A 230,686-nucleotide genomic window follows, 5' to 3' on the forward strand; every position below is an offset into this window, starting at 1 on the left:
GGCTGCGCCCGGTCTGTTCGTTGTTGCCCTGCGAGAACTGCTGGGCGACGTTGGTCAGGCGCACGCCCGAGCCGACCGCGTTCTTGGACAGGCCATAGCTGGTGGCCGAGAACAGATCGGCGAACTCCGCGCGCGACTGCTTGAAGCCGGTGGTGTTGACGTTGGCGATGTTGTTCGCCGTGACGTTCAGATCGGCATTGGCTGCGTTGATGCCGGACAACGAGACGTTGAAGCCCATGGGATGCTCCTGTGGATGCGGGTAAGGCGGCTCAGCTGATGCGGAGCACGTAGTCGATCGGGGCCGTGCCCAGACCCTTGAGGTTGAGGTACAGGCCGTCCGTGCCGACCGTGACGCTCTCCACCGGGGCCTGCACGTAGGTGTTGAGCTTGGTCTTGGTGCCGGCGGTATCGGTGTGCGAGGCGGCGATGGTGTAGGTGCCTTCGGCCATGCGGTTGCCGTTGGCGTCCTTGCCGTCCCAATCGAAGGTGACTTCGCCGGAGGCCTTGGCCTCCACGCTGATCTGGTTGACCTTGACGCCGTTCGCATCGGTGATGTCCACCGTCACGAAGCCGGCGCCGGGCGCGGCGACCATGCCGGTCACATCGCCTTCCTTCTCCAGCGCCAGCTTTTCCGACGGCACCAGGACTTCGTGCCCGACCAGCGCCGCGCCGCGCAGGATCTGGTCGCTGGACATCGAATCCTGGAAACCCTTGACCGTGTTGTTGAGATCGGTGATGCCCTGGACCTGCGACAGCTGCGCCATCTGCGCGACCATCTGGGTGTTGTCCATCGGCTTGAGCGGATCCTGGTGACGCAGCTGCTCGGTCATCAGGCGCATGAAATCGGCCTGGTCCAGCGTGCTTTTCTTCTTGCTGGTGTCGCTGTTGGGCGCGTTCAGGCCCAGCGCGCTGTAGATGTCGCTGTTGTTCTGGCCAACGCCGTTGGTGCTGCTCATGGGAGGGGATTCCTGCGGTAAGAGGGTCAGCGACCCATGGTCAGCGTGGCCAGCGCCAGTTCCTTGGCGGTGGTCAGCATTTCCACGCCCGCCTGGTAATTGCGCGAGGTCGAGATCAGGTTGACCATCTGCGCGACCGGGTCCACGTCGGGCTGGTAGATGTAGCCATCGGCATCGGCCAGCGGGTGGCCCGGCTCGTAGCGCTGGATCGGCGCGGCGTTGCTCTGGCTGATTTCCTTGACCTGCACCGTGGTGATGTTCGGATCGGTGCGGCTGGTCACCGACTGGAAGATCGGCTCAAGCGGCTTGTAGACCGCATCGGCCGAACCGGCGACGGTGTCGGCGTTGGAGAGGTTGGAGGCGATGGTGCTCATGCGCACGGACTGCGCCTGCAGCGCGGAGCCGGCGATATCGAAGATGGGCAGATTGCTCATGGCTTATTGCCCCGTGATCGCGGTGAGCATCGAGCGCACCTTGGATTCGACGAAGCTCAGCGAGGCGCGGTATTCCAGCGCGGCGCGGCCGTAGGCAGCACGTTCGGCGTCCGGGTCGACGGTGTTGCCGTCGATGCTCGGCTGCACGCCTTCCTTGGCGATCTGGAACGGGTTCAACCCGCCGCCGATCTCATAGTGCTTTTCGTTGGTGGTCTTCATCAGACCGTTGGCATCCAGCCCCTGGGCATTGCGCAGGGCGGCATCGAAATCCAGGTCCTGGGCCTTGTACCCGGGGGTGTCGGCATTGCTCAGGTTGCTGGCGATCAGCTTCATCCGCTGCTCGCGCAACGGCATGGCCTGGGCATGGACACCCAGATAGTTCGAAATCAGATTGGGCATGACGCACTCCCACGGGACGATGCCTGGGGCAGTGCAAGCGGCGTGCCAGAGGGCAGGGCGCGACGGTGCCCGGCGGCAGGTTCACGCCGGGAAATTCACCGCGCCAGGCAGAGCCACGCCACGCGGGGATTCAGCCAACAGCCCCGGCCTTCAGGCCGCCATCGCCACCTTCCGCAGGCGGTCCAGCAGGAAGTCCGCCAGCTCATGCGGGGAGTACTTGGCCACGAACGCGTTCGCGCCGACGCGTTCCACCATGGCGTTGTTGAACACGCCCGACAGGGAGGTGTGCAGCAACACGTACAGGCCGGCCAGGCCCGGGTGACGCCGGATTTCCGTCGTCAGGGTGTAGCCGTCCATCGCCGGCATCTCGATATCGGAGATCACCATGGCGTAGCGCTCGGCCGGGTTCTCGCCCGAGGCGTGGATCTGCAGCAGGTGGTCCAGCGCCTGCTTGCCATCGGAAAGCAGGGTCGCCCCGACCCCCAGCTGGTCCAGCACGCTGCGGATCTGCTGGCGGGCCACGCGCGAGTCGTCCACCACCAGCACCTGCATCGGCGGGGCGCCGGGGGGCAGGGCCATGGAGGGATCCAGCACCGCTTCACCGCGGATTTCGGCGATGTCGGCCAGCACGCTTTCCACGTCGATCACCTGGATCAGCTCGCCCTGGAAGCGGGTCACGGCCGTCAGGTAGCTCGATTCGGCACCCAGCTCCGGCGGCGGATGGATGTCTTCCACCGCGATATTGACGATGCGTTCCACGCCGCTGACCAGGAAGCCCTGGATGGAGCGGTTGAACTCGGTCACCACCAGGTAGCCCGGCGCCTTGTCGGCATCGGGCTCACGCTCGGGGTGGCCGATCGCCAGGCCCAGGTCCAGCACCGGCACCGAGCGGCCACGCACATCGGCCACACCGGCGAACTGGCTGGGCAGCCCGGGCACCTGGAACAGATCCGGGCGCCGCAGGACTTCCTGCACCTTGAAGACATTCACGCCAAAAAGCTGACGTCCGCCCAGCCGGAACAGCAGCAGGGCCAGACGATTGTGGCCGGCCAGTCGCGTACGCTGGTCGATGCGGTTGAGCAGGTCATGGGACATGGGCTTGGTATCGGCGGCAGTGGCGGCGACTTGAGCGCCGCGCGCGCACCGGTTCGGCATGCGGCTTGCATCGTGCTGCCCATGTTCATTGCCCATGGAGTGCCCATGCGTTCTCTTGTCTTTGCCGCGCTGCTGCTGGCGGCGCCCGCCTGGGCGGCCGGTGGCTGGCAGCCGGTGGACAGCATCCGCCAGGCCGCGCTGGGCACCTTGCCGGCCGGCAGTGAAGGCGACACCACCCTGGATTCGGCATTGCGCCTGCCGGCGTGCGGCCAGCCGCTGGCGGCCCAGCCGACCGGCACCAGCACCGTGGAGGTCAGCTGTCCCGATGCGGGTGGCTGGCGCCTGTTCGTTCCGGTCAAGGTGCGCCGCAACCAGACCGTCCTCATTCTCAATCGTGGCGTGGCCGCTGGAGAAACCCTGGCGGCGGCCGATATCACCACTGGCCAGCGTGATGCGGCCCGGATCGCCGGCGCTGCATTGGCCGATCCGGCCGCCGCCGTCGGCCGCGTGGCGCGCAGGACCCTCAGTGCCGGCAGCCTGCTCTCGGCCAATGATCTGGTCGCGCAGCGCCTGGTGCGCCGGGGCGACAGTGTCGCGCTGGTGTCGCGGCGGGGCGGGGTGGAGGTCCGGGTTGCCGGGCGCGCCATGGCCGATGCCGGCGAGAACGAGCGGGTCTCGGTCGAGAACCTGTCGTCCCGCAAGATCGTGCAGGGTACCGTCGCGGCCAGCGGTGACGTTTTAGTGACGCGCTGAACACGAGTGTGAATACGGGCCACTTTTCCCGTCAAACCTGCAATATTCCCCTAAAGATGGCGCCTGACCGGCCGTTATCCCTTGTGAACCGCATTCCCAGGACAACTCCATGAGCCAGAAAATCGACGGCAACCTGCAGGCCACCGCCCATCTGCGCAGCGTCGCTCCCGGCAACAAGCCGAGCGTCAGCACCGATGCCCCGGCCCGCCCGGTGGAAGCCGCTGACAGCCTGCGCCTGACCGGCGAAGCCACCAGCCTGCAGGCGATGCAGCGCGAGCTGTCCACCGCCCCGGCGATCGACGCGGCGCGTGTGCAGGCCGTGCGTGATTCGCTGCAGAACGGCACTTACAAGATCAATCCGGACGCGATCGCTTCGCGCATGCTCGAGCTGGACCAGCAGCTGCAGGGATGAAGCTGGCGATGAGCGAGCCGCTGCAGCGCCTCAGCGATGCCTTGGACGTCGAACGCCAGGCATTGGTCGAGCATGACGTGCAGGCCCTGATCCGTGCGACCGGTGCCAAGCTGGAGGCCCTGCGGGCACTCGAAGCCGCGCTGCCGCTCGGCCAGGCCGAGCGCGTGCAGGAGCTGGCCGAGCGCAACCGCGCCAACGGCGTGCTGCTCTCGCGGCGGCGCCGCGAGGTCAACTGGGCCCTGCGCCAGCTGGGCCGCAGCGAGGATGCCGCGGCCTACGATGCCAAGGGGCAGTCGCATACGCTCAACACCCGGCGGCCGCTCGCGGTTGCCTGATCCGCCCTGTCCGGCGGCCCCCGGCTGCCGATGTGAACGTCACCGCGTATATTGAGCGCCTGTTTCCAGCCGCCTCGATGTGACCGTGACCGTAACTTCCGCCCTTGTCACCGCCCCGTTGCCTCCGCATCCGGTCCTGCTTGCCTTGTTTGAACGGATCAAGGAGGGCGTGCTGCTGTTCCGTGAGGATGGCAGCGTGGCCCTGGCCAATGCCGCCGTCAGCGAGATCCTCGGCCAGGCCGAACGCGATGCCGGGCTGACCCCGGCGCAATGGCTGCGCCAGCTGCTGCCACCGGACGCGTTGGAACAGGCGCGCCTCAACGGCCACTGGAACGGCAGCCTGCCGGTCGGCGAGCGCATGGTCATCGCCCATGTCTACCATCATGACGATGGCGGCCAGCGCCACTATCTGGCCCTGTTCCGCCGCATTGAAGGCCAGGAAGACTACGAGCGCGAGCTGCAGCAGCGCCATGCCGAGCTGCGCCAGGCCTACCTGCGCCTCAACGGCACCCAGGAAAAGCTGCTGCAGTCGGAGAAGATGGCCTCCATCGGCCAACTCGCCGCCGGCGTGGCGCACGAGATCAACAACCCGATCGGCTATGTGCACTCCAACCTGGGCAGCCTGCAGGAATACCTGCGCAGCCTGTTCACCGTGATCGAAGCCTACGAGCGTGCCCTGCGTGCACCGGATCCCAAGGCGTTGATCCCGGAAATCGACGACATCCGTCAGCGCTTCGACATCGACTTCATCAGCCGCGACCTGCCGCAGCTGATGGCCGAATCGCGCGAGGGCATCGAGCGGGTGACCCGGATCGTGCGCGATCTGAAGGACTTCTCGTATTCCGGACGCGATGAGTCGTGGAAACTGGTGGACCTGCATGCGGGCCTGGAATCCACGATCAACATCATCTGGAACGAGCTCAAGTACAAGGTGACCCTGCACCGCGAATTCGGCCAGCTGCCGCTGGTGGAGTGCCTGCCCTCGGAGTTGAACCAGGTCTACATGAACCTGCTGCTCAATGCCGGCCACGCCATTGCCGACCGCGGCACGATCCATGTTCGCACCGGGGTGGAGGGCGATACCGTCTGGGTGGAATTCGAAGACACCGGCGGCGGTATCTCGCCGGAGCTGCGCCAGCGCATCTTCGATCCGTTCTTCACCACCAAGCCGGTGGGCAGCGGCACCGGGTTGGGCCTGTCGATCTCCTACAGCATCATCAACAAGCACCACGGCCGCATCGACCTGGAGAGCACGCCGGGCGTGGGCTCCAAATTCAGGCTGGTACTGCCGATCAAGCAGCCGCGCTGATCCAGCAATGGCCTTGCCGGCCGCTGGCCGGCATTGCGGGGGCTTTCACAGATCCCTTCGGGTGGGGAAGAGCAGTCGACCGACGGTCGGCTCTACCGAAATCTCTGGCGCTCTCAATCCTCGTCCACCGTCGGCAGCGCCGGCGCGGGTGCGGTGTTCGCACGCCGCTGTTCCTCATGCGTGCGGAACGCCTGGTGGATGTGCTTGCGCAGCTCGTCATCGTTCCACGGCTTGGTCAGGAAGCGATAGATCGCGCCGCGGTTGATTGCGTCGGTCACGGTGTTGAGGTCGGTGTAGCCGGACAGTACCAGGCGGATCGTATCCGGGTAGAGCATCTTGACCCGGCCCAGGAACTCGGTGCCGCTCATGTCGCTCATGCGCTGGTCGGACAGGATCACCTGCACCTCGTTGATGGCCAGCAGATCGAAGGCATCGCGCACGTTGCCCGCGGCCAGGATCCGGTACCCGTCGCGGCGGAACAGACGCACCAGCGAGCGCAGCACGTTCTCTTCGTCGTCCAGCAGCAGCAGCGTGCGGTCCGGGCGCGTCTCGGCGAAGGCCTCCGGGCGCAGGTAACGGCGGCGCAGGGTCATGCCCGCAGCATCGGCGGACATCGGCTCACCGAACAGATAGCCCTGGAATACATCGCAGTCGTTGCGGCGCAGGAAGCCCAGTTGCGCCTGCGACTCCACCCCGTTGGCAATCACCGTCATGCCCAGCTGGTGGCCCATGGCGATGATCGCGCGGGCAATGGCCGCCTCGCGGTTGCCGGCCGGCGCGCTCTTGATGAAGCTGCGGTCGATCTTGAGCTTGTCCACCGGGTAGCGGACCAGCGCGCTGAGGCTGGAATCGCCGGTGCCGAAGTTGTCCAGGCTCAGGCTGATGCCTTCGTTGCGCAGGTTGACCAGGGTTTCGTGCACGAAGTTGACGTTGTTGGTCAGCGCGCTTTCGTTGATCTCCAGCGTCAGCATCTGCGCCGGCACACCGGCGGCCTGCATCAGCGACATCACCTCGGCGAAGAAGTTCGGGCGCAGCAGCTGCAGGGTGGACACGTTCACCGCGATGGTGAAGTCATCAAAGCCCTGGTCGCGCCACAGCTTGGCCTGCTTGAGCGCGCCTTCCAGCACCCAGGTGCCGATCTGCACGATGATGCCCAGCCGTTCGGCCGTGCGCATGAAACGCTCCGGCACCAGCATGCCCAGGGTGGGCGATTGCCAGCGCAGCAGCGCTTCCATGCCGACCACGTGGCCATCGCGGGCGCTGACCAGCGGCTGGTAACGCAGCTTGAGCTCGCCATTGGGGATCGCGTCGACAATCTGGCGCGCGATGATGCTCTCGCTGTGGGCGCTGGAGGGCGTATCCACCGCGTGGATGCGCACCGCATTGCCACCCTCGCGGGCGGCCTGGTACAGCGCATCCTCGGCGTGGTCGAGCAGGCGCGAGACGCCGGTGGCGTGCTCCGGGCACAGGCTCACGCCCAGTTTGCCGGTCATGAACAGCGTGTACGGCAGCACCGACAGCGGCAGTTCCAGCTGCTGGCGGATCTCCTCGGCCAGGTCCTCGGGCAGCGGCATGTCGGCAGTGCGTGGCACCGCCAGCAGGAATTCATCGCTGCCGTGGCGCCACAGCTTGCCGCGGCCGCGCAGGTGGTGCTGCAGGCGCTGGGCGACCAGCACCAGGGCCTGGTCGCCGACCTCGGCGCTCATGTTCTCGTTGACCGAGGCGAAGTGGTCGATATCCACGTGCATGAGCATCAGCGGCGTGCCGCCGGAGGCGGCCTCGGTCACCATCGCCTGCAGTTCGGGGTTGCCGGCGCCCAGGCGGGGCGGGGCGTCCTCGATGCTGACCAGGGGCAGAGAAGGGTTCCACATGAGCTCAGTGTTCCAGGGTGTCGTGAGCCGTCGCGCCGGTGGCGCGGTACGGCAGGTAAAGGTCGATCAGGGTACCGGCGCCGTGCGCCGATTCGATGCGTAATGTGCCACCCACGCTCTGCGCGCGCTCGCGCATCACGATCAGGCCCAGCCCGCGCGGGCCGTCCGGGTCGAACCCTTCGCCATCGTCGCGGACCTGCAGGTGCAGGCCGTGGTCGTCCACATCGCGCAGATGCAGGTTGACCTGGCTGGCGCGGGCATGGCGCAGCACGTTGGTCAGGCTCTCCTGCGCGATGCGGAAGCAGGCCTGCTCGATGTCGCCGGCCGGGCGCCGCGGCAGCGACTGGATGTCCGGCAGCAGTTCGATCGCCGCCGAGCGGAACAGCACGCCCGCCTGCCAGCGCAGCGCCGCTTCCAGGCCCAGCGCGTCCAGTTGCGGCGGGCGCAGCAGGGTAGAGATGTCGCGCAGCTTGCCGACGGTCGCGTCGGCCAACTGGATGATCTGCGCCAGGTCCTCATCGCGGCGGGCGGCATCCTGCTCGTCCTGCGCGGCATAGGCGGACAGTTTCATCGCGGTGATCGCCTGGCCGATGTCGTCGTGCAGGTCGCGCGAGATCGCGCGGCGTTCGTCTTCCTGCAGCGAGAACAGCCGCCCGGCCATCGCCTGCAGCTCACGGTTGCTGGTTTCCAGCGCCTCGCGGATGCGTTCGGGCTCGCTGAGGTCACGCACGATCAACAGCTTGCAGTTGCGCCCGCCGTAGCGCACATCGCCCACCGCCAGGCCGGCCTGGAAGGCTTGGCCGTTGAAGCGGCGCATGCCGATCACTTCGCCTGCGCCAGCGCTCTGCAGGGGCAACTGGGCAAACAGCTGCGCACGCACGCGGGGCAGGTCGTCGGGGGTCACCAGCGCCGCCAGCGGCTCGCCGAGCAGGGTGTTGTGGCCGTAGCCGAACTGGGTCGCGGCGCAGGCGTTGGCGTACAGCACGTGCTCCTCGGACAGGATCACCACGCCGTCCGGAAGCACGCGCACCAGCTCGCGGAACTGCTCCTCGCGCTCACGCAGCAGGCGCCGCGACTGCTCGCGCTCGGTGACATCCTGCAGGGTGCCCAGCACGCGCGGGCGCCCGGCGTCGTCCTGGCCGCTCTCGGCGCGCAGGTGCACCATCAGCGCGCGCCCGTCCATTGCCAGCAGCGGCAGCAGCACATCGATCTGCACGGGCTCGCCGGAGCTCATCTCCTGCAACAGCTGTTCGCTGAGTGCGGCCGTGGCCGGATCGGCCGGCACCAGCAGTTCGTCGAACCGGTGCCAGCGCCGGGCTTCGGGCGCGCGCCGGCCAAGCAGGCGATACACCTGGTTGGCGTAGCGGCCCAGGCCGGTGGCCGGATCGATCTCCCACGCGCCGATACGCGCCATCTCGTGCGCTTCCTCGACCCGGGCGAGCGCCTGGTCGCGGCGCAACAGGGCCTGGTCTTCGCGGGTACGGTCGATCGCGATCAGCAGGCGCGCGCGACGGCCGCCGTAATCGATGAAATTGCTGCGCATTTCCATGCGCCGGGTGCTGCCGTCACTCAGGCGCAGGTCGGCGGTGATCACGCACAGCTGTTCCGGGTTGGCGCGGATGTGATCCAGCTTGGCCTCGAGCATGGCCTCGTGTCCGGGCGGCCACAACGCGGTGATCGGCATCGCGGTGAAGGCCTCGCGGCTGAAGCCGAAGAAGCTCGCCGCGGCCGGGTTGACGTCCAGGATCGCCAGCGACTCCAGGTCGTAGACCAGGATCGGGCCGGGATTGCCTTCGAACATCTGCCGGTGCCGGGTCTCCGAACTCTCCAGCCGTGCGTGGGTATGCAGTACGTGTTGAGCCAGCGGGCGCAGCAGCAGATAGATCAGCGCCGCGCTGGCGACCACGAAGAAGGTGCCCTTGAGCGTCTGCCACTGCGCGGCGGTCTGCAGATCACCAGCCACCACTTTGACTGCGGCATCGCTGCACAGTATCCATACCAGGGCCAGCACCAGATAGGCGACCACCACGCGCCAGCGGTCGCGGCGCAGATCGCGGGCCAGGGGCGTGTCGGCAGCGGGTTCGGAAGGGCCTGGCAGGTGGGTCGGCATGGGGCAGGGCGGGGCCAATCGGTCAAGGCGAGTGCCATCTTACCTGCCCCGGGTGAGGATGCAGGACGCGAGGGAACTCAATAATCCGCAATCTCCGCCGTTAACGATTGCGTTCCCCGGTTGTCGGGTGCGTTATCGGAGTTACAGGGCGTGGACCAAGGGATTATCGCGAGTCTGCTGCAGCACCCATTGGCCTCTGCGCTGGTGATCCTCGACCGTGCCGGTCGTCCGATCGCCGCCAATCCGGCCGCGCGCGAGCACGGCCTGCCGGCAACGGTTGCCGCATACGGCGAGGTACTGGAAGACCTGCGTCTGCTCGCGGCGGATGGCGGCCTGGTGCCCTGCCAGCTTCCCGGCGGGCCCGGTGGTCGTTTCGATGGCTGGATGCGCGCCGTGCACGATCCGGATGGCCACCTGCTGGCGTTCACCCTGAGCGTGCCCGAACCGGTCGCCGCCTACGCGGGTAGCCGCTGGGAAGTGGCGCTGGATCATGCCGGACACGGACTGTGGGACTGGGACCTGCCCAGCGACAGCGTGCGCCGCTCACGGCGCTGGGACGGCCAGCCCGTGGAAGATTCGCACACGAATGCCGAGGGCGTCAGCGCGCTGCTGGAGAACGTCCACCCGGACGATCAGCCGGCGGTGCGCGTAGCGATGGATGCGCATCTGCGCGGCGAGAGCGAGGCCTATACCGCCCAGTTCCGTGCCCGCCACCCCAATGGCGAGTGGCGCTGGGTGCTGGACCGTGGCCGCGTAGTGACCCGCACGGCCGACGGCCAGCCACTGCGCATGGTCGGCACCCATACCGACATCCAGGCCCAGAAGCAGATGGAAGCCCAGCTGCGTGAGCAGCAGGTGCACCTGCGCGAAGCCCAGCGTATTGCCAGCATGGGCAGTTGGTCCTGGGATCCGCAGGCGCGCGAGTTCTGGTGGTCGCCGGAGTTCCGGGCGCTGCTGGAGACCGGCGACGACCCTCTGCATGGCCGACGTCATTGGCTGCGTCAGCTGGAGCCGCAATCCCGCGGCCGACTGCGTGGCGCCTGGCGCCGGATGTGGCGCGACGGGGCGGCCACCACGCTGGAGCTGGAGCTGATCCGTGACAACGGCGGCGCGCTTCATCTGCGGGTGTGGATGCAGCCGCTGATCGGGCCGGATGGCCGCATCCAGCGCCTGCTCGGGCAGGTCCAGAACATCACCGAACAACACCAGACCGATGCGCTGATCCGCTGGCGTACCGAACTGCTCAACCGCGTCTCGGCCCTGGGCCGTATCGGCGGCTGCGAGATCGAGGTGGGCACCCGCCACATGCAGTGGACCGAGGAGTGCTACCGCATCCACGGCCTGCGCAAAGAGCCGATCAGCCTGGACCAGGCGCTGAGCCTGTACACCCAGGACTCGCGCGACGCCTTCGAGGCCGCACTGCTGCGGATCGCCGAGGGCGGGCTGCCCGAGCAGCTGGACCTGTGCTTCTACCGGCAATCCGGCCTGCGCATCTGGGTGCAGGTGCTGATCGAACTGGACCGCCGCGACGGCCTGCCGACCCGCTTCGTGGTGCTGTTCCGTGACATCACCCGCGAGCGCGAAGCCAACGAGCGCATCGAGCTGCTGGCCCATTACGACCTGCTTACCGGTCTGCCGAACCGCATGTTGCTGCGCGAGCAGACCGCCGACGCCATCGAGGTGGCCCGTGATCGCGGCAGCCCGCTGGCGATGTTGTTCATCGATCTGGATGGCTTCAAGACCATCAACGACACCTTCGGTCACGCCACCGGCGATGCGCTGCTCAAGGCGGCCGCTTCGCGGCTGCACCAGAGCCTGCGCAACAACGACCTGTTCGGCCGCTTCAGCGGCGACGAGTTCATCGTGGTGCTGCGCGACCTGGCCGCGCCGGAAGACGCCGGCCACGTCGCGCGCAAGCTGATTGCTTCGCTGGCCGAGCCGCTGCACCGCGGCGAGAGCACGCTGAAGGTCGGCGCCAGCGTCGGCATTGCCATGCTCGACGACAGCCGCCAAGATTTCGAATCGCTGCTGCGCGCCGCCGATGCCGCCATGTACGCGGCCAAGGAAGCCGGGCGCAACACCTACCAGTATTACAGCCAGGACGCCCTGGCCAAGATCCAGCGCAAGCTGGAGATCGAGCACGCACTGCTCGGCGCGATCGAGCGCGAAGAGTTCACGCTCGCGTACCAGCCGCTGCTGCATGCCGAGAACGACCAGCCGCCAGCCATCGAGGCCTTGCTGCGCTGGCATCGGCCCGGCATCGGCTACTGCAGCCCGGCCGAGTTCATTCCAATTGCCGAGAAGTGCGGCGAGATCGTCCGCATCGGCGACTGGGTGCTGGCTGAGGCCTGCCGCCAGGCCGCCGCGTGGGACGCGGCCGGCCTGCAGTTCGACCGCGTGGCGGTGAACGTCTCGGCCGTGCAGCTGCGCGACCGCGGCTTTGCCGAGCGCGTGATCGATATCTGCCACGCCCACGGCTGGCCGCCGCAGCGCCTGGAACTGGAGCTGACCGAGTCCGCCCTGATCCGTGACACCGATGTGCTGCGCCATTGCTTCGATGTACTGGAGCGCCACGGCGTGCCGTTGGCCGTCGACGATTTCGGTACCGGCTTCTCCAACCTGCACTACCTCAACCGTTTCCCGGTCGGCCGCCTGAAGATCGACCGCAGCTTCGTGCAGGGCATGCTGCACGATGCCGGCACCGCTGAGGTCACCCAGGCGATCGTGCACCTGGGCCACGCGCTGGGCATGAAGGTCGTCGCCGAAGGCGTGGAGACCGAGCAGGAGGAGGCGATGCTGCGCCGCCAGGGCTGCGATGAGATCCAGGGCTACCTGTACTCGCGCCCGCTGGCGCCGCGTGACCTGGCACAGTGGTTGAAGCTGGGTGGCGCATCGTTACGTGCTGGTGAGCCGCCGGCCGTGGTGCATGCCGTTTGAGCGACGCCGCGCCGCCTGAGCCGGCACTGCCACGGCGCCTCTGGAACGGACTGGATGAGTGGCTCACTCAATCCAGTAATCGGCGGGAGCTCGCGATTGTCCAGTGGGCGTGGACGGTATCGCTGATCGGATGCGGCATATGGGTTGAAATTGCTCGACGTCTGCCGCCCGTGGCCTTTCTTGTTCTGGATGAATTGATCTACCTCGGCATCTTCTCGTTCATCAGCAACATCGCGATGCTGGTTCTGATGTATCGACGGCGTGGCCGCCATAGCGACCGTTTCAAAGCGACCGCCGCGGTACTCCTCATCGTTTGCTCCTCGCTGGTCTACACCGGCCTGGAGGGCGTCTATGAGCGCCGCAGCTATCTGCTGGCCATCTCTTCGATTCCAGGCGGAGTCAAGACAGCGATCACCTTCCTGGTGCCCTTCAAGTATCTGTTCGCCTTCGGCTTTGCGGCGATCGGCGCCGGGGTGTTTTCCGGAATCATCTCGCGCGAGCGTACTGGCAGGCCCGGAACCTAGCATCCTCCATGCAGCAGAGCGCCGGCAGGTAGACCCCGCCATTACGTCTTTCCAGGCAAACAGGCGCCTGATGGTGATCGGCAGCGATATCGGTGTCGATCCGCCGCGTCGCAATTCGCCTACGCACTACGCACTACGCAAGTCACCGTCATCGAGCGTCACAGAGCGACAGGTGCTCCACGCGTTGGCCGCTTGCGATCCTCAGCGAATCGCCTTCAGCGCGCCGCTGCATCCAGATCATCACCGCTCAGGCCAAGATCCCACGCCAGGCCGGCGAGGGCGGGCTCGACCGGGGAGGGCAGGGTGGCGATGGCAGGCGAGGGACGCTTGGCCAGCTGGGCAAGTTCCTGCAGGGCCAACTGCTCCAGCCGTGCGATCAGGGCGCGGCCCTGCAGCGGGGCAATAGGCGCTGCCGCAGCGGCAGGCGCTGCAACGGGGTCACCGCTCTGCACCGCCGGCTCCAGTTCGGCGGGGACAACGGATGCAACGGACAACACGGACGCGTTCAACATCGGGTAATCATCTGCAGCCAAGGCGGGTCGTGCAAGCGCAACGGCCCCGGGGAAACCGGGGCCGTTGGCTGTGCCGGGTTCGGCACGAGACATCTGGATCAGAACAGTTCGACCGCGCCGGCGGCCATGCTCTGCTGGGCGACGGCCTTGTGCGGCGGGCGCTCCCACTCGGTGCGCATGTCGCGCAGGCGGGTGCCGGTGCGTTGCAGGGCGGTCACGACTTCCTCGTCGAACACGCCGCCACTGCGATGCAGCAGCTCCTGCAGGGCGACCGCTTCGCGGTTGATCGCGGTCAGGCGGTCCAGGTGGGTGTGCACGCCGCCCAGGGCCTGGGTGGCGATGTCTTCGAACTGCAGGGCACGCACGGCTTCGGCGACGCTGCTGTCGATGGCACGGCCGCACTCGGAGATCTCGCGCATGCCATCACCCAGCGAGGCGTTGATCTGGGCCACGTTGTCCAGCATCTGCGCTGCTTCATGGCGCGCTTCGCGGGAGCGGTCCATATCGCGCGAGGCCATGTGCGAGACCGTCTCGCGGACCTTGGCGATGGCGTCCTTGGAGCTGTGGGCCAGCTTGCGGATCTGCTCGTTGAAGGTGGTCGAGCGCTCGGACAGGTTGCGGACCTCGTCGGCGACCACCGCAAAGCCACGACCGGCTTCACCGGCGCGGGCCGCTTCGATGGCCGCGTTCAGGGCCAGCAGGTTGGTCTGGTCGGCGATCGACTTGACGTCCTCCAGCAGCGCGAAGATGCCATCCAGGTGCTGTGCCATCTGGTCGATGTGCTGCACGGTGTTGCTGCTCTGGCCGCTGACCTGCTCCAGCGCCTCCACCAGCTGCTCCATGCGCTGGCTGGCGTGCTGGGCGAAACGGGCCACGTCGACGCCGGCACCGCCTTCTTCACCGGCGCGGTCGACGATGCGGGCCAGCGCCTGGCTCTGCTGGCGCGATTTGCGGTTCATGGCATCGAAGCTGCTGCCCAGGCCACCGACCGCATGGCGGATCAGGTCGCGGGCACGTTCGACTTCGCCACGCGAGCCGTCGATTTCGTTGCCGACGAACGAGCGCAGCTCGGTCAGCAGCTGGTCCTGCTCGCGCAGGATGCGGGCCTGCTCAGGCGAACGCTGGGTCTGGGCGCGGGCGCTCCACCAGGCAAACCCGAGCCAGCTGAGCGTCATCGTGCTCAGGATCGCCCAACGCAGGGCGGCTGGCCACTCGAAGCCGATGGCAAAGGGAAGCAGAAGGGTCAGGACCAGGGGGGCGGCCAGGCGGATGAAGAGGCGTGAGTACATGGACGTTCTCGGGGAGGTGCACGGATGCTGTATCGGCCGTACCCCGGTTTGCTTTAGCCGTCCGCGTAATTTTCATCCCATGGAGAGGCACCTGCCTCGATCCAAACGGGTGCAGCAGGGGACCGCCGATCCGTCGGCGGCCCCGGTACCACGGCTCAGCGCAGCTGGCGCGCGACCGCTTCGAGCATGGTCTTGCGGGAGAACAGGAAGTCCCAGTACTGGCCGCCGGTCTGGCGCCACAGCACCGCCGAGCGGACCGCCGCCAGCAGCAGGGCGCGGATCTCGGCGACCACGCCGGCCTGGCCGAGGTAGTGCGGGTTGCCCTGGACCATCACCCGCGGCTTGAGGTTGCTGATGGTGTCCGCGTACAGGCCACCCAGCGCGGCGAGCACGTCCGGGTGGGCGCTGTCGCCCAGCTCGCTGGCCTTGGCCTGGGCGCGCTCGATCCCGGCGCTGACCTTGGCCACGATCTCGTGCTCGCGCACGAACCGGCGCTCAAGCTGGAGCACCGACAAGGCCAAGCGCGGCAGGTGCTCGTCCTGGCCCTGGCTGCTCAGGTAGTTGTGCAGCAGGCGCAGGCCCGGGGCGACATTGCTGGCGCTGCCGTAGATTTCCTGCGGACTGGCCGCATCGATGCGGAACACGCTGTCCACCGCGGTGCGGACCACGGCGGCTTCGGAGTGGCCGGTTTCGGCGATGCGGCGTACCTGCTGCAGGGCCTGGGCGATGCCGGCCAGAGCAAGAACGCGGTCGTCGACGGAAAAACTCATGCAGCAGATACCTCGAAAGGAGAAGGGGTGGCGCGAAGGCGTTGTTCCAAGGGGGCATCGGTGGCGGCGATGACGGCGCCGCCGAGGCAGACCTCATCGTCATACAACACCAGCGATTGACCGGGGGTGACGGCACGCTGCGGGCGGGCGAAGCGCACCTCCAGGGTGCCATCGTCGCGCACCGTGACGGTGCACGGCTCGTCGGGCTGACGGTAGCGGGTCTGGGCGGTGCACTCGAACCGGCGCGCGGGCGGGGCGCCGGCGATCCAGTGGGCGGCCTCGGAGTGCAGCCGGGTGGACTGCAGCCACGGGCTCTCGCGGTCCTGGTCCACGTACAGCACGTTGCTGGCGACGTCCTTCCCCACCACATACCACGGCGCCGCCGGCCGGCCCCGCACGCCGCCGATGTTCAGGCCCTCGCGCTGGCCGAGCGTGAAATAGAACACGCCGGGATGTTCGGCGATCAGGGCGCCATCCGGATCGCGGATCTCGCCCGTTTTCGCCGGCAGGTAGCGGCCGAGGAACTCGCGGAAGTCACGCTCGCCGATGAAGCAGATCCCGGTGGAATCCTTCTTGGCGTGGGTCGGCAGGCGCGCGTCGCGGGCGATCCGGCGCAGGTCGTTCTTCTGCAGATCGCCGATCGGGAACAGCGTGGCGGCCAACTGCTCCTGGCCCAGCTGGTGCAGGAAGTAGCTCTGGTCCTTGCTGCGGTCGGCGCCGCGCAGCAGCGCCCAGCGGCCGCCGACCTGCGCGATGCGGGCGTAATGCCCGGTCGCGATGCGCTCGGCGCCGAGCTCACGCGCGGCATCGAGGAAATGCTTGAACTTCACTTCGCGGTTGCACAGCACGTCCGGATTGGGCGTGCGGCCGGCGGCGTACTCGGCCAGGAAGTGCTCGAACACCCCTTGCCAGTACTCGCTGGAGAAATCGCGGAAGTGGAACGGGATGCCGAGCAGACCGCAGACCGCCACGGCATCGCGGCGGTCATCCTCGGCGCGGCAGTCGCCGCTGCCGTCATCGGCCCAGTTCTGCATGAACAGACCGGCGACCGGCTCGCCCTGCTGGACCAGCCGCCAGGCCGCGACCGAGGAATCCACGCCGCCGGAGACGCCGACCATGATCCGTGGGGTGCTCATGCGGCCTCCTTGACGATGGAGAGCGGATGGCGCTGGCCAGCCAGGTAATCGGCGACCACCTGCCAGACCAGCGGGCTGCGCAGGCGGCCCGGGTCGGCCTTCAGCTCGGCAGGGGTGAGCCAGACCGCGCGCAGGATTCCATCGTCCAGCGGGCGGCCGGGATCGTGCGAGACCGGCTCGGCGGCATAGGCAAAGCGCAGGAACGGCGTGCCGTCCGGGGCGGTCCACTGGTAGGTGCCGATGAAGGCGCTCAAGCGCACCGTCCAGCCGGTTTCTTCCAGGGTTTCGCGGACCGCGGCGGCGGCCAGGCTTTCGTCCGGCTCCAGATGACCGGCAGGCTGGTTCAGCACCTGGCGCCCGTTGATCGCCTCCTCGACCAGCAACAGACGCCCGTCACGCACCACCACGGTGGCGACGGTGACATGGGGCGTCCAACGCGGTTCCTGCACGGCACTCACCTCAGTATTCGTCCTGCTCGGTCAGCTCGAGCTCCATGGCGTCCGCCGTGCGGATGGCCGCATCGATGGCGTCGCTGAGCGCTTCCGGGGTGGCGTTGGCGTCCACCTTGACCACGAACATCGCCAGGTGGTCCTGCTTCACCCAGGCGCCCATCTTGGCGTCCTGCGAATCTTCGAGCAGGCGGTTGGCGACGGCGGCGGGGAACTGCTTGCCCGGCGAATTGTAGGCCGGCGACCAGATCTCACGGATCTTGTGCTTGCCGAATTCCTCGACGGTGGAGCGCACGAACGCCAGCTGGCTGCGGCCATCATCCATGTCGAAGACCATCTTGTAGTCGCCGTCCTCGTCCACCTCGTAGGTGTACTTCAGCGTGTCCAGCGCGCGCCCGACCGCCTTGTCCGGCTCGGCCGCATGGGCGCCGGTGGCAGTCACGGCCAGCAGCAGTGCGGCAGCAATCCTTTTCATGAAATCCCTGTGAAGATCTGGTTGGAGAGTGCAGATTGTGAAGGGCGGCAGGGGGCAACGTCCAATCCCGGGGCCGGGGGCCTATAATGTGGGGATGCCCCGCGAGACTTCCCACGAAACTCATCACGACCATGGCGTGCTGCTTGAGCCTGCACGCCCCGAGGTCGCGCCACCGCCGATGTACCAGGTGATGCTGTTGAACGACGACTACACCCCGATGGATTTCGTGGTGACGGTCCTGCAGCATTTCTTCTCGATGGATCTGGACCAGGCGACCCAGGTGATGCTCCACGTGCATACCCGCGGTCGCGGCGTGTGCGGGGTGTTCACCCGCGAGGTCGCCGAGTCCAAGGTCGCCCAGGTCAACGAATTCTCGCGCATGAACCAGCATCCGCTGCTGTGCACGATGGAAAAGGCCAGCGGCTGACCGGTCGTGCGGGCCGGCACTGCGCGTGCCTGCAATCCGCACTGTTCCACAGACAACGCTCTCCGGCGCATGGCTCGACACGCCGTGCGTCCAGCCTGCGCCCGCCCGGTCCCGGCGGTTCGGGCGTGCGGCACGGTCGCCAGGTCCTGGCGGTCTATTGCCCGCCCCGGATGTACCGGTGGATCGCCATGACATCCCCATCACGTTGAAGCTGCCATTTCGTGGCCGTAAGTTCGTGCATGATGGAGGTGCGTCGAACAGCCCGGCGGGATCGCCCAAGTGCTAACGCCGTCTGAACGCACTGATCCGCTAGGGTGATGGAAATCGTGAAGGTTGGCCGCATATTGTTCCTAACTGCCGCCGGAGTTAATCATGTTCAGTAAAGACCTCGAACACACCATCGGACAGTGCTACAAGCGCGCCCGTGAGGCCCGGCATGAATTCATGACGGTGGAACACCTGCTGCTGGCACTGCTCGACAACCCGTCCGCCCAGGCCGTTCTCAAGGCCTGCGGTGCGGATGCCGAGCGCCTGCGCCAGGAACTGGAGCAGGCCATCGAGGCATCCGTCTCGCGCCTGGCCGAAGATGATGGGCGCGATACCCAGCCGACGCTGGGCTTCCAGCGCGTGCTGCAGCGCGCGGTGTACCACGTGCAGTCCTCGGGCAAGAAGGAAGTCACCGGCGCCAATGTGCTGGTCGCGATCTTCGGCGAGAAGGACTCGCATGCCGTGTACTACCTCAACCAGCAGGATGTCACCCGGCTGGACATCGTCAACTACCTCTCCCATGGCATCGCCAAGCTGGGCGAGGAGGGCGAAGTGCCGCCGGCTGCCGATGGTGAAGGGCGTACCGAAGGAGCGGAAGGCGAAGGCAAGGGCGATGCCCTGGCCGAGTTCGCCAGCAACCTCAACGATCAGGCCCGCAACGGCAAGATCGATCCGCTGGTTGGCCGGGCCGATGAGATCGAGCGCACCATCCAGGTCCTGTGCCGCCGCCGCAAGAACAACCCGCTTTACGTGGGTGAGGCCGGCGTGGGCAAGACCGCCATCGCCGAAGGCCTGGCCAAGCGCATCGTGGAAGGTTCGGTGCCGGATGTGCTGGCCGACGCCGTGATCTACTCTCTGGACCTGGGCGCCCTGGTGGCCGGGACCAAGTACCGCGGTGATTTCGAGAAGCGCCTGAAGGGCGTGCTGACCGCGATGAAGAAGCTGCCCAACGCGGTGCTGTTCATCGATGAGATCCACACCATCATCGGTGCCGGTTCGGCCTCGGGCGGCACCATGGACGCCTCCAACCTGATCAAGCCGGCCCTTGCCTCCGGCGAGCTGCGCTGCATCGGCTCGACCACGTTCCAGGAATACCGCGGCATCTTCGAGAAGGACCGGGCGCTGGCCCGTCGCTTCCAGAAGATCGACATCGTCGAGCCGACCGTGGGCGAAACCTACGAAATCCTGCAGGGCCTCAAGCCCAAGTACGAAGCACACCACGGCGTGACCTACGCCGATGACGCGCTGCAGGCCGCCGTGGACCTGTCGGTCAAGCACATCAACGACCGCCTGCTGCCGGACAAGGCGATCGATGTGATCGACGAAGCCGGTGCCCGCCAGCGCCTGCTGCCCGATGGCGAGCGCAAGGAACTGATCGACATCGAGGAAATCGAGACCATCGTCGCCAAGATGGCGCGGATCCCGGCCAAGCAGGTCAGCGCCACCGACAAGGACGTGCTCCAGCATCTGGAGCGCAACCTGAAGATGGTGATCTTCGGCCAGGACCCGGCGATCGAGACGCTGTCCTCGGCGATCAAGCTGGCCCGTTCTGGCCTGGCCAATCCGGAAAAGCCGATCGGCAACTTCCTGTTCTCCGGCCCGACCGGCGTGGGCAAGACCGAGGTGACCAAGCAGCTCGCGCTGCAGCTGGGCATCGAACTGGTCCGCTTCGACATGAGCGAGTACATGGAGTCGCATTCGATCAGCCGCCTGATCGGTGCGCCTCCGGGTTATGTCGGCTTCGACCAGGGCGGCCTGCTGACCGAGAAGATCGTCAAGACCCCGCACTGCGTGCTGCTGCTGGACGAGGTGGAAAAAGCCCACCCGGATATATTCAACATCCTGCTGCAGGTCATGGACCGCGGTGTGCTGACCGACACCAACGGCCGTGAGGCGAACTTCAAGAACGTGGTGCTGGTGATGACCACCAATGCCGGTGCGGCCCAGGCCTCGCGGCGTTCGATCGGCTTCACCCGCCAGGACCATGCCACTGACGCGATGGAAGTGATCCGCAAGAGCTTCACGCCGGAGTTCCGCAACCGTCTGGATGCGATCGTGCAGTTCCAGGCGCTGGGCTTCGAGCACATCCTGCGCGTGGTGGACAAGTTCCTGATCGAGCTGGAAATGCTGCTGCAGGAAAAGCACGTCAGCCTGTCGGCGACCCCGACCGCGCGCGACTGGCTGGCCCACCATGGCTTCGACCCGCTGATGGGTGCCCGCCCGATGGCCCGCGTGATCCAGGACAAGATCAAGCGTCCGCTCGCCGACGAACTACTGTTCGGCAAACTGGTCAACGGTGGCAAGGTCAGCATCGATGTCCGCGACGACCAGCTGTTCGTCGAGACCGAGGCCGAGCCGGAGCGTCTGCTGCCGGCGACCGTCTGATCGAGCGGCCGGTATCGGCGGCCTGATCGAAAAGCCCCCGCAAGGGGGCTTTTCTGTGCGCGGACCGGGCGCCTGCTCAGCGGCGGGCGCGGGCTTTGCGGTTGAATTGTTCTGCAGTGAGCGGCTCCACCGCGGCAATGTCGCAGCTCTGCGTGTTGGTGTGCAGTTTGCTAACGCCACCGCCGCAAAGCTGGCCGTCCTGGCCCGGGGTGGCGAAGTCGAGCTTGGGCGACATGGCGGCACTGCTGCAGGAGCGATCAAAGCGCACGAGGTAATGCTGATCACCGTTGCGCAACAGCACATCGCGGTCGGCGCGGTTGCGCACCACCTGGTGGTCCGAGGAAAGGGCGATGCAGTCGGCCGGCGCAGCCGGTTCAGCGGCCTGGGCCGACGCGGCGGCGGCAAGACACGTCGTGAGCAGGAGCAGGGAGGGCAGGTACTTCATGGCGGGGGCCATCGGGTCAGGATCCGGATTGGATCGAGGGCCACAATGGCCGCTTCTGCGCCAGGGCGAATCTGCATCAAGGCATCCTGACCGACGTCAGGGTGTACAGGGTCAGGGTGCCGCTTGGCAGGGTAAGCCTGCTGCCGGCTGAATGGCGCCCACGCGAAAAGGCCAGCACCTGGCTGGCCTTCTGGCGGGAACAACCCCCGGACCGCTTATTTCATGCGGTAGGTGATGCGACCCTTGGTCAGGTCGTACGGGGTCATTTCGACCTTGACGCGGTCGCCCGTCAGGATGCGGATGTAGTTCTTGCGCATGCGGCCGGAGATGTGGGCGATGATTTCATGCCCATTTTCCAGTCGTACGCGGAAAGTGGTGTTCGGCAGCGTCTCGCTGACGGTGCCTTCGAACTCGATGGAGTCGTCTTTCGACATGTAGTCCTGTGCAGTTCTGTAACCGGCCGAGCTGGCCTGAAGAGCGGGCATTTTACGCGCGTCGGGCGTCTGATGCAAAGTTTTGGTTAAGGCGGGCCCGGGTCGGCCAGTTCGGCGGCGGCAAGCGTACCGAACAAATCCGTCCAATCGCCTGCGGCGGCTGGCTGTTGGACCTGTTCACGCACCAGCGCCAGAAAGCGCTCGCGCGGCCAGTGCTCGGCGCCCATGCGCAGCAGGTGGTCATTTTCGACCTGTGCATCGATCAGCGGCCAACCCCAACTGCCCAGCCGATGGGCCAATCCGGCCAGGGCGACCTTGGAGCCGCCGGTCGCCGCGCTGAACATGCTCTCGCCGAAAAACATCCGGCCGATCGCCACGCCGTAGATGCCGCCAACCAGCTGGTCGCCATCGAACACCTCCACCGAGTGCGCGAACCCCAGCCGGTGCAGTTCGGTATACGCGTCGCGCATGTCGCGGGTGATCCAGGTGCCAGCCTGGCCCGGGCGCGGGCTGGCCGCGCAGGCATCGATCACCTGCACGAAACGGGTGTCGGCGCGCAGCGTCCAGGTGCTCTGCCGCAGCGAACGGCGGAAGCGGCTGGACAGGTGCACGCCGTCGGTGCGGAACACCATGCGCGGGTCCGGCGACCACCACAGCAGCGGCTGGCCCTCGGAGAACCAGGGGAAGATGCCGCCCGCATAGGCATTGAGCAGCCGCACCGGCGAGAGGTCGCCACCGAGTGCGAGCAGGCCGTCGGGATCGCGCAGCGCGGTCTCCGCGGGCGGGAAGGGGGCGTCGGGCGCGTCGTCGAGGCGCCAGGGCAGGCGGCGGCTCATGCCGGGTCGGTCTTGAACGGGCTATGCGCAGCAAGCACCTGTGCGTAGCGGGCGATCTCGGCACGTTCCTGTGCGCACCAGGCAACCAGCGCTTCGGCGAAGGCCGGCTCGGCGATCCAGTGGCGGCTGCGCACCGTGTGCGGCAGGAAGCCACGCGCCAGTTTGTGCTCTCCCTGGGCGCCAGGTTCGAAGCGCGTCAGGCCTTCGCGCAGGCAGTACGCGATCCCTTGGTAATAGCAGGTCTCGAAATGCAGGCCGGGCAGGGTGGCGCCACCCCAATAGCGGCCGTACAAGGTATCCGCGCCGCGCAGGCACAGTGCACCGGCGACCGGCTCGCCATCGAGCAGCGCGAGGAAGATCACCAGCGCGCGCGGCATCGTGCGCGCGAGATGCTGCAGGAAGGGCAGCGTCAACGCCGGCGAGTTGCCGTACTCGGCGAAGGTCTGCAGGTAGAAACCGTGCATGGCGCGCAGGTCGGCATCGGTGGCCTCATCCCCGTGCACGATGCGGTACGTGACGCCGCTGCGGGCGAGCTTGGCGCGTTCCTGGCGGATGTTCTTGCGATGCTTGTGGTCCATCGCGCCGAGGAAGTCCTCGAAGGTCTGCCAGCCACCCGGGTTGTGCCATTGGAACTGAATGTCCTCGCGCAGCAGCCAGTCCGGGCTGAAGGCAGGGTCTTCGTCGGCAGCATGGAAGTTGATGTGTGCCGAGGACCAGCCCAGGCGCGCCACTTCGCCTGCCAGCCGTGACAGCAGGGCAGCGCGGTCCTCGGTCGTCCGTGCCAGGACCCGGGGGCCGGTCACCGGGGAGTACGGCACCGCACCCAGCCACTTCGGGAAGTAGTCCATGCCGTACTGGGCGTAGGCATGCGCCCAGGCATGGTCGAACACGAACTCGCCGTGCGAGTTGTCCTTGAGATAGCCCGGGATCGCGGCGACCAGGGTTTCCCCGTCCCATAGGGTGAAGTGGCGGGGCCGCCAGCCCCACTCCGGGCGCAGGCAACCGTGCTCTTCCAGGCCGGCCAGGAAGGCGTGCGACAGAAACGGGTTGCGTCCGTCGTGCAGGGCGTCCCAGGCAGTGGCGGGGACATCGGACAGGCGGTGCAGAAAACGTGGATCGGGCATGGGCAGAGGATAGAGCAGGTGGGGCAGGTGCAGTGTGCGCAGGCGATGCCGGCCAGCAAAAAGGCCGGTGAATCATTCACCGGCCTTCGAGGTGCGTCGCGATGCGGCGGCTGATCAGCTCGCCTGGCCCTTCGCATCCAGGTAGCGCTCGGCATCCAGTGCGGCCATGCAGCCGAAGCCAGCGGAGGTGATCGCCTGGCGGTAATGCTGGTCGGCCACGTCACCGGCGGCGAACACGCCTTCCACCGAGGTCTGGGTGGCGTTGCCGCCCAGGCCCGAGCGGATGTCCAGGTAGCCGTTGTTCATGGTCAGCTGGCCATCGAACAGGCTGGTGTTGGGGTGGTGGCCGATCGCCACGAAGAAGCCATGGGCCTCGATGTCACGGGTGCTGCCGTCCAGGGTGGACTTCACGCGCACACCGGTCACACCGGCGTCGTTGCCCAGCACTTCGTCCACCTGGTGGTGCCAGACGGTCTCGATCTTGCCGGCTTCAACCTTGGCGAACAGCTTGTCCTGCATGATCTTCTCCGCCTTGAGGGTGTCGCGGCGGTGGACCAGGTAGACCTTGCGGGCGATGTTGGACAGGTACAGCGCTTCTTCCACGGCGGTGTTGCCGCCACCGACCACGACCACGTCCTGGTCGCGGTAGAAGAAGCCGTCGCAGGTGGCGCAGGCGGACACGCCACGGCCCTTGAAGGCCTCTTCGCTGGGGATGCCCAGGTACTTGGCGGTCGCGCCGGTGGCGATGATCAGGGCATCGCAGGTGTACTCGGCGCTGTCACCGATCAGCTTGAACGGGCGCTGGGAGACATCGGCGGTGTGGATGTGGTCGAAGATGACCTCGGTTTCGAAGCGCTCGGCATGCGCCTGCATGCGGCTCATCAGGTCCGGGCCCATCAGGCCGTGCGCATCCCCGGGCCAGTTGTCCACCTCGGTGGTGGTCATCAGCTGGCCGCCCTGCTGCAGGCCGGTGATCACGACGGGCTTGAGGTTGGCGCGCGCGGCGTAGACGGCGGCGGTCCAGCCGGCCGGGCCGGAACCAAGGATCAACAGGCGGGAGTGCTTGGAGTTGCTCATGTAAGCTCGCAATAGAAGGTAGGGCGGGGGTGCCGGCGCAGTGATTGCGCGGCATCCGAGCGAAGTCATAGAGTGGCGGCAGGGGCGGGGCGATTCAAGGCGCGCAGTGGAACGCGGCGACCCATCAGGCATCGAGACAGCCACGCCGCCGGGTTTTTGACGGCGATGGCGGGGCCCGGTGTGCGAAGGGACTGAAAAGCGCAGCCCAGTCGTTTATTATCAAGCACTAACAGTGCATTCCCAAGGTGTGGTCTAAGGTGGCGAAACAGGTCCCGGAACGATCCAAGGCGTCCGACAGCAAGGCAGCGCCGCGCAAACCGGCCAGCGTGGACAACCCGCGCCGGCAGCGCCTGTGGCGCGACCTGGGCTTGATCGCGGTCGCCCCGGCGCTGCTGTATCTGGTCGCCAGTCTGTTCACCTATTCGGCCACCGATCCGGGCTGGTCGCACACCGGCAGCGTGGTCGCGCCGGTGCACAACATGGGCGGTCGCGCCGGCGCGTGGATCGCCGACGTGCTGCTGCAGCTGTTCGGCTACATGGCCTTCGTGCTGCCGATCGTGCTGGGCGCACTGGCCTGGATCGCGATGTTCGGTCTCAAGCGCGAGGCCAAGGGCGAGCACGACCTGGACCCGGCGCTGCGCCTGGTCGGCCTGGTCGGCTTCCTGATCGCCGGTACCGGCTTCCTGCACCTGCGCCTGTTCGTGGCCGATGTCGCCCACGCCGGCGGCATCCTCGGCAAGCTGGTCGGCAGTTCGCTCAGCGTCGGGTTCGGCGCCTTGGGCGCGAACCTGTTCGTGTTGGTGCTGCTGCTGGCCTCCATCACCCTGGCCACGGGCATCTCCTGGTTCGTGGTCATGGAGAAGATCGGCAACTGGGTGCTGGCGCTGCCGCCGCTGTTCAACAAGAAGAAAGAGCAGGCCACCGAGTGGCAGCAGACCCGCGCCATGCGCGAGGAGCGCCAGGAAGTGCGCAAGGTCGATGCCGAGGTCCGCGCCAAGCGCGAGCCGGTCAAGATCGAACCGCGCCCGGAGCCGGTGCTGGAGAAGAGCGATCGCGCCAAGCGCGAGACCCAGATTCCCATGTTCCGGGGCGTTAACGGCGATGGTTCGGACGTGCCGCCACTGGCGCTGCTGGACGATCCCAAGCCGCAGCCCAAAGGCTACGACGAAGGCACGCTGGAGACGCTGTCGCGCCAGATCGAATTCAAGCTCAAGGATTTCCGCATCGATGCGCAGGTGGTCGGTGCCTATCCCGGCCCGGTGATCACGCGCTTCGAGATCGAGCCAGCCCCGGGCATCAAGGTCAGCCAGATCAGCTCGCTGGACAAGGACATCGCGCGCGGCCTGTCGGTCAAGTCGGTGCGTGTGGTCGATGTGATTCCGGGCAAGTCGGTGGTGGGTCTGGAGATCCCCAACGTCACCCGCGAGATGATCTACCTCTCCGAACTGCTGCGCTCCAAGGAATACGACAAGTCGGCCAGCGTGCTGACGCTGGCGCTGGGCAAGGACATCGCCGGCCGCCCGACCGTGGCCGACCTGGCGCGCATGCCCCACCTGCTGGTGGCCGGTACCACCGGCTCGGGCAAGTCGGTGGCGGTCAATGCGATGGTGCTGAGCCTGCTGTACAAGGCCTCGCCGAAAGACCTGCGCATGCTGATGATCGACCCGAAGATGCTCGAGCTGAGCGTCTACCAGGGCATCCCGCATCTGCTGGCGCCGGTGGTCACCGACATGAAGGAGGCCGCCAACGGCCTGCGCTGGTGCGTGGCCGAAATGGAGCGCCGCTACAAGCTGATGAGCGCGGTGGGTGTGCGCAACCTGGCCGGCTTCAACAAGAAGGTCAAGGATGCCCAGGACGCCGGGCAGCCGATGATGGACCCGCTGTTCAAGCCCAACCCGGAACTCGGCGAGGCCCCGCGCCCGCTGGAGACGCTGCCGTTCATCGTCATCTTCATCGACGAATTCGCCGACATGATGATGATCGTCGGCAAGAAGGTGGAAGAGTTGATCGCCCGCCTGGCGCAGAAGGCGCGTGCGGCCGGCATCCATCTGATCCTGGCCACCCAGCGCCCCTCGGTGGATGTGATCACCGGCCTGATCAAGGCCAACATCCCGACCCGCATCGGCTTCCAGGTCAGTTCCAAGATCGATTCGCGCACCATCCTGGATCAGTCCGGTGCGGAAACCCTGCTCGGCCACGGCGACATGCTGTATCTGCCGCCGGGCACGGCACTGCCGGACCGCGTGCATGGGGCGTTCGTTTCCGATGAGGAAGTGCACCGCGTGGTCGAGCATCTCAAGGCCAGTGGCCCGACCGATTACATCACCGGCGTGCTGGATGAAGTGCAGATGATGGGCGACGGCGTGGTGGTCGGCCCAGGTGGATTGCCCGAGGCGGGCGGCGGTGGCGGCGACGAGTCCGATCCGCTGTACGACGAGGCCCTGCGCATCGTCACCGAAACCCGTCGCGCGTCGATCTCCGGCGTGCAGCGTCGCTTGAAGATCGGCTACAACCGTGCCGCGCGCCTGATCGAAGCCATGGAAGCGGCCGGTGTGGTCAGCCCGCCCGAGCACAATGGCGACCGCAGCGTGCTTGCTCCGCCCCCGCCCAAGTAACGCCGGGCGCTGCCCGGCAGCCGTTGATCGGCGCGACGCCGGCGACCCCGTTGCCGGCCACCCAGCACAAGGAACCTGCAATGAAGCCGATGCACTGGATGTGGGTGGGTGCACTGCTGGTCGTGCCGGTGGTGGCGCAGGCGCAGGCGCAACCTGCGCCCCCGGCAGCTGCACCGGTCGCGCCCGGTGGGCAGACCGCGGGCACTGACGTGCAGGCCAGCAACAATTTCAGTTTCGTGCGCTATCGCGCCGACTACGTGGTGCGCCCCGATGCGGGCAACACGCAGACGGAAGAGTACGAGATCCTGCTCAAGACCAAATCGGCGGTCGAGCAGTTCAGCCAGGTCCGGCTGAGCTACAGCGAGAAGATGGAAACGCTGGAGGTGCTGCAGGCCTATACCTTGACGGCCGATGGCCAGCGCCGCGACGTGCCGGCCGACCGCATCTACACGCAGGAAAGCTACTCCAGCGCCGCCGCGGCGATGTATGCCGACCGCAAGGTGCGGGTGGTGGTGTTCCCGAACCTCGCGCCGGGCACGCGCGTGGTGTACCAGACCCGCCGCACCCAGAACACGCCGTACTTCCCCGGCTACTTTGGCCTGTGGGAAACCTTCAGCGTGTTCACCCCGTACGACGATGCACGCGTGACCCTCACCGCGCCCGCCAGCCTGCCGATGCAGGTGGAACAGCGCGGCGTGCAGGGCAGTAAAGCGCCGCGCATCCGCAATGGCCAGGCGCAGTGGGAGTGGACGTACCGGCGCAGTGAGCCGTTCAAGGCGCAGAACTGGTCCGCCGCCGCCTGGGAATACAGTCCGGGCATCATGGCGAGCACGTATCGTGACTGGGCCCAGGTGGCGCAGGCCTACCAGCGCAAAGGCGGCGAGGCGGCTGCGGTCACCCCGCCGATCCAGGCACTGGCGGACCAGCTCACCCGTGGCATCACCGATCGCCGCGAGCAGGCCGCGGTGCTGTACCGCTGGGTCGCCCAGAACATCCGCTACGTGGCGGTCTACCTGGGCAACGGCGGGCTGGAGCCGAACCCGGCGCAGAGTATTCTCGACAACCACTACGGCTACTGCAAAGACCATGTGGTGATCCTGGAAGCGCTGTTGGCCGCGCGGGGCATCGAGAGCACCCCGGTGCTGATCGGCGCCGGCGGCGGGCCGACCCTCCCGGCCATTCCGCTGCTGGGCCGTTTCAATCATGCGATCACCTACCTCCCCGAGTTCGATCTGTATCTGGACTCGACTACCGCCTATGCGCGCTTTGGACAGCTGCCGGACGGCGATCTGGGCGCGCCGGTGCTGCACACACGCCAGGCCGTGGTAGCACGCACCCCCGCCAATGACGCCAGCCGCAATGGCACGGGGCTGGAGGTCGACTTCCGCTTCGGCGCCGCCGGCAACCTGGCCGGCCAGACGCTGCAGCAGCCCAGCAGCGTGGCCGAGATCGGCATGCGGGCCGCCTTCGCACGGCTCAACGCACAGAACCGGGCACGCGCTGAAGAATCGATGATGGCGGCCTCCGGTTTTGACGGCAGTGGCGCACTGACTCTGCTCGGCGACCCGCAGGATCTGACCGGTCCGTTCAACTTCCGCTATGACTTCCGGGCCCGCGACTACGTCGATTTCGGCGTGGTTGGCAGCATGATGCTGCCCGACGCACCGGGCGGCGAGTCGTTCCGTGACCTGTACGCCAGCACCTCGGCGCCGGACAATGCCACGCCGTTCTACTGCAACGACAGCCTGCGCGACGAGCGCTACCGGCTGACCTTCCCGGCCAGCGTGCCGATCGTGGCGATTCCGCGCAGCCAGCAGTTCAAGAATGCCGGCGGCGAGTACACCGCGGAGTGGTCACGCGAGGGGCAGGTGGTCACCGTCCACCATCGCCTGCACCAGCGCGCCGTGCGCGGCGCCGATGCGCTGTGCCAGCCGCAGGACTACGCCGCGTTCCGCGAGCTGTACCAGCAGGTCCGGCGCGGCTTCCGCGGGCAGGTGGTGTATGGGGATCTGAAGACGGTGCAGGCGGGGCGCTGAGCGGCCTTGATGCACCGGGTTTCCAGCGCATAATGTGCCCCTGATCGCCCATTCAGGATTGGATGGGCACACTGCTTCCATCCTTCCCATTCGCCTGGATACCTCGCATGCACACCACCTTCCGCCGCTCCCTGCTTGCTGCCACCCTGGTTGTCGCCAGTGTCGGGTCGGCGTCGGCCTGGGCCGGCGCCCGTGATGAGCTCAATCGCTTCACCCAAGGCCTGAAGGGCCTGGATGGGCAGTTCAGCCAGCAGGTGTACGACAGCAAGGGCAAGGTCAAGGAAACCACCAGTGGCCGCGTCGCGCTGTCCGCGCCGCGCCTGTTCCGCTGGGAGTACATCAAGCCGCACGAACAGCTGATCGTGGCCGATGGCAAGAAGGTCTGGGTCTACGAGCCGGATCTGGAACAGGCCAGCGTGCGCCCGCAGGGCCAGGAAGAACAGAACAGCCCGCTGACCGCGCTGATCAATCCGGCGCTGCTGGACAAGCAGTACGACGTCAGCGAAGAAGCTGCCGTGCGCGATGGCCTGCAGTGGCTGGCGCTGAGCCCCAAGCGCGAGACCGACACCGCCTTCCAGTACGCCGCGCTGGGCTTCAATGCCCAGGGGCTGGCGCGCATGGAAGTGGTCGATGCCGTGGGTCAGCGCACGGTGATCAGCTTCACCGGCTGGAAGCGCAACCCGAGCTTCGCCTCGGGCACCTTCAGCTTCACCCCCGCCAAGGGCGTGGACGTCATCGGGGAATGACGGTGTAGTGCCGGCCGCTGGCCGGCACCCCCCTGCAATCTGCCGCGATACAATAGACCCGTGGCCAGAAACCGAACGACTTTCAATGGGCCCGATCTGCTGACCGTGGATCGGGACAACATGCGTCCGCTCGCCGAGCGCATGCGCCCGCAGACGCTGGATGAGATGGTGGGCCAGAAGCGCCTGCTCGCACCGGGCAGCGCGCTGCGCCGGGCGGTCGAGTCCGGCCATGTGCACTCGATGATCCTGTGGGGCCCGCCGGGCTGCGGCAAGACCACGCTCTCGCTGCTGCTGGCGCATTACGCCGACGCCGAGTTCCGCGCGATCTCCGCCGTGCTGTCCGGCCTGCCCGAGGTGCGCCAGGTGCTCGCCGAGGCCGCGCAGCGGTTCGCCGAAGGGCGCCGCACGGTGCTGTTCGTAGACGAAGTGCACCGCTTCAACAAGGCCCAGCAGGATGCGTTCCTTCCGCATATCGAGCGTGGGACGATCGTGTTCGTGGGCGCCACCACCGAAAATCCCTCGTTCGAGCTCAACTCGGCACTGCTGTCGCGCTGCCGCGTGCACGTGCTCGAATCGGTGTCGCCGGCCGACATCGTCGAGTCGCTGGAGCGTGCGCTGCACGACAGCGAGCGCGGCCTCGGCAGCGAAGACCTGCAGGTGGCTCCCGAATCGCTGCTGGAAATCGCGACCGCCGCGGACGGCGACGTGCGCCGGGCCTTGACGCTGCTGGAGATCGCAGCCGAACTGGCCGGCGGCGACGGCGGCCGGATCAGTCCGGAGATGTTGCTGCAGGTCCTGGCTGACCGCACCCGGCGCTTCGACAAGGGGGGCGAGCAGTTCTACGACCAGATCTCGGCGCTGCACAAGTCCGTGCGCAGCTCCAACCCGGATGCCGCGCTGTACTGGCTGACCCGGATGCTCGATGGCGGCTGCGATCCGTCCTACCTGGCGCGGCGGCTGACCCGGATGGCTATCGAGGACATCGGCCTGGCCGATCCGCGGGCGCAGTCGATGGCGCTGGAAGCCTGGGATATCTACGAACGCCTCGGCAGCCCGGAAGGCGAGCTCGCGTTCGCGCAGCTGGTCCTGTACCTGGCCAGTACCGCGAAATCGAACGCGGGCTACGCCGCGTTCAACAAGGCCAAGCAGGACGTGCGCGAGACCGGCACCCAGGAGGTGCCACTGCACCTGCGCAATGCGCCGACCAAGCTGATGAAAGAGCTGGGCTACGGCAAGACCTACCAGTACGACCATGATGCTGACGGCGGCATCGCGCTGGATCAGACCGGTTTCCCCGATGCGATGGGCGAACGCGTCTATTACGAGCCGGTGCCGCGCGGGCTGGAGATCAAGCTGAAAGAAAAGCTGGATCGCTTGCGTGCGGCGCGCGAACAGGCCCGTGCGGAGAAGGGTGCCGACTGATGGAGGGCATCGGCGTGTGGTGGCAGCAGTTGGGCCTGGTGATGGCCGGGGGCGCACTGGGCGCCGCACTGCGCTTCATGGTCGGCGATGCGATGCTGCGGCAGTTCGGCAACGGCTTTCCGTGGGGCACGCTGACGGTGAATCTGGCCGGTGCGTTCGTCGCCGGTTACGTGATGATCTGGCTGCAGAGCCGCGGCACGGCGGCGCTGTACTGGCGGGCATTCCTGATCGTCGGGATCGTGGGTGGGTTGACCACGTTCTCCTCGATGATGCTGGAATCGCTGGTGTTCACCCGCACCGATCGCAGCGTGATGGTGCCGCTTTATCTCGGCGTGAGTCTGGTCGGTGGCATGGTGCTGGTGTGGGCCGGTGCGCGCGTGGCAGAGGCGTGGCGCTGACGCTTGCAGCGTAAATGCAGAAATCCACGGAAAACGCTGGATTAAAGTGATGTCTCACGATATCGTGCGCGCCCCCGTTTGCATCCTCGTCCGTCATGCGCGATGAACAAGACCCCGGAACACTGGAACTGACGCTGCCGCGCAAACGCGGCCGTCCGCCCACGTTCGGCTACGCGATGACCGACGCACAGCGCGCCGCCCGCTACCGTGCGCGCCGCGCCGGCCAGGCCGGCCACGCCGATGTGCGCAACTGCAGCGACATGGTGCTGCTGGACAAGATCCGTGCGTCGATCACCAGCAAGGACCCGGAACTGACCGGGTTCCTGGTGCACGTGCTCTGGCAGCGCTATCCGCTGCAGCTCAAGTAAGGGCGGCCTGCCACTCGCGATACAGCGTGAGGTCGTGGTCGATCGACGGGTGCGTGGGGCACGGCTGGCCGCTGGCGTAGATGCGCGCGCCGTCCGCGTGTCGTTCCAATGAAATCCCCGCATCGGGGTCATGCAGGGCGGCGATACGTGCTCAACCCGGCGTGGCGGCCTTACCGGCCCGCTCATGGTTGAGGAGCTCACCAAGGCGCATCGCCAGCGCCTTCACCAGCGGGTCGGCGGTGGCCCGGTGGAGCAGGGCGATCTCGAAGCTGTCGATCGGCGGCAGCCCCTGTTCGGCGCCCAGCACCGCGTGCTCGCGGCTCAATGCGCGTGCCGGCAGCAGGCTGATGCCCATGCCGTCGGCCACCGCGCCCTGGATCCCGCTCAGGCTGGAACTGGTGAAGCTGATCCGCCAGCGGCGGCCGAGCGCTTCGATCGCGTCGATGATGTCGTCGCGGTAGAGCCCGCGCGGCGGAAAGGTGACCAGTGGCACCGGGTCCAGGCCGATGCAGCCATTGCGGGCACTGTCGATCCAGACCATGGTCTCGGGCCAGCAGGCCACGGCGGCGCGGCTGTTGCGGCGCTGCTTGACCAGGATCAGGTCCAGCTCGCCGTGGTCGTAGCCGTGGGCCAGGTCGCGGCTGAGACCGCTGGTGACTTCCAGCTTCACCTGGGGGTGTTCGCGGTTGAAGGCGCCGAGCAGCTGGGTCGTTGCGGCGCTGACGAAATCCTCCGGCACCCCCAGCCGGACAGTGACCGCGACCGTGGTCCCGGCCAGGGCTTCGAGCAGCTGGTCGTTGAGCGCCAGCAGTTGGCGCGCATGACCGAGCACGAGCTCGCCCGCATCGGTGGGATGCACGTCGCGGTTGCCGCGCATCAGCAGCGGATGGCCAGCCATTTCTTCCAGCCGGCGGATCTTCTGGCTGATGGTGGACTGGGTCGAGTGCAGACGCGCGGCGGCGGTGGTGAAGCTGGCGCAGTCGGCCACCATCACCATCGCGCGCAGCAGGTCCAGGTCGAACAGGGTGCGATTCGGTTTTTCACTGGCAGTCATGCTGCCATTGTGAAGTGCAATGGCAGTCGCCGCCATCGCAGCAGAAAGATTTACGCCTCCGCCGGCTGCGGTGCGGGCCTCGGTGCCGGATCGGCCGTCCGCTGCGTCAGGCTGCGCGCCACCCGCTCGCCGGCTTGGCGCAGCCGCTCGATCAGTGCGGGCGGGCCGAGCACCTCGAACTCCAGGTCCATGGCCAGCAGCCAATAGATCACCGAGCCGATCGGATTGGCACCGCAGCGCAGCAGGCAGCGCGCGTCGTCGACACTTTCCAGCACGCCAGCGGAGGCGGGAATGCGCTGGCGCATCACAACCAGCGGGGCGTGCAGGATGATCCGCGCTTCATCCGGGTATTGCCCGAGCGAAAGCGAGCGGGCCACCCACTGCCGCAGATCGCCATCGCCCGGCCCGGCACGCGGCGCGAAATGCGCACCTACTGCGGGAGGGCTGGTGATGCGGTCGATGCGGAAGGTGCGCCAGTCGTCGCGCGCGGGATCCCAGGCCACCAGATACCAGCGCCGGTCCGTATGCACCACACCTTGTGGCTCCACCTGGCGTGAACTCGGCTGGCCGTCGCGGTCGATGTACTCGAAGGCCAGCTGCAGCTGGTCGCGGCAGGCGGCGGCCAGCGTGGTGAGCCGAGCCGCATCGACCAGTGGGCCGATCTGGTCCGTGGGCAGGATCGCCGAGCGCAGCGCCTCCAGCCGGGGGCGCAGGCGCGGCGGCATGGCCTGCTCGATCTTGACCAGCGCGGTGATCGCGGTCTGCTCGATCCCGCTGACCGTGCCGGTCACGGCCGTGCGCAACGCGATCGCGGCGGCCAGGGCTTCCTCGTCGTCCAGCAGCAGGGGTGGCAGGGCGCGGCCCGGGCGAAACGCATACCCGCCGGCGATACCGGTGCTGGCGTGGATGGGATAGCCGAGCTGGCGCAACCGGTCGATATCGCGGCGCAGGGTGCGCGGATGGATGTCCATGCGCTCGGCCAGCGCGTTGCCGCTCCAGTGCGGGCGCGATTGCAGCAGGGAGAGCAGGCTCAGCAGGCGGGCGGAGGCGGTCAACATGGGCAAAGCGTAGCAGCCATTGCGGGCGGGTTCTGTCCGCAACGGTAGCTAGCCTTGGGGTCACGGTGCAGGACCGCTTCGGTCGCACCGCTGACCACCCTCAAGGAGTTTTCAGATGTCCCTCGTCTTCTATTGGCACCCGATGTCCAGCGCCACCCCGGTCGCCCGCGCCCTGGCCGAATTGGCCGTCCCGCACGAGCGGGTCAGGATCGACATCCGCTCCGGCGAGCAGCGCACGCCTGAGTACCTGGCGATCAATCCCAACGGGAAGGTGCCGTGCCTGGTGGTGGAGGGCACGCCGCTGTTCGAAGCCCTGGCGATCCACCTGTGGCTGGGCGAGCACTACGGCGTCGCCAAGGGGCTGTGGCCGCAGGACGGCACGCCGGCGCGGCTGGAGGCGATGTCCTGGTGCACCTGGGCGTATGTCACCTATGGCGCAGTGATCGGGCGTGTGTGGCTGGCCACCACGGACGATGCGCTGCGCAATGCCGACCATGCGGCTGCGGGCATCCGCGCTGCCAATGAACTGCTGGATGTGCTGGAGGCGCGCTTGTCGCAGCAGCCGTGGATGCTGGGTGAGGCGTACTCGCTGGTGGATCTCGTGGTGGGCCAGGTGGTCGGCTACGGCACCTTCGTGGGCGCCGCCGTGGACGCGCATCCAGCGGTGGCGGCGTGGCTGGCGCAGGTGCAGGCACGGCCGGCGATGCAGGGCGAGGCCTGAAGCAGGTGGCTTCATCTGGAATGTGCATGACGCGCATTCCAAAATTTAACTGGTGAATGGACCGGGCCCGACCGTAAGGTGGCCCGGTTCCTCTCTTTTCCGGTGCACCGCCCATGTCCCTGCGTCTTGCCCTTCCGGTGCTGCTTGCACTGGCCCCTTCCGCCTTCGCGGCCGAGCATGCCGATCTGATGATCCGGCATGCGACCGTGGTCGATGTGGAGCATGCCGCCACCGTGCCGGACCAGACCGTCGTGGTGCGCGGCCAGGATATCGTGGCGGTGGGCAGCGACCGTGCAATGCGCAAGGCGTGGAGTGCCCGCCAGGAGGTCAATGGCAAGGGGCGCTATCTGATTCCGGGCCTGTGGGACATGCACGTGCACTTCGGTGGCGGCCCGGACCTCATCGAAGAGAACAAGGCGCTGCTGCCGCTGTACATCGCCTACGGCATCACCACCATCCGTGACGCTTCCGGCGATCTGCCCGAGCAGGTGCTGCAGTGGCGCGGCGAGATCGCCAGCGGGCGGTTGGCCGGGCCGCAGCTGTTCACCTCGGGCGCCAAGATCGAAGGCATCAAGCCGGTCTGGAAGGGCACCCTCGAAGTCGGCTCGCAGGCGGACCTGGATGCCGCCTTCGTACGCTTGAAGCGCGACCGCGTCGACTTCGTCAAGATCACCGACAGCACCCTGACCCCGGCGTTGTTCCTGGCGGCCGTGCGGGGTGCGCGCGCCAACGGGCTGCGGGCATCCGGGCATATCCCGATGGCGCTGACCGTGCAGCAGGCGGTCGATGCGGGCATCAGCTCGATCGAGCACCTGGACTATGCCTACAAGGCGGGCGTCAAGGACGAGGCAGCGATCGCCGCGGACTTCGCCGCCAAGCGCATCGATCGCGCCCAGGCCAACGCACGCCTGGATGCCGGGTTTGATCGCGACACTGCCATGGCGGCCTACCGGGGCTTTGCCAGCAAGGGCGTGTTCGTAACACCGACGCTCAACGGCGGCCGGATCCTGGACTTCCTGGATCAGGATGATCATCACGACGATCCCTACCTGGCCTACATCGGCCCGAAACTGCAGGCCACCTACGCCTGGCGCGTCGAGCGCGCGGCGAAGGCGACCCCGGCGCAGATCGAAGCGCGCCACCAGGAATACCATCAGGTCGCTGCGGTGCTGCCGATGCTGCAACAGGCCGGCGTGACGATCATGGCCGGCACCGACGCCGGCTTCCTCAACTCCTTCAACTATCCCGGTATCGGCCTGCATGACGAGCTGTCGCTGTTCGTCAAGGAAGGGCTGACTCCGGCACAAGCATTGTCCGCGGCCACGCGCGCCGGTCCGGCCTGGTTCGGCACCCTGGACCGCTACGGTGCGGTCGCACCGGGCAAGGCGGCCGATCTGGTGCTGCTGGAACGCAACCCGCTGGAGGACATCGAGGCGACGCGCGGCATCCAATACGTGGTGCTGCGCGGCCAGGGGTATGACCGCAAGGCACTGGATGCGCTGCTGACGCAGACGAAAGAGAAGGTCGCGGCGTGGAAGGCTGAAGCGGCGAAGGAGTGACGGTTCGGCGCGCTCACCGAGCGATGGGCGCGCACGGGTCCCGGGGCAGGCAGCGCCGGGGCACACAGCTCTGGCGGCGTGCCGGTCTATGGCCATGCCGGTGAGGTGAAGTCCACGGTACGGCCATCGGCAAGACGGGCGGACGCGCTGCGCGCCGGCAGGGTGTGTGCATCCACCTGCTGGGGTCGATCCGAGAAATTCGCCACGATCACGCTGCCATCGGCGAAGGTGGTCTGCTGCACCTGGCCGGCGGCATCGCGCCAGCGGAAGTCCACCAGGGCCTGGTCGAACAGCTGCTCGTGCACGGGCCTGAAGAACGCGTCCAGCTGGTGCAGGTAGGCGATCCGTGGGGCCGCCGTGGCAACGCTGACATTGAGCAGGGGCGGCACGTTGTACAACTGCTGCAACAGTTCGGTGGTGCTGCGGCTCTCGCGGAACTTGAGGCTGTCCAGCGTCCAGTGATGGGTGCTGACCACGCTGTCGTGGAAGGCGGCCTGCAACAAGGGCAGGCGACGGGCCGGGTTGAAGTAGAGCTGCTGGTAACGTGGTTTGAGCTGGCTCTGCCTGAAGAAAAAGGCGGGCTGATGCTCCGGCGCCCATGCGCCCAGGTAGTACGGTGAGCCGCGCTCCCGGCGCATCTGTGGATCGGCCCAGCCGAAGCCGGCGGTCTGGGCGCCGTGGGCAAAGACAATATGCCGGTTGACCACGGCCGAGCCGACTTCCGAGCCGACCACCAGTTTCTGGGTATCGTACAGCCAGGCAAGGGCCGCGTTGCGGTTGGCGGCGTCCTGCGCCTGCGAGGTGGGCTTGGCCGGGTCGCTGTCATCGAACAGCATGCCGGTCGCGGCGACATCCAGGAACCAGCTGTTGTAGGGCGTCTGGGCGCGCAGGTCGTGCACGCGGCGTTCCATCAACGGGCGGATACAGGCGGCGTTGGTATAGACCCCGCTGCCTTGGAAGCCTTTGATCCGCTGGCCATCGGGTTTCATGATTCCGCAGCGCTCGAACGCGTCCTGCCCGAGCTGGGCCGACAGCCATGACGGGTTGTCGTTGCCATCGGGCAGGGCGGTGTCATAGGAGTCGTACGGTGCCACCAGGTAGCCGGCCTGTACGGCCGCGTCCACGGCGCCCGGGCTCGCCCAGCCTGCGGTCCAGTCCGGCAGCCCCAGCCACAGGCGTGGCAGGCCGGCGGCCTGCAGGGCGTGGATCATCCGCGGCGAGGCGCTGTCGCCCCGCAACGCCTCGGGCTGCAGGGCCCTGCCCAGCGTCGCATCCAGCTGATGGCGGCGTTGCTGCATGGCCACGGCAGTGTCACCGGGAAACTGTTCCGCCAGCGCGGCATTGATCGCGGTCACCAGTACCTGTTGCACATAGGGGCCGCTGTGTGCGGCGGTCAACGCCTGCAGCGCCTCAGCGTCCTTCCTGATCCACGCGCGTGGCAGGAGCGCCTTCAACGTCGCCCAGTCGCGCACGTCCTGTTCGACCAGCAGGCGGTCACCCCACAGATACAGGTGGCTGGCGCCGATCAGCTTGTCACCGTCGGGCAGTCTGGCGAGTTTGTCCTTCAGCGGCACGAAGCCGCCCTGCGCCTGCAGCCATGCCCGGTAGCGTTTGGCCGGTGCCAGCCAATCCGGCGCATCCAGGCTGACGATGACGGTATAGGGGGCGGTCTGGTTGAGCGTGTTGAAGTGGTGCTCGGCGGCCACCGCGACACCCGGCCCATCGGCGCTGAAGCGCACGGTGTTGTTGAACGGGGTTGCGAACAGGATCGACAGCACGCGATCCGGCCACGCCAGGCCGATCACGGGCAGGGTGAGGTCTTCGGTGGTGTTGATCTCGCCGTAGGCGTTGAGCAGTTCATCCCGCCAGACGGTGTCATCGGCGGGAAGGTAGTAGCCCTCGTGCAGCGGCAGCAGCAGGGCGTGCGGACCGGCCGGCAGTCGCGGCCACTGCGTCGCGCCAGCGGTGCTGCGTTCGAACGTCATCTGCAGCGTGTCGCCGACCAGCGCGGCGCGCACCTGGGTCGCGTCACCCCACTGCCAGCTGAGAGTGTCGCGGGTGTGGACCAGCGCCGACACCGTGCCGACGTCGGCAGCGGAGGAAATGCGGGTGGTGGTGCCATTGGCAGCGGTGGTGGAGGCGGCCAGCGTCGCCGGGTCGATGTCGACGCGCCAGTGCGGGTTCGTCAACGTCAGTGCGTGGCCGTGCGTTGCGGGCAAGAGCAGCAACAGAACGAAGAAGTATTTCATGCGGAATCCTGGCGGGTGTGGCGCGCATTGCAGCCCAGTGCCGAGCGTAAAGCGCTGTGCTGGCCTTGCGTAGGCGATCCGTCACACTTGTGCGCTTAGTGCTGTGGCGATTCAGGAAGCGTGTGGCACGCCGCGGCATTCCATCGGCTTGAGTGTAGGCAGCGCGGTTTGCGCCAAGCGGCGTTCTGATTGGGCCTAACCATCAGAACCTTGGAAGACTGCGGCGTTTTGCAGTTTGCAATTTGTTGTATGGCAGTCAAACGCCGCACTTTCTAAGATGCGCCTCGCTCTGCACGCAGCGGCTCTCGCGATGTCGCGACTGCAGAGAACTTCTTTCTTTCTGGATGTATCCACCCCATGAGTTCCATGTTTATCCCGTTCAAGCGTTATGCCGATTTCCAGGGTCGTTCCGGCCGCAAAGAGTATTGGATGTTCTATCTGATGCTGTGCGTGGTCACGTGCGTTGGCTACCTGGGCCTGCTTGCGGGTGCCTCGATGGAGAGTAATGCGGTGACATTCCTGTTCACTGCAGTGTTGACGGTGTTCATGCTGGCGGTGCTGGTTCCCCAGATCTCAGTGACCATCCGTCGTCTGCATGACATCGACAAGTCTGGCTGGTTCCTGCTCGTCGCATTGATCCCCTTCGTTGGCGGACTGATCCTGCTGGTGCTCACCCTGATGCCAGGGACAGCCGGTGCCAATCGCTTTGGCGCGGCGCCGGCTGCGCTGTAACGGAACGGAAGTTGAGAAAAAAGCCCCGCGATGCGGGGCTTTTTTCAATGGGTTGGAGCAGGTGTTACTGCAATTCGCTCGCCCAGGGCGAGCGCGCTCTGCAGGTGGGGCTGAACGTCGCCCGTGTCCGTCTCCAGCAGCAGCGTGGACGACAGCACCGGCGCGCCGCAGTAATCGAAGATGCCGGTGTCGATCTGGGTCTTCATCGCCTCGGTATAGCCACGCCTCTGCCAGGTGCGCTCATCGGCGCCCCCCAGTCCGACCAGATGGACAGGCAGGTGGCCGAGCTTCTTGAGCACGCCGTGGCCACTGCTGTCGTCGTAGGCCCAGCCGCCGGTAAAGACCCGGTCGATCCAGCCCTTCATCAGCGCCGGCATGCTCCACCAGTAGACGGGAAACACCAGCACGAGCGTATCGGCGCGGTCCAGGCGGGCCTGTTCGGCGAGCACATCGGCGGGAAACGGGCTCAGGCGGTGGTGGCCGTCCAGGTCCTGCCGGGTGTAGCGGGGGTCGAAACCCTCGGCATGAAGGTCGGCCAGTTCAACCGTCGCGCCTGGGGTGGCGGCGATGCCGTCGGCGATTCGGCGGGCGACGCTGTGGGTCAGGGCGTCGGGGTTGGGGTGTGAGGTGACGATGAGGGTGTGCATGGGCGTCCAGGGGAAGGAAGGCTGTATACTTTCGGTAAGTTACGGACCGTAAGTTACGATTGGTATATAGCGATGTCAACCCCGCTCGATTCCGCCGTTCCGGTGGCGCCACGCCGCCGCATGACCCGCGACGACCGCCTGCGCCAGTTGCTGGAGCAGGCGTGGCGGCTGGTCCGTGAGGAAGGCACCGACGCGCTGACCCTGGGGCGGCTGGCCGAACAGGCCGGGGTGACCAAGCCGGTGGTGTATGACCATTTCGGTACGCGGGCCGGTCTGCTGGCGGCGCTGTACCAGGACTTCGATGCACGCCAAAGCGTGGTGATGGATGCGCGCCTTGCGGCCAGCGGCCCGACACTCGCCGAGAAAGCGCAGGTCATTGCCGACGCCTACGTTGCCTGCGTGATCAAACAGGGACGTGAGATCCCTGGCGTGATGGCGGCTCTGGCCGGCTCGCCCGAGCTGGCGCGGATCAAGCGCGAGTACGACGTGGTGTTCCTCGAGCAGTGCCGCGCGCTGCTGGCACCGTTCGCGCCAGCAGGTGTGCTGGCGCAGGCCGGGTTGTGGGGAATGTTGGGCGCGGCCGAAGGACTCTCCTCTGCGGCAACTACCGGTGACATCACACCGGAGCAGGCGGTGCAGGAGCTGGCGGCGACGATCACGGCGATGGTCATGCGTAGCTGAGCGCATTGCACGGCTGATGGCCGTGTCGTGCGCGGAGAGATGTGTGACCGGGCGCGTATGATGTCCCGCCCTTTTGGACTGGATGCCATGCGCGTGTTCCTGCCTGTTGTTGTCCTTGCTGCCGCGATCAGCGCAGCATTGCCCGCCACCGCTACCCCGATGTCGTTGAACGCGCGCCTCACCTCCGCATCGCGTATCGAGGTGAATCAGGTGCCGGCGCACGGTCCGTCCTTGCTCGGGCACGTGCAGCAGTTCCGCAACGGCGACAGCCTGATCAGTCTCGGTGAAGGCGAGGGCGCCCCGGTGGTGCTGACCCTGTGCGACGGCAAGGCGCATTTCAATCTGGAGGCGAGCTGGCCAGGTGCGCCCGTGGCCAAGACGCTGGAAGAGAAGCAGATGCGTGCGTACGGGATGTACATGGCAGTGATGGGCGGCATGGCGATGGTGCAGGCTGCCGCAGGCGATGCGCTGGCGCTGCCTGCCGCGGGACAGACCGCCACCGTGCAGCACGAAACGCCGTGGGCCTATGGCAAGGAGCAGTACACGGTCGCGGTGACCAATGCGGCCAGTGGCCAACTACGGATAAAGGCCACCAAGACCGGAAACACGGCCAAGCCGCCCTCCGGGCCGCAGGACGTTGTCAGCACCGACGACGACAAAGCCGCGCGGTTGGCCGAACTGGAACCCGTGGGCACGTGGCGGGAACTGGTGATTTCGTCCGAACCGATGGCGGAGGCGCTGCCGGACGCCATGCCCTTGAACGGCTGGATGTCCGCCGGCGGCGCGGGCGGTGCCACCGTAGGCGCAGCGCGGAAAAGCTCGGGCGACTGCGCGCGCTGAAACCGGGACCTGCCGGATCTTCCGGGCGCGCGGTCAGCGGAACGTCAGTGATACCCATTCTCATTTGAGTTACACTGGCGCGATTGCACTGTCTCTCGCTCCGGGTCGTCATGATCGTTTCTTCATCGCTGATCTCTACCGTTTCGCCGTGGCTGCGCACGCTGGGCGTGGCGACCGCCATCGGCATGGCCGCGTTGTCGCCGGCGGCGGCGCAGCAGCGCAATCCGGAGCAGAAAGTCGGTGAAACAGTGTTGGATCAGGCGGCGCAGAGCTATCGCTTCGAACACTTCGTGCTCGAGAGCCCCGACAAAGCCCGCCGCTGGCGGGTGAATGTGGGTGTGCCGGTCAAGGCCTCGGCCAAGCCTGCGCCGGTGCTGTACATGCTGGATGGCAACGCCGCGGCGATGGTGCTGGATCAGGACATGCTCGCCGACCTGGCCGCGCACGCCGCGCCGGTACTGGTGTTCATCGGTTACGACAACGACCTGCGCGTGGATTCGCCGGCGCGCACCCGCGACTACACCGCATGGATCGATACCGCCGATGATGAGAACGGCGCGCCGCAGTCCAGCGGTGGCGGCGCGTATGCCTTCCTGGATCTGATCGAACGCCGGATCAAGCCGGAAATCGAACGCCGCGCCACGATCGACCTGCAGCAGCAGTCGCTGTGGGGCCATTCGCTTGGCGGTTTGTTCGTGGTCAGCACGCTGTATACCCGCCCGGCCGCGTTCCAGCATTACGTGTCGGCCAGCCCGTCGCTGTGGTGGAGCCAGGGCGCGCCGCTGGGCGACATGGAGCGCCAGTTCATCGCCAACAATCAGCGTCAGCCGGCTCAGGTAACGGTGATGCTGGGGGGCGATGAGCGCACCGGCAACCGCGGTGTGCGCGACATGACCAACCCGCGCGTGGTCGCGCACCTGCGCCGTATCGGCGGTGCCACGCCCGATGCCGCGCGGCAGCTCGCCACGCGCCTGGCCAAGGTGCCGGGCCTGACCGTGCAGTACCGCGAGTTCCCCGGCCTTGGCCATGGGCCGATGCTGCCGGCCTCGCTCAAGGCCACGCTGAGCCAGCTGTATGGCATCGCCGATCGCAGCGGCACGCCCGCGCCGGCCCCCTGATTTTTTTTCGTTACCCAGGCAGTTCCGTGGCCCTGTGCCACAGCCGCAACGGACCGCGGCCACGCCAAGGCAAGCACTGTGACAACGCGCCAACCGGCGCGCCCCCAACAGAAGGAGTCTGCTGATGTACACCCTGAAAACCCTCCCGCGCGTTGCCGCCCTGGCCATTGCGCTGTCGCTGGCCAGCCCCGCCGTGTTCGCCCAGCCGGTGTTCGATGCACCGGCCAACGGCTTCCGCGGTGAAGTGGTCAGCCGCGGCCAGAACGTGGTGCCGGGCAGCGACGCCGAGGTGATCGGCCGCCAGTTCGTGCCGGGCCAGCAGGTCACCCTGCTGCGCGGCGAGACGGTGCTCAACGCCACCCCGTACGTGGTCGATGCCGAGGGCAACTTCAAGGGCAACGTCGCGATTCCGGCCGATGCCGTGCCGGGCCAGCAGCCGGTGATCGTGCGCGCCAGCCAGCCGTCCGCGGCTACGGTGCTGTCGCTGCGCGTCTCGCCGAACCTGCCGCTGAGCGGCCAGCAGAACTTCAACCAGACCTCGGCCAAGCTGGTCCAGGGCCTGTACCAGTCCGCGTACAGCGCCGCCAGCAACGCGGTGTTCGTCACTGCCGCCGTCGGTCGCCCGCCGGTGACCCAGTCGCAGCTGCTCAAGCTGGACCCGAAAACCCTCAAGGTCACCGCCAGGATCACCCCGGCGGAAGTTCCGGGCGGCAAGGGCGGTGCGGTGTTCGCGGTGTATGGCGTGGGCGTGGACGATGCCAACGGCAACGTGTGGGTGACCAATACCCGCCAGGACACCGTGGCCGTGTATCGCCAGAAGGATCTTTCGCTGGTCCGCCAGTTCGATGTCGGTGCCGTGCCGCACGCCCGCGACATCGTGGTCGATGGTCGTCATGGCAAGGTGTTCGCCTCGGCGGCCGGTGAGGATCATCTCTCGGTGTTCGATGCCCGTACGCTGCAGCCACTGGAGCCGATCACCCTGGCCTCGGGCGTGGACGACAAGAAGTTCGTCCCGATGAGCCTGGTGTTGGATGAAGCGTCCGGCAAGCTGTTCACCGTCAGCATCGGCACGCCCGAAGCGGCCGTGATCGACACCACCACCGGCAAGGTGGAGAAGGTCATCGATCTGGGCAACTCGATCAGCGCCTCCGGCGTTGCCTACGATGCCGCGGCGGGCCGCCTGTACGTGGCTTCGCAGGGCACCGACAACCTGCTGATCGTCGATGTCGCCAGCGGCAAGGTGCTGCACGACGTACCGGTCGGTGCGGGTGCGCTGAACGTGGCCTTCGAGCCGGTGTCCAAGCTGGCGTACGTCACCAATCGCGGCGCCGGCACGGTGACCGTGGTCGATGGCAACGGCAAGGTGGTCGGCAACCTGGATGGCGGTACCTTCCCCAACCACGTGCGTGAAGATGGCAAGGGCAACGTGTTTGCCGTCAACAAGTCGCGTGATGCCCAGGATCCCAAGGGCGACCGCATCACCCGCATCAGCAGCCGCGCGAACTGAGTTCAGCGCACTGCGTTGCTTTGGCGGCGGGGCGAACAGCCCCGCCGTTCTGATTGAAGAGGAACTGCCATGAAGTCCAATGATCTCCGCCGCAGCCTGCTGGCGCTGTCCCTGGTCGCTGCGATTGCCGGGTGTTCGAAAGAACCCGCCGCCCCTGCCACCGACACCGCCGCGGCACCCGCTGCGCAGACCGCTGAAGCACTGCCGGAAGGCTGGCTGCGCGTGGTGGGCGTGGACGTGCCCGACATCGAGGGCGCCAGCCAGCAGCTGCCGGCACAGGTCACCTCCGACGATGGCGTGGCCACGACGGTGACCGATACCTCGAAGATCATTGCCGGTGGTGATGACATCATCGCCGTGCTCGAAGCCCTCGGCCTGGACGATCAGGTGTACGCCGCGCCGCTGCGCTCGGCCACTGAATCCGGCCGCAAGGCCCCCAAACAATTCCTGTTCAACCGCACCACCGGCGTGGAAGGCGTGTTGAGCCTGCAGGGCACCCTGTTCCTGGGCAACAGCCTGCGCCGTCATTCGGATCTGGCGGCCAAGCTGCGCGGTGCGGGAGAGGCGGTGGTGATCGTCGATGATCTGCAGCCGGCCGCCGACAAGGTGCGCAAGGTGGCAGCCGCGGTCGGCATGGCCGAGCAGGGTGACGCGCTGGCCACGAAGGTGCAGTCGCAGCTGGACGCCGCCAAGGCCAGCGGTGCCGCGTTGGCCTGGCATCCGCGCGTGATCCATGTTTCCGCGACCGGTGCCGGCGGCGCGCCGACGGTGGCCGGCTCGGACAGCGCCTCGGGCAAGCTGATCACGCTGGCCGGTGGCATCAACATCGGCGACGAAGCCGGGGTGGCCAACTATTCCGCGCTGAGCAACGAAGGTGTGGTGGCGGCGGCGCCGGACGTGATCCTGGTAACCGAAAACGATCTGGCCCTGTTCGGCGGCCAGGCCGGCTTGTGGCGCGCCTATCCGACGCTGCGCCAGACGCCGGCAGGTGCGGCCAATCGCGTGTGGGTGATGCCGGATGTGGAGCTCAAGTCCGCCAGCGTCGCCTCGGGCAGTGGCGCGGTGGCGCTGGCTGCTGCCTTCGCCACGTTGCCGCGCCCGTGAGGGCGTAAGGCATGGCGGTGTTGAGTCCTGCGCGTCGCCGTGGCGCGACGGTGTTGATATGGGCGGCGGTGGGCTTGCTGATCGCGGTGATCGCATCCTTCGCGGTGGGCCCGCTGCGGTTGCCGCCGATGGAGGTGCTGCAGGCGATCGGGGTGAAGCTGGGCGTGGCCGATCCGGCCAGCGTCAGCACCCGCGATCTGGCCGTGGTCTGGCAGCTGCGCATTCCGCGTGCCTTGCTCGGTGCGATGGTGGGCGCGGCGCTGGCGATGGCCGGTGCGAGCCTGCAGGGCCTGTTCGGCAATCCCCTGGCCGACCCCGGCATTGTCGGTGTGACCCAGGGCGCCGCGCTGGGTGCGGTCTCGGCGATCGTGCTGGGTGCGGGCGCCTTCGGTGCGTGGACGCTGCCGCTGGCGGCGTTTGCCGGTGCGGGTGGTGCAATCACGCTGACCTACCTGCTGGCGCGGCCGGGGCAGGGCAGCGGTACGGCGACCCTGCTGCTGGTCGGCATCGCGATCGCCGCGTTCTGCTCGGCGGTGATCGGCTTCCTGACCTATATCGCCAGCGAAAGCGAGCTGCAGTCGCTGGTGTTCTGGCAGATGGGCTCGCTGGCCCAGGCCGACTGGATGGATGTGATGGCGGTGGCGCCGGTGTTCGTGCTCGGTACGATCGCACTGCTGCGCCTGGCCACACCGCTGGACATGCTGGCGCTCGGCGAGCGGCAGGCCCAGCACCTGGGCTTGGATGTGAAGCGCACCCGGCTCAAGCTGATCGCCTTCAGTGCACTGCTGGTCGGTGCGGCGGTCGCCTTCGCCGGCTCGATCGGTTTCGTGGGGTTGGTCGTGCCGCATGTCGTGCGACTGTTGGTGGGCCCGGGTCATCGCTGGCTGCTGCCGGTCTCGGCCGTGGCCGGTGCCCTGCTGATCGTGGTCGCCGATACCGCCGCACGCACGCTGGATCCGCCGTCGGAGATTCCGCTGGGCCTGTTCTCGGCCGCGCTGGGCGCGCCGTTCTTCCTGTGGCTGGTGATGCGTCAGCGCCACCGGAGCGGCGCATGAGCGCGCTGCTGCAGCTGCAGTCGGTGCAGTTGAGCCGCGGCGCGCGGCGCATCCTGGATGACATCACGCTGGACTTCCTGCCGGGCTCGGTGACGGCGCTGGTCGGGCCGAACGGCGCCGGAAAGTCGACGCTGTTGGCCGTGGCCGCCGGTGATCTGGAGGCGGAGCAGGGCAAAGTGCTGTTGCGCGGGCAGGCACTGGCGGACTGGAAAGCCAAGCCGCTGGCACGCGAGCGCGCGGTCATGCCGCAGGAGCACGCGGTACGGTTCGCCTTCCGGGTGCACGAAGTGGTCGCGATGGGGCGCCTGCCGCATCCGCCGGATCCGGTCAAGGACGCCGCCTGCATCGCCGATGCGCTGGCGCGGGCGGACCTGCATGCCTTGATCGAACGCGAGGTGGAGCATCTTTCTGGGGGCGAAGCGGCGCGCACGACATTTGCCCGCGTGCTGACCCAGGACACCCCGCTGCTGCTGCTGGACGAGCCCACTGCCGCGTTGGATCTTCGCCATCAGGAGCGCACGCTGCGCGCGGTCCGCGAGTTGGCCGATGCCGGTGCCTGCGTGATCGTGGTGCTGCATGACCTGAATCTGGCGGCGGCGTATGCCGACCGGATCGTGCTGTTGGAGCAGGGCCGCGTGGCGGCCGATGGTACGCCGACCGAAGTGCTCACCCGTGAGCATATCGAGCGGGTCTACCAGCAACCGGTGCTGGTGCTGCGTCACCCGCAGCGCGATGTCCCGCTGGTGGTGGTGACGGATCCCTAGCGCCGGATATTTAGCCCGGCGCGTTGAAGGTGTGACGGAAGTTGGCCCATCGGCGACAGGAGCCGGCCCATCGGCCGGCCCCGTCGTTTTCCGATTACCAGCCGAACCTGGCGGTCGCCATCACGGTGCGGCCGCTGCCGTAGTAGCACGACGACACGCCGGTGCAGGTGGACACGAAACGCTTGTCCGCCAGGTTGCTGGCGTTGAGCGCCAGCTGCACCTGGGTGCCGCCGATCTGGCCCACGTCATAGCGGATCGCTGCGTCGAACAGGGTGTAGGACGGGATCCGGTAGAGGTTGGCGCTGTCGCCATAGCTCACGCCGTTGTAGCGCGCGCCAGCGGCCAGGCTCAGGCCCTGCAGGGCACCGGCCTGGAACGTGTAGTCCGCCCAGAACGACGCGCTGTAGTCGGGCACCATCGCCAGTTCCTTGCCTTTGTAGGGCGCCGAACGGGTCATCTCCGAGTCCATCCGCGAGGCCGCGCCGATCAGGCTGAAGCCCTCGATCGGGGTGATCCGGCCTTCCAGTTCGATGCCGCGCACGCGGCCCTCGTCGCCCTGGATCGAGCAGGTGGCGGTGCCGGTCGCGCCGCAGTTGCGGTGTGAGGCCACCGGATCATCCACGATCATGTTCTGCTGGCGCAGGTCGTAGACCGACAGCGTCACCAGACCGTCCACCGACGCGGGCTGGTACTTCAGGCCGGCTTCCCACTGCGAGCCGGTCACCGGTTCGAATGCGGTCTGGGTGAAACTGTCCAACGGCGACTTGGTCGAGGGCTGGAACGATTCGGCGTAGCTCACATACGGGGTCAGCCCGTTCTCGAACACGTACAGCACGCCCGCGCGCCCGGTGAAGGCCTCGCTCTTGATCACGTTGCGCCCGCCCGGCGTGGAGATACCCGTGGCGATGTTGCGGTTGGCGCTGCTGCTGTCGTCCTTGGTCCAGTCGTAGCGGCCACCGAACGTCATTCGCCAGTTGCCGAGCGCCAGCTGGTCCTGCAGGTACACGCCGCTCTGCCGGTTGATGCCGGCGGTGGGGGTTTCCGTGCTCACCGTCGGGCGGTAGGTCGAATAGACCGGATTGAAGATGTCGATCGGGCGCGGGCTGCTCATGGCGCTGCGCACCCCTTCCCAATCCGCACGCTGCCAGTCCCAGCCGAGCAGCACGGTGTGATCCACCGCGCCGGTGCTGAAACGCGCCTGCAGGCGCGTATCGAACGTGTCGCCATCGGAGTCACCGGTGCCCATCACGCCGCGACGGTTCTGGGTGCGGCCATCGGCATTGAGTGCGCCGAAGGTGACTACGCTGCGGAACAGCGAGTCGACATGCGTGCGGCGTGCGTTCTGGGTCAGCGTGAGGTGGTCGTTGAACTGATGCTCGAACATCCAGCCGGCGGTCCACAGCGTGCGGTCAAAGGTGTTCCAGTCCGGCTCACCGATGAAGGTGCTGTTCTTCATGTAGCCCGACGCCGTCGGATTGAGCGTGCCGGCGGCCGGCAGGAACTGGTAGGTCGAGCCGCCATCGTCCTTCTGATACATGCCCAGCAGGGTCAGGCGTGTGCGCTCGGCGAGCTGCCAGGTGTAGCTGGGCGCGAGGAACCAGTGTTCCTGCTCAGTGCGCTTGATCTGGGTCTGGCCGTCACGATAGAGGCCGACCAGGCGGAACAGATGCGCATCACCGGCCGTGCCTGCACCCACGTCGAAGGCCGCGCTGTACTGGCCATGGGCATCGACGCCCAGGCGCAGCTGCTTTACCTGATCCGGCATCGGCGTCTTGCTGACCTGGTTGACCATTCCGCCCGGTGCCACTTGGCCGTACATCACCGCAGACGGACCCTTGAGCACTTCAACGCGCTCCAGGTTCCAGCTGTCGAACATGCTGCGGTTCCACTGGCTGCCCTGCGGCGCGCGCATGCCATCCAGGGTCACGTTGTTGGACCAGCTGCCGGCATCGAAGCCGCGGATGCGGAAGTCGTCCACGCGGTTGTCGATGCCCGAGCTTTCCAGGCTGACACCGGCGACATAGCGCATCGCATCGTTGAGGGACTGCACGCCACGGGCATCCAGTTCGGCGCGCTCGATCACCGATACCGATTGCGAGGTTTCGGCCAGCGCGGTGCTGGTCTTGGTCGCGCCGCTGGTGCTGTTGGCAGCGCGATAGGCGTTGACGCGCACGGCATCGAGATCGATCGCGGTCTGGGCGTGGGCGGCTGGAACAAAGGCGGCGGCCAGGCAGGCCAGGGCGAGCAGGTTGGGGCGCAACCGGCGCGGATTCAGGGGCAGGAAGCAGGGCATGGGCAACAACTCGACAACGCGGAGGAAGGGGCGCGGGCGCTGGCTCGACTGCCGTGGTCGGGCAGGACCAGTCTGGCGGGCGTCTCCAAAGGCGACGCATAGGGCGCCATTTTAAGGATTATGGCTACATACGCAATTGCGACACATTCGCATATTCGGCGGATGGGTAGGTGGCTTTGTGTCGTTCACGGGGCTATGGCACCCCAGCGGCCTTCATTGTTGCATCCATGCATTCAATCAACCCTTGTGGCCAACCATCAGAGGTCTACAATGCCGGCTACAGCCCAGGTGACCCTCATGACTTCGACGCCGCTTCTGACGTTTTTTACCCTGACCCGCGTTTACGCGGCACGGGCGCGTCTGCCAATCGGAGTGCGAGGCTGCTGACCGGAACACCGGTCACCCTGGACCCCAAGCAGAGCGCCCACCGGGCGCTCTTTTCGTTTCCACGCTACAGAACTCGATGAAGGAGAACGTGCCATGCACCAGATCGCCGAGCCCCAAACCTGGCCGCGCGCCCGTTAGCCAACGGCGGCGTGCGGCTCCTCGATGTTGGCAGCGAGACCCATCCCATGAACACCCATACCCAGACCCTTTCCCTCCGGCGCAACCTCGGCATCATTGCCCACATCGACGCCGGCAAGACCACGCTGACCGAGCGCCTGTTGTGGAAAACCGGCGAGATCCATCGCGTCGGTGAAGTTCACGACGGCGCGGCGACCACCGACTTCTCGGCGATCGAGCGTGAGCGCGGCATCACCATCGGTGCGGCCGCCGTGCAGGCGCATTGGGCGCCGCGCGACGAGCCCCTCCATCACCTCACCCTGATCGACACCCCGGGCCATATCGATTTCGCGATCGAAGTGGAACGCTCCCTGCGCGTGCTGGACGGCGCGGTGGCGGTGTTCTCCGCCGTGGACGGCGTGCAGCCCCAGTCCGAATCGGTCTGGCGCCAGGCGCGTCGCCACGGGGTGCCACTGATCGCCTTCGTCAACAAAATGGACCGCACCGGTGCGTCCTTCGAACGCGTGCTCACGCAACTGCGCGAGAAGCTGCGCGCCACCCCGTGGGCGCTGGGCGTGCCGATCGGCATCGAAAGCCAGTTCAACGGCTGGGTGGACCTGGTCGACCGCAGCACCGTGCAGTGGGACGACAAGGGCACCGCGTTGCGCCATGCCTGGACGACCGACGAGGCTGCCCAGTGGCTGCCGCAGCGTGAGGCCCTGATCGAAGCTGTGGCAGATGCCGACGACGTGCTGGCGCAGGCGTGGCTGGAAGGCGAGGCGATCGACAACGCGCAGCTGCGCGCGGCGATCCGTCGCGGCACGTTGGCAGGTGCCGGCGTGCCGGTGCTGGCCGGTTCGGCGTTCAAGAGCAAGGGCGTGGAAACCCTGCTGGATGCCGTCGTCGATTATCTGCCCTCGCCATCGGATCGGCCGGCGGTGGTCGCCACCGAAAATGGCAACGACGTGCTGTTGCCGCCGGATCCGGACGGCCCGCTTGCGGCGCTGCTGTTCAAGATCACGCACCAGAACCACGGTGCGCTGAGCTTCGTGCGGGTGTACTCGGGCACGCTGAAGGTGGGCGATGCGCTGGCCAGTTCGCAGCATGCGCAGGGACGACGTGTCAGCCGGCTGGTGCGGGTGCAGGCCGACCAGACCCACGACATCAAGCAGGCCGTGGCCGGTGACATCGTCGCGGTGCTGGGCTGGAAGGATGCGGTCAGCGGTGAAACGCTGAGTGCGCCCTCGCGCCCGCTGCTGCTCGATACGATTCAGGCACAGCATGCGGTGCTCGCATGGCGGTTGACCGCGGAAAAGGCGTCCGACCTGATCCGCATCAGCCAAGGCCTGGCCAGCCTGGCGCAGGAAGATCCGTCGTTCCGTGTCGAGACCGATGCGGACAGCGGTGAAACCCTGATCTGGGGCATGGGCGAGCTGCATCTGGAGGTGATGGTCGAGCGCCTGCGCACGGAGTGGGGCGTCAACATCCGCACCGGCGAGCCGCGCGTGGCCTATCAGGAAGCGCCCAAGCGCGCCGTGCAGCGGGTGGAAGGCAAGGTCGCCAAGCAGACCGGCGGCCAGGGCCAGTTCGCCCAGGTGCTGATCGATGTGGCGCCGCGCGAGGATGGCGAGGTGAGCTTCGTCGACCGCACCGTGGGCGGTGCGATCCCGCGCGGGTTCGTCAATGCGGTGGAGAAGGGCGTTCGTGCCGCTCTGGGCGAAGGTCCGCTGGGGCATCCGGTGGTCGGTATCGAGGTGACGCTGGTCGACGGACAGACCCACGTCAAGGACTCCTCGGACATGGCCTTCCATCGCGCCGGCAGTGAAGCGGTGAAAGCGGCGCTGGCCCAGGCGGGCACGCAGCTGCTGGAGCCGGTGATGGAGATCGCCATCCACGCCCCGTCGGGCAACGTCGGCGATGTGGTCGGCGACCTCAACCGCCGCAGTGGGCGGGTGGCCTCGATCGAGGACCAGGACGGGCAGGCCGAAGTGCTGGGCTATGCACCGCTGGCCCGGCTGGGGGGCTACACCACCTCGTTGCGCTCGCTGACCCAGGGGCGCGCGTCCAGTGACATGCGCTTGAATGGGTATGAGGCGGCGCAGACGGCCTGAGTGGTTGAGCGACATGGGAGGGGAGCCGGGCAACCGGCTCCCTTTTTCATGCCAGCGTTGGGAGTCTGCACAGACCGGCGTGCCCGGGCGAAGCTAGAATATCCAGCGCAGTGTCGCCGATGGCGTTGGCTGTCTGGCGACCGGATGACACCCTTGGAGCAGCATGATGAGTACCCCGCATTTCTATCCGATCGGCACCCCCGGCCAGCCTTGGGGCGACGCCGAGCGCGCACAGTGGCGCGCAGGCCAGCAGCGCCAGCGCAGTTATCACGACGATGTCGTGGCCGCGCTTGAGCGCCTGGGCGAGCGTTTCGATGTAGTGCAGTACGGCCAGCTGGACTACGCGCCGGACCACTACCCGCTGTTCGCGGTGGTCAGCCATGAGTGGGACCCGGCACTGCCGACCGCATTGGTGACCGGTGGCGTACACGGCTACGAAACCAGCGGCGTGCATGGCGCGCTGCAGTTTCTGGATCAGCATGCCGAGGCCTATGCCGGCCGCATCAATCTGATCGTTGCGCCGTGCGTCAGCCCATGGGGCTATGAGCGCATCCAGCGCTGGAATCCGGATGCAATCGATCCCAACCGCAGCTTCCGTGGTGAAGGCCTGATCGAAGAAGCGGCCTCGCTGATGCGCTGGATGGCGGCACGTGGGGACAGCCTCCTGGTCCACCTGGACCTGCATGAAACCACCGACAGCGATCTGCATGAGTTCGATCCGGCGCGCTGCGCCCGCGATGGCATCGCCCTGGTGCCGGACATCATTCCCGATGGCTTCTACGTGATCGGCAACAGCGAAGATCCGCAGCCGGCGTTCCAGCAGGCGTTGATCGCCGCAGTGGAGAAGATCACGCACATCGCCCCGGCCGATGCCAAGGGCGAGCTGATCGGCATGCCGCTGCAGTCGCCGGGTGTGGTCTGGGGTGAATCGCGCTCCATCGGCGCGTGTGCCGGTTTCACCGATGCGCTGTACGCCACCACCACCGAGGTGTACCCGGACAGCCCGCGGACCTCGCCGCAGGAATGCAACGATGCGCAGGTCGCGGCGGTCTGCGCCGGCCTGGAGTTCGCCCTGGCGCATCCGCGGGGCTGATCGCCCGCCGCCGGGGCTGCCGGGGTTGGGGCTCCGCCGTATTCACGCGCCCGGGCCAATGCCCCGGGCGCGCTGGCGCCGTGGCGCCCGTGCGCTATCATCGGCCGTCACGGAGGAGGCGCGTCCGGCCGGGGAGGCTGGGGGCGGCGGAGCGGGGATCATGGGCGGAGATGTCACACAGTGGCTGCACCGTTGGCGCCGTGGGGATCCACAGGCGCAGGCGCATCTGTTCAATCTGATCTATCCCGCGCTGCGGGAGATGGCGGCGGCCCGTATCGGCCAGCACCGTGATGACGTGACCCTGCGGCCGACGTCGTTGATGCATGAAGCGCTGTTGCGGGTGATGGGCGCGGAGGTCGACTTCGTGGATCGCGCGCACTTCTTCGCGCTGGCGGCGTTGAAAATGCGCGCGGTGCTGGTGGATTTCGCGCGCAGCGGGGCGGCTGCCAAGCGGGGGGCGGGGGCGTGGAACCTGACCTTGTCGCATGCGGACCGCGACCTGCCGTATGCAACGGCCTGCGACTTCGAGGTGCTGGCGCTGCACCAGGCATTGAATCAGTTGGCCGGGCACGACGAACGCGCCGCACGCGCGGTGGAATACATGTATTTCGGTGGGATGGACCGCCAGGAAATCGCGGTCGTGCTGGAGGTCTCAGTCCCCACGGTCGACCGCGATCTGCGCTTTGCGAAGGCGTGGCTCAATCAGCGTCTGGCGTGAGCCGGGCTGTTTTCGTAACAGGGGGAAGGGGCAATGACGGATGACCGCTGGCAGCAGCTGCGCACGATGTTCGATGCGGCGTGCGAACTGCCGCCGACGCAGTGGCGCACCGAATTGGGCCGCATGACCAATGACCCGACCCTGCTGGACGAGGTGATCGAGTTGTTGGAAGCCCAGACCCTGGCGCTGGACAGTGCGCAGCGCCCCCTGCGCGAGCTGATCGCCCAGCTCGCCGAGCCGGAGCTCCAGGTTGGCGAGCGGATCGGTCCTTGGCGGCTCACCCGGCGCGTCGCCAGTGGCGGCATGGGGGCGGTGTTCCTGGCCGAGCGTGCCGATGAAACCTACCAGCAACGCGTGGCGATCAAACTGCTGCGCGGCCTGGCGAGTACCGAGATCAGCCAGCGCCTGGCCGCCGAGCGGCAGATGCTGGCCGGGCTGGAACATCCCAACATCGCCCGCTTGTACGACGGCGGCAGCACCGCCTCCGGCCAGCCGTATCTGGTGATGGAATATGTGGATGGCGAGCCACTGGACCGCGCTTGCCGCGACCGCCAGCTTGATCTTCCCCAGCGCCTGCAGTTGTTCGTGCGGATCTGCCGGACGGTGCAGGCCGCGCATGCGCGCTTGGTCGTACACTGCGATCTCAAGCCCAGCAATGTGCTGGTCCGTGCGGACAATGAGCCGGTGCTGCTCGACTTCGGCATCGCACGCTGGCTGGACGCCGCCGCCGAGTCCAGTGCCGAGCGTTTCTACACGCCGGTCTACGCCAGCCCCGAGCTGATTGCCGGCGAGCCGGTGGGGGTTACCACCGACGTGTACAGCCTCGGCGTGATCCTGCTCGAGATGGTGTGTGATCGCCGGCTTGAAGGCCAGTCGGCGGGTGCCGCGGTTCCGTTGGCCAGTGCCTGGGCGTTGCCCACGTGCCTGTGGCGCAAGCGGCTGGAGGGAGATCTGGACGCGATCGCCGCCAAGGCCTGTGCGCGTGACCCGGCGCAGCGCTATGGCTCGGTGGAAGCACTGGCCGATGACATCGAGCGCCGGCGCACGCATCACCCGGTGCGTGCGCGCCATGGCAGTGCCGGCTATCGGGTGCAGCGTTGGCTGCGGCGGCACTGGCAGGCGGCGGGCGTGGCGCTCGCGGTGACGGTGATGGCCAGCGGCTTCGTCTGGCGTTTGAGCGAAACCAGTGCGCGCGCCCAGGAAGAAGCGGCCATCGCCGAGCAGGTCAGCGAATTCCTGGTCGCTGCTTTCGATGCGGCCGATCCACGCGAGCGTACTGCGCGCGGCACCGAGGACGTCAGCGCACGTGCGGTGCTGGATGCCAGCGCGGCGCAGGTCGATGCGGAGCTGGCGGATTCGCCAGCGCTGCGGGCACGCCTGCAGAGCGTGCTCGGTCGCGCGTATCAGAACATCGGCCTGCCGAAGCAGGCCGAGACCCTGCTGCGCACCGCGGCCGAAGGCCTTGCCTCACCGGCGGTCGATCGCGCCAGGCTGGCAGCGCAGACGTACAGCGACCTGTCGGTGGAGATGAGCAACGGCCAGCGCGGTGAGGAAGGCTTGAAGTACGCGGAGCGGGCGATGCAATTGCTGGATCGCGAGGATGACCCACGGACCCGCGCGCACGTCCTCAATTCGCTGGGCCTGGCGTACAGCCAGCTGGAGCGGTATCCGGAGAGCGAGGCTGCGTTCCAGCAGTCCTTGGCGCTGCGCGGGAACGTCCGTGAGCCGGGCACGGAAGGGGGCACCGCGACAGTGATGCAGAACATGGGGCTGATGTACCGCAATCGTGGCGATCTGGCCCGTTCCGAGCAGCTGCTTCGCGAGTCGTTGGAGCTCAAGCGTCGCCGCAGCACGACCAGTGCCGATTACCAGCACGGGCTGCACGCATTGGCCATCACCCTGCAGGAAAGCGGCAAGCCGAACGAGGCCGCACCACTGCTGCTGCAGTCGCGTGACCTCAGTCTGCGGCTGTATGGCAAGGACAGCTCACGCACGGCCCTGGCGTACTGCGAGCTGGCATTGCTGCACATGGACCTGGGCCGCTACACCGAAAGTGCGGACGGCTTCGATACGTGCCTGCGGATCAGCGCTCTCACCAGTGGCGAAGACAGCATCGACCATGCGATCAACCTCAACAACTACGCCAATCTGGAAGAAGCCCGTGGCGACATGGCCAAGGCGGAGCAGCTGTACCGGCGCTCGCTGGCCATCCGCCGCCAGGTGCTGGGGCCGGACAAGCCGTCGAGCCTGCGGGCGGAGATGAATCTGGCGCGTCTGCTGATGCGCAGTGGTCGCGCCAGCCAGGCGGGCCCGCTGATCCAACGCGTGCTGCCGATCTGGGAACGGATCAGCCCCGCCGATGCGCCGGACCTGCGCATTTCTCGCCTGGGTGAGATCGAGTGGATGATCCAGCGTGGACAACCGGTACTGGCGGAGCAGGCGCTGGTCGCGATGGCGCCGATCGTGCCGTCGATGTCGCCGCCGCTGCAGCTGCGCTATCAGCAGATGCAGGCCGAAGCGGCGTTGCGTGCAGGGGAGGCCGCCTTGGCGGCGACCCGTTGGCGCGCGGTGCTGGACGGCAACGAGGCGTTGTTCGGTGCGGATGCGCCGTCCGTGGCGCGCTATCGCGTACCGCTGGCCGAGGCACTGCAGGCCAGCGGCGAGCGCGATGCAGCGCGCCGCCAGGTCGCGCAGGCCAAGCCCTTGCTGGAGGCGGAGCTGGTACCCGGTGCGCCGTATCTGCAACGGCTGCACGCGCTGGAGGAACGGCTCAAAGGGTAGCTGAGCTGCCGTATCAGCTTTTCAGCCACCGCTCGCAGCCTGCGCTTCTGTCGGTTGAGCTGGCGGCCTTCGCGCAGGTTTCGGTCATCCGTGCCTGCAGCCGGGTCAGGCTCTCGGCGCCGTGATGCGCGCGGCTCCAGGCCTGCAGCGTGGTGCCCAGCCGCTCAAAACGCTGACGGGTGCGCTGGTGATAGCCGGCCGGCTGTGCGGCCAGATCGGCGATCACCTCGCCGGTGGCCTGTTCGATCGCGGGTGCGTCGTCCGGGCTCAGGCGCACCAGGCCCTCGACATAGAGCACGCCCCACTGCACGCGCGTGGCCGGCCCCTGCGCACCCTGGTAGGCCTTGTGCAGCCAGGAGATGGCGGAGGCCTTGTCGCCTCGTTCTTCGGCAAGTTCCGCCAGTTCGGGCATGTAGTAGTAAGGCGTCTGGCTGCGGTCGAGTTCGGCCAACAGCAGCTTCTCGGCAGCTGCGTCGTCCTTGATCTGGCGCAGCACGTACACGGCCGTACTGATCGTGGCCTGCCGCTCGTGCGGCGTGGTCGCGGCGGCATCGGCGGCAGCCACGCGCTGCTGTGCCTTTGCCTTCAGCGTGGGTGGGATGTCCTGGTCGGGATGCTGCTGGCGCTGCAGGGCGAGTTCGGTGATCACCGTGCCCAGCCGTGCGTCGGGCTTGTCGCCGAGTGCATGGTCGGCCGCATCCAGCGCCTGGAGCAGTTGCGTTCCCAGCTGCTGCGCCTGCTCCGGCGTGGCGCTGGCCAGCTTCACCAGTGCAGGGCCCTGGTAGCCCAGCAGGTCACGGTTGGCCCGCACTTCCGCGGGCGCCACCAGGACCGCTTCCAGCAGGGCCCGCGTACTGTCGCGCAGGGTGGCGTCTGGCGCGGCGTCCGGCTTGCCTGCACCGAGCGCCAGCAGCGCGAACCGCCGCTGCAGCGCGGGCTCGGGCGCGGCCTTGGCAAGCTGTTGCAACAGCGAGGCCGCATCGCGCTCTCCAGCCAGGCGGTTGGCATCCACTTCCCAGCCGTAATCGCCGAGCACGCGCCAATCGTCGGCACTGACCTCGTGCGGCGCGCTCAACGCATGCTGCAGCACCTCGCTCACCGCGGTGCGTCGGCTGGCGGCCAGCGTGAGGGCGCGAGTCAGGGCTTCACTGTCGTTGCCGCCGGCCAGGCGGGTGAGCTCGTTGCGCTGCGGATCGAGCACGATCAGCGTGGGGTAGCCTCGTACGCCGAAACGCTCGCCCCAGGCCTGCGCCCCTTCTTCGTCGCCATCCAGGTAGACCGGCACGTACTGGCGGGTCAGCGCGATGAAGGCCGGATCCTTGAACAGCGTGGCCTTGAGCTGGTTGCAGGGCGGGCACCACACCGCGCCCCAGTACAGCAGCACCGGCTTGCCGCTGTCGCGCGCCTCGGCGAAGGCATCGTCGACGTCGCCATGGCGCCAGGCGATCTCTGCAGGTGCCGGCTCGGTAGCCGTGGGCACCGCAGCGTCAGCGGGAGAGGGGGCCGGCGTGCAGGCCGGCAGCAGGGCAACCACGCCCAGCAGACCAAGGGACAGAGCAAGGCGCATCGAGACATCCAGGCAGTTGGAAAGGGCAGCAGACAGGCTCGATTGTAGGAAGCCGCGCGGCCGCGGGTGAGCTGACACTGATGCAGATTGCTCATGACGGCAGACCCTGCAGTGATGAGTCATGCACCGCACGCCTGCGCCCGGTACGCGTAACCAAGCAGAACCCGCCTGCGCGGTGACCCGTGTCATGGTTTCGTCACTGTCGATATCGCCATCGGCAAACACCACATAACGCCTGTGCATTTCTGCATTGGGGCGCGAGCGGGGTTAATGAATGTGCGATGTCCACTCCGCCCCGAGGCGGTCACAGACATGGCTTCCCCCACTACCCGTACGACCTTCGATGACGACAGCTCGTTCTTCCCTGCGCCCGCGATTGCTGGCGTTGGCGGTGTTGCTTGCCACCGCCTCCCCGACCCTGCATGCACAGTCCACCACCGGTGCGATCGCCGGCCAGGCGCCGCCATCGGCGCAGCGTATTTTCGTTCGCAGCGATACCGGCCTCACCCGCGAAGTGACCGTCGATGCGCGCGGTCGCTATACGATCGGCCAGCTTCCGCTGGGCCGGTATTCGGTCGAGGCGCGCGACGCCGACGGCAAGGTGCTGCAGACCCGCCAGGACGTCGCACTGACGGTTGGTACCAGTACCGAAGTATCGTTCGGCGATGTCACCCGCCTGGACGGCATCCAGGTCAGCGCGGACCGTGCCGCCGCCGCGATCGATGTGAGCAGCGTGGATTCGCGTACGGTCATCACCGCAGAGCAACTGCAGCGGCTGCCGCTGGGGCGTTCGGCCGAGGCCATCGCCCAGCTCGCGCCCGGCGTGATCGGCAACAGCGGCAACGGCACCTACGCCGGCCCAACCGGCGCCCAGCTGGTGAGCTTTGGCGGTTCATCCGCAGCGGAGAACGCCTACTACATCAACGGCTTCAACAGCACCGATCCGCTGCGCGGCCTGGGCGGGCTGACCTTGCCGTACGGAAGCATCGACCAGCAGGAGATATACACGGGTGGCTACAGCGCCAAGTACGGCCGCTCCGATGGTGGCGTGATCAATGCGGTCGGCAAGCGCGGAACGAATCAGTGGCACTTCGGCGGCCAGGCCACCTGGGAGCCGGCATCCACGCGTGCGGACAAGGACGACGTGCGTTACCCCGGCGATGGCGCACTGTATGCGCCGGAGAGCAAGGACCGCGAATGGGTCAGCACGCAGAGCATCTATGCCGGCGGCCCGTTGATCGAAGACCGGCTGTTCTTCTTCGGCTCCTACGAGCTGGAGCGCCGTGAAGGCACGGATGTCAAGAACGTGGAGGCGACGAATTCCTATTCCCGCTACGAGTACGAGCGCCCGCGCTGGTACGCCAAGGTGGATTGGAACATCACCGACAATCACCTGCTGGAGCTGACCGGCGCCTCCAGCCGCAACGTATACCGTGGCGACATCTTCGCCTACGACTACGACACGCTCACCCGTGGCGCCCAACGTGGCAACGAAGACACCACCAAGACCGGTGGCGACCTGTGGACGGCCAAGTACACCGGCTACCTGACCGACCGGCTCACCGTCAGCGCGCAATACGGCGAAATGCGCACGGATGACTACATCGGCAACCCGGCCTACGACGGCAGCCTGATCTACCTCAACAGCCCCAACCTGCAGAATCCAGCGCTGACCGGTGGCACGCCGATCACCAACGCGCAGACCACGTCGCTGCTGGTCAATCCGGATCGCGGCAACCGCAGCAACAACCTGCGCGTGGATGCGAACTACGCGTGGGGCGACCACAGCATCACACTCGGCATCGACAACCAGAACGCCCGCGCGTTGAACCGCGGTTCGGTCGCCTCGGCCGATGGCTACTACTGGATCTACGGGCAGTCCAACCCGAACGTGCCGATCAATACCGGCCTGGGCGTGCCTGCGACCGGTGGCATCCGCAATGGCGAGGACGGCTATTACGTACGCCAGTATGTCTACAGCGCGCTGGCCTCGGTACGGGCCTCGCAGCGGGCGCAGTACATTGAAGACAACTGGCAGGTCACCGACCGGCTGCTGCTCAATCTTGGCCTGCGCCTGGACCAGTTCACGAATTTCAACCGCGATGGCGACGCGTACATCAAACAGACCAGCGGGCAGTGGGCGCCACGCCTGGGCTTCAGCTGGGATGTCGACGGTGACGGCCGCTTCAAGGTGTTCGGCAACGTGGGGCGCTATTACCTGGCGCTGCCGCTGAACCCGGCGTTCAACGCCGCTGGCGCGACGCTGGCCACCTCGACCTACTACACCTACGGCGGCATCGACAGCAACGGCTATCCGACAGACCTCACCCGGTTCTCCGATCCTGTTTCGGCCAACAACAACTATGGCCTGCTGCCGGATGCGAAGACCGTGGCCACCTCCGGCATCGAGCCGTCCTACCAGGATGAGTTCATCCTCGGCTTCAGCAAGGCGCTCGGCCAGGACTGGGTGTACGGGGCTAAAGCGACCTACCGCGTGCTGCGCAGCGGCGTGGACGACTACTGCGATATCGATGCGGTACTCGGCAAGGCCAGCAGCCTGGGCTACAACGTGACCAAGGACAGCAACCCGGTCAGCTGCTGGCTGATCAATCCCGGCCGCGCCAATACCTTCAACCTGGTCGATACCGGCGGCAATTACGTGACGGTTCCGCTGAGCAACGCGGAAATGGGCTTCCCGCAGTTCAAGCGCAACTACTACGCGGTGAACCTCTCGCTGGAACATCCGTTCGATGGCCGCTGGTATGCCCGCGGCGACTACACCTGGTCACGCAGTTACGGGACCACTGAAGGCCAGTTGCTCTCGGGGATCGGCCAGACGGCGGTGTCCACCACCCAAGCGTGGGACTACGCCCAGCTGATGGAGCACACCAACGGGCCACAGAGCAACGACCATACCCACCAGTTCAAGCTGCACGGCTATTACCAGCTCACCCCGGAATGGTTGGTGTCGGCCAACCTGAAGGTACTCTCGGGTTCGCCATTCAGTGCGCTGGGCTCGTACGGGCCGGACTTCGAAGACCCATCCGGCTACGGCATCGCGTATCACTTCTACAACGGCCAGCCGGCGCCTCCCGGGAGCCAGGGGCGCCTACCGTGGCTGAAGCAGCTTGACCTGGGGGTGTCCTACCGCCCGGCAGTGGCCGATGGTCGGCTGGGCTTCAACCTGGACGTGTTCAATGTGTTCAACAGCCAGGTGGCGCTGTGGAAATCGCCCTACGCCGAGCTGGATCCGGGACAGCCGGATCCGCTGTATGGCGCGGCAACCGTGCGTCAGGCGCCCCGTTCGCTGCGGGTCAGCGTGAGTTACGACTACTGAGGGGAAGGGCCAGGCGGGTGGGGAGGGAGCCCCTGCCCGCCGGCAGCCGCACCAACGCGGACGCCCCGGGGTGTGGCACGTCGTTCACGGATCCCGAGGCAGTCTGGGCCCATTCTCAGAGGAGCCTCTCATGCAGACGCAGATCCGAAACAAGGCAGGGTGGATGGCGGCCGGTTTGACGGCGCTGCTGTGTGCCTGCTCGCCGCAGGGCGAGGGCGGTGCCGCACCCGTGGCGCTGCCGAGCGGCGCCGATCCGGGCGCGGCGAAGGCCGCCGATCCAGTGCCCGCCGCGGCAGCCGCCGAGCGGCCGTCACCAGTTTATGAGGAAGCGAAGCCGGGCATTGCGGTGGGCCCTGTGGCGGGAGTGCGGGTTGCGCTCGATTTCCAGCGCGACTACCTGGCCTCGCCCAGTTGGAAGCTGTTTGCACCGCCGGACAGCAAGGGGACGCCGCTGGTGGCGCTGGTGCTGGAGGGATCGGATCGGGTCACGGCCGGCGAGCTGCGGATCGGCCGCAGTGCTGAAGCAATGCAGATCACGTCCTGCCTGGAACCACCGGCCGAAGCAACGGGCCCTGCGGCACCGGCCACGGTCGATATCGGCGGCGTGCCGTTCACCCACTTCACCGTCGGTGATGCGGCCATGAGCCACTACGTCAACGCCGAGAGCTACCGCGCGGTACACGACGGTGCCTGCTATGCGATCGATCTGGTGGTGGCCGGTACGCGGCCGGAGGTTTACGACCCGCCGCGCACGCCACCCTTCAGCCAGCAGGAGGCGGCCGCCCGCCTGGCCGAGGCGCTCAAGGCGGTGTACTGGACGCGCTGACGCAGTTCAACCCAGACGTGACGGGAAGGCGAGCGTGACCTGGGCACCGCCCAGCGCTGACCGGCCGATACTGAGCGTGGCGCGATGCCGTTCGGCGATCTCGGCCACGATCGCCAGGCCCAGCCCGCAGCCATCACCGCTGGCGTCCCCACGCCAGAAACGTTCCGTGACGTGGCTGCGCAACGACGGATCGATCCCGGGGCCATCGTCGTTGACGCTCAGGCGGGTTTCGCCGCGAGCGGTTTCGACGCTGACCGTGATCACCCCTTCCAGCGCGCCGTAACGCAGGGCGTTGTCGACCAGGTTGCTGATCGTCTCGCGCAGCAGCTGTGGCTCGCCCCTCACCATGACGCCGGCATCGGGGCCCTCGTAGCCAAGGTCGACACCGGCGACCACGGCGCGGTCCATCAGCCGTTCCAGTTCATCGCGGGCGAGCACGGCCAGATCCACCGGGCGCATCGCCAGCATCGCGCCGGCGCTGTCTTCGGAGCGGCTCAGGATCAGCAACTGATGGGTGAGATGGCGTAGTCGGGTCAGCCCACGCAACAGACCGGCCAGCGCATCGCGCTGTGCTGCGCGATCCTGTTCACGCAGCGCGCTTTCCAGCTCGATCTGGAGGCCGGCCAGCGGAGTGCGCAGCTGATGCGCTGCGTTGCTGATGAAGCGCTGCTGTGCGTCCTGCATCGCCGAGAGCCGGTGTACCAGCTGATTGAAGGCATCCACCGCCGGCCACAGCTCGCGCGGCGCGGCCTCCCGTGGATCCAGTGGCGCCAACGCATCCAGCGGCGCACTGGCCAACCGCCGTGCCGCACCGTTGGTATGGCGCGCCGCCGCCCCGGTGCCGGACCACGCCAGCCAGGCCGCCAGCAGCAGGATCGTGCCCTGCAACGGGATGCTCGCCAGCAGCAGGCGATGCTCCAGGCGCAGCCGCTTGGTGCGGGTCTCGGCCACGCGGATCAGGATCGGGGCGGCAGCGCCGGGGGGTGTCATCGCGACCTGCACAACGCGCACCTCCTGCCCATCGATCACGGCATCGTAGTAAGTGCGGGCCGGGCTGTCGTCGGCGCCTTCGGCCTGCAGCGCCGTGCCGCCAGGCAGGACGGCTGCACCATACAGGCGGGTGCCATCGGCACGGGTTACCTCGCCGTAGATCCGGTCCACGGTGTCCCAGGTGAACATGCGCGAGACGGCGGGGGAGATCTCCATGTGGACGGCGTCGCCGCGGACCTCGGTCAGCTGCGCCAGCGACATGGCCGAGTCCAGCAACCAGCGGTCGTAAACCTGCTCGGCGTAGTGCCTGGCCAATACGAACGAGCCCACGGCACTGGCCAGCAGCAACACCAGCAGCGGCAGCCACAGCCGCCGCAGCAGCACGCCACGCAGGCTGTACGGGGCCTCAGTCATCGCTGGCTTCCAGCCGGTAGCCCAGGCCACGCAGCATGCGGATGCCCACTTTTGCATCGGCCGCCTGCAGCTTGCGGCGCAGCCGGCTGATGTGGACCTCGATCACCGACAGGCTGGCCTCGTGATCCCAGCTGTAGACCGCATCGAACAAACGTTGCTTGGCCACGATCCGGCCCGGTTGCTGCAGCAGGATCTCCATGAGCGCCAGTTCGCGTGCGGTGAGCTCCAGCGGCTGATCACCAACGCGCAGTTCACGGGTGCCGGTATCCAGGCGCAGCGCACCGAGCTGCCGCAGCGCAGGAGCGGTGGATTGGCGGCGCGCGAGGGCGCGGAGTCGCGCTTCCAGTTCCCCGAGCGCGAAGGGCTTGGCCAGGTAGTCATCGCCGCCACTGTCCAGACCGCGGATGCGGTCCTCCACGCCGTCGCGTGCGGTGAGAATCAGCACCGGCACGCTGAAGCCGTCCTGCCTCAGGCGCGCCAGCAGCTCCAGACCATCGATGTCCGGCAGGGAAAGATCCAGCACGACCAGGTTGTAGCTGACGCTCGCCAGCGCCGACGGCGCGGCCAGGCCACGGGCAAGATGATCGCAGGCATGACCGGCGCGGGTAAGCGCGCGCACCAGGCCATCGGCCAGTGCGGCATCGTCTTCAATCAGCAGAATGCGCATTGCAAGGTTGACGCAAGGTTCGGGAAAGTTTGACGAAAGCGCTGCACCTTACCGTGTCGGCAATGAATACCACCACCCGATGTGCCGCGCTGATCGCGGCATTGCTAATCGCACCTGCCACCGCCTCGGCCTTGACCCTGGCCGAGGCGGAACGTGCCATGGCGCAGCACAATCCCGATCTGTTGGCTGCTGCCATCGAACTGCGCGGCACGCAGGGCGATGCATTGAGCGCCGCGCGCCGGCCCAGCCCCGAGCTGAGTGTGGGCACCTCCAAGATCAGCCGTCAGGAGGGGATCGGCCCAGGCCGTTGGAAGGACAAACGCGTGGATTCCACGCTCGGCCTGGGGTGGACATGGGAGCGCGGCGGCAAGCGGGGCTGGCGCATGCGCCAGGCCGACGCCCTGGTCGACGCCGCCAACCTGAGCCTGCTCGATGGCCGCCGCCAGCAACAGGTGGCACTGCACGAGGCGTACTTCGGATTGAAGGCCGCGCAGGAGCTGACCCGCATTGCGGACGAGGATCGTCGCGCATCGGCCGAGAGCCTTGCCGCAGCGGACCGTCAGGTGGCGACCGGGGCGATGGCGCCGATCGAGCGCTCACGGCTGGCAGTGGATGATCTCAAGGTGTCCGACGCTGCCCGCGAGGCGGAACTGGGGCTACGTGAGGCACGACATGTCCTTGCGTTGCTGCTGGGCAGCGATGCGAACGAGGCATTGCGCGCCGACGACGACTGGCCGCACCCGGCGTCGACGGCAACCGCCGAACCCACCACGCTGGAAGGCCGTGTCGACCTGCGCGCCGCCGAGGCGCGGGTGATCGCCGCCGATGCTGCACGTGCATTGGCGCGCAGTGAGCGTCGGCGCGATGTGCAGTTCGGCATCGAGGCCGAGCGCGAGCCGGCCGACATTGGCGGGGTGACATGGGGCGTGTCGATGAGCGTGCCGTTGGGGGGCGCCAGGCGCTGGCGCGGCGACCAGCAGCGGGCGGAGGCCGACTACGACGCCGCCGTGCTGGAGCGGCAGCAGCTGCACCGCGCGGCCACCGCGGAGCTGGACCAGTTGCAGCACGCGCTGATGGCGGCTGCACAGCGCCGCGCCGAGTACGAACAGCTGCAGGGGCCGGCCGCACGGCGGAGCCTGGACGGCTTGGAACTGGCCTATCGCCGCGGCGCGGCCACGTTGACCGACCTGCTGGATGCGCGGCGCAGCTGGCGCGAATTCGAAGCCGATCTGATCGATGCGCGTCTGGCGCATGCCTCCGCCTTGGCGCGCTGGAACGCCGCCATCACTGTTTCCGAAGGACGTACCCCATGATGCATTCGCGCACCGCCGCCCCGGCCCGGCTGCTTTCCCTGATCGTCGTCGCACTGCTGGCAGGTGGCTGCTCGCGCGATGCGGCGCCTGCCGCAACGCCGGCGCCCACTGTGGAAGGCGGAACGATCCGCTTCGTTGCAGACAGCCCGCAGCTGAAGGTGCTGCGCAGCGAAGCCGTGAGCGACGGTTCTGCAACGGTGCTGCAACTGCCGGCGCGCGTCACCTGGGATGACACGCGCTCCAGCCTGCTCCGCTCGCCGTTGCCGGGACAGATCGCCCGTATCGACGCGGCTCCCGGCGAGAAGATCAAGGCCGGCCAGGTGCTTGCGTGGGTGACGTCGCCCGAGTTCGGGCAGGTGCAGGCCGAAGGCGCACGGGGGGCAGCCGAACTGCGCCAGGCGCGCAACGAGCTGGCCCGCGTCCGCGAACTGCATGATGCCGGCGTTGCGTCGGGCCGTGAGCTTGGCGAAGCCGAGTCCGCGCTGGCGGCCAGCGAAGCCGAGCACGCCCGCCTGCAGGCCCTGACCCGTGGCTTCGGCAGCAGCCGCGGTATCGACCAGCGCATGCCGCTGCGCTCACCGATCAACGGCATTCTGGTCGAGCGCCGGATGAGCCCGGGGATGAGCGTGTCGCCGGATGCCGAACTGCCGCTGGCGGTGGTGAGCGACCCGGACCGGCTGTGGTTGATTGTCGATGTGCCCGAAGCGCTGGCCGTGCGCCTCAAGCCGGGCATGGCGATTCGCGTGGCGCCGGGTCAAGGCGAGACGGCGCAGGCCGTGCTGGGCCATGTCGATGACTACATCGATACCGAGCGCCACGTGGTGCAGGCGCGGGCCGAGCTGGACAATCGTGAGCGCCGGTTCAAGGCGGGGCAATACGTGCGCGCCGCGATCACGGTGCCGATGGACGGGGGCGTCTCGCTGCCCGAGGGCGCGGTGCTGCTCCTCGGGCGCGAGCAGGTGGTGTTCGTGGACGAGGGCAAGGGCCGGTTCGCGCGTCGTACCGTGCAGGCCGAGGAGCTGGGTCAAGGTCGCCTGTGGGTAGGGGAGGGGCTGGCCGCCGGGGCGCGCGTGGTGGTCGACGGCGGATTGCTGCTGCAGCAGGTGCTCGACCAGAACGGCGGCAGCGCTGACGCACCCACCGGCAGTGCCGCGGCAGCCAAGGCCGCCCCATGATCGATCGTCTCATTGCCTACTGCCTGCGCCAGCCGCTGATGGTGATGCTGGCGCTGCTGATCTTCATCGGCGCCTCGTTTGCCGCCTTCCGCGAGCTCCCGGTGGAGGCGTTCCCGGACGTCTCCGATACCCAGGTCACGGTCGTGACCCTGCATCCGGGGCGTGCGGCCGAGGAGGTGGAGCGCGAGGTCACCATGCCACTGGAAGTGGCGCTGTCAGGCATTCCGCACTCCGTGCGGGTGTTCTCGCACACACAGTTCGGGCTGTCGATGATCATCCTGACCTTCGACGACGGCGCGGATGACTACTTCGCGCGCGCCCAGGTGATGGAGCGCCTGCAGGGCGTGGCGTTGCCCGAGGGCGTGCAGCCGGAAATGGAGGCGATGAGCTCGGCGGTGGGCGAGATCTACCGCTACGTCCTGCATGCGCCGCACATGAGCTCGACCGAACTGCGCACCGTGCAGGAATGGGTGATGGAACGGCGCCTGCGCACGGTGCCCGGTGTGGCCGACGTGGTCAGTTTTGGTGGCTTCGCACGCACGTTCCAGGTCGAACCGGACCTGGGCAAGCTGCGCGACCGCGGGATCAGCCTGGAGGAATTCGCCGAGGCGCTGGAGCGCGGGAGCGCCAATGCCGGCGGCGGCTATGTGGAGCGTGGCCAGCAGCAGTACCTGATCCGCGGCGTCGGGCTGATGCGCTCGCCGGCCGATATCGGCACCGTGGTCGTGGGAGAGCGCCAGGGCACGCCGGTGCTGGTGCGCGACCTGGCCCGCATCGTCGACACCGGCCTGCCGCGGCAGGGCCTGGTGGGCCAGGACGACAACGATGACGCCGTGTTCGGCATGGTCCTGATGCGCAAGGGCGAGAACCCCTCCCTCGTGCTGGATGCCCTGCATGAGCGCGTGGCCGAGATCGAGGCCAACCACCTGCCCGAAGGCGTCACGCTGGAACCGTTCTACGATCGCTCCTGGCTGGTCTCGACCACGCTGAAGACCGTGTTCCGCAACCTGGTGGAAGGCGCGGTGCTGGTGTTCCTGGTGCTGTGGCTGTTCCTCTACAACGCACGGGCCGCCCTGATCGTGGCGGCGATGATGCCGCTGGCGCTGCTGTCCACCTTCCTCGGCCTGCACCTGTGGGGCGTGCCGGCCAATCTGCTCTCGCTGGGCGCGATGGACTTCGGCATCATCATCGATGGTGCGGTGATCGTGACCGAGCACATCGTCTCGCGGATGTCGAAGATGCCCGCCGGCAGTACCCGGCGCGAGCGCATGGCGACCGTGCTGTCGGCGGCCTCGGAAGTCGGGCGGCCGACGTTCTTCTCGATGCTGATCATCATCGCCGCGCACATTCCGATCTTCACCCTGCAGCGTCAGGAAGGCCGGATGTTCGCACCGATGGCCTATTCGGTGACGTCGGCTCTGATCGGCGCGTTGATCCTGGCGCTCACCGTGGTGCCACTGCTGTGTTTCTGGTGGCTGCGCCGCGAGCGCCTGAAAGGCGAGAACCCGGTGATGAACCGGCTGGTCGGCTGGTACCGGCCGTGGCTGGAGGGCGCGATGGCGCGCCCCAGGGCGGTCGTGCTGGCCGCGGTGGCCATGCTGGTGGTGACACTGGCACTGGGCACGCGGCTGGGTTCGGAGTTCCTGCCTGAGCTGGATGAAGGCTCGATCTGGCTGACCGCCACGCTGGAGCCCAGCACCAGCCTGGCCGAGGCGCAGGCGCAGTCCCGGCGCATCCGCGACCTGGTGCGCACGCTCCCTGAGGTCTCCACCGTGGTGGCCAAGCTCGGCCGCCCGGAGGATGGTTCCGATGCCAAGGGCGCCAACCAGATCGAAGCGCTGGTGGCGCTCAAACCCGAGTCCGAATGGACCCGGAAGATCGACAAGCGCGAGCTGGTCGCGCAGATGCAGCGCATCCTGGAGGAGCGGATTCCCGGGCCCGAATTCTCGATCTCGCAACCGGTGCGCGACAACATCCTGGAGAGTATTTCGCAGATCAAGGGCCAGGTGGTGATCAAGGTGAGCGGGGAAAACCTGGCGGTGCTGACCCACCAGGCCCAGGCGATCCTGGCGCAGGTGAAGGGCGTGGACGGCGTGGAGAGCGCCTTCATCGACCGCGACGGCAGCCTGCCGCAGCTGCGCATCGACATCGATCGCGACCGCGCCGCGCGCTACGGCCTCAACGTGCAGGACATCGATGCCGTGATCGAGACCGCCATCGGCGGCCGCGAGGTCGGCCAGCTGTGGGAAGGTGAGCGCCAGTTCCCGATCAGCCTGCGCCTGTCCGATGCCGACCGCGACCTGCAGCGCCTGCGCACCGTGCCGGTGGGCACCGCCTCGGGCCAGACCGTGACGCTGGGGGATGTGGCGGACTTCAGCATGGCCAGCGGCGCGATCAACATCTCGCGTGAGAATGCTCAACGTGTCAAAGCCGTAAGCATCTTCATCGCCGGGCGCGACATGGGCAGCGTGGTGGCCGACATGCGCAGGCAGGTCGACGCGACCATCGACCTGCCGGAGGGCTACCGGATCGACTGGTCCGGCGAGTTCGAGAACCAACAGCGTGCCATGGCGCGTCTGGGTTGGGTGGTACCGCTCTCGGTGCTGATCATTTTCGTACTGCTGTTCGACGCCTTCAAGGACGTCACCAGTGCCGCCTTGATCCTGGCGAACGTGCCGCTGGCAATGATCGGCGGCATCCTGGCGCTGCTGCTGACCGGGATTCCATTGTCGGTCTCGGCGGCGATCGGCTTCATCGCCTTGTTCGGGCAGGCCGTGCTCAACGGGGTGATCATGCTGACCCGGTTCGGCCAGCTGCGCGAGCAGGGCATGGCGCTTTACGACGCCGTGGTACAGGGCGCACTGCAGCGCCTGCGCACGGTATTGATGACGGCGCTGCTGGCCATGTTCGGGCTGCTGCCGATGGCCACTTCGCACGCGATTGGTGCCGAGACCCAGAAGCCCCTGGCCGTGGTGGTGATCGGTGGGCTGTTATCGGCGATGCTGCTGACCCTGCTGGTGTTGCCGACGTTGTATTACTGGGTGCATCGCCAGCGTGAGCAGCGGCGGGGTGGGGCGGCGATGGAGGCCGAAGCGATATAGGTGGCGCCATGATCGGCCATCGCACGGAAAGCGGAGCCGATCAGGGATGGAGATGGCCTGCTCGAAACCGCCCTGCAGCGGGAGTGACATGGGCTATGGCGGCGGACTGTCATCACACTGGTACCAGGACGGAAGCTCCAGCGCGTGGCGTTCAAGCAGGGCTTGAATACACGCACGCGCCTGGACCCTTTCCGTGTCGGCGCACTGGTCCATGATCTCTCCCGCCATCATCTCGAACTGCGGCCAGAACTGTGCTGGATGGCGCACGCGCGCCACCCAGTGGTCGAGCATCTCACCCAGCGCATCAAGCTGCACCTGGATTTCGGCGCGCATGTTCATCCCGGGGGCGCACCCAGGTTGAGCGCGACACGGTAGTAATGACCATCATCGCGCAGCAGGACGGTGAGGTCCGGCTGCAGGACGCCATCCACATGCAGGGTAGGCCCGCCCTGCGCCGTGCGGGTCACCTCGAACTCATACAGGCTGCGGCCGAAGCGGTAGCTCAGTTCGAATGACGGCCAGTGATCGGGCAGACACGGCTCAAGCGACAGACGATCACCGTCGCGACGTATGCCGAGCAGGGATTCCACCAGCAGGCGATACATCCAACCGGCCGACCCGGTGTACCAGGTCCAGCCGCCTCGCCCGACGTGCGGAGAAACGGCGTAGACGTCGGCGGCCAACACATAGGGCTCGACGCGGTAGGTCTGTACCGCCGCCGGGTCCAGCGCGTGATTGAGGGGGTTGATCATGCCGGCCAGCTCCCAGGCACGCGCCGCATCGCCCTGCTGCGCGAATGCCATCGCCGCCCACACGGCCGCATGGGTGTACTGGCCGCCATTCTCGCGTACGCCCGGCACGTAACCCCGGATGTAGCCGGGGTCTTCCGTGGTCTGGTCGAAGGGCGGATCGAGGAGCTGGATCAGCTTGGCGTCCTTGCGCACCAGATGCGTGTAGAGCGAGTCCAGTGCCTGCCCGGCACGCTCGGGCGTGGCAACGCCGGACAGCACCGACCAGCTCTGGGAAATCGAATCGATGCGGCATTCTTCGTTCTGTGACGAGCCCAGCGGGGCGCCGTTATCGAACCAGGCACGGCGATACCACGCGCCGTCCCAGGCGTGCTGTTCCAGGTTTTGACGCAGGCGTTCGGCCTGTTCCTGGCACCACTGCGCACGGGCGGCATCGCCGCGCGCGTCGGCCAGCACGGTGAAGCGGCGCAGCGTGTCGTGGAGGAAGAATCCGAGCCACACACTTTCACCGCGCTGCTGGTCGCCGACGCGGTTCATGCCGTCGTTCCAATCGCCGGTTCCCATCAACGGAATGCCGCGCTCGCCGAGCAACCGGCAACCGCGTTCGAGTGCGACGATGCAGTGGGTATAGAGGGTGCCGCGCTGCGTCGACGGGGTGGGCATGTCGTAATACCCTTCCTCTTCCGGTGTCACCGCACGCCCTTCGATGAAGCCGACCGCTTCATCCAGCACGCTGGCGTCGCCGGTCACCTCCAGGTAGCGGCAGGCGCCCTGGGGCAACCAGAGATAATCGTCCGAGCAGCGGGTGCGCACGCCGCGCCCTTGCGGCGGGTGCCACCAGTGCATCACATCGCCTTCGGCGAACTGGTGTGCCGCGCATAGCAGCAGATGTTCGCGGGTCAGGTCCGGGCGGGTGTGTACGAGGGCGAGGGCGTCCTGCAGCTGATCGCGGAAACCGAACGCGCCGCCTGACTGGTAATAGCCACTGCGCGCCAGGTAGCGGCAACCCAGGGTCTGGTAGACCAGCCAGCCATTGGCCAGTGCATCCAGCGCCGGGTCCGGCGTACGGACCTGCACGGTGGCCAGCACATTGCGCCAATGGATGCGTACGGCGTCCAGCGCATCGATGGCTTCGTGATTGCCCTGGCGGCTTCGTGCCAACGCGAGCGTTTCCTCGCGGTCGCGCCCTGCGCCAAGGCGGAACGTCGTTTCGCTGCGGTCCCCCGGCGCCAGCTCCAGCGGCACCTGGATCGCCGCGCAGGGATCGAAGCCCGCACCCACCCGCCCGTCCAGACGTTCACGCCGCAACGCTGCCGGCGCGTGCAGGCCGCCATTGCGACCGATGAACTCCAGGCGGTCACAGGTCCAGGTGCAGCCTTCGGCATCGGTGTCGAAGAAGGCCATGCGCCCGCCGAAGTCGGTGTTGTACGTATTGCGCGCCAGCAGCGCCCCGGTCTGCGGGTCGCGTTCGGTGAGCACGTGCATGCGCGACTTCGGGCGCAGGTCACCCATGACCCATTCAACGTAGCCGATCGCCGACAGCCGCCGTGGCCGGCCGGACAGGTTATGCAACCGCAGGACCGAGAACTTCAGCGGCGCGGTGACGTCGACGAAGACCCACAACTCGCTGGCGATCCCGTCTTCGACATGCTCGTAAACCGTGTAGCCGAATCCATGGCGCGTACGGTAGGCCCCGGTGCCCCTGCACGGCAGCGGCATCGGCGACCAGACGCGGCCGGTATCCTCGTCGCGCACGTAAAATGCCTCACCGCCCGTGTCGGACACCGGATCATTGAGCCAGGGCGTCAAGCGGAACTCGTGTGCATTCTCGAACCACGTGTAGCCCGGCGCACTCTCGCTGACGACCGTGCCCAAGCGGGCATTCGCGATCACATTGGCCCATGGCGCCGGCGTTGGTGCGCCTTCGCGCACCACCACGACGTACTCGCGGCCGTCCTCGCTGAAGCTGCCGGTGCCGTTGTCGAACCGGCCGGTGCCGCGGTACGGCAGGAACGGCCACGGGTCATCCACTTCCTCGTCGTGCTCGGCGCCGGGCGGCATGCCGGGTTCGGGCCCCAGATCGGTGAGCAGGGGCACCTCGGGCGTCGCCTCCATCCCCAGCGCCAGTTCCTGCTGTTCCACCTGCGGTACCAGCGGCGGAATCCGGCGGACGGGCAGAGGCTGGCGTCCCACCTGCGCGGCCAGGGGGCCGTCCTCGTCGCTGATCACCACGCGGGCCACCGCCTGCAACAGAATGCGGTCCTCGTGGCTCATATTCTGCACCGGCCGCACGAAAATGCCGCCAGGCCGATCAAGCAGGCCCGTCTCCGAGCTGGCCGCGACCATCCCCAGGATCTGGTCCTGCAGTTCCTGGCGGTAGCCGGCCTTGCTGTCATTCCAGATGACCAGGTCGGTGTTGAGTCCCTTCTGGCGCCAGTACGCATGTGCCTGCACCAGCTGCCTGACCAGTTCCACGTTCTCCGCGTCGGTGACCTTGAGCAGGACGATCGGCAGGTCGCCCGAGATGGCATGGCCCCACAGCCCGGATTGCCCCCGCTGGTTCTGCTGGAGGACGCCGGCGCCGGCGCGCAGCAGCGCATTGGCATACAACACGTGGCTGGCCAGGCGCTCATACAGCGACGCCTCGGCCTGGCTTGCGTTGATCTGGCGGCGCACCACCTGGCTGTGGGTCCAGGCCAGATCGAAGACGCGGTCGGCCAGGCGACGATCACGGTATTTGTCTACCAGTGCCTCGCAACCCGGACGGTCGGCGCCGATCCCGTACACAATGTCCAGCTGGACGGTCTGCTCGGGCTCCAGCACCACGCGCACGCGGATGGCCACGATCGGGTCGAGCACCGAGCCGTCCGTGCCGGAGAGCTCGGTATCGGTGGTCAGCGCCTGCGGTGTCCGCGGCGTATTGCCACGTCCCAGGAAGCGCGCACGGTCGGTTTCGTAGGAGATCGCCACGACCTCCGCGTCATGCACCGCGACCAGATGGAACATCCACGGTGGTACCTCCTCGTGCGAACGCGGCCGCCGGGTGCACAGCACCGCCTGCTTGGCGGCGAGGATCTCGCTCTGCACGAAGAGATTGCTGAAGGCCGGATGCGCGTCGTCGGACGCCGCGGGGGCCAACACCACTTCGGCGTAGGTGGTGATCTCCACCGTGCGCTGGCGACGGCTGCGGTTGGTCAGGCGCAGGCGCCTGAGCTCGATGTCGTCCTCGGCGGAGATGGCGACCTGCAGGTGGCTCTCGCAGCCGCGGCGAGCACCGCGGAATTCGGCCTTGGCGTCAGAGAAGATCGCCTCGTAATTGTCCACCGGCACGCAGGTGGGCTGGTAGGCGGCAGACCAGAACTCGCCGCTGTCCACATCGCGCAGGTAGCAGAACGAACCCCAGGCATCGGTGGTGCCATCTTCGCGCCAGCGGGTGAGCGACAGGTCGCCGTGACGGCTGTAGCCGCCGCCGGCGTGGGTCAGCATGCCGTGGTAGCGTCCGTTGGACAGCAGCTGCACTTCCGGGCGCGGGCCCGCCGGGTCGCGCAGGACGCGCAGGGCCGTCTCGTGCTCGGCCATGGCGGAGTGCTCGCCCAAGGCTTCGACCTCATGGGGATGGAAGACGCCGATGCGCGGGATGCGTTCCTGCAGCAGCAACAAGGTGGCCTGGAACTCGACATCGGCCACGAAGCGGCGCTGCATCGGCTGGTCGCGCAACAGGTAATCCAGCGCCAGCAGGCCCATTCCCTGGTGGTGGGCCATGAACGAACGCAGCAGAACGTGATCCTGCCCCGGCGGCACCCGAGCGGGCGTGTAGTCGATCGCCTCGTACATGCCAAAGCGCCCGGAGAATCCGGCGTCTTCAAGCGCCTGCAGGTTCTGGCACGCCGCCTCGGGCGCCACCATCAGCGCCATCATGCTGGCGTAAGGCGCGATGACCCGATCCTGGCCCAGGCCACGCTTGAGGCCCAGCCCCGGCACGCCGAACGCCCGGTACTGGTAGTTCAGGCGTGCATCGACGGCGTTGTAGCCGGACTCGGACACGCCCCACGGCAGGTTCAAGGTACGCCCGTAGACGATCTGCGCCTCGACCGCGTGCCGCGAGGTCTGGTCGAGCAGTGTGTCCGGATAGCTGGGCATCACCAGCTGCGGCATGAGGTATTCGAACATCGAGCCGCTCCATGACAGCAGCGTCGGCGTGCCGTTGACCTCGGTGAGCATCCGGCCGAGCGCGAACCAGCTTTCCTGCGCCAGCTGACCCTGAGCGATGGCGACGAAGGCGCACAGCCGCGCTTCGGAGGCCAGCAGGTCGTAGAAACTGTTGTCGAGGCGGTGGTCGTCGACGTTGTATCCGATCGAAAGCAGGTTGCGGGTGCGGTAGAACAGGAACCCGTATTCCATCAGCGAGAACTGCCCGGCGCGGTGCGCCAGGTCCTGCAGCTGCTCGATACGCGCGCGCGCGTCCGCACCGGCCGCACCCGGCAGGTCGGCCAGTTGGCGCAGGCTCGGCAGCACTGTCTCGTCGGCGGCGCTGGCCTCGGCCGGGATGTCGGCAAGCGCCGCCCGTGCGGCATGGCACTCGGCAGCGAACAGCGCAGGCCAGTGCAGCTCGCCTTCTTCGGGCGATAGCGGCGCCGGCCACTGCGCCAGCACGGCATCGGCCAGACCGGCCAGCTCCTGCAACCGGGCCAGTACCTGCGCCGTTCCGCGGGGCGGATCGGTACGCGTGGCTGCCAGACGCTGGCGAAGGTGGTTGAGCGCCTCCACCAGCTGGGCATCACCGGGGCGATGGCGCTGCCGCTCCTCTTCCAGCACGCCGAGCGTATCGGCCAGGCCGTCGAACGTGTGCGGCGCCAAGACCGGCGCGTCCACCAGGGCCAGCAGGCCTTGCCGCAGCGTCAGCAGGTGGCCGACAAGGTTGCCGCTGTCCACGGTGGAGACGTAGCGCGGCGTCAGCGGCGCCAGAGTTTCGGTGTCGTACCAGTTCAGGAAGTGGCCGCGATGGCGCGGCAGCTGGTCCAGCGTATCGAAGGTGAGGGCCGTACGTTCCGCCACTGCACCCTGCTGGAGCCAGCCGAAATCCCACGCAGACAGATTGGCCAGCAGGGACAGGCCGATGTTGGTCGGCGAGGTGCGCCGCGCCACCACCAGCGACGGATGCTCCTGGATGTTGTCTGGCGGCAACCAATGATCCTGCTCGCGCACCCAGGCCTGGAAGAACGACCAGGTGCGCCGCGCCAGCCGGCCGAGGAACGCCCGCTGTGTCACGGAAAGTTCCGCTACGCTTGCGGCCGGCGGCCGGCCCAGCCACGCCATCAGCGCGGGCGCGAAGGTCCATGCCAACAGCAAGGGCAGGGCAACCGGCAGCGCCTGCGGATGCACGCTGGCCACGACAGCTGCCAGCACCAGTGCCAGCAGCGATGCCGGCGCCATCACCCGCCATTCCGCGCCGCGGTCGCCGCCAAGGCGGCGCTCGACCTCGCTGGAGGGGTTCCATTGCAGCAGGTGGCGACGGGTGATGGTCATGCGCCACAGCGTGCGCAGCACCGCGCCACCAGCCAACAACGCCTCATAGGGCAGGCAGGCGATCTGGGTGGACGCGCGCAGCAACGACTGCAGGGTGCCGCGCCCGACCATGATGTAATGTGCTTCCAGCGGGGTGTCATCCGGAACGCTCAGGGCATCACGCAGCATGCCGATCAGCGGTGGCGCGAACCACAGCGCGAGCACCCACGCGGTCCATGCCGCCGGGTTTTCGGCATACAGCCAGCCGGTCACCAGCAAGGCCAGGGCCGCGATCGGCACCAGGCTCCGGCGCAGGTTGTCCAGCAACTTGCCGCGCGACAGCAGGCTGAGCCGGTTGCGCTCCCATCCCGATGCCGGCCGCGGTGTCCACGGCAACAACCACGGCAACAGCTGCCAGTCGCCGCGGATCCAGCGCGCACGGCGTTTGGCGTCGGCGACGTAGCGTTCGGGATAGTCCTCGTAAAGACGCACGTCGCTGACCAGGCCGGCGCGTGCATAGCAACCTTCCAGCAGGTCGTGGCTGAGGATGCGGTTCTCGGGCAGCCGGCCTTCGAGCGCATGCTCGAACGCTTCGACGTCATAGATGCCCTTGCCCACGAACGAGCCCTCGTCGAACAGATCCTGGTAGACGTCCGAGACCATGCGCGTGTACGGATCGATGCCCGGCTCACTGCCGAACATCCTGGCAAACCGCGAGGTACGGCGCCTGCCCAGGCTGGTGCCGACGCTGGGCTGCAGGATGCCGTAGCCCTCCACCACGCGTTGCAGTGTCGGATCGAAGCGCGGGCGGTTGAGCGGGTGCGCCAGGGTGGCGACAAACGCACGTGCCGCATCGCGCGGAAGTTGCGTATCCGAATCCAGGGTGATGACGTAGCGGACGCCGATCAGGGCAGCCGCATCACCGACGACGCGCATGAACGCGGCCGCATCGCCGTGGCGGAGCAGGGCATTGAGCGCTGCCAGCTTGCCGCGTTTGCGCTCGTGACCCATCCACACCCCTTCGCCCGGATTCCATTGCCGGGGACGGTGCAGCAGGTAGAAGCGATCGCCACGCTCGGCCGCGTAGCGACTGTTCAATGCCTCAATGCGCGCCACGGCGTGTGCCAGCAGCGGCGCGTCCATCGGCGTCTCGGCTGCTGCGGCGTCCAGGAAGTCTGTCAGCAGCACGAAGCGCAGCTGGGGATCACGGTTGGCCTGGAAGCGGACTTCCAGCGCTTCGATCAGCACGTCGATGCCGTCCGTGCTGGAGAGCATGGACGGAACCGCGACCACGGTGGCGCAGTCGGCCGGGATGCCTTCGCTGAAATCGAGCTTGGGAAGGGGCCTGGGGGTGACCAGCACTGTCGCGGTCCAGTTCACCAGGACGATGCCCAGCTCACTGAACACCAGCAGCCCGAGCAGCGCGGCCAGCCAGACGGTTACCGAACCGCTGCCGGTGGCCAGCAGGCCACTGGTGGCCAGCACCGCCAGCAGGGTGATCGGCAACAGGTACAGCGCAAGCGGCACGCGATGCGCCAGTCGCCGCGCCCTGCGGTGGCGCGGTGCTGCCTCGGCCACCGCGTCAACGGTGGTGTTGACGCCTTCGCCGACCAGCCAGTAGCCCACATGCGCACGTGGCCCAGCGAGTGGCGCGGCCGCCCGTGCCAGGTCCAGCGCGATCGTGGCGACGCGCTCTTCCGCGACGCGGCTGCCGCGGGCGATCTTCTCCACTACGTGGCGATAGGCGTCGCGGGTGCCGAAATCCATCTGCGGATAGACGCCCATGGGGTCTTCGCGCAGCCGCTGCTCGACCACACTCATCTCTTCAACGAAGGTGCGCCAATCCATGGTGGAGAGAAAACGCAGGCTGCCGATGCTGTTGCCGATGGAGACCTGATCGGCTGCCTGCTGCTGCCCCTCGGCGGCGACCAGCTCATCGATACGCTGGCCAGCCGCGGCAGCCCACTGTTCCAGCCAGGCGACGGGCATGGCCCACGCGCCGCCGCGCCCCTGCAGCGAGCGGGTCAGTTCGGCGATGAACGCGCCGGTCAAGGGCGGTGCGGACCGGGCCATGTCGGCCACCACCAGCACCACATCGGTAGGGGTTTCCGACGCCGCGCGGTTGAGGCTCTCCGCCCATTGCGCCGCCAGGCCGCGGTCCGTCCCGTCGCGCATCACCCGCGCCGCCATTCGCCGCAGATTCTCCAGCAGCGCCAGGCGCAGCATGATGGGAACGGCCCACAGCTCGCCCAGGCTCAGCGGCGCCAGCGACTGATACGAAGCGATGAACCGGCCCAGCGTATCGGCGTCAATGCGGCCATCGCCGTGTGCGATGGCCTGCATCGACAGCTCGTATACGCGCGGCAACCCGGCCGACGGGCCGGAGGCCAGCGAAGGCAATTGTCGGCTGTAGCCGCGCGGCAGGTGGCGTCGCGCGGTCTGGATCTGTTCTTCGATCAGGTAGTAGTTGTCGAGCAGCCATTCCCCGGCCGGCGTCACCGGCCGCTGTTCGCGCACCACGCTGCTGAGCAGCGTGTTGGCGTCTTCCAGGACACGCTCGTTGGCCTGCAGGCGGTCGAGCAGCCGTTCCGCGCCTGGTCGCATCCGCACCCGGTGCTGGCGCGCAAGGGCGCGGCCGTAGACCTCCATCTGTTCAACGCTGTACAGCGCGGCGCGCAGTGGGCCCTCGGTAGCCTCGATGGCAGGCGCCGAGGCCTGGCGTTCACGCCAGCGCCAACGAACAAGACGACGCAGGCGAAGCCAACGGCCAAAAAGACGACGAAGGTGGGGCATAGGTTACCGATGGGGGGCAGGACGCGTCATGCATAGTTGCATTGGGGGTGCCGTGGTTGCTGTGAAGGCCGCGAGGGAGCGCGGCCTGCGTACTCATGCCGCAACCTCAGACCGTCGGCACAGTGCCGCCATCGATGGTGTACTCCACACCGGAGATGGAGGCCGCCCGCGGGGAGACCAGGAACGCAATCAGATCGGCGACCTCGGCCGGCTGGGCAGGGCGCCCAAGCGGAATGCCTCCCAGCGCCTGCATGACCTGCTGCTTGGCACCCGCATAGTCTGTGCCCGCATTGGATGCGATCCGCTCGACGAATGCGATCGCAGCCTCTGTCTCGATCCAGCCCGGCGACACGCGGACCACACGCACCCCCTTGGGCGTGACTTCCTTGGAGAGCGCTTTGCTGTAGGTGGACAACGCTGCCTTCGCAGCGGCATAGGCAATCGTGGCGTCATGCAGCGGGAGTACTCGCTGGATCGACGTCACATGCAGGATCACCCCGGAGCCCTGCGCGATCATCCCAGGCAACCAGGTGCGATCCATCCGTACCGCCGTCATCAGGTTCAGATCCAGCGCCTTCGCCCACTCCGCATCGTCCAGCCGTGCGAATCCCCCGGCCGGCGCCGAGGAGCCGCCCACCACATTGATCAGGATGTCGAGGCCGCCGAGATGATGCATGGTGGCCTCCGATGCCTGGCGTACGCCTTCGGCGGTGGCGAGATCCGCCGCCACATAGCGCACGCCATCGACAGGGCGCTTGGGCACCGACAGCGCCGACGCCACCACACGCGCACCCAGCCTGGACATCAGATCCACGACCGCAGCCCCCAGACCGCGGGCACCACCCGTCACCAGGACGCGCTTGCCTGCCAATTGCAGATCGAACGTCATGGCGCGATCTCCAGCGAGGCGATCTTGCCGCGTTCCAGGGTGAAGGCATAACGCAGCTGGACAGGGCTGCCGGGGAAATTGCCGGCCACTTCGCTGGTCACGATGCAGGTGCGGTCCAGTGTCTCCACCTTGCAAGGCTGCACGACATAGGTGTACTTGGCAGACGAAGCGTCTTTCCATGCCTCGATCTGGGCTGTGCCGGTATGGATCTTCTTTTCATCCAGCACGCGTCCGTCCGGCGTGAAGCAGCGGGCAACCGCGCGGCCATCGTGCTGGTCCGCGGTGAAATAGGCGGCGATCGGTTCGGGAAGGTCGAGCGTTTGCATTCTGGTGTCTCCGTTGTGGTGGGCGGCGCCAGATTGACGTGTTCCTTCTGGTAATAGAATCACCTACTATCTGAGCAGGCTATGTAGAAACGAGTGCACAATGCGCGGCGCTGAATTCGCAGAACTGAAGGCGTTCGTCGCCGTCGTGGACAGGTCCAGCTTCGCCAAGGCCGCGGATCACCTGGGGTTGTCGCGGTCAGCCCTCAGCCAGACCATCCGCCAGCTGGAGTCGCGGCTGGGCGTGCGCTTGTTGAACCGGACGACACGCAGTGTTTCTCCGACCGAGCCGGGGCGGCGGCTGCACGAACGCATGGCGCCGATGCTGCGTGAAATGGACGCGGCCGTGGCGGAGGCGGTCGACACACGCACGCACGCCTCGGGCACGCTGCGCATCAATACGCTCAGCATGGCCGCCAAGCGACTGATCGCGCCACGCTTGGGACGTTTTGCACGGGCCCATCCCGATGTGGTGCTGGATATCGTGATCGATGACACCTTGAGCGACATTGCCGGGGAGGGCTTCGATGCCGGCATCCGCGTGGGCAATCGCCTGCAGAAGGATATGGTGGCGGTCCGGATGACGCCGGATGTCGAACTGCTGGCCGTCGCATCGCCCGAGTACCTTGCCCGCCACGGTGAACCGAGAACGCCTGCGGATCTAAGTCGTCATACCTGCATCAATTGGCGCTTCCCCGGCAGCGGCAGGATCGCGGGCTGGGAATTCAGTAAAAAGGGCAAAACGGTCGAGTTTTTTGGCGAAAGTAGCGTGATTTCCAACCACCAGGACATCATCGTGCCGGCTGCGTTGCAAGGACTCGGCATCCTGTATGCCTACAACGACGATGACATCGCCGAGGCACTGCGCGATGGCCGACTGCGGCGCGTGCTGGCGGACTGGTCGCCAACGGTGCCCGGTCTGTATCTGTACTACTCGAGCCGACGGCACATGCTGCCGGGGTTGCGGGCCTTCATCGACTGCATGCTGGATCGTGATCTGGGCAGTGAGCCAGGTTGATTGGCGTGAAATGCGAGATCGACGGTTTTCGGGGACTGCTCCAATGCAGGGCGCGTTTTGTCCGAGGGCGGAAGACGAGTAGGCCAGACGATTAGGGGGGGCGCTATCCAGGGGTAGTGCGCAGGTCAGCTTCTGGCCGAACGCGGTCAACTCAGCCCGCCTACGCTCCCGCTAAGTAGAAGTACCGGTTGGCCCACAGTGCCTTTGCGGTGGCGGGGTCGGATCGGCACGTAGAGACTGGCTCCACCGAGGCCGGTAAGGGAATGGCATATGGCGACCAGGATCCGGGACGTAGCGCCGACCGTGTGTCTGGCTGCGGTCATCCTGCTGGTGCTTCCCGCATGCAGCCGAGAGACCACGAGCGAGAACCCTGCCTCGGCGGCCGAAGCCTCCCGCCCGGCCGTTCGCCCAGTGGCAACGCCGCCCAACATGCCTCCGCCGAATCCGTGGCTGGCGGACAGTGTCTACCCGACCTCCCACTTCAATCCGGCGGCCACCGATTCGGTGCTTATCGCGGGGCCGGTGGGTAGCCGAAACCTCACCGCGGCGGATGTAGCGACCGTGCCCACCCTGGTAACCTCCAATCCCACCATGAAGCGCGTGGGCGGGGAGGTGATCGCCTTCGCCAGCGGTGCAGTGGGCGTGCAGAAGATCCGGGTGACCGGCGATGCCTTCGAAGCCGTGGGAGGGCTGCTTCCTTACCCGGGATTTGAAACGTCCGCCGCGATGGCGACCCCGGCCGCGCTTGACGCCGCACTGACGCAGCTCGACGCTGCTTACCGTGCCAAGGACGAGACGAAGATCCTTGGCGCGCTGAAGGGCCTCGGCGCCGCTGGTCTCAACATGGAAAGTGGCATCAACGGGGTGTACAACCTGTTTGATCGAGACGGCAACCATTACTGCGTCTACGGTGGCACCCACGTGCTGAAGACAACCGATGGCAACGTGGTCGGTGACCCGCCGCGGATCGTCAAGACCGCCGATGTCGCCAAGGGGCTGCCCGAAGACGTCGCCAAGTCGGTTACCCGCATCATCGGGTTGAACATGACCTACGACGGCTTTCTGGCTGCTGCCGCTCCCGGCGCCTTGATCATCCTGGACCGGGATCTGAATGTGAAGGCGTCGGTGACGTTCAACGGCGAGGCAGTCGACAACAGCATCGTCATCGATGAACACAACGGCATCTATGTAGTCACCGAAAAGCACATGAACAAGGTGATCTGGAACGGAACGACGCTGTCCACCGATGAGAAGGACGGGGCGTGGTCGTCCCCCTACGATTCCATGCCCGGCGAGAAGGCATTGGCGATGGGCGCGATTTCCCGGGGTTCGGGCACCACCCCGACGTTGATGGGCTTCGGCAGCGACCCGGACAAACTCATCGTGATTGCCGATGCTGCTGAAACCGGCAGTAACGCGGTGGCGTTCTGGCGGGACGCGATTCCGGCAGGCTTCAAGCAGAAGCCTGGAACGCAGTCCAACCGCATCGCCGACCAGATCCGGATCGACATCAGCCAGATGACCATCGAGCCGTCCCCGAATGTGCTCGGTTACGGCGTTGCATTCCTCAACAGCACGTATCCAAAGCCGCTTCCGGCCGGCCCGGGAAATGCGTTTACCGGGGGCATCACCCGGCCGGCGCCGATGGGCATACAGAAATTCATCTGGAACCCGGACAAGGACGCGTTCGAGAGGGCCTGGATCAACCATGAGGTCGACAACACCGACATCATGGTGCCGGTCGTCTCGGCACCCACAGGCCTGCTTTACGCAGCGCACAAGGACAAGGACAAGGGCGTTTATCAGTATGTCGGCCTGGACTGGTCGACGGGCGAGATCAAGTCGCGCTGGACGTTCCCTGATGACAGTCGTCGCTGGAATGCCCTGGGTGGCATCACAACCATCATGGAGAATGGTGACCTGATGATAGGTGGGGTGTTCGCCGTAAAGCGGCTCAAGATTGGCGGCCGTGCCGAACAATCGCATTAGCGTCCGCTGACTTCGGCGTTGACGCAGTGGTCGAGAAGATCATGGAGGGCGCATCAAAAGGGCCCGGGCGGAAGGTCCGTCCGAGTCCCCCGCAAGAGAAGCTGGCCGTAGTTGCCCAGGCGCCCGAGAGCCAGGCGCCCCGCTCACGGGACAAGACGTCACCATGAACACGCGCAGGCGACATCTGTATCAGTCCATCGGGGCAGTGTTGGCTGGCGTTCTTGTCGCACCGGCTGTCGCGATTGCTCAAGCGGTGGTCGGCCCCGGCACGGTCAACAGCACGGTTACCGCGACGTCCGGCACGACTACGGTCGTGGGGAACACCACGATTGATACCGGCAACAATGATGGCGTGTGGGCCAATGGCGGCGACCTGCTGCTGGACATGAACTCGCCGCTTGCCACGCCGGGCGCGATTTCGGTCCTGTCCAATGCGCTTTCCCTGCACGCGACCAGCGGCGTCATTTCTGCGCCCCGCGGCATCAACCTGCGAGTCAGCGGCAGAGGGCAGGCGCTGTATGCCGACGGCGGCACGGTCTCTGTCTTTGCTGGGAATGTCACCAGCGCGGGCATCGGCAAGCTGGCCGGTGGCACGGCGGGCCTGATCCAGATGGCCAACATGCGCTACAACGATCCTGCGCTTTCCTCTGGCATGCAGGGCAACGGCATCGGCGTCGACGGTACCGCGCGGGTAGAGTTGAGCGGATTCAATCGCCTGTATATCGGCAGGACAGGCAACTCGTTCGGGCTGGGCGTCCAAGGCCCGATGGCCAAGGCGGTGCTCAGCGGCACCAACCAATTCACCTTCCAGCAGTCTGGCGCCATGGGCATCTATCTGTACGGCGGCGGGCAGCTGGAGATCAACAGCCCGCTCTCGCTGACCTTCAATGGCGCCAACTCCATCGGCGTCACAGTGGATAGCGGCAGCAATACCCAGGTGCTGGACGGCATTACGGCGAACTTCACCGCCACCACCGGCACGGCCGGTACCGGTCTGGTTGCGCAGCGGGGCGGCAGCGCGAGCCTGCGCAATTTCGTGGTCACCGGGCCTCGTGTGGGCATCGGCGTGTGGGTCGCCGAAAACTCTACCGTCAACCTGACCGGCGCAAGCCGCATCAGCATTACCTCGCCAACCAACGCTCAGCGCTATGCACTTACGGTTGGCACCAGCATGGCGGGTGTGGATGCCATCTTCGGCACTGCCTCGGGCACCTCCGTCAGAGGCGGGGCGGTGGTTGCCACGGGCACCCTCAACAGCACGGGCACCCTCTGGAGCAACCCGGTGGCCGGGAGCTATGGCATCTATGCCGGCGCCAACAGTGCATTGGCCAGTGTGGTCAACCTGACCGGCGACACCATCGAAACGTCCGGGGCGGGGTCGGTGGGTATCGGCACGTATGGGAATGCGCAGGTCTTCGTCGTCGACTCGACCGTCCGCAACAGCGGGGGCGCTGACGCCATCTATATGCGTAATTTTGGCAGCCCCACCCAGGTCACCGACAACAACGAGGTCCATCTCACCAATACCAGTGTGATCGCCACCGGCGCCGCTTATGGCGTCCTCTCCGCCAATCAGTCCAATGGCTGGGACAACGTGTTCAGCATGCGCGGTGGCTCGCTCACGACCGAACAGACGGCCCTCTATGCTTATGGGCCGTTGAGCGCCACCGTGCAGGACGCCACGGTCCGCGGGGACGACTACCTGCTATGGGCGGCCAACATCGGCGCTACTGGTGAAGCAACCCTGCTGGACCTGATCGCGTCCAACAGCACATTGCAGGGCGATGCCGGCGCGGACTCTGCGGCACAGGCCAACATCACGCTGCAGGCCGCCAGCCACTGGACCGGGGCTGCGTGGAACCTGAGCAACGCAGCCATTGATGCCACCAGTGCCTGGAGCATCCCGCAGAACTCGACGGTGTCGCGGTGGGTGCGCAATGACGGGCGCATCGAGTTCCTGCCGCCTGTCGGCGCGAACGACTACAAGTTCCTTTACACCACCTCGTATGCCGGCGGCGCAGGCAGCGTGATCGCGCTCAACACCTATCTGGACAGCGATGGCTCGCCCAGTGACCAGCTGATCATCCAGGGCGGCAGCGCCAGTGGCAGCACCCGCCTGGACATCCACAATACCGACGGGCCCGGCGCGCTGACCTTTGGTGACGGCATCCGCGTGGTGAGCGCGCTCGATGGTGGAACCACCGCACCGGATACCTTCTTCACCAGCGCGCCGGTACTGGCCGGTCCGTATGCGTATCGGCTGCACCGGGGCGGCTATGCCGCCGGCGACGGGCAGGACTGGTTCCTGCGCTCGTCGATCGACTGCAACAATCCAGCCGCGCCGTCCCCGCCGTGTCCCGTACCGCCGCCACCGCCGCCCCCGCCGCCACCTCCACCCCCGGATCCGCCACCGGGACCGACCCCGCCGGATCCGGATCCGACACCGCCCGAGCCACCTCCGCTGCCGCCGCCGTCACCGGCGCCACCAGAGCCGGACCCGTATGCACCCCAGCCGGTGCCCGTGCCGGAGTACCGCAGCGAGGTGTCGCTCTACAGCGCGTTGCCGGCCATGGGATTGCGTTACGGCTGGGCCACGCTCGGCAACCTGCACGAGCGAGTAGGGGAGCAGGAGCAGCTGCGCCAACGCGCCGACCTGCGCGGGGATGCGTATTTCAACGGCGCCTGGGTGCGCGTGATCGGCGAGAACGGTGACGTGGAAGGCAGCCGACGCGGCATCTACGGTGGCAGCCCGCGCTACGACTACGACATTCTGGCCATCCAGGCCGGCGCGGATGTTTATGCGGTGGAGCATGACGACGGAAAGCGCGACCACGCTGGCCTGTATCTGGGGCAGGGCAGGATGCGCAGCGATGTGACGCATTTCGATGGCACGCTGGCCGGCCGCAACCAAGTCAAGGGCACTTCACTTGGCCTTTATTGGACGCGCTACTGGGACGAAGGCCAGTATCTGGATGCGGTCTGGCAGGGAACGTGGGGCAAAGGCAAATCCAGGTCGAGCAACGGCATTCTGCTGGAGCGAGACAGTTTCGGCTGGGGGGCATCGCTGGAAGGAGGCTATCCGTTCCAGATCGATGAGGAGGATGAGGATGAAATCCTCGAGCCACAGCTGCAGGTGATCTATCAGCGGATCGACCGGGACCACCACCGCGACCCCGCCGCGCTGATCCGGTTCAGCAACATGGACTCGCTCGCTGCCCGCCTGGGCCTGCGGTGGGCCAACACCTGGACCCTGGAGCCCACGCATGACGGCATCCGGCGGTTGTTCACCGGATGGCTGCGGCTCAATGGCTGGCATGAGTTCCGTGGTCAGCCGGTGACCGAGTTCTCTTCGGCTGAGGGTTATGTGCCGTTCGAGGCCAATCTGAAAGGCACGTGGTGGCAGCTCAACGCCGGGACGAGCTGGCAGTTGGGCGCTTCGACCAGCCTCTACGCGAACATCGGCTACCAGCGCAGCTTCGACCGTGCGTTTGATGCTTGGGACGGCAAGGTGGGCGTGCGTTGGAACTGGTAACGTTTTGGGGAGCAAAAGCCTCTGAATTCAATTAGGGGGGACTATGTGGGAACAAAAGGACATCAATTTAGAGCACGGCCAGCGATAGCTTGAGGAGGCCCGCGTGGTACCTAGCTGCGGCCGCCAGCATTTTACATAATATACATTATGCGAAATGGCGAAATGCGCCGTTTGGTTGGGCTTTTCAGGAGTAGCTGTCCGTCCTTTCAATAGTTAAGTGTCCATACTTCTGCGTATCTGCCCTTGGTCCAAGTCGCCGGCGTCGGCGTAGCGCTTGTTGTTTCCGTTACCTTGGCGGCAGTCTGGCTGGCCAACCGCCAAAATGCAGCAGACGCCCGAGAGCTAGCTGGAGGGAAATGCCCTTGTTGTGGCAAATCTTTGGATGGCTGAAGTTTCACATAGGGAGCCTCTAGCGTTCAAAACGCCTGACGAAAGTGTTCCTAATTAATGGCTCTGGCTGGGCTCTACGCGAGCCGGCGCTCCTAGTTCGTGGCCTTGGATGAGCTCTTCTTAGCCCGCTGCTTGGGGCTTGCCTTCCGTGCACCGGGATTCACCTGGCTTCGCCTAAGCGCAGCCTCTAGATCCGCCGGCAAGTTCTGGAGCTTGGCCAGTTGCTCTGCTAGCGCTGCACATCTGCCACGCTGGTTGTCCACCACCTGTAGTGCCGCCGCAGTGGCTGAGTGTGCCTTTTCGAGGCTACCCCGCATCTCTGCTTCAATCGAAGTATGTCTTTTCACTGCGCTGGCCAGCTGCGCCTGCAACACCTTGCTCTCTTGTCTAGCGCGATCAAGATCACCCAATGCGCGGTTTTCGACAGATCTGACGTGCTCAGCCAGGCTCTCGCGCTCAGATCTCGCCGATTCCTCAGTCTTTTGGAGTCTGTCGTAGAGCGCTTGGCGTGAGGCCTCCACTTGCTCAAGTCGCTGAATGGCGGCGGTACGCTGCCCGGCTAGTTCCGCAGCCTGCTGCTGAAGCTGATCGACCAATCGCTGCAATTCGTAGGCCCGGGTGCATGCGACGCGCTCCGCGGCAATGGCCTCTTCCGACCTCGCGTGGACAGCGCTCATCTCACCTGCAAGTGCCTTGGACCGGACAAGAAGCTCCTCTTGTTTGAGTGCAAGGTCCTCGCGCACCTCGGAGAACTCAGCAAGGACCGCATCACGCGCATGTTCTAGCGCTAGCGCCCACCATTGCCCGGCAAGCTTTCCCAAGACAGTTGGAGCGTCTTTCATGCTTGGACTCTCAGGGTGCAACCGACTTCCGAGGCTTTGCCACCAAGTCTCCAGCAAGCGGGTTACCGTGTTCGGGGAGCCCGTACCTAGGTGTGCCCGAACGCGCTCCACCGTCGGGCGCTCGCCCTTTGCGACAAGCGCGTCAGCGGCGCCGTGCACGTCCAGTTCCGTGATGCCGCGAGCCATTGAACTATCTCCTGTGCGGGCGCCCTGCCCCGTTGATTCCATACTGGCGATAAGTCAGGCTGCCGATGCGGTCCGCGAGCTGCTGGCCGAGGCCGCGGCCGAGAACACCACCCGCAGCTACGCCAGCGCCCTGCGCTACTGGGCTGGCTGGCATGCGGCGCGTTACGGCATCGAGTTGGCCTTCCCGGTACCCGAAGCCACCGTGCTGCAGTTCGTGGTCGACCATGTTCAGCGCCGGTCAGCTGAGGGCGAATTGGCGTGGGAATTGCCGCCGGCAGTCGATCAGGCCTTGGTGGGGGCCGGACTGAAAGCCAAGCTTGGGCCCTGGACGCTGGCCACTGTGCGGCATCGCGTTGCCGTGCTGTCCACCGCACATCGGCTCAAACAAGCCGCCAATCCCTGCGAGCAGCCGGCGATCCGCACCGTGCTCAGTCGCGCCGCGCGAGCCGCGGTCAAGCGCGGCGAGCGCCCACGCAAGAAGACTGCAATCACCCTGGCCGAGCTGGAGGCCATGTTGGCCACCTGCGACGACAGCCTGGAAGGAGTTCGGGATCGCGCCCTACTCTGCTTCGGGTTTGCCAGTGGCGGCCGCCGGCGCAGCGAGATCGCCGCCGCCGACCTGCGCGACCTGCGCCGCATCGGTGAAGCGGGCTATATCTACCGACTGGAACACAGCAAGACCCAGCAGGCCGGCGTCACCGCGACCTCCACGCCGGACAAGCCGGTCCTGGATCGGGCCGCCCTCGCTCTGCAGGACTGGTTGGAGGCCTCCGGGATTACCGAGGGGGCGATCTTCCGGCGGCTGTGGAAATATCGGGTCGGTCCTGCCCTTTCCCCGGCCGCCGTGGGTGAGATTGTGCAGCGACGGGCGCGGCTTGCCGGGCTGGAGGGAGATTTTGGCGGGCACAGCCTGCGGTCAGGATTCGTGACCGAAGCCAGCCGCCAAGGTGTGGCACTTCCAGCGATCATGCAGCTGACCGAGCACCGGTCGGTGTCGAGTGTGATCGGGTATTTCCAGACGGGCAGTGCCACGGCGAATCCCGCTGCTCGCTTACTGGAAGATTGATGGCCCAGGGCGGGCTATGGGCGCGCGTCAATTGATGCGCACCACTGCCCCTGCAATGGCTTATCCTGTGGCTGATGGACCTGTACTGAGGGTCGGCAGGGAATCGTTACGTACAGGGCCAAAAGCTGCCTAAGCAATTGAAACGAAATGATAATTGCCTTATCCCGATAGCGGATCTCCCCGTCTATGGGGCCTGTTCAAGGACTTTCGCTGTATAGCTCAGCGGCGCCACTTCCCTATCAAGGTCGAGATGGTAGTCGCCGAAGCGATTGATGTGGCTGGTCCGATACGGCGACAGGCCGGCCAGGATCTCGGGGGTCAGTTCAATCCCCTCCTTCCGCATCTCAGCCAAGGTCCGGCTCATGCCTTCTACGTTGTGGAGGATGATCATGTTGGCGACCAGCTGGCTGTACTTGATGATCTTGCGCTGCTCGTGTTGGACGTTCTCAGCAATGATCCCCTGGCTGCCAAAGAACACCCATTTTACGAAGCCGTTGTACTCCTCGCTCTTGTTGGTCGCAGCATGGATCGTTTTCCGAATCTCGTTGTCGTCGATGTAGCGCAGCAAGAACAGCGTTCGGACGGCCTTGCCAACTTCCCGGAAGGCGAAGTACAGCTTGTTCTTCCGGCTGTAGGTGCCCAGCCGGCGCAGGATCGAGGACGCGGTGATCTTCCCCAATCGGATTGAGATCACCACCCGCAGCATGTCGTGGAGATGGGTCGCGATCAGTTGCCAGTCGATGCTGTCTCCGAACAGTGCCTGGATGTTCTTATAGGTCCTACCAGGTTCGGGCCGGAAGAATGTCAGATCCTTGATGTTTCGTATCCTGGGCATCAGCTGGATGCCCAGCATGTGGGCCAAACCGAAGACCGGATAGCTTTGGGCCTGCGTGTCGCCATGGACGATCTCGGGCTGGATGTCGGACGTGTTGGCCAGCAGGCCATCGAGGATGTAGATGCCCTCGTGCACGCCACAGGGAATGAAGTGGCTGAACAGCGCCACGTATTTGTCGGACACATGGTAGTAGCCGATGCCGCCGTAGCCGCCGTAGCGGATGTGGTACTCCGACAGCAGGTTGTCCTCGTACACGCTCCACTTGGTGCCATCTGCTGACGCGCTCTTGCCGCTGCCCCAATAGCCCGGCAGGTCAAATTTGTTGTAGGTATTGATGACCTCCACGATGGCCTTCTCAAGGACATCTTCGGTCACGTATTTGAGGTTGAGCCAAGCGACCTGGCGACGGCTGAAGCCCTTGATCGACCGCGCCGTCTGCGTCGGACCCAAGTTGCAGCCATAGCAAAACAGCGTGGTGATCACCCGTCGAGGGAGATCTTCAACCTGGCTCTCGGTGCCGGCGATCGGACGGAAGAATCGGTGCAGATCCAGCCATTGGCTGGCGTCGATCAGGACATCGACGATGCTGGACTCCGGGAGCCGTTCGGCGATGAGGCGGTCCACGGTGGCAATGGCGCTTGAGACCTCGGCGCGTTGCCCCTTCCGCAGTACCAGGCGTCCTTCCAGAATGTCCGCATGAACATTCTCGGGGAAACGCTCGTCAACTTCGTCGGCCAAGTCGGTCAGTTGTGCGCGCAACCCGGCCACGAAAGTCGCAGCGTCGGTGGGCAAGCCTGACACCTGGCCATAGGCTTCCAGTTCCTGGGCCAAGGTGGCTTCATCGACCAGCTGCTCGCGGTAGTCGTCAAATCGTTCGCTGCTCGGGATGAAGAGATCTCCCGACTTCAGTTCGTCCTTGACCTGCACCAGCACGGCCAGCTCGAAGTACTTACGGTGCATCCAGCCGGCGCCTGCCGCGCTGGCCCGCTTGCCAAACACGTGCTGACGCCAGAGCTTGGACATCCAATCGAAGTCCTTTTCCGGGTCCAGGCCGAGGGATGCGACCTCGATCAGCTCACGGCGTTGGTTGCGCAGCGACAGCACCGCTGCAATCAACGGCTCCATGCCGGCATCGTGGCTGGTTGCCCGCAAGTTCATCAGCTCCAGCCCATTGAACAGCAGCGGCCTGACCGCGCCGTAGGGTTGCAGCATGAAAGGCAGATAGTTCTTTCCTGCGTATGCCATATGTTCTTCGCATTCGGCCAACAAGGTCGACACTTCCGCTTCCAGACTGTTATCGATGGCATCCACGCGCTGACTATCGCTGCCGTCGAGCTGATAGGCCTGCAGGATTTCCTTGAGCTGGCCGATCAGGAAGTCGGCCCGCTTGGCATGTTCGAGCTGGTAGGCCAGCAGCTTTTGCTGGGCCGTGTTCTCCAGCCCGCGCACCTGCTTGATGAACAGCTCGGCTGCGTCATCCAGCGTCTTGGCATGCTGGGCGCGAATGAAGATGGTGGCCAACGCATAGCGCTTGTCCGGAGCCAGTTCGGCTAACTCGCTGGCGTCATAGGCGCGAGCCATTGCACGGAATTGCTTGAGCTTGGGCACCGGCACATCGATGGGAGGCAGCTGCTCGGCCAACTGCTGCAGCATGCGGATGTGCTGCAGATAGAACCGGACCTCCTTGTTGGTCGGTCGGCCAGGCTCGCGCTTGAGCGATTGCCAGCCAGTAAATCTGGAGCCTTCCGGTGCGCGCAGCAATTCGTCAATGAGCGTGCGCGTGGCAGGCGTCAGCGCGTGACTGATGCTGCGGTAGTAGCCCAGATTGACCCGCTCACGTGCGCCGATGGCGGCCAGCTCCAGGGTGCGGAAGCCTGGCAGTTCGTAGCGGTGGTGCACCAGCTCTTCGAGCAGGACGTTCACGATGTCCGGGATGGTGTGCTTGGTCTGGGCTGCTCCGGTGGCCACCGTGTCCAGCCAGGCCAAGCCTGATTTGTCCAGGGGATGTACCCCGATGAACTGCCGAAGCTGCGGCATATGGCGGCGCTGGCTACCGGAAGCGTCGTAACGTTCGAGCTGGTCGGTGTCCAATACGCGCCCGAGTCGGGCGGCCTTGGCGATGTGCTTCCGGATCCGCTCGGGCACTTCGGCTAACACCGTGAAGTAACCCAGGCGCTGGAAGAGCTTGAGATGAATCAGTACCGCCAGCTGCGGTCCCGGCTGGGTGGTCAGCTGCTTGGCGAATGCAATCTCAGCGGCGGTGGGGGTATAGATCTCCTCCAGTTCCTTGGCGGTGGGATCAGGCTTCAGTCGCGGGTAGGCGGTCTCGTGAAGGGTAGCCATTGGATCCGGAGGTTATGAGGGGATCAATCCCAGTGCCGGCCGTCGTCTGTATTGAGAGACGCTTCCAGGAAACACTGGTGCGTATCGGCCATGCGGTGCATGTCATCGAGCAACGTGGCCAGGATTTCATCCAGATCCCGGTCGGGATCGGTGGGAACAGTCAACTGGTACTCGCTGCTGGCAGTGTTCAGGCGCACAGCCTGGAACGGGGCCAAGCAGATCTCTTCGATCCGGCCTCGGGCCTTGGCCGCGCCGCGGCCCGTGCGGGCAAACGGGGTCAGCACCATGCGCAGGCGCAGCTGCAAGGCCGGTTTGCCCTCGGGCGCCGGCAGTGCCATCGCCGGTACCGGCGCGGTTGGACTGGGCAGGCTTGCTTCAATGCGGTCACGGGCAAAGGGGTCACGCCCGTCGAGATAGCGCATGGCCGACTGCACATCGCGCCAGCCCACGTACTCCATCAGCGCCTTCATGTCCCAGCCTTGGTCGTTGGCCCAGCTGGCAAAGCCGCGGCGCAACGAATGGCTGCTGTGGAGCCCCGCATCGGCAAAGCCGGCACTGGTCAGCAACTCGCGTAGCAGGCGCACCAAGCTGTTGGGATGCAGGCCCTCGGCGCTCACCTGGCCCCATTGGTTAACCGCCCGAAACACCGGCCCTTCGTGCAGGTCGGCCGCCTGCAGCCACACCTGGGTCGCCTCCACCGGGCACAACCGCGACAACGCCGGCACCTTGTAGGTGACGCCGGCGGCCTGGCGGTCGCCCTTGCTGCGCGGCAGGAAACAGGTCATCCCCTGTCCCGGCACCAGCGTGAGATGGGCCACGTCCAGACGCAGCAGTTCATCGCCACGGAAGCCCCGCCAGAATCCGAGCAGCACCAACGCTCGGTCGCGTTGATGGCGCAGCGCCGCCGCTCCGTCGCCCCGGGCATGCGCCGCCGCGATCGCGGCAGCCAACCAGTCATCGAGCTCGACCAGCCGCCGAATCTGCAGCGGCGCGGCTTGCTTGACCTGGCCCGGGTGCAGGGTCTGGATGCCTTTGAGCACCTTGCGCACCAGCGGCGACCGGGTCGGGTCGACAAAGCCGTGGTCGCGGTGCCAAGAGGCAATGGCGGCCAGCCGGTGGCGAAGCGTGCTGGCGGCTAGGGTCTGCGCATACGCGGCCAGGTACCGCGCCACGCTGTCCGGTGTCGCTGGGAGGTGGCCTTGCCATTCAACCTCGAAGTGCCGCAGCGCCGACGCATAGCTGCGCACCGTGTTCTGGCGCGTGGCTGCATCGAGGTAGCGGTCCAGTTCGGTCACTGGCGCGTGGCCTCCACAGCGACCGGCTGCCGCAGGGTCGACAGGATGGTGCATTCAGCCCGCTGCCCACCGTGGCAACTGGCAATCACCCGTTCCAACTCGGTGGCCATGCGCTCCAGGTCGGCCATGCGCGCCCGCACGTCGGTCAGATGGCTGCGTGCCAGCCGGTCCACGTCCCCGCACGAAAGCTCCTCATCGCCGGCCAGCTGCAGCAGGCTGCGGACCTCCTCCAGGCTGAAGCCTAGGTCCCGGCCGCGCGCAATGAAGCGCAGCCGCTCGATGTCGGCCGGGCCATAGACCCGGTAGCCATTGCCCGAGCGCCCCGGGCGCGGCAACAGGCCGATCCGCTCGTAATAGCGGATCGTCTCCAGGTGGCATCCACTGGCGTCGGCAGCCTCACTGATTTTCATTCGTAGTACGCTTGACTCCGTAGTAGCTACGGACTTTACACTCACCTGCTGTGTCATGCCAGCGACCCGCCCGGGCCCGGCTTCCCTGCGACTGGAGATGTTCCGATGAGTGATTGCGGCTGCCACCACGAGGCCAAGAATGCGCAGGAGCGGCGCGTCCTCTGGATCGCCCTAGCGTTGAACGCGGCGATGGCCGTGATCGGCGGCATCGCCGGCTGGATTGCCCATTCCACTGGCCTGCTGGCCGACGCTCTGGACATGCTGTCCGATGCCACCGCCTATGCCATTGGCCTGGTCGCTATCGGGCGCACGGCGCGCTTCAAGGCCAATGCCGCTTGGGTCAGCGGCAGCGTGCTGCTTGTGCTGGGTGTGGGCGTGTTGGTTGAGGTGGGCCGCCGGGTGATGTACGGCGCCGAGCCGGTCAGCGGCTGGATGATTGGCACCGCCCTGCTGTCGCTGGCGGTCAATATGGCGGTGCTGCGCATGCTGGCACCGCTAAAGTCCGGCGAAGTGCATCTGCGAGCGACGTGGCTGTTCACGCGGGCCGATGTGGTCGCCAATGTTGGGGTGATCCTGGCCGGTCTGTTGGTGTGGTGGCTGGCCAGCCCGTACCCGGATTTCGTGATCGGCGCCCTGATCGGCCTGTATGTGATCAAGGAAGCCTTCGAGATTTTAGGTGATGCCCGCCGGGCAGGTGCCGACGCGCGCAAGACGGCTGCATGACCAGGCTTGGCCGACTGAGCTCGGACTCTGGCGGCTGCGCTTGAACCCGGCACTGTCACGTGGCGCAGCTGGCCCCCGACCTAATCCGTCGCAGCTCAATCTGCGTGACCGTGCGGAAGCTCAGGCAAAACGTTAACTTTCTGTTCTTCGGATGCCGGATTCCGTCAATTTCCCGCGCCAGCTTTTGCCTGGCCACCTGACTCGCAGAGGCCACTCGAGCCCGCGAGATTGATGAATAAGCGTCAGCTTGCTGATGAGCGGTACCCAAGGTATCTTTCCGGCCTCAAATGTATCAGTCCTAGCCACACGTGCCTTCCATTGTCATCCATGCCAAGCGCTACGCTCTGGCACTGCTGCTCGCAGTGATGATCATCGTGCCTGTCGTTGATGCTTCGGTCTGCTTCTCTGAGGAGCAGTCACACCAGGAAGTGGCAGGGCCAGGCGATGGCCACCCCGATAAGGCGCATGCCGCTTGTGGTCACGGTCACTGCCACCACAGCAGCACTTTTGTGGCGTCCAACGGTTTCACCAGTGCCGAAGCCGCAAGAAATGAAGGCGGGCACACGTTCTACGAACAGCCCATGACGTCCCACATCCCGGACACGCTGATTAGACCTCCCAGGCTTTGATCGCATAAAAGGCGCAACGCGCCTGTCAGTCCTTCTGCGATCACCTTTGTGTAGGTCTTTCCATGAACACATCTTGTTGCTGGGCGCTCCGTGCGCTCGGCCGACGCGTGGCTGCACGTGCAGTCGCCGGCCAGTACTGCGCCGCCTTGAAGAAGGCGACCTGAATGCCCTTCTCAACATCTACCAATCTCCGAACTGCACGCGATCGAGCGGCACTACTGATGGCAACCTCCGTGCTTGCCATCGGCGCATCTCTTGGTGTGCGCGATTTTGGGCCTGTCGACGAACCGAGATTTGCCTTGGTTGCCACCCAAATGGTGGCAACCGGAAGCTCGCTGTTCCCGCGTCGGGGAGCGGAGCTGCACCCAGACAAGCGTCTCTTCATGTGGATCTCGGCTGCACTGCTGTCACTGACCCAAAACCTGCGGACCGCGGTCCTGGCCCCTTCGCTGGTGTCAGGCGTTGCATATGTGTGGATGGCTTTCCATCTAGGAACGCGCAATGGCGGCCGTGTGCGCTAGGGGCGCGCGCGGTGGTCAATAAAAAGGAATCACCAATGCATTACGTGAAAACAGAATTCAACCGAGGCAGTTCGCGCGGGGGCCTAGGCTCAGATCCACTGGGCCGTCTTGGCAAGCCCATCTGCGGCCCGCAGCTGGGCGTCAACACGTTGATTATCATCGTGGCGATGTACTTCACGTTCTTTCTCAACAGCGCGTTCTTCGCAGAAGTAATTGCGAAGAGTGGTGCGGACGGAGCAGCTCGTGCGCTACTTGTTATCTCTACGGGAGCGATCCTCACTGCCTTGAATGTGCTCATTCTCGGATTGCTATGCGTTCGATGGACGGTGAAGCCGGTTCTTGCATTGCTTCTCGTCGTGTCCGCTACTGCTGCCTACTATTCAGACAATTACAGCGTCTACTTCGACGCCAGCATGGTACGAAATGTGCTGAAGACCGACGGCGCTGAAGCCGGAGAGTTGCTGACCTGGGGCTTCTTTCTTGCGGTACTAATTAAAGGCGTCGTGCCAGCTATCGCGGTATGCATGGTAAGGCTCCAACGTTCTTCCAATGTGACGCGGGCGATACTTGCAAGAGTGCTTCTACTTGGCATGGCGGTTGTTGTAATCGTTGGCGCGGCAATTGCGTCATTCGACGACCTCTCATCACTCATACGCAATCACAAGCAAGTCAGATACCTTGCAAACCCTGGAAACTACATCGCTTCCATTGCGAAGGTTGTGCGAGAAGACACCCGTGCGGAGCGCGGTCCGATCCAAGTGGTTGGCCCCGATGCCATGATGACGCCTCATCCGCCAGGCGCGAAGCCCCACTTCTTGGTCATCGTTGTAGGTGAGACGGTTCGTGCGCAGAACTGGGGTTTGAATGGATACGGCAGACAGACAACGCCACAGTTGGCAGCGTTGGACGTCGTCAACTTCTCGGACGTGACTGCCTGCGGGTCAAATACTGAAGTTTCCGTGCCTTGTATGTTCTCGGTGTATGGAAGGCGAGACTACGATCGAGACAAGATCAGGGGCTCAGAGTCGCTGCTCCATGTGCTTGAGCGAGCTGGCATCAAGACGTTATGGCGGGACAACCAGACAGGTTGCAAGGGGGTTTGCGCGGACCTGGCGTTTGAGTCCTTCCGCGTGCCTACCAAGGATGGGTTGTGCGATGACCAAGCGTGTCGCGATGAGATCATGTTGCGGGGATTGCATGACGCTATCGATGACAATCCGGGTGATGTTGTGGTCGTTCTGCATCAGCTGGGGAACCACGGGCCGAGCTACTACAAGCGATATCCCGAGGATCTGAGGAAGTTCACGCCTGACTGCCGCAATGCAGATCTGGGCAAGTGCACGCGCCAGCAGATCGTCAATGCGTATGACAACGCAGTCCTTGCGACAGATGACTTCCTTGGAAAGACCATCCGGATGCTTGAGCAGGATCAGAGCCATGACACTGGATTGATCTACGTTTCCGACCACGGTGAGTCACTGGGAGAGGCGAACGTCTATCTCCACGGTCTCCCCTATGCCATTGCTCCCGACACTCAGATCAAAGTGCCCATGGTCATGTGGATGTCCGAGGGCATGAAGAGCAGCAACAACCTGGACCTTCAATGTGTCCGGGACCGATCAAACCGCCCGGCCAGCCACGACAACCTCTTCCATTCTGTACTCGGCCTCATGAACGTCCGGACGAAGTCGTTGGACGAAAGCCTGAATCTTTTCTCCGGTTGTTCCATCAACGCCGGGTCCACTTCATAACGGGCGACAACGAGCACGCTGCTGGAAGCGCCCAGCAGCGGCTCTTGGGGTCCTAAATTAAGGAAGCAACACAGTGGCAGATATGTACGGTCATCGTCCGCGGAGCATTGCCCGCGTTTTCAAGGCGCTCCGCTGGTCCCTCCAAGGACTACGATCAGCTTGGCTGCATGAATCCTCGTTTCGACTCGAGGTTGTCGCGGCCGTGGTGGCACTACCGGCAGCGATTCTGCTGGGCCACTCAGCGGTTGAGCGAGCACTTCTAATGGGGAGCGTGCTGGCTGTTCTGGCCTTGGAGCTGCTGAACTCCGCCATCGAAGCGGTTATCGAACGGTATGGCCCAGAGATCCATGAGCTGGCGGGTCGCGCTAAAGATATGGGTTCGGCCGCTGTGTTCGTGGCTCTTTGCAATGTCGCCCTCACATGGGCCGTTATCCTTGTGGGTTGATTCCCTGGGTCCCGACCTGAACGGGGCTAGGGTGCGTTCAAGCACAGCCACCGTAGTGTTTTTATGTAATTGTATCCGTCCAAAAGAGGTTGCTAACCTTTCCCAATGCGTCGCTCTCTGCCTGCTATTCGTATATACCTGATGCTGCTGCTTTTGGCGGCGTTCGTGGTCGTGCCTGTGGCCGAGGCATTGGCGTGCGCGCAAGAAGCGACGGTCAGCGTGGGCGATGTGCACGCCTTGCAAAGTGATTCAGACTCCGAGTCGAGCAAGAGCAAGGATTCGTCCAGTGCCGATGCCTGTGGCCATGGGCATTGCCACCATTCAACGGCAAGCCTCCCAGCTGCCGGTCACGACGATCTGTTCGCCGATGGCCGGATCTCGCTGCACAGTACCGAGCACGTGGACGTCTACGCGCTACGACTCGACGGTCCCATGCGCCCCCCCCGTATCTGATCTGGCTCTGCCTCGCACTTGCGGGTCGTTCGCTCAGATAATTTACGGGAGTTTTTATGTCGATTTTGCCAGGCCGGTCGCTTTCAGCGACCGGGTTGACTGTCGCTATTCTGTTGGCGTTGGTGCCAATCGGACATGTAGCTGCTCAAACTGCACCATCTTACGAATCGTTGCTTTCTCGCTTGAACCAGATGCCTGCGACGGTCCAAGGCGTCGCGCTGGCTGAGGCAGCCGAGGCGCGGGTACAACAGGCTCGGGCACTGCCCAATCCGACGGTCTCCATCGAAGCGGAGAACGCCTACGGCACTGGTCCCTACAAAGGTTTCTCAAACGCTGACAGCATTGTCACCCTCTCCCAGCCGCTGGAGATTTGGGGTCAACGAGGGGCCCGAGTGCGCGCCGCGCGTGCGGAGGCTGGGGCTGCAGGCTTGCGGGGTGATCTGATGCGCAGTGACGCAGCGGGTCGCCTGGCGGCGACATACGCCGAAGCAGAGGCTGCGCTGCGCCGATATGAGTTGGCCAGCGAGGCATTGGCCTTGATTGAACAGGACGCCAAGGCGGTAGCTGCGATGGTCAGCGAGGGACGTGAGCCCAACCTGCGCGGTGTGCAGGCACGGAGCGAGGTCGCCAATGCAAAGGCAAGCCTGGATGAGGCCGAGGCCTACCGGGATGCGGCGCTTGCTCGCCTGGCCGGCGTGTCCTTGGTGGACAGCCCCCTGACCGACATCGGTGAAAGCCTGCTTGACCGCGTGCCCTCTCACCCAGTCGCTATTGAGGTCGCCCCGCTTGCCGTTCGCATTGCCCAAGCTGAAGCGGAAGCCTCCGGCCGCCTTATCGATGTCGAGCGCAAGCGTGCGTTGCCACAACTGAGTGCATCCGTGGCTCAGACGCGCTTCCGCCAAGCGGGCGACCAAGCTTACAACGTGGGCATCAGCCTTTCGATCCCCCTATTCGATCGTAACCGCGGTGCGATCCAGGCGGCCTATGCGGAACAACGTGCTGCCGAAGCGGTTCTGGAGGCTCAGAGGCGTGACAGTGAGGCGGCCCGTTTGGGAGCGGTAGCGAGTCTCAAGGCATCCAACAGCCGCGTACGAGCAGCGGATGAAAGCGTACAGGCCGCAGATGAAGCCTATCGGCTGGCCCGCATCGGATTCGAGGCAGGTCGTATATCGCAATTGGAGCTGCGCAGCACGCGATCAACCCTGATCGCTGCGCGTGGCAGTGCTGTGGATGCCCGTCTTAGCCGGGTGGCAGCAGAAATCGACCTCGCCCGCCTTGAAGGGCGCGCACCGTTTGTGGAGGCAAAATGAACAAGTACGGAAACAAGACGCTCATCGGAGCGACGCTGCTGGCTACCTTGATGATGACCGGCGCGCTGACCTCATGCAGTGGCGGGGCGCAGGAGGATGCCAAATCCACCGGTACGGAGGCAGAAAAGCCGGCTGGAAAGGATGATGGTCACGACGATCACGCAGCTGACGCAAAGCCGGGCTCCGCCGAGGCGCACAGTGAAGGTGATGGTGATGGCGAACATGGCGAAGAGGAGTCCGAGGAAGGTGTAGTCAAGCTGACGCCTGACCAGATCAAGGCATCTGGCATCGGCGTGGTGGCTGTCGGCCGCGGCGGTGGCGCATCGACCCGCCTTGCAGGTCGCGTCGAGCCGGCCATCGGGGGGCGTGCTGCCATCGCCTCAACGGTCACCGGCCGCGTTGAGCGCGTGCTTGTTGCGCCGGGTACAGCCGTCAAGAGCAACCAGCCCCTGGTGATCATTGTCAGTGGAGAAGCTGCGACCTTCAAAGCCGCCGCCACTGCCGCTGCGGCGGAGGCCGAAGCCATCCGCCTGGCCTACGGCCGCGACAAGTCTCTTGTCGAGCAGGGCGTAGTGGCTCGCCAGGAGCTGGAGGCCTCGCGCGCGCGCTCTTTGGCCGCTGATGCCGCCGCTAGTGCTGCACGTGCACAGGTAGCGGCCAGTGGATCTCCGGACAGTTCCGGCCGGGTGACAATCTCCAGTCCTGTCGCTGGCGTGGTTGGCAACGTCCAAGTGACGCCCGGTGGTGTCGTCTCAGCTGGAACGCTTGTTGCGGAGGTTTCCAATCCGGACATGAATGAACTCGTATTCACTGCACCGCCAGCACTGGCCACTCTCGCGGTGCCCGGAATGAAGCTGGAAGTGACTGGCCCGGGCGGAAGCTTCGAAGCTGAGGTGATTGCCGCCGCTGCGAATGTGATGCAGCAGGGAGGCACCGCGACCATTCGCGCCAAACCAATTTCGGAGAAGTTGCCACCGGCCGGCTCCCCCGTTTCGGCCGTCATCATCGCCGATGGCGCAGCTGAAGGCATGAGCGTCCCGGCGGATGCGGTCCAAAGCGTTGATGGCAGAAGTGTTGTGTTCGTTGCTGTCGAGGGAGGCTTTAAGGCAACGCCGGTACTCGCTGGCCGTCGTGCAGGTAATCGAATCGAAATCCTTAACGGTCTGACAGGTAGTGAGCGCCTCGTAGGCGCCAATGCCTTCCTGCTCAAGGCCGAACTGGCCAAGGGCGAAGCCGAGCACGGCCACTAAGGGAACTCATACACCATGTTCAAGATCATCATTGAAGCAGCGGTCAAGTTCCGTTGGCTCGTGGTGTTTCTGGCTGCTTCGATTGCCTGCTTTGGCTTGTTCCAACTGAGCAAGCTGCCAGTCGATGCTGTACCAGATATCACCAACCGCCAGGTTCAGATCAATACCATCGCACCTGCCCTTACTCCGGAGCAGATTGAACGCCAGGTCACCTATCCTCTGGAGACGGCCTTGGCCGGCATCCCAGGTCTGAACACCACTCGCTCCCTATCACGCAATGGCTTCTCTCAGGTCACCGCGATCTTCACTGATCAGACCGACATCTATTTCGCCCGCCAGCAGGTGGCAGAGCGGATGCGGGAGGCTGCCGGAGATCTGCCCGAGGGCGTGTCCCCCATGCTCTCCCCGGTTACAACCGGGCTGGGCGAGGTTCTCATGTGGACGGTGGACTTCAAGCCATTCGACCCCAAGAAGCTGGCCAAGCCCGGCCAGGCTGGCTGGCAAGAGGGTGAGGTCTACCTGACACCAGAGGGCGATCGTCTTGGAACCGCCCAGGAGCGCGCAACGTACCTGCGTACTGTCCAGGACTGGATCATCGCACCACAGATGCGCTCCAGCCCCGGCCTGGCCGGTGTTGATACGGTGGGTGGGTACGTCAAGGAATACGGCATCTACCCCGACAGCGCTCGACTGGCGGCATACAACTTGGGTCTGGCCGATCTGGTCCAAGCACTGGAACGCTCCAACGTCCAGGCTGGCGCCGGATTCGTCCAGCGTGCGGGCGAAGGCCTGGTCGTTCGGGCCGACGGCCTTGCCCTTACGACCGACGACTTGGCTCAGTCGCCCGTTGCCACCAAGGACGGTGTGGTCATCCGGGTGGCCGATGTTGCCGAGGTCGGTATGGGGCGCGCCCCACGGCTTGGTGCAGCTAGCCGAAATGGTCATGAGGCGGTACTGGGCACGGCGCTCATGATCGCCGGCGGCAACAGCCGCACCGTCGCTCAAGCTGCAGCTGAGCGCCTGGCACAGGTCAATGAATCTCTGCCCGCCGATATCTTCGCAGAGCCAGTGCTGGACCGTAGTGTGCTGGTTAACTCCACTGTCAAGACTGTCGCCAAGAACCTGACCGAAGGTGCCCTGCTGGTCGTAGTTGTGCTGTTCCTGCTCCTGGGCAACCTGCGTGCGGCAGCCATCACCGCATTGGTCATTCCGCTGTCGTTCCTGTTCGCTGTTATCGGCATGAACAAGTTCGGTATCAGCGGCAACCTGATGAGCTTGGGTGCGCTGGACTTCGGAATCCTTGTAGATGGCGCGGTAATTGTGATCGAGTCCACCCTGCTGATGCTTGGCAAGCGGCGTGCCGAACTTGGCCGACCCCTCAATGCCATGGAGCGACTGCGTGTAGCCGCCGACTCGGCGAGGAAGATGGCGCGTCCTGCAGCCTTCGGTCAGGTGATCATCCTGTTGGTGTTCGCACCGATCCTTACCTTGGAAGGTGTGGAAGGCAAGACGTTCCACCCGATGGCCGCCACCTTCATGCTCGCCCTCGTTGGCGCATTCATCTTCTCCTTTACCTTCGTACCGGCGATGGCTGCCCTGCTGGTCAGGGAGCCCAAGCTCCACGCGAAGAAAGAAGGACACGAGGGCGACCAGGACGAAGAACATGAGACAGCCATCATCCGCGTCCTGCGCGGCCGCATCGAACCGGTGATCCAAGCGGCGATTCGTAGGCCCAAGGCAGTGTTCGCTGGCGCCCTCGTGATGCTCGCAATGGGCGTGGTCGGCTTTACGATGCTGGGTCGAGAGTTCATGCCAACGCTTGATGAGGGAAATCTCGCTATGCAAGCGTTGCGTGTGCCATCTACGTCGCTTGAGCAATCGTTGGCTATGCAATTGGCGCTGGAGAAGGCCATTGCTGCTGAACCAGAGGTTGTGACGGTCTTCTCGCGGACCGGTACTGCAGAAGCAGCTATCGACCCCATGCCGACCAACATCTCCGACAGTGTGATCGTACTTAAACCGAGAAAGGAGTGGCCAGACTCTTCCCTGAGCAAGGAGGATCTGATTGCAAGGTTTGAGAAGATCGCCGCCTCGCAGATAGGCAACAGCTTTGAATTCAGCCAGCCCATCGAGCTGCGCTTCAATGAGCTGATCTCAGGCGTGCGTACGGACCTGGCCGTCATGATCTACGGCGACAACTTCGAGCAACTGCAAGCTGTTGCCGATCAGGTCGCGCTGAAGCTGAGGAATGTCCAGGGCTCAGCGGATGTCCGTGTTGAACAGATTTCCGGCCTGCCCACGCTCAATGTGGCAATCGATCATCTTGCAGCTGCGCAGTATGGCCTCACGGCAGCGGACGTGAGCGACGCGCTTTCAACCGGTATTGGCGGCGCTGCGGCAGGCAAGATCTTCGAGGGCGACCGCCGGTTCGATGTTGTTGTGCGCCTCGGCGACGATGCACGCAATGACCCCGATCAGCTCGCGTCACTGCCGATTGCAACTCCAACTGGGGGCATCGTGCCGCTCTCCTCTGTCGCACGCATTGAGATCAGCGAGGGGCCGAACCAGATCAGTCGAAACAATGGAAGCCGTCGTGTGGTGGTGCAGGCAAATGTTCGCGGTCGTGACTTGGGCGGGTTTGTTGGAGAGGCCCAGGCGGCGGTGAAGGACGTACAGCTTCCGCCGGGCGCCCACATGACGTGGGGAGGTCAGTTCGAGAACTTGCAGCGGGCTGAAAAGCGACTCATGACAGTTGTTCCGATTGTCTTCCTATTGATCGGCAGCCTGCTGTTCATGGCATTGGGCAGCGCAAAGGAGGCGGGCCTGGTGTTCACCTGCGTCCCACTGGCCCTGGTTGGCGGAATTCTCGCGTTGCTGGTGCGTGGTATGCCGTTCTCGGTATCTGCCGCCGTCGGATTCATCGCGGTATCGGGTGTTGCGACCCTGAATGGATTGGTGCTCATGCAAGCCATCAGAGAGAGGCTTGATGCAGGTGACAGTCCATTGATCGCTGCAATGAACGGTGCCGGCAGCCGAATTCGCGCGGTGGTGACCACCGCGCTGGTGGCGATCGTTGGCTTCATTCCAATGGCTATTGCGAGTGGATCTGGTGCTGAGGTGCAGAAGCCTCTCGCCACGGTGGTCATTGGCGGCCTGTTGACCGCAACAGTACTGACACTTCTTGTGCTGCCGACATTTGCGGGGCGCTTGGCCAAGGCAGGCCCGAAAGGGCAACCGGAAACTGTCCACTGAATGATGGAGTGTTTGGGCCCGGCAGAGCATCTGCCTGCCGGACTTCCCGTTCCATTTTTATGACGTTGGAGGGAACAAATGAACCTGACCACAGAACTCGAACTGCCAGTAATACTCCCAGGTGTCTCTCGGGACGACAGCTGCGTCCAGAGGCTGGTCGCTGGTCTTCAGGACATGGAGGGAGTATCGCGCGTGCACATTCGCGAGGGTAGCGACGAAGCTCTCGGAACGCTCTGCATTCATTACGACCCCGAGATCGTCTCGCTTCAGCGAGTGCGAGAGGTGGCGGCATCCGTGGGCATTGAGTTGGGTGATCGGTATGGCCACCTTTTCTTGGAGCTTGGTTCGGCCGTTCACGCACGAAAGGCAAGGACAATTGCGGCGCAAGTGCAGGCCGTACCAGGCGTCATTGAAGCCACCACCAGCCCAGCTGGTGGCATAAGCATCGAGTACGAGAGAGCCAAGACAGGCGAGGCGGAGCTGAGAGCGAAGCTTGAGGCGCTGGGTGTAGCGCAAGAGCCACCGAGTCCGAGGGGAGATTTGAAGGATCAGCACGAAGGACACGATCACAAGGACCGACAGGACCCCGGTCATTCCCACGGGGGCACGCTAGGTGGCAATAGTGAGCTGATCTTCTCACTTGCTTGCGGCCTGCTCCTGATCGTGGGATTTGCGATTGAAAAGCTTGGGTTGACCCAAACGCCCTGGATCCCCACAGCGTTTTACGTAGCAGCCTACGTCTTTGGCGGCTGGTTCACGCTTGGCGAGGCGATCGGGAACATCAAGCTGAAGCGCTTTGAGATCGATACGCTGATGCTGGTTGCAGCGGCAGGCGCAGCCGCGCTCGGCGCATGGGCCGAAGGCGCCTTGCTTCTGTTCCTCTTCAGTCTCGGTCACGCCCTTGAACACTACGCGATGGGCCGGGCTAAACGTGCGATAGAAGCTCTCGCCAAGCTTGCCCCAGAAACTGCCAGGGTGCTGAGGAATGGGCAGGTCGTGGAAGTCCAGGTTGAATCGTTGATACCTGGAGATGTGGTGGTCGTACGTCCCAATGACCGGATGCCGGCGGACGGATTCGTTATCAAAGGGGCTAGCAGCGTTGACCAAGCCCCTGTCACCGGGGAAAGCATCCCGGTTGATAAGCTGGCAGTCAATGACGCTGCTCTAGCACGGGATCGACCTGATTCGGTGGTAATGGAGTCACGTGTTTTCGCCGGCACTATCAATGGCTCCGGCGCCCTGGAGGTTGAAGTCACGCGTCGATCAGGCGAATCGGCACTGGCCCGCGTCGTCAAGATGGTAAGTGAGGCTGAGACTAGGAAGTCGCCCACGCAGCGCTTCACGGACAAGTTCGAGAGAGTATTCGTTCCCGCGGTGTTGATTCTGGCTGTGCTCCTCCTTTTCTCCTGGGTTGTGGTTGATGAGCCATTCCGTGACAGCTTCTATCGTGCTATGGCAGTTTTGGTGGCAGCGAGCCCCTGTGCACTGGCCATAGCCACGCCAAGTGCTGTTCTGGCGGGCATCGCAAGAGCGGCACGTGGTGGTGTGCTCATCAAAGGTGGGGCGCCACTCGAAGAGCTAGGAATGATCCGCGCCATCGCGTTCGACAAGACTGGAACGCTCACTGAAGGCAAGCCGCGAATTACCGACATCAAAGTGATGCAGGGAACGACAGAGCAGGAACTGCTTCACGTTGCCGTCGCCGTCGAGGCTTTAAGTGACCACCCTTTGGCCGCAGCTATCGTTCGAGATGGTAATACTCGCCTGGGCGATGGACCGGTCATGGTAGCGACAGACCTCGCTAACTTCGCTGGAAGAGGCGTTCAGGCGAAGGTGAACGGCATTGACGTGTGGATAGGAAAGGCAGAAATGTTCGGTAACGACGGCATTGGCGCTCTATCCGCGGGTGCGGAGTCTGCCATTGAGGAGCTCCGTAACGCCGGCAGAACCACGATGGCCGTTCGCCTAGGTGATCGCGACCTAGGTGTCATCGGCCTTATGGATACGCCCCGGCCAGAGGCGCGTGAAGCCCTGGACAAGCTAAGGCGCTTGGGCATCCAACGAATGATCATGATCTCTGGCGACCACCAGACTGTAGCTCAAGCCGTGGCAACGGACGTGGGTCTAAACGAGGCATGGGGAAATCTCATGCCTGACGACAAGGTGAAGGCAATACGTCAGTTGAAGGAGACGGAGCGAGTGGCAATGGTCGGCGACGGTGTGAATGACGCACCCGCAATGGCTAGTGCCAGCGTCGGAATTGCAATGGGTGCCGCCTCTTCGGACGTAGCGCTGGAGACTGCCGACGTCGCGCTTATGTCTGAGGATTTGAGACAGGTTGCATTCTCTGTAGCGCTTAGTCGACGCACGAAACGGGTGATCCGTCAGAACGTGTATGTGAGCCTGGGCGTCGTAGCGTTGTTGGTTCCTGCGACCATCCTAGGTCTTGGCATTGGACCGGCTGTGGCAGTGCATGAAGGTTCAACCTTGTTGGTTGTATTCAATGCGCTGAGGCTCCTTGGCTTCCGTCAGTCGTGACATGCGAATTCTAGTGATTGAGCGCGATCGAGAAGTCGCTTTGAAGATTCTGGCCTACTTCGAGGCCCGAGGGCATCAGCTTGATACCATCGGGGACGGCATCGCCGGCCTTCACTTTGCGGCGTCCAATGGTTACGACGCAGTCATTCTTGATTGGATGCTTCCTCGCATGGAAGGCCCGGAGGTTCTGAGAAGGCTGCGGTTGAATCACGGTGTTTCAGTTCCTGTTGTGATGTTGGCTGCAAAGGTTGCGCTCTCGGACAAAATCATCGCTTTCCGCTCCGGTGCAGATGACTATGTGACCAAGCCTTTTGAGCTCCCGGAGCTCGAAGTTCGCCTAGAGGCGTTGGTTTCCCGTACGGAGGGACGCGTAACAAGGAGGCGGCTGCTGATCGGAGAGCTCACGTTGGACCTGAGAACGTTGGAGGCCACACGGGCTGGAAAACGACTGCATCTGTACCCAGCTTGCAGGAAGCTCCTTGAAGCGCTGATGCGGGCAAGTCCTGCCGCTGTGACCAGGCGGCAGCTTGAGCACACTCTCTGGGGTGACGACCTGCCCGACGGGGATCTTCTGCGATCACAGATGTCCAGCCTGCGGCGAAGCATTGATGGTCCGTTTGAGGAAAAGATGATCCAGACGCTGCCGCGGGTTGGGTATCGACTGATACCGCCATCAAGGCCTATGCCCCCCCCCCGGGGAAGGGAGGCCCTATGACGGTGAGGCGTAGACATGGCTGCAGAGCCGTCAGTGCAGACCTTGAGCGCCTGACTATTTGGCCACGTATTCTGATCAGAGTATGACCATGTGGAAGCCAGCCGCACTCCCAATTGGCGCGTTCTTGGCCGCAGCGATTTGGGGCGCAGCGGCCATGGTGCCCTTCGCGCCGGCATCAGAAGAGATGATGTTTTGGATACCGGTGTCGATTGCGCTAACGAGTGCGGCTGCTGCATTGGTAGTTGCGATGATGCAAGACATCATTCTGGTCGCGGTAAAGAGATGGCCACTGTTCGTGAAATTCTATCCAACCCTCTGCTTGGAGCCACTCCCCTTTGCATTCCTTCCAATCGTGCTGTCACTCGCCGGAATTGCGGAGTTCGGTCCAGCGATGCTGAGTGCAGCTCTATTGCTGATCGGCTTCTCGTTTGCGGAGACTCTCTTCGCCGCCGCCCTCCACAGAGCCCGGGCGACGCCGACCGCGGTTGTGATCTCGATGCAGTGCGCTGCTCTGGTGTTTGCAGTTTACATGTACAAGAAAGGCATCCAAGCGAACGTCAGTGACATCAGTTGGCCGTGGTTCGCATCGTCTGTCACTGCCATGAGTCTATTCTCCTTCCTAGTCGGAAGGTATTGGGCCAACCTGCTTCGTGATGCTGAGGTGGGGTTCTCTCCCTTACTGAAGTGGGTTCTGGTCACCTTCATAGCTGAAGGATCTACTAGTGAATGGAGCCGGTGGAGATTGAAGCAACCTATTAAGCAACGCAGACCACCGGGGCTTCGGTCCAAGCCTCGCAGGAAATAGGATCCGATCAACCAATCCAAATCATGGAGGCTAATTCTTGACAACTGCGAGCGCGACAAATATGACGCAAGGGCGGATGGGACCACCCGTCGTCAGTCTCGCTCTGTGAGAGGTGGCGCATCGAGATCACGTTTGTGGAGGTCTTCTACCGGCCGGAAGCAATACCCCGAGGTAGGTCCGTGGTGGCGACTTCTGGTTTCAATGCGCCCGAAGCCCACCGGAGCCTCAAAGATGCGCGCTCAGGGTTGCAGCGGTCGCTGGCGACAGTCGTCATCGGCCGGAGCCTGTCCCCCGCCTACCAACCTTGCTGGCAAGGCCGGTGTTTTTTGATTGCAAGATTCAGACCTATCCCGCCTGACAATCACATTCCCTGGAGTCACCGCCAACATGAATGAAGCCGAGCTGGAACAAGTGCGTACGGCGATGTTTACCGACCCCGGCGTGAAAGCGGTGGATGACCTGCGCCTAGTCCCCGCCAAAGAGCGCGGTCGTGCGATCGCGGCCACCATCACCGTCGCTGCGCCCTCGGTCGACCTGGACCTGGTGCATGCGGTGATCGCCCGCGTGCTGGCCGATCAATTTGACATCGATCAGGTCATGCTGTGCTTCAACGACCCGGGTCCGGTGCCACCACAGCCCACCGCGGCGCCCTTGAAGAAAATGTGATCGCCCGTGGCTCTATGCGTCTGCGTTGGCGGGCGCATAGAGCTGATAACCCGGCAACGCGCACGCGCCGGCATACACAAAGGCCACGCTTTGCCGCGCCCGGGTGAAGGCCACGTAGTACTTTGGTGGGGCGGTGATACGCGCTGCATCTGCCGTGCGCAGGTACTGTGTCAGCGGGCCGTTCGGAAAGATGAGGACCCGGCTGTAGGTGCGGCCCTTGCACTGCCCAAAGTTCACGGCCGGTAGTCCGTCGCACGCTTGCCGCCGGTCATGCCGGAGCACGGTGGGCGCAAACTCCTGCATGTACGCTTCAACATCCGCTGGAGCGACGAGGTAGATGCCATCGTGCCCGGTGACCTCGCCATTGCCTGATTGGGTTCGCGGCATCTGCGGATAGAGCGTGTCCGCCATATCGCACAGGGCCTGGACGCAGCGAAGGCTGATGAGGCGGTGATCCAGCTGGCATAAGCCGTCCGCCTCCCAAATCTGAAACAGCGCTGCCAGATTGGGTCCACGATACTGGCTGTGCCTTTGAGCATAGTTGGTGGCATACGTCGCCTGCCGCGTATCACCCACCAACGTGATGGCAATGCCGCTCTTCAACAGCCGCTCGACCAGATCCAGATCAAAGCCGGCGAGGTCCTGAACTTCGTCGATGTAGAGCTCGTCGTACATGGCCGCCAGGCGTGCCATGACCTGACCTTGGGTGAGCTCATCGCAGCGCACAGCGAAATCGGCCGCCCGGTCCGAATACATCCGGTTGCCTGCCAAGTAGTGGCGCGCCACCTGGGTGCGTGGGGCCCTGTTATTGGTGACACCTTCTACGAACAGGATGGTCTCGATGCGAGGCTCAGGGCAAAGCGCTGCCTGGTACGGGCGGATGCACTGGCACAGCAGGAAGCCATACCAGCTGTGCAAAGTGACATGCACGGGGACCGCACCGGCGTGGACCTCAAACGAGCGCCGGATCTCTTCTAGATTCTCCAGCGTGTAGGTGACAATCGCGATGCGACGCCCAGGCCGCTCCAGGGCCTGCCGGACCAGCAAGGTGGTCTTGCCCGAGCCGGCCGCCGAAAGCAGGACCCGGTTAGGTGATGGCGCGCTGGACATAGTCCGGGAACCTGATCGAGTGCGGGCTGTTGAAGATCGCCAGGGCCGTATCGGTCTTATGGCCCTTCATGTACTTGAGCAGCGCCACCTCATCGGCAAACGTCTTGCCCAGCACGGTATTGAGTTCGGCCAGCGAGTTGGCTTTGATCAGCTGCTCTTCCAGCGATGGGGCGCTTTCGTCGGAATCGTAATAGATCGCGTTGATGTGTTCGGCATAGCGCTCCTGCACAACGGCGATATCGCCATCATTGTCGGTGATCACCTTGGCCTGGATTTTCAGCCGATCTGCAATCTGCAAGAAGCGCTTGAATGCCAGCGACTTGACCGAAATGATGTCTACGCCGCGAGCCATCGGCGCCACGCCATGGTGGTCGCTGTAGGCGCGCTGCACGATCAGCTCGTCGGAAGGGCCTTCCACCAGGATCGCCTGCTTGGCCAGGATCAATCGCAGCGTGTCGTGGCCCGGCAGCTTCATGAAATAGTCATGGGTATCGCTCGGCAGCTGGTCCAGCTTCATCTGGCCCTGCGCGCTGAACAGGATCACGTTGTCCACGCCCAGCTTATTCAACACGAAGCTGCTGTGGGTGGCGATGATCACCTGCTGGGCGGTGGAGAGGGCCGCAATCTTGTCGATCAGCTGGGTCATGCTGGAATAGGACAGATGGTTCTCCGGCTCCTCGATCAGCAGCACGTGGGCAGCGCCGGCCGCGTGCATCGCCAGCTTCATCTTCACCGCGCTTTGCTCACCCTTGCCGGCCTGGGTGAACGGGAGCTCATCCAGGTAAGGTGACAAGCTGGTTTCCCATGTTGAGCGCGGCGATGTGTCCACACCCACCGTCAGCGCCCGGTGGCTGATGTCCCCGGTGTGCTCGGTCAGGTACGCATTGATGGCCGCCACGTCCGCCTCTTCGGAAAAACTCTGCCGCATGCGGCGGAAGCTCAACGACAGCGAGACGCGCTGCGCAGGCGTCAGTGCCTGATCGATGATGCCGGCGATATAGCGATCGGCACCGGACAAGGTCTTGATGCCGTGAGTGTCGATGATGGTCGAATCGAACGGAATGCTGCGAGCGGTGACGCCATTGTTGGCGAAGGAATACCAGCGCACCGTGTAGTACTCCACCGGCAGGCTGACCGCACCCTGGTGCTGCTGCAGGTAGGCGTTGAACTCCTCGCGGTAGTCGTCGTTGAGCTCGACCAGCAGCCGGATGCCGGCGGTATCCAAGCGCAGGGAGTTGTTGGTGCCGCGCAACGACGCCAGCGCGACATCTGCGCCCAGATAGGCTTCGATGGAGATCCGTGGCGGCGAAGCCGGCGTGCCTGCAGCAAGGGTCGCCAGATATTCCTGCACCGCGGGCTGGTGGAACAGGTAGGGCGTGAGCTCGTAGGCGAGATTGCGCCCATGCAGTTGCCCGGTGACCACCACGTGGATGGCCTCCAGCAGGGTGGACTTACCGACCTCGTTGTCGCCCACCACCAGGTTCATGTGGGCGTTGAGGGGCAGGTCCAGATGGCGAAACGACTTGAAATTGTCGATGACGATACGTTCGATCGGCATGCACAGTCCTTTGATGGCCAACGAGTTCGGTGGCGGCGCCTGCTTGCACCCCGGCTGGCCTCCTTTCCGCTCTGGGCCATACTACCCAGGGATCGCCAGCCTTGGGCGGTTTCGTACTGTTTTGACGACTTGAAATGGCCGAAACGCTGGTTACGCGGGATAATTCCACATTATCCCGCCTTTAGATACGACCCGTACTCGGCGAGTAGTGTAACTTGATTGGTATGTAATTACGTGGTATGTAATACATTACGAAATAGTCGGAGAGTGCGATGGCACGCGGCGGCTTGTACAAGAGCGACATCCAGAAGGCCCGCGATGCGCTGCGGGCACAGGGCAAACACCCGTCGGTGGACGCGGTGCGGGTGGCGCTGGGCAACACCGGCTCCAAGACAACCATTCACCGCTACCTGAAGGAGCTGGAAGAAGATGAAGGGCAAGGCCTTGGCGCCAAGGTCGCGGTCAGCGACGCGCTACAGGACCTGGTCGGTCGGCTTGCCGGTCGCCTACACGAGGAGGCCGAGGCTGTAATCGCCGAGGCCCGGCAGCGCTTCGAAGCGCACTTGCAGGAGCGTAGCGAGGCGCTGGAACGCACCCAGCAGGAGGCGTCCACGCTGAGCGCGCAGCTTCAGCGCATTGAAACTGCCTTACGCGAAGAAAAGACGACCCACGCCGCAGCCCAGCAGGCCTTGGCCGAACGGGTCACCGAGGTCGCGCAGCTCGGCGAACGGATCGCGGGACTGACCGCGCGGCTGGCGGAGCACGAGGCGCATGCCCAGTCGCTGGAGCAGAAGCACCAGCATGCTCGCGAGGCGTTGGAGCACTACCGCACCTCGGTCAAGGACCAACGCGAACAGGAACAGCGCCGCCACGAGCACCAGGTGCAGGAACTGCAGGTCGCGCTGCGCCAGGCCAACGAGGCGCTGACCGCCAAGAACCACGAACTGGTTCAGCTCAACCGCGACAACGGGCAGTGGCTGGAACGCCACAGCCGCCTAGAGAGGGAACTGGCGCAGGTGCGGCAAGCTGCGGACGACCAGCGGAAGGAGCTGGACGCGCTGCGGCTTACGGCTGCGGAGTACCAGGCCTTGCTGGCACGCTGGACCCAGGACGCCCAAGCGTTGGAGAGCGCACGGGTCAAGCTGGCCAATGCTCACGCCGACTTGGCCAAGGAGCGAGAACGGCGTGAACAAGCCGAGGCCGAAGCGTTGCGTGCCGGTGTGCGCCAGGACACCTTGGAGCAGTTGCTGGCGCAGTTGCGGCCCGATCGCGCCGACAGTTCAGGTACCAACAAAAATCCGGCAACCAAATGATTTCACGGAAGAAAAAAAAATTCTGGGGGGCATTTTTGCACGTATCTCGGCTTAACCCCACATCCGCCATCCTTATGGGGTTTCCATGGGGGGTGCGCGTGACTTTGTCCGTCGACTCAACACCGACCTTCGCTCGACGCCTCCAACAAGCCCGCCTGCACACGGGTTTGTCGCAGAAGGAGTTGGGCATCCGGGCCGGTCTGGATCCTTACGTGGCCAGCCCCCGAGTCAACCAGTACGAACGTGGCAAGCACGAACCCAAGCTGGAGACTGCTAAGCGGTTGGCCCAAGCGTTGGGGATCCCCGCCGCCTTCCTTTACACCGACGATGATCTGCTGGCCAAGTTGCTCCTGCGCTGGGGCTCGCTAAGCAAGCAGCAGAAGCGGGAGTTGGTGAAGCTGATCGAGGCCACACCCGAGAAGTAAACCGAACAAGCGCTAGCCCTATGGGCAACCCTTCGCCTCAACCCGCCCATTGGGCGCTCCTGGAGGGAGCTGCAGTGGCCGTGACTAGTGCGACTGACAAGTGGCGGCATCTCAGGCCTACTTGAGATTTTGTTCACGACCGATACACACGCGCCTTGTCTAAAGTGATTTACAATGTCGCCCGTGTCAGCCTCCTCACTTCTACTGCGACTGCTCCTGATCGTCATGCTCGTGCTTAACGGCGCGTGGTCGGCATTTGCGTCGATCAGTATGAACCCGGCCATGGAAGCGCAGGCCAGCGAAGTGGCTGCCGCGGTGCAAGGCGACGAAGACTGCGTCGCCCATCACAGTGCTGAGAATCATCCCGATGCCACCTCGATTGAAAGGGCTGGCACTGGGCATGGCGACCATGCCGGTCCCGACTGTTGCAAGTCTTCTGCGTGCCGGTGCGCCTGCGTACACGCGTGCGCGAGCGCACTTCCGGCGCGCCTGCATGTTTCGGTGCAACTGGCCTTGGGCCTGGATGTCATGCCGCTGCCCCTAGGGCATGCGGCACCTGCCTTGCCTCATCTGATCCGACCACCGATCGGCTAAGCGTCCCTAAGCGCCGCAATGGCGCCGTTGGTGTGGCTTGCATGCCTATTTATAGGCCAGCCGCCCGCTCTGTACCACCGCCCGCCGGTGGCAACACGACGCTTGGAGCATTTTCATGTCGCATGATGATTTTCGTGGTCCACACGGTGGACCGCCGCTGCTACCTTCGCGGCGGCGATTTGTCCAGGGCTTGGCCTTGGGAGGCGCAGTCGCAGGATTAGGTTTCTGGCCCAAAGCCAGTTGGGCGCTCAAGGGCCCGGGACAACCCAACGTACTATCGGGCACCGAGTTTGACCTAACCATCGGCGAGACGCCGATGAACTTCACCGGCAAGACCCGCACCGCGATCACCGTCAATGGGTCCGTTCCGGCGCCGTTGCTGCGTTGGCGGGAAGGCACCACGGTCAACCTGCGTGTCTCCAATGCATTGCCCGCTAACTCCCTCCATGGCGCGGACACCTCCATCCATTGGCACGGCATCATTTTGCCGGCCAACATGGACGGCGTGCCGGGCCTGAGCTTTGACGGTATCGGACGTGGTGAGACCTACCACTACCGGTTCACCCTGCATCAGGGCGGCACCTACTGGTACCACAGCCACTCGGGGTTCCAGGAACAAGCCGGGCTCTATGGCCCGATCATCATCGACCCATTGGAGCCGGAGCCCTTCAGCTTCGATCGCGACTACGTCGTGATGCTGAGCGATTGGACAGACCTGGACCCGACGGCCCTGTTCGATCGTTTGAAGAAGATGCCGGGCCATGACAATTACTACAAGCGCACGGTCGGCGATTTTGCGCGCGATGTGAAGCGCAACGGCCTGTCGGCCACGTTGGAAGATCGCAAGATGTGGGGCGTGATGCGGATGACGCCCACGGATCTGTCCGACGTCAACGCCAACACCTACACCTACCTGATGAACGGCACGACCTCGCTGGGCAACTGGACCGGTTTGTTCCGCAGTGGCGAGAAGGTGCGCCTGCGTTTCATCAATGGCTCTGCCATGACGTACTTCGATGTGCGTATTCCGGGGCTAAAGATGACCGTGGTGGCAGCAGATGGCTTGTATGTCCATCCGGTTTCCGTCGACGAGTTCCGCATCGCGGTAGCAGAAACCTTCGATGTGATCGTGGAGCCCTCCGGGCAGGACGCATTCACCATCTTTGCCCAAGACTCCGGTCGCACCGGCTACGTCAGCGGCACGCTCGCCGTGCGCGAAGGATTACGCGCGCCCGTTCCGTCTGTGGATCCCCGGCCGCTGCTGACGATGGCAGACATGGGCATGGATCATGGATCGATGGATATGTCTGGCGGCAGCAAGGGCATGGAAGGCGGCTGTGGTGCGGCCATGGGCATGCCTGGCATGACCCCACCTGCCAGCGGTAACGCGACCTCGGCCCATGCAGGCCATGCGATGCCCGCCGCCGGCGATGGTGCCATGGCAGGCATGCAGCACGGGGGCATGCAATCACACCCTGCCAGCGAGACCAACAATCCCCTGTTGGACAACCAGGCCATGAGCGTGAGTTCGCGCTTGGATGATCCGGGTAATGGCCTGCGCGATAACGGCCGTCATGTACTGACGTATTCCATGCTCAAGAGCACCTTTGAAGACCCTGACGGACGCGACCCCGGTCGCGAGATCGAGCTGCATCTGACCGGACATATGGAGAAATTCTCCTGGGGCTTCAACGGTCAGAAGTTCTCCGATGTCAAGCCGCTGCGGCTGAACTACGGCGAGCGTATGCGCATCGTATTGGTTAACGACACGATGATGACCCATCCCATCCATTTGCACGGCATGTGGAGTGACGTGGAGGACGACAACGGCAACTTCATGGTGCGCAAGCACACGGTGGATATGCCGCCGGGTAGCCGACGCACGTATCGCGTGCGTGCCGATGCGTTGGGCAGCTGGGCGTTCCATTGCCACCTGCTTTATCACATGGAAGCCGGAATGATGCGCACGGTGAGGGTCGACGAATGAACATCAATAGACGCGATACCACCCTGACTGCGCTGACGCTGGCTATCTCGCTGGCCCTGGCCAATGCGGCCAGCGCCCAATCCATGCAGCACGGCTCCATGCCGATGGAGCAGGGCGCGCAGACCCAGACTCAGGATCACTCTGCACAACAGGCGCCGACATCAAAACCTGCGCCAGCCCAAAAGCCTGCAACACCGGCCAAGCCGAGCGAAGCGACGATCGATCATGCGACGATGGGCCACGCCGCGCCGCAGGCTAAAGCAGCCGAGCCTGCCATGCAGGGCATGGACCATTCGCAAATGGGGCACGTCTCGCCCGCGAGCACACCTGCGGCGCCCACAGCACAGGCGCAGTCGATGCAGGGCATGGATCACAGTCAGATGGCACAACCCGCTGCAGCCGACACCTCTAGTACGGCCACGCCTGCGATGCAGGGGATGGACCATTCCAAGATGGGGCACGGCGCGCCTCCGAGCACGCCCGCAACGCCCAAAGCGCAGACACAGTCGATGCAGGGCATGGACCACAGTCAGATGGGACACGGGCCTGCAGTGCCAACGCAGCCGCGCACCCCGATACCCGCGGTGACGGACGCGGATCGCAAGGCGGCCATCGCGCCGGAACACGCGCATCCGGTGCATGACAACTCGATCAAGAGCTACGTGCTGCTCAATCGCCTGGAAGCCTGGGATGCCGATCCGGGCACCGGGCTGGGCTGGGAGGGCCAGGCTTGGATCGGTACGGACCTCAATCGCGTCTGGCTCCGCAGTGAAGGCGAACGCACGGATGGTCAGACCGAGTCGGCTGATCTGGAAGTGCTCTACGGCCGCAGTATCTCCACGTGGTGGGATGTGGTGGCCGGTGTGCGTCATGACTTCAAGCCTGGGGCATCTCAAAACTTCGCCGCTATCGGTGTACAGGGCTTGGCGCCGATGAAGTTCGAAGTGTCCGCCACAGCCTATCTCGGCGAAGGGGGCCAGACTGCCGCCAATGTCGAGGCCGAGTACGAATTGCTGCTAACCAACCGGCTGATCTTGCAGCCGCTGGTGGAAGTCACCGCCTATGGCAAGAACGATCCATTGCGCGGGATAGGTTCGGGTCTGAGTACCGCTGAGGCGGGGCTACGACTTCGTTATGAGTTCACCCGAAAGTTCGCTCCCTACATCGGCGTGGTGTACGAGCGCGCGTTTGGCAATACCGCAGACATGCGACGCGAGCATGGCGAGTCCTTTGAAGACACGCGCTTGGTCATCGGCCTTCGTACCTGGTTCTAAGGGGAACTGACAATGAAATCCAACAAAAGGATGTGGGTATGGCTCGGTGCCGGCGTGGGATTGGTTGCGGTCGCGGCAACTGCCACGGTCTCTCTGGGCGTGTACAACGTGGCCGCCGACGATCCGCATAGTCGCCCGGTGTATGCGCTACTTGAAACGGCGCGCGAGCGTTCCATTGAGGTGCGCGCCGCCAAGCTTCAGGTGCCCACGAACCTGGATGATCCTGAGCGTATCCGCCAGGGTGCGGGCAACTACAACGCCATGTGCGTGACCTGCCATCTTTCGCCAGAGGCGGCGGCCACCGAGATGAGCAAGGGCCTGTACCCCGCGCCACCGAACCTAAGCAAACAGTCGGTCGCTCCAGCTGAGGCGTTCTGGGTGATCAAGCACGGCATCAAGGCCAGCGGCATGCCCGCGTGGGGCGGCAGCATGGACGATGAGTTCATCTGGAACATGTCGGCCTTCCTGCAGAAGCTGCCCACGCTGGACAAGGCCGGTTACCAGGCGTTGGTGGCCAGCAGTGATGGTCATTCGCATGGCGGCGGCGAGACGCAAGGCCACCATGACGACGAAAAGGCCGAGGATCACCCTGCCCTATTCGAGCCGGGCAACAACTCCATGCCGCATGCGCACCCGCCGGGCGTGGACGACGATCACCACGGCCCGACACCCAGCGACACGGAAGTCGGGTTGGTGAGCCACGGCCATCCCGACGGCAAGGTGGAGTCGCACCCTGCACCACACACGCCCGTGGCCGATGACGGCCATGCGCACACCCATTGATCTCCTTGGAGCCCACGCAATGAACGCAACAGCAATCTCGTTCACCCTCGCACTGGCACTGGCCGTCGTGTCCCCCGCAATGGCGCAGGCGACACAGCCGCACGCACATCACCCCGCTGCCGCGGCATCTGCGGACGTCGACGTCCCAGTCACTGCAGAGGCCGCGGTCGCCGTAGCGGAGCGTTTCAACAGGGCCCTGTCTAGCGGCGATCTGGCCACGGTCGAAGCCCTGCTCGCTGCCGACGTCCTCATCCTCGAGTCCGGGGGTGCCGAGCGCAGCCGCGAGGAATATCTGGGTCATCACGCAGTCAGCGATGCGGCATTCCTCAAGGGCGCCCATCGCCAGCTGCTCCGTCAGCGTGCACGCACCGCTGGTGAGTTCGCATGGGTCGGAACCGAAAGCGAGCTGCACGCCCAGAAAGACGGTAAGCCACTGACCGTCCAGAGCACCGAGACCATGGTGCTGAAGCAGACCACCGACGGTTGGCGGATCGCCCACATCCACTGGTCTTCGCGGACCAAGCGCTAAGCGGAGAACCAGAAATGAAAACCTGCAGATTGAACCGACTGGCGTGGGCGGCTTTTGCGGTCGCCGGCCTGGGTGCCTGCACCCAAGCGGCTACACCCGCGCAATCCACCATCGCGCCCACTGCACAGGTCGTCCCGGAAACAGCCGACGCGACTCCAGCCGCCCTGCCACGCATGACCGTCCACAAGACCCCGACCTGCGGGTGCTGCGGTAGCTGGATCGACCACGTGAAGAAGGCGGGGTTCACCGTGGATGTGCATGACATGGATGACCTGGGTCCGGTCAAGGAGCGCCTGGGTGTCCCCTATGCAAAGGGCTCCTGCCACACGGCCGAGGTCGACGGATACGTCATCGAAGGCCATGTCCCGGCCGAGGACATCAAGCGCCTCCTCGAAGAAAAGCCGGACGCACGCGGCCTGGTCCTGCCCGGAATGCCGCTCGGTTCGCCGGGCATGGAGGTCCCGGAAGGACGCCAGCAGCCGTATACGGTCGAGCTGGTCCATCACGACGGAACCACCGAACCCTTCGCACAGCATTGATCCGCAAGAGCAACAGGGGGCGGTGTTGCGGGCGCGCCGATTCTCGTCCGCGATGAAGCAGGAGATCCACATGACTCACCATTCCGAAGACCACCGGTCTCAGGCCATGAACGAGTGCATCGACAACTGCACGCAATGCCACGCGATTTGCCTTGAGACCATCAACTATTGCCTGAGCAAAGGAGGTGCCCACGCAGCCCCGGAGCACATCGCCCTGCTGGCGACGTGTGCCGATATCTGCGCCACCAGCGCCGACGCCATGTTGCGTGGCGCCAGCGCTCACTCGGTGGTTTGCAGTGCCTGCGCGGAGATCTGCCGCCAGTGCGCCGAAGCATGCGACGCCATGAACGACCCGGAGATGGCGCGCTGCGCCGAAGTTTGTCGCCGTTGCGCGGAAAGCTGCAGCGCCATGGCGGCTTGACGCGTCGAGGATCCCGCCTGAGCGGCGGGATCCTCATCTCAAATATCAAAAGCCGACCAACCGTGGTTTCGGTGACAGCCCGACACCTAACGCTTGTCGGATCCAACACAGCACGGCGCCGAACGGGGCTTTGCATCACATTCGCAATGAGGATTTATCCCTATGAAATCATCAAACGTCCTTCGCTCCTTCGCGCTCGTCCTCGCGATTGCGGCTGGGCAGTTCTCCCTGCAGATCGCGCACGCCCACGCCGCGCTGCAGCAGTCCACACCGGCGGCAAATGCGGTGGTGGCTTCGCCGGGCCAGATCGATCTCGTGTTCAACGAAACATTGATTCCGCGGGCGTCGCGTCTCAAGTTGCTCATGAAGCACGGCAGTTCCACCATGCCGATCGAGAATTTCACGACCGAGATCGTCAACAACGGTAAGACCCTGCGTGCCAAGTTGCCCCAGCCGCTGACTCCGGGCGTCTATACCGTGGAATACCGCGCCGTCGGTGGTGACAACCACCCCATGCCGGGCAGCTTCAGCTTCACGGTGCGCTGAGGAGTCGCGAATGTTCGACCTGTCGGCTTATGCACTGAGATTCCTGGAATACCTTGTCATCATGGTTCTTTTCGGGGTTCCACTCTTCGGTTGGTACGGGTCGCGTCGATCGGCACTCGCCGACGCCTTGGCCGGGTGGTCACTCATGGGCGTTCTATTGGCGGGTGCCGTAGCCGGTCTCGTGCTCACCGGGCTCGATGTCGTCTTCAAGACCGCGGGCATCATGGGAATGCCGCTTGCCGAGGTTGATCGCGCATCGCTTGGCTGGTATCTGCTCGAGACGTCCGCGGGCCGGGCAGCCATGGCGAGAGGCGCGCTGCTGGTCGCCCTGATGTTCGTGCTCGGATGGCATCGTCGCCGCGGGAAGGTGGAGACCGCCTTCCCGCTGGGGGCGATGCTGGCGGGCGGCGCACTCGCTTCGCTGGCATGGAACGGCCACGCCGCCGCTGGCGAGGGCTTGGCAGGCGCGGTCCGGCTTGCTGCAGGCATCGTCCATCTTCTCGCGGCAGGCGGCTGGATCGCAGCGGTCCTGATGTTCCTTGCCATGCTGCTGCGCGGCAAAGAGACGAACGGCAGCGGGCGTCTGCGATCAACGCATGACTTTCTGCATGGTTTTTCGACGCTGGGAACGATCTTCGTTGGTGCGCTCATCGTGTCCGGCATCGCGCACTACGGGGATCTCACCGCGTGGTCGTTTTCGGCCCTGTTCCAGAGCACCTACGGGAAGTTGCTGCTGTTCAAACTGGCCCTGTTCGCTGGAATGCTGGGTTTGGGAGCGCTGCACCGATGGACGCTGGTGCCGCGCTTGGAACGAGCGCTGACCAGCGGAGATCCCGCGCAGGAGGTGCGGGCTTTGCGGCAGAGTGTTACGGCTGAGGCCGCGCTGGCCATCTTGATCCTGATTGTTGTTTCAGTGCTCGGGACGCTCAGCCCCGAATAGCTGTGTAACCCGCAATGGCACACTGCCTTGGCAGTCCATCCCCACTAAAGCGAGCATCGGCATGAACTCACCGTCGTCCCATGACCATCACCATTCTGCAGGCGCAGCCCCTGTCGAGGCTGCGGATGGACGGGTCACCGATCCGGTCTGTGGCATGCAGGTCGATCCCGCCACGACGCAGCATCATGCGACCCACGCCGACACACCTTTCCACTTCTGCTCGGAGCGATGCCGCGCGAAGTTCGTGGCCGATCCGGAGCGCTATCTGACGCCCCAGGACGAACCCGAGGTGGCACAGCCCGGCGCCATCTACACCTGCCCGATGCACCCGGAAGTCCGGCAACAAGGTCCAGGCAACTGTCCCTTCTGCGGCATGGCGCTGGAGCCGGAAATGCCGAGCCTGGAGGACGATGACAATCCGGAACTTCGCGACTTCTCGCGCCGGTTCTGGTGGACGCTTCCGCTGACTGTGGTGACGCTCGTGCTGGCCATGTTCGGCCAGTACCTCCCGCGTGTCGTGCTGGGCGACGTGCAGATCCTGCCGTTGTCGATCGACGTGCAGACCTGGGTCGAGCTGGTCTTGACCACACCAGTCGTGCTGTGGGCCGGCTGGCCGTTCTTCGAGCGCTGCGTGCAGTCGATCCGCAACCGCAGCCCGAACATGTTCACCCTCATCGGGATTGGCGTTGCGGCCGCCTTTGGCTACAGCCTGGTCGCCACGCTGGCACCCGGCTTGTTCCCACCGTCGTTTACCGAACATGGGCGCGTCGGGGTGTACTACGAGGCGGCGGCGGTGATCGTTTCGCTGACCCTGCTCGGCCAGATGCTGGAACTGCGGGCGCGCTCGAAAACGTCCGCGGCGATCAAGGGCCTGCTTGGCCTGGCGCCGAAGGAAGCCCGGCGGGTCAACGCCGACGGCACCGAGGAAGACATCCCGCTGACCCACGTCCACGTCGGCGACCACCTGCGCGTGCGTCCCGGCGAGAAGGTGCCGGTGGATGGCGAAGTGGTGGAAGGCCGCTCCAGCGTCGACGAGTCGATGCTCACGGGTGAACCGATTCCGGTCGAGAAGACCGCAGGCGACCAGGTCATCGGCGCGACCCAGAACGGCACCGGCGCGCTGGTGATCCGCGCCGCCAAGGTGGGCTCCGACACCGTGCTGTCGCAGATCGTGCAGCTGGTCGCGCAGGCGCAGCGCTCCCGCGCGCCGATGCAGCGGATGGCCGATATCGCGGCCTACTGGTTCGTGCTCGCGGTGCTGGCGATCGCGGTGGCCACCTTCTTTATCTGGGGCTCCTTCGGTCCGGAGCCGGCCTGGACCTTTGCGGTGCTCAACGCGGTCTCGGTACTGATCATCGCCTGCCCCTGCGCGCTGGGCCTGGCGACGCCGATGTCGATCATGGTCGCCACGGGCAAGGCGGCGCAGGTGGGCGTGCTGTTCCGCGACGCCGAGGCCATCGAGCACATGCGCCGCATCGACACCCTGATCGTCGACAAGACCGGCACCCTCACCGAGGGGCGCCCCGCCTTCAAGGAAGTCGTGGCCTTCGAGGGCTTCGACGCCGACCGGGTCTTGCACCTGGCCGCCAGCCTGGACCAGGGCAGCGAGCACCCGCTGGCCGACGCCATCGTCGCCGAGGCTCGACGCCGGAACTTCGAGTTCGACCGCGTGGAGGACTTCGACTCGGTGACCGGCATGGGTGTGCGCGGGTCCGTGGCCGGCCATGCGCTTGCGCTGGGCAATACCGCGCTCATGGACGACCTGGGCGCCAATCCCGCTGCGCACGTCGACGTGGCCGAGCGGATGCGCCGCGAGGGCGCGAGCGCCATGTTCCTGGCCGTGGACGGGCGCCTGGCGGGGCTGGTCGCGGTTGCCGACCCGATCAAGGCGTCGGCCGCGGCGGCCATCAACGAGCTCCACGCCGCCGGGCTGCGCATCATCATGGCCACCGGCGACGGGCTCACCACCGCACGGGCCGTGGCCACCGAGCTGGGCCTGGACGAGGTGCATGGCGAAGTCCGCCCCGAGGACAAGGCCGAGCTGGTGCAGCGCCTCAAGCGCGAAGGCCGGCGGGTGGCGATGGCGGGCGACGGCATCAACGACGCCCCGGCGCTCGCCGCGGCCGACGTCGGCATCGCCATGGGCACGGGCACCGACGTCGCGATGTCCAGTGCCCAGATCACCCTGGTCAAGGGCGACCTGCGGGGCATCCTGCGCGCCCGGAAGATCTCCCAGGCCACCGTGGCCAACATGAAGCAGAACCTCACCTTCGCGTTCCTCTACAACGCGCTGGGGGTGCCGGTCGCGGCCGGGGTGCTCTACCCCGCATTCGGGATCTTGCTGAGCCCGATGGTCGCGGCGCTTGCGATGAGCTTGAGCTCGGTGTCGGTGGTGGCCAACGCCCTTCGCCTTGCCAAGTCGGCCGCCGTACCGTCCTCGCCGACCACATCTGTGCCGCGCCAGCCCCTGGGCCTGGCCAAGGATTGACTTGGATCAATTGCATCGGTTCCAGTAAGAGGTAAGCTCACGCCATGGTCCACATCCGCCATCGGAACTTGTTCCAGCGCACCGCCCTCCTCGCGATGGTGGCCCTGCTCTGGTCCCAGTTCGCGCTCGCAGGCCATGGCGATTGCCTGGATCTCCCAGTCACGCCGGCGGCGTTTGTCGCTGCCGCCACCGACACCCGACACGACCATGGCCACGGCTGCGATGCCGAGCTCCCCTCAGCGAGCAAGGCAGTGTGCGACGCGCACTGCACCGAGGGTGACATCTCGGCGGACAGTGGGCGCATCCCTTCGATTCCGCCGCTGCTGGCCGAAGCCTGGTTCTCCTGGCTTGCGATCGCCGCGATTGCGGATGCTGCGCCAGGTGTCACGGCTACATGGGTGGATTCGCCGCCCAGACCCGCCTGGCACCGACCTACCGCCCATCCAGCGGCACTCCTGCTGATCTGATGCCTGGACGCTGACTGCTCCGCACGTCTGTGCGGCGCAGTCCTGTGCGTTCGCGCCGTGGCTGCGTCACGGCATGTGTTCCTGCCCTCGTCCGAGCGACCTGCGTCGCGTCGGCCCAAGGACACTGATATGGCATCCCCGTTCGACCGACTGCCGGCCAGGCGCCTGCACCCTCGCCCTCTGTCCCGCCGTCTGCCACCGCTCCGGCACCTTCTTGCCGGCGTGCTTGCCGGCGCCTTGTGGGCCCTGGCGCTGCCGGTGACCGCCACCGAACCCGTCCCGGGGCACAGCCTCGAGTCGATCCGCGCCTGGGTTCTGGAACACAACCCGGAATTGCGGGCCATGGACTTCGAGGCCCAGGCCGCCGAAGCACGGATCCAGCCAGCGGGCGCCCTACCCGACCCGACGGCTTCCCTTGGATTCCGCGGCCTCGATCCGGACAAGCCCTGGCGCTCCGCCGGTGCCGAGCGCGAGGTCAACTACGCGCTGCGCCAGCGCCTCCCGCTTTGGGGCAAGCGCGCCCTGGCGCGGACCGCGGCCAGCCAGGACGCGGTCGCGGTCGGACTCGATCGCCTCACCACTGCGCGCGACTTGCTGGCCGACGCCGAGGCGGCCTACGCACGCTACTGGCATGCCGACCAGGCCGTGGCCGTGCTTGATCGCCGCATCGCCCTGCTCCGCCAGGTGGAAGAGATGGCCGGCGTGCGCTACGCCCTGGGTCGCGCGGCGCAGCAGGATGCCATCCGCGCCCAGGTCGAGCAGACCAGCCTCCAGCGCGAGCGGATCGAACGCCTCGCGACCAAGCAGGAGGCGGCCGCCACCTTGAACGCGGTGCTGGGGCGCCGGTCCGATGCACCGCTGGCGACTCCCGACGAGGCGCCGCGCCTCGCCGTCCACAGCGCCTCGCTTGCCGAGGCACTGGATGACGCCGATGCGCATCCCGCGGTGCGCTCGCAGCAGGCTCGCGCCGAGGCGGCGCGCACGAACGTGGTACTGCAGCGTCGCAACCGCTTTCCCGACATCACCCTGGGCGTGGGTGCGATGCAGTTCGGCAACGGCATCGAGAGCACCGAGCTGATGTTCGAGGTCGAGATCCCGTTCCAGCAGCGTGCCCGCCGCGAGCGCGAGCGCGAATCGCGCCTGCTCGAAGACGCAGCGCTTGCCCGCAGGGACGCCACGCTGCGGGCCGTCGAGGAACGCGGCGCTTCCGCCTGGTCGCAGTGGACCAACGCGCGCGAGCGTCGCGGACTGATCGAGAACACGCTGCTGCCGCAGGCCGACGCCACCTGGCAGTCCGCCCTGGCCAGCTACCAGGTCGGTGAAGTCGACTTCGGGACGCTGCTGGAAGCACTCAATGAATGGCAGGGCGCCGACCTCGCACGGGTCGATGCACTGCGTGACGAACTGTTGGGCGCCGCCGCCGTGCGCGCCATCGAAGGAGAGATCCGATGACCCGTGTCCAGACCCTGTCGCTCGCCATCGGCGTTGCACTCGCCGCCCTCGCCGTCGGCTGGATTGCCGGCCGCGCCACGAACGACTCCCCGACCGCGGGCACGTCGATCGACGGCCCGGCCGCAGAACGCAAGGTGCTCTATTACCGCAATCCCATGGGCTTGGCGGACACGTCGCCGGTGCCGAAGAAGGATTCGATGGGTATGGACTACGTCCCGGTCTATGCCGACGACGCACCGCCGGCGGCACCGGGCACGGTGGTGCTGCCGCCGGACAAGGTGCAGGCGCTGGGCGTGCGCACCGAAGCGGTCAAGCGCGGAGCCCTGTCCGCTACCGTGCGCACCAGCGGCACGGTCGAGGTCGACGAGACCCGGCAGTACGCGATCGCCCCGCGCTTCGAAGGCTGGGTGGAGCGGCTGTACGCGAACCAGACCGGCATGCGGGTCAGCGCCGGGCAGCCGCTGCTCTCCGTCTACAGCCCGCAGCTGGCCGCGGCGCAGCAGGAATACCGGCTGGCCGACGAGACCGCCCGCAGGCTGGCCGGGTCCGATCCCGCGAGCGCGGCGTCGATGGTCCGCCTGCGCGATGCCGCCCGCACCCGCCTGCGCAACTGGGAAATCAGTGACGCGCAGATGGGCAAGACGGGCCTGGTGCTCACCGCGCCCGCGGACGCGGTCGTGATCGAGAAGCCGGTGGTCCAGGGCGCGCGTTTCGAGCCCGGCGAAACCATCCTGCGCCTGGCGGACCTGTCGAAGGTGTGGGTGATCGCCAAGGTGCCGGCGGCGCAGGCCGCGGGTATCCAGCCCGGCCAAACGGCCCGCTTTGAAACCGTGGCCCTGCCGGGCCAGGTGGCCGAGGGCGAGGTCACCTTCGTGCAGCCCGTCATCGATGCGATGACGCGCACCGTGGATGTGCGCATCGCCCTGCCCAACCCCGCTGGCGACCTGCGGCCCGGGCTGTATGGGACGGTGGTGCTGGAGGAGCCGGGGGCTGGACCGGTCCTGACCGTTCCGCGCTCGGCCGTGCTCGACAGCGGCACGCGCCAGGTGGTGCTGGTCGAGACCGGCCCTGGCCGCTTCGCACCGCGCGATGTCAGCCTGGGGCGGCGCGGCGGCGATCGCATCGAGATCCTCGACGGCCTGACCGAGGGCGAGCAGGTCGTGGTCTCCGCCAACTTCCTGATCGACGCCGAAAGCAACCTGCAGTCGGCACTCCAGGGTCTTGAGGGTCACACAGGACACGGCGCGCCTTCGGGCACCGCTGAGGATCCACACGCCGGGCACGGCGAGGACGCCGCCGACCCGCACGCAGGTCATGGTGACGAGGCCTCTGATCCGCACGCCGGTCATTCCATGCCGGCTACCCCGGAAGAGACTCCGCCCGCCCCCACCGGCCACGAGGGGCACTGACATGCTTGGCCGTCTCGTTGAATGGTCGGTGCGCAACGTCTTCCTGGTGCTGCTGATGGCGCTGGCGATTGTCGCCGGTGGCATCTACGCACTGATGAACACGCCGCTGGACGCACAACCGGATCTGTCGGACGTGCAGGTGATCGTGTTCACGGAGTACCCGGGGCAGGCGCCCCAGGTGGTCGAGGACCAGGTCACCTATCCGCTGACCAGCGCCCTGCTCGCGACGCCGAAGTCGAAGGACGTCCGCGGCTTCTCGTTCTTCGGCGCCTCCTTCATCTACGTCATCTTCGAAGAAGGCACGGACCTGTACTGGGCGCGCTCGCGCGTGCTCGAGAACCTCAACGTCGCGTCGAAAAACCTGCCGGCTGGCGTGGCACCGGCACTGGGACCCGACGCGTCCGGCGTGGGCTGGGTCTACCAGTACGTGCTGCAGAGCGACCGCCACTCGCTGGACGAGCTGCGCGCGATGCAGGACTGGTACCTGCGTTACCAGCTCACCACCGCGCCCGGCGTGGCCGAGGTCGCCAGCGTCGGCGGCTTCGTGCGCCAGTACTCGATCACCGTCGATCCGGTCCGGCTGCGCGAGTTCGACATCCCGATTTCACGCGTGTCCGAGGTGATCGCCGAGAGCAACCGCGACGTCGGCGGCCGCGTGATCGAGATGGCCGAGACCGAGTACATGGTGCGGGGCCGCGGCTACCTGCGCGGTATCGAGGATATCGAGAGCCTGGTTCTGCGCGCCGAAGGGGGCGCACCGGTGCTGATCGGCGACGTCGCCCGGGTCGAACTGGTACCCGATGAGCGCCGTGGCATCGTCGACCTGGACGGCGAAGGCGACGTTGTGGGCGGGATCGTCATTGCGCGCTTCGGCGAAAACGCCCTGGCCGTGATCGGGGGGGTGAAGGACAAGATCGCCCAGCTTGCGAGTGGACTCCCCGAGGGCGTCAGCGTCCAGGCGGTCTACGACCGCTCCGATCTCATCGTGCGCGCGATCAAGACGCTACGCACGACGCTGCTCGAGGAGAGCCTGATCGTCGCACTGGTGTGCCTGGTATTCCTGTTCCATGCGCGCAGCGCGCTGGTCGCGATCGTCATGCTGCCCGTCGGCGTGCTGATCGCGGTGATCGCGATGCGCATGCTGGGCATGAACTCCAACATCATGAGCCTGGGCGGCATCGCGATCTCGATTGGCGTGATGGTCGACGCGGCGATCGTGATGATCGAGAACGCGCACAAGCACATCGAGCGCTCCGACGGCTCCCGCAGCCGGACCCAGCTGATCATCGATGCCTGTCGCGAGGTCGGGCCGGCGCTGTTCTTCAGCCTGATGATCATCACCGTCTCGTTCCTGCCCGTGTTCGCCCTGGAGGCTCAGGAAGGTCGCCTGTTCAAGCCGCTGGCCTTCACCAAGACCTTCGCGATGGCCGGTGGCGCGCTGTTGTCGATCACGCTGGTACCGGTACTCATGCTGCTGTTCGTGCGCGGCAAGATCGTGCCCGAGCACAAGAATCCGGTGAACCGGTTCCTGGTTGCGGCCTATCGGCCGGTGATCAACGTCGTTCTGCGGCATCGCATGGCCACAATCATGTTTGCGTTGGCCGCCCTGTTTGCAAGCCTGTGGCCTGCATCGCGGCTGGGCAGCGAGTTCATGCCAACCCTCAACGAAGGCACGCTGCTGTACATGCCCGCGTCGCTTCCGGGCATGTCGGTGACCAAGGCCTCGGAGCTGCTGCAGCAGCAGGACCGGATCATCAAGGGCTTCCCGGAAGTGGAGTCGGTGTTCGGCAAGGCGGGCCGTGCCCTGACGGCCACCGATCCCGCACCGCTGGAGATGTTCGAGACCGTCATCAACCTCAAGCCCGAGGACGAATGGCGGGACGGCATGACCACCGACAAGCTCATCGCCGAGATGGACGCGGCGCTGAAGTTCCCGGGCGTCGCCAACTCCTGGACGATGCCGATCAAGGCGCGCACCGACATGCTGGCCACCGGCATCCGCACGCCCGTGGGCATCAAACTCTTCGGCACGGACCTTGAGCAACTCGACGCGCTGGCCACCGAGATCGAAGCCGTGGTGCGCGAAGTGCCGGGCACGACCAGCGCGTTCGCCGAACGCCTGACCGGCGCCTACTACCTCGACATCACCCCCGACCTTGGCAGCCTGGCCCAGTACGGCGTCACCCTGGGCGAGGTGCAGAACGTGGTGGCCGCCGCGCTGGGCGGCGAGATCGTCACCACCATCCTCCAGGGCCGCGAACGCTTCAGCGCGATCGTGCGCTATCCCCGCGAACTCCGCGACGATCCGCACCGGATAGGCAGCCAAGTCCTTGTGCCGGTGCCCGGCGGCGCCCAGGTGCCGCTGGGCGAACTGGCGCGGATTGAGGTCAGGAAGGGTGCGCCGAGCATCCGCACCGAGAACGCGATGCTGGCGGCGTACATCTACGTCGACACCCGAGAGAGCGATCTCGGCCGCTACGTGAAGGCTGCGCAGGAAGCGGTCACCGAGCAGGTGCAGTTCCCGCCTGGCTACTACGTGACCTGGAGTGGACAGTACGAATACATGCAACGTGCCGCGGAGAAGATGCGTGTCGTCGTTCCGGTGACGCTGGCGCTGATTTTCCTGCTGCTGTACCTCAACTTCCGCCGTGTCACCGAGTCGCTGATCGTGATGCTGTCGGTGCCCTTCGCACTGGTCGGTGGCATCTGGCTGATGTGGATGCTCGACTACAACACCAGCGTCGCGGTGATCGTGGGCTTCATCGCGCTGGCCGGCGTCGCCGCGGAAACCGGCGTGGTGATGCTGATCTACCTCGACCACGCACTTGAAGCGCGTGCCGCGCAGAGGCAGGCCGAAGGCCGGGCACTGGATTCACGGGACCTGCGCGAGGCCATCATCGAAGGCGCGGTCGACCGCGTGCGCCCGAAGATGATGACCGTGGTCGCGATCATGGCGGGCCTGCTGCCCATCATGTGGAGCAGCGGTACTGGCTCGGAAGTCATGCGCCGAATCGCTGCGCCGATGGTAGGTGGCATGGTGTCTTCGACCATCCTCACCCTGGTCGTGATCCCGGCGCTGTACTCGCTGATCAAGCAGCGGCAGCTGGCCAGGAAGCCGCACCCCTCCTCCGCACTACCCAAGGAGAAGTAGTGATGGGGCCGTTCAACGCAGGCAGGGACCGACGGCTCATGCAACTGTGGCCGCGAACATCCGTCCGTCCACGGCCAATTCGCGCGTTACTGGCTTCGCCCACCGCAAGGCCGGTTGACCTGTGTGCGAGACACAGGTCTAGCCTGATCAACACCTCGCCGGGAGCAAGCCGATGACGACCAAGGAAGAAGTGACGCTGCCGCTGATGACGGTCCGCCAGCTGGCACGGCAGGGCGATGTCACGGTGCATGTGGTGCGCAACTACCTGCGGCGCGGTCTGTTGCAAGCGGCCACGCATACCGAGGGCGGCTACCAGTTGTTCTCCACCTCGGAGCTCCTTCGCCTGCACTTCATTCGCACGGCGCAACACCTTGGCTTCACGCTGGGGGAAATCGAGGAAATCATCCACCACAGCCTGCTGCGACATAGTCCCTGTCCGCTTGTGCGGGACATCATTCGGCGCAGGCTCGACGACACCCGCCAACAACTGGACAGGCTGCTCGCCATGCACGGACGAATGGAGCGTGCCATCCACGCCTGGGCGGAGCTTCCGGACTCCATTCCGACTGGCGATGACGTCTGCGCATTGATCGAATCTGTTGCCGCTGCTGAAGGCGGCGGGTTCGTCAAGTCCACCCCCCGGCGACTTCTTGGACGCCGCCCCACAGAGGAGAATTTGCCATGACAGCCTCCAGTCCTGCCCCCTCAGGCTCCCGACGCTGGGTCTTCTGGATCTTCCTGGCGCTGGCCGTGTTCTATCTCGCCGTCGAGCACGGCGCCCACCTTGGGGGGACGCTTCGCTGGTTGCCCCTGGCCATCCTGCTGCTATGTCCCTTGATGCATGTGTTCATGCACAAGGGGCATGGCGGTCATGGAGGTTCCGGAAGTCATGGGCGCGACGGCAATGCCGACGACACACCCCATGGCCAGCATGAGAGCCGTAGCAAGCGGGCACTGAACGACGAAACGTCCGACACCTCGAACGGAGGGCACTGACATGCAGGCACCCGACTCCGGCTACGGTCTTTGGCTCCTCGCCGCCATCAACGCCGCGTTCTTCATCTTCTTCGCCTGGAGCTTCTACAAACCGCTGACCCGTTGGGACTGGCGTGGGTTCGGTATGTTCTCCGCCTTCGTCGTGGCCCTGTTCGCGGAAATGTATGGCTTCCCGCTGACGCTGTACGTCCTGGGCGGCTGGCTCAGCGCCAACTATCCGCAGGTGGACTGGCTGAGCCATGACGCGGGCCATCTGCTCGAGATGTGGTTCGGCTGGCGCGCCAACCCGCATTTCGGCCCATTCCACATCGCAAGCTTCGTCCTGATCGGCGGCGGCTTCTGGCTGCTGTCGGCCGCCTGGCCGGTGCTGTATCGGGCACAGCGTGAAGGCCGGCTCGCCCGCGAGGGCGTGTATGCGCGCATGCGTCACCCGCAGTACGTCGCCTTCCTGCTCGTGCTGACCGGTTTCCTGCTGCAGTGGCCCACGCTGCTCACGCTCGCCAGCTATCCAGTGCTCGTGTGGGCCTATGCCCGCCTGGCGCGTCGTGAGGAAAAAGACTGCTTGAGCCGCTTCGGCGACGACTACGTCCGCTACATGCAGGAAGTGCCGGCCTTCATCCCGCGACGCCGGCGCGGCCCCGCTCCATCCCAAGGAGAAACCCGATGACGCACGTCCACAAACCCACTGTGCGCACGCGCACCTGGCCCATCGGCGACATGGTGAGTGCCGGCTGCGCGCGCACGCTGGAGAAGGCCGTGGCCGCGCTGCCTGGAGTCAACGCCACCAGCGCGAATTTCGCTACCGCGACCCTGCAGGTGTCCTACGACCCGGCCCGCCTGTCGGCGGGCGCGGTCGCCACCGCGATCCGCGACTGCGGCTTCCAATGCAACGCGCCGATGCCCGATGCCGACCCCGCCGCAGGCGCGCACGCCCATGCTGCGCATGCCGGGCACGGACAGGAATTGGCCGCAGAGCGCCCCGCTGACGCCCACGCCGGCCACGGCGATGACGCCACGGATGCCGGGGGCCACGACGCCCATGCGGGCATGAACCACGGCAGCGATCTGCACGCCGCGGCGCGCGACATGGGCCGCCGCTTCCTGGTCGCCCTCGCCTTCGCGATCCCGGTATTCGTGTGGTCGCCCATGGGCGGGCTGATAGAGCCGCCGCCGGTGCCGTTCGGACTGCGCGAGAACGTCTGGTTGTTCCTGCTGGCGACCGGCGCCGTGCTGTATCCGGGCTGGCCATTCTTCAGCGCCGCGATCCGGTCCCTGCGACGGGGTGTGCTGGACATGGCGGTCCTGGTGCTCCTGAGCGTGGGCACAGGTTACGGTTTCAGCATCGCGTCGACGTTCTTCTTCGACGGGCCGAACTTCTACGAGGCCTCGGCCGTCCTGCTGACCTTCGTCCTGCTTGGCCACTGGCTCGAGATGCGGGCTCGCGCCGGCGCCTCGGACGCCATGAAAGCGCTGCTGAAGCTGTCCCCACCCCGCGCGGTCGTCCGGCGCGAGGGGCAGGAGCTCGACATTCCCACCGCTGAAGTGCTGGTCGGCGAGACCGTGATCGTGCGGCCCGGGGCGAAGATCCCGGTCGATGGCATCGTGACGGAAGGCAGCTCTCAGGTCGACGAATCCATGCTGACCGGCGAGTCGATGCCGGTGCGCAAGGATCCCGGAGAGTCCGTCGTCGGCGGATCGATCAACAAGAGCGGCGCATTCGCCTACACCGCCACCAAGATCGGCAGCGACACGGCACTGGCGCAGATCATCAAGCTGGTCCAGACCGCGCAGAACTCCAAGGCGCCCGCGCAGCTGCTCGCCGACCGCGCCTCGCAATGGCTGGTGCTGGCTGCGATCGTGATCGGGCTGCTGACCTTCGCGGTCTGGTTCTGGTGGCTGGGACAGCCGCTGCTGTTCGCGCTCACGCTGACGATCACCGTCTTCGTCATCGCCTGCCCCGATGCACTCGGTTTGGCCACGCCGATGGCGATCATGATCGGCACTGGCCTGGGGGCACGACACGGCATCCTCTTCAAGCATGCCGAATCGATTGAGAAGAGCGCACGCCTGGACGTGGTGATCTTCGACAAGACCGGCACCCTGACGGTCGGCGCCCCCGAGGTGGTCGACATGGCGGTCGCGCCGGGCTGGACGCAGGAGCGGTTGCTGGCCGCGGCCGCCGCGGTCGAGGCGCACTCCGAGCACCCGCTGGCGCAGGCCATCCTGAAGCGTGCCGGTCCGGTAGCCGAGCGCGCTACCGCGTTCACCAACATCGATGGCCAGGGCGCTACCGGCGTGGTTGACGGGGTGCAGGTGGTGCTGGGCAACCGGATCCTGATGGTCGAGCACGGCATCGACCTCTCGGTATTGGAAGCGGAGGCTGCGCGCCTCACCGGTGCCGGTCGCACGGTGATCTATGCCGGGGTGGGTGACCGGCTCGCAGGCTTCTTCGCGATTGCCGACGCGATCCGGGAGACCTCGCGCGCGGCCATCGACGAATTGCACCGGCGCAACATCAAGGTGGCGATGATCACCGGCGACAACCGCCCCACGGCCGAGCGCGTGGCACAGGACCTGGGAATCGACATCGTGCTGGCCGACGTGCTGCCGGGCGGCAAGGCCGATGAGGTCATCAAGCTGCAGTCGCAGGGCCTCAAGGTCGGCATGGTGGGCGACGGCATCAACGACGCACCGGCGCTCACCCAAGCCGACGTTGGGTTCGCGATCGGCGCCGGCACCGACGTCGCCATCGAGAGTGCCGACATCGTGCTCATGCACAGCGACCCTTATGACGTCGTTCGCGCGACCACCATCGCCCACGCCACTCTGCGCAAGATGCATCAGAATCTGGGCTGGGCCGTGGGCTACAACGTGCTGGCCTTTCCGCTGGCGGCCGGTGTGCTCTATCCGTTCGTGCTGTCGCCAGAAATCGCCGCGCTGTCGATGTCGGGCAGTTCGGTGATCGTCGCCCTCAACGCGTTGCTGCTCAAACGCCTTCCACTGGCGGATGCCGCCACCCCTCGCAGCCCATCTAAGGAGTCCACACCATGAATACGGTCACACACGTCGCCCATTCCAGACCCCGAGGTACCAATCGCAGCCATTGGGTCGCCGCACTGGCCCTCGCGCTCGCGTTCGCATTGCCGGGGGTCGTCTCCGCGAACGAGGGTGGGTTCCGCCACAACGTGTTGATGCGCGGCCAGGTGCTGGAAAAGCAGGACGGAACGCTTGTGGTCTGTGTCGGGCAGGCCGACGGTGCCCAGGTCGGGCAGGTGCTGGACGTGATCCGGCACAAGCGCCGTATCCGGCATTCGCGGGCCGGCGGTCCACGCTACCGCCGCGAGAACGTTGGCCAAGTGCGCATCGTCGAACTGTTCGACAGCCACTACGCGGAGGCTGAAGTGATCTCCGGGAGCCCCAAGGTCAACGACACAGTGGAGCTGATCCGCCCCTGACAGGCGCGCGGGCGATGCAGATGCGCCTCGGCCCTCGCCATGCCCTCCGCAATCACTTCCCTTCCAGGACAGGAGCCACACCATGACAGCGTCTTCCAACCCCACCCTGCAATTCCTCGGTGCCGCGGGCACCGTGACCGGCTCGCGCTACCTGGTCGAGGCCAACGGTCAGCGCGTGCTCGTGGACTGCGGCCTGTTCCAGGGCTACAAGCAATTGCGCGAGCGCAACTGGGCTCCGTTTCCCGTCGAGGCGTCATCAATCGACGCGGTGGTCCTGACCCACGCCCACCTGGACCATTCGGGCTACTTGCCCGCACTGGTCAAACAAGGGTTCCGCGGCCGGATCCACTGCACCCATGGCAGCGTGGCCCTGTGCGGCCTGCTGCTTCCCGACAGCGGACACCTGCTCGAAGAGGAGGCCAAGTACGCGGCCCGCAAGGGGTACTCCAAGCACAAGGAACCACGGCCGCTTTATACCGAGGATGACGCCCGCCGCAGCCTGAAGCAGCTCAAGGGGCATGACTATGGTCGCGACATCGAGGTCGCATCAGGCGTCACGATCCGCTTCCATCCTGCCGGCCACATCCTGGGCGCTGCCCATGTCAGCCTTGACGTCCAGGGCCAGCGCCTGCACTTCAGTGGCGACCTGGGACGGCAGCAGGAGTCGCTGATGAATCCGCCGACGCCCCTGCCCGCCTGTGACGTCCTGGTCTGCGAATCCACATATGGCAATCGGGAACACATTCCGATCGACCAAGAAGCCGAGCTGGCACCGATCATCCGCCGCGTTGCCGCCCGCGGGGGCGTGATCGTCATTCCCGCCTTTGCCATCGGCCGCGCCCAGGCGCTCATGCTGCATATCGCCCGGCTGCGTGAGCGCAAGGACATCCCTCGCGTGCCGGTCTACCTCAACAGCCCGATGGCGATCAACGCGACCCGGCACTACCACGACCACCACTCCGAGCACCACGTGTCCGACGAGGACTGCCAGCGGATGTTCGACGTGGCCACCTTCGTCAACACTGTAGAAGAGTCGAAGGCACTCAACCGCCAGCGCGGGCCGATGATCATCATCTCGGCCAGCGGCATGATCACCGGCGGGCGCGTGCTGCACCACATCGAGGCGTTCGGCCCCGATGACCGCAACGCGATCCTGCTCGCGGGCTACCAGGCCGGAGGAACACGCGGTGCCGCGCTGGCGGCAGGCAAGCGCACGTTGCGCATGTTCGGCCGCGAGGTCCCCATCCGCGCCGAGGTGGTGCAGCTGGAGGGCTTCTCCGGCCACGCCGACGCCGGGGAGCTGCTGGACTGGATGCGCACCGCGCCGTCCGCGCCGCGCATGGTCTACCTCACCCACGGCGAGCCCGACGCTGCAGACACGCTGCGCGGGCGCGTGCAGCGTGAACTGGGCTGGCGTGCGCGCGTGCCGGGGCACCTGGAGCAAGTCGGATTGGAGGATGCGAGATGACCACGCAGGCCCCGGGCCACACCCGCCTGCGCGTCACCCGTGCCGGCATCGACACCTACCAGCAGCCGGTGGTCTATATGCACCGCGACTGCGAGGTCTGTCGCTCGGAAGGCTTTGCCGCGATGACGCGCGTCAGGCTGGACGTGGACGCCCGCACGCTGGTGGCGACGCTGAACGTGGTCATCGACGATCGGCTCGGCCTGGACGAGGTGGCGTTGTCGGAGGCCGCGTGGACGCTCCTCGATCCCGCGCCCGACGCCCTCGCCGGCGTCAGGCACGCGGAACCCGCGGCGTCGGCGGGCGCGCTCCGTGCCAAGGTGTTCGGCGCCCGGTTGGACGACGCGCAGTACTTCGCCCTGGTGCAGGACGTGATGGAAAGCAGGTTGTCGGACCTGGAGCTTGCAGCTTTCGTCACTGCCAGCGCGGGTGACCGCCTGGACCATGCGGAGACGACCGCGCTGACGCGAGCCATGATCTCCGTGGGCCAGCGCCTGGACTGGGGCGAAGGGCCGGTGCTGGACAAACACTGCGTAGGTGGCCTGCCGGGCAATCGCACCACCCCGATCGTGGTGGCCATCGTGGCTGCGCTGGGCTACCGCATCCCGAAGACCTCGTCGCGCGCGATCACGTCGCCCGCGGGCACCGCCGACACCATGGAAGTGATGGCGCCGGTGGCGCTCGACCTGGCGGCGATGCGCCGGGTGGTGGAGCGCGAGGGCGGCTGCATCGTGTGGGGTGGCAACGTGCGCCTGAGCCCGGCCGACGACATCCTGATCCGGGTCCAGCGCCCGCTGGATTTCGACAGCGACGGCCAACTGGTCGCCAGCGTGCTGTCGAAGAAGATAGCCGCGGGCTCCACCCACGTCCTGATCGACATGCCGGTGGGTCCGACGGCCAAGGTGCGAGGTGAGGCCGCGGCCCACAGCCTCGGCACGCGGCTTGCCCACACCGCGGGCGCGCTGGGATTGCAGTTGGGCATCCATCGCTCCGACGGCACCCAGCCGGTGGGTCGGGGAATCGGCCCGGCGCTCGAGGCGCACGACGTGCTCAAGGTGCTGCGCAACGCGGCCGATGCACCCGCCGACCTTCGCGAACGCGCACTTGCGCTGTCCGCGGCGCTGCTGGACATGGCAGCGGGCAGCAACGCCGGCACCGGACTGGAGCGCGCGCGCGGCGTGCTGGATTCCGGGGCGGCGCTGGCCAAGTTCCTGGCGATCTGCGAGGCCCAGGGAGGCTTCCGCGAACCGCCACGGGCGGCGTTCACCGCCGACGTCCCGGCGCCTGCATCGGGCCGCATCGCGGCGATCGACAACCGCAGGCTGGCCAAACTGGCCAAGCTGGCCGGCGCCCCGACATCCCCCACCGCCGGCCTCGAAACCGGTCTGCGGATCGGCGATACGGTCGAGCGCGGACAGCCCATGATGACCCTGCATGCGGAGTCGCCGGGAGAACTGGCCTACGCCCTGGAGCACGCCGCGACGCTGCAACCCTTTGTGCTTGGAGAGGTTCCATGACCCGTGTGCTGATGCCCTTCCCGGCCGATGCAGTGTTGGCCGGCACCATCAACCAGCCCCTGCAGGCGCGCATTGCACCCGTGGCCTGGCGGCACTTCCCCGATGGCGAGTCGCTGGTCACCCTGGACGACGCACTGGACGGCGCCGATGTGGCGATCCTGGCCAGCCTGCGCAACGCCGATGCCCTGGCCCTCCCGCTGCGCTTCGCCGCCCGGACCGCGCGCGAGTTCGGGGCTCGTTCGGTCGGCCTCATCGCACCCTACCTGGGGTATATGCGCCAGGACACCCGCTTCCATCGCGGCGAGGCGGTCAGTACACCGCTGTTTGCGCAATTCCTCGAAGAGGCTTTCGACTGGCTGGTGACCGTGGACCCGCACCTGCACCGCGTCGAGCGCCTGCAGTCGCTCTACCGCATTCCGACGGTCCACGTATCGGCGACGCCGGCCGTGGCCCGCTGGATCGCTGAGACCGTCCCCGACGCTGTGCTGATCGGCCCTGACAGCGAGAGCGAGCAGTGGGTAGCGGACATCGCCGCCCTGTCCGGCATGCCCTACCAGGTGCTGGCCAAGGAGCGGCACGGCGACTACGACGTGCGCGTCAGCCTGCCCGACCCGCAGGCCGTGGCGGGCCGGACCCCGGTCCTGATCGACGACATCGTGTCGTCCGGCCACACCATCCTGGAGACCCTCGCACACCTGCGCCGGTTGTCGTTGCCGCCGCCACTGCTGGTCGCCATCCATCCGGTGTTCGCCGGCGATGCCTATGCCCGCCTGCAGGAAGCAGGTCTGGCCCGCATCGTCAGTACCGACACCATTGCCCACCCGTCGAACGCGATCGCGCTCGGCGCGGACCTCGCTGACGCGGCATCGACCCTGATGTCCGCTTCGGCCGACTCCCCGGAGGACCCATGAACCTGCATCTCAACTGCTGCACCGCCGACCAGCTGTCGGCCGCCGAGCGCCAGCGGACCCTTGAACTCGCCGACGCCCACCGGCGGGCCGATCCCGCGTTTGACCATTGGGCGGCCGGCTACGGCGTGATCCGACATGACCCGCTCACCCAGCTCCGGGTCCGCCAGATGGTGCACGAGCTGGTGGCCTTGGGCCGCACGCCCGATGCCGGCACCGCCTGGCAGCGGCTCGCCGCGGCCGATCGCGTCACCAGCGCCGGCATGTGGCTGGTGGCCCACATGACCTACAGCCAGCGGGTCCGCACCGACGGCGCGGCCCTCGAGGCCGATGACTTCAAGGCCACGCCCGAAGGCCACACTGGCGGGTCCCTCAACATGGTGCCGGCCTACGCCGGCTACCTGCTGATGGACGCCCTGGATGGCGTCACCCGCGCATGGATGATGGGCCAGGGGCACTGCGTGGCCGCCATCGACGCGCTGAACGTGCTGGTTGGCAACATGACCGCCCGGCACGCCGAACGTTACGACCGCTCCGACGCGGGGCTGAGCCGGTTCGTCGGCGACTTCTATGCCTACACCCTCAATCCGGACGGAACACCGGCGTCGCCCCTGGGCTCCCACGTCAATGCGCACACCGCCGGGGGCGTGATGGAAGGCGGCTATCTCGGCTTTGCCGAACTGCAGTACGTGCATGCACCGCTCAAGGACGAACGCCTGGTGGCGTTCCTCAGCGACGGTGCGTTCGAGGAACAGCGCGGCAGCGACTGGGCGCCGCGCTGGTGGCGTGCCGAGGACAGCGGGCTGGTCAGCCCGATCATCATCCTCAACGGGCGGCGCATCGAACAGCGCAGCCAGATCGCCCAGCAGGGCGGCGAGCGGTGGCTGGACCGGCACCTGCGATTGAACGGCTTTGATCCGATCGCGCTGGACGGGCGCGATCCGGCCAGCATCGCGTGGGGTATCCATGTGATGGAGTCGCGCCTGCAAGCGGGCGCCGCCGTTCCCGATGCCGACGTGCGGCTGCCCTATGGCATTGCCGAAACCGTGAAGGGCTTCGGATTCCCCGGCGCCGGGACCAACGCCTCGCACAACCTGCCCCTGCCCGGGAATCCGTCGAAGGAGGCCGAGGCACGCGCGCTCTTCAATCAAGGCGCCGCGGCGCTGTTCGTGGCCGCGTCCGAGCTCGAGGAGGCTGTTGCCGCACTCAACAGCCACGACCTCCAGCAGCGCGTGCGCGAGCGCGACCATGCGCTGGCCGATCGCCAGGTGGAACCGCCCCGCGTCCCGGCGATCGCCGACCGCGGCGCCGGCGGCGAGAGCTCGCCGATGACCGCGCTCGACGAGCAGTTCGTCGCCATCGCCGAAGCGAACCCGGGGCTGCGCGTGCGCGTGGGCAATCCTGACGAGCTGCGCAGCAACAAGCTCGATCGCACCCTGGACGCAATGAAGCACCGGGTGCACGAGCCCGAGCCCGGTGTCGCGGAATCGACCACTGGCGCGGTCATCACCGCGCTTAATGAGGAAGCCGTGGTATGCGCCGCGCTCGGCAACAAGGGCGGGCTGAACCTGGTGGTCACCTACGAGGCGTTCGCACCGAAGATGCTTGGCGCCGTGCGCCAGGAATTGATCTTCGCGCGTCACCAGGCACAGGCGGGGCGACCGCCCGGCTGGCTGGGCGTGCCTCTCGTGCTGACCTCGCACACGTGGGAGAACGCGAAGAACGAGCAGTCCCATCAGGATCCGACCATGGCCGAGGCGCTCCTGGGCGAAATGGCCGACATATCGCGCGTGGTGTTTCCCCCGGACGCCAACGGCGCCGCCGCGGCCCTCGCCCACGCCTACGCGCAACGCGGCACGGTCACCACCCTGGTCGTCCCCAAGCGACCGGTGCCGCACGAGCTGACACCGACGCAGGCGCAGGCGCTGGCCACCCAAGGTGCGCTGTGCCTGGCCGGCAACCCGGCGACAGCGGCGATCCTGCTGGTCGCCACCGGTGCTTACCAATTGCAGGAAGTGCGCCACGCGCAGGTGCGCCTCGTTGAACGTGGCGTGTCGGCCGCGATCGTCTATCTCGGCGAGCCCGGCCGGTTCCGCACGCCGCGCGATCCGGACGAGGCGCGGTACGTGCACTCCGACAGCGAGGTCCATGCACTGTTCCCGGCGGAACGGCCGCGCATATTCGTCACGCATACGCGGCCCGAGCCCTTCCTGGGCGCGCTGCGCCGGCTCGACACTGGCCCGGCCACGACCGCGGCGCTCGGCTTCGTCAACCGCGGCGGCACGCTGGACGTGCCGGGACTGCTGTTCGCCAACCGCAGCACCTGGGCGCACGTGGTCGATGCGGCCGCGGGCGTCCTCGGCCAGTCCCGGGGCGGCCTGTTGTCGGAAGCGGAGCTGGCGGCAGTGGATGGTCGGGGCGATCCGGCCACGATCCTGCGTCCTGCAAGTGGGTCGACGCCATGAGTTGTCCAACCGGGAGCGCGCGTTGATGGCGGGCACGGTGCGGCGCGGAGGCCAGATTGCCTGGGCGGGACTCAAGCTCGGCGTCGCCGTGCTGCGCCTGCGCCGACGTGCACCCGACCTGCTTCCGGCATACGTCAGCACCACACTGGTGGGGTTGGGCACCACCTTCGTCAAGCTGGGCCAGGGCTTGAGCCTGCGCTGGGACCTGCTGCCGGCGCCCTATCGCGAGGCGCTGTCGCGATTGCACAGCGATGTGCCCCCCTTCCCGGCGGAGGAGGCCATGCGTATCGTCGAACAGGCGTTTGGCGCGCCGGTCGGCGAACTTTTCGCCAGCTTCGATGACAAGCCCCTGGCCGCGGCTTCAGTGGCCCAGATCCATCCAGCGCGCATGCATGATGGTCGCGATGTGGTCGTCAAGATCACCCGCCCCGGGATCCATGCCCAGGTGCAGGCGGATCTGCTGCTCCTGCGGCGCACGATGCGCGTCGCCCAGTGGATCTGGCCGCCACTGAAACGCCACCGGCCGCTCGAACTGGTGGACGAACTAGGCGCATTCCTGCGTGACGAGATCGACATGCGTCACGAGGCGCAGAACATGCGGCGCATGGCCAAGGTGCTGGATGCCCTGCCCGGCATCACCCAGCCGCACGTCGTCGAGCCGTATGCCACCCGCAACGTGCTTGTGCAGGATCGAAGCCACGGGACCCGTCTGGAGGCCGCGTACGGCACAGCGGCCGCTCCCGCACTGGCAAGGGCGCTGCTCGGTGCCTACGTGCATCAGCTCTTCGGCGCCGGCGTCTTCCATGCCGACCCGCACCCGGGGAATCTGTTCTTCTTTGACGACGGTCGCCTGTGCCTGCATGACTTTGGATCGATCGGCGTGCTCGACCCTGCATCCCGGCTCGCGCTCGGCGGCATGGTCGAGGCCATTGCGGCCGACGACGCCGAGGGCGTGCTGGATGCAGCGATCGCCATGGGCTTCTTCCCGTCGCAGGTCGACCGCCGCTCGCATGTGCGCGAGATCCACCTGATCCTGGCCGAGATGGCCAGCCGTCCGCTGGCGCAGTGGTCCATTGCCGAGGCAATCTGGCGCGTGGCACGCATTGGGCAGGGCGCTGGCTTCCGGCTTCCGGCCCACCTGCTGTCCCTGATCCGGACGCTGTTCCTGGTCGAGAACACGCTGCGGGCGCTGGATCCGAATCTGGACCTGCTGGGGACGCTGTCCGCGCAGGCGGCCGCGATCGCCGACATTGCCGAAGCCAGCCGCCCCAGCGGCAACAGGCCGCTTGCCATGCGGCTGGCCCGCACTGCGCGCCAACTGCCACAGATCGCCACCGACCTGTTGCGGCAGGCGCAACTGAGCGACGGACGACCCGCCTTCTCCGTACACCACCATGGCCTGAGTTCCACGCAGGAGGCAATCGCGCGCACGGGCAACCGGCTGGCGTTGGCCCTGGTCACCTTGGGCCTGTACGTAAGCGGTGCGCTGTTGAGCCTGCATTCCGACGGCCCGCAAGTGTTCGGTCACATGCCTTTCCTGGCTATGGTGGCTTTCGCTGCTGCGGGATTGCTCTCACTGCGGCTGGTGATGGCCATCGCCAGATCGGGACACTTGTAACAGAACACTGATCTATCTCCCCGCTGGTGCCCGGCGCATCAGTGCATCCAGGAAGGCAGACCCATGACGCAACACAATCATCATCATCAAGATCATCAGGCGCACGGCGAGCAACCGCCGCATCCCCGCACGGGTGCTGAAGGTGACGTCCATGCCGGGCACGACAAGCATGCCGGCCACAGCGTGGCGAGCTTCCGCGACAAGTTCTGGCTCACGCTGCTGCTGACCATCCCCACTCTGATCTGGAGCGGGATGATCCAGCATTGGTTCGACTACACCGCACCACAGTTCCCGGGGTCGGCGTACATCCCGGCGGTGTTCGGCACGATCGTGTACTTCTACGGCGGCTCGCCGTTCCTCCGCGGCGGATACCACGAGCTGAGAAATCGCCTGCCGGGCATGATGACGCTGATCTCGCTTGCGATCACCGTCGCCTTCCTTTACAGCGCGTTGGTCACGCTCGGCGTTGTCGAGGGCTTGGACCTGTGGTGGGAGCTGGCGACGCTGGTGGCGATCATGTTGCTCGGCCACTGGATCGAGATGCGTTCGATCAACCAGGCACAGGGCGCTCTCAAGGAACTCGCGAAGCTGCTGCCTGATATGGCGGTGCGGTTGGATGAGGCCGGTACCGCGAAGGAAGTCCCTGTCGCGGAACTGAAGCGCGGCGACCTGCTGCTCATCAGGCCCGGCGCGAGCATTCCCGCCGACGGCGTCGTGAAGGAAGGGACCAGCGCCGTCAACGAAGCGATGATCACCGGCGAGTCCAAGCCGATGGACAAGTCGACGGGCGACCGGGTGATCGCCGGCACCGTCAACGGACAGGGCTCGTTGCGTGTCGAGGTGACGGGAACCGGCGACGAGACCGCGCTCGCGGGTATCATGCGGCTCGTCGAGCAGGCCCAGACGTCGCGCTCGCGCGCCCAGGCCCTGGCGGACCGGGCGGCGTTCTACCTCACGATCATCGCCATCGTCTCCGCCGCGGTTACCGCCATTGTCTGGCCACTCCTCGGTCGACCGTGGAGCTTCACGATCGAGCGCGTAGTGACCGTGCTCGTGATCGCCTGTCCCCATGCGCTGGGTTTGGCCATCCCGCTGGTGACCGCCATCTCGACCACGATTGGCGCACGGAACGGCCTGCTCGTGCGCGATCGACGCGGCCTGGAAGAGGCCCGTTTGCTGAACACGGTCGTGTTCGACAAGACAGGCACGCTCACGCTCGGTTCGCACCGCGTCGTGAAGACCACTGCCGCCGATGGACTCACCGACGACGAGGTGCTTCGCGTGGCCGCGTCGGTCCAGCGCGACGCTGAACATCCGATCGCGCAGGCGCTGATGACCAGCGCCAAGGAACATGGCATCGACGTTCCGATGTCGCAGGACTTCGAGTCCATGCCGGGACGCGGCGTGCGCGCAGTCGTCGAGGAGCGCTCGCTTCACGTTGGCGGGCCGGGTCTGTTGAGAATGCTCGCGGTCGAACCGCCGGAGACGCTTCGGCGGGCTGCCGAATCAGCGGCAGCCGATGGTCAATCTGCAACCTACCTGGTGGAAGGCGACCGGGTGCTCGCCGTATTTGCGATCGCGGATGCCATCCGTCCCGAATCGTTCGACGCGGTCAAGCGGCTGCACGACGAAGGACTGGAGGTTGTCCTGCTGACGGGTGATTCCACGGCGGTCGCAAACGCGGTCGCGAAGGAACTCAACATCGACACCGTCTTCGCCGAGGTATTGCCCGAGGACAAGGTGGCAAAGATCGAGGAGCTGCAGGCCCAGGGCAAGCGCGTCGCGATGGTGGGTGACGGTGTCAATGACGCTCCGGCGCTGCTCACGTCCGACGTCGGCATCGCCATCGGCACAGGGACGGACGTCGCGGTCGAGGCCGGCGACGTCGTACTCGTGCGCAGCGACCCGCGCGACGTGCCAGCGATCATCGAATTGAGCAAGGCCACCTATCGCAAGATGATCCAGAACCTGTGGTGGGCCGCCGGCTACAACATCGTCGCCATCCCTCTCGCCGCTGGCGTTCTCGCCGCATGGGGGATCCTGCTGCAACCTGCGCTTGGGGCAGTGCTCATGTCGCTGAGCACCGTCGTTGTGGCAATCAATGCGCAGTTGTTGCGCCGGGCGGTGCGGTCCCCATGAACATGATTCGGGGACACCTGTGACCACGCGCCGGCTTCTTGCACTCAACGTTGGCTCGTCCACCCTCAAGGGCGCGTCCTATCTGTTCAACACTGAGGGACACGGCGCGCAGTCTCGTCTGCTCGAGCGCTCCCGGGCCGAAATTCCAGTCGGCGTGGATGCGCAGGAGCGCCTTGCCACCCTGCTCGAGGCATTGTCGGAGCCGTGGCCCAGCCCCGACGTGGTGGTGCACCGAATCGTACATGGCGGTGACCTGCACGACGCCCGCGAGCTCGACGAAACCGTGCTCGCGAAACTGGATGCATTGGTGCCGTTCGCACCCTTGCACCAGCCGGTAGCCCTCGCTTTCGCGCGTGCCGCGCGCATGCGTTGGCCGCACGCGCGCCAAGGCGTGGCCTTCGACACCGACTTCCACGCGTCGCTCGCGCCCTGGAGCCGGCGCTTGCCTGTCCCTGAAGCATGGGATGCGCTGGGCATCCGCCGCTACGGTTTCCATGGACTCGCCTTTGCCTCCGCGCTCCGCATAGTGGCCAGCCACGACGCTGGAATCCTGAAGGGCCGCGCTGTCTTCGCGCATCTGGGGGGTGGCTGCAGCGTCTGCGCCGTCGAGGGCGGCCGCAGCCGCGACACCACCATGGCGCTCACTCCGCTGGGTGGAATCCCGAGCCCTACCCGCTCCGGAGATCTCGATCCCGGCGCGTTGCTGTATCTGCTGAGGCATGAACGCCTGGATGCGCAGGCGCTTGAAAACGGCCTGTACCGCAGTGCAGGCCTTGCCGGAATCGCCGGCCATGGCGACATGCGCGTGTTGCTGACGGATCCCGGCCCGCAGGCCCAGCTTGCCGTGGAGCTCTTTGCAGTCCGGATTGCGCAGTCCATCGCGGCCATGGCCACGGCAATTGGCGGTCTCGACCATGTCGTCTTTTCCGGCGGCATCGGCCATCGCGCGCCGGTTTTGCGGGCTCGCATCGTCGCGCGACTGGCCTGGCTCGGCCTGGCGCTGGCACCTGACGTCAACGATGCTGGAGCCACGCGGATCGACCGCGGGGGCGGGCCGAGCATATGGAACGTCGCGATCGATGAGGAGCGCGAACTGGCTGAATCGGCACTCGCCTGGCTGTAGCCACGACACGCCCCAAGGGTCGGCTCCGGTGGGGAATCACTCCTCGATCCGTGACGACGTGAGCACCGCTGCGAATCCACCACCGGGGGTGCGCATGTTCGTGGTCTGGCCCTGGTACAGCCTGGCCGCGAACAACAGGACACCCGCCTCGGACGCGAAGCAGCGCACATCCGCCTTGAGGGACTGGCCCCCATGCACGATCCGCATGCTCGGTGGCGCGAAGGCCTGTGCGATGTAGGTCGCCGACGCCATAGACGCCCAAGTCCGCCGGGTCAACTTGTCGCCCCGATAACTCCCACGGCTGCCAAACCCTGCTGCAGGCTTGAAGAAATATCCGTTGCGCACTGCCCACAACGCATCCCGGTTCGCGGGCACGAGTTCGACCGTGGGCGGGATCACCTGGCCCAGCAGTGCCGTCGAACCCGCATCGACCCCGAACCCGCCGAGCAGAGCCGGGTCCCCGAGCACCGCAAGGTTGCGCTTGTCGGCAAACAGCGCGTGTGCTCGGGGATGCGGCATCAGCGCGACGTCCCCTGCCAGGTAAGCCTCACGAATGTCTGCATGCGAGGCATCCTCGAGCGCGAAATCGGTCAACCGGTTGTAGACAGTGTCGATTCGACCGTGGGCATCCTCAAGCCCGTCCGAACCAAACGACAAATCCTCGGGAGCGCTGATCACGCAGTCCACGCCATGGTCCCGAAACGCGTTCGCGTACAGCACAAACTCGGGGTAAAGGAACTGCGCTCGCGGAGTGCTGTCCACGATGGCCAGGCGCGACGGCGTGCGCCCGGATTGCTGCCGAGCATCCTCCATCCAGGCCGTGACGGCCGCATCACGCGCTTGGGCCGCGTTGGTCCAGGTGGCCCATGCTGGCGGCGCGCAAGACCGCACGGCATCGAGCAACAAGGCATTGAGGAGCAGACCGCCTGGATTGGTGTTGACCTCGATCAGCCGCGGGCCATCGACCGTCAGGTGAAAGTCCAGACCCAGGACGCCCCCCGCCGAACCCGGATCATGGGTTGCAATGTCAGGGGCCCATTGCAGGACCCGTTGGCTATATCCCGGGTTTCCTGCGACGTCGAAGACCGCCGCCGCGACTCGTCCCATGGCCTCCAACGCGGGCCGATCAACGAACAAGGCATAGGGTGAAAATAAGTGCGCGTGTACGGCGGGATCAGTCGTGAACTCCGGAAAGGCACCCCGGATCGACTCGTGCAGACGGAGGATGTCGACCACTTCGCATGCACACCGCTGGTTGAGCGGCGCGCTTTCCAGGGTGGCACAGTCGATCTCGCAGCCTGTCTGTCCAACTATTATCGGAGTCCGCGGTTCAACCACAACAGGGATTGTTCTGTTGGATCGGTGGACATGGCACTGTTCCGAACGAGCAGAACACACAGCAGTCGCCTTGATGCGGACGCAAAACCGCTCCACAGCCCGTGCACTCATAGAAGAATTGACACGCTGTGATGGGCATTGTCTCGGTCGCCCGATGGCCGCACTCCGGGCAGGTCAAGATGCTTTCCAGCTTGACGTCACTCACCGCCAGTCCGCACCTTGGCCGGGAAGCCTGCTTCCGTGACTGCACGCGCGATTCCGGCTGCATCCGTCTGGCTCGATTCGAACGTCACCGTGACTGTTTCAGCCCGGGTGTCCACCTTCACATCGGCCACGCCCGGCACCTTCTCCAGCGCCTTCCTGATGGTGATGCCGCAGGCGGGACAGGTCATGTTCTCAGCATCGAGCATCACTACGGTTGCGGGCGTCGCAAGAGCGGCACCGACCGACAGAGCAGCCACCAGGGCCAGTATCCACTTGTGCATCGCGCCTCCTACAGAATCCAGACGATGTAATAGGGAAACAGCAGCAACAGGACGATGAGGGCTGTCGCCAACCAGAGCCAACGTCGCCTGCGTCGCAGAGCGTCCGGGGCGATGCAACTGCCATCCACACCGCACCGTGCCGCCGGTCGATACAGCATCCAAAACGCCACGGCCAAGGACAGTACGGCGGCGGCGCTGAACCAGGGCCTCAAGGGATCGAGAGCTGTCAGGGTGCCGATCCAGGCGCCACTGATGCCCAGCAGGACCAGCACCAGCGGCACGACGCAGCAGACCGATGCGCCAATGGCGGCGATGCTCGCGCCAACGATGGCTGGAACAGACGATTTGGCCGGGGTTGTTTGCATCAGAGCATACTAGCCTCTGTACCTAGGTACGGAGTCAAGCCGTGCGTCCGAACACGTTTACGATCAGCCGGCTGGCGGCGGCGGCCGATGTGCACGTCGAAACCGTGCGCTACTACCAGCGGCGTAGGCTGCTGCGTCAACCCGAGCGACCCATAGGAGGCGTGCGTCGTTACGACGAAAACGATGTCAATCGGCTTCAGTTCATCCGGCGCGCTCAGATGATGGGATTCAGCCTCGACGAGATCGCTGGCCTGCTAGAGATCACAGGCGAAGGTTCTTGCGAGCAGACCCGTCAGCTGACCGAGCGAAAGCTCGTCGATGTCCGTCTACGAATCCGCGAGCTGCGACAGCTGGAGAGGGATCTCGAACAGAAAATAGCGCGGTGCGCCCAAGTGCCGGCGGGAGAGTGCTGCCCAACCCTCGATTTTCTGGAGCGGCCAATAAAGCCAGCTGCGACAGGCAGTTAGCTCACTTTCGGCCCGTTTTTACACGAATCCCTGCCGACCCTCTACTGCAGCCAAGGGAGGGGGGCGTGGCCTCAAGTAAACCAGGCAAGGGAGCCGGTGCGCCGCTATCAGCGCTACAGCCGCCGACCCCTTGGCCTAATGCCAATGCACGCCTTCTTGGCGTGGGGGCAGGACTACCCGTACAGCCGCTGGATCGGCTGGCTCAGTTCAGCTCGGCAGATTTCGAACGCTTCACGCTTGAGTGGGCATCTGACTACCTCTCGACGCAAGTCGAGGTGGATGAAGCTCAGCAGCGCGGCGGTGCCGGCGACAAGGGGAGAGACGTGGTCGTGTGGCTTGATCCATCAGGGACAGAGCCGCGCCGCTGGAAGCTATATCAGTGCAAGCACTACGGCGACCGTCTGGGGCCCGGCATCGCAGCGGGTGAGATCGCTAAGGTTCTCTATTATACGCTCCAGGGCGACTACACATCGCCTGAAGAGTATTGGTTTGTCACGCATAAGGGCACGACTTCTACTCTTCAGGATCTCTTGGATGATCCAAAGAAGCTGCGCGATTTCGTAATTGAGAACTGGGACAAACACTGCGCGGGCGAGATTACCTCCAAGGCGACAGTGGCCCTCACTGAGGAGATGAAAGATCACATTGCCTCGTTTGACTTCAGCATTTTCAAAGCGAAGCAGCCGCTTGAGCTCATCTCCGAGCATGCTCAAACCAGATACCACTTGACCGTATTCGGTGCGCCTCTGATAGAAAGGCCGCCCCCGCCGGAGCCCCCTTCATCCGTTGCGCCGACAGAGTCCGGCTATATCACCCAGTTGTTCGAAGTTATCGGGGAGGCCATGGAAACAACTATCGGCGACCCCGGCGACTTCATACATTTGGCCGCTTGCAAGGACATTTTTGAGCGCTCTCGTATTACCTTTTATTGCGCTGAGGGCCTTAAAGAACTGGCCCGCGATCAGATGGCCGATCCAGCGTTCTTTGAAACCCTGCTCGGCGAGTTCCGTGAGGGCCTGTTCTACACATACACGACAACCGGCCAAACCGGATTGAATCGCCTCAAAGACACTGTAAAGGCGGCCCAGTCGCTGCAGCTCGGTGGGCACGTGTTGGCCCCTCATGTGCAAGCAAAGGACCGCGAGGGCATGTGTCACCAGATGGCGAACGAGGGCGTTCTGAAGTGGTGCGGCAAATGATGAACTACGATCCAACCTCACCACGACCACCGCGTCCTTTCAACACGCCCTTGGAGTGCGGCCTTCGAACGCTATTTGTTCTGAATGCCACCAATGGAGCGCCGTCAGATCTCCAGCGGCTCGTGTCATATGACTATCTCCTTGTTCACTCCGGCGACATGCCTGATGGCCCGCCCAGCCTGCATCCAGCTGTGCCTCTTCGAGGAACAGAGCTTCTTGTTAAACGTGACCTGGTGCGCGCCGGATTGAATCAGATGTTTAGCCGTGAGTTGCTCATGAAGAGCTTCGACCGTACGGGAATCATGTATCGAGCAACCGCGCTAACCACATCCTTTGTAGGCCTGCTCAAGTCCGACTACGCCACAGCACTTCGCTATAGAGCCGAGTGGATCGTATCGAACTTCGGAAGCGATTCGGACGAAGAGCTAAACGCCTTTATGTCGGCTAATGTGGGTAAATGGGGAGCCGAGTTTGAGCGGCTCACGGCGCTACGCGATCTGGAGTTGTAGAGCGATGTTTCAGTTACGAAAGCTCGTACTGCGTGGCGCTGGTGTTATGGATGCCACGGAAACCTTCGAACCGGGCGGGAACATTCTTGCGGGCGAGTCCGACACCGGAAAGAGCTACCTGCTTCACTGCATTGACTACGTCTTCGGTGCAGATGAACTAAGGAAGCGAATCCCCGAGGCCGAAGCGTATTCGGATATTTTCGTCGAGCTAGAGAACTCGGCCGGAGACTTCCTGACGCTCAAGCGCAACTTGGCTGGAGGAAAGATCGCCGTCTACCGATCCAATTTTGAATCCACTGGCGCAAGCCAACCCGAAGTCGTGACCTCCAAGCGTGGAACGGGTAAGGGCGTCAAAGACATCTCTTCTGTCCTCTTTCCTTTTTGCAGGGATCCCTGAGGCGGTGCTCCGCAAGAATGACCGCGGGGTGACTCAGCGTCTCTCCATGCGCATGTTTCTTCCGGTGCTCTTAGTCGACGAGATCGCTGTAATTGATGAGCGCTCGCCGGTCCTTGGGAAGAGTGGCTTTAGTGAGACCGCACACAAGCGCACTTTCTCTTTCATGCTTTCCGGGAAAGATGACGCGGGAATTGTAACCAGCGAAGAAAAGGTGCTTGTAAAGGCACGCTCTACTGCGCAACTTGGAGTTATCACGGAACTTCTAGCGCCTCTTGAAGAGAGCGAGGCAAAACGCCAGCTTGCGGCGCCCATAGCTTCCGGCGAGATTGAGGAGGCGATTAACAACATTAGTGCCGAGCTCACGTTGATCACCGACGAGAGGGCGAATCTCTATTTAGAGCGAGAGGCGTCCACCGACGAGCTGAACCGAGCTGAGTACCAGGCCATTGCTTTGAACGAGCTGCTGTCGCGGTATCACTTGCTTGACGGCCGCTATGCGTCGGACTTGGAGCGCCTTGATTTCGTAGCCGAGGGCGCTCACTACTTCAAGGAGTTGCAGGAGACGCGTTGCCCTCTTTGCGATCAGGTCATGCACGGCGCTCATGAACACTCCGCCGAAGCATCTGCGGAGAGCGTCCACCAGTCAGCGCGGGCGGAGGCGGGAAAGATTCTCGGGCATCGCGCGGACTTGGCGGAGACTATTGAGGCCGTCACTTCACGCATGCAAGAGCGGGCCATGCAAGCCGCTGCGGCTAAAGCAAACATATTGCGAATTGAAGATAGGCTTTCTCAGGTCGTAATTCCGTCCTTCACCGAAGTCGCGGCCCGTCTCGACAACCTGGTTAGTCATAGAGTTGAGCTTGAGCGCGCCAATAGTGAGCGTGATCAGATTCGCAACCTCAGCGAGCTTAAGCGACAGATCGAGACCGCGCTGGACACGAAGGAAGAGAAGGAAACGTGGGAACACTTGCCCGCAAAGGCACTGCGAGACCTCTGCTCCGAAATTGAGGCCATTCTGGGCGAGTGGAGCTGGAAGGGGCCGGGGCGAGTGGATTTCGACCAGAAGGAATATGACATTGTTGTGGATGGTCAATCTCGCCAATCGCATGGCAAGGGCGTTCGCGCGGTCCTCTATGCAGCTTTCGCGATAGGGCTTCTACGCTACTGCAGGAGTAAAGGCAAACCCCACCCCGGCATGGTGATAATTGACTCGCCGCTGACGAGTTACAAAAAGGGCAAGTCCAGTTCTACCGGAGATGGCCCAGTTGACCCAGGAATCGAGGCCTCCTTCTGGGAATCGCTGACACATCTTGATGACGGAATCCAAGTTATCATCATCGAGAACAAAGAGCCGCCCCAAGGCATAGCCGAGAAAGTCCACTATCAGTGGTTCGCAGGCGACGCCGCAAAGCTGGGCGAACGCGCGGGACTGATTCCTCGGTAACAGCCTCGATTGGCGAACCCGCCCCATGTCGAACCGCCCGCCACTAGTAGCCATCGCGCGCCTGGTAGATGACGCACAGATCGGCAGCGCGAGCCAGCCGCTCGAACATCAAGTTTCAGATCGATAAGGCAAAGCTGGGCTCCGTAGATCCCGGCAGACAATCAAAGCCTGCTGGGAAGTCAACGCGGGTTCGCGCGGTGCTGAGTTGGGCGCTGTCAAACGACAGGCCCTCCGGAGAAGTTCTTGTCGCCGGGCTGCTATCTACGGTTCATGGCTGCGGAGGCTTCTGCCCAGCTTCCGCGAACTACCGTGGTGTTGGGGCGATTGCCAACCTGTCAGCCGCTTTCGACCTGCAGGGCTGGCAGTTGGGGACTGATTGCTCGCTCCAGCCCCAAAGTCCTATCGTCGCTGACCGCGAAGGAGCTAACTGCGTTACTTCAAGCTTGCGCGGAGCGGTCCCGTAGCGGCGCTCTCGAGAGCCCCCTAGTTGCCGGTACCGCTAGGGCCCTATTAGAGGCGACCGCCGCGCACGCCTTGGTGCAGCGCCGGGGTTCGTACACAGAAACAGTCAACTTCCCCGGTCTGCTTGGGCAGGCATTCACGGCCTTAGGGTTGGCTACGCCCAGCGATCCAGTAGTTGCAGGCGAGCTAGTGCAAAGGCGCGTCGAGCGGACCGCTTCATCATCTACATGTGTTCTCGCGCTCATCCGCGTCATCTAAGCGACACGTCGACAAGTAGCTTGGCACGTTCTAAGAGCTCGTCGAAGGTTACGATCTCTGGCCGCTCCAAGTGTCTCCTATAAAGCTCGTAGGAGCTGTACTTGTCATAGTTGATCCCGTGCTGACCGCTGAACTCTGCGAGATCCCCGCAGACAACGACGGATCGGGGGCGTATCAGGAAAGCGTCGGATGAGGTTGGGTTGCCGAAGTCGTCAACAATCTTGAGCTGTTTCTGGATTGATTGCTCAGCCAGCTGGACCGTCCTGTGTGCCTGAGTCACTGCGGCACTGAGCTCATCTGAGACGGGCCACGTACCAGGCCGATAAGGGCGACCTGCTTTGAGCAGCGGAGTTCTGTGAGTCTTGAGCTCTACGAAGCAAAGTGCGCCGATTCTGCCTCTCGAGTTAAGGAGCGCGTCTGCACGCTTTCCTGGCCCCGCCACCGATGCGCCCGCTACAGTCCGTTCAAGCTTACCTTCGTCAAGACCGCCCGCTGAGGAAAGAAAGAGCGCGCCGCCGAAGATCCACCTATTCTCTTCGAAGAAGGCCTGCCACAGGCGCTCGTCACTTAAGCACGTACGTTCCTTCTCACTGTCGAAGTACGATTCATCAATGAGAAGACGCTCAAATCGCTTTACTTGGGCGCGGCGATACGCGACCGCGACCATGTCATGCTGCGTGACTTCGGTCCGCAGTACCTCTTCCATCAGAGCAGAGTTGCTCCCGACGAGGGCGCGAACGGCGTCAGGAGTCAGGTCAAGACGTTGCAACTGGTTCACGCCGATTCGGAACTTCCCGCTAACTTGGAAGTCCCCCTCTGCCGCCAAAGCTGCGATCTCTAACAAATCATCTATCTCTGTCCCGCTCAGCACGAAGTGACTACGCCGGCTCGGTACATCTTTGCCGTCACTCATGTCGAAGGACTGGAGGTAGAGCGATCGGACCTTTCGCGGATCCTCCACAACCAAGAGTTTTACTTGCCTCTTGCCTGTAGGTGTAGAGCGGAGGACGAGCTCCTCCTTCAAGACTGCGAGGACCTCACCTTCGACATCGGGAAAGACGCGGTCGAGATATCTCGCGGTTCGAACTACGCGCTCTGGCTTCCCATCGACCATCTTGCATGCATTCACGTCGAATGAACGAGAGCCATAGATTCGGCCAGGCACCTTGTTTGCGACATAGCTTGCTTCGTCATCTGACATGATTGCAGCCTCATGGACAATCGTCGGACTGGGCGCCTATACGAAGCATAGCGCTTGACCGTCTGGGTACGTGTCAATCATCGCGAGCGTTGCTGATGGCACGAAAAGTCGTGGAGCGGGCCTTAGCTCGCCGACGCCCGCTTGTCTAGCGTTGTGCAGCAGTAGTAAGTAGAGCCCTGCCATTGCATTGAGCACATTTTTGAGTGTCGCAGACTGAAAGCTGGCAGCTCGATCGTGTTTGATTGCATTATACGCAAGCCACCAGTCTGGTGAAGCTCCACGGCTCCAGCTGGTCCATGGCTTTAGGGATAGGCCATAGCGTGGCAAAGTCACCTGCTGCCTTGTGAATTTTGGTGACCAGCGCACAATCGCTGCTCGATAGTCGTCGATGTTGCGGACCCGGGCACCTGGTGAGATCTGTTTGACCAACTGCTTGGCGATAACGTCAGCCTCAGACGCAGCGGTAAGTAGGAGTCTAGCGAATTCCAGGGAGTAGGTCCTCATGTTGCGCGACGAGAACTCGACGTATCGCGCGACGGTGAAGAGGTCCTCTTCGAGCGCTAGAAAGTAGTTCCAGTGGACGTCGCGTTGAGTGTGTCTTATCGCCATCCTGCTCTCCTTAGAATTTATGGTAACCCGTCGGCGATCGGGTGAGGCGTCACCGCCACCTCCAGATGCACTTGGCTCTGCAAGGGAAGCCAAGAACCCTTTCACCGCCCCTGAGGAAGCCGAGCTCTCCGGCCAGCAAAGGCCAGCGCTTCTTCGATCCACTTCCTGTACCTTTTATCGAAGGCTGCCTGCCAAGCCGCGGCGCTCACTTGCGCCTCATCCGTCATCGGATCGACTAGGACCTAAGACTTAGGCATCTTTTGCCGAGCATTGTCCCGATGAGCCATGTCAGCGCAAAGCACGTCAGCAATTGATCTCACTATCCGTCCCAGTCTCCCTACCCTAATTTCCTTGTGGGCATCTTGCCGCGGAGGCTTCGGCGCGGGGTTGGCAGCTCCGGAGCCCGGAGTGCCGCCTCTTGGATTGCCTCTCGCGCGGTGCTAGTACCGACATCTGCCCCCCCCCCCGCGCGGCCGCTCCATGCAGCCATGACGTTGCACGGCGCGGACCTAAAGCTTCTGCCGCTTCGTCTTGGTTGGGGAGCTGGCCCTGAATACCCGGACATCCACCCTTCCCCCGATAAATATCGCCAATTCCCTGCTCCGCCGGTGTCCGCTTAGTTGAGCGCCTACGCAGCAGCCATCGGATCACCAAGCACATAGCATGGGACGCGCAGACCAAGCCCTGTTGTGGGTTTCTGGCGCAAGTCACCGCACGCGGGGATGCACTGGCTGAGCGACTGGGGCGGGAACTGGCGGCGAGGGGCAAGTTAGGAATCGCTCCAGCATCTTCCGGCGCGAAAGGCCAGTGACCTGAGCCCGTTAAAGACAAGCGCCTGCTGCCGTCCCGACGCTCCGGCCCAGCTTGACGGCTTCGCGGTGGCTTGCAAAGGAGCACGTTTCATCCGCGTCACAGCCCTTGTATTCCTGCGCGATCCTCCTCCATCCAGCGTTTCACTTGCTCGACGTTCTCAACAATGACGTGCTGTTCTGCGGCACGCTCACTGACTGAAAGGTTTTCCAGGTTCAGATGACGCAGTGTGTAGAACAGCATCGCCTTTTGGCAGGTCAGCACGTGTCGATCTGAAGACATGCCGTAGTCGCGCGCTACCGCCTCCCGTTGCAAGCGGCCCAGCTTCGGGTGGGGTACCAGTACAACCTCCACCAGTGTGGTCCATCCAATGTCCTCGCGCGGGTCCACGTGGCTCTCGCCTTCCTCAACGATCTGTATCGCCAGGCGGCCGATCGCGAAATCCCGAAAGATCATGCGCTCATGGCAATACGCCCGAACATGCCATCTCAGCCCATCAAACCCCAGTGCGTGAGGCGACAAGCGAACGGCCTTCGGGCCCTCCTCCTCCATCGACTGATACGTGCAGCCCACGATGCGGCGATCGCGGCAAGCTCGCACCCAGCGGGCAACCTCGTCCACGCAAATCGACCGGGACGGGCTGGACACAATCCCGGTAGGGGGCGCATACCCGACAAAGCACTCGTCTGCGGAGATGGCGCCCCGGGCCAAGCCGTACAGCTCGAACAGATAGTGCAGCGCACTGGAACGCCCCGAAACGGCTTGAAACGCGGGGGGGGCCAGATAGCTTCTGACGGATGGATCGTAGACGGCGTTTCCGGGCGCAGTGGACAAATATTCACCGATATCGGCGGAAGCTTGCGGTACCGAAATGCCAAAAAAGTCGATCAGATCCTTCCGGTTGATACGGCCATCGAATTGCAGCCTGGCGTCAATGAACGCCAAGCGTCGAGCTTGGCCCCAGCGGACGGGCACATCTTTAGAAGACATCAGAAGCTCACATGATCTAGTGATATCACCATACCAGAATAGTTACTTGACCGTATAGATTCTATGCGTATAGTATTGATCCCATCCTCGGCCTCGCCGTCTGGCCGACTTTAGCGGAGCAGTGATGGAGCACGAATATTCAGTATTGGGAGGCCTTAACCGCGCTTCCATTGGAAGGTACGTAATGGCCGCCTCGGTGATCGTGGCCGGCTTGGTGAGCACCTTTGTGGGGCTGGTCGTGGCGGTGTTGGCCGAATCGGGGTTGGGCATACCCCCTGTAGTGCTGTGGCCGGTCACCTCTGGCGCTATCTACATGGGGCTGTATTACCTGTTTGAGGCGTACGCATGGAAGATGCCCAAGTTGTCCTCAGTACTGCGAGTCCCTGACCTCTCCGGGAAATGGAAGTGTGAGGGAAGCTCCCTTAACCAGGGGGAGGGGGTCCCCGCCACGGTATGGCGTGCCGAGGTGACCATCGTCCAAAGCTGGGACAAGATCCGCATCCGCCTGAAGACCGCGCAGTCGGGGTCCAACAGCATCGCGGCTGCTTTGATGTATGACAAAGCTGACGGCTACCGGGTTCTGTACAACTACAAGAACGAACCGGGCATCAACGAGTCTCATCTTGCCGCGCACCGCGGCTTCGCCGAGCTGGTGTTCGCCCCTGACCTGCGGTCAGCGCAAGGCGACTACTTCAACGGCCATGGACGCTACACCTTCGGAACAATGACCCTTACGCGCGTGGAGAGCTGAGCATGAGTGCAGATATCGATAAGCGATTAGCAAACCTGAGCCTGCGCCGTAATGGGCGCGACCGAGCAACCATGACGTTTGACTCTGTCGCAAGTCTGGAGTCGCTCAAGGAAACCTATCAGGAGCGCGCCACTGGCAAGAGCACCCGCTACGCGCTGGGCGCAATGCAGGAAGTGGGCAAGCAGTACACCGACAAGGGCATCGAGGAAGCCGGGCGGGTCCAGGCGCGCATCAATGATGGCTTGGCCAAGGAAGGGCTGCACTGCACCTTCAAGCTTCAGGGCTCGGTCCCGGGCAACATCCATATCCGGGGCGCCAGCGATGTTGACTTCCTGGTTCTTGATCCGCGCTTCATCAGATATGACGCGTCGGGACCGGGTGCACGCCAAGGCTATTACCGCGAACCATACCTCGGCTCTCCTTTGGCTACGCTCCAGTCGTTGCGAGCGTCCATCGAGCAAATCATCATCAATGCCTACCCCACCGCGACGGTGGACTGCAGCGGTGGCAAGGCGATTCAGGTGTCCGGAGGATCGCTGGATCGGGATATCGATGTGGTTACGGCAAGCTGGTTTGACACGCCGGAGTACCAGAGCACCCGAAATGAGGACTTCCGGGGTGTCGACATCTTGGACAAGAAGGTGCCCGCGCTCATTCGCAATGCTCCATTCCTGCATCTGCTGCGACTGAAAGAGCGAGACGCCGAGACGTGGGGCGGTCTCAAAAAGGCCATCCGCCTGTGCAAGACGCTGAAGGCCGACGCCGCCAACGAAGGCACGCACATCGATATCAACAGCTACGACATTGCATCGGCGCTGTGGAATGCAGATGCCGACTCGCTGCGTGCGGGGATCATCGACGAGCTTTCCATCCTGTCCGCGGCCACACGCTACTTCTTGTACCTGGCCAGCAATCTGACGCATGCGCGCAACCTACAAACGCCCAATGGTTTGCGCCAGGTCTTTGATACCGAAGACAAACTGAAGGCGATCCCTGTCTTGGCGCAGGAGTTGGTAGAACTTGCCAAGAGCGTTGCTCAAGAGCAGGCTCCGCTGCTCGAACGTAATGCTCAGTTTGAGGATTGGATGGGCACCCTGAAGCGGGCCAAGATTCCGCAATAGTGGGCCAACGGCCTTAACGCCCGTAACGGAGTCAAAGCCATTCTACGAACGCCTGCGGACTGTATCGTCCGCCTGAAAGCAACGCGTTGCTGCTCAGTCGGTCATTGCTCTGCGATGGCCAACTTGCGCGGCGGCCTTGCATAATGTGGCCAACTGGGGGATCCATGGACTTCGACAACCTGTTTGAGCAGTCCAATACCTTGGCCCACGACATGGTCAATGTGATCGATACGCCGCTCTTCGATGACAGCCAGCGCATCCATGTAAGTGACCTTCTGTGTTCCCTGTCCATGGAGCATGGCGACAGTGCCCGTGCACTCCTGCATGCCGGCCTTTTGCCCTCCGCCCTACTGTGATCCACCGGGCTCAATTTGAGGCCGTGGTGCGGGCCATCTGGACGCTCTATGGCGCCACCGATGGTCAACTGGCTAAGCTGGTCACGGAACTGACGCTGGACACCGAACGGTCGGCCAAGAACCTGCCCAACGTCTCCGTGATGGTTGAGGAACTGGGCAAGAAAGCCCCGCCCAATGCGGTGACGCCGCTGAGGGAATTCATGGCTTACAACTGGAAGGCCCTGAACTCGTACACTCATGCGGGCATCCATCCCTTGCGCCGGCACCAGGACGGCTATCCGATGCAGCTAGTTGTGGACGCACTAATGAACGTCAATGGGATGTTCGTCCTAGCAGCCATGCAGGCCTCCATTCTCACGGGTGTGCCGAACCTGCAGCGGAAGGTATTGGACGCTGCTGCACGCTATCCCATGGTGCTGCGCTCCGCTGACTCTACCCCCGATAAATCTTCCTAATCCCCTGCCCTGCTCAATGCTCGCACTCGGCCAGAAGCAGCCACTCAGATCGATGAGCAGGCAACACAGAGTCCTTCCACGCTCATGTGTGTGCCGTAGCGCGTCGTCCCGCTCACCAGGCAATCAACATGCTGTTACCAGAAGCCTAGGCTATCGATCGGTCTTCGGCCCCGAGGCCATCGTGCACAGATACGAGCTCGACGTGAGAAGGCCGACGAGATTCTGTTGGCTCGAAAACTTGACGGCCTTCTACGAAAGCGCCCCGTGCCCGCGAGGGCTGAGCCGGAGTCACTTGCTTGGCTCAGGCCAGGTCCTTGAGAGTGTTGGCGTAGACCAAGTCGCCCAAATGAACACGCCACTCGGCCTCATGCTGGCGAAGCCCATTGCGCGCGTTGGCCTTGGTGTTCGTGAGATCCGGTGCTGGCATGAGTTGAGTAACGGCGTTGCCCAGCGCCACGTAGGCTCGACGGTGACGCACACCCAACTCTGCGAGTAGTCGCGCAGCGACATTCGGCGCACCGAAGCGTAGCTGTTGCGTGAAGTTCGACACGCCCGCCGCGAGTTCCAGGCCATCGGCCTGTAGGCGGCGCGCCAGCAGGCTCAGACCCTGCTCTACGAGCGTTTGTAGGATGTAGGTAATTGCCCGAGTGTGGAGGGCTAGCAAGTCGTCCATGTCTATCTGGAGTCGTTGACCGATCTCGACGAACGACTCTCCCAACATCCAGCGGCGGACGACCTCAAAGAAGCGCGGCTTCGCGACTTCCGCTTGATCTACCTCGACGCGGAACCCCTGCAGTACCGCGTGCCGCAGTTCGTCGTGCGTCCAGGCCCATTCTAGGATGACCGTGCGCAATCCATCATCCAGGACATCGACCGGGTCCTGCCAATTTGGCCGAGCCGGCCACAGCCCGGCCGATACCGATGCGAGCATGCGCACCTTCGCGCCCGTCTGCCGTACCCATGCCAACTGGCCGGTAGGTCGCAAGCCAATGAGCCGGCGAGCCCGTAGCTCGAAGACATCGCGCAGCAACTCCGCGTGGGCGGGTTCCAACTGCCTAGCCGCAAAGGTCTGCTCGGCGAGTTCCCGAGCGTGTGCGACGAACAGCTCTTCTCCCACCTCCTCGGAAATGAGGTCGATCAGCGTCGAGTCGACACCGTCCACGACGGGGTAGACGGCATCGACGCCCTCGAGGAACTCGTTGCTTAGCGCCATTCCCTGTTGTGCGAGGAAGTTGCTCAATTGTCGAACCAGGTTCACCAACGAGCCGCGCACCGGCTCACCGGCGTCTTGCGCCGCGACCGGCAGCACCAGCCCCCATTGGCCGGGGTTGGCACAGATCACCAAGCCCTTGGTGTTCACGCCCGCGCGACCGGCGCGGCCAGCTAGATTCTTGATGTCCCGCGCGAGCATGGCTTCAGGCTGTTGCCCGCCGGGTCTGCGACGCTGCACCGAGTACAGGACCAGGCTCCGAATGGGCAGGTTGACGCCCTCGGCCAGCGTGCTGGTGCAGATCACCAGACGAACCGCATTGTCCCGGATCAACGCCTCCAGGACTTCGCGCGTCTCTTGCGGAATGTCGCCATGATGCAGCACTGCACCGTGGCGCACGGCTTGCGTGCCGATCCACGCGGTACCGTACTCAGTCTCCAGGTAGGCGATGCACGGTGGCAAGGCCCCGGGTTGCGCGTAGTCCATGGGCGCTAGCAACGGCAGCGGTCGCGCCAATTGGTTGACGAGTTCTCTCGCGAGGCCCTCGGCTCCCTGCTCGCCTCGCTTGTTGGCGGCGAAGATCGCGGTGGTCCCCATCGGCAGGAGCTTTCGGGCGGCGGCGACAGCCTGCGTCTTAATGGAGGCGAAGCCGTAGGTGTTCTGGCGCCGTGTGAGTGGATTGGTGAAGGTGAAACTGTTGCGATCCAGGAAGCGATCGAGAGTGAAACGCCGCTCGGGAGCTTCGTGCGGGTGCATGGCCAAGCGAATGGACGCGGCCGCGCCGGTGCCCAGTGGCTGAAGCACGGCGAACTCTGCTGTCGCAGGGCGATAGGCGCTACGAATGACCGTCTGCTCGGTGCCTCCGAGCCACGCATTGATCTCCTCAATGTTGGGCACGATGGCGGACACAAAGACGAAGCGCGGTGCGGCCCCGGCACGTGACTTCATGCGCGCCAGCAGCAACTCGAGCCCGATGCCCCGCGCATCGCTGTCCAACAAGTGGCCCTCGTCACAGATCACCAAGGAAATGCGCTGGGCGAAGGTCGGCTCGGCGCTGAGGATTCCCGACAGCGACTCGGGCGTCGCCACCAAGGCCCGGATCTGGTCCAGGCCGTGGACTTCATCTCCCGAAGGTACCGTGCCACCGTACGCGCAACGCGCAGGTATGCCCATCGCGTTCATGCGGGTGACGAGGGTTCCTTTCAGTTCCGAGGCGAGGGAGCGGAAGGGCACGAGCAGTACCGCGACATCATTGGGATGAGCGCTCAGGTGCCAGTAGAGCAGGGTCTCGCACAGCGTCGTCTTGCCGGCGCCGGTAGGCATCTGCATCGCGTAACTGTTCGCGCTGGTTAGCAACCCGCCGTGAATAGCCTGAATCTGAGAGGGAAAGAACTCCCAGTTCGAGGGCTGGCGGTCGACCAGCGACCGCACCAGCGGCGTCCAGAACGGGTCGGTGCCCTGCGGCAGGACTGCACGTAAGTTGGTCTGTTGGAAACGCTCAAGCAGGCCGCGCAGCAGCCGTGCCACGATCCAAACCTCGGGCCCCTCCTCCAAGGCGCGGGCCTCTCGCTCTCGCAATGCCGTGTGCCGCAGAGCGATGCGATCTAGGCTACCTGCTTTGAGCTCCTCCTGGATCGCACGCGAAAAATCGGACTGCAACGTCCCCGGTCGCGCCAGAAAGTCGTAGCAGGCAGAGCGCAGACTGGTCGGATCAGCGGGCCGTGCAGAACGCCGCATCGCCAGACACGCCGATGCGGGGAAGTCGCCGAAATAGAACGCAGCCGCGGCGAACAATGCCGCGTCTTCGCGGGAAATGCCCCGATCACCCAACTGGGCCTCGGTCATCTCAATCGAGAACTGTAAGAATGCATTACCCAGCTGCGCCCAGTCCGCGGACGCGACTTGGGGTTGGTGCAGGTTGGCGAACATCTCCCCAACCAGGGAGATGTAATAATCATCGAGGCGATGGTCGATGGGTCCCAGCTCGATCGGCAGTTGCGTGAACTGGAAATGACGCAGGTGCCGGGCGGTATCGGCATTGTTGATCCACCGCTGCAGGGACGCGCGCATGACTAGGCCGAGGCTCGTGTGGCAGCGAATGCCGCCGTGTACGTCTGGTGCAGGTTTGGCACGCCGATCACGACGAGGGTGAACTCCGGATCGGCCTCGTTCGGCGCCGCGACCAGCTCGTTGGCCAACAGCGCGCTGCAGATGACTGCCACCGCACGGAAACGCTTGGCAACCGGTGGACTATCCACGGCTTGGATGAATCGATCGAGCAACGGTAGGTCGACGTCACCGAGGTCGGTGGTCAGGGCTCGTTCGCGCAACCACACCAGCGTGCTGGCCAAGCGGCTGATTCGATCCTTCTTGCAGTCGGCAATCGCATCCGCGATCGGGGTGGACGCGCCCGCGGTGGCCTTGGCCTTGACCTCGGCGCACAAAATGGCATCCGCCGCACTGGCATGCGGGCGGTTCGGCATCACGAAATGCACTACGTCCGACTTGGGCGCCGGCTTGGTCCGGTCCTGTTTCAGGCGCCACTTCTTCGGTCCGATTGCGATGGCCGGCAGTTCGCGGGCCGCTTGGTAGAAGTAGCCGAGTACCTCGCCGAAATCGCCGGACATGGTCGCCCCGGCGTCGGGGAGCTTGGAGTGGACTATCTCGGCGCGCGTCACGCCTGGTCGCTGCGCCGCAACATCGAGATCGGCGTCGGTGATGTAGCACCGCCTGAGCGGCACGCCAATGCTTGCCGCCAGTTGCGCGACGCTCGCCGGGCTTACATGGATCAGGACGTACGGCTGATCCTGCGCGTGTGCGAACCAAGGCACGGCGTCCACGAAATCAATCCCAAGCTCATCCATAACGCTGACTCCCATGCGGTCGGCACCAGTGTGCCCGACTTTTCCAAAAGTCGGGTGCAAGGGATGCCCTGTACGCCTAGCCTTGCTAGAGAGCAGATCGCCTTCTCAGGTTGAGCGGCGGTGATCGCAGCAACGTTGTTCAGGGGTTAGCCTAGATTTACCAACTACCCGCGGCGTCTGCCGGGATGGCTCACCATCGAATGCGAGAACTTCCCTATCCCCCTCGATCAGGATGTGGTCGCCGCACCGTTGCACGCCCAGCCGAGTTTGCGGTTCAATCACTGCAGCCAGCCAGTGGATCCCTGAAGACGACGTCGATGAGTACCTACCAACCTACCAAGCCAGACGATTCCCGGCTCCACTACACGGGTGTGCTTGTCGCCGGCGATTCGTCGGATACGGTCGGCCACAGCCTGCTGCCCTTGGGGTCTGGCTTCTTCGTCGCGCCCTTCCTCGTACTCACGGCGCGCCATGTCATCGACGAGGTCTCCGAACAGTTCCACGGCTGCCGCATCCATGAAATCGTCAGCGACATGGCCTTCGGCGTAGACTTTTCGATCCAGCATCCACGGCACGGCCAAATGAAGTGGGCCGTGATGGGCTACGGATACACACCGACCATCGACGTGGTGGCCTTATGGGTCGAGCTGCGCCAGCCGGCTGAATTGCCGGCGGATTTCGCGTGGGAACTGCCAACTTTGTCGCTCGCGCAGGCGAAGGTCGACCAAGCGGTCAATGCGCTCGGCTATCCGCACTCCACGCATCGTCTGGATGAGCAGGGCCATGCAAAGGTCGGCCTCAATGCCCACGATTCCTCTGGAATCATTGCCGCGATCCACGAGCGCAGCCGGGACTGCGTCATGCTCCCGTACCCATGTTTCGAGGCGACCGTTACCACCAAAGGCGGGATGAGTGGCGGGCCGGTTTTCTCCGGTGACGGTCTTGTCATCGGAGTAGTTGGCTCCAGCTTCGAACTGGGGGAGAGCGACGAGTCGGAGGTCTCCTATGTTTCGGCCATTTGGCCAGCGGTCGGCATCGAGTTGCGGCACACCGCCGCCCCAGTGACGGCGGCGGCGACCCCATATTTTTTGCAGGAGCTGGTGGATGTCGGAGCCATTCGCGCCGCCGATCGCTTCACCTCTGTAAATGCGGTGGGTACGGTCACGCTGCGCATTCTAGGCTGATTTGCGGACACGAGCGGTGATATCTAAAGTCCGACAATTCGGCGGCCGCCTTGGGTCGCAAGCTGCCCTTCGGTACCCCCGATAAACATCCCTAATCCTAATGTTGTGTTGCCGTTCGCCTGCCCGGCCCGTTGGGCCAAGGTCCGCTTTCGGCCAGAAGCGGACAATTCACCTGAAACCTCTTCGCGCTTGGGAAGCGTACTCATGGCGAGTAGCTCTCCGTCACTGCCAGATCCAGTCAGCGTCCGCAGCGAAACTTCGCAGTGGACGGCTTCAGTCGCCCACGTGCTCCATTAGCCCGTTTCCAAGTTTTTCAATGAGCCTGACGAATTCAAGCACGTCGCCCTCTCGAACGAGAATCTTCTGTCCAACAACATATCGATCATCCTGGCTCCGCTCGATATACTCAGCATCAACGATCCCCTGTTGATGCGCAAGCAGATGTCGCTGCTGATAGAAGATCCGGAGCTTCGCTACTGACACGTCATCAGTCAATTGGTCGTAGCTCTGACCAATCTCGGACTTCCAGAGCTCCGATCCAACGTCTAGGTTCTGGAAGGAATTTCTCTTTGCCTGTTTTCCTGTGCGCAGCAAGTAGAGCTGCTCAGAAAGTCGCTGAAAGGAGGTAACTGCATCGAGCACTCCTTTTTCGATGAGCGACTGTGTCACGACTTCAGCCTCATCGATACCGATCGAGCCCGCCAAAGTGCCGCGAAGCCCTACGGCAGATCGGATCGACCCTAGGGTCTGGAAGAATGTGTGCTTTGCTGAGTTTTTTCCGCAGCTCGGACAAAAGTACGCGGCGCCAATGTAGGAGTACCTGCATTCGCAGCCTTCACATATCGCCCGCAACCGTATAGGTTCTGCTGATGCGATGGGGAGCAGAACCGCATCGCGCCCCCCTTTGGCTTCAAGAGTGATGCGAAGGAATGAGTTTCGACTCTGCCTTCTTTTTGACTCGCTGGCATCCTCCCGGATGGCCCTGTTCAAACGATTAACCACCGTGCCAAGTGCGAATTCGCGAGCTGCCTCCACCTGCGCTGTCGTGAACCATGATTTCGCCGGCGCAGCATGTCGACAAGCGGGGCAGAAGACCTCCTCGTCGCGGACGATGTTCTTCCAGTCCTCATTGTGAATTTTGAACTGGAAGAGGCAACCAGGTGAGGGGCATTCCTTGTCCCAGTAGCCTTCGGCATCGCTATCTAACGGCACCGATACTTGCTGCAGTTGAGCCAGTCGCTCCAGCTCCTTCTTCATATGTTCGAACATGACGTCGCCCTTTTATTTGAATCAAGGGTGGCCCTGATTTAATTCGGTACCAAGGCTTTCCTTCAGCGCCCCGATCGCTCGCTAGAGGCAACATCGTACCTCAGCTTTGGGTCGGAAGCCGCCCCTACCCCGCCCCCGATAAACATCCCTAATCTTCTGCGTTATCTTCCACAAATGGCGTATCTTGGCTTGGGCCAGGCTATCGTCATTGCTGACGCGATGTCCTCCCTTGTATTCCACCACGAGCAGCCGACCGCTCTTGAGCTTGGCGAAGACGTCGGGGTAGGTCCCTTCACTTCTCCGCTTCCGCCGGCACCCGCACGAAGTCCACATGCAAGCGCTTCGCCAAGACCCTGCCTGCCTTGCCCAATGGCCGGGTGCTCACCAGCACGGCATCGCACAGGGCTGGCTTGCGTAGCGCAATGCACTCGGCGCGCAGTACAGCCCGATACTTGATGACTTGGTAGATGCCCCGCATTAGCTCGTCGTCGCTGGCATTGCTGGCTTTGACCTCCACCGCCAGGCTCTCGCGCCCGTTGGTGAAATAGGCATCTAGGCTGTCGCCGGAACTCAGCCTGTGCTCGTTCACCCCGGCCTCGAATGCTCCGTAGTCCTCGAACCGTTCCGTGTGCGCTGCCACCCAGGCCTTAAGTGCTTTGTGCGCGGCGCTTTCAGGCCGGTAGGCGGTCGGAATGGCAGGCAGTTCAATGGGGTTCCCCTCGTCGGGGTTGGCATGTGCCGTGTCGAGCACGTCCACCCCTAAGGCTTGGGCCACCCGGTCCCAGTTCGGCCCATAGTCGAACACCGCAGCCATGGCGGCTTGGATGTAGGCCTCGCGGTTGGCAGCCATCCCTGCCCCGCCGTCGTCGAAGTAGTAGTGGGCGACTTCATCCGCACCATGACCGGGCAGCTGGGTGTCGGCTTGGACGACGATAAGGTTTAGCGGCGGGATCTTCTCGCCCCACTGCTCACCCAACTCCTGGATGGCGAAGCCCACGGCTCCTACGGCCGGGCCATACAAGGTCTTGCGGGCCTTCGGCTCCAGACCATGGAGGCGCTCTAGCTCGGCGGCGAGCTCCCCGTAGGTGATAGGCCGCCCGATCTTGGCCCGTTGGATGAGGATGGACGGAATGCGAGGCACCACCTCACTGCGCCATGGTGAACGCGCCAGCTCCTGCCGGTTCCAGTCGTAGGCCATGTAAACCCCCTGAGTCCCGGTTGAAGTCTAACCGAGCATTAGGCCAGACTGAATTGCTCTCCTAACCCCGATAACGAACACTAATCATCGTGACCGCGCGTCACTCTTAGCTGAACAGAGTAGGTGCCGGATATCTGTTCATTTCGGTGGGGCAAGGCACTGCAGCAAATTGGTGATGGCCGGGCTTGGCCATGACTCTCCTGCGCGCCCTGGAGTCTGAGCCGCTCTTTTGATTCCAGTCTGGCGCTCGTCATTGCACGCCTGTACCCGGTTCGGGCTCCTGGATGGAAGCCTCCAACAAGGCAACGTAGGTATCCAGCCGTATACGTTGCCCAATCAACATCCAGCCGAGCAGATACAAAAGCGCCAACCCAAAAATCAGCAGTGCACCCACCCAGCCAACATCAAAAACAGCGCCCCACTCTCCCCACTTCCAGCCACGGAACTGCAGGTAGAGGGCAAGGAGCAACGGGAATGGCCCAAGCCGCTGCAGCCCGCCGTACATCAAGCCCATGCGATCAATCATGTTGGTTCGCAGATTGCTGACATAATTCAGCCTCTGTTCGCGCTGGGCTTTAGGGAATGCACGGAGATCGGCGATCGCTGCCTGCCAATAGATGAACTCGCTGTCCATTACCCTGGCATGCGACAACCTGGGCTGGGTGTACTGGCGGATCTCCCTGCGTACCGCGAGTATGCCGCCAAGGGCGAAGCCAACGCCTTCCACAACCAAGCAAGCCACGACTACGATCAGGGCCACGCTCCCAGAAAGCCACCGGTCCGGGACGAGGGCTGTCAGGACCCCGATGGCCGCGGCCGCCATACCTACCCGGACAGACCACTTTTCCATCCTGCCCGGCTTGGGATAGATGCTGTGGTCCATCAGCCCCTGCACCCGCTGGTAGAGCCAATGGAACGTCAGCTCCTTTGAGCCTCGCGGCTGTGGCGCACCCACCTCCGCCTGTGCATGCATATCCATTGCTGCTCCTCTGGCGCGTCGGCCCCTGTACCGATCCACGCATCCTAACGTCAAATACACGCTTTCACCGCCCTACCGCATGATCCATCGGTCATCGGGCGCCCGCCTGACCACAGCACCTTCACCGCGCCACCTATGCCGGCACTCAGCCCGCGTCCACAAGAGAAAGCGCCATGCCCAGACTGCACACGCTGGTGATTGCTGCCTGCCTGATGGGATTCAGTGCCCTTGCCTCCGCGGAAACGGTCAACCTGACTTACAGTGCAGAAGAGGCCAACCGAGATGCCGGCATCTCGGCGGCAAAGAAGAAACTGCAGGTCAACCGGGTACGACAGCCGCAATCTTGATCGACTTCACGTTCACAAACTCCTTCAGACCCTCAGGGCCGTGTTCGCGACCATACCCGGATGCCTTCACGCCACCGAACGGAAGCATTGGCGATGCCACGTCGAAGGTGTTGATGAAGACCATGCCGGTGTCGAAATACTTGCTGGCCAGTTCCCGGGCACGCTGCACGTCGCGGCTGAAGATGCCGCCACCCAGACCGTAGCGGCTGTCGTTGGCGATGCGCATCGCATCCTCATCGTCCTCGGCGCGGATGATGGCCGCTGCCGGACCGAACAGCTCATCCTCGTAGGCCACCTGCCCCGGTGCCACATTCGCCAGCACCGTGGCCGGGTAGAACCAGCCGGTGCGGTCCGGCACTTCACCGCCTACCACCAGACGCGACCCCTGCGAGACGCTCTTGGTTACCTGTTCGTGCAGTTTGTCGCGCTGCGCCTTGGAGACCATGGGGCCGAGCTGGGTAGTGTCGGCATTCGGGTCGCCCATGCGGATCGCTTCGAACGCCGTTGCGTAGGCGCTGACGAAGGCGTCGTAATTCTTCTTTGTCACGATGAAGCGCTTGGCATTGACGCAGGTCTGCCCGTTGTTGAACAGGCGCCCTTTGACGCAGGTCTTCACCGCCAGGTCCAGGTCGGCGTCGTCCAGCACCAGATAGGCGTCATTCGAGCCCAGCTCGAGCACCGTCTTTTTGAGTGCCGCGCCGGCCTTGGCGGCCACGGTGCGCCCTGCCGCCTCGCTCCCGGTGAGGGTCACCGCGCGCACCAAGTCGTTTTCCACGATGTCATTGGATTGATCGTGGGTAATCAACAGCACCCCGAACAGCCCCTTGGGCAGCCCGGCACTTTCGTAGATATCACGCAGCAGCAGGCCACTGCCGGTGCAGCTCTCGGCATGTTTGAGCAATACGCCATTGCCTGCCATCAGGCTGGCAATGGAATAGCGGATGGCTTGGTAGGCCGGGAAGTTCCACGGCTGAATGCCGTAAACCACGCCGATGGGGGCGTGGGTCACGAAGCCGGTAGCGCCCTCCACGTCGCGCTCTTCATCGGCCAGGGCGACGGGGCCCTGCTTGGCAGTGTAATCACAGATGCTGGCGCAGAGCTCGACTTCGGCACGGCTGTCTTCAATGAGCTTGCCGACCTCGTCGGTCATCAGCTGCGCGAACGCTTCCTTGCGCGCACGAAGCGCCTTGGCGATGTCCGCGATCACTTTCGCTCGCTCATCCAGGCTGCGCAGACGCCATTGAAGAAAGGCGTCATGGCTTGCCTTCACGGTGGCCGCGGCCTCGTCGTCTGACATGTAGGAATAGGTGGCGAGCACTTCTTCGGTCAGCGGGTTGATGGTGGTGAGTTGCTTGTTTGGCATGGAAGGAGATCCGTCGCTTCAAGGGGGGAAGTACATAAAGAGTCGCCGCCGTGCAGTTCCTCCCCTGTGAATTCTTCAGCGGAATGCATCACTGGAGGTTCACTGGATCGCATTGGTAGAGTGTCGATTCGGCTTGCGTTGACGAACTCCCTGCATGCGCTCCTGGTTGCGAACCGCCTCCATCACCCTCACCGCTGCATTGGCCACGGCCGCTGTTACCAGCGTGCTGCAGACCCAGATCAATCTGCACGCGCTTACGCAGCTGGGCCTTGAGGTCGGCTGGCGGACACGAGGAGCCGTGACCGGCGAAGATCTGGCCCGGTTCGGCCCTGTGATGTTCGGCTTTTCGCTGGCCGGTGGGGTGCTTGCGCTGGGCCTGCAGGCAGTTCTACGGCGCCTGGGGCTCAGCGCCCTGCCCTGCGCCCTGCTCGCCGGTGTAGCCGGATTGGCCGCCGTGCTGGCGCTGCTGCGCAGTGTGATTCCGATGCCGGCGATCGCCGCCATCCGGGAGCTTCCAGGCTACGCCCTGCTCAGCCTGTGTGGGCTGGTGGGCGGCTATGTGAGCTACACGCTGACGGCGCGTGCCGTGCGCGTAACGCGCCAGCACAGTGGCATGGCCTACCTGCTGCCCGCTTGCCTGATACTGCTGCCGCTTGGGTCGTTCCTGTTGATGCGGCCAACGGCGCAAGGTGCACAGCCGCCTGCGGCAACAGGCTACCAGGTCGCCACGGTGGCCGACGGCCTTCAGTGGCCGTGGTCGTTGGCGGAGCTGCCCGATGGAAGACTGCTCGTCACCGAAATGGCTGGCCGCCTGAAGCTGATTGACCGCGCCGGTGAAGGTGAGGACGTCAACGTCTCCCAACTACCCGTGGGCTATCAGCGGGAGCGCGTGATCGGGCTGATGGACATTGCCCTGTCACCGGATTTCAAGAACGACCGGCGCATCTATCTGACACAGGGTTACCGTGATCCACGTGGCGTGGGTGTTCGCTTGATCCGTGGCGCGCTGGAACGCGTTGGCGATGCATGGTGCATGGAACAGCTGGAGATTCTTTTCGAATCCACGCCAAAGGCCAGCGACGGCAACAACGGCGGGCGCTTGGCCTTTCTCGACGCGCACACCCTGCTGATGACCGTGGGCGACGGTAGTGCCCGCCGGGAGGAAGCGCAGAATGTGCGCAACTCGCTGGGCAAGGTGATGCGGATAGAGCTCGCGCCCGGCGCGAGCGTGGCGACCCTGTACACCTCCGGGCATCGCAACCCACAAGGCATCGTGCATGACCCTGTCACAGATTCCATCTATGTCAGCGAACACGGGCCGCGCGGCGGTGACGAGCTCAACCGACTTCGACCGGGCGCAAACTACGGCTGGCCGATGGTCAGTCACGGGATCGACTACCCATTTGCACGGGTGAGCCCGTTTACCCGGCACAAGGCGTTCGAGGACCCTGAGGTGATCTGGTCGCCGTCCATCGCACCCTCCGGTCTTGCCGTGTATCAAGGCGCCCTCTTCAAGGAATGGCAGGGAGATCTGCTGGTGCCTGCATTGCGTGAGCGGAGTATCCGTCGGCTCGTTCGTGACGGTGATCGCGTGGTGCGCCAGGAGCGGCTGCTCGTCGAATTGGGTGAACGGATTCGTGACGTCATGGTCGCTGCAGATGGCTCCGTCTACGCGCTTACCGATGGGGTGGATGGGAGGCTACTGAGACTGATACCAGAAGAAACCCTGTGAGCACGCTGCTCAATTGAAGCCGCGTGCGGAGGACTGACTCCGCACGCTTACGCTCCCGGCAGGCGCGCGCCGAAGGCAAGCACGGTGACACCGACGCTGGGGGTATCGCTGGCCCTAGAGCTGCTGGCGGCCCAGGGGAATTACGATCTGGTGGCAGCATCGCAGCTGCGGCGTGACTACAACCAATGGCACACGAGCCAGGGGGCTGTGCACGCTATGTTGGATCCAATGGAATGGAGGGAGCACGTGTGAGGCGTCTATTTTTCTCGGTAGCGTTGCTGCTGATGTGTGCGACGGCCGGAGCAAGTTCCAAGGCCGCCGACGGGACGACAACCGTGATCGTGCTTGGCGTGGACCACGCTGCCCAGCTAGTGGCCAAAAATGACCGCCCTGCCCGCCTTGCGGCCTTCCTGGCGCATGCCAAGCCCGATGCCATCTGCATCGAGCGGTCGCCGGAGGCCTTCGCACGCAACGACTATTACGAGTTCACCTACGAAGTTCAGGACGTCGTGGTTCCTTTCGCCCGGCGCAACGGGATCGATCTGTGTCCCATTGACTGGGAGCCACCCGTCGAAGATGCCAAGCTTGGATTCGGCCTGGACCTGGGGGCGCCGCCGGAACTGCGCCCTGCCAGCGGGTTCCAGCAGTTCCTTTCATTCCCCTCCCCGAGCCAGCTCACGCGGGATCTCTTCCATGCCGACGAGGCAAAGAACGTGGAGAGGATCGCGCAGTGGGCCGCAACGCCGGCCAAGCGCGCAGCGGATGACCTGCCGCGCAGGCTATATCTCTACCGCACCTACCTGCAGGCGCAGCGGGTAGCCGCTGCGGCGAAAGCGCGCCCCGGCGGCACGGTTGTCGTGGTGGTTGGCGAGTTCCACAAGCGGGACATCGAAGCAATCCTGGCCGCCTCCCCGGACCTGCGGATCGTACAGCCCTCCAGCCTCGGCGCACCCGGTGAGGCGCAGGTGCACCGGGAGGAGCGCCGCGAGTACCACGCTGCTGTCGCCAGCTTCAACCTGCTGGGCGTCCAGTCCGGCACCGGCAACATGGACCGCCCGTTTGTTCGGGAGTCGGTGCAAGCCCTCAAGGCAGAGCGGAGCTCGCCCGAAGTCGCGTTGCTGCAGACGCGCCTGGATGTGCTGGAAGGCAGGGCCACGCCGGCGATGGCTGTGGACCGGTACCGATCCATTGCCACGGAGGCGGGCGAAGCACACTTCACGTGGACCGGGGTGGCTGACGCGTCACGCCTTGACTCTTACTTCGACCCCTTCGGCAACCTCAACGTACGCCAGCGGGCGCTGCTCGAGACGGCCCGCGAGTTGTACCGTGCCGAACGTGGTGAGGAAGCAGCAGGGTTACGGCAGACCCTCGACAGCGAGCTGAGCAACCGAAAGGCGGCTCAGCTTGCTGGCTACTGGGAGCGCTACGTCGTCAAGCCGGCATCGCCGTAAGCTGCAAGACGGCGAGATCGCACGGACCGGGAGTGGCTCACCTCCTGACGCACGGCATCAGATATTGGCCCTCAGGCTGGTATGTTGGCGCCAGGGGAAACAGGCTGCTTACATGGGACGTAGAAGAACATCGACCGGATTTGACGCCTTGATCGGCCTGCCTTGGCCGGTCGGGATCCTGGTCGGCATGGCCGGCTACAGCGCGCTTCGGTACGGGATCCCATGGTGGTTCTCTCGCCAGGACGGCACGCTGGCTGCCGGCCTTGCGGGAGAGTTCGGACAGGTACTCGCCCCGCTCGCCTGGGTGCTGCTGGGTCTCTGCTGGATGGCCGCCCTCCTCTCTTTCCTGCGCGCCAGGCATCGGCGCCGCCTGCTGGATACCCGGACCACGCTGGACAGTCTGGCCGCAGGCGGCTGGCGCCAGTTCGAACAGGTGGTCGGCGAGGCATTTCGCCGGCAGGGCTACACCGTCGAAGAGACGGGCCTGGGCGGCCCGGATGGCGGCATCGATCTGATCCTTCGCAAGGACGGCCGGCGCATTCTGGTCCAGTGCAAGCAATGGAAGCGCCAGCAGGTCGGCGTGAGCGTTGTGCGTGAGATGGCAGGCCTGTTGGCCCACCATCGCGCGGATGCGGTCAAGATTGTCTGTGTCGGGACATTTACCCGTGACGCGGAGACGTTTGCACGGGGCAAGCCTATCGAACTGATTGGCGGAGCAGCGTTGCTGGAGATGATCCAGGCATCACGCAAAGCCGATGTGTCGCCATCCTTGCCCACCTCCCGTATTGAGCCATTGCTCGCCCCGCCACAGGCGGCGCCTGCGCCGAGCGAAAGCTGCCCTCGATGCGGCAGCACACTGGTACAACGAACCAACCGGCGCACCGGTGAGTCGTTCTTTGGCTGCAGTCAGTTCCCGCGCTGCAGGGGCAGCGCGAATTGACGTCCTCTTTGCCAGTGTGCGCCGCCGGGGCAGCTCAGCCCGCCGCATCGAGGCTCCTATGCGGCGATGCGGGACGAGACGCGCGCAGGTACCGCAAATACTTGCCAATGAAGATGCCAGTGAAACCGCCCGACAGCAGCAGGTAGGCGGTGCGGAAGCCACCGTCCGCGCTGAGGGCCGGAGATACGGATAGCGCACACTCGAAGCCGTACTTCACTGCAAACGTGACCAGGAGCAGCGGCAGGAGAGTGTAGTCTGCACTGCGCCACAGCTTTCCCGTGGACGGATTCAGGGCGAGCGTTGCCCGGCGCAGCAGCAGCCATCCAAGGCCCACGCCTGCGCCGATGCCCACCGACCACTGACCCCACGCTTCCCAGGCATTGCCGAACCGGTGGTTTATCGACACGATGCCCCACGCCACGAAAAGGGTCGGCACGATGGCCAGTTTCGTGAGCGAGGTTTCTCCAGGTTTCATGGCGGCGACGCCCCGTGCGACCAGAAAGACCAGAAGCGCCCAGACCCACACCGGGGTGTTCGAGAAAAGGGGATGCAGCATGTTCACGGGGCGTCCTTGAGGAGGGTGGGTGCCGGCGATGCAGCGCCGTGCGGGAATGGGTTCATTCTCGCTTTGCACCGACCCATCACAAGTGACAGCTGTCAGGCATCCGGAATTACTTCACCCTTGCCAGCGCTGCTCTCCCGCGCAGCGATCCTCTCCACCAACGTATCGATTGCTGTTTCCATGGCGCGTGCCGTCTGGTCGCCGCTCTGGTTGGTGATCACGAAGATGCCGAGGTCGTACTTCGGCAGGATGTAGATATAGCACTGCGAGCGCGGCACGCCACCATGGTGCGAATAGTAAGTCCCCTTCAGGGGGTCGCCACGGACGATGTTCCAGAAGTAGCCGATGCTGGCCTCGGCATCAAAGGTGACCAGGGTGCGATGCGATTCCTTTGCCACGGGCCCGTCGGCCAGCTGGAACTTCAGGTACTTCACCATGTCGGGAAGTGTCGCCTTTGCGTTCCCGGATGCGCCCCACGGCAACTGTGGCATCGGCGTGGTCGGTACTGCGTTGTCGCTGTGATAGCCGACCGCAAGACGAGGCGCTTCCTCATCGCTCAGCCTGATCCTGAGGCCCGTCATCCCCGCAGCTTCGCTGAGGTATGCGCGCAACAGCGATTCGTAATCCTGCTTGTAAACCACTTCCAGAACATGTGCCGTCAGCTCCGTGCCGGCACTGGAATAGCCGTAATCCTTGCCCGGCTCCCGGGGAATCTCGACCGCGTGCAGGTCCCGGAGGAAATCCGCCTTGTCGTAGCGCGCATAGACGGCATTGAGCGCGTCGGGCGTACGATGGTCCGTAAAGTCGGCGAGCACCGTGTTCGCGCGTTCCGGCAACATGTTCGGCAAGCCACTGGTGTGCGACAACAGGTGCCGGATGCGGATGGGGTCGCCTTCATACTGCAGGTTCGGATAGTCACCCTGCAGATACTGCCGGATATCGTCGTCCAGACCCACCTTGTGCTCAAGGACGGCATTGGCCATCAGGGTACCGGCCAGCGTCTTGCTCAACGAACCGATTTCGTAGAGCGTCGCATCGGTCGGCGGGCCCGGCTTCCCGGTTTCCATGTCGCCGCGATGCCGGATGAACTCCCTGCCCCGGTACACGACGCCGATCGAGGCTGAGTGGAGCAAGGGCTGCTCGACCAGCGTTGCGGCGACCTCATCGATCTCCGCCTCGAGATCCTTCGCCGGGCCTTTTCCGCCCGCGCAGCCCACGGCTAGAAGCGCGGCTGACAGAACGAGGCAGCGCAACCACGCACTACCGGGAACACTCATGGACGTCGCGTGCATGCGTAGGCGCTTGAGGAGGATGTGGCAGAGCGCGATCTTAGAGGCGCTGGGGCCCTACGACAAGACGATGGAACCCGGCGCCTGCGCGGGCGCCAATGACTCCCGCACAGGTAATGGCACCCTCTGCGGTGATCTCTGGCCGCCGCAGAGTGCCGGTAAGCGACGCTCCGCATTTCGTGCCTTACTCAGCTCCGGCGCATCAGGACCATCTTCTCCTGCGACATGTCGCGCATGGTGTCCGGGATGCCCCCGGTGCCGTAGCCCGACTCGCGGCGGCCGGCGAAGGGCATCCAGTCCGTGCGGAACGCGGTGGCGTCATTGATCATGACGGCCGAGGCATCCAGCCGGTTGGCGGCGCGCATGGCGATATCGATATCCTGCGCGAACACACTGGCCTGGAAGGCGGTGGGCAGTCCATTGGCACGCGCGATCGCCTCGTCGAGCTCGGCATAGCGGTACACCGCTACCACCGGCCCGAATACTTCCTGTGTGGTCACCCGCGCGTCGCTGGCTGGATCGAGCAGGACGGTCGGTTGCAGCGTGGTCTCGGAGAGTCGCGTGCCGCCGGTGGCCAATCGCGCGCCGCCACGCACGGCCTCATCAATCCACTCGGCGACGCGGTCCGCCTCGCGCGGCTGGATCAGCGGGCCCACATCAGTATCTTTCAGCGTGGGATCGCCGGTGCGCAGGCGTTCGACCCGGGCGATCAGCGCCTCGGTGAACTCGTCGGCGATCGCGTTGTGCACGAAGATGCGCTGCGTGGACACGCACACCTGGCCCGCGTGGTAGTAACCGCCTTTGACGACCGGCTCGATGATCCTGCTCAGGTCGGCGCTGCGATCGACAATGGCGGGCGCGACCCCGCCGTGTTCCAACGCCGAGCGTGCCCCGTGTGCGAGCTTGGCGTGCAGCGACCACCCTACCCTCGCCGAGCCGATGAAGCTCAGGAAGGCAACCCGTTTGTCGGTGGCCAGCGCCTCGGCCAGGTCGTTGCCTTCCGGCAGGAAGCTCTGGCACCACGGCTCCGGCAGCCCGGCCTCGTGCACCATCGCGACGAACTCCAGACAGGACAGTGGCGTGGCAGAGGCAGGCTTGATGATGACCGGGCAACCGACCGCGATGGCCGGTGCCACCTGGTGAACGATCAGGTTCAACGGGTGGTTGAACGCCGAGATTGCCGCCACGATACCGATCGGCTCACGCGTGGTGAATGCCCAGCGGCCCTCCGCCGCGGCGGAGAGCCCCATGGGGACCTCGCGGCCAGCGAAGTTGCGCAGCTCGTCCGCGGCGTTGTGGACGCCATCGATGGCGCGCGTGGTTTCGACGATGGCATCCGGCAGCGGTTTGCCGCCCTCGCGTGCAATCTGCAGGGCCAGATGATCGCGCTTGGCGTCCATCAGGGCCGCGAGCCTGCGCAGGATCGCAATGCGCTGGTGCGGCGCAAGCCAGCCGTCACGGTCCTTGAACACCCGCTCGGCGGCACTGAGCTTGCGCTCCAACGCAGCGGCGGTATCGAAACCGATCTCGGCGATGGGCGCGCGGTCGAAAGCCTGGACGACGGTCAGCATCTTGGGTTCCTTGCTAAGAATCAGGAAGGGCGATCAGGCACAGCCCACGACCGGCGTGCGGTTGCGCAGTTCATCCACCAGCACGCGGGTGTTTTCGGAATAGTCGATCGGCACATCCAGCACATGGACGCCACCGCCAGCGAAGGCGGCCTCGATCATCGGCACCAGATCGCCGACCGCGGTCACCCGGCTCCCCTTCGCGCCATAGGCCTCGGCATACTTCACGAAATCGGGATTGCCAAAGCGCATGCCGAAATCCTCGAAGCCGTCCACCGCCTGCTTCCAGCGGATCATGCCGTAGGCGCTGTCGTTGAGGATCACCACGACCAGGTTGAGGCCCAAGCGGACGGCGGTTTCCATCTCCTGCGAGTTCATCATGAAGCCGCCGTCGCCACACACGGCCATGACCCGGCGCTGCGGGTACAGCATCGCGGCCATCATCGCCGATGGCAGGCCCGCGCCCATAGTGGCGAGCGCGTTGTCCAGCAGCAGTGTGTTGGCGACATGCGTGCGGTAATTGCGGGCGAACCAGATCTTGTACATGCCGTTGTCGAGGCAGACGATGCCGTCGTCTGGCATGGATTGGCGCACGTCGTGCACGAGCCGCTGTGGGGTGATCGGGAAACGGTCTTCCTCGGCACGGTCGTTGAGACGGGCCAGGATCTGCTGGCGCAGCTCGACCATGCCGGCGTCTTCAGCCAACCGGCCTTCCAGCCGTTCGGCCAGCGCATCCACCGAGGCGCCGATGTCGCCCAGCACTTCAATATCCGGGTGGTACACCTGCTCGACGGTCGCGGACTGGAAGCTGATGTGGATGACCTTGGGACCACCGCCACCCTTCATCAGGAACGGCGGCTTTTCGACGGTGTCATGCCCGATGGCGATGATCAGGTCGGCGCGGGCGACGGCTTCGTGCACATAGTCGCCCTCGGAGAGAGCGGCCGTGCCCATGTACAGATTGGAGCCCCCGGTGACCGCGCCCTTGCCCATCTGCGTGTTGAAGAACGGCAGGCGCGTGCGCGCGACGAAGGCGGAAAGTGACTCAGCCAGCCAGGGACGGCTGCCGGCCGCACCGATCATCACCAGGGGCCGCTTGGCCGCGAGGATCGCCGCCTCCGCCCGGTCAAGCGCGGCAGAGGGGGCAACGGGGCGCTCAAGGGGATGGATGGGGATGACCGGCACATCCTCCACCTCTTCGCCCGCGACGTCCTCCGGCAGCTCCAGATGCACCGGCCCGGGGCGCTCTTCCATCGCTACGCGGAAGGCGTCGCGCACCGTCGCCGGAATCGCCGCAGGGCTGACGATCTGCCGGGTCATTTTCGTGAGCGGCTTCATCGATGCCACGATGTCCACGATCTGGAAGCGCGCCTGCTTGGCACTCATGACCGGCTTCTGACCGGTGATCAGGATCATCGGCCATGCGCCGAGGTGGGCGTACGCCGCGCCGGTGGAGAAATTCAGTGCGCCGGGGCCGAGTGTGGCCAGGCACACGCCTGGCCTGCCAGTCAGCCGGCCGTGGGTGGCCGCCATGAACGCGGCCGCCTGCTCGTGGCGGGTGAGCACCAACTCGATGTGCGAGGTACGGAGCGACTCAAGGAAGTCCAGATTCTCCTCGCCCGGCACGCCAAAGATGCGGTCGACGCCTTCGTTCTCCAGCGCCTTGACCAGTAGATCCGAGCCCTTCTGCATAGCTTCGATCCTTGCGGTGAAGTCAGGGTCACTATACCGGGGCGGATGTCGCTGCCGTGTGGCCGCCCAGGTTGACAGGGTGTTCAAGGGTGCCCGAGTCTTCGATCCAGCCGCCATCGAGCGGTCACTCGGCATCCAGCCACGCAAGCAAGGACAGACCCGATGAGCCTCAAGGTTGACGCGATGAAGAACGATGTTTCCGACTCCGAGCCGTCCCGGCGGCGCTTTCTTGCCGCCTGCTCGCTGGGTGCCGCCGGTGCGATGCTGCTGCCGGGATACGTCGGCGCCGCCGCGCCGTCAGGGCCGGTCCCGCCGCAGTGGCCGGGCTACCGCCGCGCCACCGTGATCGATGCGCTCAGTGGCGGGCCACTCGATCCGCGGGAAACCACCGACTATGCGCCGCTGAATGCACGGTCCCTGGCCGACGCGCGTGCCTCCGGCCTGACGGCCTGCACCATCACGGTCAGCGGCGTGGGCAGCTACCTCAACGACCATGCGTTGACGATGCGCAACATCGGCTACTGGAACGGGCAGCTGGCGCTGCACGGGGACGCCCTGAGCCTCGTGCGTACCGGCGCGGACCTTGTCGAAGCCAAGCGCAGCGAGCGCCTTGGAGTGATCTACGGCTTCCAGGATTCGACGCCCTTCGGCGAGGACATTGAACGTTTCGATACTTTCCATGGGCTGGGCGTGCGCGTCTATCAGCTGACCTACAATCGCCGCAATCTGGTCGGTGACGGCTGCCTTGAGCCGGCCAATGCGGGGCTGAGCCGATTCGGCCGCGAGCTGGTCGAGAAGATCAATGCCGGCCGAGGGTTGATCGACCTCTCGCATGCTGGCCAGCGCACCACGCTGGACGCGATCGCAGCGTCCAGTCACCCGCTCACGATCAGTCATACCGGGTGTGCCGCGCTCGCCGCCAACCCGCGCAACAAGAGCGACGAGGAACTGCGCCTGCTCGCCGCGCGGGGCGGTGTCGCGGGCATCTACCTGATGCCCTTCCTGCGCCAGCAGGGACAGCCGACGGCAGAGGACCTGATCCGTCACATCGAACACGCCGTCAACGTCTGTGGCGAGGAGCACGTCTGCCTGGGCACCGATGGCATGATCTCCTCGATCGACCTGACCCCGGAGTACCGCGAGCGGCTGCGCAGTGTCGTCGAGGAGCGCATCAGACTCGGCATCTCCGCGCCTGGCGAAAGCGGCGATGTGGTCACCTTCCTGCCCGACCTCAACCAGCCCGATCGCTTCGACCGTCTGGCACTGCTTCTGTCGCAGCGCGGGCACAGTGACGCACGCATCGAAAAGATCCTGGGGAGCAACTACGCCCGGCTGTTCACGGAGGTATGTGGATGAGGGCGGTCAGTCGCTGCTCAGCCGGTTGAGGCTGCCGGCGCGCGCATCCCTCGCGTCTGCAGATACAACACGACCGCCGCCAGCACTGCGGCCACGGCGCCTGTCAGCGGTACCGAAGCCAGCGTCGCATAGCTGATCGTGAGGCTTCCCAAGGCACCGCCCAGCGCGGTGCCAAGGTTGAACGAGGCAATGTTCAACCCCGCGGCCACAGAGCTGTAAGCGGGAATGAGCCGTTGGGCCTGCCTGAGCAGACGCAGGGTCAGCAGTGTCACGATCGAGAAGAAGCAGATGCCCAGCGTGCCGATCAGCAGCATCATCAAGGCGGGGTTACGTGCGAAGCCGTAGAGCCCGATCAGGTTCAACGCCAGCGCGATCAACGCCAGCCGGAGGCTGCGATCCCCGTCCATCGCATCGCCCAGCCATCCCCCGAGCAGATTGCCTGCGATCGCGCAGGTGCCGAACAGCAGCATCCCCAGGCTCAGCCACTGCACGTCCACAGCGGTGATCTGCTGCAGATAGGGCGAGACGAAGGTGAAGAACGAGAACGTGGCGACACTGACCAGCGCGCCGATGCCGGCCGTCGTCAGCAGCTGCGGGTGGGTGATGGCCTTCACGCCCTTCCACGCACCGCCCCGGGATTGGGTGGAGCCGGCATGGCCGCTCGGCATGCACAGTGCCAGCCCGAGCATGCCGGCCACACTGAGCACGCCGATCGCCATGAAGACCACGCGCCACGACCACGCGCTGCCCAGCCAGGTCCCGATCGGAACGCCGAAGGCCAGCGCGAGCGTCAACCCGATCCACACCACCGACAACGCCCGACCGGACCGCTGCGGGTCCACCAGCCGGGTCGCCGCGTCCGAGGCCACCGCCATGAACACACCGTGGCCGAGGCCGACCACAAACCGAATGACCAGCAGGGTGACCAGGTTGGGCGAGGCGCTCATCAATAGGCTGCCCAACGCCAGCAACGCAGTGGCCAGCAGCAGGATCTGCCGGTCACGCCAATGGGCGACCAGTGCGGTGATGAACGGTGCACCGATGGCAGCGCCCAAGGCATAGGCGGCGATGGCCGTCCCGACGAGAGAAATCTGCGCGCCAAGGTCGTCGGCAATGGCGGTCAATACGCCGGCGACGACGAACTCGGACAGACCGAACGCAAAGGCGCACAGCGAGAACACGTAGATGGCAGCGGGCATGGCAGGTCCTTCACAGCAGGGCCGCAGAAGCCTAGTGCCTGGTCATGCACGGGTGAAGGACGGGTTTCATACCGCAGCAAGACGCCGCGCGTCTCATCACCTCAGGGCGGAGAACGCGTCTGCAGGACTGCCTGCAGCAAGCGGTCGCGGATCGCTGACGGCCGGGTTTCGTTCCACGCCATCAACAGATCCAGCCGTGACGCATCCTCTGGCGCCTCCACCTGGAGCGGCCGGAATACCACGTCCTCGCGCGCTTCCATTGCCAGCGAAGCGGGCAGCAGCGCGACACCGAACCCGGCCGCCACCAGTGCGATCAAGGTCTGCATCTGCCGCCCGTGCTGCACGATGTCGGGCACGAACCCGGCGGCCTGGCACAGGCTGATCAGCTGGTCATGAAATCCTTTGCCGAGTGTCCGGGGCGAGGCGACGAACGCTTCGTCCCTGAGCAATGCCAGCTCGATGCTCGCCTTCGCCGCCAGCCGATGACCGGCCGGCAGCGCCACGCAGATCGGTTCGCTCAACAGCCGTTCCATGCGCAGGTGCGGCGTCGTGGTGCCCGGCGTGCGCATGAAGCCGATATCCGCCCTGCCCTGTTCCAGCGCGTTGACCTGCTCCTGGGTGGAGGCCTCCAGCATCGTGAAGGCTATGCCCGGGTTGAGCGCTCGAAAGTGGCGCAGCGTCTGCAGCAACGCGGCATACGGGGCGATGTTGATGAAGGTCAGGGTCAGATGGCCCTCGATGCCCTGGGCCACCCGCCGCGTCTGCGCGACACCCGCCTCCAGCGACTGCACGGTACGGCGCGCCGTCTCAAGGAACGCGTCCCCCGCCGGCGTCAACGCCACGCTGCGGTGGGTCCGTTCGAACAGCGGCGCACCCACGGCGCTCTCGAGTTTGCGGATCGCCTGGCTCAGGGGCGGCTGCGCCATGTGCAGCCGCTCGGCGGCGCGATTGAAATGCAGTTCCTCGGCCACGGCGATGAACTGTTGAAGCAGGCGGGTCTCGATCACTGAAACACCAGACCTCTTGAATGCCGGGATTGAGCCGGCTCAACATACCAAATCGCTCCATTTTCGGCAGGCGGCATCACAGCCGCATCCCCAACCAGATGACCGCTTCGGTCGCGCTGGAGACGATCGGGCTGAGAATCCTGGGCCAGAACGCGCCGGCCGGGGCCTGCTGGAGCGACTGGTCATGGTGCTGCTGCTCGTCAGCGATGATCGACGAGATTGCCGTCACCGCGGCCGGGTCACGACCCTCCAGCACGGAGAGTTGATGCTCAAGGTGGCGGAGCACCACGCTCTCAACGGCGGTCGTCGTCGCCGCAATGGCCCCGCGTCCCAGCAGCCCTGTCATGGCACCCAGGACGAAGCCGCCGATACCGCAGAGCCAGTAGCTCCTGCAACGAGCGCGCCCGCGCTGCGCCAGCTCAGCACCGAAAATGGCCCGATGCCGTCGCTCGTGGGAACGAAACTCGCGCAGCTCATTCAACATGTCTGGCGCGGTCAGACGGGCCAGGAGAATCTGCCCGCTATAGATGCAAATGGCGCCATGCTCGCCAGCATGGTTGACCTTGAGGATGCGATCCCCAAGATCGGGGGCGACCGGTTGCACGACGACGTCCATGTGAGTCCTGAGTGCCGCGCTGTTGTGGCCTGATCTTAAGCGCGCTGGCGCCTGCCAACAAGCCGCGGGGTACGCCGGTGAAGGCTTACTCCTTGATGTCCCGCTCCGTCGCATCTTTGTCCATCACCTCGCGGCGCTGGGCCTGGCGCCAGGCGTCACCCGCGGCCCGTGCCTGGGCATCGAGTTCCTTGTTCTGCCGGTCGTTCTCCCGGTACTCGGCCCATACCTCCGGCGTGATCGTGTCCAGTTGATGATCAGGCCGCAGCTGGATCGAGGGGGTATCCCTCATGGACACCGTAAAGCTGTCGAACAGCCATTGCCGTCGCAGCTCAGGGGAGGCATACAGAAGGTCAGGCTCCGCGTAGGTGTGCATCGGCAGTGCCTGTTCGGCAAGCGTGGTGTCGGAGGAAATCCGAGCCAACCTGACGACGAATCGCTCATGGTCGCGATCCTTCTGGTAGAGCGCGGCGACGTCGCCGTCGATCCACAGGACGTACCAATACCCCGCAATGGGATGCACCTGGAACGGGTGTTCACGGACCAGAAGGAGATCGCTGCGGTCGCCGTAGAGTGCGCGCCAGCCCGGCGGTGCCGGACGGATGCCGCAATCGACGCTCCCCTGCATGACGTTTTCCAGCATGGGCCTGCCGCCGCTCGCGAAAAGCCGCGTTGTCCAGCACCGTGAGCTGTCGCGGTTGTGCGATGCCATCAGTACCGCGCCTTCGTCCAGCACCACCGCGTCGGTATGCACGAACTGATCGTCAACGGCGTCAGGATCCTGCAAGAGCGCCGAGAAGTCCTTGTCTGACAGCCTGCTGCCATCCACGTAAATCTCGTACGTCGTGTAGTGCTGGTACTTGCTGACGTTGATGTCCAGCCGGCTTTCCGTAACGGCCACGACCTTCAGCGTGCCCGATGAAAACACGGTGTCCCGCTTCGTCCGTGCACAGCCACCGGCAAGCAACACTGCGCACACCAGCAGCGCCGCGCCAAGCAGGACGGAATAGCTTCTGGTATTCATCGTGCTGCGGCCTGCGGGTGGGGGAAACTGACCCCTGCAAGCATAGCCGCTCCAGCGCCACGTATCGGCCAGTACGGCACCCGAGGGTGCCGCACCGCCCTGCCCCGCTCGATCAGAAGCTGTAATCCAGCGACACACCCACCGTGCGCGGCTGCATCATCACCGCGTTCCAGCGGCGGTACTGCTGCGCACCGGCTGCAGGAATCGTCCTGCCGGCCGCCACGTAGATGTCCTTGTTGGTGAGGTTGGTGACGAAGAAGCGCACGGTCGTGTTCTGGCTGCTGACTTCGGCGGTCAGATCCACCGTGGTGTAGCTGGGCAGATCGAACGACTGTGTCGATGCCACCGATGCGGCACGCTCGCCGTAGTAACGCAGCGCGCCGCCGACGCTCCAGCCCCACTCACCGCTCGTCGGGAACTGGTAATCGGCCTGCAGGCTGCCGGCCCACTCGGGCACCTGCGGCAGCTGGGCACCGGATTCGGCCTGATTGGGGCCGCCCGGGCGCGCCGGCGGAATCGGCGCGGTCAGCTTGGCATCGGTGTAGGTCAGGCTGCCGCTCAGGCGCAGCCCGTCGACGGGCATCAGAGCGCCGGTGAATTCAACGCCCTGGCTGCGTGCTTCGCCACCATTGACGCCATAGGAGATGCCCTGGGCCGTGAGCAGATTCAGGCGGATGTCATCCCAGTCGATCCGGAAGGCGGCCACTTCCACCAAGGCACGACGATCCCAGAAGTGGCTCTTCAGGCCGGCTTCGTAGTTGATCAGAGTGTCCGACTTGACCTGCGATGGCACCTCCGGCGCGGCCGGCAGGATGGGGTTCGGGCTGCCGGCGCGGTAGCCGGTGGCCACCCGCACGTAGGCCATGGTGTCTTCGCCGAGGAACAAGCGCGGGCTGGCGCTCCAAGTGGTCACGCTCTCCGAGGAGTCGGTGATCCGCTGCACCCCGTCACCGCCCAGCGGGCCGCCGAGGGTCTGGCGGAACTCCTGGTCATTGCGGGCATGGCGCACGCCCAGGGCCAGATCGAAGCGGTCGGTGAATTTCCAGGTGGCGTTGCCGAACAGCGCCTTTTCTTTATAGGTGGTCAGCACCGAGGCGGTGAACAGGTCGAGCACCGGATTGAAGGCCGGGCTCAGTGCACTACCCCGCTCGATATAGGCGGCATCCTCATCGGTATAGAACGCGCCGAGCTGCCACTGCAGCCGGCTGTCGCCCTTGGAGGTCAGGCGGAATTCCTGGGTCCACTTCTTCAGTTCGATGTCCGTGTCCAGTCCGGCGTACGCCATCACTGGACCCACGCCGGGCTTCTGCCCAAGCAGCGGAATGTATTCGACCGACTGGTCCTGCAGGCGCCAGGAGTTGGATTTCATCCAGCTGCTGGCCGAGGTGAAGTCGGCCCAGCCCACGTCCCAATCCACTGTCAGGCCGTACACGTCGTACTTGATCGTGCTCGGCTGCAGGAACAGATACTCGTTCGAATAGCCCGGCAGTTTCGGTTTGAACGTGGCCGGGTCCAGTGCCACGGTCGCGAAATTGTCGCCCTTGTTTTCCTGGCGCATTGCGGTAAGCAGCACGTCCACCGTGTCCGAGGCTTTCCACAGCAGCGAGAGGCGGCCGGCGTTCTGGTACACATCGTTGGTGTCGCGGCGATGCAGGACGCTGTTGTCGATCCAGCCCGGGCTGGTCTGCTCGGCATAGCTGGCGCGCAGGGCCAGCTGCCCCTTCACCAGCGGCACGTTGACCGCGGCGCGCTCGGAATGGCCGACCCGGCCACCATCGTCGACGACGCGCATCGTGGCGCCGGCGCGGCCCGAGAAGTACTCCAGATCCGGTCGCTTGGTGACGTACTTGACGACGCCGCCCAGCGCGCTGGCACCGTACAGCGTGCCCTGCGGGCCGCGCAGCACTTCCACGTTCTGCACATCGTAGGGCAGCAGGTCGAACATGCCCGAGGTGGCACCGGACAACGAGCCATTCGCGGTGAGCGGCACATCATCCACATAGATCGAGGTCGAGGCGGTATTGCCCATCGGCGTGATGCCGCGGATCGAGATCGTCGAGCGGCCCGGCGCACCCAGGCTGGTGATCTGCAGGCCAGGCACCAGGCCGGCCAGGTCGTTCATGTTGTTGACCTGCAGGCGATCGAGCTGCTCTTCGCTGATGACGCTGATCGACATCGGGATATCGGTCACCACTTCCACGCGCTTCTGTGCGGTGGCGGTGACCGTGCCCAGCGTGTGCACGTCGTCGCGCTCGGGATTCTCGGCGGCGACCTGTGCCAGTGCCGTGGCGCTGCAGCCCAGGGCGAGGATGCCTGCAGCGCAGGCCAGCGACAACGCGTTCATTCGGAGCGAACAGTGACTCATGGTGATGAGACCTCGGTAGCGAAGCTGGGAGCCCACGGCAATGGGCACGGAATGCGGCAGTCAGGGCACCCCGGCGTTCTGGGGTGGGGGCCGGCCTGGCAATGACGCTCCTGGGATGAATGGCTACTTACAAGCCCATGTAGGACACAATAGTCCTGTTCAGAGAACTGTCAATCCTGCGTCGCAGCATTGACATGACTTCGTGCGCCAGGGGCACCCCCGCGCCTCAGCGTCCAGCGCCCCAGACCGCCTCGTCGCACCAGATCGTGCCGTCGCGATAGACGACGCCAGGCGTGCGGTCCTGCTTCAGGAAGGTGGGCCCATCCAGGTCGACGAGATCGCACCGTTGTCCGACCACGAAGCCCGGCGCAGCGCCCAGGCTGCTGCAGACCATGCAGCCGACCATCACACCCAGATCCGCTTCGCGCGCGGCTGCCGCGATCAGCAGCGCCTCGGTGAGGCCGCCGCACTTGTCGAGCTTGATGTTGAAGACGTTGAAGCGCCCCCTCAGGCCTTCAACGTCGGCCAGGGTGAGCGCGCTTTCGTCCGCGGCGAGCGGAATGGGCGAGACGAATCCATCGAGATCGGCCTCGCGCCCGCGGGCCAGCGGCTGTTCGATCAGCGCGACACCGGCGTCCACCATGGCGGTGGCCAGCCGGTCCAGATCACCGATCTGATACCCCTGGTTCGCGTCCACGCCCAGCCACACATCCGGCCGTACTGCGCGGATGGCCGCGACGCGGGCGATGTCCAGGTCGAGATCCCCCGTCAATTTGACCTTGATCGAGCGCGCCTGACGATAGGCGACCGCCGCCGCCGCCATTGCGGCCGGCTCATCGGCGCCGACCGTGAAGGTTGTCGGCAGTGGCCGCGGTGCCTCGAGCCCGGCAAGCGCCCACACGGGCGTTCGCGCCTGCCTGGATTGCAGTTCCCACAGGGCGGCATCGACCGCGTTGCGCGCGCCGCCCGCCGGCAGGATCGTACGCAGTTCCTCGCGGGTGGGATGTGCCTCGATCGCATCGCGCGCCGCTTCCAGCTGGATGCGCATGCTCTCGACGTCTTCGCCCAGGTAGTAGACCCCGGTCGCCTCGCCGCGCCCGACATGCGTGCCGTCATCCAGGGTGACGAGGACCGCCAAGCGGCTGTCGAACACATGGCTGGAAATGCGGAAGGGTGCCGCCAGGCGCAGTGCGTCGACGGCGATCCCGAGCTTCAGGCGCGCCATCAAAGGTGCGCCCCGTTTGCGGCACGGTCATACATCATCGGGGGCGTTGCCAACAGCTTGATCAAGCACATCTGGTTTTCCTGCCTCAGGATGAGTAATTCTCACATTGAGACATTAGTTCTCCGCGAAGAGAAATGTCAACGGGCGCCAGGTTCGGCGCCCGCCCCTCGCGCGGCGCTGCGGGTTACTTCGATGGCGTAGCGGCTGGCGCTAGCGCGGTCGCAATCTGCGAGAGGTACTTGTTCCAGTCGAACTTCTGGCCCTCGGGCGTCCAGCCCAGACGCACGATCACCGCATCCTGCGAGGGGATCACCGCCACGATCTGATGGTTGTGGCCCATCGCCATGAAGGCATCGGGCGCGACATCCTGCAGGACCTTGCGCCCTTCTCCACCGGCTTCAGCCCGGTTCAACCACAGCTGCGCGCCGTACGAGGGCCGCGGCGAGGCCGGGGTCGGTGTCACTGCGAAGTCGAGCCATTGCTGCGACAGCAGCCGCTTGCCGCCCGCCTCCCCGTGGTTGAGATGCAGCAGCCCGTACCGCGCCCAATCGCGCGCCGTCGCGTACCCATAGGAGCTGCCGACCAGCACGCCGGATTCATCCGGCTCGATCAACGCACTGCGCATCCCGGCGGGCGAGAACAGCCGCGTCTGGGCAAACCGGGTCATGCCTTCCAGCGTGCCACCGGTGGCCTCGAAGACGATCCGTGACAGGATGTTGGTCGTACCGGACGAGTAGCTCCAGTACGTCCCCGGGGCATGCTCCAGCGGCAAGGCGGCCGCAAGCGCACCCATGTCGCCAGCCTCGAACAACATCTTGATCGAGTCATTGCCGGGCTTGTAACTCTCCACGAACGCCAGTCCGCTGGACATCGTCAGCAACTGGCGCAGCGTGATCGCGCCGCGCGGGTCGCCGGCGCCCTTCCACTCGGGCACCGGTGCCGGCTCATCCAGCTTGAGCACACCGTCATCGACCAACAGGCCGACCAGCGTACCCATGATGCTCTTGGTCGCCGACCAGCCCAGCATGCGCGTGCTCTGGTTGAAGCCGGGCGCATAGCGTTCGGCGACGATCGCCCCGCCCTGCACCACCACGATCGCCCGCGTGTCGGGGTAGCCGCCCACGTTCTGCTCATCGAAGGCAGCGCCCACCGCTGCATCGAGTGCGGCGCGGTCGAGCTTCGCTTCAGCCACCGCCTGCAGCGCAGGCACGGGTGCGTCGCCCTGGGGCCAGGGGCGCGCCGACAAGGGAGCCAGGGGCTTGAGCCGCGCCGCCTGCGCGTTGAGGGCCTTCAGCGGGACATCGCCGGTGGTCAAGGTGCAGCCGACCGCCGGGCGATACAACGCGGTGCGGGTCGGCGTGCCGGGCGCGGACGCGGTGACCGTGCCGGCCTTGCGGTCCACCGACAGCACGACCGTTCTGGTGAACGGCGCCAGCGCGTGAATGTCATCGCGCAGCACGTCGGCTTCGGTGCGGTTGGCCACGAAAATGCCAGCACATGCAATCTGCGCCGAGACCGCGGTACCCAGATCGTCCGCGCTGGTGATCGGCGGTGCGGCGGCCAGGGCCGGCGCGGAGGCGGCGAGCGCCAGGGCCAGAAGGCTCCAGCCGGAGGTGTGTCGAATCATGAGGTGTGTCCTGGAATGGGTGGGGTGCGCACGTGGCTCAGCGCGTGCGGCAGGCGTGGCGCAGCGCCGAGCCCGCCCGGGCGCCGGTAGGCTTGCCGCCCTCGAAGCTGACCACGCCGTTGACGATCACGGTCTCGATACCGGTCGGTGCGCCGGCAGGGGTGTCCCAGCTCGCCACGTCGTCCAGGGCATCCAGGTCGAACAGCACGATATCGGCCCGCATCCCCTCGCGGATCAGCCCGCGATCGCTCAACCCCATCCGCTGTGCGGGCCAGCTGGTCATCTTGCGGACCGCATCCTCCAGCGTCAGCACGTGATTGCGCTTCACATACTCGGCGATGATGCGCGGGAACGTGCCATAGGCACGCGGGTGCGGCAGACCGATCGCGCCATCGCTACCGTAGTTCACCGCGGCCGCGGCATCGCTGCCGATGCTGACCCAGGGCTGGCGCAGCGCGAGCTGCACATCCTGTTCGCTGATCATGAAATACAGCGCGACCGCGCGATTGGGCAGCCCCTCCAGCGCGATATCCCAGGCCGCGTCGGCCGGGTCCAGATTCAGTTCGGCGCCGATCTCGGCCAGCGTCTTGCCGTGGAAGCGCCGGTATTTGTCGCTGAAGCTGTTGGCCAGGCGCACGTTCTGGAATCCGCCCGAAGCATGCACCAGGTTCGACCAGCCCGGCATCGAGCCGGCGGCGACCTCCTTCTTCATGCGCTCGCGCACCTTCGGGTCGCGTACGCGCTCGATACCTTTCTCGAGCCCGTCGGCCCAGACCCAGCTCGGCGCGATGATCTCCAGGCCGGTGCCACCGGCCGTATAGGGATACAGATCGGCGGCGACATCGACACCGCGATCGCGTGCCGCATTGATCGTCGCCAACGCCTGCGGCATCAGCTTGCCCCACTCCGGGGCATAGGCCGCTTTCAGGTGGAAGATCTCCACCTTGACCCCGCCCTTTTCACCAATCTCGATGGCCTCTTCGATGGCCTTGACCACGCCCTCGCTCTCGTCACGCATATGCGTCGCATAGAAGCCGTCGCATTGCGCGGCCACCTTGGCCAATGAGATCAGATCCGAGGTGCTCTGGAAGCTGCTGGGCGCATAGATCAACGCGCTGGAGATACCGAACGCGCCGGCCTCCATCGCGATCTTGACCTGCTCGCCCATGGCATCCAGCTGCTTGCGGGTCGGCGCACCGGCGGCATCGCCCATGACATGCACGCGGGCCTGGGTGGAGGAGTAGTAGGTGCCGAAGTTGACCGCGATACCCTGCGTTTCCAGCTGCTTGAAGTATGCCGGCATGCCCGCCGCGGGCACCGGCGGTCCGCCCTCGCCGCCGATCAGCGTGGTCACGCCCATCCGCAACTTGTTCTCGGCAGCGCCGTCCTTGAGCAGCGCCGCGCCGGACTGATCCATCATGTCGATGAAGCCGGGCGAGACATAACGCCCCGTCGCGTCGATCTCGCGGGTGCCCTGCCCCGGAACCTGGCCCACCTGGACCACGCGACCATCCTTGACCGCCACATCGGCGCGGACCCACGGGTTGCCCGCGCCGTCGAGCACGCGGCCGCCACGGATCACCAGGTCATGGTCAGCCGCGGCCACGTGGGCGGCAAACAGCATCGACACACCGGCCCAGAGCAGAGTGCGCTTCATCATTTCATCTCCTTGTCGGTGCCCGCGTCTGCGCGCACGTCATCCACGACTTCACGGACTGCAGCGACCACCCGATCAGGCTGATCGATCTGAATGTAATGGCCGGAGTCGCTCACGATCTGTTGCTGCCCGCGGCTCGACATGGCAGCCTGCTCGGCATGCAGGGTGCGCCACTCCTGCTTGAACCGGGCACCCTCCTCCGCCGTCAGGCCCATCTTCTTCAGCTCGTCGGGCTTGAACGGCTTCAGCGCGGTCAGCACGATCACAGGGCGGTCGCCAAACGACGTGACCGCACGGGCATCGTCCATGGTGCTGTCGAAACCATCGAGTTCGGCGGTCGCGCCCTTGACCGAGGCACTGGAGAAGGCCGTGATCTCCGCCGCCTCATCCTCGGGGCGCGGGCCATGATTGGCGCGCGAGAACAGGAAGCGCACCAGGCCGGTCCGCGACAGTGTCGTCGCGGTATGCATCAGCAGCGACACCTTCTTCGGATGGACATTGATGCTCACCACGCTGCCAAGCCGCGCGATCTGATCCGGGTGCGAGGGGTCGACCATCACCAGCCCGGCGACCTGATCGCCGTAGCGCCCCACATAGGTCCGGGTGTAAGGCCCGCCGATCGAATGGCCGACCAGCACCAGCGGATCGGTGATGCCAGCACCCTTCAACAAGGCGTGCAGGTCATCGGCCACCGCTGACGCACGCTGCGGGGTGCCCTTGGCATCGCTGCGCATGATGCCGGCGCGATCGTAGGCACAGGCGCGGGTGAAGCCTGCGATCCGGTCGTGTACACGCGTCCAATCCATCGTGCCGCCGGTGCCGAGGCCGGATTCGAAGATCACGGTGGGCGAGCCGCTGCCGCGACACTCGATATGCATCTGGCGCCCGCCCACATCGACCATCTGGCCGCGCAGTGGATGATCGGTTGCAGCGCTGCGTCGCGCCAGCGCCTCGTAGACCACGCCGATGAGGGTGAGGAGAATCACGAGCGCCAGCAGACCCAGCAGGATCCACTTCACCCATCGCCAAAACCGCCGCCAACCCTTCACTGCTGTCATGTCGTGCTCTCTTGAATGGCGTACTGAAGTGCGGGCCGACCCGAGGGGCCGGCACGCAAAGCGTCCAAGGGAGGGCTGACCCGTGCGGCGGCCAAGCATCCCGAATGGGATATAAACGTCCTGATAGGAGAATTGTCAATGTGCAGTGCGCCACGGTCCGGGTTGCCCCGGTCACCGTTGTGAAGACCCGCACTTCACGCGACGCACACTACCCTCTTGCCGTCACACCCCATGGAGCTGCCCCCTCGTGAGCCGGCATTGGCCGCCAACGCGCGCGTTAAAAGGACTTTCCAGTCTGCCCCTGCTGCTGTGTAGCGGCCTTGCCCTCGCCCAGACCGTGTCTGAGGGCGCTGCGATCCCTGCATTGGACTGGCAGCAGTCGCAGCAGCGGCTGGAGCAGGTCTCCGATGCCCTGGCAGCGGCGGACGCGTCGGTGCGCAACAAACAGGACCTTCAGGACGCCACCCGCTTGCTGCGGCTGCCGGAGATCACCGGTGAAGTGCGCCGCCTGCAGTTCCAGAAGACGCTGACGCTTCCCCTGGGTTCGCTCGCCCCGGTCGCCGAGGCCTTCGGTATCGACTCCCCGCTGGAGTTCACCGAACGCGACTGGCGTACCCGCCCGGTGGTGACCGCGGTGCTGCCGCTGTATACCGGCGGCCTGATCCCGGCGGCGCAGCAGGCGGCGGCCGGCGCTACCGATCAGGCCAGCGCGGAGCGCGAGTCGCAGCGCCAATCGCTGAGCGTGCAGCTGGCCCAGGCCTATTTCGGTCAGCGCCTCGCCGAGCAGGCGGTGGATGTGCGCCGTGATGTGCGCGATGGCCTGCAGCGCCACCTTGACGATGCGTTGAAACTGGAGCGCGAGGGCTTTGCCACCCGCGCCCAGCGCCTGCAGGCCAACGTGGCCCGCGACAAGGCCGAGCGCGATTACCAGAAGTCGCTCAACGATCTGCAGACCTTGAAGGCAGCGCTGGCCACCCTGCTCCGCAGCGGCGGCGAGGTCCGCCCGGTGTCGCCGCTGTTCGTGCATCGCGCGCCGATTGGCGCGCTGCCCACGTTTGAACGCGAGGCCCAGGCCCGGCAGCCGCAGATCGCCCGCCTGCGCGCCCTGGTGGCGCAGGCCGAACAAGGCGTGCGCGTGCAGCAGGCCAAGCTCAAGCCCACCATCTTCCTGTTCGGCCAGTACGATTTCCGCCGGCGCGACGAAATGCTGACCGATCCCGACTGGGCCTTCGGTATCGGCCTCAAGTACACCTTCCTTTCTCCCAATTCGCGCCCGGCGCAGATCAGTGCCGCCCGCGCGCAGCAGGAGCAGGCCGAAGCCGGGCTGCGCGAAGCGGAGAACCAGGTGACGCTGGGTGTCCGCAAAGCCTGGTACGAACTGGATACTGCGCGCCAGCAGTTCCTGCTGCTGGACAGCAGCATCGAACAGAACCGTGAAAACCTGCGGCTGCAGGAACTGGCGTTCCGCGAAGGCCAGGCGACCTCGTTGGACGTGATCGATGCACGGCTGGGGCTCGGCGGCGCGCAGGTCGAACGCGCACAGGCCGCCTATCAATACGACGTGGCGCTGGCACAGCTGTTGGAGATCAGTGGACAGATGGACCGATATGAAGAATTCCGCCGCCGGGGCGACGAGGTGATCGCGCATGAATGACACATTGCAGGCCGCGGGCGACGCGCCGCCGCCGAAGAAGCGCAAGGCGGGCCTCCTCATTGGTCTGGCCCTGGTGGTCGTGGTGGTGGTCGGCCTGTGGCTGGCCTGGCGCACCCCGGCCGAGCAGCTGCAGGGCATGGCCGACGCCGACACGATCAACGTGGCCGCCAAGATCACGGCCCGGCTGGCCGAACTGAAGGTCCGCGAGGGCGACCGGGTCAAGGCCGGCCAGGTGCTGTTCGTGCTGGACAGCCCGGAAGTGGCCGCCAAGGAAGAACAGGCGCACGGTGCATTGGAAGCGGCCCGTGCGGTGGCCGACAAGGCCGACGAAGGCGCGCGCAGCGAGGACATCCGTGCCGCCCAGGCCAACTGGAAACGCGCCGAGGCGGGTGCGACCCTGGCCGATGCGACGTATCAGCGCGTGCAGAACCTGTTCAACGAAGGCGTGATGACCCGGCAGAAGCGTGATGAAGCACTGGCCCAGGCGCGCAGTTCGCGCGAGCTCTCCAATGCCGCGCGTGCCCAGTACGACCAGGCGCTGGCCGGCGCCCGCGACCAGGACAAGCGCGCGGCGCAGGGCCAGGTCCGCCAGGCACAAGGCGCGGTGGCCGAGGTCAATGCTGCCCGCGATGAGGTCAACGGCCGCGCCCCCGTGGCCGGCGAGATCAACAAGCGCATGTCCGATATCGGTGAACTGGTGCCGGCCGGCTACCCGGTCTTTACCTTGGTCGACATCGACCACATGTGGGTCTCGGTGAATCTGCGCGAGTCGCAGATGCGCGGCCTGAAGGTGGGCAGCCGGCTGCGCGGCAGTGTTCCCGCGCTGGCCCGCGATGCGGAATTCGAGGTGTATTTCATCAATCCGGCGGGCGATTACGCCACCTGGCGCGCCACCCGCCAGTCATCCGGCTATGACGTGCGCAGCTTCGAGATCCGGCTGCGCCCGGTCGCCCGTATCGAAGGTTTCCGACCGGGGATGAGCGTGCTGTTCGCGTGGCCGCAGGGATGAACCGCTCGGTGTGGGCAGGCATGAAGGCCTCGCTCCAACGCGAACTGCGCCACCTGCGGCAGGACCGGGCCGATCTGCTGCTGGTCACCCTGCTGCCGGCGCTGATGCTGGGTGTGATGGCCTGGTTGTTCGCGGCCTCGGTGATGCGTGATATCCCCATCGCCGTGGTCGACCTGGACCGCAGTGCCGAGAGCCGGCAACTGACCCGGATGCTTGATGGCAGCCCCGGGGTGCGCGTCGCCAGCCAGCCGATCAGTCTGGCCGATGCGCAGTCCCAACTGCGGCGGCTGGACGTGTTCGCCGTGGTGCTGGTGCCGCGCGATGCGACCCGCAACACCCTGCGTGGCGAACAGGGCACGGTGTTCGCGTACTACAACGCCACCTATCTCACCACCGGCCAGTCCGCCGTGCGCGACATCGTCGAAGCCGTCGGCGCGTGGAGTGCACGGCTGCTGGGCGAGCGCATCGCCAAGCAGGTGGGTCCGGCCAAGCTGCGCGCGCCGCCGATCGCGGTGCAGTCGGACATCCTGCACAATCCGGCACGCAGCTATGAGCTGTTCCTGCTGCCATTGCTGTTCCCGGCGGTCCTGTCGCTGGGGTTGGCCTTGGCGGTCGCGGCCAGCCTGGGGCGCGAAGTGCGCGACGGCCACCTGCACGATTGGCTCGGCGACGCGCCGTGGTCGGCCATCGCCGGCAAGATCGCGCCCTATGTCGTGCTGTTTTCGGTCTACGGCGCCCTAGGCGTGCTCTACCTTGCCCTGGTCCGTGGCGACGGCATCGCCGGCAGTGCGCTGCTGCTGATGCTGGGCCAGCCACTGTTCTATCTGGCCTGCGCAGCGGTGGCACTGCTGTTTGTCGGGCTCACCCGCGACATGGGCAGCTCGCTCTCCGCGATCGGCCTGAGCATCGGGACCGCCTTGGCATTTTCCGGGGCGACGTTCCCGGTGGTGGATGCGCCATTGTTCACCCGCATCTGGAACGCGCTGCTGCCGCTGACCGCCTACGTCAAACTGCAGACCCAGCAGCAGTTCGTGGGCGCGCCGTGGAGTGTTTCCCTGTGGCCGCTGGGTACCTTGGTGCTGATGGTGCTCGTGGCCGGCGGCATCGGCGGTTGGCGCTTGATCGCTGCCGCGCGGGCTGCCGATCCGGGCGCGCCCGTCGTATCCTCCGGGGCCGGCGCATGAGCCGCTTCGGCAGCAGCCTGCGCCTGACCCTGCGCACGGTCCTCACCGACCGCTATGCGGTGGTGTTGATGGTTGGCGCGGTGGTGCTCTACTCGTTCTTCTACCCGGCCGCCTACCGCCACCAGGTGGCGAGCAACCTGCCCATCGTGGTGGTCGACCACGACCAGAGCGCGACCAGCCGCGAACTGCTGCGGCGCGTGGATGCCCTGCGCACGGTCCGCATCGTCGATCAGCCGGCGAGCATCGACCAGGCCCGCGATGAGATGGAGGCCGGCCGGGCCGAGGGCATCCTGTTGATTCCCGCCAACCTCGAACGCGACATCCTGCGCGGTGGCAATGGCTATCTGGTGCTGATGGGCAACGGCGCCTACCTGGGCCGCGCCAGCTGGGTGCTTGGCGGCGTGGCCGATGCACTGACCGCGTTCGCCCGCGAAGCAGCGGTGTCCCAGGCCGCCTTCATGGGCGCGCCGCAGGCACCGCCGATCACGCTGGTGCAGCGACCACTGTTCAACACGCAGGAAGGCTACGGCAGCGCCATCGTGCCCGGCGTGGCCGAACTGATCGTGCACCAGACCCTGCTCATGGGCATCGGTGTGCTGCTTGGCGCGCGGCGGCTGGCGCTGGGCCGGCGGCTGCGTTTCGACCTGCCGACGCTGGCCGGGATGGCGGTCGGCTTCGGTGCGATCGGCCTGCTCGGCCTGCTTTACTACGCCGGGTTCACCGCGTGGGTGCAGGACTATCCGCGCGGCGGCAATCCGCTCGGGCAGCTGTTGGGCGGCACCCTGTTCATCGCGGCCACGGTGGCGTTCGGGCTGTTCGTCGGCAGCTACTTCGCTACCCGCGAACGGGCATTCCAGGTCGTCATCGCCTGCTCCATCCCCTTGTTCTTCCTCGCCAACCTGTCCTGGCCGGCGGTGACCTCACCGGCCGCGCTGGTCGCACTGGCACATCTGCTGCCCACCACGCCCGGCATCAACCTGATGGTGCGCTTGAACCAGATGGATGCCAGCCTCAGCGAGGTCAGCCACGAACTGTGGACGCTGGTGGCGCTGCTGGTGCTGTACGGCAGCCTCGCCATCTGGCGTCTGGGCCCCCGCAGGTCGAGCTGAGGCGAGGCATCGTGCGCAGCCACCGCACCCGTCAGAGCAGGACCTGACGGGTGCTGCGCAGAAACTGGTGGATCTCGGCTTCCACGGCCTCGTCCAGCATGTAGACCGGCCGCTGGCCGTTGGGACAGCGAAGACTGGGCGTCGTTCCAAACATGCGGCAGATCAAGGGCCGTTCTTCGTAGACCTCGCAGCCTTGCTTCCCCAGGTAGGGGCAGCTCAGGTCCGCCAGTGCCGCAGCGTGCTCGGCATCGCTTTTGACCGGCAGGCGCGCCACCTCTTCGCTTGATGCGGTGACGGGGCCGCAACAATCCGTGCACCCTACGATGCAACGAAACGTCGGGATCTGCTCGCGCAGCCGCTGTATCGCGTCGCGGTTCGTATAGGGCATTGCGAAGGGCCTCGGCGGGGGCAGCGGCAGGCTATTTTACGCTCTTGGCCCCAGGGGCGGCAGAGCCCCGGCAGCGGTGTCAACGGACAGGCAAGGCCCCTTCCCTTGTCGTTGACACCCACAGGCACACGATGCCCGCACCCCCTTTTCCTGCATTCCCATGAACCGTTCTACTGCTGTATCTACTGGTCGCACCGTACTGGTTGTCGAAGACGAGGTTGAGCTTTCCCGGCTGTTCATCGAAGTACTGCAGGACGCAGGACATACGGTGGTCACCGCCGATTCCGTGACGGATGCGCTGAGCGCCCTCACCGGCCAGCGCTTCGATGCGGCCATCCTCGACGTGGAACTCCGGGATGGACCGGTGTTTCCCGTTGCGGACCGATTGGCCGCGCTGGGCACGCCCTTCCTGTTCGCCTCCGCGGTCTACTACCAGGTGGTGCCGCGTGAGCATCAACAGGTGCCGTTCGTGACCAAGCCCTTCGATATCAGGCTGTTGCAGCAACGGGTGGCGGAAGCGCTGACCACGCAGGACCCGTCATCGGGTCGAGTACAGGCATCCATCCACTGAGCGGGGCGACGGGTCGGCCGCTGCGCAATGAGCGCGACCGCCGCCCCCCCACCCCGCTGCGCTTGCGGCGCCGAATGCAGCACCCGCCTGCCGCCGCAGACCCGCGCGGGTGATGTCTTCACAGCGTCGCCTGCGCCTGCAGCGTGAACACCCAGCTGTCCGGCCGGCTCTCGTACGCACCGGGGCGCGCCACGTATTGCACGGCGGGCCGCAGGATCAGCCACGGGGTCACCTGCACGCCGTAATTGAGCTCAACGAACTGTTCGTTGCTCTGCACGTCCTTGCCGGTAATGCGCTGGTACTGCGCCAGGCGGTCGGAGATGTCCAAGCGGGTCCAGGCCAGACTCAGCACGTCGTCTTCTCGCGAGGCCACCACGCCGCGCCAACTCAGCCCGGCTTCCCACGAGTAACGCATCAGGCCGGTCTTGGCATCCGCGCGTGTCGCCACCCCGAATACCGACAGCCCGCGTACGGTGTCGCCCTCGGGCTTGAGCACGCGCTGCGCCAGCTGGAGGTACGAGCCGCTGCGATGGGAAGCGCGCGGTGCGGCTGGATTGCCGATGTCGTCGGCGTTGGAGGTGTCCAGGTAATAGCCGACCTTGTAGGTGCCGCCGTAGTGCTCGCCGGTGTTGCCGTGGCTGTAGCCTACTTCCACGGGCAGGAACAGGCCGGTCTTGCCGCGGTCCGATACCCGGAAGCCGCTGCCCGCCTGCTTGCGCATCGGAACGACATCGTAGATGCCGGTCTGCGCGTACCAGCCGGAGGGATCGGCCCATTTCACCCGCAGGCCCCACTGCCCGGTCGGGTTGTCCAGCCAGCCGGAACTGTAGATCGGGCCCAGCGGATGGCCGCACTGGCCATTGTTGTTGAAATTGCAGGTGTAGGGCAGACCGCCGAAGTCGTTGCCCATCGAGTAGAAACCGCCCTTCAGGCTCAAGCGCTTGTCCAGCAGCCAGCGCTCGTAGGAGAGCTCGTTGAAGCGCAGGTTCTGGCCTTGCCCGTAGAAGGCCTGGTTCTGTACGTAGGAGCCGGTCGAGCGGTCGTTGACCGCGTTGCCGAAGCGGTCGGAGAACACCACGCGCATCGTGCCGTCAACGCCGAAGGCCTTGCCGGTGTCGATCATGGCGCCGACATCGACGTGCTCGGCGGTGGACCAGCCGGTGCCCTTGTACCCATCACTGTTGACGCCCGTGGCGACCACGACGCGGGCGCTCGGGGTCACGCCGCGGTCCTGCAGCCATATCCGGGCCGCCCAGTCCGCGCTCAGCGGGGTCTGGGCGATGGTGTCCACCGGTTTAGGCTTGGGCGCGTCGGCATCGGCGGCCAAGGCCGGCAGGCTGGCGGCGAACGCCATCAGCCCGAGGCTGATCAGATAAGGGGTGTGCTTCATGTCGAGGCCCTCCGCAGCCTGCGTTTCTTCCAGGCGTGTCGCACCATCAGGATCACCACGACAAACGCCGCAAGCCCGAGGATGAGCAGCGGCAGCCACAGGCGTGCGATCTTGGCCAGCAACGGCTTCTCACCGCCGTCGCGGATCAGCGCAACCTGCGCTTCCGTGACCTGATCGCCGGGGCCGAAGCTGGTCCGTACATACGTCGCGACGGCCGCGATGTCGGCATCGCTCAACGCCTGGACGTACGAGCCCTCGGAGAAATGCGGCATCACCACGTGCTGGCCATCCACGTCGCGGTCGATGCCGCCGATGATGGTGGCCACCAGGTTCTGGGGACGGGTCATGCCGACGGTGCTGTTGTGCACCAGCGACGGGTAGTAGCCGTCCTTGCTGCCCTCCCCTTGCGGGCCGTGACAGCTTGCGCACAGGCCGGAGTACAGCACCGCGCCGGAGGTGATCGGCGCGCCCGTGCCGCGCACCGGTTGCTCACCCGGCGCCTGGGCGGAATCGCCCCAGGCAAACGCGGCGCGGGTGGCGGCCTTGTCGGCCACCGCAGGCACCGTGCGCAGGTAGGTCACGATCGCGCTGATGTCTTCATCGCGCAGCTTGGAGAGGCTGTTGGTCACCGCCTCGGCCATGCCGCCGCCCGCCTGCCCCTTGCCTTCCACCCGGCCGGTCTTCAGGTAGCGGGCCAGTTCGTCATCGGTCCAGCCACCGATCCCGCTGATCGGGTGCGAGGTGATATTGGGCGCATACCAGTCACCCAGCGAGCCGCCGGCAAAGGCGTTGCCGCCCACCTCCTGCATCATCAGCCCGCGCGGCGTGTGGCAGCTGGAGCAGTGCGCCAGGCCTTCGACCAGATACGCGCCGCGGTTCCACTGCGCACTCTGCGCCGGATCCGGCTTGAAGGGGGTCTTGTCCAGGAACAGCAGATTCCACACCGCCATGGACGAGCGGACGCTGAAGGGGAATGGCAGCTCGGTCGTATGCGCTTCCTCGTCGACCGGCGCGACCGCCTGCATGAAGTAGACATACAACGCGTGGATGTCCTCGTCGGTCATCTTCGCGTACGAGGTGTAGGGCATCGCCGGGTACAGGTGCGCACCGTCCTTGCGTACGCCCTCGCGCACCGCCTTGGCGAAGTCCCCCTCGGTGTAGTTGCCGATGCCATGGCTCTTGGAGGGGGTGATGTTGCTGGCCCAGATCTCGCCCAGCGGCGAGGCGATCGCGTAGCCGCCCGCATACGGCTTGCCCTGCTTTGGGCTGGTGTGGCATGCCACACAGTCGGCGGCCACCGACAGGTAGCGGCCCCGCTCGATGGTGTCGTCGGCACGCACGGTCTGGCTGGCGCCGGCCAGCAGGCCCAATGCGATGAGCAGGAAGGTCTTCATGCCGCACGCTCGATCGCATCGGCTGCGCGCAGCGCCAAGGCGGCCATGGTCAGGGTGCTGTTGACGACGCTGGCCGAGACCATCGCGCTGCCGCCGGGAAGCCAGAGGTTCGGGTGGTCATGCGCGCGGCAATCGCCGTCGACCACGGAATCGCGCGGATCGGCGCCCATGATGGTCGAGCCCATGATGTGGTTGTTGGCGTTGAGCGCCGTAGTGATCGCGAACTCTTCGGCATTGAAGAGCTTGCCGATGTGCCGCAGCTGCTCGCAGGACTTGTCGTAGCCCTTGCGTGCGTAATCACCCAGCGAGTAATGGATGTCCGGGCAGGCCAGCCCATGACCATCGACGCGGGTCTTGGAGAGCGTCAGGCGGTTGCTCGGATCCGGCAGCGGTTCCAGGCTGATCGACAGGTCCACCCCGTAGATCGCGCGGCGTCGGATCTCTGCGTCCAGCGCCTCACCGGCCAGCCCCATCTTCAGTGCCTGGTCGGTGGCGATGGCCACCCGGCTGATGTTGTTGAGGATGATCTTGGTCGCCGAGTATTCCGAGCGGAACGCGCCATCACGCGGGCCGACCATGCAGCTGGACTGTGCCGGCCCACGGCCCAGCCAGATCGGGCGGTCCGCAATGAAGGAGCAGTGGAAGCCGGAGTGGTCCAGCATGTTGCGGCCGACCTGGTCGGACGAATTGGCGATGCCGTTCGGGTTCTGTTCGTTGGCCGCCAGCAGCAGCAGGCGCGGCGTTTCCAGCGCATTGCAGGCGATCACGAAACTGCGGCCGGTGGCCTTGTGGCTGACCTTGTCGCTGTCATACCAGTGGATGGCGGTCACCCGGTTCTGCGGGTCGGTATCGATCCTGTACGCGACCGATTCGGCCAACACCTTGGCGCCCAGTGCCTCGGCGGCCTGGACGGTATGCACACCGTTATACATGGCTCCGATCGGGCAGATCGGCTGGCAGTTGTTGTTGCCGCAACAGGCAGGCCGGTCATTCCACGGCTTGATCATCCGCCCCTGCGGAATCGGCACCAGGTTGTAGCCGTGTGGATTGACCACCTCGGCGAACACCTTGTCGCCGTTGCCCCACGGAATCATGTCGGCCAGGTAGGGCTTGGATCGCTCCGAGGGACTCTGCTGCGCCGGGTCGTTCGGCCCGGACACGCCCATGGCTTCCTCGGCGCGGCAGTAGTAAGGCTCGATATCCTCATAGCTGATCGGCCAATCGCGGCCAACGCCGTAGGCGGACTGCATCTTGAAATCCACCGGGAGGTGGCGCCAGCACGAGGCCGCCCAGTGCCAGGTGGTGCCCCCCACGGCCTTGATGAAGCCCTGGTGGAAGCTGCTGGCATCGGGCCCGGTCAGGCCGACGTAATCGTTGGCGGGAAAGTACAGCGGGGCCGTCGCGAATTTCGACTGCGGGAACGGCCCTTGGAAATCGCTGCCGATGCGTCGTTCGAAACTGACGTTGCGCCAGTTCTCGACCACATCCGAGCGGTTCAGGCGGGGGCCGGCCTCGAGGACCAGGACCGATTTGCCAGCGCGCACCAGCTGGTGGGCGATCAATGCACCGACGACGCCCGAGCCGACGATCACGACGTCGGCATCGACGTCGCCATCACGGAAAACCGGAGCTTTCATGAGAGGGATTCCAGATCAGTAACAGGGAAAAGAGAACCGCGCAGGCTTATGCGTGGGCTCGAATCGGGGCCGGCGGCGCAGCGGTCCACCAGGCGGGGCCGCCCTGGACATAGGTCGGCGGTGAGAGGCCGTCGTCCACGCAGCGCTGCATCAGCGCATCGCGGTAGGAGACGGTCACGGCGTGGACGCCCTTGCCCACGGTGCCGGTGTACCAAGCGGTGATGATGGCCAGCGCGGCGGGTTTGGCATCGCCGGCGGCATCGACCAGCGCCTGTGCGCCGCTTACCTGGCCCGCCAAAACGACGAGGGCCGGGAACTGGGCATGCAGGTCGGGCTGAAGGGTGGCGAATGCTTTTTCGATCCGATCCGCGGTGGCGGGATCCAGATCATTCTTGCCGGTCAGGGCGCGGGACAGATCGAGGAAGGCCGGATCGGCTTTGGCGACAGGAGCAGCCGCGGGCTCGGTCGTTCTCGGCGCTGCCTTGTCGCGGCAGGCCGCGAGCAGCGACACCGAACCGACCGCAAGCAGGAAGCCTCTCCGTGTGAGGCCTTGCCCCCGTCGATTGTCGTCCAATCCCTCGGGAATACTCATGATGTCAACTCTGCTCCGTAACACGCGTAACACGCCGGCTCCCCGCCCGCAGACCACGGCACGGCTAAGCATCGACGGCTGCAAGGGTACTCCATGCGGCTGTCGTCAAAGAGTGATCAACGAGGTGATCACGCATCAGCAACAGCCACGGCGTTACAAAGCCGCATTCGTATCACTCCCGGAGAATCGCCATGCGAACCGTGTTGCTCATCGCCCTTGCGGCGATGGCAGTATCTGCCTGCAGCCAGGCCGAGCACCCCGATCAGGGCAAGCACGCCGATACGATCGAGCAGCCTGCCGCGACGCCTGCCACGAGTGATGCGTCGCGCAATGTGCCGGGGGGTGGCAGTGGAACGGCCGCCGCCGAGGAACAAGACTCCGGGCATGGCACCGAGACCTCGCCAGCGCCGAAACGCGAATCGCCGCCGAAGCCGTGATCCCTCATGACGCCACTTGATAAACCCGTGCGACGGGAAGTCCAGATCGGCGAGGAGGCCTATACGCTGACCATCGACCCAGCGGGACTGAAGCTGGTGCCGAAGGGAAAACGCAACGGCCTCACCTTGAAGTGGACGGAGCTGGTGAATGGTGACGCCGCGCTGGCGACTGCACTGCAGGCCTCACTCAAAGCCGACTGACGTCGACCGACCACGTTGGCAGCGCGCTCCGGCTCAGGACCGGCTGGCGCCCCCGACACCCCACTGGCGCAATGCGGCCCCCTTCAGAGACTGTTCGCCGCACCCGGTGGGGCAGCGCAGCAGGCGCGCTGCCGACGTGCTGACGAATCCGTCCCCTTCCCGCGCACGAATACGATCTCGCAGGAGAGGCACCGCGCCACCATCGAATACAGATGCACGATGCGGCCGCTGCTCGGGTCCTGCAGCGCGCTCACATCCAGCAGCTCGAAGTGGCAACTGTCCGGTAACGGGCGCCGGGGAAGCGGATGGGACACAGAGGTCTGCAGGCTCACGGGGAAGGCCATTGATGGGGTGAAAGCAACTCTATGGGGCGCGATGTGGAGCGGATGTGGAGCCAGCGGGCACCGCTGAGCACCAAATCGCAGGATCAGGGACAATAGCGGCCCACCGTATGCCCCGGCCTGCTGGCGGATGCCCCCTTCAGGCGGCCATCGCGCGGCGGACCCTGCCCGTCATCCTGCCGCTTTCCCGGATTTGAATTGAATACCACCGCCCTGCCCCTTGCCGACGACGACCTGCCCCTGACCGACCGCCTGCGCACCGCGCTGGACCTGCTGGAGGCCATCGAAGCCGACCGCAGCGTGCTCGATACGCTGCCGGAGGCTGACCGCGTCCGCCTGCACCAGGTGGTGGCCAAGGTCTACCACCCGGAACCCAAGGCCCGCCGGGCGAAATTGAAGCAGCAGGCCAAGGCGCGCCACCAGGAGAAGGTGGCCAAGGCCGAGGCGCTGCTGGAGCAGACCGGCATCCGGGCCCTGCGCCGCAAGCCGGTGTTCAGCACCCCGAACTATTTCCCGCCGCACGCCGCCGGCCTGCATGACGCCTCCAACGGTGAGAATGCCGCCGCCGCGCCGGAGCCGGTGCATTCGCCGGAACTGCGCCACTGCTATGTCTGCAAGCAGAAGTTCACCCAGCTGCATCATTTCTATGACCAGATGTGCCCGGCCTGTGCCGAGCTGAACTTCTTCAAGCGCACCGAGACCGCGGATCTGACCGGGCGCGTCGCGCTGCTGACCGGTGGCCGGGTCAAGATCGGCTACCAGGCCGGCCTGAAGCTTCTGCGCGCCGGCGCCGAGTTGATCGTGACCACGCGCTTCCCGCGCGATTCGGCCGCACGTTACGCCGAAGAGCCGGATTTCGCCGAGTGGGGCCATCGCCTGCAGGTGTACGGCCTGGACCTGCGCCACACCCCCAGCGTGGAGGCCTTCTGCAACGAGTTGCTGGCCACCCGCCCGCGCCTGGACTTCATCATCAACAACGCCTGCCAGACCGTACGCCGCCCGCCGCAGTTCTATGCGCACATGATGGCCGGCGAAACCGCGCCGCTGCAGGACGTGCCGGACACGCTGCGCAAGCTGATCGGCGATTACGAAGGCCTGCGCAGTGCCGAACTGCTCGGCACCACCGCCTCGGCCGCGCTGCCGGTGGTCCAGGGGCGCGACTTCAATGCCGCCAACGGGCTGACCCGTGCCGCCGAGCTGTCGCAGGTGCCGTTGCTGGACGATGAGCTGGTGGCCCAGCAGCATCTGTTCCCGGAAGGCCGCCTGGACCAGGACCTGCAGCAGGTCGATCTGCGCGGGCGCAACTCCTGGCGCATGCTGATGGCCGAAGTGCCCTCGGTGGAGCTGCTGGAAACCCAGCTGGTCAACGCCATCGCGCCGTTCATCATCAATGCGCGCCTGAAGCCGCTGATGCTGCGCACGCCGGAGCGCGACAAGCACATCGTCAACGTCTCGGCGATGGAGGGGCAGTTCTACCGCAACTTCAAGACCACCCGCCACCCGCATACCAACATGGCCAAGGCGGCGCTGAACATGATGACGCGCACCTCGGCGGCCGATTACCAGAACGACGGCATCCACATGAACAGCGTGGACACCGGCTGGGTGACCGACGAGGACCCGGCGGATATCGCGGCCAAGAAGGTAAAGGAAGAGCGCTTCCACCCGCCGCTGGATATCGTCGACGGCGCCGCCCGCATCGTCGATCCGATCATCCACGGCATCAACACCGGCGAGCACGTCTGGGGCCAGTTCCTCAAGGATTACGCGCCGACCGACTGGTAAGCGCATCCAGGTGCGCGTTTCATCCGTATAGCTTGGAATGAGTCCCCCCACCTCACAACGCGACGAACGCAGCGCGGTCCTCAGTGCCATGCAGCTCGATGGACTGGCGTCCCTGCCTGCGCTGGATCGGCTCACCGCGCTTGCCGGCTACACCTTCGATGCTCCGGTCGCATTCGTATCGATCCTCGGGGATGTGCAGCAGCGCTTCCTGTCCCGGATCGGCCTGCCCATGGCGCAGACCGACATCCGCGCCTCGATCTGCGCCCACGCCGTCACCTCCGACGGCGTGCTGGTGGTCCCGGATCTCCGCCAGGACCCCCGTTTCCGCGACAACCCGCTGGTCACGCACAGCCCGCACCTGCGCTTCTACGCAGGCGCACCGCTGGTGGCCAGAAACGGGGTCGCCATCGGGGCCCTGTGCGTCATGGACACACGCCCGCGCACGTTCGATGCGGGTGACCAGGATCAACTCACCACCTTGGCCGAGCTGGTGATCGCCCAGCTGGAGCTGCGCGCGATGTCCGGTCGGCTGGATCCGGTCAGCGGCCTGCCAAGCCGGCACCAGTTCCATGCGGATCTGCCCGGCATCCTCGCGCGGTGCGCCGAAGGAACGGCCTACGCCGTTGCGGTGGACATCCTCGACATCCCGCGCGCGAACCAGGTCGGCCAGGTGCTGGGCCTGCGTCCGCTCGAGGCCTTGATCCGGCGCGCCGGTGTGCGCCTTCGTGCCGCACTGGATGGCGTGGCAGCGGTGTACCACGTGGGCGTGACGCGGTTTGCCTTCGTCGTCGATATGCCGGCCGCGGCACAGGTCGAGGCGCTGATCCTGGAGTTGAGAACGCGCATGTTGCGTCCGCTGATGGCCGCGGCGGTCCCGATGTCACCGCGCTTCCACGCCGGCATCTGCGCGGTCGATCCCGGCCAAACAGACAGCCACGACCTGCTGCGGCGGCTGCTGGTCAGCATGCACGGTGCGTTCGACGCCCGGCAGCCGTTCTGCTGGTACTCCCAACAGCGCGACGAAAAGATGCACCGCGCCTACCGCCTGGCCTCCGATGCCGAACGCGGGCTGCAGGCCGGCGACTTCCATCTGGAGTATCAACCGCGCTTTACCCTCCACGGCGGGCGCCCGGTATCGGCCGAAGCCTTGATCCGCTGGACCCACCCTACCCTCGGCGCGATCAGCCCGGGAGAGTTCATTCCGGTATTCGAACGGACGGCGCTGATGGATGAGGTGACCGACTGGGTGCTGGACAAGGCCCTGGACCAGGTCAGGGACTGGCGTGCGCTGGGGTGCACCATCCCGGTCTCGCTCAATCTCTCCAGCAGCTACCTGTCCGGCGCAACGGCCTGGGAGCAGATCCGCGGCAAGCTGGAGCACCGGTCACTGCCGTTCTCGATGATCGAGATCGAGATCACCGAAGGCGAATGGCTGCGCCCGGGCTCGCCCGCCATCGCGCATATCACCGCGATGAGCCAGGCCGGCATCAAGGTCGCGATCGATGATTTCGGCAGTGGCTACAGCAACTTCAGTTACCTGTCCGATCTGCCCATCCACACCGTGAAGCTGGACAAGTCATTGATCGATGGCGTCGCCACGAATGCGCGGGCGCGCGCCAAGGTCTCGGCGATCCATCATCTGGCTCACGAACTTGGCTATCTCACCGTGGCCGAAGGCGTCGAGCAGCCCGAGCAGCTGGACGCACTGGCGGACCTGGGCGTGGACGAAGTTCAAGGCTATCTGCTTGCCCGCCCCATGCTCCCGGCACTGCTGATGCGGGTATTCGGACAACCCGAGCCTCACGGCCAGCCCAGCGCGGCCGCATAGGCCGGATCGCCCTCAGAGTTTGAAGACCTGCTGCAGTTTGCGGGCGAACCAGCCACTGAACACCAGCGGGGCATCCAGCGCGGAAACGCAGATGCAGGCGATGCCTGGCGTGGTGACCGGCTGATGCTCCACGTCGCTGTCCAGGTCGGCCACGTCACCGGGCGCGAAGTGCCCCAGCGCGTCGTCGTAGGCCCCCCGCAGGATCTGGGTCAGCTCGCTGTTGCCATGGCTGTGCATGGGCAGGCATTTGCCAGGGGCGATCTTCAGCATGATCAGCGACGGCAGCGCCGGTGCGCGGATGCAGTGCACCCCCGGCGCCATCCACCGCCATTTCAGCGCCCGGTAGGACGTCCCGAAATGTGGCGCAAGCGCGGACGGCAGTCGATCTGGGTCATGCGCGCCTGTGCAGCCACGCTCCATGGCTTCCCGCACCACCGGCGGCGAGGCCGGTGCGTCGAGCCTGCCGAGCATGGCCTGGCGCAGCGCTGCCTGGCGCTGTTCCTCGGCGGGTGGCGCCAACTGCTGCTCAAGCAACAGCCCGCCCAGGCGCTCGGCCGAACGCAGCTGCTCGCGGCACTGGGCGCACACTTCCAGGTGCGCGGCAGCGACCACGGACATTTCCGGCGCCAGGGTGCTGGTCGCGAACCCCAGCACGGTGGCCGGATCCAGATGGTGGCGAGGATTCACCGCGGCTCTCCCATCAACGACTGCAGCTGAAGGAAGGCCCGCCGGATGTGCGATTTGACCGTGCCCAGCGGCATGTTCAACTCCTCGGCGATCTCCGCATGGGTCTTGGCTTCGAAATAGGACATCCGGATCAACCGTGCCTGGGTGGCGGACAGTTCATCCAGCCGTTGCTTGAGCCGGACATGCTCGGTGTGCAGCTCGGCCAGGGAGCCGCGCCCGTCGTCCTGATCGGCGGCCTGCTCGACCACCTCATGGGCATGCACCCAGATGTGCTCGCGCCGCACCCGGTCGATATGCAGGTTGCGGGCGACGCGGTACAGCCAGGTGCCCAGGCCGCTCCGCGCCGGGTCGTAAAGATCGGCCCGGTTCCACAGCTTGAGCAGGACTTCCTGGGCCAGGTCCTCCGCCACCCCATCGGGCGCCCCCAGGCCGTTGATATACCGGCACAGCCGCGGCATGAAGTGGTCGTAGATACGCATGAAACACTCACGATCCCGCGCGCCGGCCACCGCTGCCACGTCCGCAGCCCAAGTCTTCAGCTCGGTGGTGTTCTGGGCGGGTACGGCAATCATCCGGGCAGCCTCGAAAGGCGTCATCCCTGCAGCAGACGGGTCGACGTCCATCGTAGGCCACTTCCGGGCGATCGGCGAGTTGGGGTTCATGCACGCTTGTACGGGCAGCGGCGCGCTTTGGATGCAGTGCCTGCCTGCCTGACCCGCTCCCGCGGCCGGGCCCACGGCGCCACTGCCTGCGCACCGGCTGCTGATATAGTCGGCCGAGCATGGCGGGCACGGTGCCCGCCCACGAATCGCAGGGAGTGGGTCATGGGTCTTCGTCAGGCAGTGGCAGGGGCAGTCGGTGGCGTTCTGGCCGACCAGTGGAAGGACTTCTACACCGTGCCGGCAGGCCTGCCCTCCACGGCAGCGCTGTTCGCGGCGGTGCCGCGTGGCACCAATGCCGGGCGCGGCTCCAACACCAGCGCTTCCTCCAACATCATCACCAACGGCTCGAAGATCGTCGTGCCCGAGGGGTACGGCCTGCTGCTGTTCCAGGACGGCGCGATCACCGGTTTCGTCGCCGAGCCGGGTGGCTATGAGTGGCGCTCGGACGACACCAACTCACAGTCGATCTTCGCCGGTGACGGCTTCGTCAGCCCGCTGATCAAGCAGAGCTGGGAGCGCTTCAAGTTCGGTGGCCAGCCGGGCTCGCAGCAGGCGGCGTTCTTCGTCTCGCTGAAGGAGCTGCCGGACAACCGCTTCGGTACCCAGTCCGAAATCTACTGGGACGATGGCTTCCTCGGCACGCAGGTCGGCGCGGTCACGCGCGGCTCCTACACGCTGAAGATCGTCGATCCGATCCTGTTCGTGAAGAATTTCGTGCCGGCCAGCTACCTGCAGCCGGGTCAGGTGTTCGATTTCACAGACTTGGACAACGCCGCTGCCAGCCAGCTGTTCAATGAAGTGGTCGGCTCGCTGGCCCCGGCCTTCAGCCTGTATACGAACGATCCCGGCAAGGGCAACCGCATCACCAAGCTGCAGCAGGATTCGCTGGGCTTTGCGCAGAGCCTGTCCGCCGCCGTCGAACAGGGTTACCAGTGGAAGTCCGATCGCGGCCTGGCCATCGTCAAGACAGCCATCGTCTCCATCGAGTACGACGCCAACACCCGTGAGCTGCTCAAGACGGTCCAGCGCGCCGATGCGTTGGCGGGCTCGCGTGGCAACTCCAACCTGCAGGCCAGCGTGGCCCAGGGCATCCAGTCGGCCGGCGAGAACGGCGGGGCTGCGGGCCTGGTCGGCGTCGGCATGGCCTCGGGGATGCTGGGTGTCGGCGGCATGCAGCAGCCGGTCGCCCCGGCGGCGGACGACCCGGTCGCCAAGCTGACGAAGGCCAAGGAAATGCTGGATCTCGGCCTGATCACCCAGGACGACTACGACAAGCTCAAGGCCAAGGCGCTGGGGCTGTAAGACACCGAGCGCACCGACACCATGTCCGACCCCAAGAGTCCACCGCCGATCCCGGCGGTCCCGCCGCCGTTGCCGCCTTCCCCGGCGGCGCCGGTCACCGGCCCGGGTTCGCCCCGGGACGTGCCCCCGCTGCCGGGCAGTTTCCCGGTGGACCCGGCCACCCTGCCCCAGCCCATCCGCGATGAAGTGCTCGCGCCCGATCCGGTCGCGCTGGATACCGCCGCGGCCGAGCTCAAGGACGGCGTCAACCGCTGCCCGAACTGTGGGTCCAGCGATGTCCGGCTCAAGCTCGGCACCGATGTGCTGGTCTGCCAGTTCTGCCGTCACGAATGGCACGGCGACCGGGTCGAGGAAGCGTTCGGGTTCGGCGAAGGAATCGGCGAGCTTCGCGGCACCGTGGTCGCGTCCGGTGCGCGCGACATCGACGCCGACACCGCCAGCCTGATGAGCTTCAAGTGCACCGGCTGCGGTGCCGAGGTCACCATCAACACCGAAAGCACCATGACCGCCCGCTGTCACTGGTGCCGCCATGTGTTCGGGGTCAACGAGCAGGTTGCCAATGGCGCGGTGCCCGATGCGGTGCTGCCGTTCCGGATCAGCAAGGACGACGCGGTCGCGCGGATCCGGCAGTTCGTGGACAAGCGGCGCCTGTTCGCGCTGAAGGCCTTCAAGGATCAGTTCACACCGGAAAACGTCACCGGCGTCTACCTGCCCTATATGATCGTGGACAGCAACGTCAGCGCCAGCGTCTCCGGCAAGGGCGAAATCCAGACGCGGCAGTACACGCGCGGCACCGAAAAGAACAAGCAGACCTACTACGACGCCGACGTCTACCAGGTGGATCGCCAGGTGGATTTCACCGTGGACGACCTGACCCTGGAGTCATCGGCCGAGCGCGGCAATCTGGACACCCAGAGCAACACCAACAACATCATCAACGCGATCCTCCCGTTCGACACCAAGAATGCGCTGAAGTGGAACGCCTCCTATCTGGCCGGCTTCACGTCGGAAAAGCGCAATCTCGATGTGGAGAAACTGCGCCCGCGGCTGGAGGATCAGCTGCTGTCGATCGCCCGCGCCCAGGTGGAAGGTTCGGTGCGCCGCTACGATCGTGGCGTGCGCTGGGAGCGTGAGCGCGTGGATGTGCATGGCACCCGCTGGGTGTCGATGTACCTGCCGGTGTGGCTGTACTCGTATCACCAGCCGGGCCGCAACGGCGGCATGCTGCACTACATCGCGGTGAATGGCCGCACCGGTGAAACCATGGGCAGCGTGCCGGTGCAGCAGTGGAAGCTGCTGCTGGCCGCGCTCACCACCGGCACGATCATTGAAGCCCTCGTTCTCTTCTTCCTGGTAGCTGCCTCATGAGCGATGACAGTGGACTCTGGCTGCTTGCGGCCGGCCCGGCCGGTGCGACGGCGCTGTACTGGGCGCTGTACCGGTATTACCGCAATACCGACAAATCCCACGCGTTCGAACGTGATACCGCGATCGAGGCCAAGCCGGTCACCGGCTCGGACCGCAAGGTCGACACCGTGACGGGCACGCAGGAGCGGCGTATCCGCGGTGACAACGTGAGTGCGTACAGGACACGGGTGCAACGCGACAGCAGTTGAGCGCAGCGGCGGTATCATGGTGCGTCAGTTTTCGAAGGACGCACCATGCGCACGCTCTATCCAGCGATCACCCCGTTCCGCACCCATCAGGTGCCCGTGGACGACCTGCACACCCTGTTCGTGGAAGAGTGCGGCACGCCAGAAGGTATCCCGGTGGTGTTCCTGCATGGCGGCCCGGGTGCAGGCGTGTCGCCGGTGCACCGCCGCTTCTTCGATCCATCACGTTATCGCATCGTGCTGATCGACCAGCGCGGCAGCGGCCGCTCCACGCCGTTCGGTGAGCTGCGTGACAACACGACGCAGCACCTGATCGCCGACGTGGAGAGCATCCGCGAACGGCTCGGTATCGAGCGTTGGCTGGTGTTCGGCGGCTCGTGGGGCTCCACGCTGGCGCTCGCCTATGCGCAGGCACATCCGGAACGCGCGACCGGCATCATCGTCCGTGGTGTCTATCTCGGTCGCGCCGAAGAGAACCGCTGGTTCGCCGAGGCCGACGGGGGTGCGCGCTGGGTGTTCCCGGAGCGCTGGGCCAACTACGAGGCGCATATCCCCGAAGACGAACGCGGCGACATGATCGCGGCGTACTGGCGCCGCCTGGACAGCCCGGACCAGGCGACCCGCATCGCCGCGGCGCAGGCCTGGCTGGGGTGGGAAGATCATGCCGCCACGCTGGTGCACGATGTCGATGCGGTCTCCGCTGATGATCCGCTGCACACCCTGGCCAAGGCGCGCATCGAGGCGCACTATTTCCGCCACCATGCCTTCCTCGATCACGGGCAGCTGCTGCGCGATATCGACCGCATCCGGCATCTGCCGGGCGTGATCGTGCAAGGCCGCTACGACATCATCTGCCCGGCGCGCAGTGCGTGGGACCTGGCCTGTGCCTGGCCCGAGGCCTCGCTGCAGATGGTGCTGTCCGGCCACAGTGCAACGGAACCCGCCACGGCAGATGCGCTGGTACGCGCGACGGATGCGTTCGCAGACCGTCAGTAAGGAGGCGTCGTGGATTCGATCTATCTGGTGGTGGCGCTGGGCGCCATCGTGGCGGGCTTTGTGCAGGGGCTCTCCGGTTTCGCCTTCGGGCTGGTGGCCCTCTCGTTCTGGGCGTGGGTGCTGGACCCCAAGCTCGCGGCCACGCTCTCGGTGTTCGGTGCCCTCACCGGCCAGCTGCTGGCGGCCTTCACTGTGCGCCGCGGCTTCAACCTGACGACCCTGCTGCCTTTCGTGCTGGGCGGGTTGGCCGGGATTCCATTGGGCGTGTACCTGCTGCCCATGCTCGACATGAACTGGCTCAAGGCGATCCTGGGCACCCTGCTGGTGCTGTGGTGCCCGGCCATGCTGCTGTCCCGCCAGCTGCCGCGGGTCACGGCGGGCGGGCGCGCGGCGGACGGCGTGGTCGGGTTTGCCGGCGGCATCATGGGTGGGCTGGGCGGCTTCACCGGCACACTGCCGACGCTGTGGTGCACCCTGCGCGGCTACGAGCGCGACGTGCAGCGCTCCATCGTGCAGAACTTCAACCTGTCGATGCTGCTGGTGACCATGGGCACCTATATCGGCACCGGCATCGTCACCCGCGAGATGCTGCCGATGTTCGCCATCGTCGCGCCGGCCATGTTGATCCCGACCCTGCTCGGTACCCGCGTGTACATCGGCATCAGTGATCTGCGCTTCCGCCAGATCGTGCTGAGCCTGCTCACGGTGTCCGGAATCGCGCTGCTGGCCTCTTCGTTGCCGGCACTGCTGGGCTGGCGCTGAGGCGAGCCGGTTACAGCGGCAGACGGTTGCCGACGACGTTGACCCCGCGTTCGGCAGCATGCCGCCAGCACGGATGTCCAAAACGCGACGAGCACCGCCCAATTCGCGAGAGACGGGGCATCACCTCCGGCCTACGCTAGGCGTCCTGTTTCCGCCCCAGGCGCGTCCGCTGCGCAGCCCGCGTGCCTGGGCGTTCCCTGCTCCCGATCGTGCCCCCATGACCACTGAAACCGCTGCCCCACCCGTCATTCCCACCGAGCCGCTCACCCCCACCCCCAACCAGGGCTTTGCGATCCGCATCGTTGGTGCCGCTGCCTTCGCGCACTTGCTCAACGACATGATCCAGGCGGTGCTGCCGGCGGTGTACCCGATGTTCAAGAGCGAGTTCTCGCTCACCTTCGGCCAGATCGGCATCATCGGCCTGGTGTACCAGGTCACGGCCTCGCTGCTGCAGCCGTGGGTGGGCATGTACACCGACAAGCGACCGCTGCCGTATCTGCTGCCGTCGGGCATGATCGCCACCTTCGTCGGCATCGCGCTGATGGCGATGGCGACAAGCTACGAAATGCTGCTGATCGCTGCGGCCATCGTCGGCATCGGCTCGGCCACCTTCCATCCGGAAGCCTCGCGCGTGGCGCGGATGGCCTCCGGCGGCCGCTTCGGCACCGCGCAGTCCACCTTCCAGGTCGGTGGCAATACCGGCTCGGCGATCGGGCCGCTGCTGGCCGCCGTGATCGTGATTCCGCACGGGCAGCGTGCCATCGCATGGTTCATGCTGGCGGCTGCGTTGGCCATCACCGTGCTGTTCCGCCTCACCGGCTGGACCGTGCAGCACGGCCAGGCCAAGATGAAGAGCCTGGCCAAGAGTCACGGTGTCGGCTTGAGCCGCGGCAAGGTGATCCAGGCCATCGCGGTGATCGCGGTGCTGATGTTCGCCAAGTTCGTCTACATCGCCTCGTTCACCAACTACTTCACCTTCTACCTGATCGAGCGCTTCGGGCTGAGCGTCCAGCAGAGCCAGATGTACCTCTTCATCTTCCTGGCTTCGGTCGCGCTGGGCACCTTCATCGGCGGCCCGGTCGGCGACCGGATCGGACGCAAGGCGGTGATCTGGATTTCCTTCCTCGGCGTCGCACCGTTCGCGCTCGCCCTGCCCTATGCAAACCTGATGGGCACCGCAGTGCTGGCGGTGGCGGTCGGGCTGGTGATGTCCTCGGCCTTCGCGGCGCTGGTGGTGTACGCGCAGGAAGCGGTGCCGGGGCGCGTGGGCATGGTGTCGGGCCTGATGTTCGGTTTGATGTTCGGCATCGGCGGCATCGGCGCGGCCGGACTGGGCAAGCTGGCCGACGTGCACGGCATCGTGTGGGTCTACCACTTCACCTCGTACCTGCCGCTGCTGGGCCTGGCAACGGCGTTCCTGCCGAAGACGAAGATGCACTGAGGCATCCGCCTCAGTGGAAGAACTGACTCGGCAGCTGCCCGAAGCGTTTCTTGAACATCGCGGTGAAGGCGCTCGGACTGGCATAGCCCAGCGAGAGCGCCACGTCGATGACCTTCTCACCGTGCGCCAGCTGCTCCAGGGCACGCAGCAGGCGCGCCTGCTGACGCCACTGCCCGAAGGTCATGCCCAGTTCGCGTGCGCACAGGCGTTGGATGGTTTTGACGTCCACGCCCAAGCGGCTTGCCCAGTCCTGCAGGGTGGAGGGATCGTCCGGCGTGGATTCCAGCTGCCGGCCGATGGCCCGCAACCGCGGGTCGGTCGGCTGCGGCAGATGCAGTGGCAGCACCGGCAACAGCTGCAGTTCGTCCAGGATCAACTGCATCAGCCGCCCATCGCGCGAGTCCGCCTGATAGGGCGGCGGAACGTCCATCGCCGCGTGGATCAACGCGGCCAGCAGGGGCGTGACCGAGACCGTCGAGGCGCTCACCGGGGGCTGGGCGATCGCCTGCGGCAGGATGTACAGGCTGCGCATGCCGACCGCGCCGATGCAGCTGACCTTGTGGCCCATGCCCGCCGGAATCCAGATCGCACGGGTACTGGGCACCACCCAGCGCCCGGCCCCGGCCTGGACCACCAGCACGCCGGATTCGGCATAGACCAGTTGATGGCGGTCCGGATGGTGGTGCAGCGCGATGATCGTGCCGGCCGGATACTCGCGCGCCCGGCAGAACACCGGCGTCTCCGGGCCGGCCGGCAGCCGCTTGCCCTCGCCGACGCCCGGGGCGATGTCCTTTCTCCGATATGGCACGGCAATACCCTCGCAAACGACCTGCCGAACGACTCTACCGCGTCCGGGGTGTTTTCGATATCGGTCGCTAAGGCTATCGCGGCTTGGGCGGCGCCACGACCTCGATCCAGGTCGGCGCATGGTCGCTGGGTTTTTCCAGCGCCCGCACCCAGCGGTCCACTCCCGCGGCTTTCAGCCGGGGCGCGAGCACGGGATTGAGCAGCAGGTGGTCGATCCGCAGCCCCCGGTCACGGGCGAAGTGCTCACGAAAGTAGTCCCAGAACGTGAAGATCTGCGCATCGCCATGCACGGCGCGCAGGCTGTCGGTCCAGCCCTGATCGAGCAGCGCCTGGTAGGCCTCACGCACCTCGGGCTGCAGCAGCGCGTCCTTGCGCCACGATTTGGGGTCGTAGATGTCCGCATCCGTGGGCACGACGTTGAAGTCGCCGATCAACGCAACCGGGTGCGGCAGCGCGACCAGGCTTTTCGCGTGCCGATGCAGGCGTTGCATCCACTTGAGCTTGTAATCGAACTTGGGCCCCGGCTGCGGATTGCCGTTGGGCAGGTACAGGCCGCCCACGATCACACCATGCGCCGCCGCTTCCAGGTAGCGGCTCTGATCGTCTTTGGGGTCCCAAGGCAACCCGCGCCGGCTTTCGATCGGGTCCTGCCCGCGGGCCAGCAGCGCAACGCCATTCCACGAACGCTGCCCCTGCCAGATACAGCCGTACCCGGCGTCGCGGATCGCCGCTTCCGGGAACGCCTCCTGGGTGGCCTTGAGCTCCTGCAGTGCCACGATATCCGGCTGTTCGCGCTGCAGCCATGCGAGCAGATGCGGCAGCCGGGTCAGTACCCCATTGACGTTGAAGGTCGCGATTTTCAGGCGCTTTCTGGCGGGCATGGTGCGTGCCTGGTGGCGGCGGTGTCTGCCAGCGAGCATTGCCCTGTATCGATCAACCGGCCGCGAATGCCGGGCGAGTGTGGCGTGACGATGGCGGTGCGTTGATCATGCATTGACCCGCGCCGCGGCACAGTAAGCGCTGGTTCCAGACTGGCAAGGTGCATCCATTGCGCGGAAGGTCATGAAGACGTGGAAGGTTCTGCCGCGGCGCTTCTATCAGCGGCACCCGGCCGAGGTGGCGCCCGAGCTGCTGAACAAACTGCTGGTCCGCGATGACGGCCGCGCGGGGCGGATCGTGGAGGTGGAAGCCTACGCCGGTGATCAGGATCCGGCGGCGCATTCGTATCGCGGCATTACCGCGCGCACCGCCACGATGTTCGGTGAGGCCGGCCATCTGTATGTGTATTTCAGCTACGGGATGCACTGGGGCTCGAACGCGGTGTGTGGCGAGGTCGGCCAAGGCTGGGGCGTGCTGTTGCGGGCGCTGGAGCCGGTGGCGGGACTGGCGTTGATCCATGAGGCACGGCCAGCGATCAAGCGCGCGCGCGACCTGGCCAGTGGGCCGGGCCGGTTGTCGCAGGCCATGGGCATCACCAAGGCGCTGGATGGCGCGGATCTGGTACGCAATGACCGTGGTATCCGCATCGTGTCCGATGGGATGGCGCCCCCCGATACGCCAGTGGTCGGGCCACGGATCGGGATCAGCAAGGCGATCGAGTTTCCGTGGCGCTGGCATGTGCCGGCGCATCTGCACGTGTCCGGCCGCGTGGGTGCCAAGAAGACGGGCGGAACCGCATGAGTCCCTCGCCGCCCGCCGCTTCGCCTGCACGCCGGGTACGCCGCTGGCTGCTGCGGCTGTTCATCCTTGTCGTGTGCATCGTGGTGGCTGGTGTGGTGTGGAACAGCCCTTTTGCCGAATCGCCCCGCGCGCTCTGGCGGCTCTCGCAGATGCCTGTCCCCACCGCCCTGCCCGTGCCGGTGGCCGGTGTTGCCGCCCGCCAGGTCGCCGATACGTTCGGCGCACCACGCGGGCGCGACCGCACGCATGCTGGCGTGGACATCTTCGCCAAGCGTGGCACCGAGGTGCGCAGCGCCACGCCGGGCATCGTTGCCGATATCCGTGAGAGTGGCCTGGGCGGGCGCCAGGTCTGGGTGATGGGGCCGGCGCGCGAGCGGTATTACTACGCGCATCTGGACGACTGGCGCGACGGTCTGGCGCGTGGCGACGTCATCGAGCAGGGTACGGTGCTGGGGTACGTCGGTGACACCGGCAATGCCAAGGGCACGCCGCCGCATCTGCACTGGGGCATCTACGGTGCCGACGGCGCCTATGATCCGCTGCCCTTGCTGAAAGCGTGGCCGGACGCGCCCTGAGCGCGCGTGCAGAGCCCCTTCACAACAAAGCGCACTGGACTAACACCCACGCGCCTAGCGTCGGATATTCCAACCCACCGGCAGTACCTCCATGGCGATCAAGACCGCAGAAGACCTGTTCATCCACGAGCTCTCGGATATCTACAGCGCAGAAAAACAGCTGACCAAGGCGCTGCCGAAAATGGCACGCGCCGCCTCCAGCCCGGACCTGGCCGCCGCGTTCACCACCCACCTGGAAGAAACCCAAGGCCAGATCGAGCGCATCGACCAGGTGGTGGAGTTGCTGGGCATCCGGCTCAAGCGCATCAAATGCGCCGCGATGGAGGGGCTGGTCGAAGAAGGCAAAGAGGCGATCGACAGCATTGAAGAGGGTCCCGTCCGCGATGCCGCGCTCATTGGTGGCGCGCAGAAGGTGGAGCATTACGAAATTGCTTCGTACGGCACCATCGCCGCATTGGCCAAGCAGCTGGGTTACAAGGCGGCCGTGCCGCTGCTGCTGGAAACGCTGAAAGAAGAGAAGGACACCGACGAAAAGTTGACCCTGCTGGCCCTGGCCGGTGGCGGCAATGCCAAGGCCGCCGCGGCCTGAGTTCGACCACAGAGGAGCCTTGCATGTCCCTGCCCCCACCCGTTCTTTACCACGCCTCGCTTGAGCATGCCGACGAAGATGAGGCCACGCATATCCGCGAGCTGACCGAGGTATTCGCGCGCATGGCCTTGACCGTGGCCGAGCAGGAAGGCCACGCGCACCGTGCGGTCCATGCCAAGGGCCAAGGCCTGTTGAAGGGGCGGCTGCGCGTGCTGGATGGATTGCCGGCGGAGCTGCGCCACGGTCTGTTCGCGCGCCCGGGAAGCTACGACGCACTGGTTCGGCTGTCGTCCCCGCCGGCCGAGCAGCTCCCCGATTCGGTCTCCACCCCACGCGGGATGGCGCTCAAGGTGATCGGTGTGGAGGGTGCGCGGGCGGACGGCGCCGAGGAGCAGCACACCCAGGATTTCCTGATGGTCAACGGCCCAGCGTTCACTACGCCCGGCGTGGCGGGCTTCCTGCGCTCGGCCAAGCTGTTGGCCGCCACCACCGAACGGATGCCGCGCACCAAGCGGATGATATCGGCCACGCTGCGCGGCGCGGAGGCGGCGCTGGAAGCGGTGGGCGGCCAGAGTGCCACGCTGAAAGGCATGGGGGGCGAGCCGCAGCACCATCCGCTGGGCGAGACGTTCTTCAGCCAGGTGCCGTTCCTGTATGGCCCGTACATGGCCAAGTTTTCCCTGGCCCCGGTCTCACCGGCGCTGCTTGCGCTGACCGGTGACAAGATCGGCTCGGACGAGGATGCGCAGCGTGACGCGGTGGTGGCGTTCTTCACCGACCTGCCCAATCCCGTGGAATGGGAATTGCGTGTGCAGTTGTGCCGGGATGTGGAATGCATGCCGATCGAAGATGCGTCGGTCGCGTGGCCCGAGGCGGTCAGCCCGTTCCTGCCGGTTGCACGCCTGAGCATCGCGCAGCAGGAGGCCTGGCAGCCCGGCAGCTCGCCGGGCATCGAGGATGCACTGGCATTTGCACCGTGGCACGCGCTCGCCGAGCACCGGCCGCTGGGGGGCTTGAACCGTGCGCGTCGCGTGGTGATGGCCGCCTCGCGTCAGTTCCGTTCGCGGTTCAACGGCTGTCCCATCCACGAGCCAGTGGGCTGACGGCCCGCCTGCACGTCATGGATCACGCAGCACTTTGCCCGCCGCTTCGCGCAGGGCGGTCGTGATGCGCTGAAGCGTGGTCGAGCGGATCGCGGCGTGCTGCCAGTACAACGGCACGTCGATCCAGCGCGTCGGGTCGAGTTCGACCACGCGTTGGCGCTGCAGCGCCGGGGCCGCCAGCGACTCTGGAACCAGGCACCAGCCCAGGCCCAGCGCAGCGGCGTCGACAAAGCCGGTCGACGTGGGCAGATAGTGCACCGGCGGCGCGAGCACAGCGCGGGTGACGTTGCGCAGGTACCGTGCCTGCAGGCGGTCTTTGCGGTTGAACACGATCATCGGCGCCGTGGCCAGCGATACCGCACTGACCCCTGCGCCGAAATACCGCACGTTGAACACCGGCGCCGCGATCGCCACGTAGCGCATGGTGCCCAGCGGGTAGACGTTGCATCCCTGCAGTGCCTTCGCATCGGCGGTCACCGCGCCGAGGGCCGACCCGTCGCGCAGCAGATCCAGGGTGTGATCCTGGTCGTCCACGCGCAGGTCGAAGGTGTAGCCATGTGCGTCGTGCAGCGCCGCCAGCGCCGGCAGGAACCAGGTTTCCAGCGAGTCGTCGTTGACCGCCACGCAGACGTTGCGATGCGGCAGGTCCGCATCAGGCAGGAAGTCGGCGAGCACCTCTGCTTCCAGCGTCTGCATGGGGCGCACGCGGCGCAGCAGCTGCTCGCCGGCCGGTGTGGGGTGGCATGGCGACTGGCGCACGATCAGTACCTGGCCAAGGCGATCCTCGAGCGCCTTGATCCGCTGGGAGATCGCCGACTGGGTGAGGCTGAGCCGGCGTGCGGCCGCCTCGAAACTCCCTTCCTCCAGGACGGCCGAGAACGCGGCAAGTTGGGGGTGGAGCAGGCTCATCTCACGGCATCCGCATCAGATAGGCTTATCGTGCCACAGGAATTGTAGTTGGGCTTATGGCGGTGCGGGCGGCACCCTGCACGCCCCTCCCGTGGATATCGCCATGCTTCCTGCTGCCGCCCTCGCCGGGTTTCTCGCCGGTGCCGGTCTCATCATCGCCATCGGCGCACAGAATGCCTTCGTGCTCCGGCAGGGCCTGAAACAGCAGCATGTGATGCTGGTGGTCGCGGTCTGCGCTGCCGGCGACATCGCCCTGATCCTGCTCGGGGTGGCCGGCATCGGTGCGGCCGTGGCGCGCTTCCCGCTGCTGCTGGAGGTCCTGCGATTCGGAGGTGCCGGCTTTCTCGCCGTGTATGGCCTGATGGCGGCGCGCCGGGCGTGGTCCGGCGGTGGCGGGCTCGGTGCCGGTGCCGACATCCGCGCGGACTGGCGGCGGACGCTGCTGATCTGCCTGGCGTTTACCTTCCTCAATCCGCACGTCTATCTGGACACCATGGTGTTGCTCGGCAGCCTCTCCACCCGCTATCCAGGCGATGCGCGCTGGGTCTTCGCGGCAGGCGCCTGCCTGGCCAGCGTGTCGTGGTTCACCACGCTGGGTTTCGGCGCACGCTGGCTGCAGCCGTGGTTTGCCCACGCCCGGGCATGGCGCTGGCTGGATGCGGGCATCGCGGTGTTCATGCTGGCACTGAGCCTCTTGTTGCTGCTCAGGCCATTGCAGTAACGCTCACGCCGGGGTGTGCAGCTCCATCGCGCGCATCACGATCGGCTTGGCCCAGTCCGGCGTCTGCAGCAGCTCGATCGCCGATGCCGGGTAGTGCAGCCCGTTGCGATCCAGCTGCAGCACCGGCAGCGGTTCGGCGCCGTCGGCATCGGCCGGGGCGCTGTTGTCGTAGACATGCAGCTCGGCCAGGTGTGGCAGCAGCGCCAACAGGTTCTCGCGCGAGGAATCGTAGCGGGCACGGATCTTGTCGGCCGGAATGTCATGCCCGCCCCGGCTGACCCGTGCGGCGACGCGTTGCATGTGCAGTTCCACGCTCTGCAGGCCACAGAACCAGATGGCCACGTGGTGGCGGTCGCAGGCCTCGCGCAGCAGGCGCGGAATGGTATTGCCGCCCAGCGTGGTCTCGAACGCGAAGTCGGTGCCTTCGTCGATCGCCTGCCGCAGCCGCCGCGCGCCTTCATTCCACGCCGCAGCGTTGGCCTCGCCCAGCGCCCAGCCCATCTCGACCAGGCGACGGGTAAACGTATCCGGGTTGAACCAGGTCAGGCCTTCTTCTTCCAGCCACATGCCCAGCAGCGAACTCTTGCCGGCGCCATTGACGCCGGCCAGCACCAGAATCCGTCCCATCGGTCAGAGCGGACTGCCGAGCGCGACCTTGCGGCCCCGGCGGATCGGCTGCCCCAGCACCTTGCCCAGCCCACCCTCACGGCCGAGGCTGGCCAGCGTGGTGTCGAACGCAGCGCGCAGGCGGTCCAGTTCGCCCAGCCGCTCATCGGCGTCGCCGCCGCCCGCCTTGGCCAGCAGTTCCTGATAGGTCTTGATATCCACGATCACCGCTTCGGGGTGATTGTGGTTGGTGATCACCAGCGCCTGCTTCTCGCGGACGGTCCGCATCAGGCTGGGCCAGCCGCGGGTTTTCACCGAGGAGGCAGTGGCTTTCTCAAGGCCGGGCAGATCCAGTGGCAGGGTCATGGCACGCTCCAGGACGGGATGTGCCCACTATACCCCTTCTGGCCAAATTGGACATAAATCCCATTTTGGCCAGAAGGAGGGTCCGCAAGCCCGTCAGTGGGACATCGAGTACGGCTGCTCGGCGCCCTGCCCCGGCCAAGCCTTGTTCGGCGCGGCCTGGAGCGTGAAGCGCAGCTCGCCGCCGGCCAGGATCTCGTCGTGGCGCAGGAAGGTGCGCTGCAGCGGCTGGCCATTGAGGGTGACCGAGCCGACGTAATCGTGGCCCTTGCCCAGCCCCTCGGTGACGATGGTGAAGGTCTTGCCATTGGGCAGGTGCAGCGCCGCCTTGGGCAGGAACGGGCGGCCGATGATGTACTCGCCGCTGCCCGGGGCGACCGGGTAGAAGCCCAGCGCGGTGAACACGTACCAGGCCGACATCTGGCCGAGGTCGTCATTGCCGGCCAGGCCATCGGGACGATCGGCGTACTGGGTGTCCATGATCTGCTTCAGCCGCGCCTGGGTGCGCCACGGCTGGCCCGCATGGGCATACAGGTAGGCCACATGGTGGCTGGGCTCATTGCCATGCGCATACCAGCCGATCAGCCCGGTGATGTCTTCCATGTGCTCGAAGATCGCGGGGTCGACCTTGGCCTCGAACACTTCGTCCAGACGGGCCAGCAGTTTATCGCTGCCCCCGTGCGCGGCGGCCAGGCCGGCCACATCGTGCGGCACATACCACGAGTACTGCCAGGCGTTGCCTTCGGTGTAGTCCGTGCCGTAGCCGCTGGCGCTCGGGTCGAACGGCGTGCGGAAGCTGCCATCGCGCTTGCGTGCCCGCATGAAGCCGGTGTCCTTGTCGAACGCATTGCGCCAGTTCGTGGCGCGCTTCTCGAACTCACCGGCGACCGTCGTGTTGCCCATGGCCTTGGCCATGCGCGCGATGGTCCAGTCGTCGAAGGCGTACTCCAGGGTTTTGCTGGCCGCCTCGCCTTCTTCGTCAATCGGCACCCAGCCCAGCTCGCGGTACTGCGCGATGCCGTCGTACGGGCCGTAATTGGCGGTGGCCACCATGGCGGCCAGTGCCTTGTTCTCATCGAAACCACGGATGCCCTTGAGGTAGGCATCGGCGATCACCGGCACCGCGTGGTAGCCGATCATGCACCACGTTTCCTGCCCATGGAACGCCCACACCGGCAGCATCCCGTAAGCGCTGTTGTGCTGGTGCGCGAGCAGTGAATTGATGAAATCGCTGTTGCGCTTTTCCGGCTGCACCAGGGTCAGCAGCGGATGCAGGGCGCGGTAGGTATCCCACAGCGAGAAGGTCGAATAGTTGGTGTAGCCCTCGGCGCGATGCACGGCGTTATCCGAGCCGCGGTACTGGCCATCGCTGTCCATGAACACCGTCGGCCCGAGCAGGCTGTGATACAGCGCGGTGTAGGCGCTGCGGCGGTCGTGCTCGGGGCCGTCGATATCCAGCACCGACAACGCCTGCGTCCACTGCGTCTTCGCCTCCGCGCGGACACGGTCGAAATCGAAGCCGGGCACCTCGCTTTCCAGGTTGGCGATCGCCCCTGCCTCGCTGACCGACGAGATCGCCACCGTCACCACCAGCGGTACGTCCAACTTGCCGAAATCGAACGTGCCCACCAGCTGGCGCCCTTCGATCTGCGCACGCTGCGCCGGGCTCTGATGCCCCGGCGGTGGGAAGCCCTTGTAGGCGATGTCGGTTTCGGTGTTGTGGAATGCGTGACCGGTCAGTGGCCGCGAGAAGCGCATCGCGAAATACAACTGGCGACCCGGTGCCCAGCCGCGGGTCTCGCGGAAACCGGTGATGGTGCCGTCCTCGCGGGCGCGCAGGCGCGACCACATGATCTTGCCAGGATAGTCGTAGAGGCTGGTGCGCAGGTCCAGCAGCACGCGTGCCGGCTGATTGGCCGGATAGGTATAGCGGTGCACGCCCACGCGCGTGCTGGTGGTCAGCTCCGCGCGCACCTTCGGATCATCCAGGGTGACGGCGTAGTAGCCCGGCTCGGCGCGCTCGTCATCGTGACGGAAGCGCGAGGTATAGCCGCTGCCGGGTTTGTCCGGATCGCCGCGCTCCAGGCTGGCATCGGTGCGCACCGGCATCAGCAGCACATCGCCCAGATCGGAATGGCCACTGCCGGAGAAGTGCGTGTGCGAGAAGCCGACGATGCTGGTGTCGTCATGCCGGTAGCCTGCCGCCCAGCCATAGGCCTTCTCACGCGGCTGGATGCGGGTGTCCGGACTGAGTTGGACCATCCCGAACGGCACCGTGGCACCGGGATAGGTATGCCCCTCCCCCGCCGTACCGATGAACGGATCCACCGCGGCATACGCGCGCTCGCCGACCTTCGCTGGCGCCCCCGTGGCTGTGCCGGCCACCAACATCGCCCCTACCGCGAGCCCCAACCAGCGCACCGTCCCCGTTTTTGTCATGGCGTTGAATTTAGATCGATTCAGGTGAGGTTGATCCTAGCACTGGCCGATCCGGCTGACATGTTGCGGTGCGGGTGTCCCCGGCGCCGGCCCTATCGGCCGACGCCATGGTTGCGGCACGGGTGATGGAAGCGGGCCGGCATTACGCCGGGCGCGCCTCTTCTGGCACCGCTGCCACCGGCAGCGTCGGCTGGGTCGCATCCACCGTGACCGGCTCATCGCTGCGCATCAGCGCACGGGCTTCGGCTTCGCTCGCCACCGCCGGCGGCGAACCGCGCAGCGGCATGCCCGCGGTTTCGCGCACGAACAGCATGGTGATCACACCGATCACCGCCGCGCCCATCAGGTAGTACGCCGGCACCAGCGGGTCGCCGGTGCGCTCCACCAGCCATGCGGTGACCAGCGGCGTGGTGCCACCAAACAACGAGACCGAGACGTTGAAGGCGATCGACAGCGCGCTGTAGCGCACCGGGGTATAGAACAGGGCCGGCAGCGTGGACGGCATCGAACTGGTGAAGCACACCAGGGCCACGCCGAGCAGCATCAACCCGAGGAAGATCAGCCAGTCATTGCCACTGCCGACCAGCTTCAGGCACGGGATGGCCAGCAGGAACAGCGCGATGCAGGCGCCGATGATCATCGGGCGGCGGCCGAGGCGATCACTGAACAACCCGCCCAGCACGTTGAGCGGCATCATCACCAGCATCACGATGATGATCAGCAGCAGGCCTTTGCTCTCGGCATAGCCCATCGTCACGCTCAGGTAGCTGGGCATGTAGGTCAGCAGCATGTAGTCGGTGACGTTGAACACCAGCACCAGGCCCACGCAGATCAGCAGCTGCGCCCAATGCACGCGGAACAGCGCGCCCAGGCCCGGGCGCTCATGGTCGCGTTTCTCGGCCTCTTCGGCGTACGCGCGGAAGGCCGGCGTCTCCTCCAGCTTCATGCGCATGTACAGGCCGAGCAGCCCCAGCGGACCGGCCACCAGGAAGGGAATGCGCCAGCCCCAGTCCAGCATCTGCGTGCTGCTCAGGGCCATGTGCAATGCAGTGACGGTGCCGGCGCCGGCGATGTAGCCGCCCAACGTGCCGAACTCCAGCCAGCTGCCCATCAGGCCGCGGTTGCGGTCCGTCGAGTACTCGGCGATGAAGGTGGCCGCGCCACCGTACTCACCGCCGGTGGAGAAGCCCTGCACGACACGGGCCAGCAGCAGCAGTGCCGGTGCCCACAGGCCGATGCGGTCGAAAGAGGGAATCAAGCCGATACTGAAGGTGCCGGCGGCCATCAGGATCATGGTGAACGCGAGCACTTTCTGGCGGCCGTACTTGTCACCCAGCGGGCCGAACACCAGCCCGCCCAGCGGGCGCACCAGGAAGGCGACGGTGAAGGTGGCGAAGGTGGCGATCAGCTGCGCGGTCGGGCTGCTGCCGGGGAAAAACACGTGGCCGAGGGTGACGGCGAGATAGCCATACACACCGAAATCAAACCACTCCATCGCGTTGCCGAGTGCGGCAGCGCCTACGGCTTTCTTCAACATCGGGCGATCAACGACGGTCACTTCGTCGACGTGCATCTGGCGGCGGCGTTTGAACCAGCCGAAATGAGCATGTGCGGCATGCAGGTCCTGCATCTGCTTTCTCCTGGAAGCAGGCCATCGCGGCGCCCGAGGTCCCGCGCACGGCACAGGAAATACCGCCTCTGATGACACAGCGCGATGCGCGAAGAGGGGTTGCAACAGACGATCCCGGACGGCCGCGTGGACTCAGCGACGCTGCGGGATGGATGACCAGGAAGCGGGCAATGGCCCGGGGGTGATCAAGCGGACCATCTTACTACACTTGGCGCAGTCGATCCCCTCCATGCGAGTCTGCGGCGCATGGAACAGCGTGTTTCAAGCTGTTTCCCTGGCGTTACTGGCCGCGTTCCAGCGCGTCGATCAGCGGCGCCAGATCCTCGCGCTCGTGCGGCCGCACCGCCCGCGCGATTTCCTGGCCATCGCGCAACAGGATCACGGTCGGCCACAGCTTGACGGCGAAGGAGCGGCCCAGTGGCCGCCCCTTCCCGTCCTCGACCTTCACGTGTGTCGCGTCGTAGCCGCCAAGAAACTTCTGCAACAGCGGCTGGGCGGCACTGCAATGACCGCACCAGCCGGTACCGAACTCCAGCAGCACCCACCCGCTGCCCGCGTCGATCTCGGCGCGGGTGATGTCCGATGGGCTGTACTCACGAACGAAGGCCATGGGCGATGCTCAGGACAGAGCGCGCTGGATATCCTCCAGCGGCGCGTTGGTGAAATCCTTGGCGAGATCCTTGATCAGGCGCTCCTGCGTTTCCTTGTGCAGCAGCGGGCGGATACGGCCCAGGGTCTGCGGATCGGCGATCAGGATCAGATGCGCGTAGCGGTTCTTAAACGCGTCTTCGTTCAACTGCGCCGCGACCTGCTTGGCAAAGGTCGCCTCGTTGAGCTGGGAGATGGTCATCTCCTGCGGCACCGAACCGGAGGGCCCCTGGCCGGACGCACCCGTATCGCTGACGGCCTGCAGCTGCAGTTCCCCCTCCTGCTTGAGCTGCAGCTTGTGCGCGGTGCCGACGTTGGTGAACACGCGGGCCGAGCCACCATCGGCTACAACGACCAGGGTACCTTCGGGAATCTGCTGACTCATCATCTACTCCTTAATGGGAAAACAGAGCGCGGGTGCACTCTACGGCCACCGTAGGCGAAGGCATGTAAGCACCGTGCATACGGATGTATGCGCGGCGTATGCAGTCGCAGTCCGCCCCGCTGCGCACGGGGTTACGCCAGCGCCGTCGGGGCATTCCCTCCACCAACCGGCCCGACTATTCCCCTGTCTGCAGCCCGCCGGCGGAACGGCCCGAACAGACCTGGGCTGTCGGCGCGGGCGATGACGAGACCCTCTCTAGATCAGGTCCGATACAATCATGTAGGAACAGCGTGTACGGAGCTTTTGCGCATTGCTGTTCGGATCCGAGATCGGTTCAATGGTGTCCGACAGCGTGCCAAGAAAAACCAAAGGAACATCCACGCTGATGTGGTCCGAATCAAATGCCGCACGCGTAAACTGCCGATCGTCGATGAGAGTTTTGAACGCAACGTTTTCGTTCGGCAAAAACGGCCACCCATGCCAGACCAGCACGGCCTTGCCGAGCTGTCCCGCTAAATACGCCATTGCTGCCTGATCCTTGACGGAGAGCAGATGCAGCACGAAAAGCGAATCGCGCGGTACGGCCGCGATCTTGGTGAGCAATCGGTCAAGTGTGGCTCGGACGTAAGTGTCCAGAGCCGACCCATCGGGTGGGAGAAGATCGCCCAGGGTCTGCAACCCGCGCGCAGAGAGATCATCACCAAGATCGCAGTATTTGGCAAAATCAACGATCCGTTCGATATGCACCACCTCCGCTGCGACGCCGGGTACGTCCCGTCCTTCTGCGAACTTGCGGGGATCGACCGCCAAGGCGCGGTCACATGCCACCACCAGCGCCTCACGGGCGAACGGGACGTCGTAGTCAACCAAAACATATGGCCTGCCGCGACGTTCCCGTGCCGGTTCGGGATCGTATTCGTCAAAATGCGTCCGCAATGTCCTCGCGACCGTCTGAGCCACCCTTTCTACCGGTACGACTGGAATATTCGTCTTTGAAGCACGCGCAAGCATTTCATCGATCAGCTGGCCTGTGATCAGCTTCAACGAACCAGGCGCAGCCCAGCTTGATTCGGAACGGGACACCCCAGAGGAAGCCCCACCCGAGAGCAGCGTGCCCATATCGTCCTTCGTAAGCACGTTGAAAATGCCCATCGCATCTGGCAGCCGGCTGACACGATCCAGCAAAATGGATGCCGCAATCAGTGCCAATGCGTTGCGCGAAAAGAGTCGGCGATCAGCCTCCCTCTGAAGCTGCGCCAACTCGGGCGCATCACCCTGCTCTGATCCATTCTGGGCGGACGTCCCTCCAGCAACGGCCACGATGGCTCCCAGATCGGTAGCGGTGGAAAGTAGCGACGAGACCGACCAAGGCACAATATCGGCATTACGTGTCTGCGCGCTCAGCAAATAGGTGTAAAGGTCCGACTCCACGATCACATCATGAAGCGAAGACGAAAACGAGGACCATTTGTTGATCATCGGCACTGCATTGGCCCGGGCCGTCAGCTGCGCATAGGACTGACTGTCGCGGAGCCCCATGACGAGCAGCTGCAATACTGCAGACATCTTGAGGGCGGCGCGCTCGATTCCCAGCGCCCGTTTATAATCCGGGTGGCTGTGCAACGCCTCCAGATGCTGGAGTTTCAATGCGTCCTGTTGCGCACGATATGCCGAGTGCGCGATGAACACTGCTGTGATTGAACCAGCAACCGCCACAACTGACGCGATGACCAGTGACCACAACTGAAGATTCATCCCTGCGGCGCCCTCGACCCCGGGAGCGATAGGCATGCCGAGCCCGGATCGCCCGATTGCCAGTGCGATCAACACGAGAATGACCGCGCTGGTCAACAGGGCGATGATGAATAGAGGCAGTGGTCCCCTCGTCAACCTAGCCATCTTTTTGCGTCCTTGTACGGGGCTCTGACCACGTCCAATGGAGCTCCCAATATAATCCTTCGAACTCACCCCGGCCTCCTGCTTCCAATGGGTAGGTCACCGCTTCCTGTGCGTCAAGAGCATACTTCAATGGAGTGCGTCGCACCGGATAGCCGCTGATGTCGGGTACACGTTAGTCTTCAGGGCCAGGTCTCGAGAATGAATTGGATGGATACTGAAGCGCTCGTGGTTGTCTTTTTCGCCACACCCGATAACCGTATTGCCATCGAAGAGCCCACTGCAGCTTGGGGCAGAATTTCGTTGGGCTTATGGTCAAGACTGTCCGCATTGGGAGTCGAAAAGGGATTTGAACTGCCCGCCTTGGGAGCCAGCTCGCTTCTTCTGCTTGACCGGGAAGAATGTCGGGTTTTCCGGTCGCAGCTTCAGTCTCTGATCACGGAAATCGACGATCTTCCTGGCAGCCCTGCGCATTCCGCACTCTGCAGGCTCGTTGCCAGCATCGCATATGTGGATCAAAACGCAGGATACATGCTGCAGATTGGACTGCACTGCGCGTAAGGCGGACGATGTTCCGCGCTCAGCCCTGATAGGGAGACTGAACGCTTGCCCGGGCAGCGCCACACCGTTCGGGTGTAAAATTCGCCGTTTTAACCGGAACAATGGCCAAAACCGCGCAACGGACCCCTGTCCCGGGCCCGGCCTTCATCCGGCTGCTGGCCCGCCTCGCTCAAAGCAACCTGTCCTCGACAGGCCCTGCCCTGTCGGACCGGCTCAGCGAATGGGTGGACTGGACGCGGGCGGTGACCTTGTCCAAGGCGCTCGATGGGCGGCTGCCGCCTGCGGTCGAAGGGCCGGATTTCGATGCCGACGAGGACGCGGACTGCCAGCGGATCCGCGCGGCGCTGGAAGCCACCATTGTTCAGGAACCTGACTCTTTCAGCGCTGGTCGGCGGCCGGTCGACGCCGAGGGCGCCCAAGTGCCGGCCGAATACACCGCGCACCGCGAGCGCTACCTCACCGTGCAGCGCTCCATGCTGGGCGCCACCAGCCGGCTGCGCGGGCGCCTGCGCGACATGCTGACCCGCACATCGCCCGAGCTGGCGCGGCTGGCCGAGGTGGATGCCCTGATGGAG

190 protein-coding genes and 3 pseudogenes (2 of these 193 only partly in view) are annotated in these 230,686 nt (G+C 65.3%); 114 read left to right on the forward strand and 79 right to left on the reverse strand.

Annotation, left to right across the window (positions count from 1 at the left end):
* The 5 genes from flgE to ACTT2I_RS07780 form a co-directional block, all read right to left on the reverse strand.
* Nucleotides 1-238, reverse strand: partial view of a flagellar hook protein FlgE gene (gene flgE / locus ACTT2I_RS07760; RefSeq protein ID WP_088435079.1) — the 5' end (the start) only. Its footprint begins 986 nt before the window's first position; the window shows 238 of its 1,224 coding nt (coding positions 1-238); it begins with the start codon at nt 236-238; the stop codon falls past the left edge of the window.
* Nucleotides 239-269: 31 nt separating this feature from the next.
* Complete coding sequence (locus tag ACTT2I_RS07765) at nt 270-956, reverse strand: flagellar hook assembly protein FlgD (RefSeq protein WP_088435080.1); 687 nt, start codon at nt 954-956, stop codon at nt 270-272.
* A 26-nt stretch (nt 957-982) separates the two neighbouring features.
* On the reverse strand, nt 983-1,390 hold the full coding sequence (gene flgC / locus ACTT2I_RS07770; RefSeq protein ID WP_088435081.1) for a flagellar basal body rod protein FlgC: 408 nt from the start codon (nt 1,388-1,390) through the stop codon (nt 983-985).
* Between the two features lie 3 nt (nt 1,391-1,393).
* Nucleotides 1,394-1,789, reverse strand: a complete 396-nt coding sequence (gene flgB / locus ACTT2I_RS07775) for a flagellar basal body rod protein FlgB (RefSeq protein ID WP_088435082.1) — start codon at nt 1,787-1,789, stop codon at nt 1,394-1,396.
* A gap of 150 nt (nt 1,790-1,939) precedes the next feature.
* Entirely contained in the window at nt 1,940-2,884 is a 945-nt protein-coding gene (locus ACTT2I_RS07780; RefSeq protein WP_088435113.1) for a chemotaxis protein, read from the reverse strand.
* A gap of 105 nt (nt 2,885-2,989) precedes the next feature.
* Between ACTT2I_RS07780 and flgA the strand changes: the two genes are divergently transcribed.
* The 4 genes from flgA (at nt 2,990) to ACTT2I_RS07800 (ending at nt 5,693) form a co-directional block, all read left to right on the forward strand.
* Nucleotides 2,990-3,637 carry a flagellar basal body P-ring formation chaperone FlgA gene (gene flgA / locus ACTT2I_RS07785; protein ID WP_088435083.1) on the forward strand — a complete coding sequence of 216 codons (648 nt, stop codon included), beginning with the start codon at nt 2,990-2,992 and terminating at the stop codon, nt 3,635-3,637.
* Between the two features lie 109 nt (nt 3,638-3,746).
* Nucleotides 3,747-4,049 (forward strand): flagellar biosynthesis anti-sigma factor FlgM, encoded by a 303-nt coding sequence (flgM, locus tag ACTT2I_RS07790; RefSeq protein WP_088435084.1) that lies wholly within the window; start codon nt 3,747-3,749, stop codon nt 4,047-4,049.
* A gap of 2 nt (nt 4,050-4,051) precedes the next feature.
* Nucleotides 4,052-4,384 carry a flagellar protein FlgN gene (locus ACTT2I_RS07795; protein WP_172407607.1) on the forward strand — a complete coding sequence of 111 codons (333 nt, stop codon included), beginning with the start codon at nt 4,052-4,054 and terminating at the stop codon, nt 4,382-4,384.
* A gap of 79 nt (nt 4,385-4,463) precedes the next feature.
* Nucleotides 4,464-5,693 carry an ATP-binding protein gene (locus ACTT2I_RS07800; protein WP_421100337.1) on the forward strand — a complete coding sequence of 410 codons (1,230 nt, stop codon included), beginning with the start codon at nt 4,464-4,466 and terminating at the stop codon, nt 5,691-5,693.
* Nucleotides 5,694-5,806: 113 nt separating this feature from the next.
* Here ACTT2I_RS07800 and ACTT2I_RS07805 read toward each other — a convergent pair whose 3' ends face one another.
* Complete coding sequence (locus ACTT2I_RS07805; protein ID WP_421100336.1) at nt 5,807-7,564, reverse strand: EAL domain-containing protein; 1,758 nt, start codon at nt 7,562-7,564, stop codon at nt 5,807-5,809.
* Nucleotides 7,565-7,568: 4 nt separating this feature from the next.
* Complete coding sequence (locus tag ACTT2I_RS07810) at nt 7,569-9,674, reverse strand: PAS domain-containing sensor histidine kinase (protein WP_088435087.1); 2,106 nt, start codon at nt 9,672-9,674, stop codon at nt 7,569-7,571.
* A 150-nt stretch (nt 9,675-9,824) separates the two neighbouring features.
* Here ACTT2I_RS07810 and ACTT2I_RS07815 point away from each other — a divergent pair, with 150 nt between their 5' ends.
* Complete coding sequence (locus tag ACTT2I_RS07815; protein WP_293981202.1) at nt 9,825-12,611, forward strand: bifunctional diguanylate cyclase/phosphodiesterase; 2,787 nt, start codon at nt 9,825-9,827, stop codon at nt 12,609-12,611.
* Nucleotides 12,608-13,135: a hypothetical protein gene (locus ACTT2I_RS07820; RefSeq protein ID WP_421100335.1), complete on the forward strand. Its 528-nt coding sequence runs from the start codon at nt 12,608-12,610 to the stop codon at nt 13,133-13,135. Before ACTT2I_RS07815 ends, ACTT2I_RS07820 begins: the two co-directional genes overlap by 4 nt.
* 215 nt (nt 13,136-13,350) lie before the next feature.
* Here ACTT2I_RS07820 and ACTT2I_RS07825 read toward each other — a convergent pair whose 3' ends face one another.
* The 6 genes from ACTT2I_RS07825 to ACTT2I_RS07850 all read right to left on the reverse strand — a co-directional run bounded on the left by ACTT2I_RS07825 (nt 13,351) and on the right by ACTT2I_RS07850 (nt 17,766).
* Nucleotides 13,351-13,647 (reverse strand): hypothetical protein, encoded by a 297-nt coding sequence (locus ACTT2I_RS07825; RefSeq protein WP_421100334.1) that lies wholly within the window; start codon nt 13,645-13,647, stop codon nt 13,351-13,353.
* Between the two features lie 98 nt (nt 13,648-13,745).
* Nucleotides 13,746-14,936 (reverse strand): methyl-accepting chemotaxis protein, encoded by a 1,191-nt coding sequence (locus ACTT2I_RS07830; RefSeq protein ID WP_088435091.1) that lies wholly within the window; start codon nt 14,934-14,936, stop codon nt 13,746-13,748.
* A 155-nt stretch (nt 14,937-15,091) separates the two neighbouring features.
* A complete protein-coding gene (gene hflD / locus ACTT2I_RS07835) occupies nt 15,092-15,706 on the reverse strand; it encodes a high frequency lysogenization protein HflD (protein WP_088435092.1) in 615 nt (204 codons plus the stop codon).
* Complete coding sequence (mnmA, locus tag ACTT2I_RS07840) at nt 15,703-16,842, reverse strand: tRNA 2-thiouridine(34) synthase MnmA (RefSeq protein WP_088435093.1); 1,140 nt, start codon at nt 16,840-16,842, stop codon at nt 15,703-15,705. Before mnmA ends, hflD begins: the two co-directional genes overlap by 4 nt.
* The gene (locus tag ACTT2I_RS07845; RefSeq protein WP_293981192.1) at nt 16,839-17,300 is read right to left on the reverse strand and encodes an NUDIX hydrolase; all 462 of its coding nucleotides are present in this window, start codon (nt 17,298-17,300) and stop codon (nt 16,839-16,841) included. Before ACTT2I_RS07845 ends, mnmA begins: the two co-directional genes overlap by 4 nt.
* A gap of 1 nt (nt 17,301) precedes the next feature.
* The gene (locus tag ACTT2I_RS07850; protein WP_421100333.1) at nt 17,302-17,766 is read right to left on the reverse strand and encodes a hypothetical protein; all 465 of its coding nucleotides are present in this window, start codon (nt 17,764-17,766) and stop codon (nt 17,302-17,304) included.
* Nucleotides 17,767-17,860: 94 nt separating this feature from the next.
* Between ACTT2I_RS07850 and clpS the strand changes: the two genes are divergently transcribed.
* Complete coding sequence (clpS, locus tag ACTT2I_RS07855) at nt 17,861-18,193, forward strand: ATP-dependent Clp protease adapter ClpS (protein ID WP_121036775.1); 333 nt, start codon at nt 17,861-17,863, stop codon at nt 18,191-18,193.
* Nucleotides 18,194-18,565: 372 nt separating this feature from the next.
* On the forward strand, nt 18,566-20,845 hold the full coding sequence (clpA, locus tag ACTT2I_RS07860; protein WP_088435097.1) for an ATP-dependent Clp protease ATP-binding subunit ClpA: 2,280 nt from the start codon (nt 18,566-18,568) through the stop codon (nt 20,843-20,845).
* Between the two features lie 76 nt (nt 20,846-20,921).
* Here the strand turns inward: clpA and ACTT2I_RS07865 are convergent, their stop codons facing one another.
* The 5 genes from ACTT2I_RS07865 to trxB form a co-directional block, all read right to left on the reverse strand.
* Nucleotides 20,922-21,290, reverse strand: a complete 369-nt coding sequence (locus tag ACTT2I_RS07865; protein ID WP_253247785.1) for a hypothetical protein — start codon at nt 21,288-21,290, stop codon at nt 20,922-20,924.
* Between the two features lie 215 nt (nt 21,291-21,505).
* Nucleotides 21,506-21,724, reverse strand: a complete 219-nt coding sequence (gene infA / locus ACTT2I_RS07870) for a translation initiation factor IF-1 (RefSeq protein ID WP_005409596.1) — start codon at nt 21,722-21,724, stop codon at nt 21,506-21,508.
* Between the two features lie 86 nt (nt 21,725-21,810).
* Nucleotides 21,811-22,560, reverse strand: coding sequence for a leucyl/phenylalanyl-tRNA--protein transferase (gene aat, locus ACTT2I_RS07875; protein WP_421100332.1), 750 nt, complete (start codon nt 22,558-22,560; stop codon nt 21,811-21,813).
* Nucleotides 22,557-23,684 (reverse strand): GNAT family N-acetyltransferase, encoded by a 1,128-nt coding sequence (locus ACTT2I_RS07880; RefSeq protein WP_421100331.1) that lies wholly within the window; start codon nt 23,682-23,684, stop codon nt 22,557-22,559. Before ACTT2I_RS07880 ends, aat begins: the two co-directional genes overlap by 4 nt.
* Before the next feature lie 114 nt (nt 23,685-23,798).
* Nucleotides 23,799-24,761 carry a thioredoxin-disulfide reductase gene (gene trxB, locus ACTT2I_RS07885; protein ID WP_293981182.1) on the reverse strand — a complete coding sequence of 321 codons (963 nt, stop codon included), beginning with the start codon at nt 24,759-24,761 and terminating at the stop codon, nt 23,799-23,801.
* Nucleotides 24,762-25,018: 257 nt separating this feature from the next.
* Here trxB and ACTT2I_RS07890 point away from each other — a divergent pair, with 257 nt between their 5' ends.
* From ACTT2I_RS07890 to ACTT2I_RS07915, 6 genes are all read left to right on the forward strand, one after another.
* The gene (locus tag ACTT2I_RS07890) at nt 25,019-27,376 is read left to right on the forward strand and encodes a DNA translocase FtsK (RefSeq protein ID WP_046272445.1); all 2,358 of its coding nucleotides are present in this window, start codon (nt 25,019-25,021) and stop codon (nt 27,374-27,376) included.
* Between the two features lie 80 nt (nt 27,377-27,456).
* Entirely contained in the window at nt 27,457-29,412 is a 1,956-nt protein-coding gene (locus tag ACTT2I_RS07895; RefSeq protein ID WP_421100330.1) for a DUF3857 domain-containing transglutaminase family protein, read from the forward strand.
* 107 nt (nt 29,413-29,519) lie between these two features.
* Nucleotides 29,520-30,158, forward strand: a complete 639-nt coding sequence (gene lolA, locus ACTT2I_RS07900) for an outer membrane lipoprotein chaperone LolA (RefSeq protein ID WP_293981176.1) — start codon at nt 29,520-29,522, stop codon at nt 30,156-30,158.
* Nucleotides 30,159-30,278: 120 nt separating this feature from the next.
* On the forward strand, nt 30,279-31,580 hold the full coding sequence (locus ACTT2I_RS07905) for a replication-associated recombination protein A (protein WP_253247779.1): 1,302 nt from the start codon (nt 30,279-30,281) through the stop codon (nt 31,578-31,580).
* Entirely contained in the window at nt 31,580-31,978 is a 399-nt protein-coding gene (crcB, locus tag ACTT2I_RS07910; RefSeq protein WP_088434873.1) for a fluoride efflux transporter CrcB, read from the forward strand. Before ACTT2I_RS07905 ends, crcB begins: the two co-directional genes overlap by 1 nt.
* Nucleotides 31,979-32,073: 95 nt before the next feature.
* Entirely contained in the window at nt 32,074-32,346 is a 273-nt protein-coding gene (locus ACTT2I_RS07915) for a hypothetical protein (protein ID WP_019184750.1), read from the forward strand.
* 151 nt (nt 32,347-32,497) lie between these two features.
* Here ACTT2I_RS07915 and ACTT2I_RS07920 read toward each other — a convergent pair whose 3' ends face one another.
* Together ACTT2I_RS07920 and ACTT2I_RS07925 are read right to left on the reverse strand one after the other, a co-directional pair.
* On the reverse strand, nt 32,498-33,400 hold the full coding sequence (locus tag ACTT2I_RS07920) for a LysR substrate-binding domain-containing protein (RefSeq protein ID WP_421100329.1): 903 nt from the start codon (nt 33,398-33,400) through the stop codon (nt 32,498-32,500).
* Between the two features lie 50 nt (nt 33,401-33,450).
* Nucleotides 33,451-34,458 carry a helix-turn-helix transcriptional regulator gene (locus ACTT2I_RS07925; protein ID WP_088434875.1) on the reverse strand — a complete coding sequence of 336 codons (1,008 nt, stop codon included), beginning with the start codon at nt 34,456-34,458 and terminating at the stop codon, nt 33,451-33,453.
* A 115-nt stretch (nt 34,459-34,573) separates the two neighbouring features.
* Here ACTT2I_RS07925 and ACTT2I_RS07930 point away from each other — a divergent pair, with 115 nt between their 5' ends.
* On the forward strand, nt 34,574-35,179 hold the full coding sequence (locus ACTT2I_RS07930; protein ID WP_088434876.1) for a glutathione S-transferase family protein: 606 nt from the start codon (nt 34,574-34,576) through the stop codon (nt 35,177-35,179).
* 113 nt (nt 35,180-35,292) lie between these two features.
* Nucleotides 35,293-36,738, forward strand: a complete 1,446-nt coding sequence (locus ACTT2I_RS07935; RefSeq protein WP_421100328.1) for an amidohydrolase family protein — start codon at nt 35,293-35,295, stop codon at nt 36,736-36,738.
* Between the two features lie 86 nt (nt 36,739-36,824).
* Here ACTT2I_RS07935 and ACTT2I_RS07940 read toward each other — a convergent pair whose 3' ends face one another.
* Nucleotides 36,825-38,987: a glycoside hydrolase gene (locus ACTT2I_RS07940; protein ID WP_421100327.1), complete on the reverse strand. Its 2,163-nt coding sequence runs from the start codon at nt 38,985-38,987 to the stop codon at nt 36,825-36,827.
* A 357-nt stretch (nt 38,988-39,344) separates the two neighbouring features.
* On the opposite strand from ACTT2I_RS07940, the gene ACTT2I_RS07945 reads away from it, so the two are divergent.
* Nucleotides 39,345-39,719, forward strand: coding sequence for a DUF805 domain-containing protein (locus ACTT2I_RS07945; RefSeq protein WP_421100326.1), 375 nt, complete (start codon nt 39,345-39,347; stop codon nt 39,717-39,719).
* Between the two features lie 44 nt (nt 39,720-39,763).
* On the opposite strand, the gene ACTT2I_RS07950 is transcribed toward ACTT2I_RS07945, so the two are convergent.
* Complete coding sequence (locus ACTT2I_RS07950; protein ID WP_421100325.1) at nt 39,764-40,366, reverse strand: NAD(P)H-dependent oxidoreductase; 603 nt, start codon at nt 40,364-40,366, stop codon at nt 39,764-39,766.
* 72 nt (nt 40,367-40,438) lie between these two features.
* On the opposite strand from ACTT2I_RS07950, the gene ACTT2I_RS07955 reads away from it, so the two are divergent.
* The 7 genes from ACTT2I_RS07955 to ACTT2I_RS07985 all read left to right on the forward strand — a co-directional run bounded on the left by ACTT2I_RS07955 (nt 40,439) and on the right by ACTT2I_RS07985 (nt 47,435).
* Nucleotides 40,439-41,047 (forward strand): TetR/AcrR family transcriptional regulator, encoded by a 609-nt coding sequence (locus ACTT2I_RS07955; protein ID WP_421100324.1) that lies wholly within the window; start codon nt 40,439-40,441, stop codon nt 41,045-41,047.
* A 60-nt stretch (nt 41,048-41,107) separates the two neighbouring features.
* A complete protein-coding gene (locus tag ACTT2I_RS07960; RefSeq protein WP_421100323.1) occupies nt 41,108-41,887 on the forward strand; it encodes a hypothetical protein in 780 nt (259 codons plus the stop codon).
* A 110-nt stretch (nt 41,888-41,997) separates the two neighbouring features.
* The gene (locus tag ACTT2I_RS07965; protein ID WP_443096824.1) at nt 41,998-43,005 is read left to right on the forward strand and encodes an alpha/beta hydrolase; all 1,008 of its coding nucleotides are present in this window, start codon (nt 41,998-42,000) and stop codon (nt 43,003-43,005) included.
* A gap of 124 nt (nt 43,006-43,129) precedes the next feature.
* Nucleotides 43,130-44,512, forward strand: coding sequence for a YncE family protein (locus ACTT2I_RS07970; protein ID WP_421100321.1), 1,383 nt, complete (start codon nt 43,130-43,132; stop codon nt 44,510-44,512).
* Between the two features lie 69 nt (nt 44,513-44,581).
* On the forward strand, nt 44,582-45,616 hold the full coding sequence (locus tag ACTT2I_RS07975) for a heme/hemin ABC transporter substrate-binding protein (protein WP_421100320.1): 1,035 nt from the start codon (nt 44,582-44,584) through the stop codon (nt 45,614-45,616).
* 20 nt (nt 45,617-45,636) lie between these two features.
* The gene (locus ACTT2I_RS07980) at nt 45,637-46,671 is read left to right on the forward strand and encodes a FecCD family ABC transporter permease (RefSeq protein WP_421100430.1); all 1,035 of its coding nucleotides are present in this window, start codon (nt 45,637-45,639) and stop codon (nt 46,669-46,671) included.
* Nucleotides 46,668-47,435: a heme ABC transporter ATP-binding protein gene (locus ACTT2I_RS07985; protein WP_088434886.1), complete on the forward strand. Its 768-nt coding sequence runs from the start codon at nt 46,668-46,670 to the stop codon at nt 47,433-47,435. The genes ACTT2I_RS07980 and ACTT2I_RS07985 overlap by 4 nt, the downstream gene beginning before the upstream one ends.
* A 94-nt stretch (nt 47,436-47,529) precedes the next feature.
* Here ACTT2I_RS07985 and ACTT2I_RS07990 read toward each other — a convergent pair whose 3' ends face one another.
* Nucleotides 47,530-49,728: a TonB-dependent siderophore receptor gene (locus ACTT2I_RS07990; protein ID WP_421100318.1), complete on the reverse strand. Its 2,199-nt coding sequence runs from the start codon at nt 49,726-49,728 to the stop codon at nt 47,530-47,532.
* A gap of 572 nt (nt 49,729-50,300) precedes the next feature.
* Here ACTT2I_RS07990 and fusA point away from each other — a divergent pair.
* The 4 genes from fusA to ACTT2I_RS08010 all read left to right on the forward strand — a co-directional run bounded on the left by fusA (nt 50,301) and on the right by ACTT2I_RS08010 (nt 56,935).
* Nucleotides 50,301-52,343, forward strand: a complete 2,043-nt coding sequence (fusA, locus tag ACTT2I_RS07995) for an elongation factor G (protein WP_421100317.1) — start codon at nt 50,301-50,303, stop codon at nt 52,341-52,343.
* A gap of 166 nt (nt 52,344-52,509) precedes the next feature.
* Nucleotides 52,510-53,436 carry a M14 family metallopeptidase gene (locus ACTT2I_RS08000; protein WP_088434905.1) on the forward strand — a complete coding sequence of 309 codons (927 nt, stop codon included), beginning with the start codon at nt 52,510-52,512 and terminating at the stop codon, nt 53,434-53,436.
* Nucleotides 53,437-53,596: 160 nt separating this feature from the next.
* Entirely contained in the window at nt 53,597-54,154 is a 558-nt protein-coding gene (locus ACTT2I_RS08005) for an ECF-type sigma factor (RefSeq protein WP_172407597.1), read from the forward strand.
* A gap of 33 nt (nt 54,155-54,187) precedes the next feature.
* Nucleotides 54,188-56,935 (forward strand): tetratricopeptide repeat protein, encoded by a 2,748-nt coding sequence (locus ACTT2I_RS08010; protein WP_421100316.1) that lies wholly within the window; start codon nt 54,188-54,190, stop codon nt 56,933-56,935.
* A 13-nt stretch (nt 56,936-56,948) separates the two neighbouring features.
* Here ACTT2I_RS08010 and ACTT2I_RS08015 read toward each other — a convergent pair whose 3' ends face one another.
* Entirely contained in the window at nt 56,949-58,502 is a 1,554-nt protein-coding gene (locus tag ACTT2I_RS08015; RefSeq protein WP_443096825.1) for a thioredoxin family protein, read from the reverse strand.
* A gap of 343 nt (nt 58,503-58,845) precedes the next feature.
* Between ACTT2I_RS08015 and ACTT2I_RS08020 the strand changes: the two genes are divergently transcribed.
* Nucleotides 58,846-61,839 carry a TonB-dependent receptor gene (locus tag ACTT2I_RS08020; RefSeq protein ID WP_421100314.1) on the forward strand — a complete coding sequence of 998 codons (2,994 nt, stop codon included), beginning with the start codon at nt 58,846-58,848 and terminating at the stop codon, nt 61,837-61,839.
* Nucleotides 61,840-61,969: 130 nt separating this feature from the next.
* Entirely contained in the window at nt 61,970-62,665 is a 696-nt protein-coding gene (locus tag ACTT2I_RS08025) for a hypothetical protein (RefSeq protein WP_421100313.1), read from the forward strand.
* 6 nt (nt 62,666-62,671) lie between these two features.
* On the opposite strand, the gene ACTT2I_RS08030 is transcribed toward ACTT2I_RS08025, so the two are convergent.
* Both ACTT2I_RS08030 and ACTT2I_RS08035 read right to left on the reverse strand, forming a co-directional pair.
* Complete coding sequence (locus tag ACTT2I_RS08030) at nt 62,672-64,069, reverse strand: sensor histidine kinase (RefSeq protein WP_421100312.1); 1,398 nt, start codon at nt 64,067-64,069, stop codon at nt 62,672-62,674.
* Nucleotides 64,062-64,736: a response regulator gene (locus ACTT2I_RS08035; protein ID WP_421100311.1), complete on the reverse strand. Its 675-nt coding sequence runs from the start codon at nt 64,734-64,736 to the stop codon at nt 64,062-64,064. Before ACTT2I_RS08035 ends, ACTT2I_RS08030 begins: the two co-directional genes overlap by 8 nt.
* Nucleotides 64,737-64,798: 62 nt before the next feature.
* On the opposite strand from ACTT2I_RS08035, the gene ACTT2I_RS08040 reads away from it, so the two are divergent.
* The 3 genes from ACTT2I_RS08040 to ACTT2I_RS08050 are packed head-to-tail and all read left to right on the forward strand — an operon-like array spanning nt 64,799 to nt 70,325.
* The gene (locus ACTT2I_RS08040; RefSeq protein ID WP_421100310.1) at nt 64,799-66,049 is read left to right on the forward strand and encodes a TolC family protein; all 1,251 of its coding nucleotides are present in this window, start codon (nt 64,799-64,801) and stop codon (nt 66,047-66,049) included.
* Entirely contained in the window at nt 66,046-67,224 is a 1,179-nt protein-coding gene (locus ACTT2I_RS08045; RefSeq protein ID WP_421100309.1) for an efflux RND transporter periplasmic adaptor subunit, read from the forward strand. Before ACTT2I_RS08040 ends, ACTT2I_RS08045 begins: the two co-directional genes overlap by 4 nt.
* Nucleotides 67,221-70,325: an efflux RND transporter permease subunit gene (locus ACTT2I_RS08050; RefSeq protein ID WP_421100308.1), complete on the forward strand. Its 3,105-nt coding sequence runs from the start codon at nt 67,221-67,223 to the stop codon at nt 70,323-70,325. Before ACTT2I_RS08045 ends, ACTT2I_RS08050 begins: the two co-directional genes overlap by 4 nt.
* 93 nt (nt 70,326-70,418) lie before the next feature.
* On the opposite strand, the gene ACTT2I_RS08055 is transcribed toward ACTT2I_RS08050, so the two are convergent.
* The 4 genes from ACTT2I_RS08055 to ACTT2I_RS08070 all read right to left on the reverse strand — a co-directional run bounded on the left by ACTT2I_RS08055 (nt 70,419) and on the right by ACTT2I_RS08070 (nt 80,587).
* Entirely contained in the window at nt 70,419-70,658 is a 240-nt protein-coding gene (locus ACTT2I_RS08055; protein WP_421100307.1) for a hypothetical protein, read from the reverse strand.
* 2 nt (nt 70,659-70,660) lie between these two features.
* The gene (locus tag ACTT2I_RS08060) at nt 70,661-79,372 is read right to left on the reverse strand and encodes a GH36-type glycosyl hydrolase domain-containing protein (RefSeq protein WP_443096826.1); all 8,712 of its coding nucleotides are present in this window, start codon (nt 79,370-79,372) and stop codon (nt 70,661-70,663) included.
* 106 nt (nt 79,373-79,478) lie between these two features.
* Nucleotides 79,479-80,261 carry an SDR family oxidoreductase gene (locus ACTT2I_RS08065; protein WP_421100305.1) on the reverse strand — a complete coding sequence of 261 codons (783 nt, stop codon included), beginning with the start codon at nt 80,259-80,261 and terminating at the stop codon, nt 79,479-79,481.
* The gene (locus ACTT2I_RS08070; protein ID WP_088434902.1) at nt 80,258-80,587 is read right to left on the reverse strand and encodes a nuclear transport factor 2 family protein; all 330 of its coding nucleotides are present in this window, start codon (nt 80,585-80,587) and stop codon (nt 80,258-80,260) included. The genes ACTT2I_RS08065 and ACTT2I_RS08070 overlap by 4 nt, the downstream gene beginning before the upstream one ends.
* A gap of 100 nt (nt 80,588-80,687) precedes the next feature.
* Between ACTT2I_RS08070 and ACTT2I_RS08075 the strand changes: the two genes are divergently transcribed.
* The 3 genes from ACTT2I_RS08075 to ACTT2I_RS08085 all read left to right on the forward strand — a co-directional run bounded on the left by ACTT2I_RS08075 (nt 80,688) and on the right by ACTT2I_RS08085 (nt 87,123).
* Nucleotides 80,688-81,602 carry a LysR family transcriptional regulator gene (locus ACTT2I_RS08075; RefSeq protein ID WP_421100304.1) on the forward strand — a complete coding sequence of 305 codons (915 nt, stop codon included), beginning with the start codon at nt 80,688-80,690 and terminating at the stop codon, nt 81,600-81,602.
* A gap of 270 nt (nt 81,603-81,872) precedes the next feature.
* Entirely contained in the window at nt 81,873-83,591 is a 1,719-nt protein-coding gene (locus tag ACTT2I_RS08080) for a hypothetical protein (RefSeq protein WP_421100303.1), read from the forward strand.
* Nucleotides 83,592-83,754: 163 nt separating this feature from the next.
* Nucleotides 83,755-87,123, forward strand: a complete 3,369-nt coding sequence (locus ACTT2I_RS08085; RefSeq protein ID WP_443096827.1) for an autotransporter family protein — start codon at nt 83,755-83,757, stop codon at nt 87,121-87,123.
* A 482-nt stretch (nt 87,124-87,605) separates the two neighbouring features.
* Here the strand turns inward: ACTT2I_RS08085 and ACTT2I_RS08090 are convergent, their stop codons facing one another.
* Nucleotides 87,606-88,583 (reverse strand): DNA-binding protein, encoded by a 978-nt coding sequence (locus ACTT2I_RS08090; protein WP_421588895.1) that lies wholly within the window; start codon nt 88,581-88,583, stop codon nt 87,606-87,608.
* On the opposite strand from ACTT2I_RS08090, the gene ACTT2I_RS08095 reads away from it, so the two are divergent.
* Entirely contained in the window at nt 88,528-89,607 is a 1,080-nt protein-coding gene (locus ACTT2I_RS08095; RefSeq protein ID WP_443096828.1) for a site-specific integrase, read from the forward strand. The genes ACTT2I_RS08090 and ACTT2I_RS08095 overlap by 56 nt on opposite strands.
* Before the next feature lie 184 nt (nt 89,608-89,791).
* Here ACTT2I_RS08095 and ACTT2I_RS08100 read toward each other — a convergent pair whose 3' ends face one another.
* From ACTT2I_RS08100 to ACTT2I_RS08110, 3 genes are read right to left on the reverse strand one after another with little or no spacing between them, the layout of a single operon-like run.
* Nucleotides 89,792-92,785 (reverse strand): Tn3 family transposase, encoded by a 2,994-nt coding sequence (locus ACTT2I_RS08100; RefSeq protein WP_017355001.1) that lies wholly within the window; start codon nt 92,783-92,785, stop codon nt 89,792-89,794.
* Between the two features lie 23 nt (nt 92,786-92,808).
* On the reverse strand, nt 92,809-94,080 hold the full coding sequence (locus ACTT2I_RS08105; RefSeq protein WP_017355000.1) for a site-specific integrase: 1,272 nt from the start codon (nt 94,078-94,080) through the stop codon (nt 92,809-92,811).
* On the reverse strand, nt 94,077-94,490 hold the full coding sequence (locus tag ACTT2I_RS08110) for a MerR family transcriptional regulator (protein WP_014159604.1): 414 nt from the start codon (nt 94,488-94,490) through the stop codon (nt 94,077-94,079). Before ACTT2I_RS08110 ends, ACTT2I_RS08105 begins: the two co-directional genes overlap by 4 nt.
* Nucleotides 94,491-94,595: 105 nt before the next feature.
* Here ACTT2I_RS08110 and ACTT2I_RS08115 point away from each other — a divergent pair, with 105 nt between their 5' ends.
* From ACTT2I_RS08115 to ACTT2I_RS08170, 12 genes and pseudogenes are all read left to right on the forward strand, one after another.
* Entirely contained in the window at nt 94,596-95,213 is a 618-nt protein-coding gene (locus ACTT2I_RS08115) for a cation transporter (protein ID WP_014159605.1), read from the forward strand.
* A gap of 793 nt (nt 95,214-96,006) precedes the next feature.
* Nucleotides 96,007-96,240 (forward strand): annotated as a pseudogene (locus ACTT2I_RS08120) (dolichyl-phosphate-mannose--protein mannosyltransferase); the annotation flags it as partial.
* Nucleotides 96,241-96,398: 158 nt separating this feature from the next.
* Complete coding sequence (locus ACTT2I_RS08125; RefSeq protein ID WP_017354999.1) at nt 96,399-98,114, forward strand: phosphoethanolamine transferase; 1,716 nt, start codon at nt 96,399-96,401, stop codon at nt 98,112-98,114.
* Between the two features lie 73 nt (nt 98,115-98,187).
* Nucleotides 98,188-98,559, forward strand: coding sequence for a diacylglycerol kinase (locus ACTT2I_RS08130; protein WP_017354998.1), 372 nt, complete (start codon nt 98,188-98,190; stop codon nt 98,557-98,559).
* A 141-nt stretch (nt 98,560-98,700) separates the two neighbouring features.
* Nucleotides 98,701-99,012 carry a hypothetical protein gene (locus ACTT2I_RS08135; protein ID WP_017354997.1) on the forward strand — a complete coding sequence of 104 codons (312 nt, stop codon included), beginning with the start codon at nt 98,701-98,703 and terminating at the stop codon, nt 99,010-99,012.
* Between the two features lie 56 nt (nt 99,013-99,068).
* Nucleotides 99,069-100,322 (forward strand): TolC family protein, encoded by a 1,254-nt coding sequence (locus tag ACTT2I_RS08140; RefSeq protein WP_017354996.1) that lies wholly within the window; start codon nt 99,069-99,071, stop codon nt 100,320-100,322.
* Entirely contained in the window at nt 100,319-101,572 is a 1,254-nt protein-coding gene (locus ACTT2I_RS08145) for an efflux RND transporter periplasmic adaptor subunit (RefSeq protein WP_014159610.1), read from the forward strand. Before ACTT2I_RS08140 ends, ACTT2I_RS08145 begins: the two co-directional genes overlap by 4 nt.
* 15 nt (nt 101,573-101,587) lie before the next feature.
* Nucleotides 101,588-104,824 carry an efflux RND transporter permease subunit gene (locus ACTT2I_RS08150; RefSeq protein WP_017354995.1) on the forward strand — a complete coding sequence of 1,079 codons (3,237 nt, stop codon included), beginning with the start codon at nt 101,588-101,590 and terminating at the stop codon, nt 104,822-104,824.
* Nucleotides 104,825-104,902: 78 nt separating this feature from the next.
* A complete protein-coding gene (locus ACTT2I_RS08155) occupies nt 104,903-107,362 on the forward strand; it encodes a heavy metal translocating P-type ATPase (protein WP_017354994.1) in 2,460 nt (819 codons plus the stop codon).
* 1 nt (nt 107,363) lies between these two features.
* Nucleotides 107,364-108,077 carry a response regulator transcription factor gene (locus tag ACTT2I_RS08160; RefSeq protein ID WP_017354993.1) on the forward strand — a complete coding sequence of 238 codons (714 nt, stop codon included), beginning with the start codon at nt 107,364-107,366 and terminating at the stop codon, nt 108,075-108,077.
* A gap of 82 nt (nt 108,078-108,159) precedes the next feature.
* Nucleotides 108,160-108,882 carry a hypothetical protein gene (locus tag ACTT2I_RS08165; RefSeq protein WP_017354992.1) on the forward strand — a complete coding sequence of 241 codons (723 nt, stop codon included), beginning with the start codon at nt 108,160-108,162 and terminating at the stop codon, nt 108,880-108,882.
* A gap of 387 nt (nt 108,883-109,269) precedes the next feature.
* Nucleotides 109,270-109,548 (forward strand): hypothetical protein, encoded by a 279-nt coding sequence (locus ACTT2I_RS08170; protein ID WP_027080079.1) that lies wholly within the window; start codon nt 109,270-109,272, stop codon nt 109,546-109,548.
* Nucleotides 109,549-109,560: 12 nt separating this feature from the next.
* On the opposite strand, the gene ACTT2I_RS08175 is transcribed toward ACTT2I_RS08170, so the two are convergent.
* Nucleotides 109,561-110,658: a UvrD-helicase domain-containing protein gene (locus ACTT2I_RS08175; protein WP_017354990.1), complete on the reverse strand. Its 1,098-nt coding sequence runs from the start codon at nt 110,656-110,658 to the stop codon at nt 109,561-109,563.
* Nucleotides 110,636-112,216, reverse strand: a complete 1,581-nt coding sequence (locus tag ACTT2I_RS08180; RefSeq protein ID WP_017354989.1) for an ATP-dependent nuclease — start codon at nt 112,214-112,216, stop codon at nt 110,636-110,638. Before ACTT2I_RS08180 ends, ACTT2I_RS08175 begins: the two co-directional genes overlap by 23 nt.
* Nucleotides 112,217-112,488: 272 nt before the next feature.
* On the opposite strand from ACTT2I_RS08180, the gene ACTT2I_RS08185 reads away from it, so the two are divergent.
* From ACTT2I_RS08185 to ACTT2I_RS08320, 28 genes are all read left to right on the forward strand, one after another.
* Complete coding sequence (locus ACTT2I_RS08185; RefSeq protein ID WP_017354988.1) at nt 112,489-113,529, forward strand: DNA-binding protein; 1,041 nt, start codon at nt 112,489-112,491, stop codon at nt 113,527-113,529.
* 74 nt (nt 113,530-113,603) lie between these two features.
* Nucleotides 113,604-113,954: a helix-turn-helix domain-containing protein gene (locus ACTT2I_RS08190; protein ID WP_017354987.1), complete on the forward strand. Its 351-nt coding sequence runs from the start codon at nt 113,604-113,606 to the stop codon at nt 113,952-113,954.
* Between the two features lie 174 nt (nt 113,955-114,128).
* Complete coding sequence (locus tag ACTT2I_RS08195; RefSeq protein WP_080354476.1) at nt 114,129-114,548, forward strand: CopL family metal-binding regulatory protein; 420 nt, start codon at nt 114,129-114,131, stop codon at nt 114,546-114,548.
* A 115-nt stretch (nt 114,549-114,663) separates the two neighbouring features.
* The gene (locus tag ACTT2I_RS08200) at nt 114,664-116,535 is read left to right on the forward strand and encodes a copper resistance system multicopper oxidase (RefSeq protein WP_017354985.1); all 1,872 of its coding nucleotides are present in this window, start codon (nt 114,664-114,666) and stop codon (nt 116,533-116,535) included.
* The gene (locus ACTT2I_RS08205; RefSeq protein WP_017354984.1) at nt 116,532-117,809 is read left to right on the forward strand and encodes a copper resistance protein B; all 1,278 of its coding nucleotides are present in this window, start codon (nt 116,532-116,534) and stop codon (nt 117,807-117,809) included. The genes ACTT2I_RS08200 and ACTT2I_RS08205 overlap by 4 nt, the downstream gene beginning before the upstream one ends.
* 12 nt (nt 117,810-117,821) lie before the next feature.
* Complete coding sequence (locus tag ACTT2I_RS08210) at nt 117,822-118,592, forward strand: c-type cytochrome (protein ID WP_026070603.1); 771 nt, start codon at nt 117,822-117,824, stop codon at nt 118,590-118,592.
* 19 nt (nt 118,593-118,611) lie between these two features.
* Nucleotides 118,612-119,121, forward strand: coding sequence for a DUF4440 domain-containing protein (locus ACTT2I_RS08215; RefSeq protein ID WP_026070602.1), 510 nt, complete (start codon nt 118,612-118,614; stop codon nt 119,119-119,121).
* A gap of 14 nt (nt 119,122-119,135) precedes the next feature.
* A complete protein-coding gene (locus ACTT2I_RS08220; protein WP_229301210.1) occupies nt 119,136-119,660 on the forward strand; it encodes a DUF411 domain-containing protein in 525 nt (174 codons plus the stop codon).
* A gap of 70 nt (nt 119,661-119,730) precedes the next feature.
* Nucleotides 119,731-120,081, forward strand: a complete 351-nt coding sequence (locus ACTT2I_RS08225; protein ID WP_026070601.1) for a four-helix bundle copper-binding protein — start codon at nt 119,731-119,733, stop codon at nt 120,079-120,081.
* A 162-nt stretch (nt 120,082-120,243) separates the two neighbouring features.
* Nucleotides 120,244-120,627 (forward strand): copper homeostasis periplasmic binding protein CopC, encoded by a 384-nt coding sequence (copC, locus tag ACTT2I_RS08230; RefSeq protein ID WP_017354979.1) that lies wholly within the window; start codon nt 120,244-120,246, stop codon nt 120,625-120,627.
* A gap of 10 nt (nt 120,628-120,637) precedes the next feature.
* Nucleotides 120,638-121,567 (forward strand): copper homeostasis membrane protein CopD, encoded by a 930-nt coding sequence (gene copD / locus ACTT2I_RS08235; protein ID WP_017354978.1) that lies wholly within the window; start codon nt 120,638-120,640, stop codon nt 121,565-121,567.
* A 61-nt stretch (nt 121,568-121,628) separates the two neighbouring features.
* Nucleotides 121,629-124,055 (forward strand): heavy metal translocating P-type ATPase, encoded by a 2,427-nt coding sequence (locus ACTT2I_RS08240; protein ID WP_080354477.1) that lies wholly within the window; start codon nt 121,629-121,631, stop codon nt 124,053-124,055.
* Nucleotides 124,056-124,099: 44 nt separating this feature from the next.
* A complete protein-coding gene (locus ACTT2I_RS08245) occupies nt 124,100-124,522 on the forward strand; it encodes a hypothetical protein (protein ID WP_017357200.1) in 423 nt (140 codons plus the stop codon).
* A gap of 129 nt (nt 124,523-124,651) precedes the next feature.
* The gene (locus tag ACTT2I_RS08250) at nt 124,652-125,974 is read left to right on the forward strand and encodes a TolC family protein (protein WP_239503521.1); all 1,323 of its coding nucleotides are present in this window, start codon (nt 124,652-124,654) and stop codon (nt 125,972-125,974) included.
* Nucleotides 125,971-127,383: an efflux RND transporter periplasmic adaptor subunit gene (locus ACTT2I_RS08255; RefSeq protein ID WP_017357198.1), complete on the forward strand. Its 1,413-nt coding sequence runs from the start codon at nt 125,971-125,973 to the stop codon at nt 127,381-127,383. Before ACTT2I_RS08250 ends, ACTT2I_RS08255 begins: the two co-directional genes overlap by 4 nt.
* 1 nt (nt 127,384) lies before the next feature.
* Complete coding sequence (locus ACTT2I_RS08260) at nt 127,385-130,534, forward strand: efflux RND transporter permease subunit (protein WP_049404640.1); 3,150 nt, start codon at nt 127,385-127,387, stop codon at nt 130,532-130,534.
* 172 nt (nt 130,535-130,706) lie between these two features.
* Nucleotides 130,707-131,219, forward strand: a complete 513-nt coding sequence (locus ACTT2I_RS08265) for a MerR family transcriptional regulator (RefSeq protein WP_017357196.1) — start codon at nt 130,707-130,709, stop codon at nt 131,217-131,219.
* The gene (locus ACTT2I_RS08270; RefSeq protein WP_088434186.1) at nt 131,216-131,530 is read left to right on the forward strand and encodes a DUF2933 domain-containing protein; all 315 of its coding nucleotides are present in this window, start codon (nt 131,216-131,218) and stop codon (nt 131,528-131,530) included. The genes ACTT2I_RS08265 and ACTT2I_RS08270 overlap by 4 nt, the downstream gene beginning before the upstream one ends.
* 1 nt (nt 131,531) lies before the next feature.
* A complete protein-coding gene (locus tag ACTT2I_RS08275; protein ID WP_017357195.1) occupies nt 131,532-132,197 on the forward strand; it encodes a methyltransferase family protein in 666 nt (221 codons plus the stop codon).
* The gene (locus ACTT2I_RS08280; protein WP_049404642.1) at nt 132,194-134,581 is read left to right on the forward strand and encodes a heavy metal translocating P-type ATPase; all 2,388 of its coding nucleotides are present in this window, start codon (nt 132,194-132,196) and stop codon (nt 134,579-134,581) included. Before ACTT2I_RS08275 ends, ACTT2I_RS08280 begins: the two co-directional genes overlap by 4 nt.
* Complete coding sequence (locus ACTT2I_RS08285) at nt 134,578-134,985, forward strand: hypothetical protein (protein ID WP_049436410.1); 408 nt, start codon at nt 134,578-134,580, stop codon at nt 134,983-134,985. The genes ACTT2I_RS08280 and ACTT2I_RS08285 overlap by 4 nt, the downstream gene beginning before the upstream one ends.
* A 133-nt stretch (nt 134,986-135,118) precedes the next feature.
* Nucleotides 135,119-136,453, forward strand: coding sequence for an MBL fold metallo-hydrolase RNA specificity domain-containing protein (locus tag ACTT2I_RS08290; RefSeq protein ID WP_229301209.1), 1,335 nt, complete (start codon nt 135,119-135,121; stop codon nt 136,451-136,453).
* Nucleotides 136,450-137,967: a thymidine phosphorylase family protein gene (locus ACTT2I_RS08295; RefSeq protein WP_049404647.1), complete on the forward strand. Its 1,518-nt coding sequence runs from the start codon at nt 136,450-136,452 to the stop codon at nt 137,965-137,967. Before ACTT2I_RS08290 ends, ACTT2I_RS08295 begins: the two co-directional genes overlap by 4 nt.
* On the forward strand, nt 137,964-138,878 hold the full coding sequence (locus tag ACTT2I_RS08300) for a ribose-phosphate diphosphokinase (protein ID WP_017355176.1): 915 nt from the start codon (nt 137,964-137,966) through the stop codon (nt 138,876-138,878). Before ACTT2I_RS08295 ends, ACTT2I_RS08300 begins: the two co-directional genes overlap by 4 nt.
* Nucleotides 138,875-141,340 (forward strand): hypothetical protein, encoded by a 2,466-nt coding sequence (locus ACTT2I_RS08305; RefSeq protein ID WP_017355175.1) that lies wholly within the window; start codon nt 138,875-138,877, stop codon nt 141,338-141,340. The genes ACTT2I_RS08300 and ACTT2I_RS08305 overlap by 4 nt, the downstream gene beginning before the upstream one ends.
* A gap of 25 nt (nt 141,341-141,365) precedes the next feature.
* Nucleotides 141,366-142,958 carry an ABC1 kinase family protein gene (locus ACTT2I_RS08310; protein WP_017355174.1) on the forward strand — a complete coding sequence of 531 codons (1,593 nt, stop codon included), beginning with the start codon at nt 141,366-141,368 and terminating at the stop codon, nt 142,956-142,958.
* Nucleotides 142,959-143,021: 63 nt separating this feature from the next.
* Nucleotides 143,022-145,097, forward strand: coding sequence for a heavy metal translocating P-type ATPase (locus tag ACTT2I_RS08315; protein WP_082316348.1), 2,076 nt, complete (start codon nt 143,022-143,024; stop codon nt 145,095-145,097).
* A 19-nt stretch (nt 145,098-145,116) separates the two neighbouring features.
* Entirely contained in the window at nt 145,117-146,220 is a 1,104-nt protein-coding gene (locus tag ACTT2I_RS08320) for an acetate/propionate family kinase (RefSeq protein WP_036196077.1), read from the forward strand.
* Between the two features lie 36 nt (nt 146,221-146,256).
* Here ACTT2I_RS08320 and ACTT2I_RS08325 read toward each other — a convergent pair whose 3' ends face one another.
* The 4 genes from ACTT2I_RS08325 to ACTT2I_RS08340 all read right to left on the reverse strand — a co-directional run bounded on the left by ACTT2I_RS08325 (nt 146,257) and on the right by ACTT2I_RS08340 (nt 148,408).
* Nucleotides 146,257-147,456 (reverse strand): hypothetical protein, encoded by a 1,200-nt coding sequence (locus tag ACTT2I_RS08325; RefSeq protein ID WP_017355170.1) that lies wholly within the window; start codon nt 147,454-147,456, stop codon nt 146,257-146,259.
* 94 nt (nt 147,457-147,550) lie between these two features.
* On the reverse strand, nt 147,551-147,763 hold the full coding sequence (locus tag ACTT2I_RS08330) for a GDCCVxC domain-containing (seleno)protein (RefSeq protein WP_080354540.1): 213 nt from the start codon (nt 147,761-147,763) through the stop codon (nt 147,551-147,553).
* Nucleotides 147,756-148,043, reverse strand: a complete 288-nt coding sequence (locus ACTT2I_RS08335; RefSeq protein WP_017355169.1) for a heavy-metal-associated domain-containing protein — start codon at nt 148,041-148,043, stop codon at nt 147,756-147,758. The genes ACTT2I_RS08330 and ACTT2I_RS08335 overlap by 8 nt, the downstream gene beginning before the upstream one ends.
* A gap of 8 nt (nt 148,044-148,051) precedes the next feature.
* Nucleotides 148,052-148,408 carry a mercuric transporter MerT family protein gene (locus ACTT2I_RS08340; RefSeq protein ID WP_017355168.1) on the reverse strand — a complete coding sequence of 119 codons (357 nt, stop codon included), beginning with the start codon at nt 148,406-148,408 and terminating at the stop codon, nt 148,052-148,054.
* A gap of 41 nt (nt 148,409-148,449) precedes the next feature.
* Between ACTT2I_RS08340 and ACTT2I_RS08345 the strand changes: the two genes are divergently transcribed.
* The 5 genes from ACTT2I_RS08345 to ACTT2I_RS08365 all read left to right on the forward strand — a co-directional run bounded on the left by ACTT2I_RS08345 (nt 148,450) and on the right by ACTT2I_RS08365 (nt 152,424).
* Nucleotides 148,450-148,875, forward strand: a complete 426-nt coding sequence (locus tag ACTT2I_RS08345; protein WP_017355167.1) for a MerR family transcriptional regulator — start codon at nt 148,450-148,452, stop codon at nt 148,873-148,875.
* Nucleotides 148,876-148,940: 65 nt separating this feature from the next.
* Nucleotides 148,941-150,074, forward strand: coding sequence for an ABC-three component system protein (locus ACTT2I_RS08350; protein ID WP_421099990.1), 1,134 nt, complete (start codon nt 148,941-148,943; stop codon nt 150,072-150,074).
* A complete protein-coding gene (locus ACTT2I_RS08355) occupies nt 150,071-150,583 on the forward strand; it encodes an ABC-three component system middle component 2 (RefSeq protein WP_421588910.1) in 513 nt (170 codons plus the stop codon). The genes ACTT2I_RS08350 and ACTT2I_RS08355 overlap by 4 nt, the downstream gene beginning before the upstream one ends.
* 4 nt (nt 150,584-150,587) lie before the next feature.
* On the forward strand, nt 150,588-150,980 hold the full coding sequence (locus ACTT2I_RS08360) for a hypothetical protein (RefSeq protein WP_421099988.1): 393 nt from the start codon (nt 150,588-150,590) through the stop codon (nt 150,978-150,980).
* A gap of 28 nt (nt 150,981-151,008) precedes the next feature.
* Nucleotides 151,009-152,424, forward strand: a complete 1,416-nt coding sequence (locus ACTT2I_RS08365) for a hypothetical protein (RefSeq protein ID WP_421099987.1) — start codon at nt 151,009-151,011, stop codon at nt 152,422-152,424.
* A gap of 712 nt (nt 152,425-153,136) precedes the next feature.
* Here ACTT2I_RS08365 and ACTT2I_RS08370 read toward each other — a convergent pair.
* Nucleotides 153,137-154,345 carry a Shedu immune nuclease family protein gene (locus ACTT2I_RS08370; protein ID WP_421099986.1) on the reverse strand — a complete coding sequence of 403 codons (1,209 nt, stop codon included), beginning with the start codon at nt 154,343-154,345 and terminating at the stop codon, nt 153,137-153,139.
* 1,518 nt (nt 154,346-155,863) lie between these two features.
* Entirely contained in the window at nt 155,864-156,754 is an 891-nt protein-coding gene (locus tag ACTT2I_RS08375; RefSeq protein ID WP_421099985.1) for a WYL domain-containing protein, read from the reverse strand.
* Nucleotides 156,755-156,878: 124 nt separating this feature from the next.
* Here ACTT2I_RS08375 and ACTT2I_RS08380 point away from each other — a divergent pair, with 124 nt between their 5' ends.
* The 4 genes from ACTT2I_RS08380 (at nt 156,879) to ACTT2I_RS08395 (ending at nt 159,437) form a co-directional block, all read left to right on the forward strand.
* Complete coding sequence (locus tag ACTT2I_RS08380; RefSeq protein ID WP_421099984.1) at nt 156,879-157,505, forward strand: Cap15 family CBASS effector; 627 nt, start codon at nt 156,879-156,881, stop codon at nt 157,503-157,505.
* Nucleotides 157,506-157,507: 2 nt separating this feature from the next.
* Nucleotides 157,508-158,626, forward strand: coding sequence for a hypothetical protein (locus ACTT2I_RS08385; RefSeq protein ID WP_421099983.1), 1,119 nt, complete (start codon nt 157,508-157,510; stop codon nt 158,624-158,626).
* A gap of 164 nt (nt 158,627-158,790) precedes the next feature.
* Complete coding sequence (locus ACTT2I_RS08390) at nt 158,791-158,982, forward strand: hypothetical protein (RefSeq protein ID WP_421099982.1); 192 nt, start codon at nt 158,791-158,793, stop codon at nt 158,980-158,982.
* A gap of 26 nt (nt 158,983-159,008) precedes the next feature.
* Complete coding sequence (locus ACTT2I_RS08395; protein ID WP_421099981.1) at nt 159,009-159,437, forward strand: DUF6988 family protein; 429 nt, start codon at nt 159,009-159,011, stop codon at nt 159,435-159,437.
* A gap of 301 nt (nt 159,438-159,738) precedes the next feature.
* On the opposite strand, the gene ACTT2I_RS08400 is transcribed toward ACTT2I_RS08395, so the two are convergent.
* The gene (locus tag ACTT2I_RS08400) at nt 159,739-162,717 is read right to left on the reverse strand and encodes a DEAD/DEAH box helicase (RefSeq protein ID WP_421099980.1); all 2,979 of its coding nucleotides are present in this window, start codon (nt 162,715-162,717) and stop codon (nt 159,739-159,741) included.
* A 2-nt stretch (nt 162,718-162,719) separates the two neighbouring features.
* On the reverse strand, nt 162,720-163,526 hold the full coding sequence (locus tag ACTT2I_RS08405) for a Hachiman antiphage defense system protein HamA (RefSeq protein WP_421099979.1): 807 nt from the start codon (nt 163,524-163,526) through the stop codon (nt 162,720-162,722).
* A gap of 302 nt (nt 163,527-163,828) precedes the next feature.
* Between ACTT2I_RS08405 and ACTT2I_RS08410 the strand changes: the two genes are divergently transcribed.
* Nucleotides 163,829-164,695 carry a S1 family peptidase gene (locus ACTT2I_RS08410; protein WP_421099978.1) on the forward strand — a complete coding sequence of 289 codons (867 nt, stop codon included), beginning with the start codon at nt 163,829-163,831 and terminating at the stop codon, nt 164,693-164,695.
* 273 nt (nt 164,696-164,968) lie between these two features.
* Here the strand turns inward: ACTT2I_RS08410 and ACTT2I_RS08415 are convergent, their stop codons facing one another.
* The 3 genes from ACTT2I_RS08415 to ACTT2I_RS08425 all read right to left on the reverse strand — a co-directional run bounded on the left by ACTT2I_RS08415 (nt 164,969) and on the right by ACTT2I_RS08425 (nt 168,141).
* A complete protein-coding gene (locus tag ACTT2I_RS08415; protein WP_421099977.1) occupies nt 164,969-165,964 on the reverse strand; it encodes a hypothetical protein in 996 nt (331 codons plus the stop codon).
* A 292-nt stretch (nt 165,965-166,256) separates the two neighbouring features.
* Nucleotides 166,257-167,162, reverse strand: coding sequence for a hypothetical protein (locus ACTT2I_RS08420; RefSeq protein WP_421099976.1), 906 nt, complete (start codon nt 167,160-167,162; stop codon nt 166,257-166,259).
* A gap of 250 nt (nt 167,163-167,412) precedes the next feature.
* Entirely contained in the window at nt 167,413-168,141 is a 729-nt protein-coding gene (locus ACTT2I_RS08425) for a hypothetical protein (protein WP_421099975.1), read from the reverse strand.
* Nucleotides 168,142-168,314: 173 nt separating this feature from the next.
* Here ACTT2I_RS08425 and ACTT2I_RS08430 point away from each other — a divergent pair, with 173 nt between their 5' ends.
* Nucleotides 168,315-168,488 (forward strand): hypothetical protein, encoded by a 174-nt coding sequence (locus ACTT2I_RS08430; RefSeq protein WP_421099974.1) that lies wholly within the window; start codon nt 168,315-168,317, stop codon nt 168,486-168,488.
* On the opposite strand, the gene ACTT2I_RS08435 is transcribed toward ACTT2I_RS08430, so the two are convergent.
* The gene (locus ACTT2I_RS08435) at nt 168,460-169,851 is read right to left on the reverse strand and encodes an aldehyde dehydrogenase family protein (RefSeq protein ID WP_421099973.1); all 1,392 of its coding nucleotides are present in this window, start codon (nt 169,849-169,851) and stop codon (nt 168,460-168,462) included. The two genes, ACTT2I_RS08430 and ACTT2I_RS08435, sit on opposite strands and share 29 nt — an antisense overlap.
* Before the next feature lie 154 nt (nt 169,852-170,005).
* On the opposite strand from ACTT2I_RS08435, the gene ACTT2I_RS08440 reads away from it, so the two are divergent.
* The 3 genes from ACTT2I_RS08440 (at nt 170,006) to ACTT2I_RS08450 (ending at nt 173,974) form a co-directional block, all read left to right on the forward strand.
* Nucleotides 170,006-171,583 (forward strand): PQQ-dependent sugar dehydrogenase, encoded by a 1,578-nt coding sequence (locus tag ACTT2I_RS08440; RefSeq protein ID WP_421099972.1) that lies wholly within the window; start codon nt 170,006-170,008, stop codon nt 171,581-171,583.
* Nucleotides 171,584-171,918: 335 nt separating this feature from the next.
* The gene (locus ACTT2I_RS08445; RefSeq protein WP_421588913.1) at nt 171,919-173,034 is read left to right on the forward strand and encodes a hypothetical protein; all 1,116 of its coding nucleotides are present in this window, start codon (nt 171,919-171,921) and stop codon (nt 173,032-173,034) included.
* Nucleotides 173,035-173,146: 112 nt separating this feature from the next.
* Complete coding sequence (locus tag ACTT2I_RS08450; protein WP_421099970.1) at nt 173,147-173,974, forward strand: restriction endonuclease; 828 nt, start codon at nt 173,147-173,149, stop codon at nt 173,972-173,974.
* 34 nt (nt 173,975-174,008) lie between these two features.
* On the opposite strand, the gene ACTT2I_RS08455 is transcribed toward ACTT2I_RS08450, so the two are convergent.
* The 4 genes from ACTT2I_RS08455 to ACTT2I_RS08470 form a co-directional block, all read right to left on the reverse strand.
* Nucleotides 174,009-174,530 carry a DUF6622 family protein gene (locus tag ACTT2I_RS08455; protein ID WP_421100000.1) on the reverse strand — a complete coding sequence of 174 codons (522 nt, stop codon included), beginning with the start codon at nt 174,528-174,530 and terminating at the stop codon, nt 174,009-174,011.
* A gap of 101 nt (nt 174,531-174,631) precedes the next feature.
* Nucleotides 174,632-175,828 (reverse strand): serine hydrolase domain-containing protein, encoded by a 1,197-nt coding sequence (locus ACTT2I_RS08460; protein ID WP_421588914.1) that lies wholly within the window; start codon nt 175,826-175,828, stop codon nt 174,632-174,634.
* A gap of 185 nt (nt 175,829-176,013) precedes the next feature.
* On the reverse strand, nt 176,014-177,396 hold the full coding sequence (locus tag ACTT2I_RS08465; protein ID WP_421099968.1) for an aldehyde dehydrogenase family protein: 1,383 nt from the start codon (nt 177,394-177,396) through the stop codon (nt 176,014-176,016).
* 33 nt (nt 177,397-177,429) lie between these two features.
* Nucleotides 177,430-179,085, reverse strand: coding sequence for an acetolactate synthase large subunit (locus ACTT2I_RS08470; protein ID WP_421099967.1), 1,656 nt, complete (start codon nt 179,083-179,085; stop codon nt 177,430-177,432).
* 162 nt (nt 179,086-179,247) lie between these two features.
* On the opposite strand from ACTT2I_RS08470, the gene ACTT2I_RS08475 reads away from it, so the two are divergent.
* Entirely contained in the window at nt 179,248-180,441 is a 1,194-nt protein-coding gene (locus ACTT2I_RS08475) for a dipeptidase (protein WP_421099966.1), read from the forward strand.
* Nucleotides 180,442-180,458: 17 nt separating this feature from the next.
* Here the strand turns inward: ACTT2I_RS08475 and ACTT2I_RS08480 are convergent, their stop codons facing one another.
* The 9 genes from ACTT2I_RS08480 to ACTT2I_RS08520 form a co-directional block, all read right to left on the reverse strand.
* The gene (locus ACTT2I_RS08480) at nt 180,459-181,640 is read right to left on the reverse strand and encodes an MFS transporter (RefSeq protein ID WP_421099965.1); all 1,182 of its coding nucleotides are present in this window, start codon (nt 181,638-181,640) and stop codon (nt 180,459-180,461) included.
* A gap of 101 nt (nt 181,641-181,741) precedes the next feature.
* A complete protein-coding gene (locus ACTT2I_RS08485) occupies nt 181,742-182,647 on the reverse strand; it encodes a LysR substrate-binding domain-containing protein (RefSeq protein WP_421099964.1) in 906 nt (301 codons plus the stop codon).
* Nucleotides 182,648-182,723: 76 nt separating this feature from the next.
* A complete protein-coding gene (locus ACTT2I_RS08490) occupies nt 182,724-183,263 on the reverse strand; it encodes a demethoxyubiquinone hydroxylase family protein (protein ID WP_421099963.1) in 540 nt (179 codons plus the stop codon).
* 85 nt (nt 183,264-183,348) lie between these two features.
* Entirely contained in the window at nt 183,349-184,284 is a 936-nt protein-coding gene (locus ACTT2I_RS08495; protein ID WP_421099962.1) for a hypothetical protein, read from the reverse strand.
* Between the two features lie 112 nt (nt 184,285-184,396).
* On the reverse strand, nt 184,397-186,628 hold the full coding sequence (locus ACTT2I_RS08500; RefSeq protein WP_421588915.1) for a TonB-dependent receptor: 2,232 nt from the start codon (nt 186,626-186,628) through the stop codon (nt 184,397-184,399).
* A gap of 247 nt (nt 186,629-186,875) precedes the next feature.
* The gene (locus ACTT2I_RS08505; RefSeq protein ID WP_421099960.1) at nt 186,876-187,874 is read right to left on the reverse strand and encodes a dipeptide epimerase; all 999 of its coding nucleotides are present in this window, start codon (nt 187,872-187,874) and stop codon (nt 186,876-186,878) included.
* 184 nt (nt 187,875-188,058) lie between these two features.
* Nucleotides 188,059-189,501 carry a serine hydrolase domain-containing protein gene (locus tag ACTT2I_RS08510; protein ID WP_421099959.1) on the reverse strand — a complete coding sequence of 481 codons (1,443 nt, stop codon included), beginning with the start codon at nt 189,499-189,501 and terminating at the stop codon, nt 188,059-188,061.
* A gap of 37 nt (nt 189,502-189,538) precedes the next feature.
* Nucleotides 189,539-191,161, reverse strand: coding sequence for an N-acyl-D-amino-acid deacylase family protein (locus tag ACTT2I_RS08515; protein ID WP_421099958.1), 1,623 nt, complete (start codon nt 191,159-191,161; stop codon nt 189,539-189,541).
* Complete coding sequence (locus ACTT2I_RS08520) at nt 191,158-192,315, reverse strand: alpha/beta fold hydrolase (RefSeq protein ID WP_421099957.1); 1,158 nt, start codon at nt 192,313-192,315, stop codon at nt 191,158-191,160. The genes ACTT2I_RS08515 and ACTT2I_RS08520 overlap by 4 nt, the downstream gene beginning before the upstream one ends.
* Before the next feature lie 202 nt (nt 192,316-192,517).
* Here ACTT2I_RS08520 and ACTT2I_RS08525 point away from each other — a divergent pair, with 202 nt between their 5' ends.
* From ACTT2I_RS08525 to ACTT2I_RS08540, 4 genes are read left to right on the forward strand one after another with little or no spacing between them, the layout of a single operon-like run.
* Nucleotides 192,518-193,870: a TolC family protein gene (locus tag ACTT2I_RS08525; RefSeq protein WP_421099999.1), complete on the forward strand. Its 1,353-nt coding sequence runs from the start codon at nt 192,518-192,520 to the stop codon at nt 193,868-193,870.
* A complete protein-coding gene (locus ACTT2I_RS08530; RefSeq protein ID WP_293979585.1) occupies nt 193,863-194,879 on the forward strand; it encodes an HlyD family secretion protein in 1,017 nt (338 codons plus the stop codon). Before ACTT2I_RS08525 ends, ACTT2I_RS08530 begins: the two co-directional genes overlap by 8 nt.
* A complete protein-coding gene (locus ACTT2I_RS08535) occupies nt 194,876-196,063 on the forward strand; it encodes an ABC transporter permease (protein ID WP_421099956.1) in 1,188 nt (395 codons plus the stop codon). Before ACTT2I_RS08530 ends, ACTT2I_RS08535 begins: the two co-directional genes overlap by 4 nt.
* Nucleotides 196,060-197,172 (forward strand): ABC transporter permease, encoded by a 1,113-nt coding sequence (locus ACTT2I_RS08540; RefSeq protein WP_421099955.1) that lies wholly within the window; start codon nt 196,060-196,062, stop codon nt 197,170-197,172. The genes ACTT2I_RS08535 and ACTT2I_RS08540 overlap by 4 nt, the downstream gene beginning before the upstream one ends.
* Before the next feature lie 31 nt (nt 197,173-197,203).
* Here ACTT2I_RS08540 and ACTT2I_RS08545 read toward each other — a convergent pair whose 3' ends face one another.
* A complete protein-coding gene (locus tag ACTT2I_RS08545; RefSeq protein ID WP_088434299.1) occupies nt 197,204-197,560 on the reverse strand; it encodes a YkgJ family cysteine cluster protein in 357 nt (118 codons plus the stop codon).
* Nucleotides 197,561-197,720: 160 nt separating this feature from the next.
* On the opposite strand from ACTT2I_RS08545, the gene ACTT2I_RS08550 reads away from it, so the two are divergent.
* Nucleotides 197,721-198,131: a response regulator gene (locus ACTT2I_RS08550; protein ID WP_421099954.1), complete on the forward strand. Its 411-nt coding sequence runs from the start codon at nt 197,721-197,723 to the stop codon at nt 198,129-198,131.
* Nucleotides 198,132-198,249: 118 nt separating this feature from the next.
* Here ACTT2I_RS08550 and ACTT2I_RS08555 read toward each other — a convergent pair whose 3' ends face one another.
* The 4 genes from ACTT2I_RS08555 to ACTT2I_RS08570 are packed head-to-tail and all read right to left on the reverse strand — an operon-like array spanning nt 198,250 to nt 203,144.
* Nucleotides 198,250-199,521, reverse strand: coding sequence for a carbohydrate porin (locus ACTT2I_RS08555; RefSeq protein ID WP_421099953.1), 1,272 nt, complete (start codon nt 199,519-199,521; stop codon nt 198,250-198,252).
* Nucleotides 199,518-200,915 (reverse strand): c-type cytochrome, encoded by a 1,398-nt coding sequence (locus ACTT2I_RS08560; protein ID WP_421099952.1) that lies wholly within the window; start codon nt 200,913-200,915, stop codon nt 199,518-199,520. Before ACTT2I_RS08560 ends, ACTT2I_RS08555 begins: the two co-directional genes overlap by 4 nt.
* Nucleotides 200,912-202,552 (reverse strand): GMC family oxidoreductase, encoded by a 1,641-nt coding sequence (locus tag ACTT2I_RS08565; protein ID WP_421099951.1) that lies wholly within the window; start codon nt 202,550-202,552, stop codon nt 200,912-200,914. Before ACTT2I_RS08565 ends, ACTT2I_RS08560 begins: the two co-directional genes overlap by 4 nt.
* Before the next feature lie 46 nt (nt 202,553-202,598).
* A complete protein-coding gene (locus ACTT2I_RS08570; protein ID WP_421099950.1) occupies nt 202,599-203,144 on the reverse strand; it encodes a sugar dehydrogenase complex small subunit in 546 nt (181 codons plus the stop codon).
* 191 nt (nt 203,145-203,335) lie between these two features.
* Between ACTT2I_RS08570 and ACTT2I_RS08575 the strand changes: the two genes are divergently transcribed.
* A complete protein-coding gene (locus ACTT2I_RS08575) occupies nt 203,336-203,581 on the forward strand; it encodes a hypothetical protein (protein ID WP_421099949.1) in 246 nt (81 codons plus the stop codon).
* Between the two features lie 6 nt (nt 203,582-203,587).
* On the forward strand, nt 203,588-203,782 hold the full coding sequence (locus tag ACTT2I_RS08580) for a hypothetical protein (protein WP_088434292.1): 195 nt from the start codon (nt 203,588-203,590) through the stop codon (nt 203,780-203,782).
* A 33-nt stretch (nt 203,783-203,815) separates the two neighbouring features.
* On the opposite strand, the pseudogene ACTT2I_RS08585 reads toward ACTT2I_RS08580, so the two are convergent.
* A pseudogene (locus tag ACTT2I_RS08585) lies at nt 203,816-204,126 on the reverse strand (hypothetical protein).
* 195 nt (nt 204,127-204,321) lie between these two features.
* On the opposite strand from ACTT2I_RS08585, the gene ACTT2I_RS08590 reads away from it, so the two are divergent.
* The gene (locus ACTT2I_RS08590; RefSeq protein WP_293979606.1) at nt 204,322-205,908 is read left to right on the forward strand and encodes an SDR family NAD(P)-dependent oxidoreductase; all 1,587 of its coding nucleotides are present in this window, start codon (nt 204,322-204,324) and stop codon (nt 205,906-205,908) included.
* 37 nt (nt 205,909-205,945) lie between these two features.
* Nucleotides 205,946-207,736, forward strand: coding sequence for an EAL domain-containing protein (locus ACTT2I_RS08595; protein WP_421099948.1), 1,791 nt, complete (start codon nt 205,946-205,948; stop codon nt 207,734-207,736).
* Between the two features lie 12 nt (nt 207,737-207,748).
* Here the strand turns inward: ACTT2I_RS08595 and ACTT2I_RS08600 are convergent, their stop codons facing one another.
* The gene (locus ACTT2I_RS08600) at nt 207,749-208,423 is read right to left on the reverse strand and encodes a ChrR family anti-sigma-E factor (RefSeq protein WP_421099947.1); all 675 of its coding nucleotides are present in this window, start codon (nt 208,421-208,423) and stop codon (nt 207,749-207,751) included.
* Nucleotides 208,420-209,046 carry a sigma-70 family RNA polymerase sigma factor gene (locus ACTT2I_RS08605; protein ID WP_421099946.1) on the reverse strand — a complete coding sequence of 209 codons (627 nt, stop codon included), beginning with the start codon at nt 209,044-209,046 and terminating at the stop codon, nt 208,420-208,422. Before ACTT2I_RS08605 ends, ACTT2I_RS08600 begins: the two co-directional genes overlap by 4 nt.
* A 201-nt stretch (nt 209,047-209,247) precedes the next feature.
* On the opposite strand from ACTT2I_RS08605, the gene ACTT2I_RS08610 reads away from it, so the two are divergent.
* The 6 genes from ACTT2I_RS08610 (at nt 209,248) to ACTT2I_RS08635 (ending at nt 215,199) form a co-directional block, all read left to right on the forward strand.
* Nucleotides 209,248-210,387: an SPFH domain-containing protein gene (locus ACTT2I_RS08610; RefSeq protein WP_421099945.1), complete on the forward strand. Its 1,140-nt coding sequence runs from the start codon at nt 209,248-209,250 to the stop codon at nt 210,385-210,387.
* Between the two features lie 21 nt (nt 210,388-210,408).
* Nucleotides 210,409-211,755, forward strand: coding sequence for a TFIIB-type zinc ribbon-containing protein (locus ACTT2I_RS08615; protein WP_421099944.1), 1,347 nt, complete (start codon nt 210,409-210,411; stop codon nt 211,753-211,755).
* Complete coding sequence (locus tag ACTT2I_RS08620; protein ID WP_088434285.1) at nt 211,752-212,003, forward strand: hypothetical protein; 252 nt, start codon at nt 211,752-211,754, stop codon at nt 212,001-212,003. Before ACTT2I_RS08615 ends, ACTT2I_RS08620 begins: the two co-directional genes overlap by 4 nt.
* A 45-nt stretch (nt 212,004-212,048) precedes the next feature.
* Entirely contained in the window at nt 212,049-212,996 is a 948-nt protein-coding gene (gene pip, locus ACTT2I_RS08625) for a prolyl aminopeptidase (protein ID WP_421099943.1), read from the forward strand.
* A gap of 9 nt (nt 212,997-213,005) precedes the next feature.
* Nucleotides 213,006-213,758 carry a sulfite exporter TauE/SafE family protein gene (locus ACTT2I_RS08630; protein WP_293981466.1) on the forward strand — a complete coding sequence of 251 codons (753 nt, stop codon included), beginning with the start codon at nt 213,006-213,008 and terminating at the stop codon, nt 213,756-213,758.
* Nucleotides 213,759-213,975: 217 nt separating this feature from the next.
* Complete coding sequence (locus ACTT2I_RS08635) at nt 213,976-215,199, forward strand: MFS transporter (protein ID WP_421099942.1); 1,224 nt, start codon at nt 213,976-213,978, stop codon at nt 215,197-215,199.
* Nucleotides 215,200-215,209: 10 nt separating this feature from the next.
* Here ACTT2I_RS08635 and ACTT2I_RS08640 read toward each other — a convergent pair whose 3' ends face one another.
* Both ACTT2I_RS08640 and xth read right to left on the reverse strand, forming a co-directional pair.
* On the reverse strand, nt 215,210-216,007 hold the full coding sequence (locus ACTT2I_RS08640; RefSeq protein WP_421099941.1) for an AraC family transcriptional regulator: 798 nt from the start codon (nt 216,005-216,007) through the stop codon (nt 215,210-215,212).
* Nucleotides 216,008-216,095: 88 nt separating this feature from the next.
* Nucleotides 216,096-216,887: pseudogene (gene xth / locus ACTT2I_RS08645) on the reverse strand (exodeoxyribonuclease III); the annotation flags it as partial.
* A 181-nt stretch (nt 216,888-217,068) separates the two neighbouring features.
* Here xth and ACTT2I_RS08650 point away from each other — a divergent pair.
* The 4 genes from ACTT2I_RS08650 (at nt 217,069) to ACTT2I_RS08665 (ending at nt 219,953) form a co-directional block, all read left to right on the forward strand.
* Nucleotides 217,069-217,686 carry a DNA-3-methyladenine glycosylase gene (locus ACTT2I_RS08650; RefSeq protein WP_421099940.1) on the forward strand — a complete coding sequence of 206 codons (618 nt, stop codon included), beginning with the start codon at nt 217,069-217,071 and terminating at the stop codon, nt 217,684-217,686.
* Nucleotides 217,683-218,261, forward strand: coding sequence for a M23 family metallopeptidase (locus tag ACTT2I_RS08655; protein WP_421099939.1), 579 nt, complete (start codon nt 217,683-217,685; stop codon nt 218,259-218,261). Before ACTT2I_RS08650 ends, ACTT2I_RS08655 begins: the two co-directional genes overlap by 4 nt.
* Nucleotides 218,262-218,352: 91 nt before the next feature.
* Nucleotides 218,353-218,850, forward strand: coding sequence for a YciE/YciF ferroxidase family protein (locus ACTT2I_RS08660; protein WP_421099938.1), 498 nt, complete (start codon nt 218,353-218,355; stop codon nt 218,848-218,850).
* A gap of 23 nt (nt 218,851-218,873) precedes the next feature.
* Nucleotides 218,874-219,953 carry a catalase family protein gene (locus tag ACTT2I_RS08665; protein ID WP_421099937.1) on the forward strand — a complete coding sequence of 360 codons (1,080 nt, stop codon included), beginning with the start codon at nt 218,874-218,876 and terminating at the stop codon, nt 219,951-219,953.
* 15 nt (nt 219,954-219,968) lie between these two features.
* Here the strand turns inward: ACTT2I_RS08665 and ACTT2I_RS08670 are convergent, their stop codons facing one another.
* Complete coding sequence (locus ACTT2I_RS08670; protein WP_421099936.1) at nt 219,969-220,862, reverse strand: LysR family transcriptional regulator ArgP; 894 nt, start codon at nt 220,860-220,862, stop codon at nt 219,969-219,971.
* Nucleotides 220,863-220,965: 103 nt separating this feature from the next.
* Between ACTT2I_RS08670 and ACTT2I_RS08675 the strand changes: the two genes are divergently transcribed.
* Nucleotides 220,966-221,583 carry a LysE/ArgO family amino acid transporter gene (locus ACTT2I_RS08675; RefSeq protein WP_293981442.1) on the forward strand — a complete coding sequence of 206 codons (618 nt, stop codon included), beginning with the start codon at nt 220,966-220,968 and terminating at the stop codon, nt 221,581-221,583.
* A gap of 3 nt (nt 221,584-221,586) precedes the next feature.
* On the opposite strand, the gene ACTT2I_RS08680 is transcribed toward ACTT2I_RS08675, so the two are convergent.
* From ACTT2I_RS08680 to ACTT2I_RS08710, 7 genes are all read right to left on the reverse strand, one after another.
* Complete coding sequence (locus ACTT2I_RS08680; protein ID WP_088434275.1) at nt 221,587-222,210, reverse strand: hypothetical protein; 624 nt, start codon at nt 222,208-222,210, stop codon at nt 221,587-221,589.
* Nucleotides 222,211-222,213: 3 nt separating this feature from the next.
* A complete protein-coding gene (locus tag ACTT2I_RS08685; RefSeq protein WP_293981438.1) occupies nt 222,214-222,555 on the reverse strand; it encodes a type II toxin-antitoxin system prevent-host-death family antitoxin in 342 nt (113 codons plus the stop codon).
* Nucleotides 222,556-222,648: 93 nt separating this feature from the next.
* Entirely contained in the window at nt 222,649-224,943 is a 2,295-nt protein-coding gene (locus tag ACTT2I_RS08690) for a GH92 family glycosyl hydrolase (RefSeq protein ID WP_421099935.1), read from the reverse strand.
* A 190-nt stretch (nt 224,944-225,133) separates the two neighbouring features.
* A complete protein-coding gene (gene proP / locus ACTT2I_RS08695) occupies nt 225,134-226,621 on the reverse strand; it encodes a glycine betaine/L-proline transporter ProP (protein ID WP_293981432.1) in 1,488 nt (495 codons plus the stop codon).
* A 280-nt stretch (nt 226,622-226,901) separates the two neighbouring features.
* A complete protein-coding gene (locus tag ACTT2I_RS08700) occupies nt 226,902-227,231 on the reverse strand; it encodes a thioredoxin family protein (RefSeq protein WP_293981429.1) in 330 nt (109 codons plus the stop codon).
* 9 nt (nt 227,232-227,240) lie between these two features.
* Nucleotides 227,241-227,654, reverse strand: coding sequence for a host attachment family protein (locus tag ACTT2I_RS08705; RefSeq protein WP_421099934.1), 414 nt, complete (start codon nt 227,652-227,654; stop codon nt 227,241-227,243).
* Nucleotides 227,655-227,909: 255 nt separating this feature from the next.
* A complete protein-coding gene (locus ACTT2I_RS08710; protein ID WP_421099933.1) occupies nt 227,910-229,553 on the reverse strand; it encodes a hypothetical protein in 1,644 nt (547 codons plus the stop codon).
* Between the two features lie 198 nt (nt 229,554-229,751).
* Between ACTT2I_RS08710 and ACTT2I_RS08715 the strand changes: the two genes are divergently transcribed.
* The gene (locus ACTT2I_RS08715) at nt 229,752-230,111 is read left to right on the forward strand and encodes a hypothetical protein (RefSeq protein WP_443096829.1); all 360 of its coding nucleotides are present in this window, start codon (nt 229,752-229,754) and stop codon (nt 230,109-230,111) included.
* A gap of 101 nt (nt 230,112-230,212) precedes the next feature.
* Nucleotides 230,213-230,686, forward strand: partial view of a DUF3348 domain-containing protein gene (locus ACTT2I_RS08720; protein ID WP_421099932.1) — the 5' portion only. The gene runs 204 nt beyond the window's last position; 474 of the gene's 678 nt are visible here — the first part of the coding sequence; its start codon is at nt 230,213-230,215; its stop codon lies off the right edge, out of view.

Origin of the sequence: Stenotrophomonas sp. PUT21, assembly GCF_052232875.1 — a bacterium.
GTDB lineage: Bacteria > Pseudomonadota > Gammaproteobacteria > Xanthomonadales > Xanthomonadaceae > Stenotrophomonas > Stenotrophomonas maltophilia_N.

Excerpts from the sequence above, each read along its gene's own strand:
- ACTT2I_RS08570 (WP_421099950.1), bottom strand. The coding sequence starts at position 203,144 with ATGAGTATTCCCGAGGGATTGGACGACAATCGACGGGGGCAAGGCCTC.
- ACTT2I_RS08460 (WP_421588914.1), bottom strand. The coding sequence starts at position 175,828 with ATGCACGCGACGTCCATGAGTGTTCCCGGTAGTGCGTGGTTGCGCTGC.
- ACTT2I_RS08215 (WP_026070602.1), top strand. The coding sequence starts at position 118,612 with ATGAACGCAACAGCAATCTCGTTCACCCTCGCACTGGCACTGGCCGTC.
- fusA (WP_421100317.1), top strand. The coding sequence starts at position 50,301 with ATGAACACCCATACCCAGACCCTTTCCCTCCGGCGCAACCTCGGCATC.
- ACTT2I_RS07880 (WP_421100331.1), bottom strand. The coding sequence starts at position 23,684 with ATGCCCGATCCACGTTTTCTGCACCGCCTGTCCGATGTCCCCGCCACT.
- ACTT2I_RS08475 (WP_421099966.1), top strand. The coding sequence starts at position 179,248 with ATGAGCCTCAAGGTTGACGCGATGAAGAACGATGTTTCCGACTCCGAG.
- ACTT2I_RS07810 (WP_088435087.1), bottom strand. The coding sequence starts at position 9,674 with ATGCCGACCCACCTGCCAGGCCCTTCCGAACCCGCTGCCGACACGCCC.
- ACTT2I_RS08580 (WP_088434292.1), top strand. The coding sequence starts at position 203,588 with ATGACGCCACTTGATAAACCCGTGCGACGGGAAGTCCAGATCGGCGAG.
- ACTT2I_RS08380 (WP_421099984.1), top strand. The coding sequence starts at position 156,879 with ATGGAGCACGAATATTCAGTATTGGGAGGCCTTAACCGCGCTTCCATT.
- ACTT2I_RS07955 (WP_421100324.1), top strand. The coding sequence starts at position 40,439 with ATGTCAACCCCGCTCGATTCCGCCGTTCCGGTGGCGCCACGCCGCCGC.
- clpA (WP_088435097.1), top strand. The coding sequence starts at position 18,566 with ATGTTCAGTAAAGACCTCGAACACACCATCGGACAGTGCTACAAGCGC.
- ACTT2I_RS08545 (WP_088434299.1), bottom strand. The coding sequence starts at position 197,560 with ATGCCCTATACGAACCGCGACGCGATACAGCGGCTGCGCGAGCAGATC.
- ACTT2I_RS08520 (WP_421099957.1), bottom strand. The coding sequence starts at position 192,315 with ATGCTTGGCCGCCGCACGGGTCAGCCCTCCCTTGGACGCTTTGCGTGC.
- ACTT2I_RS08275 (WP_017357195.1), top strand. The coding sequence starts at position 131,532 with ATGCAGGCACCCGACTCCGGCTACGGTCTTTGGCTCCTCGCCGCCATC.
- ACTT2I_RS08220 (WP_229301210.1), top strand. The coding sequence starts at position 119,136 with ATGAAAACCTGCAGATTGAACCGACTGGCGTGGGCGGCTTTTGCGGTC.
- ACTT2I_RS08420 (WP_421099976.1), bottom strand. The coding sequence starts at position 167,162 with ATGGCCTACGACTGGAACCGGCAGGAGCTGGCGCGTTCACCATGGCGC.
- ACTT2I_RS08305 (WP_017355175.1), top strand. The coding sequence starts at position 138,875 with ATGAACCTGCATCTCAACTGCTGCACCGCCGACCAGCTGTCGGCCGCC.
- ACTT2I_RS07850 (WP_421100333.1), bottom strand. The coding sequence starts at position 17,766 with ATGAAAAGGATTGCTGCCGCACTGCTGCTGGCCGTGACTGCCACCGGC.
- ACTT2I_RS08175 (WP_017354990.1), bottom strand. The coding sequence starts at position 110,658 with ATGTCCAGCGCGCCATCACCTAACCGGGTCCTGCTTTCGGCGGCCGGC.
- ACTT2I_RS08530 (WP_293979585.1), top strand. The coding sequence starts at position 193,863 with ATGAATGACACATTGCAGGCCGCGGGCGACGCGCCGCCGCCGAAGAAG.
- ACTT2I_RS08245 (WP_017357200.1), top strand. The coding sequence starts at position 124,100 with ATGGTCCACATCCGCCATCGGAACTTGTTCCAGCGCACCGCCCTCCTC.
- ACTT2I_RS08045 (WP_421100309.1), top strand. The coding sequence starts at position 66,046 with ATGATGCATTCGCGCACCGCCGCCCCGGCCCGGCTGCTTTCCCTGATC.
- ACTT2I_RS08605 (WP_421099946.1), bottom strand. The coding sequence starts at position 209,046 with ATGGACGTCGACCCGTCTGCTGCAGGGATGACGCCTTTCGAGGCTGCC.
- ACTT2I_RS08170 (WP_027080079.1), top strand. The coding sequence starts at position 109,270 with ATGAATGAAGCCGAGCTGGAACAAGTGCGTACGGCGATGTTTACCGAC.
- ACTT2I_RS08285 (WP_049436410.1), top strand. The coding sequence starts at position 134,578 with ATGAATACGGTCACACACGTCGCCCATTCCAGACCCCGAGGTACCAAT.
- ACTT2I_RS08385 (WP_421099983.1), top strand. The coding sequence starts at position 157,508 with ATGAGTGCAGATATCGATAAGCGATTAGCAAACCTGAGCCTGCGCCGT.
- ACTT2I_RS08335 (WP_017355169.1), bottom strand. The coding sequence starts at position 148,043 with ATGCACAAGTGGATACTGGCCCTGGTGGCTGCTCTGTCGGTCGGTGCC.
- ACTT2I_RS07990 (WP_421100318.1), bottom strand. The coding sequence starts at position 49,728 with ATGCCCTGCTTCCTGCCCCTGAATCCGCGCCGGTTGCGCCCCAACCTG.
- ACTT2I_RS08455 (WP_421100000.1), bottom strand. The coding sequence starts at position 174,530 with ATGCTGCATCCCCTTTTCTCGAACACCCCGGTGTGGGTCTGGGCGCTT.
- ACTT2I_RS07895 (WP_421100330.1), top strand. The coding sequence starts at position 27,457 with ATGAAGCCGATGCACTGGATGTGGGTGGGTGCACTGCTGGTCGTGCCG.
- ACTT2I_RS08030 (WP_421100312.1), bottom strand. The coding sequence starts at position 64,069 with ATGACTGAGGCCCCGTACAGCCTGCGTGGCGTGCTGCTGCGGCGGCTG.
- ACTT2I_RS08360 (WP_421099988.1), top strand. The coding sequence starts at position 150,588 with ATGTTTCAGTTACGAAAGCTCGTACTGCGTGGCGCTGGTGTTATGGAT.
- ACTT2I_RS08655 (WP_421099939.1), top strand. The coding sequence starts at position 217,683 with ATGAGTCCCTCGCCGCCCGCCGCTTCGCCTGCACGCCGGGTACGCCGC.
- ACTT2I_RS08085 (WP_443096827.1), top strand. The coding sequence starts at position 83,755 with ATGAACACGCGCAGGCGACATCTGTATCAGTCCATCGGGGCAGTGTTG.
- ACTT2I_RS08560 (WP_421099952.1), bottom strand. The coding sequence starts at position 200,915 with ATGAAGACCTTCCTGCTCATCGCATTGGGCCTGCTGGCCGGCGCCAGC.
- flgM (WP_088435084.1), top strand. The coding sequence starts at position 3,747 with ATGAGCCAGAAAATCGACGGCAACCTGCAGGCCACCGCCCATCTGCGC.
- ACTT2I_RS07825 (WP_421100334.1), bottom strand. The coding sequence starts at position 13,647 with ATGTTGAACGCGTCCGTGTTGTCCGTTGCATCCGTTGTCCCCGCCGAA.
- ACTT2I_RS08430 (WP_421099974.1), top strand. The coding sequence starts at position 168,315 with ATGCCCAGACTGCACACGCTGGTGATTGCTGCCTGCCTGATGGGATTC.
- ACTT2I_RS08010 (WP_421100316.1), top strand. The coding sequence starts at position 54,188 with ATGACGGATGACCGCTGGCAGCAGCTGCGCACGATGTTCGATGCGGCG.
- ACTT2I_RS08165 (WP_017354992.1), top strand. The coding sequence starts at position 108,160 with ATGACCATGTGGAAGCCAGCCGCACTCCCAATTGGCGCGTTCTTGGCC.
- ACTT2I_RS08680 (WP_088434275.1), bottom strand. The coding sequence starts at position 222,210 with ATGGGACGGATTCTGGTGCTGGCCGGCGTCAATGGCGCCGGCAAGAGT.
- ACTT2I_RS08340 (WP_017355168.1), bottom strand. The coding sequence starts at position 148,408 with ATGCAAACAACCCCGGCCAAATCGTCTGTTCCAGCCATCGTTGGCGCG.
- ACTT2I_RS08690 (WP_421099935.1), bottom strand. The coding sequence starts at position 224,943 with ATGTTGGTGGCCGGCACAGCCACGGGGGCGCCAGCGAAGGTCGGCGAG.
- ACTT2I_RS07905 (WP_253247779.1), top strand. The coding sequence starts at position 30,279 with ATGCGTCCGCTCGCCGAGCGCATGCGCCCGCAGACGCTGGATGAGATG.
- ACTT2I_RS08110 (WP_014159604.1), bottom strand. The coding sequence starts at position 94,490 with ATGAAAATCAGTGAGGCTGCCGACGCCAGTGGATGCCACCTGGAGACG.
- ACTT2I_RS08080 (WP_421100303.1), top strand. The coding sequence starts at position 81,873 with ATGGCGACCAGGATCCGGGACGTAGCGCCGACCGTGTGTCTGGCTGCG.
- ACTT2I_RS08595 (WP_421099948.1), top strand. The coding sequence starts at position 205,946 with ATGAGTCCCCCCACCTCACAACGCGACGAACGCAGCGCGGTCCTCAGT.
- clpS (WP_121036775.1), top strand. The coding sequence starts at position 17,861 with ATGCCCCGCGAGACTTCCCACGAAACTCATCACGACCATGGCGTGCTG.
- ACTT2I_RS08270 (WP_088434186.1), top strand. The coding sequence starts at position 131,216 with ATGACAGCCTCCAGTCCTGCCCCCTCAGGCTCCCGACGCTGGGTCTTC.
- ACTT2I_RS08015 (WP_443096825.1), bottom strand. The coding sequence starts at position 58,502 with ATGCGCCTTGCTCTGTCCCTTGGTCTGCTGGGCGTGGTTGCCCTGCTG.
- ACTT2I_RS07935 (WP_421100328.1), top strand. The coding sequence starts at position 35,293 with ATGTCCCTGCGTCTTGCCCTTCCGGTGCTGCTTGCACTGGCCCCTTCC.
- ACTT2I_RS08100 (WP_017355001.1), bottom strand. The coding sequence starts at position 92,785 with ATGGCTACCCTTCACGAGACCGCCTACCCGCGACTGAAGCCTGATCCC.
- flgA (WP_088435083.1), top strand. The coding sequence starts at position 2,990 with ATGCGTTCTCTTGTCTTTGCCGCGCTGCTGCTGGCGGCGCCCGCCTGG.
- ACTT2I_RS07930 (WP_088434876.1), top strand. The coding sequence starts at position 34,574 with ATGTCCCTCGTCTTCTATTGGCACCCGATGTCCAGCGCCACCCCGGTC.
- ACTT2I_RS08000 (WP_088434905.1), top strand. The coding sequence starts at position 52,510 with ATGAGTACCCCGCATTTCTATCCGATCGGCACCCCCGGCCAGCCTTGG.
- ACTT2I_RS08550 (WP_421099954.1), top strand. The coding sequence starts at position 197,721 with ATGAACCGTTCTACTGCTGTATCTACTGGTCGCACCGTACTGGTTGTC.
- ACTT2I_RS07985 (WP_088434886.1), top strand. The coding sequence starts at position 46,668 with ATGAGCGCGCTGCTGCAGCTGCAGTCGGTGCAGTTGAGCCGCGGCGCG.
- ACTT2I_RS08615 (WP_421099944.1), top strand. The coding sequence starts at position 210,409 with ATGTCCGACCCCAAGAGTCCACCGCCGATCCCGGCGGTCCCGCCGCCG.
- ACTT2I_RS08355 (WP_421588910.1), top strand. The coding sequence starts at position 150,071 with ATGATGAACTACGATCCAACCTCACCACGACCACCGCGTCCTTTCAAC.
- ACTT2I_RS08070 (WP_088434902.1), bottom strand. The coding sequence starts at position 80,587 with ATGCAAACGCTCGACCTTCCCGAACCGATCGCCGCCTATTTCACCGCG.
- flgC (WP_088435081.1), bottom strand. The coding sequence starts at position 1,390 with ATGAGCAATCTGCCCATCTTCGATATCGCCGGCTCCGCGCTGCAGGCG.
- ACTT2I_RS08370 (WP_421099986.1), bottom strand. The coding sequence starts at position 154,345 with ATGTCAGATGACGAAGCAAGCTATGTCGCAAACAAGGTGCCTGGCCGA.
- ACTT2I_RS07805 (WP_421100336.1), bottom strand. The coding sequence starts at position 7,564 with ATGTGGAACCCTTCTCTGCCCCTGGTCAGCATCGAGGACGCCCCGCCC.
- copD (WP_017354978.1), top strand. The coding sequence starts at position 120,638 with ATGTTCGACCTGTCGGCTTATGCACTGAGATTCCTGGAATACCTTGTC.
- ACTT2I_RS08075 (WP_421100304.1), top strand. The coding sequence starts at position 80,688 with ATGCGCGGCGCTGAATTCGCAGAACTGAAGGCGTTCGTCGCCGTCGTG.
- ACTT2I_RS07945 (WP_421100326.1), top strand. The coding sequence starts at position 39,345 with ATGAGTTCCATGTTTATCCCGTTCAAGCGTTATGCCGATTTCCAGGGT.
- ACTT2I_RS08280 (WP_049404642.1), top strand. The coding sequence starts at position 132,194 with ATGACGCACGTCCACAAACCCACTGTGCGCACGCGCACCTGGCCCATC.
- ACTT2I_RS08005 (WP_172407597.1), top strand. The coding sequence starts at position 53,597 with ATGGGCGGAGATGTCACACAGTGGCTGCACCGTTGGCGCCGTGGGGAT.
- ACTT2I_RS08400 (WP_421099980.1), bottom strand. The coding sequence starts at position 162,717 with ATGCGCGCGTCCCTGCAGCGGTGGATCAACAATGCCGATACCGCCCGG.
- ACTT2I_RS07780 (WP_088435113.1), bottom strand. The coding sequence starts at position 2,884 with ATGTCCCATGACCTGCTCAACCGCATCGACCAGCGTACGCGACTGGCC.
- ACTT2I_RS08310 (WP_017355174.1), top strand. The coding sequence starts at position 141,366 with ATGGCGGGCACGGTGCGGCGCGGAGGCCAGATTGCCTGGGCGGGACTC.
- ACTT2I_RS08300 (WP_017355176.1), top strand. The coding sequence starts at position 137,964 with ATGACCCGTGTGCTGATGCCCTTCCCGGCCGATGCAGTGTTGGCCGGC.
- trxB (WP_293981182.1), bottom strand. The coding sequence starts at position 24,761 with ATGAGCAACTCCAAGCACTCCCGCCTGTTGATCCTTGGTTCCGGCCCG.
- ACTT2I_RS08020 (WP_421100314.1), top strand. The coding sequence starts at position 58,846 with ATGACGACAGCTCGTTCTTCCCTGCGCCCGCGATTGCTGGCGTTGGCG.
- ACTT2I_RS08265 (WP_017357196.1), top strand. The coding sequence starts at position 130,707 with ATGACGACCAAGGAAGAAGTGACGCTGCCGCTGATGACGGTCCGCCAG.
- ACTT2I_RS08195 (WP_080354476.1), top strand. The coding sequence starts at position 114,129 with ATGTCGCCCGTGTCAGCCTCCTCACTTCTACTGCGACTGCTCCTGATC.
- ACTT2I_RS08060 (WP_443096826.1), bottom strand. The coding sequence starts at position 79,372 with ATGCCCCACCTTCGTCGTCTTTTTGGCCGTTGGCTTCGCCTGCGTCGT.
- ACTT2I_RS08240 (WP_080354477.1), top strand. The coding sequence starts at position 121,629 with ATGAACTCACCGTCGTCCCATGACCATCACCATTCTGCAGGCGCAGCC.
- ACTT2I_RS08705 (WP_421099934.1), bottom strand. The coding sequence starts at position 227,654 with ATGAGTCAGCAGATTCCCGAAGGTACCCTGGTCGTTGTAGCCGATGGT.
- ACTT2I_RS07965 (WP_443096824.1), top strand. The coding sequence starts at position 41,998 with ATGATCGTTTCTTCATCGCTGATCTCTACCGTTTCGCCGTGGCTGCGC.
- ACTT2I_RS08675 (WP_293981442.1), top strand. The coding sequence starts at position 220,966 with ATGCTTCCTGCTGCCGCCCTCGCCGGGTTTCTCGCCGGTGCCGGTCTC.
- ACTT2I_RS07765 (WP_088435080.1), bottom strand. The coding sequence starts at position 956 with ATGAGCAGCACCAACGGCGTTGGCCAGAACAACAGCGACATCTACAGC.
- ACTT2I_RS08710 (WP_421099933.1), bottom strand. The coding sequence starts at position 229,553 with ATGGCTAGGTTGACGAGGGGACCACTGCCTCTATTCATCATCGCCCTG.
- crcB (WP_088434873.1), top strand. The coding sequence starts at position 31,580 with ATGGAGGGCATCGGCGTGTGGTGGCAGCAGTTGGGCCTGGTGATGGCC.
- ACTT2I_RS08510 (WP_421099959.1), bottom strand. The coding sequence starts at position 189,501 with ATGATTCGACACACCTCCGGCTGGAGCCTTCTGGCCCTGGCGCTCGCC.
- ACTT2I_RS08650 (WP_421099940.1), top strand. The coding sequence starts at position 217,069 with ATGAAGACGTGGAAGGTTCTGCCGCGGCGCTTCTATCAGCGGCACCCG.
- ACTT2I_RS08535 (WP_421099956.1), top strand. The coding sequence starts at position 194,876 with ATGAACCGCTCGGTGTGGGCAGGCATGAAGGCCTCGCTCCAACGCGAA.
- ACTT2I_RS07975 (WP_421100320.1), top strand. The coding sequence starts at position 44,582 with ATGAAGTCCAATGATCTCCGCCGCAGCCTGCTGGCGCTGTCCCTGGTC.
- ACTT2I_RS08515 (WP_421099958.1), bottom strand. The coding sequence starts at position 191,161 with ATGATGAAGCGCACTCTGCTCTGGGCCGGTGTGTCGATGCTGTTTGCC.
- ACTT2I_RS08405 (WP_421099979.1), bottom strand. The coding sequence starts at position 163,526 with ATGGGAGTCAGCGTTATGGATGAGCTTGGGATTGATTTCGTGGACGCC.
- ACTT2I_RS08665 (WP_421099937.1), top strand. The coding sequence starts at position 218,874 with ATGTCCCTGCCCCCACCCGTTCTTTACCACGCCTCGCTTGAGCATGCC.
- ACTT2I_RS08210 (WP_026070603.1), top strand. The coding sequence starts at position 117,822 with ATGAAATCCAACAAAAGGATGTGGGTATGGCTCGGTGCCGGCGTGGGA.
- ACTT2I_RS08065 (WP_421100305.1), bottom strand. The coding sequence starts at position 80,261 with ATGACGTTCGATCTGCAATTGGCAGGCAAGCGCGTCCTGGTGACGGGT.
- ACTT2I_RS08160 (WP_017354993.1), top strand. The coding sequence starts at position 107,364 with ATGCGAATTCTAGTGATTGAGCGCGATCGAGAAGTCGCTTTGAAGATT.
- ACTT2I_RS07970 (WP_421100321.1), top strand. The coding sequence starts at position 43,130 with ATGTACACCCTGAAAACCCTCCCGCGCGTTGCCGCCCTGGCCATTGCG.
- ACTT2I_RS07920 (WP_421100329.1), bottom strand. The coding sequence starts at position 33,400 with ATGACTGCCAGTGAAAAACCGAATCGCACCCTGTTCGACCTGGACCTG.
- ACTT2I_RS08135 (WP_017354997.1), top strand. The coding sequence starts at position 98,701 with ATGCTGCTGCTTTTGGCGGCGTTCGTGGTCGTGCCTGTGGCCGAGGCA.
- ACTT2I_RS08415 (WP_421099977.1), bottom strand. The coding sequence starts at position 165,964 with ATGTTCGAACATATGAAGAAGGAGCTGGAGCGACTGGCTCAACTGCAG.
- ACTT2I_RS08150 (WP_017354995.1), top strand. The coding sequence starts at position 101,588 with ATGTTCAAGATCATCATTGAAGCAGCGGTCAAGTTCCGTTGGCTCGTG.
- ACTT2I_RS08255 (WP_017357198.1), top strand. The coding sequence starts at position 125,971 with ATGACCCGTGTCCAGACCCTGTCGCTCGCCATCGGCGTTGCACTCGCC.
- ACTT2I_RS08470 (WP_421099967.1), bottom strand. The coding sequence starts at position 179,085 with ATGCAGAAGGGCTCGGATCTACTGGTCAAGGCGCTGGAGAACGAAGGC.
- mnmA (WP_088435093.1), bottom strand. The coding sequence starts at position 16,842 with ATGAGCACCCCACGGATCATGGTCGGCGTCTCCGGCGGCGTGGATTCC.
- ACTT2I_RS08610 (WP_421099945.1), top strand. The coding sequence starts at position 209,248 with ATGGGTCTTCGTCAGGCAGTGGCAGGGGCAGTCGGTGGCGTTCTGGCC.
- ACTT2I_RS08540 (WP_421099955.1), top strand. The coding sequence starts at position 196,060 with ATGAGCCGCTTCGGCAGCAGCCTGCGCCTGACCCTGCGCACGGTCCTC.
- ACTT2I_RS08480 (WP_421099965.1), bottom strand. The coding sequence starts at position 181,640 with ATGCCCGCTGCCATCTACGTGTTCTCGCTGTGCGCCTTTGCGTTCGGT.
- ACTT2I_RS08715 (WP_443096829.1), top strand. The coding sequence starts at position 229,752 with ATGAATTGGATGGATACTGAAGCGCTCGTGGTTGTCTTTTTCGCCACA.
- ACTT2I_RS08040 (WP_421100310.1), top strand. The coding sequence starts at position 64,799 with ATGAATACCACCACCCGATGTGCCGCGCTGATCGCGGCATTGCTAATC.
- ACTT2I_RS08465 (WP_421099968.1), bottom strand. The coding sequence starts at position 177,396 with ATGCTGACCGTCGTCCAGGCTTTCGACCGCGCGCCCATCGCCGAGATC.
- ACTT2I_RS08185 (WP_017354988.1), top strand. The coding sequence starts at position 112,489 with ATGGCACGCGGCGGCTTGTACAAGAGCGACATCCAGAAGGCCCGCGAT.
- hflD (WP_088435092.1), bottom strand. The coding sequence starts at position 15,706 with ATGAGTTTTTCCGTCGACGACCGCGTTCTTGCTCTGGCCGGCATCGCC.
- ACTT2I_RS08635 (WP_421099942.1), top strand. The coding sequence starts at position 213,976 with ATGACCACTGAAACCGCTGCCCCACCCGTCATTCCCACCGAGCCGCTC.
- ACTT2I_RS07925 (WP_088434875.1), bottom strand. The coding sequence starts at position 34,458 with ATGTTGACCGCCTCCGCCCGCCTGCTGAGCCTGCTCTCCCTGCTGCAA.
- ACTT2I_RS08035 (WP_421100311.1), bottom strand. The coding sequence starts at position 64,736 with ATGCGCATTCTGCTGATTGAAGACGATGCCGCACTGGCCGATGGCCTG.
- ACTT2I_RS07915 (WP_019184750.1), top strand. The coding sequence starts at position 32,074 with ATGCGCGATGAACAAGACCCCGGAACACTGGAACTGACGCTGCCGCGC.
- ACTT2I_RS08450 (WP_421099970.1), top strand. The coding sequence starts at position 173,147 with ATGGGACGTAGAAGAACATCGACCGGATTTGACGCCTTGATCGGCCTG.
- ACTT2I_RS08145 (WP_014159610.1), top strand. The coding sequence starts at position 100,319 with ATGAACAAGTACGGAAACAAGACGCTCATCGGAGCGACGCTGCTGGCT.
- ACTT2I_RS07830 (WP_088435091.1), bottom strand. The coding sequence starts at position 14,936 with ATGTACTCACGCCTCTTCATCCGCCTGGCCGCCCCCCTGGTCCTGACC.
- ACTT2I_RS08250 (WP_239503521.1), top strand. The coding sequence starts at position 124,652 with ATGGCATCCCCGTTCGACCGACTGCCGGCCAGGCGCCTGCACCCTCGC.
- copC (WP_017354979.1), top strand. The coding sequence starts at position 120,244 with ATGAAATCATCAAACGTCCTTCGCTCCTTCGCGCTCGTCCTCGCGATT.
- ACTT2I_RS08050 (WP_421100308.1), top strand. The coding sequence starts at position 67,221 with ATGATCGATCGTCTCATTGCCTACTGCCTGCGCCAGCCGCTGATGGTG.
- ACTT2I_RS08435 (WP_421099973.1), bottom strand. The coding sequence starts at position 169,851 with ATGCCAAACAAGCAACTCACCACCATCAACCCGCTGACCGAAGAAGTG.
- ACTT2I_RS08095 (WP_443096828.1), top strand. The coding sequence starts at position 88,528 with ATGCCGCGAGCCATTGAACTATCTCCTGTGCGGGCGCCCTGCCCCGTT.
- ACTT2I_RS08225 (WP_026070601.1), top strand. The coding sequence starts at position 119,731 with ATGACTCACCATTCCGAAGACCACCGGTCTCAGGCCATGAACGAGTGC.
- ACTT2I_RS08495 (WP_421099962.1), bottom strand. The coding sequence starts at position 184,284 with ATGAATACCAGAAGCTATTCCGTCCTGCTTGGCGCGGCGCTGCTGGTG.
- lolA (WP_293981176.1), top strand. The coding sequence starts at position 29,520 with ATGCACACCACCTTCCGCCGCTCCCTGCTTGCTGCCACCCTGGTTGTC.
- ACTT2I_RS08390 (WP_421099982.1), top strand. The coding sequence starts at position 158,791 with ATGGACTTCGACAACCTGTTTGAGCAGTCCAATACCTTGGCCCACGAC.
- ACTT2I_RS08155 (WP_017354994.1), top strand. The coding sequence starts at position 104,903 with ATGAACCTGACCACAGAACTCGAACTGCCAGTAATACTCCCAGGTGTC.
- ACTT2I_RS08555 (WP_421099953.1), bottom strand. The coding sequence starts at position 199,521 with ATGAAGCACACCCCTTATCTGATCAGCCTCGGGCTGATGGCGTTCGCC.
- ACTT2I_RS08260 (WP_049404640.1), top strand. The coding sequence starts at position 127,385 with ATGCTTGGCCGTCTCGTTGAATGGTCGGTGCGCAACGTCTTCCTGGTG.
- ACTT2I_RS08115 (WP_014159605.1), top strand. The coding sequence starts at position 94,596 with ATGAGTGATTGCGGCTGCCACCACGAGGCCAAGAATGCGCAGGAGCGG.
- ACTT2I_RS08440 (WP_421099972.1), top strand. The coding sequence starts at position 170,006 with ATGCGCTCCTGGTTGCGAACCGCCTCCATCACCCTCACCGCTGCATTG.
- proP (WP_293981432.1), bottom strand. The coding sequence starts at position 226,621 with ATGCAGGACCTGCATGCCGCACATGCTCATTTCGGCTGGTTCAAACGC.
- ACTT2I_RS08055 (WP_421100307.1), bottom strand. The coding sequence starts at position 70,658 with ATGCGCGCCGAAATCCAGGTGCAGCTTGATGCGCTGGGTGAGATGCTC.
- ACTT2I_RS08295 (WP_049404647.1), top strand. The coding sequence starts at position 136,450 with ATGACCACGCAGGCCCCGGGCCACACCCGCCTGCGCGTCACCCGTGCC.
- ACTT2I_RS08090 (WP_421588895.1), bottom strand. The coding sequence starts at position 88,583 with ATGGAATCAACGGGGCAGGGCGCCCGCACAGGAGATAGTTCAATGGCT.
- ACTT2I_RS08685 (WP_293981438.1), bottom strand. The coding sequence starts at position 222,555 with ATGACCCTGCCACTGGATCTGCCCGGCCTTGAGAAAGCCACTGCCTCC.
- ACTT2I_RS08700 (WP_293981429.1), bottom strand. The coding sequence starts at position 227,231 with ATGGCCTTCGTTCGTGAGTACAGCCCATCGGACATCACCCGCGCCGAG.
- ACTT2I_RS08125 (WP_017354999.1), top strand. The coding sequence starts at position 96,399 with ATGCATTACGTGAAAACAGAATTCAACCGAGGCAGTTCGCGCGGGGGC.
- ACTT2I_RS08410 (WP_421099978.1), top strand. The coding sequence starts at position 163,829 with ATGAGTACCTACCAACCTACCAAGCCAGACGATTCCCGGCTCCACTAC.
- ACTT2I_RS08565 (WP_421099951.1), bottom strand. The coding sequence starts at position 202,552 with ATGAAAGCTCCGGTTTTCCGTGATGGCGACGTCGATGCCGACGTCGTG.
- ACTT2I_RS08180 (WP_017354989.1), bottom strand. The coding sequence starts at position 112,216 with ATGCCGATCGAACGTATCGTCATCGACAATTTCAAGTCGTTTCGCCAT.
- ACTT2I_RS07960 (WP_421100323.1), top strand. The coding sequence starts at position 41,108 with ATGTCCCGCCCTTTTGGACTGGATGCCATGCGCGTGTTCCTGCCTGTT.
- flgB (WP_088435082.1), bottom strand. The coding sequence starts at position 1,789 with ATGCCCAATCTGATTTCGAACTATCTGGGTGTCCATGCCCAGGCCATG.
- ACTT2I_RS08575 (WP_421099949.1), top strand. The coding sequence starts at position 203,336 with ATGCGAACCGTGTTGCTCATCGCCCTTGCGGCGATGGCAGTATCTGCC.
- ACTT2I_RS07865 (WP_253247785.1), bottom strand. The coding sequence starts at position 21,290 with ATGAAGTACCTGCCCTCCCTGCTCCTGCTCACGACGTGTCTTGCCGCC.
- ACTT2I_RS07940 (WP_421100327.1), bottom strand. The coding sequence starts at position 38,987 with ATGAAATACTTCTTCGTTCTGTTGCTGCTCTTGCCCGCAACGCACGGC.
- ACTT2I_RS07950 (WP_421100325.1), bottom strand. The coding sequence starts at position 40,366 with ATGCACACCCTCATCGTCACCTCACACCCCAACCCCGACGCCCTGACC.
- ACTT2I_RS08375 (WP_421099985.1), bottom strand. The coding sequence starts at position 156,754 with ATGTCTTCTAAAGATGTGCCCGTCCGCTGGGGCCAAGCTCGACGCTTG.
- ACTT2I_RS08425 (WP_421099975.1), bottom strand. The coding sequence starts at position 168,141 with ATGGATATGCATGCACAGGCGGAGGTGGGTGCGCCACAGCCGCGAGGC.
- ACTT2I_RS08200 (WP_017354985.1), top strand. The coding sequence starts at position 114,664 with ATGTCGCATGATGATTTTCGTGGTCCACACGGTGGACCGCCGCTGCTA.
- ACTT2I_RS08620 (WP_088434285.1), top strand. The coding sequence starts at position 211,752 with ATGAGCGATGACAGTGGACTCTGGCTGCTTGCGGCCGGCCCGGCCGGT.
- ACTT2I_RS08505 (WP_421099960.1), bottom strand. The coding sequence starts at position 187,874 with ATGGCGCGCCTGAAGCTCGGGATCGCCGTCGACGCACTGCGCCTGGCG.
- ACTT2I_RS08190 (WP_017354987.1), top strand. The coding sequence starts at position 113,604 with ATGGGGTTTCCATGGGGGGTGCGCGTGACTTTGTCCGTCGACTCAACA.
- ACTT2I_RS08025 (WP_421100313.1), top strand. The coding sequence starts at position 61,970 with ATGCAGACGCAGATCCGAAACAAGGCAGGGTGGATGGCGGCCGGTTTG.
- ACTT2I_RS08140 (WP_017354996.1), top strand. The coding sequence starts at position 99,069 with ATGTCGATTTTGCCAGGCCGGTCGCTTTCAGCGACCGGGTTGACTGTC.
- ACTT2I_RS08315 (WP_082316348.1), top strand. The coding sequence starts at position 143,022 with ATGACGCAACACAATCATCATCATCAAGATCATCAGGCGCACGGCGAG.
- ACTT2I_RS08660 (WP_421099938.1), top strand. The coding sequence starts at position 218,353 with ATGGCGATCAAGACCGCAGAAGACCTGTTCATCCACGAGCTCTCGGAT.
- aat (WP_421100332.1), bottom strand. The coding sequence starts at position 22,560 with ATGAGCCGCCGCCTGCCCTGGCGCCTCGACGACGCGCCCGACGCCCCC.
- pip (WP_421099943.1), top strand. The coding sequence starts at position 212,049 with ATGCGCACGCTCTATCCAGCGATCACCCCGTTCCGCACCCATCAGGTG.
- ACTT2I_RS08205 (WP_017354984.1), top strand. The coding sequence starts at position 116,532 with ATGAACATCAATAGACGCGATACCACCCTGACTGCGCTGACGCTGGCT.
- ACTT2I_RS08490 (WP_421099963.1), bottom strand. The coding sequence starts at position 183,263 with ATGGACGTCGTCGTGCAACCGGTCGCCCCCGATCTTGGGGATCGCATC.
- ACTT2I_RS08500 (WP_421588915.1), bottom strand. The coding sequence starts at position 186,628 with ATGAACGCGTTGTCGCTGGCCTGCGCTGCAGGCATCCTCGCCCTGGGC.
- ACTT2I_RS08670 (WP_421099936.1), bottom strand. The coding sequence starts at position 220,862 with ATGAGCCTGCTCCACCCCCAACTTGCCGCGTTCTCGGCCGTCCTGGAG.
- infA (WP_005409596.1), bottom strand. The coding sequence starts at position 21,724 with ATGTCGAAAGACGACTCCATCGAGTTCGAAGGCACCGTCAGCGAGACG.